The 228045-nt window shown below is 64.3% G+C and carries 218 protein-coding genes and 4 pseudogenes (2 of these 222 only partly in view); 136 read left to right on the forward strand and 86 right to left on the reverse strand.

Features of this window, described 5'->3' with window-relative positions:
* The 5 genes from QFZ40_RS02865 to QFZ40_RS02885 all read left to right on the forward strand — a co-directional run.
* A protein-coding gene (locus QFZ40_RS02865) for an Hsp70 family protein (protein ID WP_306902742.1) crosses the window boundary here: on the forward strand, positions 1 to 1987 show its 3' portion. 119 nt of this gene lie to the left of the window's left edge; the window shows 1987 of its 2106 coding nt (coding positions 120–2106); its start codon lies beyond the left edge, outside the window; its stop codon occupies positions 1985 to 1987.
* Between the two features lie 2 nt (positions 1988 to 1989).
* On the forward strand, positions 1990 to 4023 hold the full coding sequence (locus QFZ40_RS02870; protein ID WP_373427383.1) for a LuxR C-terminal-related transcriptional regulator: 2034 nt from the start codon (positions 1990 to 1992) through the stop codon (positions 4021 to 4023).
* Between the two features lie 161 nt (positions 4024 to 4184).
* Positions 4185 to 5195, forward strand: a complete 1011-nt coding sequence (locus tag QFZ40_RS02875; RefSeq protein ID WP_306902744.1) for an IniB N-terminal domain-containing protein — start codon at positions 4185 to 4187, stop codon at positions 5193 to 5195.
* A 103-nt stretch (positions 5196 to 5298) separates the two neighbouring features.
* Positions 5299 to 7185 carry a dynamin family protein gene (locus tag QFZ40_RS02880; RefSeq protein ID WP_306902745.1) on the forward strand — a complete coding sequence of 629 codons (1887 nt, stop codon included), beginning with the start codon at positions 5299 to 5301 and terminating at the stop codon, positions 7183 to 7185.
* Positions 7182 to 8666 (forward strand): dynamin family protein, encoded by a 1485-nt coding sequence (locus tag QFZ40_RS02885; protein WP_306902746.1) that lies wholly within the window; start codon positions 7182 to 7184, stop codon positions 8664 to 8666. The genes QFZ40_RS02880 and QFZ40_RS02885 overlap by 4 nt, the downstream gene beginning before the upstream one ends.
* A gap of 260 nt (positions 8667 to 8926) precedes the next feature.
* Here QFZ40_RS02885 and QFZ40_RS02890 read toward each other — a convergent pair.
* Positions 8927 to 9271: pseudogene (locus tag QFZ40_RS02890) on the reverse strand (PLD nuclease N-terminal domain-containing protein); the annotation flags it as partial.
* A 60-nt stretch (positions 9272 to 9331) separates the two neighbouring features.
* On the opposite strand from QFZ40_RS02890, the gene QFZ40_RS02895 reads away from it, so the two are divergent.
* On the forward strand, positions 9332 to 9682 hold the full coding sequence (locus QFZ40_RS02895) for a DUF4229 domain-containing protein (RefSeq protein ID WP_306902747.1): 351 nt from the start codon (positions 9332 to 9334) through the stop codon (positions 9680 to 9682).
* On the opposite strand, the gene QFZ40_RS02900 is transcribed toward QFZ40_RS02895, so the two are convergent.
* The 3 genes from QFZ40_RS02900 to QFZ40_RS02910 all read right to left on the reverse strand — a co-directional run bounded on the left by QFZ40_RS02900 (position 9679) and on the right by QFZ40_RS02910 (position 12858).
* A complete protein-coding gene (locus QFZ40_RS02900) occupies positions 9679 to 10560 on the reverse strand; it encodes a 1,4-dihydroxy-2-naphthoate polyprenyltransferase (protein WP_306902749.1) in 882 nt (293 codons plus the stop codon). The genes QFZ40_RS02895 and QFZ40_RS02900 overlap by 4 nt on opposite strands.
* Positions 10561 to 10641: 81 nt before the next feature.
* Positions 10642 to 11817, reverse strand: coding sequence for an AMP-binding protein (locus QFZ40_RS02905; protein ID WP_306902750.1), 1176 nt, complete (start codon positions 11815 to 11817; stop codon positions 10642 to 10644).
* 27 nt (positions 11818 to 11844) lie between these two features.
* A complete protein-coding gene (locus tag QFZ40_RS02910; protein WP_306902751.1) occupies positions 11845 to 12858 on the reverse strand; it encodes a 1,4-dihydroxy-2-naphthoyl-CoA synthase in 1014 nt (337 codons plus the stop codon).
* A gap of 262 nt (positions 12859 to 13120) precedes the next feature.
* Here QFZ40_RS02910 and QFZ40_RS02915 point away from each other — a divergent pair, with 262 nt between their 5' ends.
* From QFZ40_RS02915 to QFZ40_RS02930, 4 genes are read left to right on the forward strand one after another with little or no spacing between them, the layout of a single operon-like run.
* Entirely contained in the window at positions 13121 to 14398 is a 1278-nt protein-coding gene (locus QFZ40_RS02915) for an ABC transporter substrate-binding protein (protein ID WP_306902752.1), read from the forward strand.
* A gap of 3 nt (positions 14399 to 14401) precedes the next feature.
* Positions 14402 to 15346 carry a carbohydrate ABC transporter permease gene (locus tag QFZ40_RS02920; protein WP_306902753.1) on the forward strand — a complete coding sequence of 315 codons (945 nt, stop codon included), beginning with the start codon at positions 14402 to 14404 and terminating at the stop codon, positions 15344 to 15346.
* 3 nt (positions 15347 to 15349) lie between these two features.
* Complete coding sequence (locus tag QFZ40_RS02925) at positions 15350 to 16255, forward strand: carbohydrate ABC transporter permease (protein ID WP_306902754.1); 906 nt, start codon at positions 15350 to 15352, stop codon at positions 16253 to 16255.
* 23 nt (positions 16256 to 16278) lie between these two features.
* A complete protein-coding gene (locus QFZ40_RS02930) occupies positions 16279 to 18021 on the forward strand; it encodes a hypothetical protein (protein WP_306902755.1) in 1743 nt (580 codons plus the stop codon).
* A gap of 80 nt (positions 18022 to 18101) precedes the next feature.
* Here QFZ40_RS02930 and QFZ40_RS02935 read toward each other — a convergent pair whose 3' ends face one another.
* On the reverse strand, positions 18102 to 18863 hold the full coding sequence (locus tag QFZ40_RS02935; RefSeq protein WP_306902756.1) for a CPBP family intramembrane glutamic endopeptidase: 762 nt from the start codon (positions 18861 to 18863) through the stop codon (positions 18102 to 18104).
* A gap of 290 nt (positions 18864 to 19153) precedes the next feature.
* Here QFZ40_RS02935 and QFZ40_RS02940 point away from each other — a divergent pair, with 290 nt between their 5' ends.
* From QFZ40_RS02940 to QFZ40_RS02960, 5 genes are all read left to right on the forward strand, one after another.
* Positions 19154 to 20860 (forward strand): ABC-F family ATP-binding cassette domain-containing protein, encoded by a 1707-nt coding sequence (locus QFZ40_RS02940; RefSeq protein WP_306902757.1) that lies wholly within the window; start codon positions 19154 to 19156, stop codon positions 20858 to 20860.
* Positions 20861 to 21013: 153 nt separating this feature from the next.
* A complete protein-coding gene (locus tag QFZ40_RS02945) occupies positions 21014 to 21361 on the forward strand; it encodes a molybdopterin oxidoreductase (protein WP_306902758.1) in 348 nt (115 codons plus the stop codon).
* 71 nt (positions 21362 to 21432) lie between these two features.
* Complete coding sequence (gene nirB, locus QFZ40_RS02950) at positions 21433 to 23901, forward strand: nitrite reductase large subunit NirB (protein WP_306906800.1); 2469 nt, start codon at positions 21433 to 21435, stop codon at positions 23899 to 23901.
* Complete coding sequence (locus tag QFZ40_RS02955) at positions 23898 to 24230, forward strand: Rieske (2Fe-2S) protein (protein WP_306902759.1); 333 nt, start codon at positions 23898 to 23900, stop codon at positions 24228 to 24230. The genes nirB and QFZ40_RS02955 overlap by 4 nt, the downstream gene beginning before the upstream one ends.
* Before the next feature lie 206 nt (positions 24231 to 24436).
* Positions 24437 to 25897, forward strand: coding sequence for an amino acid permease (locus QFZ40_RS02960; RefSeq protein ID WP_306902760.1), 1461 nt, complete (start codon positions 24437 to 24439; stop codon positions 25895 to 25897).
* A 72-nt stretch (positions 25898 to 25969) separates the two neighbouring features.
* On the opposite strand, the pseudogene QFZ40_RS02965 reads toward QFZ40_RS02960, so the two are convergent.
* Positions 25970 to 26422 (reverse strand): annotated as a pseudogene (locus tag QFZ40_RS02965) (IS30 family transposase); the annotation flags it as partial.
* A 238-nt stretch (positions 26423 to 26660) separates the two neighbouring features.
* Between QFZ40_RS02965 and QFZ40_RS02970 the strand changes: the two are divergent.
* On the forward strand, positions 26661 to 27863 hold the full coding sequence (locus QFZ40_RS02970; RefSeq protein ID WP_306902761.1) for an IS110 family transposase: 1203 nt from the start codon (positions 26661 to 26663) through the stop codon (positions 27861 to 27863).
* A 14-nt stretch (positions 27864 to 27877) separates the two neighbouring features.
* Here QFZ40_RS02970 and QFZ40_RS02975 read toward each other — a convergent pair.
* A pseudogene (locus QFZ40_RS02975) lies at positions 27878 to 28633 on the reverse strand (IS30 family transposase); the annotation flags it as partial.
* A 555-nt stretch (positions 28634 to 29188) separates the two neighbouring features.
* On the opposite strand from QFZ40_RS02975, the gene QFZ40_RS02980 reads away from it, so the two are divergent.
* Positions 29189 to 30259, forward strand: a complete 1071-nt coding sequence (locus QFZ40_RS02980; protein ID WP_444861233.1) for a DNA polymerase IV — start codon at positions 29189 to 29191, stop codon at positions 30257 to 30259.
* A 93-nt stretch (positions 30260 to 30352) separates the two neighbouring features.
* Here QFZ40_RS02980 and QFZ40_RS02985 read toward each other — a convergent pair whose 3' ends face one another.
* On the reverse strand, positions 30353 to 30529 hold the full coding sequence (locus QFZ40_RS02985) for a CsbD family protein (RefSeq protein ID WP_306906802.1): 177 nt from the start codon (positions 30527 to 30529) through the stop codon (positions 30353 to 30355).
* A 131-nt stretch (positions 30530 to 30660) separates the two neighbouring features.
* Between QFZ40_RS02985 and QFZ40_RS02990 the strand changes: the two genes are divergently transcribed.
* The 6 genes from QFZ40_RS02990 to QFZ40_RS03015 all read left to right on the forward strand — a co-directional run bounded on the left by QFZ40_RS02990 (position 30661) and on the right by QFZ40_RS03015 (position 35456).
* Entirely contained in the window at positions 30661 to 31119 is a 459-nt protein-coding gene (locus tag QFZ40_RS02990) for an SRPBCC family protein (RefSeq protein ID WP_306902763.1), read from the forward strand.
* On the forward strand, positions 31119 to 31781 hold the full coding sequence (locus QFZ40_RS02995) for a pentapeptide repeat-containing protein (RefSeq protein WP_306902765.1): 663 nt from the start codon (positions 31119 to 31121) through the stop codon (positions 31779 to 31781). The genes QFZ40_RS02990 and QFZ40_RS02995 overlap by 1 nt, the downstream gene beginning before the upstream one ends.
* A 160-nt stretch (positions 31782 to 31941) precedes the next feature.
* Positions 31942 to 33153: a thiolase family protein gene (locus QFZ40_RS03000; protein WP_306902766.1), complete on the forward strand. Its 1212-nt coding sequence runs from the start codon at positions 31942 to 31944 to the stop codon at positions 33151 to 33153.
* Positions 33153 to 33968: an enoyl-CoA hydratase/isomerase family protein gene (locus tag QFZ40_RS03005; protein WP_306902768.1), complete on the forward strand. Its 816-nt coding sequence runs from the start codon at positions 33153 to 33155 to the stop codon at positions 33966 to 33968. Before QFZ40_RS03000 ends, QFZ40_RS03005 begins: the two co-directional genes overlap by 1 nt.
* Complete coding sequence (locus QFZ40_RS03010; RefSeq protein WP_306902769.1) at positions 33965 to 34837, forward strand: 3-hydroxyacyl-CoA dehydrogenase family protein; 873 nt, start codon at positions 33965 to 33967, stop codon at positions 34835 to 34837. Before QFZ40_RS03005 ends, QFZ40_RS03010 begins: the two co-directional genes overlap by 4 nt.
* Positions 34838 to 34847: 10 nt before the next feature.
* Positions 34848 to 35456, forward strand: a complete 609-nt coding sequence (locus QFZ40_RS03015; RefSeq protein WP_306902770.1) for a GNAT family N-acetyltransferase — start codon at positions 34848 to 34850, stop codon at positions 35454 to 35456.
* Positions 35457 to 35481: 25 nt separating this feature from the next.
* Here QFZ40_RS03015 and QFZ40_RS03020 read toward each other — a convergent pair whose 3' ends face one another.
* Complete coding sequence (locus tag QFZ40_RS03020; RefSeq protein ID WP_306902771.1) at positions 35482 to 36402, reverse strand: SGNH/GDSL hydrolase family protein; 921 nt, start codon at positions 36400 to 36402, stop codon at positions 35482 to 35484.
* A gap of 164 nt (positions 36403 to 36566) precedes the next feature.
* On the opposite strand from QFZ40_RS03020, the gene QFZ40_RS03025 reads away from it, so the two are divergent.
* Together QFZ40_RS03025 and QFZ40_RS03030 are read left to right on the forward strand one after the other, a co-directional pair.
* Complete coding sequence (locus QFZ40_RS03025) at positions 36567 to 37283, forward strand: tyrosine-protein phosphatase (protein WP_306902772.1); 717 nt, start codon at positions 36567 to 36569, stop codon at positions 37281 to 37283.
* 43 nt (positions 37284 to 37326) lie between these two features.
* The gene (locus QFZ40_RS03030) at positions 37327 to 39420 is read left to right on the forward strand and encodes a S1 family peptidase (protein WP_306902773.1); all 2094 of its coding nucleotides are present in this window, start codon (positions 37327 to 37329) and stop codon (positions 39418 to 39420) included.
* Here QFZ40_RS03030 and QFZ40_RS03035 read toward each other — a convergent pair.
* Positions 39417 to 39857 (reverse strand): PaaI family thioesterase, encoded by a 441-nt coding sequence (locus tag QFZ40_RS03035; protein ID WP_306902774.1) that lies wholly within the window; start codon positions 39855 to 39857, stop codon positions 39417 to 39419. The genes QFZ40_RS03030 and QFZ40_RS03035 overlap by 4 nt on opposite strands.
* A 148-nt stretch (positions 39858 to 40005) precedes the next feature.
* On the opposite strand from QFZ40_RS03035, the gene paaZ reads away from it, so the two are divergent.
* Positions 40006 to 42114, forward strand: coding sequence for a phenylacetic acid degradation bifunctional protein PaaZ (paaZ, locus tag QFZ40_RS03040; RefSeq protein WP_306902775.1), 2109 nt, complete (start codon positions 40006 to 40008; stop codon positions 42112 to 42114).
* Positions 42115 to 42246: 132 nt separating this feature from the next.
* Positions 42247 to 42654, forward strand: coding sequence for a VOC family protein (locus QFZ40_RS03045; protein ID WP_306902776.1), 408 nt, complete (start codon positions 42247 to 42249; stop codon positions 42652 to 42654).
* A gap of 65 nt (positions 42655 to 42719) precedes the next feature.
* Here the strand turns inward: QFZ40_RS03045 and QFZ40_RS03050 are convergent, their stop codons facing one another.
* From QFZ40_RS03050 to QFZ40_RS03075, 6 genes are all read right to left on the reverse strand, one after another.
* Positions 42720 to 43013, reverse strand: a complete 294-nt coding sequence (locus QFZ40_RS03050) for a hypothetical protein (protein ID WP_306902777.1) — start codon at positions 43011 to 43013, stop codon at positions 42720 to 42722.
* A gap of 26 nt (positions 43014 to 43039) precedes the next feature.
* Complete coding sequence (locus QFZ40_RS03055; RefSeq protein WP_306902778.1) at positions 43040 to 44179, reverse strand: S1C family serine protease; 1140 nt, start codon at positions 44177 to 44179, stop codon at positions 43040 to 43042.
* 130 nt (positions 44180 to 44309) lie between these two features.
* On the reverse strand, positions 44310 to 44912 hold the full coding sequence (locus QFZ40_RS03060; protein WP_306906803.1) for a TetR/AcrR family transcriptional regulator: 603 nt from the start codon (positions 44910 to 44912) through the stop codon (positions 44310 to 44312).
* A 70-nt stretch (positions 44913 to 44982) separates the two neighbouring features.
* On the reverse strand, positions 44983 to 46347 hold the full coding sequence (gene paaK / locus QFZ40_RS03065; RefSeq protein ID WP_306902779.1) for a phenylacetate--CoA ligase PaaK: 1365 nt from the start codon (positions 46345 to 46347) through the stop codon (positions 44983 to 44985).
* A gap of 6 nt (positions 46348 to 46353) precedes the next feature.
* A complete protein-coding gene (locus QFZ40_RS03070) occupies positions 46354 to 46815 on the reverse strand; it encodes a hotdog fold thioesterase (protein WP_306902780.1) in 462 nt (153 codons plus the stop codon).
* Between the two features lie 145 nt (positions 46816 to 46960).
* A complete protein-coding gene (locus QFZ40_RS03075) occupies positions 46961 to 49087 on the reverse strand; it encodes a hypothetical protein (protein ID WP_306902781.1) in 2127 nt (708 codons plus the stop codon).
* A gap of 261 nt (positions 49088 to 49348) precedes the next feature.
* On the opposite strand from QFZ40_RS03075, the gene pta reads away from it, so the two are divergent.
* Positions 49349 to 51463, forward strand: a complete 2115-nt coding sequence (pta, locus tag QFZ40_RS03080; RefSeq protein WP_306902782.1) for a phosphate acetyltransferase — start codon at positions 49349 to 49351, stop codon at positions 51461 to 51463.
* Between the two features lie 94 nt (positions 51464 to 51557).
* On the opposite strand, the gene QFZ40_RS03085 is transcribed toward pta, so the two are convergent.
* Entirely contained in the window at positions 51558 to 51881 is a 324-nt protein-coding gene (locus QFZ40_RS03085) for a hypothetical protein (RefSeq protein WP_306902783.1), read from the reverse strand.
* Between the two features lie 138 nt (positions 51882 to 52019).
* Here QFZ40_RS03085 and QFZ40_RS03090 point away from each other — a divergent pair, with 138 nt between their 5' ends.
* On the forward strand, positions 52020 to 53186 hold the full coding sequence (locus tag QFZ40_RS03090) for an acetate kinase (protein WP_306902784.1): 1167 nt from the start codon (positions 52020 to 52022) through the stop codon (positions 53184 to 53186).
* 6 nt (positions 53187 to 53192) lie between these two features.
* Positions 53193 to 53744, forward strand: coding sequence for a GNAT family N-acetyltransferase (locus tag QFZ40_RS03095; RefSeq protein ID WP_306902785.1), 552 nt, complete (start codon positions 53193 to 53195; stop codon positions 53742 to 53744).
* 57 nt (positions 53745 to 53801) lie between these two features.
* Here the strand turns inward: QFZ40_RS03095 and QFZ40_RS03100 are convergent, their stop codons facing one another.
* The 5 genes from QFZ40_RS03100 to QFZ40_RS03120 form a co-directional block, all read right to left on the reverse strand.
* Positions 53802 to 56258: a hypothetical protein gene (locus QFZ40_RS03100; RefSeq protein WP_306902786.1), complete on the reverse strand. Its 2457-nt coding sequence runs from the start codon at positions 56256 to 56258 to the stop codon at positions 53802 to 53804.
* Positions 56259 to 56264: 6 nt separating this feature from the next.
* A complete protein-coding gene (locus tag QFZ40_RS03105; protein WP_306906804.1) occupies positions 56265 to 56936 on the reverse strand; it encodes a peptidoglycan-binding protein in 672 nt (223 codons plus the stop codon).
* A gap of 227 nt (positions 56937 to 57163) precedes the next feature.
* Entirely contained in the window at positions 57164 to 58216 is a 1053-nt protein-coding gene (locus QFZ40_RS03110) for an ABC transporter substrate-binding protein (RefSeq protein ID WP_306902787.1), read from the reverse strand.
* Between the two features lie 74 nt (positions 58217 to 58290).
* The gene (locus tag QFZ40_RS03115) at positions 58291 to 59175 is read right to left on the reverse strand and encodes an ABC transporter permease (protein WP_306902788.1); all 885 of its coding nucleotides are present in this window, start codon (positions 59173 to 59175) and stop codon (positions 58291 to 58293) included.
* Positions 59172 to 59981 (reverse strand): ABC transporter ATP-binding protein, encoded by an 810-nt coding sequence (locus tag QFZ40_RS03120; protein WP_306902789.1) that lies wholly within the window; start codon positions 59979 to 59981, stop codon positions 59172 to 59174. Before QFZ40_RS03120 ends, QFZ40_RS03115 begins: the two co-directional genes overlap by 4 nt.
* 256 nt (positions 59982 to 60237) lie before the next feature.
* Here QFZ40_RS03120 and QFZ40_RS03125 point away from each other — a divergent pair, with 256 nt between their 5' ends.
* The 3 genes from QFZ40_RS03125 (at position 60238) to QFZ40_RS03135 (ending at position 63168) form a co-directional block, all read left to right on the forward strand.
* Positions 60238 to 61878, forward strand: coding sequence for an ATP-binding protein (locus QFZ40_RS03125; RefSeq protein WP_306902790.1), 1641 nt, complete (start codon positions 60238 to 60240; stop codon positions 61876 to 61878).
* Positions 61875 to 62558 (forward strand): response regulator transcription factor, encoded by a 684-nt coding sequence (locus QFZ40_RS03130; RefSeq protein ID WP_306902791.1) that lies wholly within the window; start codon positions 61875 to 61877, stop codon positions 62556 to 62558. The genes QFZ40_RS03125 and QFZ40_RS03130 overlap by 4 nt, the downstream gene beginning before the upstream one ends.
* 142 nt (positions 62559 to 62700) lie before the next feature.
* Positions 62701 to 63168, forward strand: coding sequence for an SRPBCC family protein (locus tag QFZ40_RS03135; RefSeq protein WP_306902792.1), 468 nt, complete (start codon positions 62701 to 62703; stop codon positions 63166 to 63168).
* A gap of 32 nt (positions 63169 to 63200) precedes the next feature.
* Here the strand turns inward: QFZ40_RS03135 and QFZ40_RS03140 are convergent, their stop codons facing one another.
* Positions 63201 to 65444 (reverse strand): S9 family peptidase, encoded by a 2244-nt coding sequence (locus QFZ40_RS03140; protein ID WP_306902793.1) that lies wholly within the window; start codon positions 65442 to 65444, stop codon positions 63201 to 63203.
* Between the two features lie 512 nt (positions 65445 to 65956).
* Positions 65957 to 66373, reverse strand: a complete 417-nt coding sequence (locus QFZ40_RS03145; RefSeq protein ID WP_306902794.1) for a CBS domain-containing protein — start codon at positions 66371 to 66373, stop codon at positions 65957 to 65959.
* Positions 66374 to 66678: 305 nt separating this feature from the next.
* On the opposite strand from QFZ40_RS03145, the gene QFZ40_RS03150 reads away from it, so the two are divergent.
* Positions 66679 to 67101: an Hsp20/alpha crystallin family protein gene (locus QFZ40_RS03150; RefSeq protein WP_306902795.1), complete on the forward strand. Its 423-nt coding sequence runs from the start codon at positions 66679 to 66681 to the stop codon at positions 67099 to 67101.
* A gap of 259 nt (positions 67102 to 67360) precedes the next feature.
* Here the strand turns inward: QFZ40_RS03150 and QFZ40_RS03155 are convergent, their stop codons facing one another.
* Together QFZ40_RS03155 and QFZ40_RS03160 are read right to left on the reverse strand one after the other, a co-directional pair.
* On the reverse strand, positions 67361 to 68308 hold the full coding sequence (locus tag QFZ40_RS03155; RefSeq protein ID WP_306902796.1) for an NAD(P)H-hydrate dehydratase: 948 nt from the start codon (positions 68306 to 68308) through the stop codon (positions 67361 to 67363).
* Positions 68292 to 69053, reverse strand: a complete 762-nt coding sequence (locus QFZ40_RS03160) for a histidine phosphatase family protein (RefSeq protein WP_306902797.1) — start codon at positions 69051 to 69053, stop codon at positions 68292 to 68294. The genes QFZ40_RS03155 and QFZ40_RS03160 overlap by 17 nt, the downstream gene beginning before the upstream one ends.
* Before the next feature lie 260 nt (positions 69054 to 69313).
* Here QFZ40_RS03160 and QFZ40_RS03165 point away from each other — a divergent pair, with 260 nt between their 5' ends.
* The 3 genes from QFZ40_RS03165 (at position 69314) to QFZ40_RS03175 (ending at position 71090) form a co-directional block, all read left to right on the forward strand.
* A complete protein-coding gene (locus tag QFZ40_RS03165; RefSeq protein ID WP_306902798.1) occupies positions 69314 to 69748 on the forward strand; it encodes a hypothetical protein in 435 nt (144 codons plus the stop codon).
* A gap of 45 nt (positions 69749 to 69793) precedes the next feature.
* Positions 69794 to 70192, forward strand: coding sequence for a hypothetical protein (locus tag QFZ40_RS03170; RefSeq protein ID WP_306902799.1), 399 nt, complete (start codon positions 69794 to 69796; stop codon positions 70190 to 70192).
* An 88-nt stretch (positions 70193 to 70280) separates the two neighbouring features.
* Entirely contained in the window at positions 70281 to 71090 is an 810-nt protein-coding gene (locus tag QFZ40_RS03175; protein WP_306902800.1) for an SDR family oxidoreductase, read from the forward strand.
* 34 nt (positions 71091 to 71124) lie between these two features.
* Here the strand turns inward: QFZ40_RS03175 and QFZ40_RS03180 are convergent, their stop codons facing one another.
* The 4 genes from QFZ40_RS03180 to QFZ40_RS03195 all read right to left on the reverse strand — a co-directional run bounded on the left by QFZ40_RS03180 (position 71125) and on the right by QFZ40_RS03195 (position 74894).
* Complete coding sequence (locus tag QFZ40_RS03180) at positions 71125 to 72255, reverse strand: LCP family protein (RefSeq protein WP_306902801.1); 1131 nt, start codon at positions 72253 to 72255, stop codon at positions 71125 to 71127.
* 15 nt (positions 72256 to 72270) lie between these two features.
* Positions 72271 to 73395: an LCP family protein gene (locus QFZ40_RS03185; RefSeq protein WP_306902802.1), complete on the reverse strand. Its 1125-nt coding sequence runs from the start codon at positions 73393 to 73395 to the stop codon at positions 72271 to 72273.
* A gap of 102 nt (positions 73396 to 73497) precedes the next feature.
* On the reverse strand, positions 73498 to 74145 hold the full coding sequence (locus tag QFZ40_RS03190) for an arsenate reductase/protein-tyrosine-phosphatase family protein (protein WP_306902803.1): 648 nt from the start codon (positions 74143 to 74145) through the stop codon (positions 73498 to 73500).
* Between the two features lie 53 nt (positions 74146 to 74198).
* Complete coding sequence (locus tag QFZ40_RS03195; protein ID WP_306902804.1) at positions 74199 to 74894, reverse strand: TetR/AcrR family transcriptional regulator; 696 nt, start codon at positions 74892 to 74894, stop codon at positions 74199 to 74201.
* Between the two features lie 83 nt (positions 74895 to 74977).
* Here QFZ40_RS03195 and QFZ40_RS03200 point away from each other — a divergent pair, with 83 nt between their 5' ends.
* The 4 genes from QFZ40_RS03200 (at position 74978) to QFZ40_RS03215 (ending at position 78700) form a co-directional block, all read left to right on the forward strand.
* Entirely contained in the window at positions 74978 to 75829 is an 852-nt protein-coding gene (locus tag QFZ40_RS03200; RefSeq protein WP_306902805.1) for an alpha/beta fold hydrolase, read from the forward strand.
* Between the two features lie 41 nt (positions 75830 to 75870).
* The gene (locus QFZ40_RS03205) at positions 75871 to 76866 is read left to right on the forward strand and encodes an NADP-dependent oxidoreductase (RefSeq protein WP_306902806.1); all 996 of its coding nucleotides are present in this window, start codon (positions 75871 to 75873) and stop codon (positions 76864 to 76866) included.
* A 60-nt stretch (positions 76867 to 76926) separates the two neighbouring features.
* Complete coding sequence (locus QFZ40_RS03210) at positions 76927 to 77793, forward strand: alpha/beta fold hydrolase (protein ID WP_306902807.1); 867 nt, start codon at positions 76927 to 76929, stop codon at positions 77791 to 77793.
* 76 nt (positions 77794 to 77869) lie between these two features.
* Positions 77870 to 78700, forward strand: a complete 831-nt coding sequence (locus tag QFZ40_RS03215) for an enoyl-CoA hydratase/isomerase family protein (protein WP_306902808.1) — start codon at positions 77870 to 77872, stop codon at positions 78698 to 78700.
* Positions 78701 to 78855: 155 nt separating this feature from the next.
* Here the strand turns inward: QFZ40_RS03215 and QFZ40_RS03220 are convergent, their stop codons facing one another.
* Positions 78856 to 79581 carry an SDR family oxidoreductase gene (locus tag QFZ40_RS03220; RefSeq protein ID WP_306902809.1) on the reverse strand — a complete coding sequence of 242 codons (726 nt, stop codon included), beginning with the start codon at positions 79579 to 79581 and terminating at the stop codon, positions 78856 to 78858.
* A gap of 152 nt (positions 79582 to 79733) precedes the next feature.
* Between QFZ40_RS03220 and QFZ40_RS03225 the strand changes: the two genes are divergently transcribed.
* On the forward strand, positions 79734 to 80339 hold the full coding sequence (locus tag QFZ40_RS03225) for a TetR/AcrR family transcriptional regulator (protein WP_306902810.1): 606 nt from the start codon (positions 79734 to 79736) through the stop codon (positions 80337 to 80339).
* A gap of 88 nt (positions 80340 to 80427) precedes the next feature.
* Here the strand turns inward: QFZ40_RS03225 and QFZ40_RS03230 are convergent, their stop codons facing one another.
* Positions 80428 to 81093 carry a helix-turn-helix transcriptional regulator gene (locus tag QFZ40_RS03230; RefSeq protein ID WP_306902811.1) on the reverse strand — a complete coding sequence of 222 codons (666 nt, stop codon included), beginning with the start codon at positions 81091 to 81093 and terminating at the stop codon, positions 80428 to 80430.
* A 169-nt stretch (positions 81094 to 81262) separates the two neighbouring features.
* On the opposite strand from QFZ40_RS03230, the gene QFZ40_RS03235 reads away from it, so the two are divergent.
* The 9 genes from QFZ40_RS03235 to QFZ40_RS03275 all read left to right on the forward strand — a co-directional run bounded on the left by QFZ40_RS03235 (position 81263) and on the right by QFZ40_RS03275 (position 87479).
* Entirely contained in the window at positions 81263 to 81739 is a 477-nt protein-coding gene (locus QFZ40_RS03235) for a hypothetical protein (protein ID WP_306902812.1), read from the forward strand.
* Positions 81736 to 83616 carry a glycoside hydrolase family 15 protein gene (locus tag QFZ40_RS03240; RefSeq protein WP_306902813.1) on the forward strand — a complete coding sequence of 627 codons (1881 nt, stop codon included), beginning with the start codon at positions 81736 to 81738 and terminating at the stop codon, positions 83614 to 83616. The genes QFZ40_RS03235 and QFZ40_RS03240 overlap by 4 nt, the downstream gene beginning before the upstream one ends.
* A complete protein-coding gene (locus tag QFZ40_RS03245) occupies positions 83600 to 84001 on the forward strand; it encodes a DUF488 domain-containing protein (RefSeq protein ID WP_306902814.1) in 402 nt (133 codons plus the stop codon). Before QFZ40_RS03240 ends, QFZ40_RS03245 begins: the two co-directional genes overlap by 17 nt.
* 189 nt (positions 84002 to 84190) lie before the next feature.
* Positions 84191 to 84493, forward strand: a complete 303-nt coding sequence (locus QFZ40_RS03250) for a DUF3040 domain-containing protein (protein WP_306902816.1) — start codon at positions 84191 to 84193, stop codon at positions 84491 to 84493.
* 42 nt (positions 84494 to 84535) lie between these two features.
* A complete protein-coding gene (locus tag QFZ40_RS03255; RefSeq protein ID WP_306902817.1) occupies positions 84536 to 84793 on the forward strand; it encodes a YegP family protein in 258 nt (85 codons plus the stop codon).
* 45 nt (positions 84794 to 84838) lie between these two features.
* Positions 84839 to 85534, forward strand: a complete 696-nt coding sequence (locus tag QFZ40_RS03260; protein ID WP_306902818.1) for a uracil-DNA glycosylase — start codon at positions 84839 to 84841, stop codon at positions 85532 to 85534.
* Between the two features lie 151 nt (positions 85535 to 85685).
* The gene (locus QFZ40_RS03265; RefSeq protein WP_306902819.1) at positions 85686 to 86357 is read left to right on the forward strand and encodes a PAS and ANTAR domain-containing protein; all 672 of its coding nucleotides are present in this window, start codon (positions 85686 to 85688) and stop codon (positions 86355 to 86357) included.
* A 70-nt stretch (positions 86358 to 86427) separates the two neighbouring features.
* The gene (locus QFZ40_RS03270) at positions 86428 to 86754 is read left to right on the forward strand and encodes an ArsR/SmtB family transcription factor (RefSeq protein WP_306902820.1); all 327 of its coding nucleotides are present in this window, start codon (positions 86428 to 86430) and stop codon (positions 86752 to 86754) included.
* Entirely contained in the window at positions 86751 to 87479 is a 729-nt protein-coding gene (locus tag QFZ40_RS03275; protein ID WP_306902821.1) for a cation transporter, read from the forward strand. The genes QFZ40_RS03270 and QFZ40_RS03275 overlap by 4 nt, the downstream gene beginning before the upstream one ends.
* Here QFZ40_RS03275 and QFZ40_RS03280 read toward each other — a convergent pair.
* The gene (locus tag QFZ40_RS03280) at positions 87476 to 87940 is read right to left on the reverse strand and encodes a hypothetical protein (protein ID WP_306902822.1); all 465 of its coding nucleotides are present in this window, start codon (positions 87938 to 87940) and stop codon (positions 87476 to 87478) included. The genes QFZ40_RS03275 and QFZ40_RS03280 overlap by 4 nt on opposite strands.
* A complete protein-coding gene (locus QFZ40_RS03285; protein WP_306902823.1) occupies positions 87937 to 88329 on the reverse strand; it encodes a cupredoxin domain-containing protein in 393 nt (130 codons plus the stop codon). The genes QFZ40_RS03280 and QFZ40_RS03285 overlap by 4 nt, the downstream gene beginning before the upstream one ends.
* Positions 88330 to 88668: 339 nt before the next feature.
* On the opposite strand from QFZ40_RS03285, the gene QFZ40_RS03290 reads away from it, so the two are divergent.
* The 5 genes from QFZ40_RS03290 (at position 88669) to QFZ40_RS03310 (ending at position 91185) form a co-directional block, all read left to right on the forward strand.
* Entirely contained in the window at positions 88669 to 88902 is a 234-nt protein-coding gene (locus QFZ40_RS03290; protein WP_306902824.1) for a YegP family protein, read from the forward strand.
* A 69-nt stretch (positions 88903 to 88971) separates the two neighbouring features.
* Positions 88972 to 89502 (forward strand): universal stress protein, encoded by a 531-nt coding sequence (locus QFZ40_RS03295; protein WP_306902825.1) that lies wholly within the window; start codon positions 88972 to 88974, stop codon positions 89500 to 89502.
* Positions 89502 to 90074 (forward strand): fluoride efflux transporter FluC, encoded by a 573-nt coding sequence (locus tag QFZ40_RS03300; RefSeq protein ID WP_306902826.1) that lies wholly within the window; start codon positions 89502 to 89504, stop codon positions 90072 to 90074. Before QFZ40_RS03295 ends, QFZ40_RS03300 begins: the two co-directional genes overlap by 1 nt.
* A complete protein-coding gene (gene crcB, locus QFZ40_RS03305; RefSeq protein ID WP_306902828.1) occupies positions 90071 to 90448 on the forward strand; it encodes a fluoride efflux transporter CrcB in 378 nt (125 codons plus the stop codon). The genes QFZ40_RS03300 and crcB overlap by 4 nt, the downstream gene beginning before the upstream one ends.
* Before the next feature lie 80 nt (positions 90449 to 90528).
* Positions 90529 to 91185, forward strand: a complete 657-nt coding sequence (locus tag QFZ40_RS03310) for a class I SAM-dependent methyltransferase (protein ID WP_306902829.1) — start codon at positions 90529 to 90531, stop codon at positions 91183 to 91185.
* A 59-nt stretch (positions 91186 to 91244) separates the two neighbouring features.
* Here QFZ40_RS03310 and QFZ40_RS03315 read toward each other — a convergent pair whose 3' ends face one another.
* Both QFZ40_RS03315 and QFZ40_RS03320 read right to left on the reverse strand, forming a co-directional pair.
* Positions 91245 to 92300 carry a phenylacetaldoxime dehydratase family protein gene (locus QFZ40_RS03315; RefSeq protein ID WP_306902830.1) on the reverse strand — a complete coding sequence of 352 codons (1056 nt, stop codon included), beginning with the start codon at positions 92298 to 92300 and terminating at the stop codon, positions 91245 to 91247.
* A 33-nt stretch (positions 92301 to 92333) separates the two neighbouring features.
* Positions 92334 to 93368 (reverse strand): carbon-nitrogen hydrolase family protein, encoded by a 1035-nt coding sequence (locus QFZ40_RS03320; RefSeq protein ID WP_306902831.1) that lies wholly within the window; start codon positions 93366 to 93368, stop codon positions 92334 to 92336.
* Between the two features lie 185 nt (positions 93369 to 93553).
* Here QFZ40_RS03320 and QFZ40_RS03325 point away from each other — a divergent pair, with 185 nt between their 5' ends.
* Positions 93554 to 94522 (forward strand): helix-turn-helix domain-containing protein, encoded by a 969-nt coding sequence (locus tag QFZ40_RS03325; RefSeq protein ID WP_306902832.1) that lies wholly within the window; start codon positions 93554 to 93556, stop codon positions 94520 to 94522.
* On the opposite strand, the gene QFZ40_RS03330 is transcribed toward QFZ40_RS03325, so the two are convergent.
* Positions 94469 to 94837, reverse strand: a complete 369-nt coding sequence (locus QFZ40_RS03330; protein WP_306902833.1) for an HAD hydrolase-like protein — start codon at positions 94835 to 94837, stop codon at positions 94469 to 94471. The two genes, QFZ40_RS03325 and QFZ40_RS03330, sit on opposite strands and share 54 nt — an antisense overlap.
* A gap of 74 nt (positions 94838 to 94911) precedes the next feature.
* Between QFZ40_RS03330 and QFZ40_RS03335 the strand changes: the two genes are divergently transcribed.
* Entirely contained in the window at positions 94912 to 95361 is a 450-nt protein-coding gene (locus QFZ40_RS03335; protein ID WP_306906805.1) for an Lrp/AsnC family transcriptional regulator, read from the forward strand.
* Positions 95362 to 95411: 50 nt separating this feature from the next.
* Here QFZ40_RS03335 and QFZ40_RS03340 read toward each other — a convergent pair whose 3' ends face one another.
* Both QFZ40_RS03340 and QFZ40_RS03345 read right to left on the reverse strand, forming a co-directional pair.
* Positions 95412 to 96824 carry an aldehyde dehydrogenase family protein gene (locus QFZ40_RS03340; RefSeq protein WP_306902834.1) on the reverse strand — a complete coding sequence of 471 codons (1413 nt, stop codon included), beginning with the start codon at positions 96822 to 96824 and terminating at the stop codon, positions 95412 to 95414.
* Positions 96817 to 97869: a homoserine dehydrogenase gene (locus tag QFZ40_RS03345; RefSeq protein WP_306902836.1), complete on the reverse strand. Its 1053-nt coding sequence runs from the start codon at positions 97867 to 97869 to the stop codon at positions 96817 to 96819. The genes QFZ40_RS03340 and QFZ40_RS03345 overlap by 8 nt, the downstream gene beginning before the upstream one ends.
* Before the next feature lie 300 nt (positions 97870 to 98169).
* On the opposite strand from QFZ40_RS03345, the gene QFZ40_RS03350 reads away from it, so the two are divergent.
* On the forward strand, positions 98170 to 99609 hold the full coding sequence (locus tag QFZ40_RS03350) for an amino acid permease (RefSeq protein ID WP_306902837.1): 1440 nt from the start codon (positions 98170 to 98172) through the stop codon (positions 99607 to 99609).
* 120 nt (positions 99610 to 99729) lie between these two features.
* Entirely contained in the window at positions 99730 to 100530 is an 801-nt protein-coding gene (locus tag QFZ40_RS03355) for an IclR family transcriptional regulator (RefSeq protein WP_306902839.1), read from the forward strand.
* Positions 100531 to 100544: 14 nt separating this feature from the next.
* On the opposite strand, the gene QFZ40_RS03360 is transcribed toward QFZ40_RS03355, so the two are convergent.
* From QFZ40_RS03360 to QFZ40_RS03370, 3 genes are read right to left on the reverse strand one after another with little or no spacing between them, the layout of a single operon-like run.
* Positions 100545 to 101303: an IclR family transcriptional regulator gene (locus QFZ40_RS03360; protein WP_306902841.1), complete on the reverse strand. Its 759-nt coding sequence runs from the start codon at positions 101301 to 101303 to the stop codon at positions 100545 to 100547.
* Between the two features lie 32 nt (positions 101304 to 101335).
* Positions 101336 to 102091, reverse strand: coding sequence for a cyclase family protein (locus tag QFZ40_RS03365; RefSeq protein ID WP_306902842.1), 756 nt, complete (start codon positions 102089 to 102091; stop codon positions 101336 to 101338).
* On the reverse strand, positions 102088 to 102537 hold the full coding sequence (locus tag QFZ40_RS03370; protein WP_306902843.1) for a hypothetical protein: 450 nt from the start codon (positions 102535 to 102537) through the stop codon (positions 102088 to 102090). The genes QFZ40_RS03365 and QFZ40_RS03370 overlap by 4 nt, the downstream gene beginning before the upstream one ends.
* Positions 102538 to 102673: 136 nt before the next feature.
* Here QFZ40_RS03370 and mmuM point away from each other — a divergent pair, with 136 nt between their 5' ends.
* Positions 102674 to 103621, forward strand: coding sequence for a homocysteine S-methyltransferase (gene mmuM, locus QFZ40_RS03375; RefSeq protein ID WP_306902844.1), 948 nt, complete (start codon positions 102674 to 102676; stop codon positions 103619 to 103621).
* A 43-nt stretch (positions 103622 to 103664) separates the two neighbouring features.
* Here the strand turns inward: mmuM and QFZ40_RS03380 are convergent, their stop codons facing one another.
* Positions 103665 to 105059: a TrkH family potassium uptake protein gene (locus tag QFZ40_RS03380; RefSeq protein WP_306902845.1), complete on the reverse strand. Its 1395-nt coding sequence runs from the start codon at positions 105057 to 105059 to the stop codon at positions 103665 to 103667.
* Positions 105056 to 106459 (reverse strand): hypothetical protein, encoded by a 1404-nt coding sequence (locus QFZ40_RS03385; RefSeq protein ID WP_306902846.1) that lies wholly within the window; start codon positions 106457 to 106459, stop codon positions 105056 to 105058. Before QFZ40_RS03385 ends, QFZ40_RS03380 begins: the two co-directional genes overlap by 4 nt.
* A 399-nt stretch (positions 106460 to 106858) precedes the next feature.
* Between QFZ40_RS03385 and QFZ40_RS03390 the strand changes: the two genes are divergently transcribed.
* The 7 genes from QFZ40_RS03390 to QFZ40_RS03420 all read left to right on the forward strand — a co-directional run bounded on the left by QFZ40_RS03390 (position 106859) and on the right by QFZ40_RS03420 (position 114505).
* Positions 106859 to 107596 carry an ABC transporter ATP-binding protein gene (locus QFZ40_RS03390; RefSeq protein ID WP_306902848.1) on the forward strand — a complete coding sequence of 246 codons (738 nt, stop codon included), beginning with the start codon at positions 106859 to 106861 and terminating at the stop codon, positions 107594 to 107596.
* Positions 107596 to 108378: an ABC transporter permease gene (locus QFZ40_RS03395; RefSeq protein ID WP_306902849.1), complete on the forward strand. Its 783-nt coding sequence runs from the start codon at positions 107596 to 107598 to the stop codon at positions 108376 to 108378. Before QFZ40_RS03390 ends, QFZ40_RS03395 begins: the two co-directional genes overlap by 1 nt.
* A 25-nt stretch (positions 108379 to 108403) precedes the next feature.
* Complete coding sequence (locus QFZ40_RS03400; protein ID WP_306906806.1) at positions 108404 to 108589, forward strand: hypothetical protein; 186 nt, start codon at positions 108404 to 108406, stop codon at positions 108587 to 108589.
* 80 nt (positions 108590 to 108669) lie between these two features.
* Positions 108670 to 111321 (forward strand): DUF4118 domain-containing protein, encoded by a 2652-nt coding sequence (locus QFZ40_RS03405; protein ID WP_306902850.1) that lies wholly within the window; start codon positions 108670 to 108672, stop codon positions 111319 to 111321.
* Positions 111318 to 111992, forward strand: a complete 675-nt coding sequence (locus QFZ40_RS03410; RefSeq protein ID WP_306902851.1) for a response regulator — start codon at positions 111318 to 111320, stop codon at positions 111990 to 111992. The genes QFZ40_RS03405 and QFZ40_RS03410 overlap by 4 nt, the downstream gene beginning before the upstream one ends.
* A gap of 144 nt (positions 111993 to 112136) precedes the next feature.
* Positions 112137 to 114113, forward strand: coding sequence for an amino acid transporter (locus QFZ40_RS03415; protein WP_306902852.1), 1977 nt, complete (start codon positions 112137 to 112139; stop codon positions 114111 to 114113).
* A gap of 29 nt (positions 114114 to 114142) precedes the next feature.
* The gene (locus tag QFZ40_RS03420) at positions 114143 to 114505 is read left to right on the forward strand and encodes a hypothetical protein (RefSeq protein WP_306902853.1); all 363 of its coding nucleotides are present in this window, start codon (positions 114143 to 114145) and stop codon (positions 114503 to 114505) included.
* A 70-nt stretch (positions 114506 to 114575) separates the two neighbouring features.
* Here the strand turns inward: QFZ40_RS03420 and QFZ40_RS03425 are convergent, their stop codons facing one another.
* Complete coding sequence (locus QFZ40_RS03425) at positions 114576 to 116243, reverse strand: AbfB domain-containing protein (RefSeq protein WP_306902854.1); 1668 nt, start codon at positions 116241 to 116243, stop codon at positions 114576 to 114578.
* A gap of 165 nt (positions 116244 to 116408) precedes the next feature.
* Between QFZ40_RS03425 and QFZ40_RS03430 the strand changes: the two genes are divergently transcribed.
* A complete protein-coding gene (locus QFZ40_RS03430) occupies positions 116409 to 116846 on the forward strand; it encodes a VOC family protein (protein ID WP_306902856.1) in 438 nt (145 codons plus the stop codon).
* Positions 116847 to 116903: 57 nt separating this feature from the next.
* On the opposite strand, the gene QFZ40_RS03435 is transcribed toward QFZ40_RS03430, so the two are convergent.
* Genes QFZ40_RS03435 through QFZ40_RS03445 form a run of 3 tightly spaced genes read right to left on the reverse strand, consistent with a single transcriptional unit; the run spans position 116904 to position 118901 of the window.
* Complete coding sequence (locus QFZ40_RS03435; RefSeq protein ID WP_306902858.1) at positions 116904 to 117311, reverse strand: hypothetical protein; 408 nt, start codon at positions 117309 to 117311, stop codon at positions 116904 to 116906.
* Positions 117308 to 118600: a serine/threonine-protein kinase gene (locus QFZ40_RS03440; protein ID WP_306902859.1), complete on the reverse strand. Its 1293-nt coding sequence runs from the start codon at positions 118598 to 118600 to the stop codon at positions 117308 to 117310. Before QFZ40_RS03440 ends, QFZ40_RS03435 begins: the two co-directional genes overlap by 4 nt.
* Positions 118601 to 118649: 49 nt before the next feature.
* A complete protein-coding gene (locus QFZ40_RS03445; RefSeq protein WP_306902861.1) occupies positions 118650 to 118901 on the reverse strand; it encodes a hypothetical protein in 252 nt (83 codons plus the stop codon).
* Positions 118902 to 119251: 350 nt separating this feature from the next.
* Here QFZ40_RS03445 and QFZ40_RS03450 point away from each other — a divergent pair, with 350 nt between their 5' ends.
* The 4 genes from QFZ40_RS03450 to QFZ40_RS03465 all read left to right on the forward strand — a co-directional run bounded on the left by QFZ40_RS03450 (position 119252) and on the right by QFZ40_RS03465 (position 124889).
* Positions 119252 to 119713, forward strand: a complete 462-nt coding sequence (locus QFZ40_RS03450) for a hypothetical protein (protein ID WP_306902862.1) — start codon at positions 119252 to 119254, stop codon at positions 119711 to 119713.
* Between the two features lie 127 nt (positions 119714 to 119840).
* On the forward strand, positions 119841 to 123368 hold the full coding sequence (locus tag QFZ40_RS03455) for a beta strand repeat-containing protein (protein ID WP_306902863.1): 3528 nt from the start codon (positions 119841 to 119843) through the stop codon (positions 123366 to 123368).
* A gap of 143 nt (positions 123369 to 123511) precedes the next feature.
* A complete protein-coding gene (locus QFZ40_RS03460; protein WP_306902865.1) occupies positions 123512 to 124087 on the forward strand; it encodes a TetR/AcrR family transcriptional regulator in 576 nt (191 codons plus the stop codon).
* A gap of 229 nt (positions 124088 to 124316) precedes the next feature.
* Positions 124317 to 124889, forward strand: coding sequence for a DUF4865 family protein (locus tag QFZ40_RS03465; RefSeq protein WP_306902866.1), 573 nt, complete (start codon positions 124317 to 124319; stop codon positions 124887 to 124889).
* Positions 124890 to 124902: 13 nt separating this feature from the next.
* Here QFZ40_RS03465 and QFZ40_RS03470 read toward each other — a convergent pair whose 3' ends face one another.
* Entirely contained in the window at positions 124903 to 125781 is an 879-nt protein-coding gene (locus tag QFZ40_RS03470; RefSeq protein WP_306902867.1) for a LysR family transcriptional regulator, read from the reverse strand.
* 97 nt (positions 125782 to 125878) lie between these two features.
* On the opposite strand from QFZ40_RS03470, the gene QFZ40_RS03475 reads away from it, so the two are divergent.
* The 3 genes from QFZ40_RS03475 to QFZ40_RS03485 all read left to right on the forward strand — a co-directional run bounded on the left by QFZ40_RS03475 (position 125879) and on the right by QFZ40_RS03485 (position 127532).
* Positions 125879 to 126895: a DMT family transporter gene (locus QFZ40_RS03475; RefSeq protein WP_306902868.1), complete on the forward strand. Its 1017-nt coding sequence runs from the start codon at positions 125879 to 125881 to the stop codon at positions 126893 to 126895.
* Positions 126896 to 126966: 71 nt separating this feature from the next.
* Positions 126967 to 127104, forward strand: a complete 138-nt coding sequence (locus QFZ40_RS03480) for a hypothetical protein (protein WP_306902870.1) — start codon at positions 126967 to 126969, stop codon at positions 127102 to 127104.
* A 155-nt stretch (positions 127105 to 127259) separates the two neighbouring features.
* The gene (locus QFZ40_RS03485; protein ID WP_373427460.1) at positions 127260 to 127532 is read left to right on the forward strand and encodes a carboxymuconolactone decarboxylase family protein; all 273 of its coding nucleotides are present in this window, start codon (positions 127260 to 127262) and stop codon (positions 127530 to 127532) included.
* 64 nt (positions 127533 to 127596) lie between these two features.
* On the opposite strand, the gene QFZ40_RS03490 is transcribed toward QFZ40_RS03485, so the two are convergent.
* Complete coding sequence (locus QFZ40_RS03490) at positions 127597 to 128349, reverse strand: phosphotransferase (protein WP_306902872.1); 753 nt, start codon at positions 128347 to 128349, stop codon at positions 127597 to 127599.
* A gap of 157 nt (positions 128350 to 128506) precedes the next feature.
* Positions 128507 to 128752: a hypothetical protein gene (locus QFZ40_RS03495; RefSeq protein WP_306902874.1), complete on the reverse strand. Its 246-nt coding sequence runs from the start codon at positions 128750 to 128752 to the stop codon at positions 128507 to 128509.
* Positions 128753 to 128843: 91 nt separating this feature from the next.
* Here QFZ40_RS03495 and QFZ40_RS03500 point away from each other — a divergent pair, with 91 nt between their 5' ends.
* Entirely contained in the window at positions 128844 to 129839 is a 996-nt protein-coding gene (locus tag QFZ40_RS03500; RefSeq protein WP_306902875.1) for an ArsR/SmtB family transcription factor, read from the forward strand.
* Between the two features lie 12 nt (positions 129840 to 129851).
* On the opposite strand, the gene QFZ40_RS03505 is transcribed toward QFZ40_RS03500, so the two are convergent.
* Positions 129852 to 130064: a hypothetical protein gene (locus QFZ40_RS03505; protein ID WP_306902877.1), complete on the reverse strand. Its 213-nt coding sequence runs from the start codon at positions 130062 to 130064 to the stop codon at positions 129852 to 129854.
* Between the two features lie 125 nt (positions 130065 to 130189).
* Between QFZ40_RS03505 and QFZ40_RS03510 the strand changes: the two genes are divergently transcribed.
* Positions 130190 to 130612, forward strand: a complete 423-nt coding sequence (locus QFZ40_RS03510; RefSeq protein WP_306902879.1) for a YkvA family protein — start codon at positions 130190 to 130192, stop codon at positions 130610 to 130612.
* A 334-nt stretch (positions 130613 to 130946) separates the two neighbouring features.
* Positions 130947 to 131414, forward strand: coding sequence for an SRPBCC family protein (locus QFZ40_RS03515; RefSeq protein WP_306902880.1), 468 nt, complete (start codon positions 130947 to 130949; stop codon positions 131412 to 131414).
* 45 nt (positions 131415 to 131459) lie between these two features.
* Here the strand turns inward: QFZ40_RS03515 and QFZ40_RS03520 are convergent, their stop codons facing one another.
* The 5 genes from QFZ40_RS03520 to QFZ40_RS03540 form a co-directional block, all read right to left on the reverse strand.
* A complete protein-coding gene (locus QFZ40_RS03520) occupies positions 131460 to 131819 on the reverse strand; it encodes an iron chaperone (RefSeq protein ID WP_306902882.1) in 360 nt (119 codons plus the stop codon).
* A gap of 167 nt (positions 131820 to 131986) precedes the next feature.
* Complete coding sequence (locus QFZ40_RS03525) at positions 131987 to 134578, reverse strand: GH32 C-terminal domain-containing protein (RefSeq protein ID WP_306902883.1); 2592 nt, start codon at positions 134576 to 134578, stop codon at positions 131987 to 131989.
* Positions 134562 to 134723 (reverse strand): hypothetical protein, encoded by a 162-nt coding sequence (locus QFZ40_RS03530; RefSeq protein ID WP_306902884.1) that lies wholly within the window; start codon positions 134721 to 134723, stop codon positions 134562 to 134564. Before QFZ40_RS03530 ends, QFZ40_RS03525 begins: the two co-directional genes overlap by 17 nt.
* A gap of 10 nt (positions 134724 to 134733) precedes the next feature.
* Positions 134734 to 135936, reverse strand: a complete 1203-nt coding sequence (locus QFZ40_RS03535) for a NosD domain-containing protein (protein ID WP_306902885.1) — start codon at positions 135934 to 135936, stop codon at positions 134734 to 134736.
* A gap of 55 nt (positions 135937 to 135991) precedes the next feature.
* A complete protein-coding gene (locus QFZ40_RS03540; protein ID WP_306902886.1) occupies positions 135992 to 136183 on the reverse strand; it encodes a hypothetical protein in 192 nt (63 codons plus the stop codon).
* Between the two features lie 338 nt (positions 136184 to 136521).
* Between QFZ40_RS03540 and QFZ40_RS03545 the strand changes: the two genes are divergently transcribed.
* The 6 genes from QFZ40_RS03545 to QFZ40_RS03570 all read left to right on the forward strand — a co-directional run bounded on the left by QFZ40_RS03545 (position 136522) and on the right by QFZ40_RS03570 (position 143958).
* Positions 136522 to 137799: an ABC transporter substrate-binding protein gene (locus tag QFZ40_RS03545; protein ID WP_306902887.1), complete on the forward strand. Its 1278-nt coding sequence runs from the start codon at positions 136522 to 136524 to the stop codon at positions 137797 to 137799.
* Between the two features lie 101 nt (positions 137800 to 137900).
* The gene (locus tag QFZ40_RS03550) at positions 137901 to 138788 is read left to right on the forward strand and encodes a carbohydrate ABC transporter permease (protein ID WP_306902888.1); all 888 of its coding nucleotides are present in this window, start codon (positions 137901 to 137903) and stop codon (positions 138786 to 138788) included.
* Positions 138788 to 139741: a carbohydrate ABC transporter permease gene (locus tag QFZ40_RS03555; RefSeq protein ID WP_306902889.1), complete on the forward strand. Its 954-nt coding sequence runs from the start codon at positions 138788 to 138790 to the stop codon at positions 139739 to 139741. Before QFZ40_RS03550 ends, QFZ40_RS03555 begins: the two co-directional genes overlap by 1 nt.
* A 27-nt stretch (positions 139742 to 139768) precedes the next feature.
* A complete protein-coding gene (locus QFZ40_RS03560) occupies positions 139769 to 141166 on the forward strand; it encodes a right-handed parallel beta-helix repeat-containing protein (RefSeq protein ID WP_306902890.1) in 1398 nt (465 codons plus the stop codon).
* A 15-nt stretch (positions 141167 to 141181) separates the two neighbouring features.
* Positions 141182 to 142276, forward strand: a complete 1095-nt coding sequence (locus QFZ40_RS03565) for a LacI family DNA-binding transcriptional regulator (RefSeq protein WP_306902891.1) — start codon at positions 141182 to 141184, stop codon at positions 142274 to 142276.
* A 146-nt stretch (positions 142277 to 142422) separates the two neighbouring features.
* Entirely contained in the window at positions 142423 to 143958 is a 1536-nt protein-coding gene (locus QFZ40_RS03570; protein ID WP_306902892.1) for a glycoside hydrolase family 32 protein, read from the forward strand.
* Between the two features lie 42 nt (positions 143959 to 144000).
* Here the strand turns inward: QFZ40_RS03570 and QFZ40_RS03575 are convergent, their stop codons facing one another.
* Positions 144001 to 145794, reverse strand: a complete 1794-nt coding sequence (locus tag QFZ40_RS03575) for a thiamine pyrophosphate-requiring protein (RefSeq protein ID WP_306902893.1) — start codon at positions 145792 to 145794, stop codon at positions 144001 to 144003.
* A 50-nt stretch (positions 145795 to 145844) separates the two neighbouring features.
* Positions 145845 to 147341 (reverse strand): FAD-dependent oxidoreductase, encoded by a 1497-nt coding sequence (locus QFZ40_RS03580; protein ID WP_306902894.1) that lies wholly within the window; start codon positions 147339 to 147341, stop codon positions 145845 to 145847.
* 272 nt (positions 147342 to 147613) lie between these two features.
* Between QFZ40_RS03580 and QFZ40_RS03585 the strand changes: the two genes are divergently transcribed.
* The 3 genes from QFZ40_RS03585 to QFZ40_RS03595 all read left to right on the forward strand — a co-directional run bounded on the left by QFZ40_RS03585 (position 147614) and on the right by QFZ40_RS03595 (position 149208).
* A complete protein-coding gene (locus QFZ40_RS03585) occupies positions 147614 to 148537 on the forward strand; it encodes an SGNH/GDSL hydrolase family protein (protein WP_373427384.1) in 924 nt (307 codons plus the stop codon).
* A gap of 96 nt (positions 148538 to 148633) precedes the next feature.
* Complete coding sequence (locus QFZ40_RS03590) at positions 148634 to 148849, forward strand: hypothetical protein (protein WP_306902895.1); 216 nt, start codon at positions 148634 to 148636, stop codon at positions 148847 to 148849.
* A 17-nt stretch (positions 148850 to 148866) separates the two neighbouring features.
* Complete coding sequence (locus tag QFZ40_RS03595) at positions 148867 to 149208, forward strand: YciI family protein (protein WP_306902896.1); 342 nt, start codon at positions 148867 to 148869, stop codon at positions 149206 to 149208.
* A 36-nt stretch (positions 149209 to 149244) separates the two neighbouring features.
* On the opposite strand, the gene QFZ40_RS03600 is transcribed toward QFZ40_RS03595, so the two are convergent.
* The gene (locus tag QFZ40_RS03600) at positions 149245 to 149538 is read right to left on the reverse strand and encodes a YegP family protein (RefSeq protein WP_306902898.1); all 294 of its coding nucleotides are present in this window, start codon (positions 149536 to 149538) and stop codon (positions 149245 to 149247) included.
* A 134-nt stretch (positions 149539 to 149672) separates the two neighbouring features.
* Entirely contained in the window at positions 149673 to 150914 is a 1242-nt protein-coding gene (locus tag QFZ40_RS03605) for an NAD(P)/FAD-dependent oxidoreductase (RefSeq protein WP_306902899.1), read from the reverse strand.
* Between the two features lie 153 nt (positions 150915 to 151067).
* On the opposite strand from QFZ40_RS03605, the gene QFZ40_RS03610 reads away from it, so the two are divergent.
* The 8 genes from QFZ40_RS03610 (at position 151068) to QFZ40_RS03645 (ending at position 158621) form a co-directional block, all read left to right on the forward strand.
* Positions 151068 to 152393, forward strand: a complete 1326-nt coding sequence (locus tag QFZ40_RS03610; RefSeq protein WP_306902900.1) for a hypothetical protein — start codon at positions 151068 to 151070, stop codon at positions 152391 to 152393.
* 166 nt (positions 152394 to 152559) lie between these two features.
* Entirely contained in the window at positions 152560 to 153612 is a 1053-nt protein-coding gene (paaA, locus tag QFZ40_RS03615; RefSeq protein ID WP_306902901.1) for a 1,2-phenylacetyl-CoA epoxidase subunit PaaA, read from the forward strand.
* A complete protein-coding gene (gene paaB, locus QFZ40_RS03620; RefSeq protein ID WP_306902902.1) occupies positions 153609 to 153989 on the forward strand; it encodes a 1,2-phenylacetyl-CoA epoxidase subunit PaaB in 381 nt (126 codons plus the stop codon). The genes paaA and paaB overlap by 4 nt, the downstream gene beginning before the upstream one ends.
* On the forward strand, positions 153986 to 154846 hold the full coding sequence (gene paaC, locus QFZ40_RS03625; protein WP_306902903.1) for a 1,2-phenylacetyl-CoA epoxidase subunit PaaC: 861 nt from the start codon (positions 153986 to 153988) through the stop codon (positions 154844 to 154846). The genes paaB and paaC overlap by 4 nt, the downstream gene beginning before the upstream one ends.
* Before the next feature lie 11 nt (positions 154847 to 154857).
* A complete protein-coding gene (gene paaD / locus QFZ40_RS03630; protein ID WP_306906809.1) occupies positions 154858 to 155400 on the forward strand; it encodes a 1,2-phenylacetyl-CoA epoxidase subunit PaaD in 543 nt (180 codons plus the stop codon).
* 9 nt (positions 155401 to 155409) lie between these two features.
* Complete coding sequence (paaE, locus tag QFZ40_RS03635) at positions 155410 to 156651, forward strand: 1,2-phenylacetyl-CoA epoxidase subunit PaaE (protein ID WP_306902904.1); 1242 nt, start codon at positions 155410 to 155412, stop codon at positions 156649 to 156651.
* Positions 156652 to 156687: 36 nt separating this feature from the next.
* Positions 156688 to 157467, forward strand: a complete 780-nt coding sequence (locus QFZ40_RS03640) for an enoyl-CoA hydratase/isomerase family protein (protein ID WP_306902905.1) — start codon at positions 156688 to 156690, stop codon at positions 157465 to 157467.
* Positions 157468 to 157631: 164 nt separating this feature from the next.
* Positions 157632 to 158621 carry an IS481 family transposase gene (locus QFZ40_RS03645; RefSeq protein ID WP_306902906.1) on the forward strand — a complete coding sequence of 330 codons (990 nt, stop codon included), beginning with the start codon at positions 157632 to 157634 and terminating at the stop codon, positions 158619 to 158621.
* A 36-nt stretch (positions 158622 to 158657) separates the two neighbouring features.
* On the opposite strand, the gene QFZ40_RS03650 is transcribed toward QFZ40_RS03645, so the two are convergent.
* Entirely contained in the window at positions 158658 to 160055 is a 1398-nt protein-coding gene (locus QFZ40_RS03650; protein ID WP_306906810.1) for a hypothetical protein, read from the reverse strand.
* Between the two features lie 479 nt (positions 160056 to 160534).
* Between QFZ40_RS03650 and galU the strand changes: the two genes are divergently transcribed.
* Positions 160535 to 161425, forward strand: coding sequence for a UTP--glucose-1-phosphate uridylyltransferase GalU (gene galU, locus QFZ40_RS03655; RefSeq protein ID WP_306902907.1), 891 nt, complete (start codon positions 160535 to 160537; stop codon positions 161423 to 161425).
* An 81-nt stretch (positions 161426 to 161506) separates the two neighbouring features.
* Here the strand turns inward: galU and QFZ40_RS03660 are convergent, their stop codons facing one another.
* Positions 161507 to 161971: an Lrp/AsnC family transcriptional regulator gene (locus QFZ40_RS03660; RefSeq protein WP_373427385.1), complete on the reverse strand. Its 465-nt coding sequence runs from the start codon at positions 161969 to 161971 to the stop codon at positions 161507 to 161509.
* A 160-nt stretch (positions 161972 to 162131) separates the two neighbouring features.
* Here QFZ40_RS03660 and QFZ40_RS03665 point away from each other — a divergent pair, with 160 nt between their 5' ends.
* The 9 genes from QFZ40_RS03665 (at position 162132) to QFZ40_RS03705 (ending at position 174704) form a co-directional block, all read left to right on the forward strand.
* Positions 162132 to 163349, forward strand: coding sequence for a thiamine pyrophosphate-dependent dehydrogenase E1 component subunit alpha (locus QFZ40_RS03665; protein WP_306902909.1), 1218 nt, complete (start codon positions 162132 to 162134; stop codon positions 163347 to 163349).
* The gene (locus QFZ40_RS03670) at positions 163346 to 164458 is read left to right on the forward strand and encodes an alpha-ketoacid dehydrogenase subunit beta (RefSeq protein WP_306902910.1); all 1113 of its coding nucleotides are present in this window, start codon (positions 163346 to 163348) and stop codon (positions 164456 to 164458) included. Before QFZ40_RS03665 ends, QFZ40_RS03670 begins: the two co-directional genes overlap by 4 nt.
* A 2-nt stretch (positions 164459 to 164460) precedes the next feature.
* On the forward strand, positions 164461 to 165876 hold the full coding sequence (locus QFZ40_RS03675; protein WP_306902911.1) for a dihydrolipoamide acetyltransferase family protein: 1416 nt from the start codon (positions 164461 to 164463) through the stop codon (positions 165874 to 165876).
* A gap of 362 nt (positions 165877 to 166238) precedes the next feature.
* A complete protein-coding gene (locus QFZ40_RS03680) occupies positions 166239 to 166856 on the forward strand; it encodes a hypothetical protein (protein ID WP_306902913.1) in 618 nt (205 codons plus the stop codon).
* An 835-nt stretch (positions 166857 to 167691) separates the two neighbouring features.
* Positions 167692 to 168171, forward strand: coding sequence for a glycoside hydrolase family 16 protein (locus QFZ40_RS03685; RefSeq protein ID WP_306902914.1), 480 nt, complete (start codon positions 167692 to 167694; stop codon positions 168169 to 168171).
* A gap of 250 nt (positions 168172 to 168421) precedes the next feature.
* Complete coding sequence (locus QFZ40_RS03690; RefSeq protein WP_306902915.1) at positions 168422 to 169819, forward strand: Nramp family divalent metal transporter; 1398 nt, start codon at positions 168422 to 168424, stop codon at positions 169817 to 169819.
* A gap of 355 nt (positions 169820 to 170174) precedes the next feature.
* The gene (locus QFZ40_RS03695) at positions 170175 to 170339 is read left to right on the forward strand and encodes a hypothetical protein (RefSeq protein ID WP_306902916.1); all 165 of its coding nucleotides are present in this window, start codon (positions 170175 to 170177) and stop codon (positions 170337 to 170339) included.
* A gap of 78 nt (positions 170340 to 170417) precedes the next feature.
* On the forward strand, positions 170418 to 171659 hold the full coding sequence (locus QFZ40_RS03700) for a sensor histidine kinase (protein WP_306902917.1): 1242 nt from the start codon (positions 170418 to 170420) through the stop codon (positions 171657 to 171659).
* A gap of 426 nt (positions 171660 to 172085) precedes the next feature.
* The gene (locus tag QFZ40_RS03705) at positions 172086 to 174704 is read left to right on the forward strand and encodes a glycoside hydrolase family 32 protein (protein WP_306902918.1); all 2619 of its coding nucleotides are present in this window, start codon (positions 172086 to 172088) and stop codon (positions 174702 to 174704) included.
* 66 nt (positions 174705 to 174770) lie between these two features.
* Here QFZ40_RS03705 and QFZ40_RS03710 read toward each other — a convergent pair whose 3' ends face one another.
* Positions 174771 to 174929, reverse strand: coding sequence for a hypothetical protein (locus tag QFZ40_RS03710; RefSeq protein WP_306907015.1), 159 nt, complete (start codon positions 174927 to 174929; stop codon positions 174771 to 174773).
* A 106-nt stretch (positions 174930 to 175035) separates the two neighbouring features.
* Positions 175036 to 175479: a hypothetical protein gene (locus QFZ40_RS03715; protein ID WP_306902919.1), complete on the reverse strand. Its 444-nt coding sequence runs from the start codon at positions 175477 to 175479 to the stop codon at positions 175036 to 175038.
* Positions 175480 to 175916: 437 nt separating this feature from the next.
* Between QFZ40_RS03715 and QFZ40_RS03720 the strand changes: the two genes are divergently transcribed.
* A complete protein-coding gene (locus tag QFZ40_RS03720; RefSeq protein ID WP_306902920.1) occupies positions 175917 to 177512 on the forward strand; it encodes a glycoside hydrolase family 68 protein in 1596 nt (531 codons plus the stop codon).
* A gap of 177 nt (positions 177513 to 177689) precedes the next feature.
* Entirely contained in the window at positions 177690 to 179579 is a 1890-nt protein-coding gene (locus tag QFZ40_RS03725) for a glycoside hydrolase family 32 protein (RefSeq protein ID WP_306902921.1), read from the forward strand.
* A gap of 64 nt (positions 179580 to 179643) precedes the next feature.
* On the opposite strand, the gene QFZ40_RS03730 is transcribed toward QFZ40_RS03725, so the two are convergent.
* Together QFZ40_RS03730 and QFZ40_RS03735 are read right to left on the reverse strand one after the other, a co-directional pair.
* The gene (locus QFZ40_RS03730; protein ID WP_306902922.1) at positions 179644 to 180009 is read right to left on the reverse strand and encodes a VOC family protein; all 366 of its coding nucleotides are present in this window, start codon (positions 180007 to 180009) and stop codon (positions 179644 to 179646) included.
* Between the two features lie 354 nt (positions 180010 to 180363).
* A complete protein-coding gene (locus tag QFZ40_RS03735) occupies positions 180364 to 180825 on the reverse strand; it encodes a phage tail protein (RefSeq protein ID WP_306902923.1) in 462 nt (153 codons plus the stop codon).
* A 128-nt stretch (positions 180826 to 180953) separates the two neighbouring features.
* Between QFZ40_RS03735 and QFZ40_RS03740 the strand changes: the two genes are divergently transcribed.
* Complete coding sequence (locus QFZ40_RS03740) at positions 180954 to 181769, forward strand: MBL fold metallo-hydrolase (protein WP_306902924.1); 816 nt, start codon at positions 180954 to 180956, stop codon at positions 181767 to 181769.
* Between the two features lie 17 nt (positions 181770 to 181786).
* On the opposite strand, the gene QFZ40_RS03745 is transcribed toward QFZ40_RS03740, so the two are convergent.
* Together QFZ40_RS03745 and QFZ40_RS03750 are read right to left on the reverse strand one after the other, a co-directional pair.
* Positions 181787 to 182677 carry a hypothetical protein gene (locus QFZ40_RS03745; protein ID WP_306902925.1) on the reverse strand — a complete coding sequence of 297 codons (891 nt, stop codon included), beginning with the start codon at positions 182675 to 182677 and terminating at the stop codon, positions 181787 to 181789.
* 246 nt (positions 182678 to 182923) lie between these two features.
* Positions 182924 to 183106 carry a hypothetical protein gene (locus QFZ40_RS03750; RefSeq protein WP_306902926.1) on the reverse strand — a complete coding sequence of 61 codons (183 nt, stop codon included), beginning with the start codon at positions 183104 to 183106 and terminating at the stop codon, positions 182924 to 182926.
* 455 nt (positions 183107 to 183561) lie between these two features.
* Here QFZ40_RS03750 and QFZ40_RS03755 point away from each other — a divergent pair, with 455 nt between their 5' ends.
* The 6 genes from QFZ40_RS03755 (at position 183562) to QFZ40_RS03780 (ending at position 189956) form a co-directional block, all read left to right on the forward strand.
* Entirely contained in the window at positions 183562 to 185736 is a 2175-nt protein-coding gene (locus QFZ40_RS03755) for an amylo-alpha-1,6-glucosidase (protein ID WP_306902927.1), read from the forward strand.
* Positions 185737 to 185783: 47 nt separating this feature from the next.
* A complete protein-coding gene (locus QFZ40_RS03760; RefSeq protein WP_306902928.1) occupies positions 185784 to 185981 on the forward strand; it encodes a hypothetical protein in 198 nt (65 codons plus the stop codon).
* A gap of 237 nt (positions 185982 to 186218) precedes the next feature.
* Positions 186219 to 186362, forward strand: a complete 144-nt coding sequence (locus QFZ40_RS03765) for a hypothetical protein (protein ID WP_306902929.1) — start codon at positions 186219 to 186221, stop codon at positions 186360 to 186362.
* A 142-nt stretch (positions 186363 to 186504) separates the two neighbouring features.
* Positions 186505 to 186642: a hypothetical protein gene (locus QFZ40_RS03770; protein WP_306902930.1), complete on the forward strand. Its 138-nt coding sequence runs from the start codon at positions 186505 to 186507 to the stop codon at positions 186640 to 186642.
* Between the two features lie 215 nt (positions 186643 to 186857).
* Entirely contained in the window at positions 186858 to 188282 is a 1425-nt protein-coding gene (locus QFZ40_RS03775) for a MinD/ParA family ATP-binding protein (protein WP_373427386.1), read from the forward strand.
* Between the two features lie 117 nt (positions 188283 to 188399).
* Complete coding sequence (locus QFZ40_RS03780; RefSeq protein ID WP_306902933.1) at positions 188400 to 189956, forward strand: HNH endonuclease signature motif containing protein; 1557 nt, start codon at positions 188400 to 188402, stop codon at positions 189954 to 189956.
* Between the two features lie 157 nt (positions 189957 to 190113).
* On the opposite strand, the gene QFZ40_RS03785 is transcribed toward QFZ40_RS03780, so the two are convergent.
* The 4 genes from QFZ40_RS03785 to QFZ40_RS03800 all read right to left on the reverse strand — a co-directional run bounded on the left by QFZ40_RS03785 (position 190114) and on the right by QFZ40_RS03800 (position 192976).
* Positions 190114 to 190704 carry a copper resistance CopC family protein gene (locus tag QFZ40_RS03785; RefSeq protein ID WP_306902935.1) on the reverse strand — a complete coding sequence of 197 codons (591 nt, stop codon included), beginning with the start codon at positions 190702 to 190704 and terminating at the stop codon, positions 190114 to 190116.
* Between the two features lie 147 nt (positions 190705 to 190851).
* Complete coding sequence (locus tag QFZ40_RS03790) at positions 190852 to 191583, reverse strand: YcnI family copper-binding membrane protein (protein ID WP_373427387.1); 732 nt, start codon at positions 191581 to 191583, stop codon at positions 190852 to 190854.
* A 184-nt stretch (positions 191584 to 191767) separates the two neighbouring features.
* On the reverse strand, positions 191768 to 192406 hold the full coding sequence (locus QFZ40_RS03795) for a hypothetical protein (RefSeq protein WP_306902938.1): 639 nt from the start codon (positions 192404 to 192406) through the stop codon (positions 191768 to 191770).
* Positions 192407 to 192529: 123 nt separating this feature from the next.
* The gene (locus tag QFZ40_RS03800; protein ID WP_306902940.1) at positions 192530 to 192976 is read right to left on the reverse strand and encodes a MarR family winged helix-turn-helix transcriptional regulator; all 447 of its coding nucleotides are present in this window, start codon (positions 192974 to 192976) and stop codon (positions 192530 to 192532) included.
* Positions 192977 to 193036: 60 nt separating this feature from the next.
* Between QFZ40_RS03800 and QFZ40_RS03805 the strand changes: the two genes are divergently transcribed.
* Positions 193037 to 193405: a VOC family protein gene (locus QFZ40_RS03805; RefSeq protein WP_306902942.1), complete on the forward strand. Its 369-nt coding sequence runs from the start codon at positions 193037 to 193039 to the stop codon at positions 193403 to 193405.
* Positions 193406 to 194237: 832 nt separating this feature from the next.
* On the opposite strand, the gene QFZ40_RS03810 is transcribed toward QFZ40_RS03805, so the two are convergent.
* Together QFZ40_RS03810 and QFZ40_RS03815 are read right to left on the reverse strand one after the other, a co-directional pair.
* On the reverse strand, positions 194238 to 194657 hold the full coding sequence (locus QFZ40_RS03810) for a hypothetical protein (RefSeq protein ID WP_306902943.1): 420 nt from the start codon (positions 194655 to 194657) through the stop codon (positions 194238 to 194240).
* Positions 194658 to 195023: 366 nt separating this feature from the next.
* Positions 195024 to 195767 (reverse strand): SDR family oxidoreductase, encoded by a 744-nt coding sequence (locus tag QFZ40_RS03815; protein WP_306902944.1) that lies wholly within the window; start codon positions 195765 to 195767, stop codon positions 195024 to 195026.
* Positions 195768 to 195911: 144 nt separating this feature from the next.
* On the opposite strand from QFZ40_RS03815, the gene QFZ40_RS03820 reads away from it, so the two are divergent.
* The gene (locus QFZ40_RS03820; protein WP_306902945.1) at positions 195912 to 197129 is read left to right on the forward strand and encodes an MFS transporter; all 1218 of its coding nucleotides are present in this window, start codon (positions 195912 to 195914) and stop codon (positions 197127 to 197129) included.
* On the opposite strand, the gene QFZ40_RS03825 is transcribed toward QFZ40_RS03820, so the two are convergent.
* The 4 genes from QFZ40_RS03825 to QFZ40_RS03840 form a co-directional block, all read right to left on the reverse strand.
* A complete protein-coding gene (locus tag QFZ40_RS03825) occupies positions 197126 to 197578 on the reverse strand; it encodes a hypothetical protein (protein WP_306902946.1) in 453 nt (150 codons plus the stop codon). The two genes, QFZ40_RS03820 and QFZ40_RS03825, sit on opposite strands and share 4 nt — an antisense overlap.
* Positions 197571 to 198263: a signal peptidase I gene (locus tag QFZ40_RS03830; RefSeq protein WP_306902947.1), complete on the reverse strand. Its 693-nt coding sequence runs from the start codon at positions 198261 to 198263 to the stop codon at positions 197571 to 197573. The genes QFZ40_RS03825 and QFZ40_RS03830 overlap by 8 nt, the downstream gene beginning before the upstream one ends.
* A 61-nt stretch (positions 198264 to 198324) precedes the next feature.
* Positions 198325 to 198924 (reverse strand): TasA family protein, encoded by a 600-nt coding sequence (locus QFZ40_RS03835; RefSeq protein ID WP_306902949.1) that lies wholly within the window; start codon positions 198922 to 198924, stop codon positions 198325 to 198327.
* Between the two features lie 295 nt (positions 198925 to 199219).
* Entirely contained in the window at positions 199220 to 200128 is a 909-nt protein-coding gene (locus tag QFZ40_RS03840) for a phosphatase PAP2 family protein (protein ID WP_306902950.1), read from the reverse strand.
* Positions 200129 to 200290: 162 nt separating this feature from the next.
* On the opposite strand from QFZ40_RS03840, the gene QFZ40_RS03845 reads away from it, so the two are divergent.
* The 5 genes from QFZ40_RS03845 (at position 200291) to menD (ending at position 207405) form a co-directional block, all read left to right on the forward strand.
* Positions 200291 to 200923, forward strand: coding sequence for a DedA family protein (locus QFZ40_RS03845; RefSeq protein ID WP_306902951.1), 633 nt, complete (start codon positions 200291 to 200293; stop codon positions 200921 to 200923).
* A gap of 135 nt (positions 200924 to 201058) precedes the next feature.
* Complete coding sequence (locus tag QFZ40_RS03850; RefSeq protein WP_306906811.1) at positions 201059 to 202075, forward strand: magnesium and cobalt transport protein CorA; 1017 nt, start codon at positions 201059 to 201061, stop codon at positions 202073 to 202075.
* Positions 202076 to 202165: 90 nt separating this feature from the next.
* Positions 202166 to 203188: an o-succinylbenzoate synthase gene (locus tag QFZ40_RS03855; protein ID WP_306902952.1), complete on the forward strand. Its 1023-nt coding sequence runs from the start codon at positions 202166 to 202168 to the stop codon at positions 203186 to 203188.
* Positions 203189 to 203267: 79 nt separating this feature from the next.
* Positions 203268 to 205349, forward strand: a complete 2082-nt coding sequence (locus QFZ40_RS03860; RefSeq protein ID WP_306902953.1) for a PhoX family protein — start codon at positions 203268 to 203270, stop codon at positions 205347 to 205349.
* Between the two features lie 277 nt (positions 205350 to 205626).
* Complete coding sequence (menD, locus tag QFZ40_RS03865; protein ID WP_306902954.1) at positions 205627 to 207405, forward strand: 2-succinyl-5-enolpyruvyl-6-hydroxy-3-cyclohexene-1-carboxylic-acid synthase; 1779 nt, start codon at positions 205627 to 205629, stop codon at positions 207403 to 207405.
* A gap of 101 nt (positions 207406 to 207506) precedes the next feature.
* Here menD and QFZ40_RS03870 read toward each other — a convergent pair whose 3' ends face one another.
* The 4 genes from QFZ40_RS03870 to QFZ40_RS03885 form a co-directional block, all read right to left on the reverse strand.
* Entirely contained in the window at positions 207507 to 208283 is a 777-nt protein-coding gene (locus QFZ40_RS03870) for an amino acid ABC transporter ATP-binding protein (protein WP_306902955.1), read from the reverse strand.
* Positions 208280 to 209248, reverse strand: coding sequence for an amino acid ABC transporter permease (locus tag QFZ40_RS03875; RefSeq protein ID WP_306902957.1), 969 nt, complete (start codon positions 209246 to 209248; stop codon positions 208280 to 208282). Before QFZ40_RS03875 ends, QFZ40_RS03870 begins: the two co-directional genes overlap by 4 nt.
* 35 nt (positions 209249 to 209283) lie before the next feature.
* Entirely contained in the window at positions 209284 to 210249 is a 966-nt protein-coding gene (locus tag QFZ40_RS03880) for an ABC transporter substrate-binding protein (RefSeq protein WP_306902958.1), read from the reverse strand.
* Positions 210250 to 210444: 195 nt separating this feature from the next.
* Entirely contained in the window at positions 210445 to 211851 is a 1407-nt protein-coding gene (locus tag QFZ40_RS03885; protein WP_306902959.1) for an isochorismate synthase, read from the reverse strand.
* Between the two features lie 131 nt (positions 211852 to 211982).
* Between QFZ40_RS03885 and QFZ40_RS03890 the strand changes: the two genes are divergently transcribed.
* The 5 genes and pseudogenes from QFZ40_RS03890 (at position 211983) to QFZ40_RS03910 (ending at position 216436) form a co-directional block, all read left to right on the forward strand.
* Positions 211983 to 212759, forward strand: a complete 777-nt coding sequence (locus QFZ40_RS03890) for a demethylmenaquinone methyltransferase (RefSeq protein ID WP_306902961.1) — start codon at positions 211983 to 211985, stop codon at positions 212757 to 212759.
* 4 nt (positions 212760 to 212763) lie between these two features.
* Positions 212764 to 214080, forward strand: a complete 1317-nt coding sequence (locus tag QFZ40_RS03895) for a geranylgeranyl reductase family protein (protein ID WP_306902963.1) — start codon at positions 212764 to 212766, stop codon at positions 214078 to 214080.
* Positions 214077 to 215177, forward strand: coding sequence for a polyprenyl synthetase family protein (locus tag QFZ40_RS03900; RefSeq protein ID WP_306902964.1), 1101 nt, complete (start codon positions 214077 to 214079; stop codon positions 215175 to 215177). The genes QFZ40_RS03895 and QFZ40_RS03900 overlap by 4 nt, the downstream gene beginning before the upstream one ends.
* A gap of 422 nt (positions 215178 to 215599) precedes the next feature.
* Positions 215600 to 215686, forward strand: a pseudogene (locus QFZ40_RS03905) (hypothetical protein); the annotation flags it as partial.
* A gap of 501 nt (positions 215687 to 216187) precedes the next feature.
* Positions 216188 to 216436 (forward strand): endonuclease domain-containing protein, encoded by a 249-nt coding sequence (locus QFZ40_RS03910; RefSeq protein WP_306906812.1) that lies wholly within the window; start codon positions 216188 to 216190, stop codon positions 216434 to 216436.
* Positions 216437 to 216574: 138 nt separating this feature from the next.
* Here QFZ40_RS03910 and QFZ40_RS03915 read toward each other — a convergent pair whose 3' ends face one another.
* Together QFZ40_RS03915 and QFZ40_RS03920 are read right to left on the reverse strand one after the other, a co-directional pair.
* Positions 216575 to 216997 carry a hypothetical protein gene (locus QFZ40_RS03915; protein WP_306902965.1) on the reverse strand — a complete coding sequence of 141 codons (423 nt, stop codon included), beginning with the start codon at positions 216995 to 216997 and terminating at the stop codon, positions 216575 to 216577.
* A 13-nt stretch (positions 216998 to 217010) separates the two neighbouring features.
* The gene (locus QFZ40_RS03920) at positions 217011 to 217682 is read right to left on the reverse strand and encodes a trimeric intracellular cation channel family protein (RefSeq protein ID WP_306902966.1); all 672 of its coding nucleotides are present in this window, start codon (positions 217680 to 217682) and stop codon (positions 217011 to 217013) included.
* A gap of 61 nt (positions 217683 to 217743) precedes the next feature.
* Here QFZ40_RS03920 and QFZ40_RS03925 point away from each other — a divergent pair, with 61 nt between their 5' ends.
* The 9 genes from QFZ40_RS03925 (at position 217744) to QFZ40_RS03965 (ending at position 227790) form a co-directional block, all read left to right on the forward strand.
* The gene (locus tag QFZ40_RS03925; protein ID WP_306902967.1) at positions 217744 to 218517 is read left to right on the forward strand and encodes a sirohydrochlorin chelatase; all 774 of its coding nucleotides are present in this window, start codon (positions 217744 to 217746) and stop codon (positions 218515 to 218517) included.
* 75 nt (positions 218518 to 218592) lie between these two features.
* On the forward strand, positions 218593 to 220341 hold the full coding sequence (locus tag QFZ40_RS03930) for a nitrite/sulfite reductase (protein WP_306902968.1): 1749 nt from the start codon (positions 218593 to 218595) through the stop codon (positions 220339 to 220341).
* Positions 220338 to 221090, forward strand: coding sequence for a phosphoadenylyl-sulfate reductase (locus QFZ40_RS03935; protein ID WP_373427389.1), 753 nt, complete (start codon positions 220338 to 220340; stop codon positions 221088 to 221090). Before QFZ40_RS03930 ends, QFZ40_RS03935 begins: the two co-directional genes overlap by 4 nt.
* Complete coding sequence (gene cysD, locus QFZ40_RS03940; protein WP_306902969.1) at positions 221087 to 222034, forward strand: sulfate adenylyltransferase subunit CysD; 948 nt, start codon at positions 221087 to 221089, stop codon at positions 222032 to 222034. Before QFZ40_RS03935 ends, cysD begins: the two co-directional genes overlap by 4 nt.
* Complete coding sequence (locus QFZ40_RS03945; RefSeq protein ID WP_306902970.1) at positions 222035 to 223474, forward strand: sulfate adenylyltransferase subunit 1; 1440 nt, start codon at positions 222035 to 222037, stop codon at positions 223472 to 223474.
* Between the two features lie 161 nt (positions 223475 to 223635).
* Positions 223636 to 224802, forward strand: a complete 1167-nt coding sequence (locus QFZ40_RS03950) for an RtcB family protein (protein ID WP_306902971.1) — start codon at positions 223636 to 223638, stop codon at positions 224800 to 224802.
* Positions 224803 to 224944: 142 nt separating this feature from the next.
* Complete coding sequence (locus tag QFZ40_RS03955; RefSeq protein ID WP_306906814.1) at positions 224945 to 226075, forward strand: ABC transporter substrate-binding protein; 1131 nt, start codon at positions 224945 to 224947, stop codon at positions 226073 to 226075.
* A 52-nt stretch (positions 226076 to 226127) separates the two neighbouring features.
* Positions 226128 to 226853 (forward strand): ABC transporter ATP-binding protein, encoded by a 726-nt coding sequence (locus QFZ40_RS03960; RefSeq protein ID WP_306902972.1) that lies wholly within the window; start codon positions 226128 to 226130, stop codon positions 226851 to 226853.
* Entirely contained in the window at positions 226843 to 227790 is a 948-nt protein-coding gene (locus QFZ40_RS03965) for an ABC transporter permease (protein ID WP_306902973.1), read from the forward strand. Before QFZ40_RS03960 ends, QFZ40_RS03965 begins: the two co-directional genes overlap by 11 nt.
* A gap of 192 nt (positions 227791 to 227982) precedes the next feature.
* Here QFZ40_RS03965 and QFZ40_RS03970 read toward each other — a convergent pair whose 3' ends face one another.
* On the reverse strand, positions 227983 to 228045 hold the 3' end of the coding sequence (locus tag QFZ40_RS03970; protein WP_306902975.1) for a cupin domain-containing protein. 429 nt of this gene lie beyond the right edge of the window; only the last 63 of its 492 coding nucleotides appear in the window; its start codon lies beyond the right edge, outside the window; its stop codon occupies positions 227983 to 227985.

A 228045-nucleotide genomic window follows, 5' to 3' on the forward strand; every position in this document is an offset into this window, starting at 1 on the left:
AGTCCCGTCCGTGGTGTATTACCCCCAGGAGGGACCCATCCTTGTGGGAGAAGCCGCGGAGCGACGCGGCCTCGATTCCCCCGAGCGTGTGGTGCGTGAATTCAAACGCCGGGTGGGTGACGCAGTACCGATCTGCGTCGGCACGATGTCACTTGCCGCCGAAGATGTTTTCGCCACGATGGCCCGATGGGTCGCTGACCGCGCTGAAGAGCGCGAGGGAGCGCCGCCGTCGCGGATTGTCATGTCCCATCCTGCCTCCTGGGGTGGGCATCGCACCGCCCTTATCCTCGATGCCCTGGCCGCGAAGGGCCTTGCCGACGTCGATCTGATCACCGAACCGGAGGCGGCGGCACTGCACTACGCCTCCCAGGTGCGGGTGGAGGACGGGAGCACTATCGGGGTCTACGACCTTGGCGGCGGAACCTTTGACACCGCGGTCCTGAGGAAGGCAACCGCCGGCCGTTTTGAATTCCTGGGGCGGCCGGAAGGTATTGAAGGGCTGGGCGGCGCCGATTTCGACGCCGCTGTCTTCGGTCATGTCGCGGAGCACGCAGGAGCGGCCCTGGCCGGCGTGGACCATGACATGCCTGGAGCACTTGCGGCGCTGGCCCGGCTGCGGCGGGAATGCGTTGAAGCCAAGGAAGCGCTCTCTTCCGACACTGAGGCAAGCATCTCGGTGTTCCTGCCCGGAATCCAGCAGCAGGTACGCCTGGTCAGGGCTGAATTCGAGGCGATGATCGAGGGCCCTATCCGCGAGACGGTGGACGCCTTGGAAAGTTCGCTCCAGGACGTTGGGCTGACAGCCGGGGACTTGTCTGCCGTGCTGCTGATCGGCGGGTCCTCCCGCATACCACTGGTGGCGCAGCTCATTTCGCAGCAGCTGGACCGTCCCATAGCCGTTGATGCTGATCCCAAGTCGTCGATCTGCCTGGGGGCTGCCGTCTCCGCGCTGGGCGCAGAGGCGCCGGCCGCTGCCGAACTTGTTGCCGCGGCGGGGGTTCCCGTAACCGACAACGCAAGCCCGCACGCCAGCTGGTCCCGGAAACCTGCAGGCATGCCGCGTGTCCTGTCGGACGGCAAAGCCGATGGCCCGGAGCAACACCATCCAGGGCACAGGCCGCACCGCGGCACCCAAGTCCAGAAGCCCACGGTGCGGGTGACAACGGCAGCCGCAGCTGCGGCCCTCTTCACGGTGCTTACAGCCACAGCGGCCCAGAGCCCTGAGGGGCTGGGACAGCTCTCGTCTATCTTTGTGCCGCCTGCCGCGGACGCGTCGAAGGACAGCGGGGCCGCCCCGGCCCTTTCCCCTGCCGTTGGAGGCGGCGAGGATACCAGTATTGGGGCAGGCGTCCCTGCAACCGGGATCGAGGCAAGCGGACAACAGGGCACGGGCAACCTTCCCGGCGCAACCGGGATCGCGATGGCGATCCCGACGGCCGGCCTGCAATCGTGGGCAGGATCGGGCCAGGCGGCAGGCTCAACACCCCAAATCGGAGTAGCAGCAGCCGGCAACGAGAACTCACAGACCACTGACGGCTCCGCGGCGCAAACTCCCGATCAGGCCGGTACAACTGCTGATCCTGCCGGCTCGCCCACGGATTCCGACCCTGCTCCCGGCACGTCCACCCCCACCGATCCAGCTTCCGAGCCGGGGCCGGAACCTTCGGATCCGGCTCCCGCGCCTGACCCCATGTCGGAGCCCGCACCCGAGCCGACACCTGAGCCGACCCCGCAGCCGACGCCTGAGCCGGCCCCGGAGCCGACGCCTGAGCCGGCCCCGCAGCCGACGCCGGTACCGACCCCTGAGCCGACGCCTGAACCGACCCCGCAGCCGACGCCCGTACCGACCCCTGAGCCGACAATTCCCGAACCGACTATCGACCCGACAGCTGAACCCTCACCCACCCCGGAACCTTCAGTCGACGTTCCCACCACCGAGACATCCACTGCAGCTGACGCAGCCCTCCCGACCGAAGCGGCGGCCTGAGGATGAACGGGAATCACATGCATCCGCCGTCGCACCATAGTGCGGAGTACATGGCGCAGCGCCTGCAGGGCGAAAACGCGGCCGTCAGGGAACTCCTGCTCGCCTTGTCCGTTGGATTTGCCCTTCCGGGCCCCCTGCCGCAGGCGCTGGAACGCAAGCTGGACGGCGACGAAGTGGAGAGCCTTGCAGCGCTGGTTGCGAAGGCAGAGTCAGCCGGCCTCCTGCAGCCGGACGGAACCGTAGTGGGTCCGGTGCAGCATTCGCTCCTGACCGTCACTCCGACCGCGCGCGTGCATGCATTGCAGCGCGAACTCGTCGGAAGGTTCGCTGCGGAACGCAGGCCGCTGGGAGACTTCGCGCGGGACCTGGCACGGAGCGGACTGGCCGATCCCCGCGTGGCGGCGGAGCTCGAAAAGACTGCTGACAAAGCACTTGAACGCGAGCCCGCGCTGGCAGTCCAAATCTATGACGAAGCATTGTTGGCCGGAGCCGATGAGATGGCAACGGCTGCCCGCCGGGCCCAGGCTGCTGCCGCTGCCGGAGATCTCGATGCCGCCGGCCGGATCGTTGACTCGCTCCTAGTCAGCGTCGATCCGCCGGACCTCGTGCGCGGAGTGGATGTTGCGGCCGCAGTGTGGGCCCACCGGGGAATGCTGGCCCGCAGCGCAGACGTGTACAGCTGGCTGGGCCGGGCCAGGGTAGGCCAATCGGCACCGCTGGCTGCTGTTGCGATGATCGGCTGCGGCAACCGGTCCGGGGCGGAAGCGATATTCCCTTCCGATCCGGCGGCGGCGTCGCCCACGCTACTGGCCGTCGCCCTGACGCAGATGGGCCAGGGCATCCTCGAATCGCTTGGGACCGAGCCGCAGCATGCCCTTCCCGTCTTGATCCATGCCTCGGACATGCTCAATGCCTCAGGCTCGGCCCACGCTCTCCCGGACACTCCCGCTGCGCTCGCTGCATTGCTTGCCATGCATGGCGGGGAGCCCCGCCTCGCTGAGACCATTCTTCGTGCCGCCGTTGCTGCCGGCCAGGGCGGTCATGCCGCCAAACCCCGTCTCTTTCTGCTCCAGGCCTGGTCCGCCATGCAGCAGGACAATCCTGAGGAAGCCCGCCTGGCGATCAACGAGGCCATGAAAGTAAATCCCTGGGCTTTGGTGCCCCGGGATGAATTCCTGTGTGCGGCACTTGAAGTGGGCCTTGCCCGGCGGAGCGGCGAAGTCCACGAACTTGTCATGGCGTGGGAGCGGGCCAGGGAGGCGATGCTGCACACCTCCGTTGACCTGTACAGCCTCCTGCCATGGGGCGAACTCATGGTCGCCGCCGCCCGGCTACGGGAAAGCAAGCGGGTAGCGCACTATCTGGAGGAGGCGTGGGCCCTGCTGGCAAAGCTTGGTGAACCGCCGCTCTGGGCCGTGCCCCTTCACTGGGCGGCCGTCCAGGCCGCATTGTTGACCGAGAGCCCGGCTGACCTGGCCCCGCACGCCGCAGCCCTGGTGCGGGCGGCAGAACACAGCCACCTCGCCTTTGTGCTTGCGGCAGCGGGCAAAGCCTGGGTGTCCGTCCTGGCCGGACAGTTCAACGCCGCGCATGTGGAAGCGGCGGCCCGCGGGCTGAGCAAAATAGGAATGCCGTGGGAGGGTGCACGCCTGGCAGGGCATGCCGCCGCCCGCGCAGACGAGCGCAAGGACATGATGAGCCTGCTCGCCTGTGCCCGCGACCTTCATCCGCAGGGAAATTCGGCTGTAGTGACCCCGGCAGGACCGCCGGCCGGCCGCAAGCTCACCCCGCCTGACAACAACCCCGGCATGCGGTCGCAGTCTGCCGGACTCAGTGAACGCGAAAAAGATGTGGCAAGGCTAGTCCTTGAAGGCAAGACATATCGGGAAATCGGGGAAGCCATTTACATCTCCCCCCGGACCGCCGAGCACCATGTTGCCCGGATGCGCGCCCGGCTCGGTGCGCAAAACCGCTCGGATCTCCTGGTCCGGTTACGGCTGGCACTAGGGGCAACGCCTGAGGATTCTGATGAATAGAGCATCCATTGCCCCTAACGGGAGGGAACCCAATCCCCTAACGGAGGCCGGCCAGCAGGGGGACGCAACCCGATGCGGGGTCTCCGGCCGGAACCTTACCTTTGATTCAGGCCGGCAAGGACGCCGGGAGATCCACACGCCGGAGTAGTGAGGTCCAGCCGATGCCAACTCTTGCAAGCCAACTTGTCCAGTTCCTGATGAGCCTGTTCAACAACCCCCATGCGGCCCAGGCTTTCCTGGCCGATCCGGAGCAGGCCCTGTCGGACGCCGGGCTGGCTGACGTGTGCGCGGCAGATGTTGACGCGGCAATGCCTGTTGTGCTGGACTACGCCCCCATCACCATCAGCGCCTCATCCTTTGACCGGCAGTACAACACCGGAGGAAACGGCGCTTGGACGGGCCACAACGGCGGCCATGGCTCAGGCTTCATACCTCCCCTGGCCGGGGGCGGCAGCGGGAACTATCTGAATGACCACGCCCAGACAGTGCAGCAGTTGCAGCAGGTAGTTAACAACTACTCCTACAGCTCAACTGTGGATGACCGGGACACCGTCACCGACCAGTCAGTCAATCAGAACATCTGGGCAGACGGCGACGTGAGCCAGTTCTTTGACAACCACGCCACCATCGCCCCGGGCGACCATGCTATGGCCGCGGGCGACGACATCGACTTCGACGATTCTTTCAACGTCAGGGACTCCAGCAGCACAGACAATTCAGTGGACTACTCGACAGACTACTCAGTGACGGCGGGCCGCGACGCCAATATCGGTACGACGGATGTGGATGTCGACTTTGGGGACGCCTTCAACACTGACAGCTCGATCGACGATTCCTTCAATACCGATTTTGATCTGGACGTCGCCGACTCGTTCAACGACAGTTCCGATAACTCCGCAGACAACTCCAATAACTCCGTCGACACCTATGCAGACCTGGAGGATGTCGGCAATACAGACAACTCAGTTATCAACTCAGTTAGCAGCACGGTTGACAATTCCGTGGAGTTGGAGAACGTTGGCAACACGGATAACTCCGTTGCTGTTGATATGGAGTTCGAGGACTTCGACAACACGTACACGGACGAGTCCGTCACGGTCGGCCACATGGAGGACAACGTCGTAGCGGCGGTTGACGATGTCGCAGCAGTGGACAACGAAGGGGAGTTCTAAAGCAGTCCCATGACAGCCAAGTGACCCGGTGACGATGACCGGCAGGTGGCCAAGCGCCCTGCCGGCAGATGCATGATCCATACCTGCGAGCCCAAGGAAGACAATGTCGGATGAACTGGTGAAGCTGGTGGAGCAAGGCATAGCGCTGGTGGGGACTGGGGACCGGGCCGATCTTCGCCGGCGTCTGGACCAGACACTTGGCCGGCTGCGGGATCCGAGCATCCGCGTGATTGTGGTGGGGGAATTCAAGCAGGGCAAGAGCAAGCTCATCAATGCCCTCGTCAACGCGCCCGTCTGTCCTGTCGACGACGACATCGCCACTTCCGTACCCACCATCGTCAGGCACGGTGAATCGGCGTCGGCTGCTGTCCTGATCCCGCGGCGGGACAACGAACCCGGCGACGACGGCGTGGAACGCCAGTCCATCAACATCCCCGATCTGGCTTCCTACGTTTCGGAACGGGGGAACCCGGGAAACGCCAGGCAACTGGTGGCAGCTGAAGTGTTCCTTCCCCGCAAGGTGCTGGCCGGAGGCCTGACGCTGATCGATTCCCCGGGCGTTGGCGGACTGGGTTCGTCGCACACCCTGACCACACTGACGGCCTTGCCTTCGGCGGACGCACTGCTCCTGGTGTCCGACGCGTCCCAGGAGTACACCGAGCCTGAACTCCGGTTCCTTCGCCAGGCCATGAGGATCACCCCCAATGCCGTGGGAGTCCTGTCCAAGACCGATCTGTACCCGGACTGGCGCCGCGTCGCCGAAGCGGACAGGGCCCACCTGGCGACAGTGGCTCCGGACATCCCGCTGATTCCGGTTTCGTCCGATCTCCGTCTGGAAGCAATCCGTCTCCAGGACGGTGAACTGAACGCGGAATCCGGCTTCCCTGCCTTGATGACCCACCTCCGTGTCGAAATTGTGGGAAAGGCGGAGAGGATCCAGCGGCGCTCCGTGAGCCAGGACGTTCTTTCGGTCACCGAGCACCTTCGAATGTCCCTGCAGTCGGAGCTCGCTGCCCTTGAGGACCCCGAAGGCACCCCGCTGATGATCGAGGGGCTTGAAGCCGCCAAGGCACAGGCCGATGAGCTCCGGAAGCGCTCGGCCCGCTGGCAGATCACGTTGAACGACGGCATCAGCGACCTCATTGCTGATATGGATTATGATCTGCGTGACCGTCTGCGCAGCATTCAGCGGGAGGCGGAGGCGGCCATCGACCTGGGCGACCCGAGCCCTACCTGGCCGCAGTTCTCACAGTGGCTGGAAGAGTGCGTGGCCGCAGCGATATCGGACACCTTTGTGTGGACCAGCGAACGGGCGCAATGGCTCGCGGCGCAGGTGGCCGAGCACTTTTCGGAGGACGAGGTGGCCTTGCCCGTGCTCCATGTTGCGGACGCGGGAGACGCTCTGGATCCCGTCGACGACATGCCGGGGTTGGACTCAGGACGCATCAATCCGGTCCAAAAGCTCCTGATCGGTATGCGGGGATCTTACGGCGGAGTGCTGATGTTCGGCCTGCTGACGGGCATTTTCGGAATGGCGCTGATTAATCCGGTGTCTGTCGGAGCGGGCCTGCTGCTGGGGCGCAAGGCGTACCGGGAGGATAAGGAGGCGCGCCTCAAGCGTCGGCAGGCCGAGGCCAAGGCGCTGGTGCGGCGGCAGGTTGACGACGTTGTCTTCCAGGCCGGGAAGCAGCTTAAGGACAGGCTCCGACTGGTCCAGCGCTCCACCCGGGACCATTTCACAGAGATTGCCGAGGAGCACCACAGGTCCCTGGCAGACTCAGTGGCGGCAGCCCAAAAGGCCGCCGCCGCGTACACCCTCGAAAAAGACATGCGCATCCGGGAGATCAGGGCGGAGCTGAAGAAGGTCGATGCCCTGAACCGTGCCGCCCGGCAGCTTGCCGAGGGACCAGCCCGGGGACGGCCGGCGGGAAGACACCCGCCGGATCCGGCGGACCCGGCGGAAGCACCTGAATCGGCGGCGGCGGGATGAGGGACTCACCCGCCAGGGGTGCGGCGGCCCTGGTCCAGGAAGCCCTTGCCGTATACTCCAACGACGCAGCCGCGACGCAGGTTCTGGAGGGCTATGCCCGCAGGCTGGCTGAGCCGCTGCGCATCGCGGTGGCCGGGATGGTCAAGGCGGGCAAGTCCACGCTCCTGAATGCCATCATCGGCGAGGAAATCGCCCCGACGGACACCAGTGAATGCACACGCATCGTGACGTGGTACCAGTACGGGCACACTCCACGGATCACCCTGTACCCCTTGGCGGGGGAGCCGCGCGCGCTTCCGCTCCACCGAGTGGACGGGCGCCTGGTGTTCGGGCTGGGCGGCGAGCGGGCGGGGGACGTGGACCGGCTCGTGGTGGACTGGCCATCGCCAAGCCTGCGCGAAGCCACCCTCATTGACACCCCGGGGATCGCCTCGCTGTCCGAGGATGTGTCAGCCAGGTCCGCCAGCTTCCTGGCCCCTGGCGATGCACCGTCGCAGGCAGATGCCATCATCTACCTGATGCGGCATATGCATGCTTCGGACCTGCGGTTCCTGGAATCCTTCAGGGACACGGGGGCGGGACGGTCGGGGACAGTGAATGCGGTGGCGGTGCTGTCACGGGCAGATGAGATCGGTGCGGGCCGGATCGATTCCCTTCTGTCCGCGGGGGACGTCGCCGAGAGGTACCGCCGGGACCACAGCTTGCGGAAGCTGGCATTGGGGGTGGTCCCGGTGGCCGGGCTGTTGGCCCAGAGTGCGCGCAGTATGCGCCAGTCTGACTTTGCGGCGCTGTCTGTCCTGGCTGAACTGGACAGGCCCGGGCGGGAACGGATGCTGCTCTCCGCGGACAGGTTCGTGCGGGCAAGCCAACCTCAGGCGCTCACTCGGGAGGCCCGTGCCTCCCTCTTGCGGCGCTTCGGGCTCTTCGGAATCCGCCTGGCTGTTGTGCTCATCAGGGGCGGGATTACAGAGCCCACCGCCCTGGCCCATGATCTCGCCCGGCGCAGCGGCCTGGATGAGCTGCTGGATCTGGTGGGCCGCCAGTTCCTGTCCCGGTCCGATGCACTCAGGGCCCGCACCGTGCTGGTGGGCGTGGAAGCGCTGCTCCGCTCCGGACCACGCCCCGGTTCAGCACAGCTGACGGCATCCTTGGAACGCCTTCAGGCCAATGCCCACGAATTCCGCGAACTGCGGCTGCTGGCCACGTTGCGCACTACCGGCGTGTCGCTCAATGACGCACTCGCAGAAGAAGCAGAGAGGCTGATTGGCGGGCGGGGCCTCAGTGCGCAGCTCCGGCTGGGTCTGGGGCAGGACGCATCCCCGGACCAGGTCAGTGCCGAGGCCAGGCGATACCTGGACCGCTGGCGGGTGGTGGCCGAACATCCGCTGACCGACCGACCCGGGGCAGAGGTATGCCGGATAGTGATGCGCAGCTGCGAAGGCATTCTCTCCGAACAATCCGCGCTGCAGGTGAACCGCTAGGCGGCCTGTCCGCAAATGACGCGGCCAGGGTCCTACTTCAGTCCGTCGGTATCGTGGCTGTCCGCTTCGCCGCCATGGTCTCCGGCAGCTTCGCCGGCCCCCGAACCCGGGCCCTTTCCGCCGGCGCCCCTGGTCCCCGAGCCCGACGCGTCTGAACTGCCTGGCCTTGAACTGCCGGGACCGGAACTGCTTGAGCTTGAACTGCCGGGGCCGGAAACCCCTGTGCCGGTGCTGCCGGCTCCGGAACCCGCGGAGCCGGTGCCCTCGGCCGACTTCGCGGCTTGGGCTTCGAGCTCGTCCTTCAGCTTCTTGAGCCGCGCGGCTTCGGCCTGGTTTCGCCTGCGCAGTTCCAGGTTGCGGAGAAAGTCCGGATCGTCATCCGGGGCCGTCGGATGGCTGTAGCTCTGACGGACCGGCTCGGTGCCGCGGGGGCGGCCGATGAGGAGCCACAGGATTGCGCCCAAAACGGGCAGGATGATCATCACGATGATCCATGCGGGCTTGGAGATGCCCCTGGTCTGGCGTCCGTCAGTGCGGATCACGTCCACCAGTCCATACACGAAAATGGCGAGTACTGCGACGGCGAGAGCCACACGGAAGAGCATGGCATTAAGTCTATCGTCCGCAGACGGCGGGCGTTCAGTGAGGGCCGCTAAACTTGGACGGTGGCTTTCCTGAAATACTCCCTGATCCGGCTGGCGCTCTTCGCGCCGCTCTTTGTGCTGTTCTACGTCCTGGGCCTGGGGGCGATCATGTCCGTCGTCTGCGCGGGCCTGATTGCCTTCGCGCTGGCCTACCTGTTCTTCCAGAAGCAGCGGGACGAGGTCACGGCAGCCATGCGCTACCGGTTCTCCGGCAAGGCCAAGCCGCTCCGCAGCGCCGGTGAGGTGGAGGACGCAGAAGCCGAGGACGCGCTCCTTGACGCCAACCCTGATGTCACCATACGCAACGAAGTGAAGCGTACCGAGGCCGGGGGCAACGCCGGGGGCAAAACAGCCCGCGGCAAAGAAGGCTAGAAGCCGTGGCTGAGCACAAGCCCCACTGAGAACAGCATGCTGTAGCCGAGGTTGATGAGCCCTGTCTGCTTGAGCACGGGGATCAGGCTCTTGCGTTTGCGGCCGTTAATCATCAGCCAGGCAGGCATCAGGCAGGCCGGGATGAGCAGCAGTACGATCAGCATCCACGGGCGCCCGGGCGCCAGGATCACCACCAGCAGGATGGCGACAGCGAGCATCAGCACGTAGCTTTCGCGGGCATGCTTGTCTCCGAGCCGGACTGCCAGCGTCTTTTTCCCGGCCTGGGTATCCGTGGGAATGTCCCGGACATTGTTGGCCATCAGCAGGGCACACGCGATGAGCCCGGTGCCGATCGCGCCAATGATCGATGCGAGGTTGATCTGCCCGGCCTGGGTGTACGTGGTGCCCAGCGTGGCCACCAGGCCAAAGAACACAAACACAAAGACGTCGCCCAGCCCCATGTAGCCATAGGGGTTCTTGCCGCCGGTGTACCCCCATGCGGCCATGACGCAGCCCAGGCCCACGAGGATCAGCCACCAGCTCTGGGTGATCACCACCAACGCAAGCCCGAACAGCATGGCTGCCGCGAAGGCTGCGAACGCCACATACTTGACCTGTTCCGCTGGAGCCGCACCGGAGCCCACCAGGCGCAGCGGACCCACCCTGTCCTCGTCCGTGCCACGGATGCCGTCGGAGTAGTCGTTGGCGTAGTTCACGCCGATCTGCAGGAGGAGCGCCACGAGGGCGGCCAGCACCGCGTTAATCGGGCGGAACGCATCCATTTCATAGGCTGCGGCGGTGCCGATCAGCACCGGCGCGATCGCCGACGGCAAAGTCCGGATGCGGGCGCCTTGGATCCATTGTGCGGCTGTGGCCACGGTCAGTACCTCGTGTTGCTAGGGAGAACGGCGAATCTGATGGTGTGCCTGCCGCGGTAAGGCCGCAGGTGCAGGACTACTCTACTTTCCCTGATGCAGGGCGTTGAGCCGGCGGGTCATTGCCAGCCTGTCGGGCTTGCCGTTCGGCAGCATCGGCAGCGCCGAATCGGCGAGGACGGTCTTGGGGGCGATGAGGCCCAGCGTCCGGTGCCATTCCTGTTCAAGCACGACGGCGTGTTCCCCGCCGGGGGAGGCGGCGCCCTGGACATCCGCGGCACCGGACAGCGCTACGTAGGCAGCCACGGCCTGGCCCCACTCAGCGGACGGCACGCCGGTAACAAAGGCGGCAAGGACGCCGTCGGACTTTTCCAGTTCCGCCTGCACGTGCGCGGCGGAGACTTTCACGCCGCCGGTGATGATGACGTCGTCGGCCCGGCCCAGCACGGTGAGCCGGCCATCGGCGTCGAGGGTGCCCAGATCACTGGTGCGGTACCAGCGGACGCCGTCCTCCTCGAAGAACGTATCGGAGGCCTCTTCCGGCGCATCCAGGTAGCCGGCGGCCACGGTGTCGCCTCCCAGTAGGATGCGGCCGTCCTCGGCCACACGGACCTCCACCCCTTCCAGGGGCAGGCCGTCGTAGACGCAGCCGCCGCAGGTTTCAGCGGAGCCGTAGGTGGTGTAGACGCGGAGTCCCGCATCGTGCGCCGCATCCAGCAATCCCGCCGGCGCAGGTGCCCCGCCCAGCAGGATTCCGTTGAACCGTCGGAGCGCGGCGAGGGTCTCGGGTGAGGGCGCGTCAAGCAGCCGCTGCAGTTGGGTGGGGACCAGGGACGTGAAGCGGATCTTGTCCGTCAGCTCCCGGGCAGCGGCGGTGAAGGCCTCAGGCGTGAAGCCGCCGGACATGTCCATCACCCACGGACGGGTGCCGGCGAACAGCGAACGCACCAGGACCTGCACTCCGGCCACGTACTGCACGGGCAGCGCCAGGAGCCACTGGCCCTCGCCCTTGAGGGCCAGCGCGGTGGCCATGGAGGAGGCGGCCAATGCCTCGACTGTCAGGATGGTGGCCTTGGGAACACCGGTGGATCCTGAAGTGCGGACCACCGCAACAGCGTCGTCGCAGCCGGGCGTGTCCACATGGCCCACCACCAGCCCGCCATCAGTGCGAACGGAAAGTTCGACGGCGGGACCCTCACCATGGAGGGCGGCCGCCAGGGCCTTGAGTGCGGGGTCGATGTTGACTGGTCCTTTATTCATGGTTCCGATGTTCATGGGTTTCCTGCCTTAGAAATAGTGCGGGAAGCGTGACCAGTCAGGGTCCCGCTTTTCCAGGAACGCTTCCTTGCCCTCCACGGCCTCGTCGGTCATGTATGCCAGGCGGGTGGCCTCGCCGGCGAACACCTGCTGTCCGGCGAGTCCGTCGTCCGCCAGGTTGAAGGCAAATTTGAGCATCCGGATGGCCTGCGGAGACTGCCGGGCGATGTCGGCAGCGTATTCCAGGGCCACTTCCTCCAGCCGGTCGTGGTCCACGGCCTCGTTCACGGCCCCCATCCGCACCATGTCCTCGGCGGAGTACTCACGGGCCAGGAAAAAGATCTCCCGGGCGGCTTTCTGACCGATCTGGCGGGCCAGCAGCGCGGAGCCGTATCCGGCGTCGAAACTGCCCACCGTGGCGTCGGTCTGCTTGAACTTGCCGTGCTGGCGGGAAGCGATGGTGAGGTCTGCAACGACGTGCAGGGAATGCCCGCCGCCGGCCGCCCAGCCATTCACGACGGCGATGACCACCTTGGGCATGGTGCGCATGAGCCGCTGGACCTCCAGGATGTGGAGCCTGCCGGCGCGGGCGGGGTCGATGATTTCCTGCGTCCCGGCGTCGGCTGTGTCTTGTACTGCCGTGCCCTGTGCTCCAGTGTTTTGTACTCCTGTGTTTTGTACTACGTACCTGTATCCGTCCCTGCCCCGGATGCGCTGGTCTCCGCCGGAGCAGAACGAATGACCGCCGTCCTTGGCGGACGGGCCGTTGCCGGTGAGCAGGACCGTGGCCACATCCGGTGTCATCCGAGCGTGGTCCATGGCGCGGTAAAGCTCGTCGACGGTGCCCGGGCGGAAGGCGTTCCGGACTTCCGGCCGGTCGAAGGCGATCCTGACGGTGGGCAGGTCCCGCAGTACCGTGCCGTCCGCGCTCCGTTCTACCTGGCGGTGGTACGTCATGTCCTGGAAGTCATCAAAACCGGACACGGCGCGCCAGCGGCTGGGGTCGAATATGTCGGACACCTTGGCGGGAAGTTGGTTACTCACTGTGCAAGTCTAGTAATCCGCTCCGCCGATGCAGAACCCGTTCTCCTTGGAACCTCCCGCGGCCCGGGAGATCGCGGTGGCAGGATCTACAGCGTTGGAAATGTTAGAAGGTTTTCTTGACAGATTGTCATGACATAAGTCACAGTTGTCCGCAGGGAAAGGGTATTCCCATAGAAACGGCAACGGCCGCCAGGCCGTCGGTTACATCTTCCAGCCGGGTCCGCCGAGGCGGCGAAAGCACCGCGAGAGACAGGAAAGACCATTGTCACAGCAGACAAGAATCTCCAACATCAGCCGTAGGCAGTTCGGGCTGACGGCATTCGGCCTTTCAGCCGTTGCCGCCGGACTCACCGCCTGCGGAAGCAGCGGCGGCGGCGGGGACGCCTCGTCGGGGCCCAAGACCCTCCAGCTGATCCTCTCAGGCGACACCAACCAGGGAGGTGCCTTCGCCGCGGCAGCCAAGAAGTACAAGGAAGCCACCGGCGTCACCATCGAGGTGGTGGACGTTCCCACGGCAGACATCGCCACCAAGCTGAAGAACGCCGCGACAGCCAATGACCTGCCGGCCCTGGCCCGTGTCACCGGCATTGACCCGCTCTGGGCCAACCAGATGCAGGACCTCACTGACATCGCGAAGTCCCACAAGATCGATGAGAACTTCCTGCAGGAGGCGCCGGACGGCAGCATCCCGGCCATCCCGTCGGACCTCACCGCAGTGGGCCTGTTCGTCAACAAGACCCTGTTCGAGAAGGCCGGGGTTGCTTTCCCCACCTCCATCGACAAAACCTGGACCTGGGACGAATTTATCGCCGCGGTCAACCAGGTGCGCGAAAAGGCAGGCGCCAAGTACGGCGTGGTCATGGACCGCTCGGGCCACCGCCTGCGCGCGATGATGTACGAGTTTGGCAGCACGGCCTTCGCCAAGGACGGCGACAAGTACGCCGGTGACGACGAGGCCGTGCAGACGATGGAGTACTTCCGGAAGATCAACGACGACAAGACAATGCCGAAATCCGTCTGGCTCAGCGGTGAGGATGGCAACGCGATGTTCAAGAGCGGCCAGGTCGCGGCGTACTACTCCGGTAGCTGGCAGGTTGCCGACTTCAACAAGAACATCAAGGACTTTGAATGGATGTCGGTGCCGCTTCCCAAGCAGAAGGTCAACGCCACCAACCTTGGCGGCGGCTTCATGATCGCCTTCAAGGACACCGGCGCTGATGAGGAAGCCAAGAAGTTCATCGACTGGTTCTACGACGACGCCAACTACACGGAGTTCGCCAAGCTCGGCGGCTACCTGCCGGTCAAGGACCTGAAGGTTGAGTACCCCTTCCAGCAGGCCTCCTTCGAGCTGTACCAGAAGCAGATCGCCGGCAACCAGGCCAAGGGCGACAACGCCATCAAGCGGGTGGTCTCTGAAGCGTACGCAGAGGCTCCGTTCTCGGGCGACCCGCTGCGGGACGAGACCGTCAAGATGCTCGGCGGCAGCCAGGACGCCAAAACGACGGTCCAGAACATCGTGAAGCTCTACAACGGAGGATAACCGGTGGCCAATCCAACCGTGAGTCCCATGGCAGCCCCTGAGGTGCTCAGCCCGGTTCCCGTCCGCACCAAATCCCAGCAGCGGCGCCGGAACCGCTACGTCATTGCGCCGCTGATCCTCATCGGCATCAACGTGGTGCTGTTCCTGGTGTTCTTCGTCTGGCCCGGTGCGCTGGGGCTGATCTACTCGTTCACGGACTACCGGGGCGTGGGCAAGCTGCACTTCATCGGCCTGGCCAACTTCCAGAAGCTCTTTGCGGACAGCACCTTCTATGCTGCGTTGAGCCGTACCTTCCTCTACACCGTGCTGTCGGTGCCACTGGTCTACGTGTCGTCCCTGGGCGTCGCAGCCCTCCTGGTCAGCAAGGCCGTCAGGGGGCGGACCGCGGCGAAGGTGGTAATCTTCCTCCCCTGGCTGATCTCACCCATCGTGGTCGGCGTCATCTGGAAATGGATGTTCGGCCAGGACTTCGGCTTCGTGAACTTCGTAATCTCGACGCTGGGCGGGAGCCCTGTGCAGTGGTCCAGCAACGGAAACCTGGCCCTGATGGTGGTCATCTTCGCCGCGGCCTGGGGCGGGACGGCCTTCAACATGCTCCTGTTCATCGCCGCGCTGAAGAACATTCCGGAGGCACTGCTGGAAGCGGCTGAACTGGACGGAGCCAACGCCTGGCAACGGTTCCGGAATGTGACCCTGCCTGGAATCGCACCAACGTCGTTCATGGTCATATTGCTCTCCACGATCCACGCCATGAAGGAATTCGCCATGATCCAGGCCCTCACCAACGGCGGGCCCGGCACGGAGAACACCCTGATCGTCCAGTACATCTACAAGACCGGCTTTGAGCAGTCCAAAGTGGGATACGCCAGTGCGGCGTCCATGGTGCTGATGGTTGTCCTGCTCGCCATCGCGCTCATCCAGCTTCGCTTCAACCGGAAGAAGGGCTGAACCATGGCTTCAGCAACCGACCTGCCCCCCATCGTGGGAGAAGTCGCCATTCCCGCTGTGAAGGCCGCCCGCAGCCGGGGAGGGCGGGAGGGCCGCACCCGGCTGTCAGCACCCCTGACCGGCCTCCTGTGGCTGGTAGTAGGCATCTATGCGCTGCCGCTGCTGTGGTTCATCCTGAGCTCCTTCAAGCCCGGCAGCGAACTGTTCAGCTATCCGCTGTCCATGTTCCCGAGGGAGTGGACGTTCCAGGGCTTTTTTGACGCCTGGGAGCGCGTTGACTTTGCCCGCTACTTCCTGAACACAGCCACGGTTGCCCTGGTCACCACGGCGCTGACCGTCTTCTTCAGTGCCTGCACCGGCTACGCCCTGGCCAAGTACAACAACAAGGGCACGCGGCTGTTCTTCGTCTGCATCCTCGCCACCACCATGCTCCCCACCGAAGTGATCCTGAACCCGACGTTCACGGTGATCCGGGACCTGGGCCTCTACAACTCCCTGGCCGGCATCATCGTGCCGTCCGTCCTGACCGCAACGGGCGTCTTCATGTTCCGCCAGTTCTTCCTGACCGTCCCGGACGACCTGCTGCATTCAGCCCGGATCGACGGCGCCAGTGAACTCGCCATCTTCTTCCGGATCATGCTGCCGCTGTCCAGGCCCATCCTGTTCACCCTGGCCATCTTCTCCTTCCAGTGGCGCTGGAATGACTACATCTGGCCGTTGATCGTGCTGAACGATCCCAAGTCGTACACCCTCCAGGTGGCGCTGCGGAGCATCGTCGGTGCGGAGAACATCGACTGGCCGGTGCTGCTGGGGGCCTCGGTGATCTCCATCCTGCCGCTGGTCCTGGTGTTCGCCGTGTTCCAAAAGTACGTCCTCAACGCCGATGTCAACGCCGGCCTGAAGGACTAATTGTGGCTGTTGTGAAAGATGGGATGATAAAGTCGCCTGCCCGCGCCGATGCCACGTTCGTTGACCGGCTGATCGACGCGGCGGATCGGTACGTGGACAGCCTCCTGGAAACGCTTGCCGACGACGTCGCGGCCCTTCCGCACCGGGCCGCCATGGGCAGGCTCCTGGCCCTGCTCACTGTCTACACGCAACCGGGTTCAGCCCACCGGGGGTCCAGCCTGCTTCCGGCCGCCATGGGAGCGTGCGTGGCCCGGCTGGAGCATCTGCAGGGTCCTGCCGGACTTTTCGACGGCACCAACCTGAGCTCGCCGCCCGACTCGGCGTTCACCATCAACGACGCCTGCATGACGCTGGAGATTGCAGTTGCTGCCGGGGACGACGCACTGGAGGACGTACGACGGCGGCTGCGCGCCGTCGTCGAGCGCGTCACCGGTGCGCTGCTTACCGGGGGAGTGCACACGCCCAACCACCGGTGGGAACTGTGCGCGGCCCTGGCCAGGATCCACGCGCTCCTGGAAGCCGAGGGCAGCCCACGCCCCGGGATCGATGCCCGGATCGCGGAGTGGCTGGCTGAGGGGATCGACCAGTTGCCGGACGGCATGTATTCGGAACGCAGTCCCCTCTATGCCACAGCCGTGACCAATCCCTCGCTCGTGGCCATTGCTGACAGTTCAGGCCGCCCCGAACTGCTGGACCATGTCCGGAGGAACCTGACGGCCTTCCTGCCCTGGTTCAACCAGGACGGCAGCGTGGAATCCCTCTTCTCACGGCGCCAGGACCAGTGGTTCACCTTTCAGGCCAACGCGTTCATGATGCTGTACCGCCGGCTGGCCAACCAGGACGGCAGGGCGGACTTCGCAGCCGCCGCTGCCTGGCTGGAGTCGATGCCGCTGCATGAGCCGGCCAAGCTGCTGGCCCTGACACGGCTGGATCCCTGGCTCCGGGAACCCTTGCAGGGCCCAGGCCCGTTTGGGCGGCTTCCGATGCCCGCGGCCTTGGCTCCCGCCCAGGCTTCGCTGGGCAGCTGCGGCCTGCACCGGTTCCGCCGGCAGGGAACGGTGACCACGGTTTTCGGCGGCTGTGACGAGCTGGTGCCGGGCATCGTCTCCGGGCTCTCCAGCAACCCCACCTTCCTGCGCCTTGAACACGGCGCCGCAGCCCTGACTGACGTCAGGCTTTCGCGGAGCTTCTTTGACCTTGGGCCTTTCCGCAGCCAGGACACCCTGCAGACTGACGCCGGCGTATCCCTGTCCGAAACGGTCCGCGCCAACTTCTACCTGCCGCTCCCGCCGGAAAAGCGTCAGCCGGACGGCCTCTACGCCCTGGAGCACGAGGGGCGTTTCAGCGCCGGCATGGACTTCGGCCACCGGCCGAAGGTGGAGCACCGGCTCGCCACCTCGATTGCTGTACGAGTTGAGGACGGCGGTACCGTCCTGGACCTTGTTTTCGACGGCGCGGACACCTCGTTCGCCCTGGAACTGACGTTCAGGCCCGGTGGAGTGCTTGAAGGTGTTGACACTGTTGCCGGAGCCGGCACCTTCCAGCTGGTGGAGGGAACAGGCAGCTACCGGGTAGGTTCTGACGTTATCGAGTTCGGCCGCGGGATAGCGGCCGACCCCGATAATCCGCCCGTGTACAACCCTGGCGAGGCCTACCGCTACCTCGGTGGAACCAACTCCACTGACGGGCTGAAGGTCTACATCACAGGCCGGACCCGCGGCACCCATAGCATCACCCTGCGCGGACTGTCCCTCCCCACCCATTAATGCAACGCGGGGTCACTTATCGCCCATCCGAGCCGCCCTCATGGGCCATATGTGACCCCGCGTTGCTGTGCGGGCTGGGGCTAGGGCTGCATCTGCTGGAGCCGCTCGTAAACCTCCGGCGGGATGCTGTAGATGAAGATGACCGCGACGAGGTTCTTGGTGGCGTGCACAAAATAGGAAAACATCAGGTTCTTCCCGGTCCACACATAGACAAAGACGAGGGTTGCACCCATCGCCAGGTACGGGAGCAGCGCCTTGAGGGTGATCGGCTCCTTGCCTGCGATGTGCAGGGCGGCAAACACCACCACTGACAGGGCGCAGCATAACCAGATGTTGAGCCGGCGGCTGAGTTTGCCGATCAGCAGGTGGCGGAAGATGTACTCCTCCACGAACGGGCCTATCACCACCAGCAGCGGGACCATGAGCCACGCCGGGACCTGCTGCATCAGCGACTGCAGCCCTTCCTGATTTGCGGAAACCTCGGCGCCCCCGCCGGCCGTCACCACGATGGCCGTCAGGATCAGCATGGCGATAACCGCGGCCGGCACCATGAACAGCGTGAACCAGGGTCGGGTGGCGAGAATGCGGAGGTCCCGGGCTATCACCCGGCGGGCGGCCAACAGCGCCAATGCCCCGATGGTCCCGTAAAACAGGAGGTCAACCGCATAGGATGCCACAGCGGGACTTGGGGCCAGGTGCCGCAGAACCGGCAGGAGCAGCGCCCCGGCCAGAACGAACAACGACCCCCCTGCCAGGTAGAGGCCCAGAGTGGCGAAATCGAGGACGGAAAACCGGTACAGCCCGGGCTGCGCAGCCAGTGGTTTCCGAGGTGTTGAGGCCATGCCTTCAGCCTAGCTTCCACCCAACTAAGTAGCAGCAGGGGTCGTTTTGAGCTCATTACGGCCCCTGCTGCAACCTAGTTGCGAAGGCGGAGGCGAGGCCTGGTTGCCCTGGGACGGCCGGGGCAACTTGACGTGTTCCCAACAGGCGTGCAGGCTGGTCCGATGAAGTCCTAACCAGCAGCCCGGCGTTGCCGGACTGTTTCCCCAAAACCAGGGCCGCCGTCGAGCGCTGATTGAACCGTCCGGTTCAGCCCCGGCGGCCATACTGCGGAATTTTGCGAGGACTTCCTTTGACTGAACACCTGAACCTTTCCGACGTCTCCCACAGCTACGGCGACCGCCAGCTGCTGGACAGCATCAACCTGGTCATCACGGCCGGCGAGCATGTGGCGATCGTGGGGGAAAATGGCGCCGGCAAATCCACCCTGCTCCGGATCCTGGCCGGGCTCGAAACTGCCGACGAGGGCACAACGGTCATCCACGGGCGGGTGGGCTACCTCGCCCAGACTCACGGGCTGCCGGAATCCTTCACGGTCGGAGCCGCCATCGACGCTTCCCTGGCATCATTGCGTGCCCTCGAAGCGGAACTCGACCGGCTCGAGGCGGGCCTGGCCGATGCCGGCGACGACGAGCTGGAAACCTACGGCAGGCTGCAGACCGAGTACCAGCTGCGGGAGGGGTACGCAGCGGAATCCCGGGTGGAGGCCGCGCTTGACCGGCTGGGCCTGGGCGGGCTGGACCGGAACCGGGTTCTGGGCACGCTCTCCGGCGGCGAACAGGAACGCGTGGCCTTGGCCTGCGTGCTGGCTGATCCGGCCGACATCCTGCTCCTGGACGAACCCACCAACCACCTGGACGCGCGCGGAACCGCCTGGCTGGAGGATCGCCTGGCCGCCCACCGCGGCACAGTGGTGGTGGTCTCCCACGACCGCGTTCTGCTCCGCAAAGTCGCCGCCACCATCATCGAAGTGGACGCCGAGCGCCGTGCCGTGACCCGCTACGGCAACGGCTACAACGGGTACCTCCGGGAGAAGGCGGCCGAGCGCCAGCGCTGGGTCCAGCAGTATCACGGGTGGATCGAGGCGATGGAGTCGGAAAAGCGCCAGGCGGAGACCGTGGCGGGAACCATGGGCTACGGCCGCCAACGCGACGGCGACAAGATGGGCTTCGACTTCAAGGCGGGTACCTGGCAGAAAGCGGCCAGTAGCCAGGTCAGGAATGCCCAGGAGCGCCTCCGCCGGCTCGAAGCCAGCCCGGTGGAACGGCCGCCAGTGCCCCTGCGGCTCAACACAAACATGGCCGTGGACCTTGTTGCCCCGCCCCATGCCACGCAGGACGGCGCTCCTGTGCTGGCGGGCCGCGGTGTCAGCGTTCCCGGCCGGCTGGCACGCACTGATTTCCAGGCCGGCGCGGACGAAAAGATCCTTATTACCGGCCCCAACGGCGCCGGCAAGTCCACCCTGCTGTCCGTGCTGGCAGGAACGCTGCAACCCGCTAGCGGCTGGGTCAAACGGCCTGAACGGATCGGCTACCTGCAACAGGAACTGGAACTGCCGCAGCGGCCTTCCCTCCGGCTGCTGCCGGCTTTCGCCGCAGGCCTGGGCGGCAACATCGATGAGCATGCCGAGGCGCTCCTGCGCCTGGGGCTGTTCCGGACCAGCGAGTTCCACGTCCCGGTGGGGAGCCTGTCTGCCGGCCAGCAGCGCAGGCTCGCCCTGGCCCGGCTGCTGCTGGGCGGCTACGGCACCCTGATAGTGGACGAACCCACCAACCACCTCGCGCCGGTGCTGGTGGAACAGCTGGAGGTGGCGCTCGCTGAGTTCGCCGGGACAGTGGTGATGGTCAGCCACGACCGTGCCCTGCGGGAATGGTTTGCCGGGTGCGCGCGCAGAAGCCGGGACGCTGCCCACGGACGCCAAGGCACCCATGCGGGGAGCGCCGCCGTCGGACGCTGGATCCGGTATTCGATGGACAACGGCGTGCTCGCCCCGGCCTGACGGGAATTCATCACGTTCGGCCGGGCCGCCGCACGGGTCCCGGAAACGGTGAGATTTGCGTTAAAGGATCGTTACGCACCTACCGGCAGGTGGAAACATCGGCGGCGCAGGATGGGACCATGCCAGTCCTCCGCCGGCCGAAAGGATCTGCCCGTGATCACCAAGAACCTTTTCCTGCAAGGCATCTACCCGTTTAGGGGCTCGGGGCTCGAAAAGCCGGTCCCGATCCACAGCGAGCTGTCGCACTACGTTCCGGACGGGGTGATCAACCAGGCACTGTACTTCCGGGGCGGGAACTCCAGCCCTGAACTGATCACCGTAGTGCTGATGCGGAACGGGGTGCCCATGCGGTACTTTCCCATCGGAGCCAAGAGCGATGTCCACGTGCCGCTGCGGGTGGTGGAGGACATCGAGGGCGGTACGGTGATCGAGCTCTACCTTGTGGCCCCGGATGGCGTTGGGGGATCCGTGGTCATCGACCTGGGCATGGTGGAACACTGATGGCCCGGCTGCTGGAAAGACCGGAGCAAAGGCCGCAGGCCACGCCCCATGCCCGGAAGCGGGGCAATCCTGTGCGGCGTCGCCTGGTCGTGATCGGCAACGGGATGGCTGGTGCCCGCGCCGTGGAGGAAATCCTGGCCCGGGGCGGCAGCGAGCAGTTCAGCATCACGATGTTCGGTGACGAACCGTACGGGAACTACAACCGGATCATGCTCAGCCATGTCCTTTCCGGCGAGGAGAGTGACGCGGACATCTTCCTCAACGCCCTCTCCTGGTACCGGGAAAATGACATCGACCTGCACGCCGGCGTCCGCGTTGACAGGATCGACAAGTTCACCAAGCACGTCTTCTCCAGCGACGGCCGGGTGACGCCTTACGACGTCCTCATCATTGCCACCGGGAGCCGGTCCCACATGCCGCCGATGGACGGACTCCACACCCCGGGCGGTTCTGTGAAGCCGGGGGTCTTCGCCTTCCGCACCATTGACGACACCCGCAATATGGTCCACCACGCACAGCAGGACCACCACCGCCGAGCCGTAGTGATCGGCGGCGGGCTGCTCGGGCTGGAAGCCGCCTACGGATTGCAGAGCCACGGCATCGAAGTGGACGTGGTGCACTCAGGCGGCCACCTCATGAACGCCCAGATGGGGCCCGACGGCGGTGCGGTGCTCCGTCGCAGCGTGGAGGCCCTGGGGATCCGGGTCCACACGTCCAGCCGGACCACCGCCGTCCTCGGCCGGGATCGGGTCAGCGGCGTCAGCCTTCGGGACCGGGAGGACATCGCCTGCGACATGGTGGTGGTGGCCGCCGGCATCCGGCCGAACGTTGACCTGGCTGTACTCAGCGGGTTGCCCGTGGAGCGTGCCATTGTGGTTGATGACCGGCTCCGGGTCCAGGACGAAGAGGACATCTATGCCGTCGGGGAATGCGTGCAGCACCGCGGCGAGGTGTACGGGCTGGTTGCGCCGCTCTGGGAGCAGGCGGTAGTGCTCGCCAACCACGTGACCGGCGCAGACACCTCCTCCGCCTACCTCGGCTCGCGGACCGCCACCAAGCTCAAGGTCGCCGGCGTCGAGGTGGCCTCCATGGGCCTGCACGGCCCGGAACTGGAGACGGATGAGCACATAGTCTTTTCCGAGCCCAGCCGCGGCGTCTTCAAGTCCATTGTGGTGCGGGACAACAAAATGGTGGGTGCCACGCTGCTTGGCGACAGCCGGAAGGTGGCCTACCTGACCCAGGCGTACGACCGGGGGCTGCCGCTGCCTGAGGAGCGGATCGGCCTCATGTTCGATCTCGGCACGCCCGGGGAGGACGTCGGCATCGCCGAGCTCGACGACGGCGCCCAGGTCTGCAACTGCAACGGCGTCAGCAAGAAGGCCCTGGTCGATACCGTCAGGGGAGGCTGCAATACGGTCGCCGGCGCGATGGATGCCACCAGGGCCGGCAAGGGCTGCGGTTCCTGCAAGCTCCTGGTCAGGCAGGTGGTTGAGTGGGCGGCGGACGGCGCAGTGGAGGAGGACCCCGCGGCGGGCTACTACGTGCCGGGCATCCCGCTGGACAAGCCAGGCCTGATGGCAGCCATCCGAAGCCAGGGCCTCCGCTCCGTCTCCGCGGTGTTCAGTGCCCTGGCCCCAGGGGGCGCTGAGGACGCCAAATCCAAAATGGGGCTGGCCTCGCTCCTGAAGATGATGCTCGCGGATCAGTACATCGACGAACGCGATGCCCGGTTCATCAATGACCGCGTGCACGCCAACATCCAGCGTGACGGCACCTTCTCCGTAGTGCCGCAGATGAAGGGCGGGGTGACGTCCGTAGAGCAGTTGCGCCGGATCGCGGACGTGGCGGAGAAACATAACGTCCCCATGATCAAGCTGACCGGCGGCCAGCGCATCGACCTGCTCGGGATTCCGAAGGAGGAACTGCCGCAGGTCTGGGCGGACCTGGACATGCCCTCCGGCTACGCCTACGGGAAGAGCTTCCGGACCGTGAAGACCTGCGTGGGCAAAGACTTCTGCCGGTACGGCACGGGGGACTCCACCAAACTGGGCATCGAGATCGAGTCCCGTTTCCAGGGCATTGAGTCCCCGGCCAAGCTGAAGCTGGCCGTGTCGGGCTGCCCGAGGAACTGTGCTGAATCACTGGTCAAAGACGTGGGCGTCGTGGCGGTGGAGGGCGGCCGCTGGGAAATCTATGTTGGGGGAGCGGCCGGCGCCCATATCCGCAAGGGGGACCTGCTGGCCACCGTCGGTGACCCTGAAGAAGTCAAGCTGTTGACCGGCCGGTTCATGCAGTATTACCGCGAGCAGGCCAACTGGCTGGAACGGACATATGCCTTTGTGCCCAGGGTGGGAATCGAGCACCTACGCGCCGTGATCGTGGAGGATTCGGAAGGCCTGGCGCAGCGGCTGGACGCGGCCATGCAGGCCACTGTGGACAGCTACGTTGACCCGTGGAGCGAGCGCGACGATCCACTCACACCGGGCCAGTTCCGCACGTCCCTGCCGCTCACGGTCCTTCCGCAGGTGCCCGTCCGATGAGCCCCTCAACAGGTGCCGGGCTTCACGACCTGGGTCCCGTGGACCAGATCCCCCTCGGTGAGGGCAGGGCGTTCGGGATCGACGGCGAACAGGTCGCCGTGTTCAGGCTGCGGGACGGATCGCTCCGCGCGCTGTCCGCCGTGTGCCCGCACCGGGAGGGTCCTATCGCGGACGGCACCATCGACGGCCAGGTGGTCATCTGCCCGCTCCACCAGCATGCGTTCGATCTGGCCACGGGATGTTCCACGACCGGTGCCGGGCCGCTTCGAACCTACCAGGTCACTGCCGACGAAGACCGGAACATCGTACTCCGACGCGGGGTCACTTAAGGCCCATTGAGAGGGCAAACACGGGCGTTAAGTGACCCCGCGTTGCAGTGCTTCGGGCCTCTTGTAGGATGGACAAGCCGCGTGAAGCTTCGGCGACACGGGAGATTCCGCTCACAATCGGTTGCCCCGAGGGCAAAAGACCGAATTTTGTGATCGGAATCTTTCATGTTACGGATGCGGCCAAACCCAACCCACAAGGAATTGTTGTGCCTCAAAGTACCCCCACAGACCTTAAACCCAGCACGGCACCATCCATCGCCGTCGACCCCTCCCTCAGCGCCGAGGGCTACAGCAAGACCCTTGGTCGCCGCCACGTCACCATGATTGCCATGGGCGGCGCCATCGGCGTCGGCCTCTTCATGGGCGCCGGCGGCCGGCTTGCCTCCACCGGCCCGGCCCTGATCTTCTCCTACGCCATTGCCGGCGTCATCGCCTACCTGCTGATGCGGGCCCTGGGCGAACTCATCATGTACCGCCAGACCTCGGGCTCGTTTGTCAGCTATGCCGGCGAAATGTTCGGCAAGAAGGGCGCGTTCCTGTCCGGCTGGATGTACTTCATCAACTGGGGCATGACCGGCATCGCCGAACTGATCGCGATCGGCCTGTACTTCCAGTTCTTCTTCCCGAACGTTCCGGTGGAAGCCTCGGCCATCGCCGCGCTGGCGCTCCTGGTGGCAGTGAACCTGCTCAGCGTCAAAGCGTTCGGTGAATTCGAATTCTGGGCCTCCTGCCTCAAAGTGGGCGCCATCCTCATCTTCCTGGCCGTGGGCACCTTCATGGTCCTCACCAACGCCCAGGTTGGCGACGGCCACGCCTCGGCCGCGAACCTGTTCGCCGGAGAAGGCGGCATGTTCCCCAAGGGCGCCCTCGTGATGGTCCTGGTCCTGAACGCCGTGATCTTCGCCTACAACGGCATTGAGCTCGTCGGCATCACCGCGGGTGAGATGCAGAACCCGGAACGCGAAGTGCCCAAGGCGATCCGCGCCGTCGTGCTCCGCATCGTGGTGTTCTACGTCGGTTCGGTCACGCTGCTGGCCATGCTGCTGCCGTCCGACCAGTACGTGGCGGGCACCTCGCCGTTCGTCACGGTCTTCGGCCAGATGGGCCTGGCCTGGGTGGGCGACGTGATGAACATGATCGTCATCACCGCGGCCCTGTCCTCCTGCAACTCCGGCCTGTACTCGATCGGCCGCGTCTTCCGCACCATGGCCAACAACGGCCACGCCCCGCAGTGGCTCACCAGGATGTCCAAGCGCCACGTCCCGTACGCGGCCATCCTTGCCATCGCAGCCTTCTACCTGGTGGGCATCCTGCTCAACATCTGGCTGGGCGGCTCCTACGCGTTCGACCTGGCCCTGAACTCTGCCTCGATCGGCGTGATCTTCTGCTGGGGCGCCATCTTCGCCAGCCAGATCGCCCTGCGCCACCGCAAGGGCGTCACCTCCAGCCTGCCGATGCCCGGTTCGCCGTGGACCAGCTGGGCCGGGCTGGTTGGCCTGCTCGCCATCACCGTGCTTATCGGCTTCGACACGATGACCAGCAAGAGCGGCGAGGTGTTCTACCTGGGGCTGTGGACCCTGGCCACCATCCCGTTCTTCGCGCTGGTCCTGTGGCTGGGCTGGCAGAAGGTCAGGAACAACGAGCCTAAGAGCGAGCTCTTCAGCTAGCTTCCAAGCAGAACGACGACGGCGGGTCACCCTCTCGGCGGATTCCATGGGTCGTTGCAACACCGCCGGTGGCTAAGTAGTCAAGAGTAGAACACGCAGGCGCTCGGCTGGGGTTTTCCAGCCGAGCGTTTTGCGTGGGCGGCCGTTGAGTTCCTGGGCGACGTGTTCGAGATCTTCCGGGCCGTAGACGGACAGGTCCGTGCCTTTGGGGAAGTACTGGCGCAATAAGCCGTTGGTGTTCTCATTGGAGCCGCGCTGCCAGGGGCTTGCGGGGTCGCAGAAGTAGACGGGCATGTCGGTGGCCATGGTGAAGGATCGGTGTCCGGCCATTTCGGCGCCTTGGTCCCAGGTCAGTGAGCCGCGCAGGTGCGCTGGAAGGGTACTGATGGTTCGGACGAGGCCGTCGCGGACGGTTTCAGCGGTGTGGTCTGCGGGCAGGTGCACGAGCATCACGTACCGGGTGGTGCGTTCGACCAGGGTTGCGATGGCGGACTGGTTTAGTGTCCCGGTGATCAGGTCGCCTTCCTTACGGTGTTGTTGTGGATGATTTCGGAGCTGTCGTAGTGTTTCGATCACCCTCGGGTGGCGGGTATGGCACAGGTCTCCCTGCCGCTTGGACGGCTCACTGGGAATGGCCGCCCGCTGCCCGCCGATGACTCGACCGCTGATTGAGAATTACGACATTGATCGTTGGGTAAGGACGTGCCGGCGTAGTTATCGACAGGGTTATGAAAAATTGAAGCTGATTGAAGGGGGATAAAGCATGCCGGCGGTTTGGGTGGGAATCGACTCGGGCAAGCGGGCTCATCATTGCGTAGTGATCGATCAGGCCGGGAAGGTCCTACTCTCGACACGGGTTGAAAACGACGAGGGCGTGCTCCTCGGCCTCATAGCCAAGGTTGCGGAGGTCGCGGCCGGTGGAGAGGTCTGTTGGGCGACGGATTTGAACGCTGGAGGCGCCGCGCTGCTGATCGAGCTACTGGCCGCGCATGCACAGCAGTTGCTTTATATCCCCGGACGGATCGTGCACCACGCCGCAGCAACTTACCGCGGTGATGGCAAGACGGATGCGAAAGACGCCAGGATCATCGCCGATCAGGCGCGGATGCGCACCGATCTGCAGCCCGTCCGTCGTGCGGACCAGATCAGTGTGGACCTGCGGCTCCTTACGGCGCGGCGCACGGATCTGATCTGTGACCGAGTCCGAGCAATCAACCGGCTCCGCGCCACCTTGCTGGAATACTTTCCGGCGCTCGAGGGGGCGTTCGACTACTCGAAGAAGGCGCCTCTGATCCTCCTAGGCGGCTATCAGACCCCGGAGGCCATCCGGCGGATAGGTCTGAGCCGGCTGGCCGGCTGGCTCAAAAAACGTGGCTGCCGGAACAGTGCCAAGATGGCCGAGAAGGCACTGATAGCCGCGAACTCCCAGCACACGGTCCTGCCAACACAATCGACCGGCTCTGCCCTGGCTGTCCGGCTGGCCGAGCAGATCAGCGCCATTGACGCAGAGATCGACGACGTCGATACCCAGATCACCAACCTGTTCCACCAACACGACAGCGCCGACGTTCTACTAAGCATGCCCGGGTTCGGGCCGGTTCTCGCGGCGACTTTCCTCGCGAATATCGGCGGTAACCTCAAGGGGTTCGACAACGTCGACCGCCTCGCCAGCGTCGCAGGCCTGGCCCCGGTCCCACGCGATTCCGGACGCATCAGCGGAAATCTGCATCGGCCACGCCGCTTCAACCGCAGACTTCTCCGGACCTGCTACCTTGCCGCGCTCTCCAGCCTGAAAAACAGTCCCGCATCCAGAACCTACTACGACCGGAAACGCAGCGAGGGAAAGTCTCACAAACAGGCCCTCATTGCCCTCGCCAGACGCCGCATGAACGTCCTCTGGGCCATGCTCCGCGACCACACCATCTACCAGGAACCGATGGCCAGAATCAGCGCTCAAGCAGCTTGACAGAAACATTGAGATTCCCAGTGGCCGGGGACGGCACGGTCCTCGACCTCGGGCGGTCGTTCGGAGATCATGACCATGCGGTCCGTGAAGCGGGAGGTGCGCTGTTCGCCGGTGATATGGGGTTTGCGGCGGGTCCGGCCGGTGCGCAGGGCCGCCTGAATTTCGCGTTTGAGTCCGCCTCGGGCCTGGACGTAGAGGGCTTGATAGATCGTCTCTGGGCACACACGCATCTCCGGCAGTTCGGGGAAATCTTCGACCAGCGTGTGGCTGATCTGCTCTGGAGACCAGCGTATGAGCAGTTTCTCTTTCACGTAGTTGCTCAGGTCCGATTCACCAGCGAGTTTCGCGGTCTTGGGCCGGGCGCGGCGTGAGGCAGCTTGACGTTGCGCCGCATACGGCTGGTAGCCAACGCCCGGGTGGCCGTTACGGGCGATTTCCCGGCTAACGGTCGACGGCGATCGCTGCAACACTGCCGCGATTGAACGCAGCGAAGCCCCAGCGGCGTTCAGGTCCCGGATGGTTTCGCGTTCTTGCAGCGACAGAAACCTCGGGTCAATGGGCCGTTCGAGCACCGAGATCGATACAGGCCGGGTCTGCCGCCTTTTGTCGGGGACGGCAGGAAGTGTCGAAGAATCCACATCATGGTTGTAGTGCATTCTCCGTCCAGCTGGATAAATGCGTCGACCGCCGGATTTCCTCACCCCGAGCTCCCACTCCCGTGCACTGCTGCGGGGGACGCCCAGGGCCTGGACCGCATCGCGCCGGCTCAGTCCTTGGTCTCGTAAGCGCAGGTACTCCGCCCGCCTGCGATGACTCACCGGTCGGCTGGAAATGCCCGCCTCGCGTGCCCAGCGGAATGCGGTGTTTACATTCAGGCTGAGCTCAGCAGCGGCAACAGTGACGCTCCCTTCCCGCTCGAGAACGGACAAGAACTCCCGTTTCTGTTCGGGTGTGTACTTGGCTCTGGCTGCCTGCCGGGTTGATGCGGTGTTCCCGGAAGTGAGGCCAGCCTTGCGGAGCCACTGATAGCAGCTGTTCCGGTTCAAACCCAGTTCTGCCGCGGCCAATGTCGCACTTCCGAGTCGGTCAAAAACTCGGAAGAACGCTTCCCTCTGCTGAACAGTCGATCTCGCATACTTCCGGGACTCCGCTGAGATATCGCTTAAATGCGGCACGGTCGTTGCAACTCCCAAAATGTATGGGTGTTGCAACGACCGCTAGAACTCAAGTCTCGGGGGCGGCCCGCCGTCGTCGTTCTTCCGGATCCTGAGAGAGGGGAGGCGAAATGGTGGTGCGGACCGCCCGACCGGGGCAAACTGGGGCTTGTGAGGGAACCCTGGGTGCTGCATGTTGACCTTGACCAGTTCATTGCGGCTGTTGAAGTGCTCCGCCGGCCAGAGCTCGCGGGCAAGCCTCTGATCGTTGGTGGCCGCGGCGACCCGACCGAGCGGGCAGTGGTGTCGACGGCGTCCTACGAAGCCAGGGCGTACGGCGTTGGCTCGGGGATGCCGCTGCGCATCGCCGCACGGAAAGTGCCCGACGCCGTCATCCTGCCCGTCGATCATGAGGCCTACTTCGCTGCATCTGAAGACGTCATGGCCGTGCTGCGGGCGCAGCCTGATGCCACGGTCCAGGTGCTCGGCTGGGATGAAGCCTTCGTGGGAGTGCAGACGGAGGACCCGGAAGCCTACGCCCAACAACTGCAGCGCGATGTCCTTGAGGAGACCAGGCTGCACTGCAGTGTGGGCATCGGCGACACGCTGGTCCGCGCGAAGGTGGCGACGACGTTCGGCAAGCCGGCCGGCGTCTTCCGGCTCACCGCCCAGAATTGGCTGGAGGTCATGGGAAGCCGGCCCACCATCGAGCTGTGGGGCGTGGGAACGAAAGTGTCCCGCCGCCTTGCCACGCTCGGCATTCAAACTGTTGCCGAACTTGCAGCAGCCAATCCCGATGACCTCGTCCCCGAGTTCGGCCCGAAGATGGGTCCCTGGTATGCACAGCTGGGACGGGGCGACGGCGCGAGGACAGTCGATGACACGCCATGGGTGGCGCGCGGGCACAGCCGGGAGACCACCTTCCAGCGCAACCTGACTGAATCCGGTCAGGTTGACGACGCCGTCAGGGAGTTGGCGGCGCACGTCTTGGAGGATGTCGCGGCAGAGGGCCGGCCGGTGATTGGGCTGACGCTCAAGGTCCGCTACGCCCCGTTCCTCACCAAGACGTATGCCCGGAAGATCCCCGAGACGTCGGACCCCGAGGAAGTGCTCGCGCGTGCCATGGACCTGGCCGCGAAAATCGAACGGGGCCGCCCCATCCGGCTCCTCGGGCTGCGGGCCGAAATGCCGATGCCCGAAGACTCCCGGCAGGGGCACACCCCGACCCGCAGCGGATGGTGACTGGACCTGCGTACGGAGCAATCGGCGGGTTGAGGGTACAAAAGAGCGGCGGCGGATCCCCCATGGGAATCCGCCGCCGCCCGGTTTGTGGGGCTAGTCGCGCTTGAACTCGTCCTTCACGCTTTCGCCGACCTTCCTGGCATCAGCTTTGACCTGGTCCTTCTGGCCTTCAGCCTCGAGCCGGTCATTGTCGGTGGCCTTGCCGGCCGCTTCCTTTGCCTTGCCGGCCAGGTCTTCTGCTGCGTTACTGATCTTGTCTCCGAGGCCCATGATGTGTCCGCCCTTCGTTTCCGGTTGATCAAACAATGCCATTTCACCGTAACACGAAGCTTGCTTACTGTTTCAAGCCCGGGCACATCCGCTGCCTGTTGATTGTCCCTGCCCCGGGCTAGGCTCGAACCATGGATCACACCACCAGCCTCACCCAGCACATCCACGCCTCGCCTGAAAAGGTCTGGTCTGTTATTTCGGACATTCCAGGTTCGGCGGCCACCTTGTCCGGTGTCGATTCCGTGCAGCTGCTCAGTGAAGGCCCCTACGGCGAAGGAACGCGCTGGAAGGAGACCCGCACCATGATGGGCAGGTCGGAAACCGTGGAGATGTGGGTGGCCCAGGCGGATCCGCCCCGCACCACCACGGTCAAGGCCCTCCAGGGCGGCGCGGATTACACGTCACGTTTCAGTCTTGCGGAACGCAACGGCGGGACGGATCTGACCCTGACCTTCGGCGCGGAGGTGGTCAGGCCCACGGCGTTCAGCCGGATCACGATGGCCTTGTTCGGCAAGATCGGCATGGCGGTCACGCGCAAAGCGCTGGCCAGGGATCTCGCCGAGATCGCAGCCAAAGCAGAATCACTCTAGTGGCCGCCAAGGCATCCAAGATAACGGCGCCGAGGCTCTCGGACGTCAGCCTCGAAGACCTCAAGGATGATCCCGCGCCGGACTTCCGGCGGGGTGAAAGGTACGACGGCGTGAGGTACAGCCGGGCGGCTGCGGACGGCCTGGAGTTGAGCGGCACAGACTTCGCCGAGTGCGAGTTCCAGGGCGTGTCGTTCAATGACACCCAGCTCCGCGGAGCCACCTTCCGTGACTGCATCCTGTCGGAGCTTTACGCTCCGGTGTTCACTGCGGCCCGCTCCACGTGGCGTGACGTACAGATCAGCAACCCCCGGCTGGGCTCCGCGGAACTGTATGAGAGCGGCTGGCAGTCGGTCCGGATTGACGGCGGCAAGCTTGACTTCCTCAACCTCCGGGGTTCCAAGCTGACGGACGTCCTGATCAGCGGCTGCATTATCAATGAACTGGACCTTGGTTCAGCTGCCGGAACCCGGGTGGTGCTGAAAAACTGCACCATCGGCACGCTGGACCTGCAAGGGGCCAAGTTGAAGGACTTTGACCTCCGCGGCACGGATTTCCGTACCATCAGTGGGCTCGGGAGCCTGTCCGGCGTGGTGATCGACGACTACCAGCTTGGCCTCCTGGCCCCGCTCCTGGCCGGGCACCTCGGCCTGACCGTCGCCTGACCCTTGCTGGCTCTTAAGCCCCGCCCGCTGGCCCAGGAACCGCGAAAAGGAGCGCTTGGTGCCTCTTGCGCCTGCAGTGTAGTCTTTACAGAACGAACGGTCGGTAAGTGGCGGTCCTTGACGCTCCGGCCGGCCCAGCTCCCTGCGTAAGGATGTTCTCATGGTCGAGGCTTTTCTTGTTGGCGGTGTCCGGACCCCGGTAGGCAGGTACGGCGGCGCGCTCTCGGCGGTCCGTCCCGACGATCTCGCCGCCCTGGTCATTCGGGAGGCCGTATCCCGGACCGGGCTGGACCCGGACAGTATCGATGAAGTCATCCTGGGCAACGCCAATGGAGCGGGGGAGGAGAACCGGAATGTCGCCCGGATGGCGACTCTCCTGGCCGGACTTCCCGTCCACATCCCCGGCATCACGGTGAACCGGCTCTGCGCCTCAGGGCTGAGTGCCATCATCCAGGCCAGCCAGATGATCAAGTCCGGCGCCGCGGATGTCGTCGTGGCCGGCGGTGTGGAATCCATGAGCCGCGCTCCATGGGTCCAGGAGAAGCCTTCCGCCGCCTTCGCCAAGCCGGGCCAGATTTTCGACACGTCCATTGGCTGGCGCTTCGTCAACCCGCTTTTCCAGAAGGGCGGTCTCGCCCGCGACGGCAAGATGACCTACTCCATGCCCGAAACTGCCGAGGAAGTGGCACGGATGGACGGCATCACCCGGGAGGATGCTGACGCCTTCGCGGTCCGCTCCCATGAGCGGTCCCTTGCCGCCATCGCCGGAGGCCGGTTCCAGGACGAGATCGTTCCGGTGACGGTCAAGACCCGCAAAGCGGAAACCGTGGTGGACACCGACGAAGGTCCGCGCGCCGATACCAGCATGGACGTTCTCGCCGGCCTCCGGCCCGTGGTTACCGGCGGTTCAGTGGTCACCGCCGGCAACTCCTCCTCCCTGAACGACGGCGCCTCTGCGATCATCGTCGCGTCCGAGGCAGCCATCGAACGGCTGGGCCTGACCCCCCGCGCCCGCATCATCGACGGCGCCTCGGCCGGCTGCGAACCTGAAATCATGGGCATCGGCCCGGTCCCCGCCACCCAGAAGGTCCTCAAAAGGAGCGGGCTGAGCGTTGGTGACCTTGGCGCCGTCGAACTTAATGAAGCGTTTGCCACGCAATCGCTCGCCTGCATCCGCCGCCTGGGACTGGACCCTGACATTGTGAACAACGACGGCGGGGCCATCTCTCTGGGGCATCCGCTCGGTTCCAGCGGTTCCCGGCTCACCATCACCCTGCTGGGCCGGATGGAACGCGAGGACGCCCGGATCGGGCTGGCCACCATGTGCGTCGGCGTCGGCCAGGGCACCGCGATGCTGCTGGAGCGTGTGTGATGGCGGGGCCGGATCTCGCCCAAGAACACTTCACCACCCTCCTGGTAGAGGAGCGGGAGGACCGGGTAGTGGTGCTGCTCAACCGGCCGGAAGTCAGGAATGCCATCGACCAGCAGATGGTGGACGAGCTGCACCTGGTCTGCGCCGCGCTGGAGCGGACCCCGAAGGTGCTGATTATTGCGGGCGTGGACGGGGTGTTTGCCTCCGGGGCAGATATTGCCCAATTGCGGGAGCGGCGCCGGGACGACGCGCTGCAGGGGATCAACTCCACGATCTTCATTCGGATAGCCCGGCTTCCCATGCCCGTGATCGCCGCGCTGGACGGTTATTGCCTGGGCGGGGGCGCGGAGCTTGCCTATGCCGCTGACTTCCGCATCGGCACCCCTGATGTGCGGATCGGCAACCCGGAAACGGGTCTGGGAATCCTGGCTGCGGCCGGTGGCAGCTGGCGGTTGAAGGAACTGGTGGGCGAACCTGTCGCCAAGCAGATCCTGCTTGCCGGGCACGTGCTCCGGGCTGAAGAGGCATTGGCCGTCAACCTGATTACGGAAATCCACGAGGCCGCGGTCCTGATGGAGGCCGCGCACAACCTGGCGGACAAGATCGGCCTCCAGGACCCGCTCGCCGTGCGGATCACCAAGTCCGTGTTCCACGCTCCCGCCGAGGCACACCCGTTGATCGACCAGCTGGCGCAGGGAATCCTCTTTGAATCCCAGGCCAAATTTGACCGCATGCAGGACTTCATAGACAAAAAGGGGTCCGCGAAGGCCGCAAACAACGCCGCCGAAAGCGCCGACGGAAAGCAGAACTCATGAGCAACCCTGTACGTCCTGCCGGGCTCCCCGGATCCGTCGGTGTGCTGGGTGGCGGCCGGATGGGTGCCGGCATCGCCCATGCCTTCCTGGTCAAGGGCGCCGACGTCCTGGTAGTGGAGCGCGACGAGGAGTCCGCCGAGGCTGCACGGGAGCGGGTGGAGTCTGCGGCGGCCAAGAGCATCGAGCGCGGGGTCACGGACGCCAACCTCGATGAAATGGCGTCCCGCCTCAGCGTTGGCGTGGACTACGACGACTTCAGGGACCGCCAGCTGGTGGTGGAGGCAGTCCCCGAGGACTGGGACCTGAAGGTGGCCTCGCTGCGGGGGATCGAGGAGCGCCTGACCGCGGATGCGTACCTCGCGACCAACACCTCCTCCCTGTCGGTCAACGGCCTGGCCCGGGAACTGAAGAGGCCCCGGAATTTCCTCGGCCTGCACTTCTTCAATCCCGTGCCCGCCTCCACCCTTGTTGAGGTGGTGCTCGGTGAGCACACCAGCGGGGAGCTGGCGGCCGCGGCGAAAGACTGGGTGGAAGCGCTCGGCAAGACCGCTGTGGTGGTCAACGACGCTCCGGGCTTTGCGTCATCGCGGCTTGGCGTGGCCATTGCACTGGAGGCCATGCGCATGGTTGAAGAGGGCGTAGCGTCGGCCGAGGACATCGACGCCGCCATGGTCCTTGGCTACAAGCACCCCACCGGCCCGCTCAGGACCACGGACATCGTGGGCCTTGACGTGCGGCTGGGCATCGCCGAATACCTGCATTCCACCTTGGGGGAGCGGTTCGCGCCGCCGCAGATCCTGAAGGACAAAGTGGCCCGCGGCGAGCTTGGACGCAAGACAGGCAAGGGCTTCTTCGACTGGGCTGGGTAAGCTTTGTCGGGTGACCTCGATTAAACCCATCACATTAACCGGACAGCGTGTCATCCTGGAACCGCTCAGCCAAGCCCATCACGACGGCCTGGTGGAGGCCGCGCAGGACGGCGAGCTCTGGAACCTCTGGTACACCTCCGTGCCCGCCCCGGCCGGCATGGAAGCCGAGATCGACCGCCGCCTCAGCCTCCAGGACCGTGGGTCCATGCTTCCGTTCACTGCTCGGCTGGCCGATCCGGCCACCGGCGGCCCGGGCAGGATCATCGGCATGACCACCTACATGAACATCGACGCCGGCACGCCCCGCGTGGAAATCGGCTCAACCTGGAACGCGGCTTCTTCGCAGGGCACTGGGACCAACGCCGAGTCCAAGCTGATGCTCCTGCGCCACGCGTTTGAGACCCTCGGCTGCCCGGCAGTGGAATTCCGGACGCACTGGCTCAACCACCAGTCCCGGGAAGCCATTGCCCGCCTCGGAGCCAAGCAGGACGGCGTGCTGCGAAACCATTCGCGCACCCAGGACGGGGTGCTGCGGGACACCGTGGTGTTCTCCATCCTTGAGCACGAGTGGCCCATGGTCAGGGCAGGGCTGGAATACCGGCTCGCCAAGCGCCGATAGGGGCGCCTGGCGAGCCGTAAGTCACTCAGTTCCGCGCAAGCTGCGCCGGCTTCACCGCGGCCAACAGTGCAGCGGCGTAGCCCAGGGCGTGGCCGGCCTGATTCGGATGGAAGTTGTAGTCTGCCAAGGGCTGATTCGGGTTCAGTTGCAGCCAGGGATCAGCGGAATTGACTGCATGCCCGGTGAACCTGGCTGACACATCAACGTACTGCGTGTTGGCTTGGTAAAGCCCGTTTGCCGTGGCCGCAGCTGTGGCCAGGGTGGAGTTCAGGGCCTGGGCTGCCTGGTTGATCAGTGCCTGGTTGGCTGGCGGAATGGGCGCGAATGCGCTGGCCGGGTCAAAGAGTAGGGGGTACCCCATCACGGCAATCCGTGCACGAGGTGCCACGGAGTGAATGGCAGCGTACGTCTGCACCAGGCCGGCGTGGAGGGCCTGCAGGGCTGCCGGCGAGGTTGCCTGTTGCAGGACCCCCGCACACACGTCCTGCGGGTATGCCGCGCAGGCGCCTATGACGTAGGAAAAGCCCAGGTCATTGGCACCGGCGGTAATACTGACAAGCTCGGTGTCCGGCGAGATTTTCCCTTGGGAGGCCAGTGCGTAGAGCTGCTGTTCAACAGTGGGGGTGTAGATGGTGGTGTCGTAACGGGGGCTGGCGGTGCTGAGAACGGCGCCGTGGCAGGCCGCGTTAGCCACCAGGGTCACCCGGCCCGTGTTCCCCGCAACATCAACATATCCGGGGTGACTCTGCCAGCATGGGGTATTAGCAGGCCGTAATGCTTCTACGGCTCCGGTGCCCGCTGTGTAGGAGTCGCCCAGCGCGACGTAATCCACCCGCGGAGGCGGCGCTGCCTCAGCGGGGATGGACGCCATCCCGATCGCCATGGCCATGGTTGCGAGGCTGGCTGCAAAAGCCGAGCGGCGCCGTCGTCCTGCTGGTTTTGTCATTGATTTCCCCTTTGTACATCAATTCGCTGGAATGAATTGGACATGTACATGACACCGTACGCCCACGAAAGGAAGGGGTCACTGGTTGGGTGTACCTGTTTTCTGTACTCCCGCTCCTGTTGCCTATATGTGCGGCATGCTGTCTCTTGTGATTAGCTGGTCGGATGGAGAAACCTGGCGGGCCCCTGAACTGGGACGGAGCCGTGAACGCCTGGCACGTCGCCGGCGGTGTGTACCGGATGGGGCGCCGGGAGTGGCTCACGGAGGCCGGCTGGCGCCAGGCGTTGGACGACGGCGTCCGCACTGTGATTGACCTCCGGAATCCCCATGAAGCCCGGCGCCGGGACACGGACCCCGACGTGCCTAAAGAGGCCTGGTCCGGCGTCACGATTATGTCTGTCCCCACAGAAGACACCGACGATCCCAGGGTCACCAACGTTTCCGGACCGTACCTCAAGGATCCCGCCCACTACCTGCACAACGTTCGGCTGTATCCGGAAAAATTCGTCGCGATATTCCGCGCGCTCGCCGACGCTGCGACCGGCGGCGTGGTGATCCACTGTGCGGCCGGGCGCGACCGCAGCGGCATGGTGGCGGCGATGCTCCAGGACCTTGCGGGAGATTCCGATCAGGATATTGCCAGGGGTTACGAACGGGCCGCGCGGGGAATCAACGAGCGGTACCTTACCCATGGGCCTCCGCATGATCAGGAACGCTATCTTGTGGAAACGGAACTGGCGCCCTTGCTGGCAGAGCGCGGCCGGGCAGTTGCGGGTTTCGTCCGGGAACTGGATACCGGTGGTTTCCTGCTGCGGCACGGTCTCACGGAACCTGAACTGGATGCGGTTCGTTCCCTGCTGGGCGTTCCGGCGGTGCTGTGAATTCGGTCCGAGGTGTAGCCGTGTGTCTGGGAGGGGCGGGCTGATGAATAGCTGGAAAAAACAGGGTGGCGGCCAGCGCCGGATGCTCTCTTTCGGAGCCGTTGCCGGCTTGGCCCTGGTGGCAGGATTCGGTGCCGTGCCGGCATCTGCTGCCCCAGGCGGTCCGGCGTCGGCCGAAACGGCACCGGCTGGTACAACGCCGGTAGTTCCCGCGACGGGCCTTCCAACGCCCGCTTCAGGACCCTCGGACGCCGGGCTTGCCGAGGCTGTCCGGCGAGATCTCGGCCTCACTCCTGAACAATTCAACGCCGCCGGCGAGCTGGGCAGGCAGGCTGCAAACGCTGTGGCGGCACTCCGGGACGTGCAAGGGTACGTCGGAACACGCCTGGACGGCGGCAGGATCCTGGTCACCGGCAGCGGAGCGGAGCTGGAAGCGAAGGTCGCCGGGCTCAAACAGGCCATCCCGGCCCTGACACTGCAGGCACCACCGGCAGACGCCGGGAAGGCCAAAGCAACTCCGACAGCAGCAGCGGCGGCCAGCGGCAAGGAGCTGGCATCCAGCACCCGGCAGCTCTATGAGGCATACCTCCGCGAAGTGGGGCCTGAGGGCCTTCAGGCGGTGGCTTACTCGGGTGGCAGCTTCGTCATCCGGACGGGTGGCACCAATGCTTCCCAGGCGGCGCCGCAAGACTCATCGGCCGGTACAGGCGGAGTCAGCAGTGCCGGCAACGGCGCCACTGACCCTGTTGCCAGCGCTTCCAGCGGCAAGGTGTCCGCAGCCGAGTTTGTTGCCCGATATGCGAACGTAAAGCTCGACGACGGCCCGGCCCTCACGCCGGAGGCGGACGTTGTGGGCGGCCAGGGGTATTTTGCCGACACCGGCGAGATCTGTTCAACAGGATTCTCGGCCTTTGATCCGGCAGGCCTTCCGACGATCCTGACGGCCGGCCACTGTGCGGACGACGGAGCCGCGCACCAGGCTACCCTGGAATTTCCCCAGTGGAACCGCGCGGGTCTGCTGGGCATCTTCGGGTTCAGCCAGTTCGGCGGCCCTGGCAACACTCCTGTTTCAAACCCGTTGGACCCGCAGAACCCCGGGAATGCTGGCGCCGACGTGGCTGTGATTGGTTCGATCCGCGCCGGCCTGGATCCCCAGCCGGCCGCCAGCACCTGGAATGATCCTTCCCAGGCCGGCCCGGACGTCAAAATTATCGGCACTGCACAACCCGTGGTGGGGGAGCCTGTCTGCCGGTCAGGACGGACGTCCGCCTGGTCCTGCGGAATCATCGACGAGGTGGGCATCTACGTCGTCCACGGGCGCACCGCTGACCCCGCTGACCTGAGGGCCTTCAACGGCTTCCTGTCTTTCGGCGTCCAGTCCAGCGGAGGCGATTCAGGGGGTCCATGGCTCAGCGGGAACTACGCGGTCGGCATCCACAGTGCAGGGGACGTTCCGGATGCAAACGGCAGCGTCATCCGAAATTTCGCCATCGCCTCCACGCTGGATGATGACCTGGCCGTTCTTCCCGGATACCAGCTGGAGCTCTTCCTCAACAAGCCGGTGGTCACCTCGCCCGCCCCCAGCGCGCCCCTGGTGCCGGGCCAGACCATTACCGGGCGGGTGCCGGCTGCACCAGCCTCCGCTGTGGCGGCCGGATCGAAGGTCAGGATCACCGAGGCGGGCCAGGCGCCGTTCGAGGTTCCCGTGGACGCCTCCGGCAACTGGTCCTTCACCGCCCCGGAACAACCGGGAGCTCTGCGGTTCAGTGCGGAGACTGTCAACGGCTTCAGTTTCTCGGGTGCCAGCAATGTCGAACTTGCGCCGGCCGCACCGCAAGCGCCTACCCCGCAGCCGGCTGCCCCACAGCCGCCTGCTCCGCCGGCACCCGCCCCGCCCGCGGTTCCGGCGCCACCAGCTGCCGTCCCGCCGCCCGTATCAGGGCCGCCGTCGGGCGCTGCCGTTCTCCCCTCCGGTGACCTCACCGCGGTCGGCCAGCCGCCGGCCAGCCTGGCCAACACCGGGGCAACCGGGACTCTGGCAGCCACGGGTCTCGCGGCGGCGGCGCTCGCCGTCGGCGGACTGCTGATGGTGATGGCCAGACGGCGGAAGCGGCGCAACTCAGGGCAGGAAAGCTAGTCCTTCCGGTCCACAAGCAGGTTGGTGATGCGGACAGTGCAAAGCCGCTCGCCGTCGTCGTTGGTGATCAGCACCTCGTGCGTGGTCAGCGTGCCGCCCAGGTATATGGGGGTTGCCGTGATGGTGATCCGGCCTTCCCGGGCGGACCGGTGATGGGTGGCCGAAACGTCCACGCCCACGGCAGTCTTGCCCATGGTGCTGGCGTGGATGACGGCCGCCCAGGAACCTACAGCCTCGCCCACCGCCAAGGACGCGCCCCCATGGAGCAGCCCGAACGACTGCCTGTTTCCCTCCACAGGCATGGTGGCCACCACCCGCTGCACTGACTCCTCCACGATCTTCACGCCCATCTTCTCGTCAAGCTCTCCCAGCGTGATCTTCCACAGGGCGGCGTCCTGCGGTTCGACGGATGCCGTGTCTTCGGCCTCGGCGGTCATGGGCTCTCCTTTGGATGTGGCTGGACTTCTAGTGTGCAGCACCGGACATTCATGTACTGTAGTCATATTACCGAACGGACGGTCAGTAATGATGGCCGCCCTTGTTTGCTCCGGCTTGTTTGTTCCCGCGTTGGAAGGACCGTCAACGATGACCACCACTGCAACTGCCCAACCCACACTCGACACGGTAGAGACAGTCCCCAGTTTCGTGCAGGATGCCTGGTGGACGCCCGACGCCGGCTTGGCGGCTTCCGCTGTGCCCGTACGTGATGCGAGCACGGGCGAAATCCTGGCCAAGGTGAGCACGGACGGCCTGGACCTGGCCGCCGTCGTGGACTACGGCAGGACCACCGGTCAGGAGGAACTGGGCAGGCTGACCTTCCATCAGCGTGCCCTCAAGCTCAAGGAGCTGGCGCAGTACCTGAATGTCCGGCGTGAGCATTTCTACGGCTTCTCCGCCCAGACCGGGGCCACCAAGGTCGACTCCATGATCGACATTGACGGCGGCATCGGCGTACTTTTCACGTTCGGGTCCAAGGGCCGGCGTGAACTGCCCAACGCGCAGGTGGTGGTGGACGGGCCCATGGAAGTGCTTTCCAAGGACGGTTCGTTTGCGGGGGAGCACATCTATACGCGCATTCCCGGGGTTGCGGTGCAGATCAACGCCTTCAACTTTCCGGTCTGGGGGATGCTCGAAAAGCTGGCACCTGCGTTCATCGCCGGAGTCCCCACCATCGTCAAGCCGGCCACCCCTACCGGCTATGTGGCTGCGGCGGTGGTCAAGGCGATAATCGAGTCAAACATCCTGCCCAAGGGCTCGCTGCAGCTGATTTCCGGCTCGGTCCGCGGGCTCCTGGACGTCCTGGATTACCGTGACCTGGTGGCCTTCACCGGATCGGCCTCGACTGCGCTGTCCTTGAAATCGCACCCCAACGTGGTGCAGGGCGGTGTCCGCTTCACTTCCGAAACGGACTCCTTGAACGCAGCGATCCTGGGTCCCGACGCGGTGGAGGGCACGCCCGAGTTCGACGCGTTTATCAAGTCCGTGGTCACCGAAATGACGGCCAAGGCGGGGCAGAAGTGCACCGCCATCCGCCGCGCCATCGTGCCGCGGGAGCTGGTTCCCGCGGTGTCTGCGGCCATCGGCAGGCGCCTCTCCGAACGCGTTGTCCTCGGCGACCCCCGCGCGGAGGGCGTCACGATGGGTGCCCTCGCCTCCGTCGAACAGCTGGAGGACGTCCGTGCCGCAGTGCAGTCAATGCTCGACGCCGGCGGTGAGCTTGCGTACGGAACCCTCGATTCGCCGTCGGTCACCTCCGCCGACGGTTCCACCGGTGTTGTGGAGGGCGGAGCTTTTATGGCGCCGGTCCTGCTGAATTGGCAGGACCCGCTGGCCGAAGAAGTCCACTCGCTGGAGGCGTTCGGTCCGGTTTCGTCGGTGATTGGATACGAGGACATTCCCGACGCCGTCCGGCTGGCCGCCCGGGGGAGCGGCTCGCTCGTGGCCTCCGTGTGCACCAACGATCCTTCCGTGGCGCAGGAACTGGTGATGGGCATTGCCGCCCACCACGGCCGGGTCCTGATGCTCAACCGGGAGGACGCCCGCAGCTCGACAGGCCACGGCTCGCCTGTGCCGCACCTGGTCCACGGCGGGCCGGGCAGGGCCGGTGGCGGCGAGGAACTGGGTGGCATCCGCTCGGTCATGCACCACATGCAGCGCACGGCGATCCAGGGCTCGCCCAACATGCTCACGGCGGTCACCGGTGTCTGGCACACGGGTGCGGACCGGAACTTCACTGTGGAGACCGAAGGGACTCATCCGTTCCGGAAATCGCTGGAGACGCTGCGGATCGGCGACGCGGTCCGGTCGGAGCTGCGCGAGGTCACGCTGGAGGACATCACGGCGTTCGCCAATTCCACCGGGGACACGTTCTACGCACACACCAATCAGGAGGCAGCGGAGGCAAACCCGTTCTTCCCGGGCATCGTGGCACACGGCTACCTGCTGATCGCCTGGGCCGCGGGGCTGTTCGTGGAGCCGGCTCCCGGGCCGGTCCTAGCCAATTACGGTTTGGAGAACCTTCGTTTCGTTACCCCGGTGGCGGCTGGTGATTCCATCCGCGTGACCCTCACGGCCAAGCGGATCACCCCCCGCGAGACGGAGGAATACGGCGAGGTTTCCTGGGACGCTGTACTTACCAACCAGAACGACGAGATCGTGGCCACCTACGACGTCCTCACCCTCGTCGAAAAGTAGGCCATCCCTCAACTCCCTCCAGTAGGTGCGAGAGGGTTTGTGTTTTGGCTGCGAAAGGTGAGGGAGGGTTGGGGGAAGGCCGGGTCTTTCAGCCCTGCCGGGCGTAAAATTTTCCCCGTAGGAGGTGGCCAAATGACCCTAGCAATGAACACAGCCACAACCATCCTGCCAGTCGATGATGCAGCCCGCGCCCGCAGTTTCTATACGGAAACACTGGGACTCCCGCACCGCGGTATGACAGATGATGGAAGCGAATTACTCGGCACCGACGGCGGCCCAATGCTGCAGCTGATGCCGGTCTCGGACGGCAAACACTCAGAGCACACCGCCCTGAGCTTCGAGGTGCACGACATCGAGCGGACAGTTCAGGAAATGGAGGCCAAGGGCGTTCGGTTCCAGGATTATGACCTGCCGAACATGAAGACGGAAAACCACATCTGTACCACCGATTCCGAGAAGTGCGCATGGTTCATGGACACCGAGCACAACATCCTCTGCATCCACGAGACCAAGGGCATGCAGGCTGAGTATCAGCTCTGAAGTCATGCGAACCAAGGGGCGTCCCGAGCCGGCGGCGCCCCTTTATCGTTGAGGCCAGGGTGGTGCTAGGCTTCAGCACCCCCATGCAGGCCGTCGTCGCTGCTGTCATCCGAGGCAGCGGTCCCGGTCTGGTCGGACAGGTCCATGTTGCCCCGGGCTTCGTCCATGGTGGGCCCGCCGGACGGGACGCTGTACGTGTCCGGTCGGATGCCATGGGCCTGCTCCTCGATCAGCGCCTGCTCTTCGCTGAACCGGATCTCATTCGCTTCATCGCCTGCGTCTCCCGGGATATCCTCCCGGAATGCCGAAGGGTCAGGGACGATGAATCCCTGGTCCGGTTCTTCCTTGGGGTGGTTCATGGCCTAGCCGTCCTCTCTGGTGCTGACTATCTGGTGGGGTTGCTTGCGGGCCGTTCGATGAGTTCAACTTTTATGTCCATGCTCTGGTCTCCCCGCTTGACCTTGAGCCCGACATTGTCGCCCGGGTCGCGGTTCCTGAGTTCGGACAGGAGCTTTTCAGGACTGTTGAGTTCCACCCCTTCCATGGACTCCAGGACATCGCCCGGGCGGATCCCGGCACGTCCGGCCGGGCCGGCTTCATCAACGGACAGGACGACGACGCCGCCGGTCGCTTCGATGCCCAGCTGTTCGGCGATCTGTGGTGTCAGTTCGCCCGGTGTCAGTCCGAGGTACGCGTGCTTGGCAGTGCCGTTCGCCAGAAGCTCGTCGGCCACTTCGATGGCGGTGGCCGCAGGGATGGCAAAGCCGAGGGCCACTGCACCGGCTGAGGGTGGAATGTAGGCCTCGCTGATGCCGATGACTTCGCCGCGCATGTTGATCACGGCGCCGCCGGAGTTCCCCGGGGAGATGGGAGCATCTGTCTGGATCAGGTCCACCAGGGAAAGACTGGTGGAGGCCGAGTCCGGAATGGACCTGTGAAGACCTGAGATGATGCCGGCTGTGGCAGTGTTTTCAAAGCCCAGGGGAGAGCCAAGCACGGTGGCGCCCTCGCCTACCTTCGGCAGCATTGGCTGGTACGTGGGCTTGGGTAGTCCGGTGCGTTTGGCCTGGACCAGGGCAAGGTCGGTGACCGCGTCGGTTGCCTTGACAGCTCCCTCCACCCGCTGGCCGTCAGCGAAGCCCACGTCCACCCGGGTTGCACCGCTGACCACGTGTTCGTTGGTGAGGATCAGTCCGTCCGCGGAGTACACCACGCCGCTGCCCAGGCCGCCCTCGGTAAAGATGGTGACCACTGACGGCGCCAGGTTCTCAACGATCTGCGGGATGCCCCCCGCCACATCCTGCGCCGGCGTCGTAGGCCCGGGGCTCTGCGTGCCCGGGCTTTGCGTACCAGGGCTCTGTGAGGCGCTGCTGCCGGACGTTGGCGACAGCGATGTTTGACCGGGTCCCGGGCCGGGGGCCGGAGCGGTGCAGGACGCCACGGCAAGCGCTGCGCTGAACAGTAAGGTCCACAGCGTTGCCCGGCGGCGGCTGCGGACGTTTACTGGACTGGCGGACGGGCTCATCGACAATCTCCCTGCGGATGCTGGCTGTTCCTTACCACCGAATACGGGGAACACCCCGATCACCGGTAGTAAGCACCCTTATTATATTGCAGCGATCACGCTGGCAGGATCCCCGGCGGCAGGGAAAGGCTCAAGACTTCGCGTGCAGCCCGTCGAACGCGATGGTGATGACGTCGTCGGCCAGCTTTTCGGGGGAGAGGGAACCTCCGGGCTTGTACCACTCGACGATGGAGTTGATGGTGCCGAACAGCAGCCGGGTGACCGTACGGGGGTCGATGTCCTGGCGCAGGGAGCCTTCATCGCGGGCTGCGGAAATCAGGCCGGCCACCTTGTGGTCGAACGCGCGCCGCCGTTCCAGCGCGTTCCGCTCAATCTCCGTGTTGCCGCGGAGCCGGAGCAGCAACGTGACGAACGGCAGCCGGTCCACCAGTACTGCCACGGTCTGCCGCAGGACAAACTCGAGCCGTGCGTCTGCCGCGCCGGAGGTGGCCTCCGGCTGCTCCAGGATGGCCTCCAGGCCGCCCAGGGCATGGTCCAGAGCCAGCTTCAGGAGGTCGCCCTTCGACGGGACATGGTGGTAGATCGCAGACTTCGAAATGCCCAGGTTCTCGGCCAGGATGCCCATGGACGTGGCGTCGTAGCCATGCCGGTTGAAGACGTCGACAGCGATCAGCAGCACCGACTGCTGGTCGTAGCCGGGGCGGCCGCGTTTGGTCGGTGTTGTGCTGGACATTTCGCTGGTGCTGGGCATAGTGGCAAGTTTCTCACGAACGGTCGGTCAGGCTCCGCAGGCTCGGTGGAGGCTACGCCTTGGGCCGCAGGTCGTAAATCCGGCGCAGCTTGCCGTTGGACCGTTCCAGCGAGCCCGGTTCCACCACGTCCACCTCGCACGAGGAACCCACATGGATCTTGATCTGTTCCTTCAAGGTGCGTGCCGCCGTCGAACTCTGCTCGGGCGTCAGGGCGTCCCGGCGTTCGATCCGGACGATGAGCTGGTCCATCCGCTGGCCCTCGGGGCGGGTGAGTTCCAGCTGGAAATGCGGGCTGAGCTCGGGGATGCGGAGGGCGATTTCCTCGATCTGGGACGGGAAGAGGTTCACTCCGCGCAGGATGATCATGTCATCGCTGCGCCCCGTGATGCGGCCCATCCGCCGATGTGCCGGGCGGGCGGTCCCTGGCAGCAGGCGGGTGAGGTCCTTGGTGCGGTAGCGAATGATCGGCAGCGCTTCTTTCGTCAGTGAGGTGAAGACCAGTTCGCCGTGCTCACCGTCGCGCAGCACGTTCTCCTTGCCCACCACCGGGTTGAAGGCATCGATGATTTCGGGACTGAAGTGGTCCTCCCAGATGTGGCTGCCGTCCTGCGTCTCCACTGCCTCGCCCGCGACGCCGGGGCCCATCACCTCGGAGAGCCCGTAGATGTCGCACGCCTTGATGTCGAGGGTGACTTCGAGCTCGTGCCGCATCTCCTCGGTCCATGGCTCCGCGCCCAGCACCGCGTACTTCAGTGACGTGGAGGTCGGGTCGATGCCCATGTGCGCCATGGCATCGGCGATCGTGAGTAGGTACGTGGGGGTGCAGAGGATAGCGTCGGGCTGGAAGTCCTGAATGAGCTGGATCTGGCGTTCGGTCTGCCCTCCGGACATGGGAATAACGGTGCAGCCCAATGCTTCGGCGCCTGCGTGTGCGCCCAGGCCACCGGTGAACAAGCCGTAGCCGTACGCGTTGTGGACCTTCATTCCCGGCCGCACACCGGAGGCCCGGAGTGATCGGGCAACCAGCTTGGCCCAGTCGGCCAGGTCCTGCTTCGTGTAGCCGACGACGGTGGGCCGGCCGGTGGTGCCTGAGCTGGCATGGACGCGGGCTACTTCGGTCTGCGGCACGGCGAACATCCCGAACGGGTATTCGGCGCGCAGATCGTCCTTGGTAGTGAACGGGAAGTTGCCAAGATCGTCGAGTTCGCGGAGGTCCGCTGGATGGATTCCGGCGTCGTCGAACTTGCGTTTGTACAACGGCACCCGGTCGTAGGCATAAGCTACGGTGTGCTGCAGGCGGCTAAGCTGCAGGGCCTCGAGTTCATCGCGGGAGATGGTTTCCTCGCGGTCCAGTCCCGGGTCGCTTGCCTTGGCGGGCGGCGGGGTTACGGGGGTTTCAGGGGTGTGGAGGGTCATGGCTTCCTACTTCTTGGGGATGGTCCGGCTGCGTCCGCGGAACTCTGCGATGAGTTCGCCCGGATTCTGGGAATTGGGCTGGGCGTCGGGGTCGGCGGCGAAAATCTGGATGTCATAAAGGCCGCTGCGTCCTGCACTGGTGCGGCGGTCGGCGACGGCGGTGATCACCTGGCCGCGGTAGGCAGGTTTGAGGAAGTTGATGTCGACGCCGGCGGCCACGGTGATGGTGTCTTCCTCGCCGGGTGCCGGGTTGACCGGATTGCACGCCAGGGCGAAAGCGGAGTCGGCGAAAGCGAAGATCATTCCGCCGTGGGCCATGCCGAAGCCGTTGAGCATTTCCTGCCGCAACTTCATCCGGATGGTGGCGTGACCGTCACTGAGGGCGAGGACCTGGATGCCCATCCATTCGGAGGCGTAGTCGTTTTCCAGGATCGGGTGCGATGCCCCGGAAAGGATTGCTTCAGCCATGCGTCATTGCCTCCAGCTTTATTTACCGAATGTTCATTAGGTAATCCCATGCAGGGGGTCGCTGTCAAGGCTTGGAGGTTCGAAAGGGCCGCCAGGACCCATGGGCCACCGCCGGCCAGGGGTCCACTTGGACCCCCGGCTGCGGTCAGCTTTGTGCGCTGACGGTGACCTGGCAGGCGGCCGTGGCGTTGCCGTTGACGCCCAGCGTCAGCACGTGGCTCCAGGCGCCGGTGTCGGAAGCCGGGACGGGGAGGGTCTGAGCGGCGCCTGGCTGAAGCGCTCCCTGACCGGCGTCCGAGGACGGGGCTGTGACTGTGGAGTCCGCCGTCGCCGTTCCGAGGGCAGTCCAGCGGTACTCGAGACCGTCGCAGCCTGTGGCTGCCGGGGTGAGGGAGATTGAATGTGCGGCCGTGCCGTTGACCAGCAGCTGCGTCGGCGCAGACAGCGGGCCTGCTGTCGTCGCCCACGCCGAGGGTGTCTGAGCGCTTGGACCTTCCGTCCGCCGGTCCTGGTCGGTAAGCAGTGCCACCGCCCCCTGCAGGCCGTGGCCGGGAGTGACAGGCAGGTAGGACCGGATGGCGGTTGCGAAGGCAATGGCATCGGATTCCGGGATCACGAGGTGGATGACGTGCAGATCGGCCAGTTCCCCCTTAACTCCTGCGTCCAGGGGCTGGGAGGACCTGATCCACCGCTGGGCGGCGGGCGAGTCAAGGAACTCGTTTATAGCCTGCAGGTTGCGGTGCCCGTCAGCCAGGTCGGGGACCCACTGCCGGGAGGTCAGCACAGTACGCCCGTCGTCGCCGATGAGGCCGCTCCAGGGCTGCGCATCCCGCAGATCCACCTGTGGAAGCTGGTATATGTCCGGAAGCGGGTAACCTGCCTGCTGGACGTAGGCCTGGTAAAGGATGCTCGAGTTCAACGAGCCGGATGCGGTCGCAACCACCAAGGGCCCGTTGGTTTGGGACAGGGGCCGGACGGTCTTGGCAATGTTGACGAGGTTGTCGAAGTTCTCCTGGACGAACGGCTGGGTGACATTCGGGGACATTCCGCCCGGCAGTTCCGAGGCTACGGACCGCGGTGCCGCCAGGAACGATATTGGCGCGAACATGAACACAAACAGGGCCGCGGCCAGCCCCAGGGCGACAAGTTGGCGGGCATGCTGGCGCAAGCGGGGCACCATGCGCACCAGCCCGGCGAGGCCCAGCGTCATCAGCAGGGGCCAGACGTGCACCTGGTGGATGATGCCGCCCTGCCTCTGGACGACCGCCCATAGGAGCTCGGAGACGGCCAGGAAGGCGGAGACAAAGACGGCGTTGCGCGTGACCGTGGGCGATGTCCTGCGGACAATGACCACCACAAGCGACACGATGGCCGCGACGGCGACCGCAAGCCCCACGATGCCTCCGGCGTAGGACAGGTTGCTGGCGAGCGCATCCGCCACCGAAATCTGGAAGCTGATGTAGAACAGGGAGTTATCACGCCCGAAGATGGACGACACAGTCCCGGGGGTGAGGATGGTGATACCCCCGATGGCGACAGCCAGGCCAAGAAGCACCCGCAGGCTCAGCACTTCCTTCAGCAGCTTCAGCCATCGCTCCGGCGGGCGCCGGTACCGAATGGCGGCAACTGCATAGGCGATGAGATAGCAGCCGATCACGGCGGCGAGGTCAAAGAGGAAGTTCTTCTTGACCAGAAGCGCGATCGCACCCACCACCAGTGCCCAGAACAGCGTAGAGCGCTGCATCGGACGGGAGACCAGGATCCAGATCGCCGCCAGGATGAAGGACATCCCGATCAGGTCGGGCACTCCCTGCACGCACACAAGGAACGCCACAGGGTTGAGTCCCGCCACCAGGACCATCCACGGTGAGACCCGCAGTCCGAAGATGCGGCAGGCGATTTTTGTCGTGAACACGGTCAGCGGCAGCAGGCCGAGCAGGCCCATGGCGACCTCGTACGGCACGCGGAGGTTGAGGAGTCCGGGCGGCAGCACCGCCAGCGGCAGTGACCAGTACGGCGGGTATTCAGTCAGCGATTGCGCCGTCAGCCAGTCGTACAGCGCGTGCGGTCCGCGGCGAAGCGCCGAGGACGCGCCCATTGAGACTTCCTGAAAGCCCCGGGGATCGTAGAAGTAGATGCGGTGCTCGCCGGCGACATAAACGGCGAGGATGCCCAGGATGGCAGCCAGAGGAAGGACCCAGGTGAGCAGAAATGCGCGGTCCGGCAGTCTCCAGGCGACGGCGCTCCAGGCGATAGGGCGCCCCGTCCGCATGATATTTTCCTCGCGCGTCATTCCTCGCGTCCGCCTTCCCCAACGATACCGACCTTCGGGGGTCGGCTGCCCCGCGGAGCAGGGACCCACGCATTGACGTGGTCGAGCTTATCCTCGAACGGGTGAGCCGAAAAATCCGGTAACCTGCGGCACATTCACATTGTGGCCCGCCCCACCGGTCACGCCGCCCAACGAAAGCCGCACCCGGCCGGGAAGTGACAGGATGGGGAGACCGGCACCAAGCACAGCAAAGGGCGGACCATGGCTAAAGGCATTTACGTCAGCGCAACCACCCCGGGCTCAGGCAAATCGCTTGTGGCACTGGGCCTGGCAGACACCCTGCACCGGCATGCCGACCGAATCGGCTTCTTCAAGCCCGTGGTGCTCGGCCCCGACGTGGCCGATGACCCCATGGTGGCGCTCATGAAAGCACGCTTCGCGCTCGACGACGGCCGCTGCCGTGCCGGCCTGACCTTCGCCGAGGTGCGCTCATTGCTCGCTGAAGGAAAGCGGGCCGAGATTGATGCCCGGTGCGTGGAGATCTTTGCCGAGATGGGCCGGCTCTGCGACGTCGTGATCGTGGAGGGGACTGACCTCACCGGCCAGGACGCCGCCGTCGAGTTTGACCTCAACGCCCGGCTGGCCAACAACCTGGCCGCCCCTGTTGTGGCAGTGGTAAGCGCGAAGGGGCGTACCGTTGCCGAGGCAGCGGCCGCCGTCGAAGTGGCCCGCAAGGAACTGGCCGCGGAGAAGTGCGCGCTGCTGGCGATCATGGTGAACCGCGCCGACCCCGCCGATGTGGAGGCTATCGCGGCGGAGGTGAAACCGGGTGCCTCCGGCCGGCCCGTCTACGTACTGCCGGAGCTGGAGGAGATTGCCCGGCCCACCACGGGGGAGGTAGCCAATGCCCTTGGCGTGCGCCAGATCGCCGGACGCGCGGACATGGAACGTGACGTGCGGGACATCAAGGTGGCCGCCATGAATGTGGGCAACTTCCTGCATGTGTTGAACGAGGGGGCCCTGGTGATTGTCCCGGGGGACCGTGCGGACGTGATGGTGGCATGCCTGGCGTCGTCGTTCTCCCCCGAATTCCCGGTGCCGTCGGCGCTGATCCTGACCGGCGGCCTGGCGCCTGACGCCAACATTTATCCGCTCCTGGCGCAGGCACCTTTTCCTGTGTTCGCCTCCAGCGAGGACACCTACACCACTGCACGCAAGGTCTCCGAGGTGCGGAGCGAGATCTGGTCCGGGCACCGGCGCAAGGTGGCATCAGCGCTCGGCCTGTGGTCCAGGCGCGTGGACGAGGCCGAACTCGTGGAGCGCCTGCACCTGCCGCGGGCTGAGCGCATGACGCCCCTGAGGTTCCTGCATGATCTCATCGAACGTGCGCGGTCCCAGCGCCGACACGTGGTGCTGCCTGAAGGCACCGACGTCCGGATCCTCAGGGCGGCCGAGATTCTGCAGCGCCGCGATGTCTGCGACCTCACCCTCCTGGGCCACGAGTCGGAGGTCCGCGAAGCCGCTGCGGCCCGGGGCATCGACCTGTCCGGGATCAACATCGTGGACCCGGCAACGTCCGGCCTGCGCCAGGCTTTCGCGGAGAAGTATGCAGAGCTGCGGGCGCATAAGGGCGTGGACCTGGCCAAGGCGCTGGAGATCATGCAGGACGGCAGCTACTTCGGCACCATGATGGTGCAGCTGGGGGTGGTGGACGGGATGGTGTCCGGCGCCGCGCACACCACCGCGCATACCATCCGTCCGGCGCTGGAGTTTGTGAAGACCCGCGACGGCGTAAAGATTGTGTCCTCGGTGTTCCTCATGCTGATGCCGGACCGGGTGCTCGTGTACGGCGACTGTGCAGTGAACCCTGACCCGAATGCTGAGCAGCTGGCGGACATTGCCCTGGCCTCGGCGGAAACGGCGATTCAGTTCGGCGTGGAACCGCGGGTGGCCATGTTGTCCTATTCAACCGGCGGGTCCGGCTCGGGGGAGGCCGTGGACAAAGTGCGGCAGGCCACCGAACTCGTCCGCCGGCTCCGGCCCGATCTCGCCGTCGAAGGCCCCATCCAGTACGACGCCGCCGTGGACGCTTCCATTGCCCGATCCAAAATGCCCGGTTCGACTGTCGCCGGGCAGGCGACGGTATTCATCTTCCCGGACCTGAACACCGGCAACAACACCTACAAGGCAGTGCAGCAGAGCTCCGGAGCCGTCGCCGTCGGACCTGTGCTGCAGGGGCTGAGGAAGCCTGTCAACGATCTCTCCCGCGGCTGCACGGTGGAGGACATCGTGAACACCGTGGCCATCACGGCCATCCAGGCGCAGGCGCCGGTACCGACTCAAGCGGTGACGACGGCCCGGGCCCCAGCTCTCTAGATCCGCCCTCGCACACCGCAACGCGGGGTCACTCCGCGCCCAATCCGGGGCCAGCATTGGGCGCGGAGTGACCCCGCGTTGGGTTGTGGAGTGGTCAGCTGTTGTCCGGCTTGGCCAGGCTCTCCGGGTCCTCCTGCTTGGCCGGCTCATCGGAGAGGCCCTGCGGGGTCAGATCCAGGTCTTCGGTGTTCTCCGGTGCCTGCGGGGCTTCGCCGGTTTCCTCGGCTTTCATGTGGCCGGTGTCGTCCAGCGCGGGGTTGGCACCCTCCACCACGGTGGGATCCTTGGCGCCGGACTTGGTGCCGGCCCCCGACCCGGTGCCGGCGTCAGTGTCCGCCTTCGCGTTGAGGGGCGCCGTGCTGCTGGATCCGGTGTTGGTGGGGTCGTTCTCGTCGATCGAAGCGGGCTCGTTCGTCATGTGAATGTCCTCTCGGGCGTGGTCCAGCCTGTCTGCCGACTCTAGGCACAGCCGGCTCCCTTCCGCAAGGAAAGTCCCTGCCCGCCGCGGCGCATATAGTGGGGTTTGAACCGCAGCAGCAAGGCTTAGGAGGCCCCCATGCTTGTGCTCGTCATCAATTCCGGATCGTCCTCGCTCAAGTACCAGGTGCGTGATGTCGCCGCAGGCAGTGTGCTGACCGAGGGCTTGATCGAAAAGATCGGCATGGGCAACGGCGGTGACGGGGATGGCGAGATTGAAGGCCCGCGGGACCACGCGGAGGCGCTGGAACAGGTGGATGCAGCCATCCACGCGGAACTCGGGGACCTTGAACTGGCGGCGGTGGGGCACCGCGTCGTGCATGGCGGCGAGCGGTTTGCCGAGCCGGTCCTGATCGACAATGAAATCACCCGCGCCATCGAGCGGCTTAACCCGCTGGCGCCGCTGCACAACCCCGCAAATGTCCTGGGTATCCGGGCCATCACCAGGAAGTGGCCGGAGCTGCCGCAGGTGGCAGTCTTCGACACCGCCTTCCACCGCACGCTGCCCGAGCACGCCTGGCGCTACGCCGTGCCGGATGAGCTCTACACCAGCTACGGGATCCGCCGCTACGGCTTCCACGGCACCTCGCACGAATACGTGACACACCGCGCAGCCGCGCTGCTGGGCCTTTCGCTGGAAGCGTTCGACGGCGTGATCGCCCACCTCGGGAACGGCGCCTCCATCACGGCCGTTCGGGGCGGCCACTCCGTGGACACGTCCATGGGCTTCACTCCGCTGGAGGGCCTCGTGATGGGCACCCGCTCCGGCGACCTGGACCCGTCCATCCTGGTGTTCCTGGGCCGGGCCGGCTGGACCCCTGAGGACATCGACTCCATGCTCAACCGCGAATCCGGCCTGAAGGGGCTGGCCGGCAACAACGACATGCGCTCGGTAGTGGAAGCCGCCGAGGCCGGAGACGCCAAAGCCTCGCTGGCGCTCGCCGTGGCCTCCTACCGGCTGGCGAAGTACATCGGCGGGTACCACGTGGCCGTCGGCGGGGCCAAGGCACTGGTCTTCACCGCGGGCATTGGCGAGAACTCCTCCCAGTTCCGCACCATGGTCGCGGACCGGCTGGGAGCGCTGGGCATAGAGGTCGACGCCGGCCTGAACAGTGAGCGGTCGGCGGAACCCAGGGTTATTTCCACCCCGGACTCCCGCATTCCCGTCCTGGTGGTGCCCACCGACGAAGAGCAGGCCATCGCGGAGGCAACAGCCGCCGTCGTCCATTCATCGGTTGCTCCCTAGCGGACCATGCCTGAAATACGACTGCCCATCAGCACCAAACGGCTGATCCTGCGCCGCTTTGAAGGCCGCGACCTGGACGCCTTCCACGCCTACCATTCCCTTCCGGAGACGGCCCGTTTCCTGCCCGGACCGCCGAAGAGCTACACCCAGTCCATGGAACGCGTGGGCAAATACGCCAACTTTGTCTATGAAAAGGAAGGCGACTGGGTTTGCCTTGCCATCGAAGCCAAGGACTCGCCGGAGCTGCTGGGCGAGGTGGTGCTGAAGTGGCTCCCGGGCCTCGGACAGGGCGAGCTGGGCTGGTCCCTGGCTCCCGGGGCACGGGGCCAGGGCTATGCCACCGAGGCCGCAGAGGCCGTGCTGGATCTGGGGTTCGGGGAACTCGGGCTGCACCGGATCGAGGCGAGGCTCGATGCCCTCAATGCCGGTTCCGCCGCGCTATGTGAACGGCTGACCATGCGGCTGGAAGCCCGCCTGGTGGACAAGTGGCATTACAAGGGCCAGTGGGCCACCGAACTGGTCTACGCCATCCTCGACATGGAGTGGCGCTGCCGGTAACCCTCGGGCTGGCCCGCTGAGCAAAGGCTCCTCACCCAACGGCCCGAGACTCCCAGATCAGCTGGGCGCAACGCTCGGCTGGGGCTCCACAGCCGGTACCGTTTCAACCCCTCCGGTCCCGGCCGTCCCCGTCGGAACGGCACCTGAGGTCACGGCACCTGTTGGGGCGGCGCCTGTGGGAGCCGGCGACGGCGGCGGGGCGCCTTGGGTTGCCTGGACCGTGGCAGGGGTGGTGGCGGTCCCGGTACCTGCCGGACCAGGTGCCGGGCCAGTGGAACCGGGGGAGGGCGTCGAAGCCGGTCCTTCAGTTGACGGCGTTGCCCCGCTGGAGCCGGTTCCTCCCGTCTGTGACGTGCTCGGGTCCGCCCGGATGATGGCGGCAATCCGGTCCTTGTATTCGGACAGCTTCGATTGGATCTCGGAGAGGGGCATGTTCTGGATGTTCTGGCCGTAGTCGGCGATCTCGTCCCAGAGCGCCTCCAGCCTGGCCATGCCGCCATCGCTGAGCGGGCCGTCCAGGGTGAGGACAAGTTGGCTGGCAAGCGCATACGTGAGGCAGTCGAGGCAGTTGTAGTTTGCCGCTGCGGACAGGTTCTCCGGCACCACGACGTCCGCCTGGCCGACAATCAGCACTACCTGGAATCCCACGGCCACCGCCGCGCAGCCCTGGCAGCTGGCAAAGGCATACGCCTCGTTCCTGGTGTCGACAGGCTCCCCCTCCTCGGCCCACACGAGCGCGAAGGCCACGTCATAGACAACGGAACCGTCCGTCGTATTCACTGCCAGGGCCTGGTTGCCGTCCGGCTTGGGGGCGCCAGGCCTGTTGAAGGGAAACACCCAGGACGGCGCCGTCGCACTGGAATCGGACGGGCCGGAACCGGTGGCGCCGGCCGGGACGGCAGCGGCACTATCCCTTGGCACCAGAAGCATGCTGAGCCGCGGGCTCTCCCTGGTCGGCATCTCGGTGCCGGCCGGCCACAATGCCACTGTGTCGCCGGACTGGCCTTCCTGCAACGTGGATCCGGTCCGCGGGAAAACAGAGGCAGAGGCATCCGCGAGGGTCCCGCGTTCGTAAGGCTGGACCGGACGGTACGTCCCGCCGTCGGGCCACCATGCCCAGCCGAGGCTTGCCAGCAGCGCCGCAACGACTGCCATCGCCGCGGCACGCTGCAGCCCCTTGCCGCGGGTCTTCTGCCACATGCCGATAGTGAGTTGCCGCAGGAGACGGATGACCATGTAGGCCACGCCCGCCATGGGAAGGGCGACGGCGGCGATCGCCAGGACACGTACGGCCACACCCGCCAGATCACCGGCGGAGAGGCTTCCGGCGAGTGCGGCCTGCTGCTTGACCACGCTGGCCCAGGCCGTGCCCAGCAGCCGCGGCAGGGAAATGACCATCATGGCCATGCTGAGCAGCAGCAGCGGCACTGTGACAAGGACCCACAACGTCACGACGGCGCGTGCCCACGGCTTGAGGGCGTTCGCCTCGGGATCGCGCCAGCGCCACGGCAGCATTCCCCGGAGGGTGGGCCGGATGCGCTGGAAGAGGTCCGGGACGCCTGTTGCGTCGGCCAGGATATGGTAGCCGTCATACCGGAGCAGGGGCAGCAGCTGACGGAGCATCTGCAGGATCTGGGTGACCACCACCAGGAGCAGGGCGTCAAGACCCGTGGCCCACCAAACGCCCGTGATCGCCACCGCCACGACGGCGTTGAAATACAGGCCGCCCAGATCGGTCCGGAGCCGGCCGATGCGGCCCAGGCGGTAGGAATCGGTGACGTCGGTATAGAAAGCCGGCCAGATCAGGTAGAGTCCTGCGCCCATCGCCCCTGGCGTCGCGCCGCCTTTCCTCGCTGCGGCCGCGTGCCCGAACTCGTGGAAGCCCGCGGACACGAGTGTGACCGCGAAGACCAGCAGCACCAGGGCGGGGTTGGCGAAGGCCTCATGGGTGGCCGAGCCCAGTCCTTTCACCATCAGAACCCACCAGCAGGCAGCCAGGAACGCCGCCGTTACCGCCACCACTATCAGCGGGTTGAAGAGCACAGCGAACGGCGCGGTGATCCGGCTGGTATGTTCCGGATCCGTCACGGTGTACCGGAACCGCATCCCCAGGAGCGGGTCGGCCTTCTTCACCTCCGGCTGAGACCCGTCGGACCGCCGGACCAGGCCCATGGGAAGCAGCCGGGAACTGATCAGCCTGCGGACATTGTCCGCGCTGACCACCCTGCCGGAACCGGCGCTGGCGTAATCGGCGATCTCCTCCACGTCCCGGGTTCCGTCCGCGGCTTCCAGCATCAGGTAGAGCAGCGGGGTCAGCTGGAGCGTCTGGCCGTCGGCGCGGCGGACCAGCGACGGCGGTTCGCGGTAGCCCGAACCCCGGGACCGGCCGATGAGCTGGACGCCGTCTGCCCGCATCGGCACCTGGTTCGAACCAGCGACGACTGCAGGGACGCCTGCAGGAGAGAACGACGGCGGGTCCGCCTGAGGGCGCGGCCCGCCGTGCGCGGTGGTCATCCGGGCTTACTGTTCGAGATCGGACTGCTGGTCGGCCGAGGCTGTGGCTCCGCCCTCGATGTGCTGCGAAAGGATGGCGTCCTGGTCTGCCACCGCGTAGGACTGGCTGTCTATGGAGCCGATGTTGGCCGCCACGGCCGCGTCGATCGGGGCAGCCACGTTGGCATTGGCGGCCACCGCGCCGTTGATCGGGGCAGCGATGTCAGCGTCGGCGGCGAGGTCAACGTTGACATTAAGGAGGTCTCCGTCAAGTGCCGCGGCAGGATCGACCGGCAGCGCACCGACGTCGGGCGTTGTAGCGCCAGGCAACGTACTGTCCGTGGTTCCTGCGGCGGGTTCAGTGCCGCCGACAGCGTCGTTGCCCTGGCCGATCGTGCTGTCCTGGACGGAGTCGGCGGACGCGTCCGCCACGATGCCCTGGTCGATCATGACGCCCTGATCCGCCAGCGCCTGGGACTCGGAACCGAAGGACAGGATGTTGGCCGAGGCCGCAGCATCAATGGGTGCTGCCACGTTCGCATTGGCTGCAACCGCCAGGTCGATGGGGGCCGCGGCATCAATGCCGAGGTCCAGATCCGCGTTCAGGTCCAGAACGGATGCCACTTCCTTGTCCGGCAATGCTGTGGCCTGCTCTGCTTCGAGTTCGTCGTCAGTCAATGGATTCTGTTCGTGTTCCATGTTCGCGCAACCTCCAGTCCGGCGCGGGTCGGCCTGCCCCCAGCGGGCAGGCCAGCGCCAGACAATAGTAAGCATGATTAGCTTTTTTGTGTATCACCGGTGCTTCGAACAGCACTTGATGCCGGCTCAGTAGATTCGGACCGGATATCTTCAACACCAACTGATGCACAACAAGACGGCGGCCACGTCTGTAGACATGACCGCCGCCTTGCTGTGTGGCCGGAGGATTACTTCGCGGCGTGGACGAATTCGTTGGTAAACGTCTTCGCTAGGTCGATGGTCTTGCCCTTGACGTCGGCGTTGGTCTGCAGGACGTCGTTGACAATCTTGGGGCCGTCGTCCGGCATGAGGCCGGTGGGGCTGTAGATGCCCTTTTCTGAGTCCAGCGCCTTGATATAGGCGTCCTTCCCCACGCCGGCGTAGTAGTCGGCGGGAACTTTGTCAGTGATTTCGGCAGCGGTGTGGTCCTGGATGTATTTGAGCGTCTTCACGTAGACGTTGGCCAGTTTCTGGACAATATCCTTGTGTGCGTCGACATAGGCGGTTGTCATGTACAGCGAGGATGCGGGGTAGGCGCCTCCGAACGTCTGGTTCGCACCGTCAAGGGTCCGTGAGTCGTAGAGGATGAAGGCCTTGTTGGTGCTGACCAGCTGCGAGACGGTCGGTTCGGTAGTCATGGCACAGTCAATGTTCTTATGGTCCATGGCCGCGATGAGGGTTGCCCCGGACTGAACGCCGATGCGGTGCGTATCCGTGGGTGCGACGCCGTTCTTCTGGCCGATGTACTGGGTCAGGTAGTCGGTGGATGATCCGAGGTCGGTGATCCCCAGGTTGCGTCCCTTCCAATCGGCCGCGGACTTGATCTGGTCCTTGAGATCGGTCCGGCAGAGCTCGACTTCTCCGGGTACCTGGAGCATGGTCACTACTGCCTCCGTTGACTTTCCTTTGGCCTGCAGGACCTGGTTGTGGTCATAGAACCCGCCCACGCCGTCGACCTGTCCGGAAATCATGTTGGTCTCCGCATCCACACCCGCCGGTTCGTCCGAAAGCTGGACATTCAGGCCGGCGTCCTTGTAGTAGCCCAGCTGGTCGGCCAGCTTGAAGGGTAGGTAGATCTGCTTGTTCAGGCCGCCCACCATGATCTTCACTTGCTGTCCGCTGGCATCCCCTGCCTGCTGGGGTGCCTGTCCTGCTGTGCTGGCTGTGTTCGCGCAGGCGGTCATCCCCGCCACCAGGGCTATCGCCATGCCTGCTCCGGCGATCACTTTTTTCGTAAACATTGTTCTCCTCTTTGAGATGATGGTGCCCCGGGCACTCTGGTGGCCGGTGGCGGTGAGGCTGGTTTGTTCGGCGGTCACGCTTCGGCTGCTGAGCTGTGCTGCGGCGGCCGCCAGCGCAGCAGCCTGTTTTCCAGCTTGGTTATCAGCCACTCGGCGATGAGCGCGACGCCGGCCATGATGATCATGGCCGCCCAGATGCCGTTCTGGTTGAGGTTTCCCTGCGCCTGCCGGATCAGGTTGCCGAGGCCCTCCTGGGACCCCAGGAACTCCCCGACGATGGCACCGATCAGCGCGAAGCCGAAGGCCACATGGAGGCTGGCAATGATCCAGGAGAAGGCAGAGGGGATGACCACCTGGCGGGTGACCTGCCATTTGCTGGCGCCGAGGATCTCCGCATTGGCGATGAAGTTCTTGTCCACTTCCCTGGTTCCCTGGAAGGCGTTGAAGAACACTCCGAAGAACACCAGGACGATGACCAGCATGACTTTGGACATCAGGCCCAGGCCAAACATGACCACGAAGGAGGATCCGAGCACGATGCGGGGAACCGCGTTGATGACCTTGAGGAAGGGGCCGATGACTTCGGACAGGAACTGGATCCGGCCCATGGCGACGCCGAAGACGATGCCGAGGGCGGTACCGATGAAGAAGCCGATGAGGGCTTCCTCTATGGTCACCGTGATTTGCTGGCCCAGTGAGCCGTTGTCGGTCCCCTGCGTGACCCAGATGTAGAGCTGGCTCACGATGAGGCTCGGCTGGCCGTACAGCAGAGCATCGAGCACTCCGCCGCGGACCAGCAGTTCCCAGCTGCCCAGCAGCACGACGACGATGCCAAGCTGGACTGCCAGAACCTTCAGCCTGCGTTGGTTGAGGGATTTCCTTCGCCCCTCGGACCGTGCTTGGGCGGACGGGAGCTGTTCCTTGGCGGAGACGTTGTTTTCCAGGCTGGCGGTGGTCATTCTGCTTCCTTTCCGTCCGGGGCGACGCTCCGGGTCGTCTGGGCGTAGGCGATGTCCACTTCCTCCCGGAGGGCTTCCCAGATGTTCTGGTAGATCTCGTTGAATTTCTTGTCGAACCGGATTTCCTGCACGACCCTCGGCCGGGGAAGGTCAATGGTGAAGGTCGCCTTGATTGAGGCGGCCGGACCGGCGGTCAGGACCACGACCTTGTCTGCGAGGGCAATGGCTTCCTCGAGGTCGTGGGTCACGAACACCACAGCTGGTTTGCTTTGCTCCCACAGGTTCAGCAGTTCGGTGCTCATCTTGGCCCTCGTCTGAACGTCCAGCGCGCTGAACGGTTCATCCATCAGCAGCAGCTCGGGCTCGTTGATCAGGTTCTGGGCCAGCGCCACGCGTTTGCGCATCCCGCCGGATAGCTGGTGCGGAAAGTTGCTTTCAAATCCCGCCAGACCGACTCTCCGGATCCAGTCGCGGGCATCGCGGTAGGCCGTGGCCTTGGCCACGCCACGGTACCTGGGACCTGCGGCAACGTTTTCCAGGACGGACTGCCAGGGCAGGATCGCGTCGGTCTGGAACATGAAGCCGGCCTTGGGGGTGATGCCCTGTACTTCTTTGCCGAAGACACGCACGGAGCCCTCGGATGCCTTTTCCATGCCCGCAGCCAGGGTCAGGGCAGTTGATTTGCCGCAGCCTGTCGGTCCGACGATGGCGCAGAACTCTCCGCGCTCCACCCGCAGGTCAAGATTTTTCAGGGCCGTGTAGCTGGACCCGTCGGGGGTCCTGAATCTCTTCGTAGCTGCTGTCATTTCGATAGCCGCGGACGTAGCTGCCGCCCGGCCATTCGTTCGTGATTCGGACACCGTCGTCACTCGAATCCTCTCCTCAGTTATCTGGCTTGGGTGAAGTGGATCACCTAAGCTGTGTTGAGCCTAGAAAGAGATGGCAGGTGCTGAAACACTTCTGTAAGTTCTGCAAAATAGCCGCAATGTTGCAGGTTTTGTGCGTTTTGTTCAAGTACCCGACGGCGGATGCCCTTCACCTCGGCCATCCCGGCCGCGTTCTGTGAGATTGCCCCGGATCGGGGACCTGCTCTCTGCCCGGAGGCGGACCCGGACCCTGACCGCGCAGATACTGGTCTGGATCCTGTCGATCCTGGTGCTCACGGTGACCACGGGCGCTATCCTCTTCACTCTGATCAGTAACCAGACACTGGACCGTCAGTACCAGTTGCGAGCGCTGGGGATTGCCGTCACAGTTGCCCAGATGCCTGAGGTGGTTCAAGCCCTGGAATCAGGGGACCCCGGACACTCGATCCAGGCCCTAGCCATGCGTGTCCAGACCGAGGCCCGGCCCGATTACGTGGTGGTTGCCGACAGGAACGGTATCCGCTACTCCCACCCGAACCCCGAGCTGATCGGACGGACCCTGGAAGAGCCGGTGGCAGTGCTGGACGGCCAGAACCACGTAGGAACCGACCAAGGCAGCCTGGGGGCATCCGTAAACGCCAAAGCGCCGATCCGCGCGGCAGATGGCACCGTGATCGGCCAGGTGTCGGTAGGCATCCTGGAAACCGTCGAGTACACGGAGGTGGCGCAGCAGATTTGGGTCATCGCAGGATATTCGCTGGTGGTGCTGCTCATCAGCGCCTCCGGGTCACTCGTGCTGGGCCGCCGCATCAAGAGGGTGACTTTCGATCTCGAACCGGCCGAAATCGCCTCCTTGCTGCAGGAACGCGAAGCCCTGCTGCACGGCATCCGCGAAGCAATGGTCGGCGTCGATGACGACGGACGCGTGACAGTGATCAATGAGGAGGCACGCCGCCTGCTTCGCCTTGAAGGACGCAGCGTCCTAGGTGAGCCCCTGGAGGACCTCCTTCCCGCCGGACGGCTCAGGGATCTCCTCACCGGTCATGTTGACGGCGCCGATGAGGTGGTCATTACCGACGACGCGCTCCTGGTGGTCAACCGTATGCCCGTCAACCTCGCCGGCAGAAGCATCGGCGCCGTGGTGACCATGCGGGACCGCACTGAGGTTGAGGCGCTGGTGCGGGATCTGAGCTCCCTCCGGGGCCTGACGGAAGCGTTGAGGGCGCAGGAACACGAGTATGCCAACCGGCTTCATGTCGTGGACGGACTCCTGGAGATGGGTGACGTGAACCAGGCGCGGAGCTTTGTCTCCAGGATTTCCGACACGTCGCGCTCCCTTGGTGAGGGACTCCGCGGCCGGGTTGAACCTCCGGAACTTGCCGCCCTGCTGCTGGCCAAGATCACTGTTGCCGCCGAACAGGACGTGCTGATCACGGTGACGGAGGACTCGCGCCTGGACCAGACCTCGGCCAGCTCCCAGTCCCTGCTGACCATCGTTGGCAACCTCCTGGACAACGCCGTCGACGCGCTGTCGAACACTCCCGGTCCGCGGGTGGTGACGATCCAGTTCGATGATGCGGACGGTGTCTTCATCGCCGTGCGCGACAACGGACCGGGCGTTCCTTCCCACAGCATCGAAAAAGTCCTGGTTGATGGCTATTCCACCAAGGAAGCACTGCCCGGCATGAGGCGGGGGATTGGACTGGCGCTCGTGAGCCGGATTGTCCGGCGAGCGGAGGGAACCCTGGATATTTTTCCCGGCCCCGGCGGACATTTCGAAGTCTGGCTCCCGGCCGACCCGCACGCTATTTACCTGAACGATGAGGACGCTTCATGATCAGAACCCTGGTAGTCGATGATGATTTCCGGGTGGCCGCCATCCACGCCGCGCGGTTGGGCAGGGTTGATGGTTTCGAATGCGTCGGTGAGGTGTACACCGCCGCTGCCGCACGTGAGGCCATCGACCGTCTGGCCCCGGAATTGCTCCTGTTGGACGTCCATCTTCCGGACGAGGACGGGATTTCACTCCTGCGTTCCCTGCAGGCTGCGGGCAGCCAGGTTGATTGCATCATCATTACCGCTGCGCGGGACCTTGCCACCGTCCGCTCGGCGATGAGCAGCGGAGCCGTCTACTACCTGGTCAAGCCCTTCAGTTTCGACCAGTTGCGCATCCAGCTTGAGGCCTACCGACGCTGGCGGGACGAACTGGCGTCATCTGCCCGCGGTGACCAGGCCACCGTTGACAGCCTTTACAACCTGCGGCGTGCCGTCGTCCAACCACCAGCCGGCCCGACACCCCGGCTGCAGCCCACCATGCAGAAGGTTTTTGACGCTGTGCGGTCGTCGCCAAAACCGGTGGGCGCGGCGGACATCGCCGAGAAGCTGGGAGTGAGCCGCCCGACGGCGCAGCGCTACCTGGGAGCCCTTGAACGCAAGGGACTGATAGACCTCGATCTTGCCTACGGGACCACCGGGCGCCCCATCAACTCGTATACCGCCAAACCGGGAGCCCTGTAGCCCACCGCTGTCACGGCCAGACAGTCGCTCTGCCTGAAGGCTCCGGAGACCGTTGACGGCCCGCGGCGCCGGGGCCAAACTGGCGCTGTGCCCAGGTACCGGCAGAGCCGCTCCGGCGCCGGGCGTTTCTAAGGAGAACCCGATGCCCACGGTAGAAGAGAGTATTTTCATTGCCCGTCCTCCACAGGAGGTCTTCAATTTCCTGGCAAAGAGCGAGAACATCCCCGTCTGGGATTCCTCTGCTCTGCATGTCGAAACGGTCGGGGACGATCCCGTCGGACTGGGCACGCGCGCCCAGGGCACCAGCAAGGTAGTCGGACGGAAATTCGACTGGACCACCGAGGTGACAGAATTCGATCCTCCCCGTCGCTTCACGTCAAAGTCCGTGGAGGGACAGCTGGACTTCACGGTTACCAACACCCTGGAACCCGAAGGCGACGGTACGCGCCTGACCTTCAGGATCGATGCTGCATCCGGGCTGGGCGGGGTGTTCGGAAAGCTCGCTGACCGTTTCGTGGAGAGCGCCCAGGCCCGTACTGTCCGCGCCAACCTTGAGACGCTATCCGAGTTGCTGACTGAGCACCCTGAGCTCGGCAGCGAGGAAGGCTAGCGCGAGGCTCAGAGCAAGGAAGCTTCCGCGCCCTACTTCAGTCCGGCTCCGGGAAGCAGCTCCCTCGCGCCCAGCGAATCTGCGATGAATGCGTAGTCCCAGGCACGCTCGCGCCACTGCACATACCGTCCGGAGGCGCCGCCGTGGCCGCCTTCCATCTCGATCTTCATGACGACTGGCTGGTCCCCGGTGGTCTTGTTACGCAGCTCCTGGACCCATTTGGCAGGCTCTACATACAGGACCCGGGTGTCGTTGAACGACGTGACAGCGGCGATCTTCGGGTAGGCCACCTCCTGCACGTTTTCGTAGGGCGAATATGACTTCATGTAGGCGTACACCTGGGGATCCGTGATGGGGTTGCCCCACTCCTCCCATTCCAGGGCGGAGAGCGGCAGGTCAGGGTCCAGGATGCTGGTGAGGGGGTCCACGAACGGTACCTGGGCCACGACTGCGGCGTACTTTTCCGGGGCGAGATTCGCCACGGCGCCCATGAGGAGCCCGCCGGCGGAGCCGCCCAGCGCCGCAATCCGGGACGGGTCCACCCATCCCGAGTCCGCCAGCCAGTCGGTGGCGGCTATGAAGTCGGTGAAAGTGTTGTGCTTGGCTAGCTTCTTGCCGTCCTCGTACCAGTGCCTGCCGAGCTCACCGCCGCCGCGGATGTGGGCGATCACGAATACTACGCCCCGGTCCAGCAGCGACAGCCGCGCAATTCCAAATCCTGGATCCATGCTCAGCTCGTAGGAGCCGTAGCCGTAAACCAGCCCGGCCGCCGTCGAATCCTGCTTGACGGCCTTGTGCCGCAGCACCGACAGCGGGATCCTGGTGCCGTCCGCGGCGTCGGCCCACTCCCGGGTTGCCACGTAATCGTCCGCCGAGTAGCCGCCCAGTACCGGGCTCTCCTTGCGAAGCAGCAGTTCCCCGGCGGGCTTTTCCGGCGTGGGCAGCACAAAGTCGTACACGCGCGACGGCGTGAAGTAGGAAGTGTAGCCGAGCCTGATCACGGGAGCCTCGAAGTCTGAGCCGCCCACCCCGGCGGTATAGAGCTCCTCGTCGAAAGCCGGCTCGACGGGGGCCTGCTGCCCGGAGGTGCCCAGGCCCTCGAGGCCAAGCACCTGCACCCGCTCGATGGTGTCCTTACGGACGGACACGATGAGGTGCGTGGACGTGACACCGGCGCCGTTGACCCGGACGTCGTCGGAATGCTCGACGACGGTGTCCCAGTGCTGCTCCGCCAGCGGCTTGCTGAGCTGGGCGGGGTCCGCCAGGGAGACCATGGAGTTGATGGCGCCCCGGTTGTGCGTCAGGAGGATCCGCTCGGATTTTTCGCCGTCGGGGCCGGCCAGCAGGAAGGGCTCCGCTTCATACAGGACGCGTTCATTTCGTGAAATGACCGTAGTCAGGGCGGCGGTGGGATCATCGAAGCGCAGCAGGCGGGTTTCGCTGTATTCGGAGCAGCCGATGCCCAGCACGAGGTAACGCCTGTCCGCGGAGAGCTCGAAACCCAGCCACATGGCGGCGTCGTCCTCCTGGTAAATCACCTCATCGTCGGTGACCGGAGTGCCCAGGACATGGGACTTGACCTGGTACGGCCGCCAGGAATCATCCACCACCGTGTAGAAGATCCGGCTGCCGTCGGGCGAGAAGGAGATGCCGTAGAAGATGTTCTCAATGACATCCGGCAACGGTTCGCCGGTCCTGAGGTCCTTGATGTGGAGGGTGAAGCGTTCGTCGCCGGAGTTGTCCACGGCGTACGCGTACAGATTCCCGTCCACAGTGACTGCTGAGCCCCCGATGGAGAAGAAGGGCTTACCCTCGGCCTCGATGTTGCCGTCCAGCAGGACTTCCTCGCCCGGAATTTCGACGCCGGCCTCCACCGCCGGGGGAGTCCAGTCGGCCACCGGATCGCCGGTGCTTGAGGCCTTGACGCGGCACTGGATGCCGTACTCCTTGCCTTCCACCGAGCGGCTGAAGTACCACCAGTCGTCCTTGCGGTTCGGAACGGACAGGTCTGTCTCCTGGGTCCGGCCCTTGATTTCCTGGAATATGGCCTCGCGCAGCGGTTCCTGGTGTGCCGTGACTGCTTCCTGGTAGGCGTTCTCGGCCTTGAGGTGCTCCACCACTTCCGGGGAATCCTTCTCCCGCAGCCACTCGTAGTTGTCCACGAAAGTGTCGCCGTGATGCGTGCGCTCCGTCGGGACCTTCTTGGCTACCGGCGGCCGGGCTGAAGCAGTCGTGGCGGAGTTGCTGGCGGAATCCTGCAGCGGAGTCTGGGTCATGCCTTCAATATATAGAGCCCCGCCGACAAAGGGAGCCGCGTTCGCTACCGGGGTAGCCCACCCCAAACCCTCTCTCACATCCTGCGGCTTTTCCCGGGACCCTTCCTCAGGTCCCAACGCTGGGGGAGGCTGCGAAAGGTGAGGAAGCATGCCAAGCCGCAGCCTAGTTGGGACATGCCGGTAGGCGTATCCTGATCACGCGAGAGAACATCCGCCCAGCGTGAGAGGTAAATTCAATGACCATTCCGCCAGTGCACGAACCCGAGCCGTTTCCGCCCGAGCCCGGACCGGACCCCATGTCTCCTGATCCCACGTCGCCCGGACATCCGGGCCCGGCCAGACCCAGCCCGGTGCCCACACCTGAACCCCCAGGGCCCCTGCCGGTTCCCGACCCAGGTCCGACGCCCCTGCGACCTGACCCCACCAGGAGCTGAAGCCACAAAGCCGGCCCCGCCGCTGGGCGGGGCCGGCTTTCCGCTGGGCCGAGGACACTGTGCCACGGTTCAAGGACGTCAGTACGAAATAAACTCCACCAGTTCACCCACACGGTCTTCGGGGTAGTTGCGGGCGATGTCGGCCTGGCTGACCACGCCCACCAGGTCATGGCCATCGATCACCGGAAGCCGGCGTACTTGGTGGTCCTGCATGGTGCGGATGGCTTCTTCGATGGTGTCGTCGGCGCCGATGGTCACGGGCTTGCCCTCTGCGAACTGGCCGGCAGTGGCCGTGCGGGGGTCGCCGCCCGTAGCAAGGCACTTCACCACGATGTCGCGGTCCGTAATCATCCCTTTCAGCCTGTTGTCTTCTCCGCAGATCGGCAGAGAGCCGACGTCGAGGTCTTTCATTTTCCGGGCGGCCTGCTCCAGCGTTTCGTTCTCGCCGATGCATTCGACGCTGCCGGTCATGATGTCACGTGCCGTGGTGGACATTTCACTTCTCCCAACCATCGAGGCGGCGCCCTCGGTGCCGCCTTGCTTCCTTGAATTTGGCTGATTCCGATGTGCGCCAGCCGGGGATCCGCGGCGCCCAGAGCCCGCTCGCTTTCCCACTGTGCCGACACAATAATTATGCTAAGCAGGCTTAGTATCTGAAAAGACCGGATCAAAAAACCATCCAATTCGGCCCGCCAAACCCCTTGCGTGACACCTCCGTCGGTGCTAGAAAATCTATATCAGCCAACATAGATCGGCTGAGAAGGAAATGTGTTGGACCGTCTCTTACGAGGAGGGAAGCCATGTTGATGCGAACCGATCCGTTCCGCGAGCTGGACAGGCTGGCCCAGCAAGTCCTCGGCACGGCAGCGCGTCCGGCAGCGATGCCCATGGACGCGTGGCGGGAGGACCAGGAATTCGTAGTCGCCTTTGATCTGCCAGGCGTCGCAGCGGATTCAGTGGATCTGAATGTGGAACGGGATGTCTTGACGGTACGGGCCGAGCGGCCTGAACCGGCAGGCAAGGACACTGAGCTGATCATTTCCGAGCGCCCATACGGCGTTTTTAGCCGCCAGGTGATCCTCGGAGACAGCCTGGATACCGATAAGGTCAAAGCAACGTACGACGGCGGTGTCCTGACACTGCGGATTCCAGTCGCCGAGCAGGCCAAGCCGCGCAAGATCGAGATTGAAACCAAGGAGGCGCATCACGAGATTGCCGCCTAGTTTCAGCACAGGACCGGGAGGTCCGGACATAATGTTGACTGCCTCTTTGGGGCGAATAGCCATTCTGTGCACGCCACAGCGCCAGACAGCGCATCGGCAGTAGGAGTCCGTTCCTCCCTTAAGGCAGCCCCCGGCATTCGCCGGGGGCTGCCCCATGTGTGCGCGCCATCCCTGGCCAACCAACGCGGAGTCACTTACGGCCCATCCTGACCACCCGCATGGGCCGTAAGTGACCCCGCGTTGCTTTTTGGGAAGGGGGTCAGGTGTCGAGTTCCATCATGAGGGCAGGCAGTTCATCCGCGAGTTCGCGGGCCAGAAAGCCGAGGGGCCCCAGCCTGCTGGCCAGCCGGTCCGCCGCGGCCGCGTGCAGGTGCGAGCCCCAACAGGCCGCCTGTGCTGCCGTGGCTCCACGGGCGCTGAGCCCGGCGATGGCTCCGGCCAGGATGTCGCCGCTGCCTGATGTGCCGAGGCCGCCGTAACCCGTGCCGATTTCCCAGAGTTCGGAGTCCTCGGGTGCATCATCGCCCGAGGGCCGGGCAATGAAGCCCTGACAGCTCACCACTGCCTGGTACTTGTCCGCGATCACGGCGACGTCGGACTCCAGGGCATCGACCTCGCGGCCCAGCAGGATGCCGGCCTCCGTGGGGTTCGGAGTCAGGATCAGCCGGCCGCGCCAGGGGCGCAGCTCGTCCTCGATCCTGGGCAGGCACCCGAGGGCGTAGGCGTCCAGGACGATCGTGGCCCCGCCTGAAGCCCCGCCGGTGGCCCCGCCGGAGGCCCGGGCCAGCAGTACCCGGAGCAGCTCCTCGGCGTGTCCCATGTCGTCCAGGCCCGGGCCAATGAGCACGACGTCGGCCGCGTCCAGGTCGGCGAAGATCCGTTCCAGCCCGGATCCGCTCACGGAGCCTTCGGTGGTCTCGGCGAGGCCGGTGACTCCAGCTTCAGGGAGGGCGACGGCGACCTGCACGGCCGCGGATTCGGCCACAGCCAGCATGAGCTTCCCAGCCCCGGCGCGCAGGGCCGCGGTGCCTGCCAGCAGGGCGGCGCCGGGAGTGCTGCGGGCTCCGCCGATCACCAGCACGGTGCCGCGCGAATACTTGTCCTCGCCGGCTGGCGGGAGCGGCCAGTTCCGCAGCAGCGACGGCGTAACGGGCACTGCCCGCGAACCGCCGGAACCAGGATTCGGCCCGTCACCGCGGCCGGACACTGGCGTCCCCCGCGTGCTCAGTCACTTCGACACCCTGTTCGCTGAGATGGTCCGCCTGATTGAAGCTCTCGAGGGTCCAGGGCCCCGCGCCTTCAGGGCGGACATAGCGGGTGATGGAGGCGTTCAGCACCGACGTGCCGGCGGCGACGTCCAGCACCTCCTGTTCGGTCATGCCTTCCAGGATGTAGCGGAACAGCAGGATCACGGCATCATGGCACACCAGCATCACGCGGTGCCCCATGCCCAGGCTGTTCAGTTCGCTCAGCACGGAGCGCAGCCGGAGCGCTACATCGGCCCACGATTCACCCCCCGGTGGCCGATAGTAGAACTTGCCCAGCCAGCGCCGTCGTTCCGCTTCTTCAGGGAAACGCTGCTGGACGCCTTGCCATGTGAGCATGTCAAGGATGCCGAGCTCACGGTCCCGCAGCCGTTCGTCGGTGCGGACGGCAAGCTGCCAGCCTGAGGTTTCAACGGCGATCTCAGCGGTCTGGCGGGCGCGGACATACGGCGAGGAGACCACCGCGTCGGGCCTTGACTCGGCCGGAAAGGAGGCAAGGGCCCTGCCCAGCGCGAGCGCCTGTTCCTGGCCGGTGGGTGACAGGATGACGTCGGCGTCCCGGGCAGGGACGTCGATCAGTTCCACCCCGGCCAGCTGAGCCTCGGAGGCGGCCACATTTCCCAGGCTCTCGCCGTGGCGGATCAGGATGAGCTCCACGGCCCCCGCTTCCCGGACCGCCTGCGTCATTCCATCGTTTCCCAAGAGATTTCACCCCGCTGCCAGGTTTCCGCAGTCCTATCCTCCAAGAACTAAGACACTACTAGCCGCGTACCCGCGGGGGGAAGAAAATAACGGCCGACGGCGGAGGGCCGCCTTGCGCAAGGGCAAGTTTCAGGTCGCGGCGGCAGGGGTTGTACGGCCCCTGAAAGGCACTTGACAGTAGGACCGGATCGTTGGCTACTTAATAAGTAGCCTTAGTAATTAACCGCTGCGAAAGGACGGACACCATGGCAGACGACAAGAGCAACCAGGCCACGGATACCCCTGAAGATCTGGGAGCCGGCCCCGAGGGCGGGAAGATCCGACGCGGGCCCGAGTCGTCCAAGTCCCTGGACTATTCGCAGGAAGTGACCTCAACCGACGATGAGCCTGAACGTGAGGGGAGGAGCCTGGCCACCACTCATCACGAAGTCATCAGGGAATGGGCCGAGGCACGGAACGGTGTCCCGGCAACTGTGGAAGGTACTGAGCACGATGACCATCTGGGGGTGCTCCGGATCGACTTTGGCGGCGATGACAAGAAGCTCCGCCACGTCAGCTGGGAGGAATGGTTCGAAACCTTCGACGCCCGCGGGCTGAACTTCATCTACCAGGAGCAGCGTAGCGACGGCCAGCAGTCCAATTTCTTCCGGCTCGAGAACCCGGGCCGGGAAGACGCCTAGCCGGTGCGGTAAAACCGCGGGCAGGCACGCCCCAAGGAGTAGGAAATGACTGTGCAGGACCTGATACCCAGCGGCTCGTTGCGGCACATGCTGTTGCCGCCGACGTTCGGGCTGCATGCCACGCAGGCGGCAGAATTTACGGTGCTTTCCGTTGAAGTCTGGACAACCGGGATCGTCATCAACATCCAGGTGGCATCAGCTAACGGCAAGTCATTGCCGGAGATTGCCGTTGAGGACCATCAGGGCACGGAGTATTCCCTGCATGGCTCCGCCACAGTGGGATCCAGGAACCTGCAGGTCTTTACCCCTACCGTGCCGCCTGGAACGAGGAGCCTGACCATCAGGTCAACCGACGGAGGCCGGCTGGTGGTGACTTTCGCCGTCCCGCCACTCCGGAAGGCTGATGCCCTGGCCCCGCAGGAAGACCTTCCAAAGGCCGGATGACCGGCACCTGCAGTCCCAGACAATCAGTCCATAACGATATTTGACCGATACTTCACCCCTGATAGTTCACGCCCGAAAGGTTCCCGGCATGCAAGACACCACAGGATTTTCGCCTGTCACAGCAATCGTCACCGGCTCGGATTCGGGCATCGGGAGGGCCACCGCGGTGGCCCTCGCCAAGTCCGGGCTGGACATCGGAATCACCTGGCACTCTGACCGGCAAGGCGCGGAAGACACCGCCGAAGAAGTGCGCAGCCTGGGCCGGAATGCTGTGGTGCGGCAACTGGACACCACCGATGTCCCCGGAGCGGCCAAGGTCATCGAGGAACTCGCCGAGGAGCTGGGAGGCGTGGACGTCTTCGTCAACAACGCGGGGACAGGCGACAACACGAAGTTCCTGGACCTCGACGTCGAAACCTGGATGGGCACCCTGGATACCAACCTCAACGGCGCATTTGCCTGCATGCAGGCGGCCGCACGCAGCATGGTCAAAACAGGCAAGGGCGGCCGCATTGTGGCGGTCACAAGCGTCCACGAATTCCAGCCTCGCGTCGGCTCGTCGGCCTACGACGCGTCAAAGCACGGTCTCGGCGGGCTCATCAAGACCATGGCCCTGGAACTCGCGGAATACGGCATCACAGCCAACAGTGTGGCGCCGGGTGAGATTGCGACGCCAATGACGGGGCAGACGGACGAGGATCCTACTGAAAAGGACCGGCCCGGTGTTCCGCTGGGCAGGCCCGGTGATGCCCGCGAGGTCGCCGCCGTCATCGCGTTCCTGGCATCTCCGGCCTCAAGCTATGTCACCGGGGCGTCGTGGGCGGTCGACGGCGGCATGCTCCAGATGGGTCCGCAGGCCGGCTCGCACATCACCGAACACCAGTGGCGGGAAGGCTGACAGTACGCCGTGGGTGTCGGCAGGCCTGCAGCTATCACAGGCCGTTGGCGGCAGCGTACTGGGCAAGCCGGCCTTCCCTGAGCGCGGCGGCGACGCCGGCGATCCTTCCATAGTCGGGCAACACCACCGATGCCCCGCCAATGGTGCCAACCCCCGCTGTCGGTAGTGTGACAAAGGTGCTGGCATTGTAGTCCAGACCGCGCATGCCGTACGCGAGGATTGCCACTGTCATGGCATCGAAGCCCTGGTCCACGGTAAGCCATGGCCCGGACAGAGCCACCAGGCTACGGACAACATTGGGGTCGTTCAAGTGTCCGCCGCTGGTCAGCTTCGCAAGCAGGGCGCGGAGGAACGTCTGTTGGTTGCGTACCCGCTGATAGTCGCCGTCAACGAACGAATAGCGTTCGCGGACAAACTCGAGCGCCGCCTGTCCGTCCAGATGATTCAGGCCCTGATTGAAGACATGGTGGGTCTCGAAGCTGGCCTGGAAGGGGATGGGGACATCCACGTCAATGCCGCCAAGCGCGTCAGTCAGGGCCCTAAAGCCGCCGAAGTCCAGCATCACGGTGTGATCTATGTGCGTGCCCATCAAGGACTCAACGGTCCGCACCGTCATTGGTATGCCGCCCACTTGGAGTCCCGTGTTGATCTTGGAAGCCCCGTACCCGGGGATGTTCACCCACAGGTCCCGCATGATGGAAACGACCTGTATGGTGCGGTGGTCCGCCGGGACGTGGACCACCATGAGGGCGTCCGAGCGGTGGTCCTGGGACTCGCCCGTGGCCAGGGTTTGGGCTGCCTGCTCGCGGGCATTACCGCGGCTGTCGCTGCCGATGATCAGGATGTTCATGTCTCCCGGCGCAAGCTCCGGGATGGGCTCCGGCGGCGGGGGAGGGGCGGGCGTCGGCTCCGGCGTCGGAGTCTCGGACGGAGTCGGAGTCGGGGTTTCGGTAGGCTGGACGGTTTGGGCGGCGGCACTCGTCGAGGTGGACGCCGGACGGTTGAAGACCAAGGCGGCCACGGCAACCCCGACCACCAGGACAAGTGTCAGGAGAGCAGCGATAAGGCGCCGTCGTCGAACGCCCGCATCCGGCCCGGGCGGGCCGGACGGTCCGGGGGCGGATGGTTCTCGGCCGGATGGTTCTGGGCCGGTCGGGGTGCTCACGGTGCCTCCATGGCATCAGTTTCCGCCCTGGAGGCCGTTCGCCGCTACATAGCCGCGCAGCGTGTCGGTTTCCATGGCCTGGGAGATGGCGCCTATGGCCAGCGGATCAGTCAGCACGATTGACTGGCCATCGGCGGAGGTGCCGGTGCCCAGCGTGGGGAGCGTGAACATCACCATGTCCTGGCGCCGCACGTCCTTCAGTTCTATCGCCAGTCCGGCGAGGGCGGCAGCATCCAGGCCGGAGTCCACGCTGATGAACGGGGCGATGGCGCTGACAACTCCGTGGACTTTGAGCGGGTTGAGCAGCGTGTCGGCGCTCAGGTTCTTAGCCAGCAGCGCCTGCACGAAAGCCTGTTGGTTGCGTACCCGCTGGTAGTCGCCGTCCGCGAACGCATAGCGCTCGCGGACGAACTCCAGGGCGTGCTTGCCGTCGAGGGTGTTCTTGCCCGCCGGGAAGGAGACCTCGTCGTGGAAGGACACGAACGGCTGCCGGATGTCCACTTCCACCCCGCCCAGGGCATCCGTCATACCGACGAAGCCTTCGAAGTCGATCATGGCCACGTGGTCGATCCGCTGGCCGAAGATGGATTCAACGGTCTGCACCATGAGGGGCACGCCGCCGTAGGCCAGTGCGGCGTTGATCTTGGCCTGGCCATGACCGGGGATCGCTACCCACAGGTCCCGCATCAGGGAGATGGAGTAGATCTTGGAGCGGTCGGCGGGGATGTGAACCAGCATGAGGGTATCGGCGCGCTGGTTGGATCCGGCTCCGGATACGGCCTCCTGCGGGGTAGCGCCGCGGCTGTCACTTCCCATGACCAGGATGTTCATCGGCCGGCGTGAGCCCGGGTCACCCGTTGTGGCGGGCGGAACCGCGCCGGCCACGCTTCCTGCCCCGTTCGGCCCCGGCCCTTGGAGAGCGGCTGGCTGCGGCCTGGTGGATTCGTCGGGGAAGGCGTTATCGATCTTGGTGGTCTCTGAATCGAAGATGCGGCCCAGGCTGAAAAGGTAGGCTCCTGCCGACGCCGGAATGAGCAGCACCAGGGCCAGGAGCACCAGCAGGACTGTCCGGAGCGGACGGCGGCGGCGCGCAGAATCGCCCGGAGTGGCGGTGCTGGCGTGCTCGGACGTGGTGCCCATTGGGGAAAATTAGCACCGGCGTCGGGGCCCCCACATCAGGGGAATCCGCAGAAAACCCGCACAATAAACCACAGTCAGCCGGACGACGACGGCGGCACGCTTTCAGGCGGGGGCGTTCAGCCGTGCGTGGCGCAGGATGGAGACGATCGCGGGGGCCAGTTCGTCTTCCATCTGGCGGTAGGTTTCCGGTCCGCGGCGGTACGGGTCAATGATGTCGTTCTCGGAAGGGTCAGCCGGCAGTGACAGGTGCCGGACCGACGCAGCGCGGGCAGGTAGCCCCCGCCAGAAGTCGACGTGGGCGGCCATCGGGTCTGCTTCCTCCTGCGCCAACGGGGCTGAAGCAGGGGAGGAAGCAGCGGCGCGATCGTCCAGGACATCCAGCATCCGGGCGAACTCGCGGATGGTGAAGGTGCGTTTCAGAAGGGAGGCGTCGAGCTGAAGCACGTCGCCGCGGTGGCCGGAGGTCATAGTGAGGACCAGGTCCACGCCGCGCAGGATCCTGCTGGTCAGCTGCCGAGCGGCGAAGTTCTCGGGATTGCCGCCGAAGGTCCTGACCATATCCGCTGAAGGCGGCTGCATGGGCTCGCCCACCATGGCGCGCGTGCCGGCGCTCGTCACAACGAATCCTCCCGGCACCACCTGGTCCAGTCCCGCCTGCAGCAGCCGCTCCGCCGCAGGGGAGCGGCAGATGTTGCCTGTGCAGACAGTCAGGATCCTCACGTGTGCGGGGGCGAATGCGGGGGATTCCAAGAAGTACTCTTTCCAGCCGGTGCGCCGGACCTGTCTGGTCCGCACTTTTCAACTTAACACGTGAAGGTGCGGCTACTGCCCAAGCCGTGTGCCGCCGTCGTACTTTCCGGCTGATGCTGAGCCAGGATAGAGCGGGTTTGCTCACTAATGTCCGCGAGGACCTCCTCCACGGAACGGTCAATATAGACAGCGGCGGTGGTGCTCAGGTGCAGGATGGCTGAGATCACCCGGGCTAGCGTCCGGGCATCCTTTGAACTGATTCCATCGCGACGAGAGAGCACGTTTGAGACAGCGTCCTCCAAACGAGCGGCCAGCATGAGTCCTTCACGCCGATAAGGCTCTCCGGGATCACCGAAAACGAGTTCGTGCAGATAGGTGGGGCCGTTCTCGAGGTGCTCGCGCAGGCACGCCACCACTGGTTGCATCAGTGCCAGTAGTTCATCCACGGTCCCGGTGTTGTCCCCCTCCTCGTCCCTCGCTTTGTCCTTGGCCTTGTCCGCCCCTGCCACGCCCTCATCGAGCGCCGCGGCGAACTTCCGGTTTTGCACCATGATCAGCAATTCCGCTTTTGTCGCGGCGTACAGGTACAGGGTTCCGATGGCGACGTCGGCCTGGTCGGCAATCTGCTGCGTTGTCACCCGTCTCACGCCATGCAGCGCGAAGAGATCCCTGGCGGCGAGCATGATGCGTTCCCGTTTGTCCTGCTTTCCGCGCTCACGGCGCCCGGGCGCCCGGCTTTCACTGCACATGGCAACCTCTCTTGACATCATTACTGAGTGCGCTCATAATTGAGTTTACTCGGTAAATCGAGGAAAGCCATTAGGAGCCAGGAATGACAGAGCTACTCTGCACCCCGAGCCAGCGAACTGCGCCGACGTTGAGTATCTCGGTGGCAGGGACAAAATTCGCCTATCGTGAACTTGGCTCCCGGACAGACATCCCGTTGGTTGTCCTGACTCATCTGGCCGCCAATCTGGATAGCTGGGATCCACGGCTCCTCGACGGCTTGGCTGAGGACCGCCGCGTGATTGCCCTTGACTACCGCGGGGTGGGCAACTCCACAGGTAAGGTTCGCGACTCCATCGAGGACATGGCTGAGGACATGGCCGCAGTGATCCATGCCCTCGGATACGACCGGATCGATCTGTTCGGGCTGTCAATGGGCGGCATGGTCGGCCAGGCGATGGCCGCAGAGATGCCGGAGCTGATCGACCGGCTCATCCTGGCCGGCTCCGGCCCCGCCGGGGGACCGGGGCTCACCGCGATGACCCGCGTCTTCATGAAGACGGCCTTGCGGGCAGCCATCACCTTCCAGGATCCAAGGACGCTGCTGTTTTTCACCCGCACCCCCGCCGGGAAGAAGGCAGCGGGCGAGTATCTCGCCCGGTTGAAGGAGCGCACTACCGGACGCGATAGGCCAGTCACCCCGAGGGTCTACCGCGCCCAATTGGCCGCGGTGCGCCGATGGGGCCTGCAGCAGCCGGCCGGTCGTTCGCAGTTCGCTGGCCCGGCGCTCATTTTCCACGGGGACAGCGACCTCATGGTTCCGCCCGCGAACGCCACCGCCCTCACAGGGCAGCTACCAACCGCGGCACTCACTCTTTTCCCGGATTCCGGTCATGGCGCCGCCTTCCAACACCATTCCGCGTTCATCGACGCGGCCCGCGTCTTCCTCCGCCGATAACGGAAAACCAAGCACTTCACACAGAAATAGGAGCAACAAATATGAGAGCCTTCGTCATCAACAAGTACAAGGGCCCGCTGCAGGAATCAGATGTCCCCGAGCCAACGGTTGGGGAGCGTGACGTGCTCGTACAGGTGCAGGCCGCAGGCCTGAACGTGCTCGATGCGAAGATCCGCGCAGGCGAGTTCAAGCAGGTCCTGCCCTACAAGCTTCCCTTAATCCCTGGCAACGATGTCGCCGGAACCGTCATCCGTGTCGGCTCGAAGGTCCGCGCCTTCAATCCCGGCGACGAGGTCTATGCACGGCCCCACCAGGACCGCATCGGTACGTTCGCCGAGCGGATCGCCGTCGACGAGGCCGATCTGGCCCTGAAGCCGGCCTCGATCACTATGGAGGAGGCAGGTTCCCTGCCCTTGGTCGCATTGACCGCGTGGCAGGCCCTCGTTGAGCTCGGCAACGTGCAGCCAGGACAGAAGGTCCTTATCCACGCCGGCGCTGGCGGAGTCGGGTCCATCGCGATCCAGCTCGCGAAGCACCTCGGTGCCACGGTCGCCACAACAGCGAGTGCCGGAAACCTGGATTTCGTCCGGGAGCTAGGTGCCGACATTGTCATCGATTACCGCAGCCAGGACTTCGAACAGCTCCTGAGCGGCTACGACCTGGTGCTGGACAGCCTGGGCGGACAAAACCTGCAAAAGTCCCTGCGCGTCCTCAAGCCCGGCGGCAAAGCCATCGGGATCTCCGGACCTCCGGACCCGGCCTTTGCACGGGAAGCAGGCATGAATCCACTATTGCGGCTGGCCGTTGCGGGCCTTAGTGCAGGCGTCCGCCGTCAAGCGAAGAAACTTGGCGTGAGCTACGAGTTCCTGTTCATGCGCGCCAGCGGCGACCAGCTGCGTCACATCACAGCACTCATCGACAACGGCTCTCTGCGCCCTGTCGTCGGACGGGTCTTCCCCTTCGATCAGACCGCCGAAGCCCTCCAGGGGCTGGAAATGGGCGGCATCCGTGGCAAAGCCGTCATCAGCAATCCCTGAGCGCAGCGGGCAGCTGAACAACCTTAACCCCACTTCAACAACACTTACGGGAGCACCATCATGAATACGCGTGAGCCTTCGAAAGAACCCGTCATCACGTCCTACGCCAAAGCGCCGTCCCGCACCATCAATGCCGGAGGCACCAGCTACGCATATCGGGAACTCGGACCTAAGGGCGGGGTCCCCGTCATTTTCTTTGTCCATCTCGCGGCGACCCTGGATAACTGGGATCCGCGCATCATTGACCTCATCGCGAAGAACCACCACGTCATCACGTTCAACAACAAGGGTGTCGGCGCCTCCACCGGCCAGGTGCCCGACAGTATCGAGGCGATGGCAGACGACGCCTACAGTTTCATCAAGGCACTCGGATTCGGAAAGATCGACGTCTTCTCGTTCTCCCTCGGCGGCATGGTTGCCCAGGCGCTGATCCTCAAGCACCCGGAGCTCGTCCGGAAGCTCATCCTCACCGGCACGGGACCCCGGGGCGGCAAAGACATGGACAAGGTCATCGGAACTACCTACTACGACATACTTCGCGCTGCCCTGACCCGGTCCGACGCCAAGGAATTCCTGTTCTTCAACCGGGACAGCGCAGGCAAACAGGCCGCCAAAGCCTTCGTGAAACGGCTGGAGGAGCGCACCGCGGACCGCGATGCGCCCATCAAGATCAAAGCCTTCCGGACCCAACTGAAGGCCATCAGGAATTGGGGGCGCGGAAAGTCTGCTGACCTGTCCAGGATCACCCAACCCACCCTGATCGCCAACGGGGACAATGACCGGATGGTCCCCTCTGTTCTCTCCGAGGATCTGCACCGCCGCATTAACGGTTCCGAGCTGATCATCTACCCCGGCTCCGGCCACGGAGGCATCTTCCAGTTCCACGACAAGTTCGCCCCGGTCGCCGTCGAGTTCCTCGCCCGCTGACGGCACTTGAAACTCGCCGAACGGACGAGCAGGAACTCCCACCTATCCCGATATCGATGCATCTTTGGAGCAGAACATGACCGAGCAGAGCACCATCCACTACGAACGCACCTCACCACAGGTCGCGAAGATCACCTTTGCGAACCCGCCCGTGAACCTGATCGCCGGCGAGACCGTCCTCCGCCTCACCGGGATCGTCGACGAGTTGGCGACCGATCCCGACATCCAGGTCGTCGTGTTCGACAGCAGCGTGCCCGACTTCTTCTACAACCACTTCGACCTGGCCGCGGCTGCCGACTTTCCCGCCCCCGAAGACGAGAAGACATTGCCGGTGTGGACCGACCTGGTCCTGAGGCTTTCCAAGGCCCCCTACATCAGCATCGCCACCATCCGAGGCCGCACCCGTGGCGGAGGCAACGAGCTCGCACTAGCGTTCGACCTGCGCTACGCCAGCCGTGAGAAGGCGATTTTCGGGCAGCCCGAGGTCGGCAGCGGCCTGCTGCCCGGTGGTGGCGGGACGGAACGGCTTCCACGCACCATCGGTCGTGACCGGGCACTGGAGGTTATCCTCACCAGCGCCGACTACGACGCCTCCACCGCCGAGCAATGGGGCTGGGTCACCCGCGCCCTGCCTGACGCCGAGCTGGATGCCTTCGTCGAGAGCATCGTCGCCCGGCTGGCCTCCTTCGACCGCACATCCCTGGCGTCCGCCAAGTCGATGATCAACAGGGCCTCGCTACCGCCGGACGCGGACCTCGCCGCCGCTTACCGTGAGTTCGCGCACTCCCTCACCCTGCCTGGATTCCTCGCTCGCGCCGCAGGCAGCCAGGCGCTGGCAGAGCAGGCCGGCATCGAGTTGGAATACCGACTCGGCGAGTACATCGGCATCGCCAATCAGCGACGCTGACACCAGTTACCACGAGTGAGGGCCGCAGCATTTGCTGCGGCCCTCATGCATTCCACGCCACTTCGACGGTGAGCGTCAGCCCGGTAGAGCGACCGCTGCCGCTTTGCCGATGCCTGAGAAGGCACCCGTCATGAGGGCGACCTGCTGAGTTGCTGTCATGACTGGCTCGTGACGTTCGTGCCCTGCAACTGCGGGTAAAGAGCTTCGATGGGAGCGCTGAGCCCGGCCTTGAGCTGGACGGATGTCTCATCCGCGAGCACTTCATACTCTCCGGCTTCGACGGCATCCAATACGATGCGGACCAGATCAGCCGGGTCCGTTTTGGGGTCGGTAGTGTGCGCGGCCATTGCGGTGTCAACCCACCCGACGTGCACACCCACCACATGGACGCCTTCGGGGGCGAGTTCCAGGCGCAGAGAGTTGGTGGCTGACCAGAGTGCAGCCTTGGTGGCGCTGTAGATGCCTGCGACGGCGTACCAGCTCAGTGCGGAGTGGATGTCGATGATGACAGAGTCGTCCTTCGCTGAGAGGATCGGTGCGAACGCGCGGGCGAGGAATAGCGGGCCGAGAAAGTTCGTCTCCACGTTGTTCCGGATTTCCTCATCGGTCTGGGTAAGGATGCCGAAGCTGGCCACGGACGCGCCGGCGTTGTTGACCAACACCGTGACGTCGCCCGCCGCCTCAACAGCTGCCTGGATGGAAGCCGGGTCTGTGACGTCGAGGGTGAGCGGGATGATGCGCTCGTCCTCCCAGGTCCGGGGGGTGCGGGCGGTGGCGTAGACCTTGCTGGCGCCGCGGGTGAGGGCGTCGTGGACGAAGTGCGTTCCGATGCCGCCGTTTGCTCCGGTGACGAGTACGACGGCTCCATTAAGTGAGGGCATTTTCTTGGACTTTCTTGTCGGGATAATCCGCGCCGGTCAGCGCGCATCGTGTCGAGGAGTCACCTCATGGGAGAATAAAAGTACTGAGCTCACACAGGAGTGACTATACTCATAAGTGAGTGTGGTCAGAATGTATTCCCGGAGGAAACGTAATGTCAGTCGCCCCTCAAGCGGTCGGACGGCGCGAGCGGAACAAGCAGAACAAGCTCGACCGGATCACGGCTGCCGCCCGGGAGCTCTTCTCGGAGCATGGCGTGGATGACGTCACCACGCAGCAGATCGCCGACAAGGCTGATATTGGTACGGGGACCCTGTTTCTGTACGCAAAGACCAAGGGTGAGTTGCTCCTGCTTGTGCAGAACTCCACCTATGCCGAGGCGCTCGTCGCCGGTCGGGCCGCTGCCGAAGCAATCCCCGATGTGTTCGAGGCTGTGATGGCAATCGTTCGTCCGGTGGTGGAGTGCAACCGCAAACAAATCGATAACGGCCGGACCTATCTTCGAGAGCTCGTGTTCGGCGACCCCGAAGAACCCCACCACCGGGAAGCCCTCACTTTGACTGTCCAGACCGAGCAGGCGATTGCTGACGTACTGGCGCGCGACCCGGGGCTGGAGCCACGGAGCGCTGCCGTGCTCGGGCATGTTGTCTCGGCGATCATGTTCCTCAGCCTGGCGGCCACGATCAACATCTCCCGCTCGGTTGATGAAATCGTCTCCGAAATTTCGGAGCAGGTTCGGGTTCTCCTGCCGAGACGTTAGCAGCAAGCCTTCCAAAAACAGCCTGAAGCCAATCGCGACGCCGGGGCCCGGCTGTGTGGTCAGCGGGGGCTTTTAGCTGCGTGCCGGCTTATTCCGTCGCCACTGTCAGCCGGGCGCAGCAGGGCGCACTTTCGGGTGCGTCCTCAACCCGGTGCTGTGTGTCGTTGCAGCCGTCCAGTGTTCCCTGGAGGAGCGAGACATTGAGGCCGCAGATGAGGCCGATGTGGTCCTTAGCGAGGCGGTGGAACGGGCAATTTCCCAGGGAAAGCCCCTGTGCGTCGGCCTCCGGTTCAAATCCGTTGTCTGCCAGCGCTTGCGCGGTGTTTCCTGCAAGCAGCCCTAGTTTTTGCCCTTCCCGGTAGGCAACGGTGTGAAGGGCTTCCTCGACACGTTCGCCGGTAACCATGGACGCTTCAATCGCGGAAGCGAGCACACGGGCCGCGAGTTCATATTCTCGGGATGGAAACGAGACGCTGACCTCGTCAAATACCGGCTTGTACAGCTTCGCCGGCCTTCCCGATCCGGGGCCGGTGCGCGTTCCCATTTTCTTGCTCTCGGTTTCCAGCAGGCCCTCACGGACCATCTTCTCGAGATGGAAGGCTGCTGTGCTCGGCGCGACGTTCAACATCCTGGCCAGCTGATCCCGGGAAAGTGGGGCGGGGCTGCGCACGAGTGCCCGATAAAGTGAGCGACGAACCGGATCGGCCAGCACTGCGACACCCGGCTCCCGGGCGGAAGACCCCGAAGGTTCCATGGGCAAATTCAACCACCTCCGAGAGGACTTGACGCACCCCAGTCTACGTTCTAAATTCAATAGAACCAACTTTAGAAGGCGGCATGAATGCCATTCCCTCCTTCGCTTCGCAGGCAGCTCTCTGCACGGCGTGATCATCCCGGGCGAAAGCCTCCTGAGGCGGGCTGAGATGGACTGGCAGGGTTGGGCCTTATTCGGCCTCCTGGCCACCACCGTGCTGACGGTTGTCATGATCGCGGCCCAGATGGCCGGCTGGACCCGTCTTGACCTGCCGCTGGTGCTCGGCACCCTGGTGACCCCGGACCCGGATCGGGCGCGCGTCGCGGGATTCTTCATTCACCTTGTTGCCGGCCAGGTTTTCGCCCTGGGATATGCGGCTACCTTTGCCCTGCTGGGCCAGGCCACCTGGTGGCTCGGGGCTTTGTTGGGGCTGGTCCACGTCGCCGTTGCTTTGACGGTGATCCTGCCGCTGCTGCCCGGGGTCCACCCGCGGATGGCCTCTACAAGGGCCGGGCCCGCCAACCGGGCTGCACTTGAACCACCCGGGCTGCTCGGCCTGAACTACGGAATCCAGACACCCGCCGTCGCCATTGTCGCCCACGTGGTTTACGGCATGGTGCTCGGACTGCTGCTGAGGGCATCATGAGAACCCCGAGGGAAGCTGAAGCCGAAATGCGCGAGGAGTCGCCCGCTGCAGCCCCGCACTGGGAGCCCTCACCCATCGCGGACTACGGGCTGCTCGGTGACACCCGCACCGCAGCCCTTGTCTCCGCGGACGGGGCGGTGGACTGGCTCTGCGCCCCCGCGTTCGACGGCGAGCCGGTCTTCGGCGCACTCCTGGGCGGCCCTGAGGCCGGAACCTTTCTGGCCGGACCGGTCCTGCCTGCACAGCGGGTCATGCGCCGGTATCGTCACCATAGCGCAACCCTGGAAACAGCCTGGTCAACAGGCGAAGGCCGCCTCATCCTAACGGAAGCGATGGTGGCTGACGTTGCCGGCCGGCTGCTGCCCACCACCGTCCTCATCAGGCGCCTCACGGCAGAGGGCGCTCCCGTGCCCGCTGTGATCTACTTTGATCCCAGGCTGGGCGAACGGCACCGGCGCCCACGCGTCCGCCGCGGGCGAGACATGGTCTGCGACTGGGGTCCGCTGGCACTGTCCCTTCACTGCAGCCCTGAGACGGATATTGAACCAGGCCGCCGGACCTACCTGACGGTCGAACCCGGCCAGCCCGTTACCCTCGTACTCTCCGTGGCCTTCGGCGAACCGATCATTCACCTCGATCCGGCAACTGCGTGGGGCCTCGTCGAGGATGACGAGGCCCGCTGGCGGGACTGGACTGACGACGTCGATAATGACATTCCCTTTCGGGAGGCCGTCCTCCGGAGCCTGTTGACGCTTCGGCTGCTGACGTATTCCCCCTGCGGCGCGCCCGTCGCAGCTCCGACCACGTCCCTGCCGGAGTACCCGGGAGGGATACGCAACTGGGATTACAGATATGCCTGGCCGCGGGACGCCAGCATCGGCGTCGGTTCCTTCCTGGGGGTCGGCAAATCAGCTGAGGCGCTGAACTTCCTCGGTTGGCTGCTGCACGCCAGCAGGCTCGAACGGCCCCGCCTGCCGGCGCTGCTGACCCTTGCCGGCGGACATGTGCCCGCGGAGCGCACCCTCAATGGCTGGCCGGGATACGCCGGGAGCGCGCCCGTGCGCACCGGCAACGGCGCCGCCCACCAGCATCAGCTCGACGGCTACGGATGGGTCCTCGACGCCGCGTGGGTCCTGGTGCAGGGCCGGCACCGGCTCTACTCAGAGACGTGGCGTGCCATGCGCGGGTTCGCTGACTTTGTAGCCCGGCGGTGGCAGGAGCCGGACGCGGGAATCTGGGAGCTGCGTGCCGATGCCGCCCATCACGTCCACTCCAAAATGATGGGCTGGCTCGCGCTGGACCGCGCACTTCGCATCGGACGGACCCACCGCCTTGGATCACGGCAGCGACAGCGATGGCAGACCGCCAAGGAAAATATCGCCGCCGAGATCAGGGCTGAGGGCTTCGACCCAGCCCGGAACACCTTTACCCGCACTTACGGATCCTCCGACCTGGACGCCGCACTTCTGGTCCTGCCCGTCATCGGCCTCGAAGACGCCGCTTCGCCACGTATCAGGGGAACAGTGGATGCAGTCAGGGAGGAACTGTCCGCAGGATTCCCCTTCCTCTACCGTTACCCGCCCGGGCGGGACGGGCTGCCCGGAACCGAAGGCGCATTCCTGCCTTGTTCATTCTGGCTCGTGCAGGCCCTCGCGCTCACCGAAAGGCACGATGAAGCCACAGAACTTTTCACCGCGCTCCTGGACAGAGCCACGGTGCTCGGGCTTTACAGCGAAGAAATCGATCCCGCCACCGGAGTCCTCCTGGGGAACTTTCCACAGGCCCTCACCCACGCCGCGCTCGTCCAGGCAGCCCTTGCCCTCCGCACATCTCGACTGGAAGGCGGGAGGAAAGAGCACGATGACAACCCCCTATGAAGTGAAAGTGCGGCGGATCTGTGAAGAGCCTCTTAAGACGGACGGAATGCGCATCCTCGTGGACCGGCTCTGGCCACGTGGCCTCAGCAAGGAAAAGGCGCACATCGACGAATGGTGCAAAACGGTAGCGCCGTCACCTGAGCTGCGAAAGTGGTACGGCCACGACCCGGACCTCTTCGAAGATTTCAGCCGCCGCTATCGCAAAGAACTCCAGGAACCCGAGCCGGCAGCAGCCCTCGATCGGCTCGGCGACCTTGCGCGCCAGTGTCCCTTGACACTGTTAACCGCAACCAGGGAGCCGGGGATCAGTGAGGCAGCAGTACTCAGCAAATTGATCCAGGAGAGCCTCCGGCGCCCGGGTTCCCGACCCGAGGCGTCCCGATAGAGCAGCGTCGGGCCCCTTTTGCAGCAGGGTATGCCTGGGCAAGAGGCCTCCTTGACTTACCTCGGGAACCAAATTATGGTCGGTTGATACTAACATTAGAGATGTTAAATTTAGAGTTGCAGCGCACAGTGAGTGTGCGCGGCAAGGCCCATCCGACAGTGGAGGAGGGGTTTCCAGAGGAGGTTCGTGATGCCGTTGTCGGACCGAGAGCGGAAAGTACTTGAAGAACTGGAGCTGGACCTGGCCAGTGAGGATCCACGTCTGGCCCGGCAACTCTCGTCGGGTTCTGTTGGACAGAGCTTTAGGGCCCGCTCCTACTTCGGTGCCATGTCGTTCCTGATCGGGGTTGTGTTGCTCATCGCCGGAATTGCGGCCCAAATCATCCTCGTCGGGATCGGCGGTTTCCTGCTGATGGGAACTGGTTCCTACCTTCTCGTGGAGAGGGGCTTAGCTGGCCGCTTTGCCGGGCCCAAACCAACGAAGCACGCTTGACACTTCATACTCAACCGAAACTATCCCTGGGAGGATGCGGCCGTGACAGGAATATTCGAACTGGTGGAACCCAGCCGCGGAGCCTTTGCGTTCAGGCTGCTCTCCCACCACGGGAAAGTATTGGCCGTGTCCGGAACCTACAGCGATAAGGATTCGGCCGAAGCGGCCATGCGCCTGGTACGCGAATGGGCAGCTACAGCGCCGGTCCAGGATCGGACAACCGGAACATCGCAGCCACCACCGTCCTTGACCACAGATTCACGTTTTGAACAAGGGGCTCCCTCCCGATGGTTCGGATGAACAGGTCCGGAACTAAAAAGGAGGCCCGGAACAATAAGGGGATGCATGGCCGCCCTTTCCATCCACACGTTCGTGCAAGGGCTCGCTGAAACCAAAGCCGGTGGGAATAGCGACAACTTCTTCGATTTCACCAATCCGGAGAACGCCGCCCGCCGAAGTAATTTGGAGCTGTATCTGCAGGAGATGGTTCTGAGGGAACCAACTGTTCTCCTCTTGGGGGAGGCGCCCGGATTTCGAGGAATGCGGGTTACCGGCGTCCCGTTCACTAACACGGCCATTCTCGACGTCGGGTCCAACCACTTTGGACTATTCGGGCCCGGAAAGGGTTACATGGTTCCGCCAGGAACGGTCTTAGCAGCTGAACCGACAGCCACGGTGATGTGGAAGGTTCTCGAGGAGCTTGATTTCCTGCCTCTGCTTTGGAGCGCCTACCCGCTCCATCCCCACCTTCCGAACCGACACCTATCGAATCGCACCCCCACCGCCGCTGAGGCCATCGCGGGTCAACACTTTTGGCTCGACTTGACCCGTTTGTTCGCCATCACATCTGTGGTGGCCGTCGGGAACGTGGCCTACCGCGGCATTCTCGCCACCGGAAGGTCCGTGCCCAAAGTGCGGCATCCAGCGCACGGAGGCAAGGAAGGGTTCCGCAGCGGATTGCGTGAGCTTCTGGAAGCCGGGATCGCCGTCAACCCTGACGGCAAGGAACCCCGTCCCAATGTTGTCCGGTCTCTTACCTAAGAAGATCACCAGGGTCAGCTGTCGTTTCTTTTCCTATGCGGGTTACCACAGTCCTGACCCAAAGGTCTTCAAAAGAGGCCAGTGAAGTCCTCATACTTGAGGTATCCCAGGCGCCCGCGGTGGGTCCTGGACGATGCCGGGAGGTGCTGCGGTGCCACGCTTGAGTAGCCCTTTCACCTATTCCAGCGCGCTCGGTGACGGTGATCTTCCGGCCGGAACGTTCCACCTTGACGTGGCCACCCGGCAATTGGAATGGTCGGACGGGCTGTACCAGCTGCACGGCTACGAGCGCGGTGAGGTAGTGCCCACGGTTGAGCTGTTGCTGTCCCATAAGCATCCCGATGACCGGGCGCGGGCCGGGGAGATACTGGCTGAGGTTATCCGCACGGGAGGGCGCTACTGCATTTACCACCGGCTCATCGATGCCCGGAACCGCGTTCACCGGGTGCTGACATCAGGGGAGGGAATAACTGACAGCGAAGGGAACGTGACCGCCGTCGACGGCCTCATGCTGGATCTGACGGCAACCCTGCGGCGGGAGACGGAGCAGACTGCCCACGACGCCGTTGAAGGGGCCACGGCCACACGCTCCGTCATTGACCAGGCCCGGGGCATCCTGATGGGCAGGCTGCTCATCAGTTCCGACGCGGCCTTTCAGCTGCTCGTTGACTACAGCAGCCACAGAAACCGCAAGATCTGCGTTGTTGCCGCGGACCTTGTGCGCCTGTTCGATAAACCGGACGGAACGGAACGGCTGGAATCGGCAGTGCGGGCTATCCGGGAGGGGGCAGCGCCCAAGGGCAATTCCGCCCGGCGCCAGTAGCAGCCTCCAGAATCCCGGTCCCGCCGTGGGGTGGGGCAGGTCAGTACATCCTTCGATGTACTCTTGTCTGATGGAGACCCTCACGCATGCGCCGGTCCTGGCGCGGTTCGGCTACGCGGTTTCGGACCCTACCCGGGCCCGGATCCTGCTTGCCCTCGCAGCCGAACCTGCCTTTCCGTCTGACCTGGCTGATGCCCTTGGGGTATCACGGCAGAGCATGTCGAATCATCTGGCCTGCCTGCGCGGCTGCGGCCTGGTGGTGGCCGTTCCGGCCGGCCGGCGGACACAATACGAACTTGCGGATGCCAGGCTGGGGCACGCAGTCAGGGACCTGATCGGCGTCGTGCTGGCCGTCGATCCGAATTGTTGTGCGCCCGACGGGACGTGCGTGGCATGACGGCGGCCCTCCAGGCGTCGTCCACAGGGCAGCGGCGGGCTGTTTTGGGCCGCCGCATCCGGCTGTTGGCGGCGGCCACCATCACCTACAACCTCGTGGAGGCCGCCGTCGCGCTCTGGGCCGGCACGGCGGCTGATTCTTCGGCGCTGCTCGGCTTCGGCCTTGATTCGGTCATCGAAGTTGCTTCCGCCGTCGCCCTGTCCTGGCAGTTTTCCGCGCAGGATCCTGAACGGCGCGAACAACTGACGCTGCGGATCATTGCCCTGTCCTTCTTCGCGCTCGCCCTGTTCGTCACGGTGGATTCGGTCCGCTCACTGTCCGGCGGCGGCCAAGCGCAACACTCCACCGCCGGGATTGTGATTGCTGCCCTAAGCCTTGCCATCATGCCCGTCCTGTCCTGGCTGCAACGCCGTGCCGGCAGGGAGCTTGGCTCAAGGACCGCCGTCGCCGATTCGAAGCAGACGCTCCTCTGCACCTACCTCTCCGCAGTCCTACTGGCCGGCCTGCTGCTGAACAGCGCCCTTGGCTGGTGGTGGGCCGACGCCGGCGCCGCCCTGGCCATCGCAGCGATCGCCGTCCGCGAAGGCATCGGCGCCTGGAAAGGTGATGTCTGCTGTCCGGTCCCGGATTCCGCAGGCGTGAAGCACGACGCCGGTGCTGCCGCCGCTGACGCTGTCAGTTCAGGAGTCGACGCGGAAGCGGGCTGCTGCGGGGGCTGCCGTTAGCGGGCCGAGGCGGGGGCAGCCGAGCCGGCCTTCGCCTTTCCTGATCGGCTCAGCAGGATGTATCCGGCGATCGCGAGCACACCGGCAATTCCTTCGACGACGGCGGTAACGACTTTTTCCGTGAACCAAACAGGCTCGTACATCGAGGGGATTGGACCGATGGCCGGGAGCTGCACGTAGCGGTAGAGAATAATGGCCGCGAAAGCGGACAGGGCCACCAGCGCAGCCACCAGGAATGCGGGACGGGATCCCCTGGCCAGGACGTAAAGGGCGCTCAGGATTGCCACCGAGGCCTGGATGCGGAACAAGGTGCCCTGGCCGATGCCGCCCGGCGCGGCCTGCTGGTAACCGGGAGCCAGCTGAAAATGGATGACCGCAGAGGTGACCAGGCCCGCGGCGACCAGCACCCGCAGCGCCCATAACGTTGACGGGGACCTGGCTCCCGCCGTCGTACGGCTCATTTCACCACCAGCATCCCGCTCATTGCCGGATGGAATGTGCAAATAATGGCGTACTCGCCCGCTTCCGCCGGCGCCGTGAACGTGGCCGTCTTCCCGCCATCCACCTCGACGTCGAACCCGCCCTTGTCCTTGTCCTTGGCGGTGACGGTGTGCGGGGCGGAGTCCTTGTTGACCACGGTGACGGTGGCACCGGGTTTGACCGAGGCCGGCACCTGATAGGCGAACCCGCTGATGGTGACAGTCACAGCGCCGGAGGCGTCCGAAGCACCGGCGGAGCTGGCCGGAGTTGTTGTCTGCGTGACCGTTCCGCCGCCGGGGGAACCGCACCCCGCCAGTCCCGCGAGCAGTACTGCGGCGGCGATGGCACATACCCTGTTGCTCAGTTTCATGACCATTCCCTTTCCAGGAAGTTGATCATCCAGGCAGGCGCCCGGCGGCGCTTTGTTATCCGATGATAGGCCGATCCTTCGGCACCCGGAAGAGCCCGCGACGGCCGGGTGGGAGGGCAGGGCCAGAGCTGAACAGCTCCGGCTAATCGCCCCGGACCCTTGCGGTACGGCAAGGATTGCGGCTAGCGTGATCCGAAGAACAAACCCCGCCCTTCCGGTGGCTGGTTTATCGGCGTTTTACGCGTTGACTGTGTTTTGCCTGAACGGCGTCGGCCGTGTCACGGCATGAAGCAAAAAATTAGGGGAATGGGCGATGATGCCCAAACAGCAGGGGGTCCGTTGACTGGTACATTCGAACTCTTTTTTGACAGGGCTACAGGATTCGGCTTCCGGCTTAAGGCCCCGGATGGAACGGTGATGGCGGTGTCAGAACCGTTCGTTGACAAGCGGGCCGCCGTTCGCGGAATCAGTGCCGTACGTGAATGCGCAGGGATGGGCCTCATCTCGGACCTCTGCCCGGAGATGCCGCTGGATGCCGGATGCAAGGGAGCAGCCGTCTTGAAGGTGGCCTAGTCTCGAAGCTTCCGCGGGGAAGGGCCTTCCTGGGCGTGCATGCAGGAATTGTTTGCAAGAATCTGCAGTATGGACCCATCAGATTTGGACACAGCCATTGCCGCACGCCGGATAACCGGGCCGGTGCTGATGGGTGTTGTGCCCGGCCAGCCGCTGACGGTCACGCAGCGCGCTGCTGAACTCGCTTACAGCCTGAACGTCAAACTCATCTGCGCCTACGTCGACGTCACCACCTACCTTTCAGAGGAACCGGACGGCCGCGTTGAGGCCCGGCCGATCGACCCTGACGGCGTCGACGACGATATCGAAGGAATCAGCCAAGGCATCAGGGAACGCCTGCAACACGCCCTGGACGGTATGGGGATCACCTGGTCCTTCCGCACGCTTGCCGGGGACCCGGCCCGGGCCCTGGGACGGCTGGCCGAATCAGCGGACGCCTCTGTCATCGTCGTGGGCACCCGCGAACGCGGCCTTGGAGCCAGGTTCGAGGAACTGCTCGTCGGTTCGGTGGGGGTCCACCTCACGCACCAACAGCACCGGCCCGTCCTGGTCGTCCCGCTCTCCGGGCATGACAGGCACCAGCGGCAGGAGGGCCACTGATGGAACCGCCAGTCCCCGAGGCCGCCGCGGCGACAAGCCATACCGGAACCAACGCGGAGGAGGACGGGGGGACGCCCGTTGCCCCAAGGTCGCATCGGCCGGTGCACCTGCACCCCGGGTTCGTGATGATTGTCATCGCCGGGGGTGTGTTTGGAACCTTGGCCCGTTACGGCCTGAGCAGGGTTTTGCCTTCCCCGGACGGCTGGCCGCTGCCCACGCTGGTCATTAACCTGGCCGGGGCCTTCCTGCTCGGCGTCCTGCTTGAAGCCCTGGCCCGCCGCGGTCCCGACGCGGGCAAGCTCAGGATGATCCGTCTGCTTGCGGGCACAGGCTTCATGGGCGGATTTACGACCTACAGCACTCTGGCCCTGGAAACGAACACCTTGCTAGGGGCAGGCCGGGGTACCGATGCTTTGGTCTATGTCGCCGCCACGTTGATCGGGGGCGCCGTGGCAACGTTGGCAGGGATCCGGGCCGCCGCCGGCCACCACAGCAGCATGACCGCCCGGCACCAGGATGCAACCGTTCGTCCGGACCGGCCGCGCCCCAACCAGTCCGGGAGCAACCAGTGAACGCCGTCACCATTCTTTTGCTGGGACTCGCCGGGGGACTTGGCGCCGGAACCCGCTTTGTCGTCGACGGGCTGATCCGTTCCAGGCTCCGCACCGCCCTGCCCGTGGCCACCATCGCCATCAACGTCACGGGGTCCTTCCTGCTGGGCCTGGTGGCCGGTGCCGTGATCGTCCATGCGGCACCCCCTGAACTCCAGGCCATTGCAGGCACCGGGTTCTTGGGCGGATACACCACATTCAGCACGGCCAGCTTCGAGACTGTACGCCTCGTCCAGTCCGGCCGCACCGGACTGGCTCTCCTGAACGGGATCGGCACCGCGGTTGCGGCCATCGCTGCGGCTGCCGGAGGCCTTGCCCTGGCAAGCCTGCTCTAGCGCCCGCAAGCAGACTTGTGGCAGCAGAATGACGATGGAAGCATGGCCAGTACCGTCCGGCAGGGCGATCAGGGGTGAACATGGGCACGGATAACGGCGATCTCTCTCGGCTGCAACATCCCCGCTTTGCGCGCGCCTACGCCCGTGCGGTGGGAAATATGAACCGGCGCGGCGGCACGGAACACCGCCGCGCCTTGCTGGCCGGGCTCCAGGGGACCGTGATCGAGATCGGTTCCGGCGACGGATCCGCCTTCGGACTGTATCCCGCGGCTGTCACCCAGGTCATTGCCCTGGAGCCGGATGACTACCTCAGAAGCCTGGCCGCGGAGGCTGCCGCGTCGGCGCCGGTTCCTGTCAGGGTCCTGGCTGCCGCCGCGGAGCAGATCCCGGCCGACGACGGGAGTGCGGACGCCGTCGTCGCAAGCCTGGTGCTCTGCAGCGTCGCCGACCAGAATGCGGTCCTCAACGAGATCCGACGGGTCCTGCGCCCCGGCGGAACCCTGGCCTTCTACGAACACGTCCGCTCCGGGCACCGGCTGCTCGGCAAAGCCGAGGACCTCCTCACGCCTGCCTGGGGCTCGATCGCCGGCGGCTGCCATCCCAACCGGGACACCCTCAATGCCATCGCAGCAGCAGGGTTCAATGTCCGGGACTACCAGCGCTTCGGCTTCGCCGTCCACCCGCTGGTTCCCCCGGTTTCCCACATCCTGGGCCACGCCACCCGGCCTGAGGCATAACACCGGAGGGATGACACCAGGACGCATAATGCCGGACCTTGGTTATCACTTCCGTGGGTTCAGGCGTGACCAACTCGCAAAGCCCTGCCGGCACCGAGAATGCCTGTTGTGGAGTGGCAATTGTTGTACTCGTAGTACTGCTGGTCGCGTGAGACCACTGCCACTTCATGGCTAAGCCGGAGCTTGGCCCCCGCGTTTGCCTGCAGGAATTTCATGGCAGCCATGAAGATGGCGACGTGGGTCGGATGCGATTCCGCCCACCGTTCCATGTCTTCCAGGCTGTGCCAGAAGCTCAGGCCGAAGCTCTGTTCAAGGACTGTGCCGTCCCCGTCGCTGCTCGTCATGTACCTGTTCGCGTAGCAGCCGATGGACGCACCCTCCGTTGTCAGGAAGTCCATGCCGGCCTTCAGCTGGGGTTCCACGTCGCCGAAATAGGATGCCAGTTCTGAATCTTCACAAAGGCTCCAGTCCTGGCCGGAACGGATGACGGCGAGGTTGTGGTGCGGTTCCACCCTGACAATCCCGGAGTTGTCGGGGATGAACGGGTCGCCGGCAGGCTCAAGGGCTTCCGTTTGCGCAATCGGCAGGCGGTCACGCATGCTTCCCCAGTAGCCGTGTTCCTGGATTTCGCCGCTGTACGCTCCAGTGGCCACCCGGGCGGCGCCTTCCGGGAAGGTGTTGGACGAGTACAGGGTCTCAAACCCGCGTGCTTCCGGGGCAAATGCTTCGATCCAGCGGCCATGCCCCGCAGGCTCCAGGCCGGCGCCGATGAGTGCGTCGCGGTGCTCCTGAAACCATCGCCCGTAGGCCTCAGCGTCGTCCCAATAGGCAATGATGACCTGGTTGTCGAAGCCTTGTTCGTCCGTGTGGACGGCGTGCTCACGGGATATCGGTCCGTCATCGCGTGCGCACAGCTCCCACATTCCATCGGAGGCTGCCTTCGCCTCCCGGGACAGCGGTTGTTTGCTTTGGACACCTAAGAAGGCGCAGACAAGATTGCTGACGCCTTCCGCGAATCGCACGGAGTAGGACGGGTAGGGAGGCGTGTAGTTTTCGCCCACCCGCTTAGTGCGCGTCCGTTTGACAGTCAGGTGCGCCGGGATTGAAGATTCCATGGCCGGTTCCAGCCCGCCGGGCCCGGGTGCCATCTAGAGTCCCGCCATTGCCGGAAGGGCCGGCTCTTCGACGTTGCGCGGCATCTCCGGAGCGGATGCTTTCTCCGCCTGCGGGGCTGTTTCGATGACGGCGCGTCGAGGAGTCTGGTTGTGGACCAGCTGCGTGACATCGGCGCGGGAGTAGTGGCCCGCCGGGTCCCCAACAGCCTTCGACACCGATATCAGGCCCAGATCGATCTCGGCATAGACGAGGCCTTCTTCGTCTGCCGGAAGGGACTCGTGGAGTTGCTGGCCGTCTGGTCCGAAGATGCGGGCATGTCCGCCGCCGGTCTTCAGAAGTGCCTTCTGCAGTTCCGTGGTGCACATTTCGTCCACCATGTCCTGCGATACGGTGGCGCACGGAGCCAGGACGAAACACTGGCCCTCGACCGCGTAGATCCGCGAGGCGGAGGTGTTGACCTCGGGGCCGAGGGCGTAGGCGCCGCCCTCGTAGAGGGAAAAACTCGGCCATGCGGCCACATGGACCTGCTCGTTCTGGGCGTACATGGCGTATTTGGACAGCGGCTGCAGGTGCTCCCAGCAGCAGAGTCCGCCCACCCGGCCCAGTGCCGTGTCCCAGACGGCGAGGTCGCTTCCGTCGCCTTCGCCGAAGATGGTGCGCTCCACGTGGGTCGGCTTGAGCTTACGCCGCTGGGAGATGGTCTGCCCGTCGCTGTCGATGAACCACTGGGCGATGTACAGGCTGCCGCCGCTTCGTTCGCTCAGGCCCATGCCGACCATGATGTTGTTGTCCTTGGCTGCCTTGGAGATCCGCTCAGCCTGCGGTGTTCCGTACTCGAGGGAATTATCGAAGTATCGCTGCGTGTACTGCGGCAGCCACAGAGCCGGAGCATCCAGCCAGGCGTACCACGGATAACCCGGGAGCCAGGTCTCGGGGAACGCAATCATCCCGGCGCCGTTACGGGCGGCGTCCTCGATCAGGGCAATTGTTTTATCAATGGTCTTGTCCAGGTCGAGGAATACTGGTGCTGCCTGAACGACTGCTGCTTTGAACTGGGGGTGGTTCATGGCGATCTCCTAAAGCATGTGACCTAGTCACGAAGGTGGATGTGTGCTCCACGCTAGGCCTCAATCCTGAGGGGGTCTTGATCGAAGATCGCAGGATCATTGACTGCGAGTGTCATGTTGCTTCCACCGCATCGGCCCTGCCAAGCCGGCCCTGGAAGGGGTGCAAGGGGGCAGTAGGATTAGGCATGGCCAAGGTTGTGAGCACAGCGGCGGTGTCTCCCCGGAACAGTGTTTCATTCTGGACTGAGAGCGTTTCTGATACTTTCGTCGACCTCGAATGCAGGGCGGGTGACGGACGCGAGTCAATAGACGGTGAAATAGTCGTCCAGTCGTTGGCGTCACTGGATTTGGCGCGGGTGCGTGCCTCCGCGCAATCCGTGCACCGCACACCGGCTGCCATCCGGGCTTCCTCGGATGACTATTATCTGGTGGGCATGCAAACCGAAGGCGCATGCCTGGTGACACAGGATGGGCGTTCGGCGGCCATCCACAACGGCGGGTTCGCGCTCTATGACACCACCCGACCGTATTCACTCCTGCTGACCGACCACTTTGAGCAACTCGTGATCCGCCTGCCAAGAGCCGCTTTGGAGCGGCACCTGCCCGAGGCTGCAGGACTAACGGCGCTGGCAGTGAACGCGGACCCGGGGGCTGCACGGCTGCTGGTCAATACAATCCAGTTTTTAGCGAACGATATCGACGCGCTGTCCCCGGACATTGCCTTATCGGTCTCCCAAGGCGTGGAGCACCTGATCGTTGCCGGCCTGGGCGGCATCGCCCGAGGTGTCCCGGACGTGCACCGTTTCTCCCGCCGCAAGCTCATCCAGACCCACATCCTTCAGAACCTGGGCGACGAATCCCTGAGTATCAAATCCATCGCAAGCGAGCTCCACTTGTCCCCGAGCAGCATCCACCGCGCTTTCGCAGCTGATGGCGAGACGGTGATGGGCTGGGTCTGGCAACAACGCCTGAACCAGATCAGGGAGAGTCTGTTGAGCGGAAAACATCACGGCACGCTGACGGACTTGTTCGTTACCTGGGGATTCTCGGACCCGGCGCACTTCAGCCGGGCCTTCCGCCAACGGTTCGGCCACGCACCTTCAGATTTGCTCCGGCCGACGGCGGTTGTTCAGGATCAGGGGCAGCAGGCCTGAGGGGGAGCGGGCCACCGCGGCAGCCTGTGAAGCCTCGGAGGCGTCCGTGATCGGCATACTCTTGGCGATAGCATTGGAGGGCCCGTTGGGCGGTTTTGTCATCCAGCTGGGAACCTTTCTGAAGGATTCAATCATCGGCGGCCCTACGAAGCGACGCAGTTTTTTCATCGACGGGACCGGCGCGCCTACAGCCGCCAGAGCCGCGGCAGCACTCGCTGTCACACCGGGCGCTGAATCCAGCAGCGTTCCGTCCATGTCGAACAGAATGCAGCTGATGTCACTAAGAGGGAGCCGGGTCTGGTGCAGAAGCGTCATTTTTCCTCAGGGGCTTTCGGGCTTGGAGTTGGTCCCGTTCCGGTGGTGCGGGACAGTTGCGGTGAAGGGTAGGCATTGATCGAGTGAGCCTTGACCAGATAGACCAAAAAATTCTTGCGGAGCTCACGCAGAACGCCCGCGTGAGCCATGCAGAGCTGGCGGCCAAAGTCCTTCTGTCAAGGAATGCAGTGCGGCAACGGGTGGAACGGATGGAACGGCAGGGTTACATCCAGGGGTACACGATCGTTGCCGGTCCTTCCGCCCAGGGCCAGGTGTCAGCCTTCCTGATGGTTTACCGGAAGGACAGGGTGCGGGGAGCGGACGTCGTCACGGTGTTAAGGTCGATCCCGGAAGTGGTTCTGTGCGATGTGGTGAGCGGTGACTTTGACCTGCTGGTGAGGGTCGAGGCCCGGTCGCTGGAGAGGGTCCAGGAGATCTGGGAGCAGATCGCGGCGATTCCCGGTGTCGCTGACACGGTGACGGCCATGACGCTGTCCAGCCTCATCAGGCGGGGCAGCCGCTAGGTTGAAGAAACTGGAGGGGCCCAACACGCTGGTCGTGCCCCTCCCGTCCATCAGTTCCGGATGCAGACGACCTTCGGCTGGGTCATCTCCTCGTAGGCGAACCGGACGCCCTCCCGGCCCATGCTCCCGTACTTCGCCCCGCCGAAGGGCATGCCGTCGAACCGGTAGTCAGAGGAGTCGTTGATCATCACGCCGCCTGCTTCAAGCTGCCGGGCTGCGTCCATGGCCGCGGCCAGGGAGTCGGTGAAGATACCCGCATGGAGACTGAATTCGATGTCGTTGGCGATTTCGATGGCTTCTTCGAAGGTGTCGAATCTGCGCAACATGACCACAGGCCCGAATACCTCCTCCTTCCACAGCCGGCTGTCTGCCGGGACCGCTTCCAGGACGGTGGGGTGCAGCAGATTGCCCTCCGTGACATTACCCGTGAGAAGGACGGCGCCGGCGTCGAGGGCCTGGTCCAGCTTGGCCTGGAGCTCATGCAGTGCGCCGCTGCTGATCATCGGTCCGACATCCGTCCGTTCATCGAAGGGATCTCCAGCAACCAGCTGTGCCGCTGCCGCCAGGAAGCGCCGGCGGAACGCGTCGTACACCGGAGCGGCTACCAGGATCCGCTGCACGCCCACGCAGTTCTGGCCGGCGGCCCAAAACGCTCCGGAGACGCAGGATTCCACCGCCTTGTCGATCTGGGCATCCTCGAGGACGATGACGGGCGCGTTTCCGCCAAGATCCATGGACAGCTTCTTCAGGCCTGCGGTCCTGGCGATACTTTCACCGGTGGAGAACCCGCCGGTGAAGGAAACCATCCGTACGTCCCGGGACCTGATGATGGTTTCGGCCACTTCCCGGTCGCCGTGCACGATGGTGAGCGCCTCCGGCGGGAGCCCGGAGCTGACCAGGACGTCCGTGAGCAACTCGGCCGACAGGGGAGTCAGCGCAGATGGCTTGAGGATCACGGCGTTTCCTCCCGCGATGGCGGGGCCGATCTTGTGTGCCACGAGGTTGAGCGGATCGTTGAACGGAGTGATTGCCGCAATGATGCCCAGCGGTTCACGCGAATACCATCCGGTGCGGTCCTCTGAGCCCTCGTAGGAGTCAAAGGGGATGACCTCGCCTGCGTTCCGCCGTGCCTCCGCAGCCGAGAGGCGGAGCGTATTGACGGCGCGCAGTACTTCCTTCCGCGCCTGGCGGATCGTTTTCCCGGCTTCGCAGACAATTGTTTGCGCGAATTCTTCGGCGCGCTGCTCAATCTCTGTTGCGGCGGCGTCGAGGATTTTCCCGCGTGCGTTCCGCGACAGTGCCCCCGCTTTCCGGGCACCGATGCGGGCTCTTTCGATGGCTGCCTGGCCGGCAGTGGGTTCGGTCAGCGGAACGACGCCGACCACCCTGCCGTCATACGGGCTCATCACTTCGCGGAACTGCGGCAGTGCCGTTTGGGTTGAAAACTGGGTGGATTCAGGCATTTGCGGATACCTCCGTGCTGGCTGCGTGCATGGTGATGATGTCGGAGAGGAGTGCGTAGGCCGTCTCCACCCGGCCGGCTCCCGGTCCCGAGACTGTTACCGGGCCCAGGAGGTCGGTGTCGAAGGACAGAGCATTCGTAGCGCCGGAAATCCCGGCCAGCCCATGATCGAGGGGGAGTGCCACGGGGGATACGCCTGCCGTCACGGACCCGTCCGGGTTCCGCCGGGCGGAGCCGACGAGCTTCCAGCGGCGTCCCTCAAGGGCGCCAGTCCGGATATCCTCCGGCGTCACGGTTGAAATCCCCTGGCGCTGAACGTCCTTGAGCTCCAGGCCGGCGTCAAGCAGCTCGTTGGCGAGGATGAGGACCTTGAGCTGAACGTCGTAACCTTCGATGTCTGCTGCCGGGTTTGCTTCCGCGTAGCCAAGCGCCTGTGCCTCGCTGATGGCGGCTTCGAAATCCAGGCCGGCCTCCATCCGCCCCAGGACGTAGTTGCTGGTGCCGTTGAGGATGCCTTCGAAGCCGTTCAGCTTGAGCCCCGCGAACATCTTCTTGGCCAGGCGGATGACGGGAGTGCCGCTCATGACAGCGCCCTCGAACTCAAAGTGGACGCCGTTCCGGGCAGCCAGCGATGTCAGCTCTGCGCCGCGCAGGGCTACCGGGCCCTTGTTTGTCGTGCAGACGCTCTTTCCCGATTCGAGCGCCCAGCGGACGTGGGAGACTGCAGGTTCGCCGTCCTCGGGATTCGTAAAGGTGGCCTCGCAGATGATATTCGCGGTGCAGTTGCGGATCACTGATTCGTTGTTGGTGTCCGCGGACCCGCCGTACTCGGCAAAGGTTTCGCTGCCCTGGCCCAGGTTGAGAACCACAGGGAGGTCGATACCTTCGGGCTGGACCAGGGATCCGAGGCGGAGATCGGTGATGGCCACTACCCGCAGGCCGAAGCCCAGTTCGGAACGAAGTGCCTCACCGCGAGTGGGGATCAATTCGGCGAGCGTCCTGTTGACGCCGCCGAAGCCGATCAGTGCAATGTCGTACGTGGTCATGGTGCTCCTTCATCAGTTACATCGGTCCTCCAATGCTGGCCGCATTCCTTGTCCGTCAGTGCATGTGATTCTGACCGAAAGACTGGGCGGAATGACCATCTGGGTGCCGATCCGACATGTGCCCTTCACGTATATGACGTTCAACATGCGCATGACGAAATGTTTTTGATGACCAAATGAGGCTTCCTGTGTTAGTTTCATCACTACCGTTACTGCACAGCTTCGAAATTGCCTGCCCCACAGGCGGTTGGCTGTGACCACCTTTCGCATCAAGACCTGTCCACTCACCTGGGAGAAACCATGGAACCTTTGTCACCAGTCCGGCTGGAACCCCGGCCCGATACATCCTCGTCGACCGAATCCGGGCTCCGGCGGTCCATGGGGCCCCGACACCTTGTGATGATCGCCATGGGCGGGGTGATCGGCTCCGGGCTGTTCCTCAGCTCGGGCTACACCATTTCCCAGGCGGGGCCGCTCGGGGCCGTGCTCGCCTATCTCATTGGCGCCTTCGTCGTGTATCTGGTGATGGCCTGCCTGGGCGAACTTGCCATTGCCTATCCGGTTTCCGGCGCCTTCCACATTTACGCGGCGAGGTCGATCGGGCCGGCAACCGGGTTCACCACCGCCTGGCTCTACTGGCTCTGCTGGGCTGTAGCCATCGGATCGGAGTTCACCGCCTCCGGCCTCCTGATGCAGCGCTGGTTCCCGGGCGTCGACGTGTGGGTCTGGTGTGTCATCTTCGCGGCCGTCCTCTTCGGCCTGAACGCAGTTTCTTCGAAGTTCTTCGGTGAATCCGAGTTCTGGTTTGCAATCGTCAAGGTCGGCGCCATCATCGTCCTGATCGTTTTCGGTGGCGCGGCGCTGTTCGGCTTCCACCCGCTCAGCGAGGCGGCCAACCATCCCAGCCTGTTCCAGAACTTCAACACCTCCGGCGGTCTCTTCCCCAACGGCTTCACCGGGGTCCTGGTCACCGCACTTGCAGTGTTCTACGCCTTCTCCGGCTCGGAACTCATCGGTGTGGCAGCGGGCGAGACAACTGATCCCGCCACCAGCATCCCCAAAGCTATGCGCAGCACAGTCATCCGTCTCCTGATCTTCTTCGTCGGGGCCATTGCTGTCATCGCCGCCACCATCCCGTTCGAGCAGGTCGGACTTGATGAAAGCCCGTTCGTGACGGTCTTCTCATCCATCGGCATCCCGTTCGCCGCCGACATCATGAACTTCGTCATCATCACCGCGCTCCTCTCCGCCGGAAACAGCGGTCTCTTCTCCTGCGCCCGCATGCTGTACTCCCTTGCCGATGAGGGGCACGCTCCCCAGGCACTGAAGAAGCTGACCCGGCGCGGCATCCCGATGATTGCACTCTCCGTCAGCATGCTCGGCGGCCTGGCTTCGCTGATCAGCAGCGTCGTTGCCCCGGAAACTGTGTACCTCGCGCTGGTGTCAGTGGCAGGATTCGCCGTCGTCGGAGTGTGGATGTCCATCACCGCCTCGCACTTTTTCCACCGCAGGGCCTTCGTCAAGAACGGCGGCGATGTTGCTGCCCTCGCCTACCGGGCCCCGCTGTTCCCGCTGGTGCCGATCCTGGCCTTTTCGCTCTGCCTTATTTCGCTGGTAGGCATCGCCTATGACCCGAACCAGGTTGCGGCACTCTACTTCGGAGTCACCTTTGTGGGTGTCTGCTACGCCTTCTTCTACTTCAAGTACGGGCGCAAGGCACGCTTCGGCCAGCCTGCCTAAGGCAGTCATCAAAAATTGAAGGGCTGACCGGCTTGGTGGCCGGGGACTTCCGTCCCCGGCCACCAAGCCATGACGGCATGTGAGAATAGGCGTAGTTGTCGGCCGGAAGGAGCGTAGAGCGTGGATTCCTCCTCGGAAGCGTCATCCATGGCCCAGGGACTTCGGATTGTCCGGCTGGTTGCAGACCGGGAGAAGTGGGGCAGGCGGCTCCTTGGCGTTTCCCAGCTCGCCGCCGAGCTGGAGATGGAACAAAGCCGGGTCTCCCGGCTGACCCAGGAACTGTGTGAGCTGGGCCTGTTGGAACGCGTGGAACGCGGCCCTTTCCGGACCGGCCCGCGTTTTTTCGGCCTGGCAGCAGCGTTGAATACAGGATGGGTGCGTGAATCCAGGAGCGAGCTGGAGGCTCTGGTGGCTTCTTTCGGCCTGAGAGCCAGGGTCTCCGTCCGCGAGGGGTTCCGCGTCATTCTCCTGCGGGCCTCGAGCAATGACGCGGTGCCGGGCAGCTTCGTGAAGCCCGGTATGGTCACGCCGGTGTGGTGTACGGGCTCCGGCCGCGCTTTGTTGTGGGACCACGGGACGCCTGCCGTCGAGGCCCTCCTCGAAGGCGTTAACTTCATCGGAGTAGGCGGCCCCGGGGCGGCTCATTCACCGCAGGAAGTCGCCGAACTGTTGGACCGGGACAGGGCGCGGGGCTTCATCCTTGCGGAGGAAGAATTCGAGCACGGAGTCTATGAACTGGCCGTTCCCGTCCGCCGCGCTGATGGCTCCATACTTGCCGCCCTCAGTGTCCTGGGTGGTCGGGCCGAGATCGAGTCCGGCACCGATGACATAGCAGCGGCACTCACTGCAGCAGGCCAGCGGCTGGGGTCCAACGATGGCCGCGCGCGGGAAAACGACGGCCGGAAGGGCCTCGCCGGGTAAAGCCCGGTCTGCGGCTAGGCCCGGCCCAGTGTCGACTCAAGCCATTTTCCCCATGACTGGAGCGCCTTGGCGCAGGATTCCCGCCGTGGCTCCAGGCGGGTCTTGGCGCCCACGGTCTGCAGCGCTGCCACCACGTCGCCCTTGAAGTCCCGAATCGGAACGGCGAGGGAATACAGTCCGGGCTCGGCTTCCTCGTCGACGATGGAGTACCCGCGTGCCCGCGCCGTGCGCAGCCGTGACAGGAAATCGTCGACGTCGACAGGTGTCTTGGGGCCGTGCCGCACGAAGGCGACGCCGGAGAAAACGGTCCTGACCTCGTCGTCGGACGCTTCCCACAGCAGTGCCTGGCCGGCATCGCTGCAGTAGGCCGGATAGGGGCGGCCCAGCCAGGAACCTACCATGTTGCTGCTTGCCGGGACACGCTCACCGACGGTGACGGTGCTGTCCCCGCTCAGAATGCCAAGGAAGCATCCTTCATCAGTTTCAGCGGCCAGGCCTTCCAGTGCGGTCACGCCGTCAGTCTGCAGGCGCTGCTCAGTCAGGAGCTGCGCGTCCGTCAGGAGCGACCAGTCCAGGGCGTAGGACCGATGGTCCCCGCGTGCCAGGAACCCTTCCTGCTGGGCGGTCCGCAGGCTGCGCGAAACCTGGCTGCGGTCCTTGCCGAGATCGGCCGCTATGTCAGCGACCGTCCCGCCGGGGAGGCCGTCTGCGGTGCGGGAGCCCACCGCCAGGACGGCCATGATTCCCCGGCCCATGCTGGATGTTTTAGGCATGGATCCGATTCTAGTCACTGGACGGGTGAGCCCTAGTGGATGGCGACAATCCTGGCAGGAAAGCCGCTTCCGCCCAGAGGCTTGGGCCAGCTGGCGATCAGCGCCGCGCCGGCCTCCGGAAGCCCGTCCAGGTTCGCCATCAACTCGATCTGCCACCGGTTCTGCGCCAGGACGTAGGTCTCCAGGGTGAAGTCCTGCCGGGACGTGGCGAGGCCCGGGTCTGTGTCTGTTTGTTCATGCCCCACCGCGGTGACTGAACGCTCCTCGATCAGGAATGACAGGACTTCGTGCGACCACCCCGGCGTGTGGCTGACGCCGTCGTCGTCCCTGTTTGCCATCGCGCCGGCATAGGGCCACCGGTGGCTCCACCCTGTCCGCAAGGCCACGAAGGAGCCCGAAGGGATGGCACCGTTGCGCTCTTCCCATGCCTGGACGTCCGCCATCGTCGGAGTGGCGTCGGCGTCTGCGGTGACACGTCCGGAGATGTCGAGGATGACGAGCGGAAGGATCATCTCCTCCACCGGAATCTGGTCCAGGGTCCGTCCGCCGCGGATGAAGTGCGAGGGGGGATCAACGTGTGTTCCCCATTGGCCGATGATGGAATAGCGGTGGGCGGTGAAGCCGTCACCCTTTTCCAGATCGAAGACGGCTTCCCTGACTTCGTCGGGGAAGGCCGGGAAATGCGGCTGGCCGGGGTGGAATGCGTGCGTCAGGTCGGTGAATGACCTACCGGCAAGGAGCAGCTCCAGGCTGTCCCACAGTGCAGTCGTGGTGGTGGCTTGAGTCATGATGCGGCCTGGCTTTCAAAGACTGCCGGAAGGGCGGTGTTGGAGACACTGATCGGCCCTGTCAGCTCGATGACGGGCACCTCCCAGGGATGGATATCCACGATGTGCTGCACGAAGAGTTCCACGTCAGCATCATCGAGCGCCGCATCGAAATATGTCGTGAAGACAAAGGTGGGTGAGATCGTCGGCTGGCCAGCCTTGCCCAGCGTCGGATTGGCGCCCTCCGTGCAGGTAAACCCCTCGAAACCCAGACTTGATTCGAAGACGTGCTGGTAGTTGCCAAAATCGCCCAGCGCCGGGGAGTCAACCAAGGCCTGGAGCAGGGCCACGATGCCCGCCTCATCCTTGAGTGCTCCCGCATCGCCCTCGGCGAGCCGTGTGAAGGTTTCCGATGCTATGGGCCAGTGCACGCGCAGTTTACGCACGGCTTTCATTTCAATCTTCAAGGGAATCCTCTTCCTGATCAGTTCACAAACGGGCTGCTGCATGCCATGCTGGCATATAGTGATGATCATTACAAGCATCAAGAAATGCTTATCCCGCACACCTTGAGAAGCAATCGAACAGCCTGGAGCCCGTACGATGCCCAGTAACACCAAGCTTTCCCGCCTGCTCGAAGCCGGAGCCGACCTGACAGTGGATGGCGCCCTGGCCACGGAGCTTGAAGCGCACGGCTGCAATCTGGAAGACCCTTTGTGGTCGGCCAAGGTCCTGCTGGAACAGCCGCAGCTGGTCAAACGCGTTCACCGCGATTACTTCCGCGCCGGGGCCAACATCGCCATCACAGCGAGCTACCAGGCCACCCCGCTCGGATTTGCCCGCCGGGGCATTTCTGAGGAGGCGGCCCTGGAACGGGTGGCGTTGAGTGTGCAGCTGGCCGATGAAGCGCGCCGCGAGCACCTCGCCGAAAACCCGGACGCTGGCCCGCTGCTGATAGCGGGTTCGGTGGGACCCTACGGTGCTTACCTCGCGGACGGATCGGAATACCGGGGTGATTACAGCCTCAGCCGAAACGAGTTCATGGAGTTCCATCGGCCACGGATTGCGGCACTGGTGGAGGCGGGCGCCGACCTTCTGGCCTGTGAGACGATTCCGTCTTTGCCGGAGGCAGAGGCCCTTTTGGCCCTGATGGAAGAGTTCGACGTCGAGTCCTGGCTCTCGTTCACGCTCCGGGACGGCGGCCACATCAGTGACGGTACGCCACTGGCCCAGGTGGCCAAGGTCTGCGGGGAGCAGCCGCTCGTCGTGGCAATCGGCGTGAACTGTGTGCCGTTGGAGCTGGTTTCCCCTGCCCTGGCCGCCCTCGGTGAAGCCACGGACAAGCCCCTCATCGCCTATCCGAATTCGGGCGAAAGCTATGACGCGGTCACCAAAACATGGGGGCCCGCCGTCGCCGTCCCCGGGGGCGGGCAGCCCGCAAGCCTGGCAGAAGGTACCGCCGTCTGGCGTGAACTCGGGGCCCGGCTGGTGGGCGGATGCTGCCGAACCACGCCCGAGGATATCGCCGGCGTCGCCGGCCGCCTCGCCTGAGCGCAAGCGATCACCGCGATATCGCCGGGCGCTCGCGCGGAGTTCAGCCGATGATGGGTCGTTCCTCGGGCAGTTGGTAGAGCCTGGGCCGGGATGAAAGTGCTACGGCTGAGGCCACCGTGACGGTGCCTATACGGCCGGTAAACATCAGAGCCATCAGGACCCATTCGGCGTTGACCGGCAGGTGGTAGGTGATTCCTGTACTTAGCCCGACTGTGCCGAATGCAGAGATGGACTCAAACAGCACTTTTTCGAGGCTGTAGTCGGTGAACATCAGCAGCAGCATGGTTCCCATGATCACTGCTCCGACGCCCAGCAGGGCAACAGTGAGCGCTTGCCGTTGCGATGACGAGCTGATCGACCGGTGCGCGATCGTCACCTGTTCGCGCCCGCGGATTTCATTCCAGATCGCAAAGGCCAACACCAGGAAGGTGGTTACCTTGATGCCTCCCGCGGTACCTGCACTGCCGCCGCCGATGAACATCAGGACGTTGGTGACCATCAATGTTTCCGGAGACGCGAGGCCGTAGTCGATGCTGTTGAAACCGGCCGTCCTCGGAAAGACCCCTCCGGCCAGGGAGCCCAGCAGCTTTCCTCCGAAGCTGAGCGGGCCCAGCGTTTCCGGCCGGTTCCATTCGAACGCCGCGAACAGGGCGATCCCCGCCACGAGAAGCAGCAGTGTGCCATAGATGGTGAGGCGGAGGTGGACACTCCAGTCCTTGATCCTGGTCCCGCCTCTGAGGAGTTGGATGATGACAGGAAAACCAAGTCCTCCGGCAATGATGGCCGCGCAGATCGGAACGATGATCCATGGATCTTCCGCGAAGCCGATGAGGTTGTCGCTGTAGAGGCCGAATCCTGCATTGTTGAATGCCGAAACAGCGTGGAAAATGCCGTGCCACAACGCCGTGGCGGGATTGCGGTCATAGGCGATCCAGAAGCGGGCTGTCAGGATGGTGGCGGTGGCTGCCTCGAAGAAGAGCATGATCCTGGCCACCCGGAACAGCACTGCCCGGACATCGCCAAAGTTCAGCGTGTGGGTTTCGGATTGCGCCACGAGCTGGCCTCTTAAGCCGATGCTCTTGCGCACAAGCAGTGCCAGCAGCGTTGCCAAGGTCATGATCCCGAACCCTCCGACCTGGATGAGTCCGAGGATTACACCTTGGCCGAACGGGGTCCAGAATGTTGCCGTGTCAACGGTGATCAGGCCGGTAACGCAGACCGCGGAGACGGAGGTGAAGAGTGCTGTTGTGAACGTGTCGCCCTCATCTCCTGTCCGAGATATCGGCAGCATCAGCAACATTGCCCCCACAATGATGACGGCCAGGAATGCCAGCGGCACTGAGCGGACCGGGTGCAGCAGACCTCTCTTGAAACGCTCTCCCTCGTCGGCAAAGACTCGCACCTGGCTCCGGCGGATGATTGGACTGTCCGTCATGTGGCACCGGCTCCTAGTGGTTCTGCTTCTGCTTCCGCTCCCACGTTCCGGATACCTGGCGGGCGGCCGGCCTTGGACCACGCCCGATAGAGGACGCCAGCAATAGCGAGGGCAGCCGCGAGACTTGCGACGGGAAGACCGCGGGATAAATTGGCGATGAGCGTGAACGTGACGACGAGCGTGCCGGCAATGTTCATGATCAAATAACCGAGGTGACGGGCACGGCGGGAGAAGACGGCCATGGACATCAGTCCTGCGAGGAAGCTGAGAAAGACCGACACGGCGTAGAACAGGACAAGCTCCTGATCATTTCCACCTGCTGCAGCCGTGGCCGCTCCAGCCAGGAGAGCAAACAGGCCCACTCCCCAATAGGGGGTGTGATGAGTGTTGGTGTGGCCCAGACGGGCTGAGAGTATGCCGACGGTTGTTCCTTTCGGACTGGTGTGTCGCGCAAGCGCTTTAAGCAGACCAGGGCCAGCCTGGAAGGACGAACTCGCCGCTGCCAGGAGCAGGAGGGCGGTGACGAGTTGGAAGGCGGCAAAGACGGGTCCGGGCGCGGCCAGCCGTGCGAGTTCTGCTATCTGGGTGCTGTGTTGGGGTGGGATTCCGACCTGCAAGAGAGCAGCTTCCGCTGCCAGGCCAAGCGTAATGGTTCCAACAATGGTGAGGGTGAGCCAGAGGGTAACGCGTCCGAAGCGGCTTCTGCCCGGGTTGTCCAGCTGTCCCAGTTGCGCGATCGCGGAGGACGGAGCCTCGACACCGGTGGCGAGGGCCATGGCGACCGGAAAAGCCAGGATCACTGCTATCGCCGGGGGCTGCCCCGGTGTGTTGGTGATGGTGCCTATCGGCCGCGGTGTCGCGCCCAGACCGTAAAACAGGACGACAGCGGCGACGATGATGAACGCCAGAGTCATCGAAGCGAAGACCAGTCTCCCAAGGTGGCCGAACCAGGTGATTCCCCCGACGAGGACGACCAGGCACAAAGCCAGCAATACCCGCCAAGGCGCCAAGGCCGGGAAGTAGGCAATCGCGGCTGAGGCGCCGGCCGAGACGCTGATGGCAATGGTGAGGACAAAATCGACCACGAGCGCGCCGATGGGGATAAAGGACCAGCCGTCTCCGAAGGCTTCACCCGTTGCGGCTGCGGCACCGCCACCCTGCGGATAGCGGATGATCAGCTGCCTGTAGTTAAGGATGACCAACGCGATGATCGCCACGACAAGGAGCATCGTCGGCACCAGCAGCGCCAAGTCACCGCCCAAGGCCCGCAGGGCTGCTTCGATGGCGTAGGCGACTGAGGAAACAGGGTCAGCCATCACTGCGAACGCGAAGGCGAGCAACAGCGCTGTGCGGGAGTGCAGAAGGCCACCGGTCTGCGCGTGGCTTTTGAATCGGCTCATCTACATAGACCCGGGGCCGACGGGGATTCCATCGTCCAGCGGAAGCAGATGTTCGGCATCAGACCCGTCACATCCTGCTATGGATCTCCTGGGAGGCCCGTCCACGTTGGAGGACATAAACTCCAATGCCTCCTGGTCAAGTGGATACGGATGGCATACAGCTCGAAAGAACGCCGGACGCGCGACAGCGCTGACACCACAACAATGCACACGATAACACGACCGCGATGTTGATGATCCTGAGGCCCACGAGGGTAAACACGAGCACGAGCGGCCGCGACTTAGGGGCCGCTCGGGGTGCCTGCAGGTCTGGTAGGCGGCAGGGGTTTCGCTGATGGCGTTCTTCCGGTATCTTCCGACGAAAGAGGCCATGATCATCGATCACAGGGCGGCGAACCGATGAAAACCCCAGCTGCCGTTAATGCAGAGCGGGTATCGAAGGCTGTAGGCGGATTTCCAGTCCTGGACGAGGTGTGTCTTGATGTGGGGCCGTCGGAAATTCATGCCCTGATAGGGCTGAACGGCGCCGGAAAGACAACGTTGATGCGGATACTGCTTGGCATGCTCAAACCGGACCGGGTATCCGTGCACTTGGCGCGGATCCCGGTATTCGATTCGCCTGCGCAGGTATGGTCAAGAGTCGGACAGATGCTGGAGACTCCCTTCGCGTACCCGGAGTTGACTGCGCGCGAGAACGTGTACTGCTCCGCACGGTTGCATGGAATGCGCCGGGAGGCAGCCGACCTCGCCACGAGGCGTGCATTATCTGATCTGGGTCTGGAGCGCTATGCCCGTCAGCGTGTCGGGACGCTGTCCCTTGGAAACCGGCAGCGTGTCGGTCTGGCGGCCGCCCTGGTCCATGGACCGGATGTGCTTGTCCTGGACGAGCCGACCAATGCCCTGGACCCCCGCGGTGTCATCGTTCTTCGCCGGCTACTTCGGGAGGCGTGCCGGGACAGGGGCGCCGCCATCCTTGTCTCGAGCCACCACCTTGATGAAGTCTCACGGATGGCAGACAGGATTAGCGTGCTTCACCGGGGAAGGATCATCGGTTCACTGCAGCCAGGGACAGTGGACCTTGAACGCCGGTTCTTCGATCTCGTGCTGCACTCCGACCTGCATGAGCAGGGGCAATAGTGAGCACTTCCGCCGAGGCCAGGGAGTTCGAGGCCCTGAAGTTCCGCCGGGCACCGGTGGTACGGACCGTGTCCGTCCTGATTGGTGTCGCCCTTCCGGTACTCGCGGCGGCCTTCATGGTCGCGGCGACCTCTGACGGCTCCAGCCAGATTGGTCTCAAAGCTGCTGCCATGCTGACTGGTACAGGCTGGGACGGGTATCTGGCGATAGTGGGAATGCTCCTGTCCGTCGGGGCGCTGATGGGTATTGGTTTCGTGGTGTGCTGGTGCTTCGGGCGCGAGTTCACTGAAAAGACCGAGGCCTGCCTCTTTGCCTTGCCGGTCAGTCGGCGGCGGCTGGCCTACGCGAAGTTTACGGTGATCCTTCTCTGGTCACTTGTGCTTTGCCTGACCAGCGTAATGGTTGCCTTGCTTGCAGGCGTCATCATCGGTCTGGGCCTGCCGGGTCCTGAACTGCTCGGTGCCGCGGGGAAGGCATGGTGCGGGGGTGTCCTCGCAGCCCTGCTGGCTTGTCCCCTTGCTGTCGTGGCCAGCATGGCCCGCGGCTACCTTCCCGGCGTCGGCGCACTGGTGCTCCTGGTGGTCATCACCCAGGTGGTGACTGCGTTTGGAGCCGGGGCGTGGTTTCCCTATGCAGCGCCCGGGCTATGGATGGGCATGGGCGGTGCTGCCGCAGCCGAAACGGTTAGCCCACTGCAACTCTTCCTCTGCCTCCCGGTCGCCCTGCTCGGCATCGCTATAACCGGTCAGTGGTGGAAGGACATGCAAATCAGTTCGGGCTAGGACAGGCACGACCCTCGTCCCGGGCCTGCTCTACCCGGCCGCGGTCTTCGGCATTGGCCAGCCCGCCCAGGCGAATGGCTCAATCATCAAGAACGCAACAGGAAGCCCGGCAGCCTCCGCCCTGATCGTCCAGAGCCAAGACGCTGTCTTGGCCCTGTGGAGCGGAACACCATCTCCGGGCTGGAGGCCTTGCTTGGCCAGCCATCCGTGAACGTCACCACTGAACCTTGACGTCGCCGCCCGGTAACGGCCTCGGCAACCAATATGCCTACGCAATGAAAGAATGACGGCATGGCACGTGGAACGCTGCGGATCTTCCTCGGGGCAGCGCCCGGGGTCGGCAAGACCTTCGCCATGCTCGAGGAGGCCCACGGCTTGCTGGGCAAGGGCCACGACGTGGTCGTCGCCCTAGTGATGGACCATGGACGGGTCGGCACCAGGGCCCTGCTGGACGGTCTGGAGGTAGTCCCGCCCAAGGTCCTGAGCTACCGTGGAACCAGCTTCGAAGAGATGGACATTGACGCTGTCCTGGCCCGCAAACCCGCCACGGCCATCGTGGACGAATACGCCCACTCCAACATCCCGGGCAGCCGCCATGAAAAACGCTGGCAGGACATCGAAGAACTTCTCGATGCCGGGATCAACGTTCACTCCACGGTGAACGTCCAGCATCTGGCCTCGCTCGGGGATGTGGTCAGTGCGATCGCCGGGGTAAAGCAGTCCGAAGCCGTTCCCGATGACATTGTCCGCCGGGCCGATCAGATCGACTTGGTGGACATATCCCCCGAACTGCTTCGCCAGCGCCTCAGCGAAGGCAGCATCTACGCGCCGGACAAAATCGACGCCGCCCTGTCCAACTACTTCCGGCTGGGAAACCTGACCGCGCTCCGTGAACTGGCTCTGCTGTGGCTGGCAGACAGGGTGGACGAAGGGCTCTCCCGCTACCGCGCTGAAAACAATATCGTCGCAACCTGGCCTGCCCGTCAGCGGATCGTTGTCGGGCTCACTGGCGGTACGGAAGGTGAAGTGCTCATCCGCAGGGCTGCCCGGGCGCTGACTCGGGTCAGCGGCGGAGACCTGCTCGCCGTCCACGTCCGCGACTCCGACGGCGGAACTAGCGAATCCCCGCGCTCACTTGAAGCCCAGCGTCAGCTGGTGGCAGACCTCGGTGGCAGCTACCACACCGTCGCTGGCGACGACGCGGCCCGGGCGCTGCTGGACTTCGCCCGGAGCGTCAACGCCACCCAGATCGTCATTGGTGTCTCCCAGCACAAGGCAATGACACGGCTTTTCGCCGGAGCCGGCATCGGTGCCCGGGTGGTGCGCGGATCCGGGGACATCGACGTGCTCATGGTCTCCCATCCGCTGGGAGCCAAAGGAACCGGGAGCCAGCCACGCGGTGCGCTTGGCCGACGACGGGTGGCGTCCGGATTTGCACTCGCCGTCGTCCTCCCGGTCCTGCTGCAGGTTGTGCTCGGCCAAAGCCCCGAACACAATGTCGGCACCGCCGCGCTGCTCCAGTTGACCGGGTCCGTCACTGTGGCCCTGGTCGGCGGATTGTGGCCGGCCATCCTTGCGGCCATGTGGAGCAGCCTGCTGGTGAACTACTTCTCCACACCTCCGCTGGGCACACTGACCATCAGCGACCCGCAAAACGTTCTGGCCCTCCTGGTGTTCGTCGGAGTGTCCACCGCGGTGGCGTTGGTCGTTGACCGTTCAGCCCGCCGCTCAAAGGAAGCAGCCCGAGCACGGGTAGAAGCCGTCACGCTCAGTGAACTGGCGCGCGGTGCCGTACGGTCAGCCGATTCCTTGACGGCGCTGCTGGATCAGGCCGTGGATGTATTCCAGGTCCGCAGCGCGGCCCTCTTCACCGCAGAGACCAGCGTGGATCCCGGTGCCGCCGGCGGAGATGACGTGTCATGGCACAGGGTTGCAGCTGCCGGCGAAAATCCGCCCGATTCGATGGCCGACGCTGAAAACATCGAACGCATCGACGCCGCCACCGCACTTGTCCTGACAGGCCGGACCCTGCCCGCCAGCGACAGGCGCCTCCTCAGCGCGTTCGCTGCCCACGTAACCGCTCTGCAGGAACGCAAGCAACTAAGTATGAGTCGGAGGGAGAATCTCCGCTTGGCCGAGGGAAACACCATGCGCACGGCAATCCTCCGCGCGGTATCCCACGATCTGCGCACGCCCTTGACCGGCATCAAGCTCGCCGTCAGCAGCCTGCGTCAGACCGGTGTCCGTTTCACCCAGGAAGAGGAGAAGGAGATGCTGGCCACCATCGAGGACTACACCGACAGGCTCGATCTGCTGGTCGGGAACCTGCTGGACATGTCACGAATTACCAGCGACGCGGTGAACCCGCTGCTGCGGCCGCTGCGGTGGTACGAGGTCCTTCCGGGCGCCTTACAGGGTGTTCCTCCGGGAAGCGTTCGCGTGGACCTGGCTCCCAACATGCCCGAAATCGACGCCGACGCGGGGATGCTCGAGAGGGTCATTGCCAATATCGTCGAGAACGCGCACAAATACGCCCCCAACTCTGACATTGTCATTGTCGGAACAGTCGGGGGCCTGGGTACGGCCACCATCAAGGGCCGCCCGACCGGTGAACTACGCATCATCGACCATGGACAAGGCGTGCCAGCCGAAAACGTCGTAGCCATGTTCAGGCCCTTCCAACGGCTCGACGACATCCCCTCCGTCACTGGTGTAGGCCTTGGGCTTGCCGTGGCCAAAGGATTCCTCGAAGCCATGGGAGGCACACTCACTGCTGAGCCGACCCCGGGCGGGGGACTCACCATGGTCATCCGGCTGCCCCTGTCCACCGGAACGCCCTGGGAGGGCACACACGATGCTGTCACCACCGAGTCGCAATCAGTGCTCAAAGCATGGAAGAAACCTGAACTCCACCTGCCTGGGCAGGTGAAGAAAACTTCATGACATCGGTGCTGATCGTCGACGACGAGGCGCAGATCCTGCGCACGCTTCAAATCAACCTCCAGGCCCGTGGCTACACCGTCTACACCGCCGATGACGGCGCCTCGGCGCTTCACGAAGCCGCGCAACACTCGGTCGATGTCATCATCCTGGACCTGGGGCTCCCGGATATCGACGGCGTCGAGGTGATCAGGCGGCTTCGAGGCTGGAGCCCCACGCCGGTCATCGTCCTGTCGGCACGCCATGGTTCCGATGATAAAGTCAACGCTCTGGACGCCGGGGCGGATGACTACATCACCAAACCCTTTGGCCTGGAAGAGCTCCTGGCACGGCTGCGCGCCGTGTCCCGCCGTACCGCCGAAGCCGATGACGTTCCAGCCATCATCACTGCTGCATTCACGGTCGACCTTGCCCGCCGACGCGTGAGCCGGGACGACCGGGAGATCCGCCTGACGCCGATCGAGTGGAGCATCCTGGAGATCCTCATACGCAACCCCGAAAAACTCGTCACACAGCAGCAGCTCCTGACACGCATTTGGGGTCCCGCGTACGTCAAAGAAACCCACTATCTCCGCGTCTACATGGGACAGCTCCGGCGCAAACTTGAACTGGAGCCCTCCAGCCCCCGGCATCTGCTGACCGAAGCCGGCGTAGGCTACCGGTTCATCCCCTAGCCCCGCGCGCGGCAAGTTTGTCTGAGGGGCGTTAATAATGCGTCAGGCGGGCATCAAGAATCCGTAAAGGGCGTCATCCCGCGACCCTGCCGGTGTTACGGTCGGCTGTGATCGCGGCGTGGTGCGCTGCGCGGAAAGGTACAGATGACCACGTTAAGCAGGCCCCCGGCAGATCCGTCGGCACCCCGGCCTGGCGGCATGACCTCCCTTAAGGGCTGGCTGCTATTCGGTCTCCAGGACAGCAAGGGGATCCATCAGGGCCCGGGCGCGGTGAGCGACGCCCACCTGAAGAAGCACTCGTGGTGGCAGGTCATGTGCCTGACCGGAGTCGACTATTTCTCCACCCTGGGCTACCAGCCAGCCATCGCCGCGCTGGCAGCAGGGGTCATCTCGCCCCTTGCCACCATGGTGCTCGTTGCCGTCACCCTGCTTGGCGCCCTGCCGGTCTACCGTCGCGTTGCCGGCGAGAGCCATCGCGGGGAAGGCTCCATCGCGATGCTTGAACGGCTTCTGCCCCGCTGGGGAGGCAAGCTCTTCGTCCTCATCCTCCTGGGGTTCGCCGCTACCGACTTCATGATCACCATGACACTCTCGGCCGCCGACGCCAGCGCACACTTGATCCAGAACCCGATTGCCCCCGGGTGGCTGCAGGGCCAGAACGTCCTTGTCACCCTGTTCCTGCTGGCGCTGCTCGCGGCGGTGTTCCTCCGGGGCTTCAGGGAAGCAATCGGAGTCGCAGTCGCCCTCGTGGTCCTCTACCTTGGGCTCAATGCGGTAGTGGTGGTGGTGACGCTCATGGAGGTGTTCTCACACCCCGTTGCCCTAGGAGACTGGTGGACTACGCTCTGGACATCGCACGGGGACCCACTTATGGTCGTGGCGATTGCCCTTCTGGTCTTTCCCAAACTGGCCCTCGGCCTTTCCGGTTTCGAGACGGGCGTGGCCGTCATGCCCCAGGTCAGGGGAGACGAGACTGACACCGAGGACAACCCTGCCGGCCGAATCCGCGGAACCAGGCGCATGCTGACCACTGCCGCGGTGATCATGAGCTGTTTCCTGATCGCCACCAGCTTCATTACCGTCGTCCTCATCCCGGCCCAGGAGTTCGAACCGGGCGGTCAGGCAAACGGACGTGCCCTGGCCTTCCTTGCACATGAGTACATGGGCGTAGAGTTCGGCAGCGTCTACGACATCAGCACCATTGCCATCCTCTGGTTCGCGGGCGCCTCCGCCATGGCCGGACTGCTGAACCTCGTGCCGAGGTACCTGCCCCGCTACGGGATGGCGCCCGGATGGGCCAAAGCCGTCCGTCCCCTCGTTCTTGTCTTCACCCTGATCGGTTTCGTCATCACCTACCTGTTTGACGCTGACGTGGATGCCCAAGGCGGCGCCTACGCCACCGGTGTCCTGGTGCTGATGACGTCCGCAGCCGTTGCCGTGACGCTGTCCGCGCGCCGGAAAAACCAGCGCAAACGTACAGTCGGATTCGGCGTGATTTCCCTGGTGTTCACCTACACCACCGTGGCCAACATCTTTGAACGGCCGGAAGGCATCAGGATCGCCGGCATCTTCATCCTCGGCATCATCGTGATCTCCCTGCTATCCCGCGTGCGCCGTTCCTTCGAACTGCACGCCACGCACGTCCACCTCGACCGCCAGGCCCTGGAATTCATGTCCGAGGTGCTCGACGGGCCGCTGGCGATCATTTCCCACGAACCCCTACGGCTGAGCGCAGAGGCGTACAAGGCGAAGCTTTCGTCAGCGATCGAGGTCAGCCACCTGCCCGTGGACCAGCAGGCCCTGTTCCTGGAGGTCGTCGTCGATGATTCCTCCGACTTCGAAACCGAGCTCGAAGTCCGCGGCGTAACCCGCCACGGATACCGCATCCTGGAAGTGCACGGCCCCGTCGTTCCCAACACCATCGCCTCCGTCCTGCTCCACATCCGCGACGTCACCGGTTTGATGCCCCACATCTACTTCCGCTGGACTGAAGGGAATCCGGTGGCCAACCTCCTGCGGTTCCTGTTCCTCGGCGAGGGTGAGATCGCTCCGGTCACCCGGGAAGTGTTGAGGGAGGCTGAGCCCGATGTCACCAAACGCCCCTGGGTCCACGTTGGCTGACGCGTCTGCATAAGCCGGAAGAAGGGCGGATGGACTGGCGTGGAGGGCGTGGCGACGGCGGGCTGAGGTTTGCTGCAGCGCGTGAGTTTGTGGAGGGTTACGGCGGCCGCGGCGTGGACGGCTTTGCCTACCGGCCGCCGGGCGACTATCTCTTCAGGGATGAGTCCGGGGATGTCTGGTGGATCATTTTCCAGGAATCCGACGATGCTTCAAACAATTCCCGGCGCCGGGGAGATGTTCTGGCGTGCAGCGAATCCCATGGGGAACAGGTCCATGTGCGGGTGCTGGCTTCCGATGTCGGCCGCGCTGAAGCTGACGCAGCGTTCCGGCAGAACGTACCGTGCACTTTCGAAGAGGCCGCAGAAATTGCCGTCCGGATCAGGCCGGCCTGACTCCGCCGTTTCATCTAACGCCGCAAGATCAGCTAGCAATTGCTTATGCCGGTTCAGCCCGGCAGGGTTCCTAATCGACCATTCGAAATGTCGCGTCGGCACGGTCGAGGTCACTCACGATCGGTGTCAGGCTGACGCCGAAGTTGCGGTGGCGGATGTAATGGTCCGGGTAGTTGTGTGCTCGAAACGAAGTAAGGCGGTCATGGGCGAGCCCGGTGACCGGGAGGAAGGTCGCATCGGCCTTGAACAGTGCCGAGCCGTCATTGGGGGCCAGCACCATCCGGTAGAACGAGTGGCGCAGGAAGTGGCCGGGCATGTCCACTGACTCGAACGAGATACGGCCGTCCGCCTGGGCGGCCAGCCCGGGGACCACCCGGAACTGTGAGTCCATGAGCGGCGAGGTTGTGGGCTCGATCCGCACTGTTGATCCTGTGTGCCGGATGTACCGGTCCGGGAAGTTGAAGGTTTGCAGCCGGGAGACGTGGCTGCCGGTCTGGGCCGGGTACTGCATGAGGGTGCCGAATCCCAGGGCGTCGTATCCGCCCGAAGCCGTGCCGTAGTCGCCGCCTCCGCCGTCGGGCCGCAGGGTGGCGGCGATCTGGCTCACCCACGGGGCACTGAGGCCCATGCGGCCGGAGTAGTGCCCCAGAACCTGGTCCCACACCGGCCGGGCCTGCCCGCGGCCGCCCGCGCCGGGGACCGTCTGGGTGTTCCAGCCGGCGTGGGGTGCGGTAGTCGACTTTGGGCCGGACTGCCAGGTGTAAGGGGTAAACGGGACGTCGTATCCGAGGTTGTACTTTGCGACGTACTCGGCGGCCTTGAGGAATCGGTTGTTGTCCTGGCCGTAGCAGTCGATGCCCTGGTTCCATGCCATTTCACAGAACGCGCCCATGAGCCCGATGCCCATGATCGTGTGGCCCTGGTCGCGGCCGCTCTCCTGCCACTGGGCCAGGCCCTGGTCCTCGTAAACGTAGGGCACGGCGTGCGGCAGCGAGCCGTTGCCCGCGCCGCCCTGGAAGTACGTAACGGCCCGGTCAACGAGGTCCGCGCGGTCAGCGAAAATGCCGATCGCCAGGACCGATGCCATATTGCACAGGTCCCAGTTGGCCCAGTAGTTGGTGATGACGGCGCCGTTGTGCTTGGTGAGGAAGTCCTCGTTCATCGGGTAGAAGACCGTCAGAAGCATGCCGCGGAACCGCTCGAACTCGAAGTCGGGGTGGTCCCGGACCAGCTCGGCCGCGTTCGCGAACTGGTAGCCGTAGATGCCCGCTGCCAGGAAACGGTCGGCGTTGCCGCTGACTGTGGTCAGCATCCCGGACCAGGCGTTGAGGATCCGCACGGCAGCCGCCCCATGGGCAGCGTCGCCGGAGATCCGCCACCGCAGGGCGTTCTGGTAAGCGGCATGGATATCCAGGTATAACTGCGGATAGTTCTGGCCGGTGCCGCCACGGACGACTGTATCCAGCGGGCGCGGCTGCCACCCCGAGTTGGAGCGGCCATTCGCCGCGAGGCGGTCCCATCCACCCAGCCACGGCTGCGCGCGGCTGCCGACCTGCGTCGAGACACGCTCGAGATCGGACAGCGTGTGCACTAATCCGGGATGGGCATACGTCAGCGTCGCGCCCGAAGGGGTGGTAGCCAAAGAAGCGGTACCCGGCTGGGCGAGGCTGTGCGTGGTGGCTGAGCTACTTGAGGCGCTGAACGCTACCAGTGGCAGGGCGATGGACGCGCCGGCCATAAAGGACCTGCGCGAGACACGACCGGAAGAACTCAGTGCGCGGTGATTCCTTGTCATTGACTTCCGTTCGATTGATGTGTCCACCCCTGACGACAAATGTAGCCGACCCCGGCTCGCGCCCTCCGCCACTGGAGCTAATCGCGCCGCCTTGGTAGCTTTCAACGCATGGCCATCAAATTAGAGAATGTAGGTATCGCTGTTCGCGACATCGAGGCGGCAATCGCCTTTTTCAGCGATCTCGGTCTTACGGTCATCGGCCGTGACACGATCAGCGGCGAGTGGGCCGATACTGCCGTTGGACTTGATGGCAACCACGCCAAAATCGCCATGCTCCAGACCCCTGACGGTCAGGGTCGGCTCGAGCTCTTCGAATACATCCACCCCGAGGCGATCGAGTCGAACCCGACGCGTCCCAACGACATTGGCATGCACCGTGTTGCCTTCTCGGTAGACGACATCGATATGGCCCTTGAGGTAGCTGCAAAGCACGGATGCCATCCGCTGCGCGGAGTGGCGACCTACGGCGACGTCTACAAACTCACGTACCTCCGCGGTCCCAGCGGAATCCTGGTGATGCTCGCCGAGGAACTGAAGAAGGACTGACGCCCGAACCCCGCGCCAGCCTGACGTGGACGTGGCCGGGCTCCGCGTAGGCAGTGATCAGTTCTTGCCCTTGTCTTTCTGGTTCTCGGCCTCTTTTTTCGCGTCTTCTTCCTGCTTCTTGCCGTCCTTGCCCGAGGAAGGAGTAGCTGTCGGATCCGGTTGGGGCGCCGGTGTCATGGCGGTGTCAAGGTCGCTCTTGATGGTGCTGATGGCGGCCTCGATCCGGGTCTTGCGCTGCTGGGATACCTGGCCCCGTTCAGCAGCTGTTGTGACGTCCTGGCCCAGTTGTTGAAGCTCGGCCAGAGCTGCGGGGAAGTTCTTGTTCGCGGCTAGCTGCTTTGCCGTGGCCACGCGGGTTTGGAGATTTCCCGCAACCCCCTTGTCCAGGTCGGGTGCAGCGGCGCACGCAGCGAACAAGGAAACTCCAAGGCAGGCGGCCAGAGTAGCTGTCAGCAGTCTGTTCATGGTGTGACGCTTTCTTCCAGTTCCTTAAAGTGTTCGCCCATTTGGCCGGGGATAACCGCCGGCGATGTTTCCACCGGCGCCGGCGCCGCTGCCTGCCGCTGGACGGACGTCAGCAGTACTCCTACGAGGATTACGACGACGGCGGCAACCGCGGCCAGCGCCCACAGGCGGCGGCCCCGGATGCTGACAAGTTTCTTCCAGGAACGCCCTCGGACCTCTTCCGGCTGCGCGGAGGCCGGTTCACGTGCCGGCTGGTCCGGCGCAGGCCGCCACGAGGTGGCGTTGGTTGCCTGGCTGTCCGGGAGGGCAGGCAGCCGGGCCTCCTGCACCGGGGGACGGTTGCCGGCTCCGCCGGTGTCCAGGACCCTCGTCGCCGGCGAATGCGCAGGCAGGGCGGGCTCTGTCCCATCCGGAATTTTGGCTTGTGGAATTTTGGCTTGAATGGTCCATTCCCCGTCGGCACCCAGTGCCGCCGAGACGCTTGCTGCATCCGGCCGGTCCTGCGGGTCCCGCGCGGTCATGGCGGCAAGCAGGGATCGCCATTGCGGGCCCAGCGCCTCCGGAATGTCAGGGAGCCGGGAGAGCCTGGCCACGGCGGCTTCCAGCGGAGGTCCGGGGAATGCCACCCTCCCGGTCAGGGTTTCCAGCAGCACCAGGCCCAGAGAATAGATGTCGGCCTGCGGTCCCACCTTGTCGCCGGTGGCCTGTTCCGGACTCAGGTAAGCCGCGGTTCCGGGGATCATGTTCGTTAACGTGAGCCGGGCGCCGTCGAGCATCCGGGCGATTCCGAAGTCGGCGAGCTTAGGCCGCAGCGGAGAATCCGCGCCGTACCGGGTCAGCAGGATGTTGGCCGGCTTCACATCGCGGTGCACCACGCCACGTTCGTGAATGTAGTGCAGGGCTTCAGCCAGTTCGGCCCCGATCCGGGCGGCTTCTTCCCCGGTCAGCGGTCCGGCTGCGAGATGCCGGTGAAGGTCCGTTCCAGGGACCAGCTCCATGACAAGAAACGGCGCTTCCCTTTGGCCCCGGCGCAGGGTCCCTGTGTCGAACAGCGTGACAAGTCCGTGGTGGTTCAGCTGCGCGAGCGTCCGGGCTTCTGCCTGCTGCCTTGCCAGGTCCTCCGCGTCGGTGACGTCGTCGCGGAAGATCTTCAGTGCCACCTCACGGTTGAGCACCAGGTCCGTTCCGCGGTAGACGCTACCCATGCCGCCGTGGCCCAGCACTTCTCCCACCCGGTAACGCTCACCGAGAACCGTTCCGGTGATGCTGGTCGTCGTATCTTCGGTCATGGGCTCCTGTCTTCCTTCGGAACCCACTCTAGTCATCTCATGACGGGCTTCAGGCAGGCATCGGCTCCGCGCTGGCGGTGCCGCCGGGGGTCCCTGCGCGCGGCTCGGACACCCGCACGATCACCAGGGCCTCGGGATCGAGCAGCCTGCGGGTCCCTGTCCGCGCGTCCACGATCCAGAACAGATCGAGTTTCGGTACGACGACGGTCACCCGGCCCTGATGGAACAGCTTGCCATTGTGCCACGCCTCGATGTAGTCGCCGGTCTGAAGCTGGACCGCATGTACCCCTTGAGTTTCCATTTCTAAAGCGCCTCCTGCTCGTGGTGTCCCCGTCAGGCCAGCATGCACGGCAGAGGTTGCCGGAGTGTTTCGGCCGAGTGATTTTCGCGTATCACGCTTATTAGACGCCCTCATGACCTGCAAGGAGGGTGCCAGGCTCAAGATTTTCGCGGCCTTTCCACAGCTTTTGCTCAGAATCTGCCTATCTTCTGCTTTTATCTGTGAATTGCCTGCTAAATTCACAGCAGTCCCCCATTCCTGGGCGAGGTACGAGACACATAATTCAGGCCAACCTATTGCTGTGGGGGCGGCAGGCCTGTTTGTTTCGAGCTGCCTCATGGACTTTCGGTCTCAAACCCTCAGGACACAACATGTCAGCGACAAAAATCAGTAGGAAACTCAGCCGTAAGACAGTAGCTGGCCTCACAGCGGCCTTCCTCATCATCGGTAGCGGCGCCTACGCATACTGGACCACCACAAGCGCCGGAACCGGATCTGCTCCCAACGCAGCGTCCAACGGCACGCTCACCCTGACCGCCACATTCGCGAGCGGGCTGACGCCGGGAGCCAGCGTCCCCGTCACCTATACGGCGAGCAACCCCGGAACCTCCAGCCTTCAGGTCGGCACCATCAGCCACGTCGTGAGCACCAGCAATGCCTTGTGCCTGCCGGCCGACTTCACCATCTCCAATGTCGTATCGAACACGACAGTGCCGGCAGGCGCCGTGAACGTCGCCATCGCCGGTTCCGGAACTTTGGGCTTCACTGACACGGCTGTCAACCAGGACGCGTGCAAGAGCGCCACGGTCACCCTGACGCTCAGCGCCAACTAGTCAACGGCGGAGACGGGCCTGTTGGGGGAGGCCCGTCCCCGCTGATAAAGGGTCCAACAGTGGGCCCGGCCTAATCGGAGGGTTTGTGTTCCAGCGCCCAGAGGGAGCGATGGGGGGATTACGCCGCGTGCAACATGCCGTGGCGGTCATTGTCGTTGCCCTCTCCGCACTGCTGGTACCGGGTGTAGAGCCGGCCCTCGCATATTCCACAGGTCCCGTATCGGGCTCCGGCTCCGCCACCACGGGCACGCTGCAGCCTCCCGCGAACGTCTCAGTCCCGGGGAGCAGCACAGGTACCGTCCGCGTGACCTGGACGGCCGCCGTCGGAACACCAAAACCAACCGGTTACTACGTCACCCGCACCAAAGCCGCTGACGGTTCCACCGCGGCAGCGTGCGGAACCAGCAAGACCGCCACCACCACCGGAACTTCATGCGACGACCTCACCGTCCCGGTCGGCACCTACCAGTACACGGTCACGTCGGTTTACCGGACCTGGACCGCGGCAAGCGCGCCGAGCGGGAGCGTGGGGGTCACACCGCCGGGCAGCCCCACAAAGCTCGTGTTCATCACCCAGCCCGGCAACTCCTCAAGCGGAGTTGCGCTGCCCACCCAGCCTGTCGTCGCCGTGACCGACGTCAACGGCAGCATCGTGACCAGCCAGGCAGCCACGCTGGTCACCGTCACAGCCTCGGGTGGCCTCCTCACCGGGTGCTTGCCGGCAAGCACCGTGAACGGGGTGGCGACCTTCTCCGGCTGCACCGTCACCGGTGCCGGCAGCTATACGCTGACGGCTACCTCCGTGCCGCTGACCAGTGGCATCAGCGCACCTTTCACTGTGGCCGGCCCCGCCGCCAAACTCGCGTTCACCACGTCACCCTCGGACGCCAGCGGAGGCGCCGTCTTCGACGCCCAGCCCGCCGTCGCAGTCCAGGACAGTTCCGGCCGGACCGTGACCACCAGCTCCAGCCCGGTGACCTTGAGCATTACAGGTTCCCCTGCCGGTTCGGCCCTGGCGTGCACCAGGAACCCCGTGACGGCCGCGTCCGGAATCGCGGCCTTCGCAGGCTGCAGCGTCAACAAGACCGGAACCTACACCCTGACTGCCACAGGTGCCGGCTTCACAGCGGCCAGCACCAGCTTCACCATCTCCACGGGACCGGCCTCCAGGCTGGCCTTCACCACCCAGCCGTCCGGCTCCACCGGCAGCACACCGTTCGCCACCCAGCCTGCCGTCAGTGTCCAGGACGACGGCGGGAACACTGTTACGACGTCGGCAGCCACCATTGACCTGACGCTCACCGGCGGCTCGGGTGCGGTCCTGAGCTGCAGCGCCTTCGCCGTGCCGGCTGTGAATGGCGTGGCCGCATTCACGGGCTGCAGTATCGACAAAACCGGCACCTACACACTGACTGCCACCTCCGCAGGGCTCCTCTTCACCGTCAGCAGCCCCACCGTGATCGCAGCGGGCGCGGCAACCAAACTGGGGTTCACGGTTCAGCCTTCGGGCTCTACCGGCGGCATCGCGTTCCTTACCCAGCCTTCGGTGGCCATCCAGGACGCGGGTGGCAACACCACCTCGAGCACCGCTCCTGTCACCCTAAGCATCACCGGCGCGCCTGCCGGTGCAGTCCTGAGCTGCGCCGCCAACCCCGTCACGGCCGCCGCCGGGACCGCAGCCTTCTCGGGATGCAGCATCAACAAGGCCGGAACGTACACGCTGACCGCCACGGGAGCGGGCTTCACCGCCACCAGCCTGAACTTCACAGTGTTCGTCGGGCCGGCAACGAAACTGGGCTTCACGACCAACCCCACCAGCTCCACCGGCGGCATTGCCTTCCCCGCCCAGCCGGTGGTGGCTGTCCAGGATGCAGGCGGCAACACCGTTACCAGCAGCTCTGCACCTGTCACCCTGACCATCACCACTCCGGGCGGCGCCGCACTGACGTGCACCACGAACCCCGTCACGGCCACCGCGGGTGTCAGCGCGTTTTCCGGCTGCAGCATCAACAGGCCGGGTACCTACACACTGACCGCGGCGAGCAGCTCCCTCACCAGCGCCGTCAGCACCACCATCACGATCACCATCGGCCCCGCGGCTAAACTCGGGTTCACCACATCGCCTACGGACACTTCGGTGAACGCAGTCTTCAGTGTCCAGCCCGTGGTGGCAGTGCAGGACGCCGGCGGCAACACCATCACCGGCAGCTCCGCCGCGATCACGCTGAAAATCACTGCGCCCACCGGCGGGGCCAACCTCAACTGCACCAGCAACCCCAAAACCGCGTCCGCCGGCGTCGCATCCTTCTCCGGCTGCAAGATCAGCAAAACGGGAACCCGGACCCTGACAGCCACCTCGGGAACGCTCGCCGCCGGTATCAGCGCCAGCTTCAACATCACCGGCGGCACCGCGGCCAAGCTCGCTTTCACCACGGGCCCCACGGACTCAACCGGCGGCATTGCCTTCCCGACGCAGCCTGTGGTGGCGATCCAGGATGCCAACGGCAACACCACGTCCAGCACGGCAGCCGTCACGCTGAGCATCACGGGTTCCCCGTCCGGTGCTGTCCTCAGCTGCACGGCGAACCCCAAGAATGCCGTCTCGGGGGTGGCAACATTTGCCGGCTGCAGCATCAACAAACCAGGAACGTACACCCTGACGGCCACCTCCGGGTCGCTTGCCGCAGCCGCCAGCACCACCTTCACCATCACCGTCGGCCCTGCGGCGAAACTCGGTTTCACCACCCAGCCGTCCGGCGCCACCTACAACACTGCTCTCGGCACCCAGCCCGCGGTGGCTATCCAGGACGCGGGCGGGAACACCATTGCCGGGAGCACTGCGCCAGTCACCTTGACTATCACCACACCCTCCGGAGCAGTCCTGACCTGTGCACAGAACCCGGTCAGCGCCGCTTCCGGGATCGCCGGTTTCACAGGCTGCAGTATCGATAAAGCCGGCACCTATACCCTCACGGCGGCCTCCACGGGGCTGACCCCAGCGACGAGCACCCCGCTGGTCATCGCGGGAGGAACAGCCACTAAGCTCGCCTTCACCACCAGCCCGGCGAGCTCCACCGGCGGGACAGCCTTCCCCACCCAGCCGGTGGTCACCATCCAGGACGAGGCCGGCAACACCAGCGCCAGCACCGCCCCGGTCACGCTCAGCATCACCGGTTCCCCGTCGGGCGCCGTCCTGACGTGCACCGCCAACCCCAAAACGGCGACGGCGGGAGTCGCCTCGTTTGCAGGCTGCGCAGTGAATAAGACGGGGACCTACACCCTTACCGCGACGTCGGGAACACTCACCACTGCGGCAAGCACAAGCTTCACCATCTCGGTGGGCCCGGCCGCGAAGCTCGCCTTCACCACACAGCCATCCGGCGGCTCCGTCAACACCGCATTCACCACGCAGCCCGTGGTGACCGTCCAGGATGCCGGGGGCAACACGGTCATTACCAGTACGGCACCGGTCACGCTTGCCATCAACGAGCAGCAGGGCAATCCCACTCTCACCTGTACGCAGAACCCCAAGTCCGCCGTCTCCGGGGTCAGCGCCTTCAGCGGCTGCAAGCTCAGCAAATCAGGAACCCGCACCTTCACCGCAACCTCGAACGGACTCACCTCAGCGGTCAGCGATCCATTCCCGGTCAACTGACTCCGGGGCGGGCCGCGAGGAGGATCAAATGCTAATTGGCCCGCTGCAGGGGGCGCATCACCCTGTCGAAGACCCGCAGAGCGAACCTGGAGCGATCGCACCTCCATTTCCCCCACATGTCTGTAACTACTAGTATGTACAACATGACCGAAAACAGTAGAACTCGTCTTGTCGAGTCGACACGAGAGCTGTTGTGGGATCGCGGATACTCGGCGACAAGCCCGCGCGCGATTCTCGATGCGGCCGGGGTTGGGCAAGGCAGTATGTATCACCACTTCCATGGCAAGGAAGATCTCGCTCGGGCAGCCATGCAGCGTAACGCAGAGGAGATGCGCATTCAGGTGGATGCTGATCTCGCGGGACCGGGGACGGCAGTCGACAAGATTACCGGGTACTTGCACCGAGAGCGTGACGTCCTGCGAGGTTGCCGGTTCGGCAAGCTTGCCCAAGACGCCGAGGTTGAGGCATCCGCAGCATTGCACACGCTGGTGTCCGAGATGTTTTCGTGGCTACAGATGCGCCTCACCGAGGTCATTGAACAGGGGCAAATCGACGGTGAGTTATCTGCGGAGGTCAACGCCACAAGTGTTGCCGCGATGATCGCGGCAACACTTCAGGGCGGCTACGTGCTCGCCCGCGCCGCCCAGGACACAGCAGCATTTGACCTCGCCATTGAGGGCGCGCTCGAGTTGCTCCGCGCAATAGCCACGCCGCGTTGATCGTGACGGGGCGGCCCGCACCGTCACCCCCGGCACCTGAATCAGTGGCCGCGGGCGCAGCGTGGGTCCAATCAATCGCTCGACCGGAGCACCCGTCCCGCCTCGTCGTCGAGAACATCACGTACGCTCCCGGCTCCCACACGATTCGGCACTCACACCCGTACGGGCAGCTCCCCATCGTCCCAGGAACATACCCACCGAGCCCGTCACAGCAGAAGGAATGTCAACCATGATTGCAACCCAATACGAAATCGCACTGCCGACCGACTACGACATGGGGATCATCCGCCAGCGAGTTGCCGACCGCGGCCACTCCCTAGACGCCCGCCCCGGACTCGGCCTCAAGGCGTACCTCATCCGCGATGTGGCGGGCGGCGCTTCAGCGAACGCTTATGCACCTTTCTATCTCTGGACTGAGCCCGGCGCTCTTGCTGCACTGCACTGGGGAGGCCAGGGATTCAGCGGAATCGTGAGCGACTTCGGCCGGCCCGTCGTGCAGACATGGATCGGAGGAGCCTTCTACCGGGGATCAAGCTATGAGCTCGCGCCCACCTTCGCAACGAAAACCCTGGTGACCTTGAGCGATGAGGAGGATCCGAAAGACGAGGCTAAGAGGCTCCAAGAGCTCGCACATTCAAGGTCCGCCGACGATGACACTCACAGTGTCACCTGGGCAATCGATCCGACGTCATGGCAGGGGGTCATTTTCCGCCTCAGCACATCACGCCCTGACCCTTCCACATTGGCCACGATCTACGAAGTGCTGCACCTTTCAACTCCCGAAATCGCCCAGCTTGCGTAGAACCCCCTACGGATCAGATATTGGATCCCGTGCGTTCGGCGATCTCCCGCATACGTTCAACACCAGGGTGCCACGGCCGCGTCGAGGGGCCAGAGAAAACAAGAGTGCGCTCGAGTCGCGGCTCGAGTTCGACCATAACTAGTTTCTCGTCGAGCATCGAGCGCGCCAGCGAGGGCATGATAGCGACGCCGAGACCCGCCTCAACCATGCCCAGCAGTGTGCTGGTCTCGTGCACACGCTGCGCCGGCGCATACGGAGATCCCGTCATCTCGTGCAGTTCCATGATCTGGAGTTCACAGCCGCTGGTTGAGACCAACAGCGGGTCCTCGAGAAGGTCATTGAGGGCGATGCGCTTGACCCTGGCAAGAGGGTGGTCAGCCCGGATAACGGCACAGAAGTCGTCACGGGCCAGGACAACTCCCCGATCGGGAACCGGATCCGGGTCAACTAGTACGGCAGCATCGACTGCTCCGGTGGCGAGCCAAACGTCGAGTTCATTGTCGCCGCCTTCAAAGAGACGGATATCAAGACCAGGCAATTCCGCGCGCCATTGGCGCAGAAGTCCAGGGACGAGCCGATGGGACACAGTTACCCCGGCCGCGAGGCGAACAGTTCCCGTCGCAGCGCGACCGTGGTGCAAATCCACGGTCGCTTCAAGGGAGCGAACGCTGGCGAGGACACTGCGTGCATGAGTGAGAACCGTATCACCGAGAGGCGTTGCTGCGATCTCAGGAGAGCGCAGTACCAAAGGCGCACCCGTGGACTGTTCCAAAGCTGCGAGTGCATGCGAAACAGCCGACTGGCACATCCGCAGGTGATCCGCAGCGGCACCAAATCCGCCCTGCTCCAGCACGGCAACGAGGACTTCCAGCTGCCGAATCGTTACCGCCATAAATCGATTTCGTGCATGAGCGCATGCGTTGATTTCGTTTGATTCATAACGCCAGCCTAGTCGAGACTGAAGTGGACAGTCTAAGCAGGATGGCGCAATGGGCAGGGGCAGAGTGCGAGATAAGAAGGGTTTTGCGCTTGGCGCCCAGTACCTGGGCGCCGCGGCTGTGTGGGGAGCAAGCTTCCTGTTCATCAAGGTTGCTGTCGGCGGGCTGTCACCGTCCCAGGTGGTCCTTGGCCGGCTTTTCTTCGGTGCGGTGGTTCTGGCGGCTGTCATGATCGTCACCCGCCGGCGCTGGCCCCGCGGGTTGCGTGTATGGGGTCATCTCACGGCGATCGGAGCGATCATGTGCGTCGTTCCATTCCTTCTGTTCTCCTGGGCCGCCCAATATCTGCCTGCAGGGCTATCCAGCATTTTCAACGCGACCACACCGATCGCGACCATGATCGTGGCGTTGGCAATCCTTCCCGATGAGCGCTTGACCAAAATCAAGACCGCCGGCATCTTCGTCGCGGCGGCCGGTGTCGTCCTCGTCGCCGCACCATGGAACGCCATGGCTGACACTGCAAGTGCCATGTTCCTCTGGGCGCAGCTGGCCTGCCTTGGCGGAACCGCGTGCTATGGACTGGGTTTTAGTTACACCAAACGGTTCATTCGCGGCTATGACTACGACGCCGTGACGGTTTCCGCCTCACAGATCGGTGCAGGAGCGATTATCATTCTGATGCTCACACCCTTCATCGGAACCGGAACGATCACGTTGACCCCGGCAATTGCCGGGAGCGTGCTCGTCCTCGGCGGCATCGGAACAGGCATCGCGTACGTCTGGTACACCAACGTCATCAATGCGTGGGGAGCAACCGTCGCGTCCACAGTCACCTACCTCACGCCGATCGGCGGCGTGTTGCTCGGTGTCCTGCTTCTTGGCGAGACAGTCCACTGGAATCAAATCATTGGCGGAACCATCGTGATCCTCGGCATCCTCGTAGGCCAGGGGCGGATCCGTCCACCGAACCGTCAGAATCGGAATAACGACGACAAGTCCTCCGCCCGGGTAGGAATAGTCGTTCCGAACTCCGGTCCGCAGCCCGCCGAACCTTCATCGGGCGGGTGAGGAGTTCCGCTAGCCGATCCCCTTGCCGGAATCACTCGTCTTGCCGTCGAAGAGCGCCTTGGTGATTGACCTTGACTTGGCTACGCGACCATGCCGAGGTACTTGCCGCCCACATCAGCGCCCTCCAACAGAATGCACTCGCCCTGGACGACAAGATCACCCACTACGAGCAGCAGCTGAATTCAGAGAAGAAAGTAGACCGACGATGACCATCGACAACACCCCAACCAATACGGCTCACCCTCGGGAGGAGTCCTTCGAACGGGGGATGGAAGCCCTGACCGCCAGCGACGGCGCCGCCGGCCAGAAAAGTCATCGACTCCCTGGCCGATATCTCACCTGAACTCGGGCATCAGGTCGTCGCCTGGGCCTTCGGGGAGGTCTACGTTCGACCCGAATTGCCCCTCGCGACCGCCAACTAGTCACACTCGGCATGTTGACCGCTCTGGGCGGCTGCGAACCCCAGCTCGATGTCCACATCAACGCAGCCCTCAACGTCGGTCTCACCACGGACGAGATCGTCGAAGCGCTCCTGCACTCCGCGGTCTACTGCGGCATGCCCAAAGCCGTGAACGCCACCTTCATCGCCAAAAAGGTCTTCGGCGAACGCGGCTTGCTCAAAGACCAGGCCGCCTAGCTTCTCCGACCCGTCGTTACCGGGGTGAAGGCAAGTGCGCCTCAGCTGTCCACAAGCCGAAGGGCTAAGGGGCTGCCCGGACCGAATCGGCCCAAAGTGACTCGTTGTCCTTCACGAACTGCGTAACGTTGTGCCAGTGGTCACCATGGCCGGTCGTGAACATCGTCCCCCACGGTTCGACTCCCGTGACATGCGAATTCTTGAGGAGTTCGTACATGGCAGTTGTCCGTTGCCACATAGTGACGGGGAGCGCTGCCCGGAGCTCGTCGTCGGCACCATATCCATCAATGAAGGATGCCAGTGCCCGCGCCGCCTCAAGTGGGTTCGCCGATGCGTCGTTCAGCGTGAATGCCTGTGCGGCGTACGCGAGATCCCATAGCCGCGTGCTCGGCGCGGCGCCGTCCCAGTCGATGAATACCCATCGGTCTCCGATGAGGAGATTCCACGGGGCCAGGTCGTTATGGCAGATCAGCTCGCCCCCGGGGGCCGGAATGTGTGTGACCCACGTTGAGCCGGAGTCTGGCTCGTAGGCTGCACTCGCGTCGTGAATCGCGCGCACCAGGTGGCCGACCCGGGACAGCTCGGAGAGTGACAACGGGCGCGAGTTCATGGCAAGGCGGCCGGGGACAAACTCTGTCACTTGTCGCCCCTGGACGTCTTGCCCATGGACGGCAGGCACATCAACGCCGGCACCGCGCATAGCCCTCATATACGCGAGCACACTCGGTGTAGCAGCCGTCCACGGTTTGCGTACCGTCGAGCCGACGCGCACCACACCATCGGTGGCGTTGCCGCCAGTCAGGAGGATTTCTTCCATCCCACAAACCTAGCGCTCACACACCCCTGCACTCCGAAGACCACTTCTCGGCCGACGATCATAGCTAAGAGATCATCTAGAGTTCCGTGGCACTTCGCCAACTCAGATAGGTTGTAGAACGTACTGGTGGTCTCAAGGTAGTTGATCACTGGAGCGCTCAGAAGTAACGGATGTCCCCGCCGAGCCGGTGGAGTTCCATCAGGCCGTGTTCGCGCCGCTCCCGGAACCGGGCATCCCTGAGGGCTTCACTGCGAAGTATGGAGATGAGCGAGGCCCCGATCTTCCGCAGGAGTGTGGCACTGGGGCCGGAGACACCCGAGGCGAGGCGGCTCCGTGATCGGACCGGGGTGGCGGACCGGTTGCCAGCAGAAACGAGGGGCGCGGTGCGGGAGTGTGTGCTCATGTACCCAGCGTGAGCCGTTCGGGGGATGCCCGCCACGATTCGGTCCAGCCCGAATCGTGGAGCATTCTGGCCAGGAGAATACAGTGATGAGATGCACATCGCGCTCGGCGTCGAGGACCTTACCAAGGTCCGTTTCCAGGTCTCACCCCTCTGGGAGACCGTCACCAGCATCAAAGCGCTGCAGAAGGGGACGCCTGTCCATCGCCCCTGGATCGAGATGGTGAAGGAGCGCATCGCCGCATCTACGGACCCTCGGGCGCAGGAGCACCTCACTGTCCTTACCGCGCTTGTGCTGCCGACCGGATATATCGCCGACTCGCTCACCCCAACGCAGCAACGGCAGGACAGCTTCGCAGAGTCGTTAGAGGCCATCCGGGCCGTTCCGAGGGAATTCTGGGAGCGTGATCTCCATCATCTGGCGGACCTCACGGCCGGGAGGCCGTCCCACCGCACCATCTACGAACTCCTGAGCGACATCGACGCCGCAATCTCCCGGATCCTCGCGGCCCTCGAATGGTACTGGGCCGCCGCCGTCGAGCCTTTCTGGCCGCGGCTGAGGTCGGTGCTGCTGGCCGACATCGATACCCGGCTGGAACAGCTGGCCCGGGACGGCATCCAGGAGGTCTTCAAGACCCTGCATCCCAGCGTGCGACCCACCAGCACGGGCCTGGAGATCATGCGGGGGTGCTGCTACTCCGCGAGCAGTATCCCGGACCCCGGTAGGGGCCTTGTGCTCGTCCCGAACGTCTTCGTCTGGCCGGACACCCTGGTTTTGAATGTACAACCCTTCGTTCCCACCATCACCTACGCCCCCCGCGGCGTCGGGCGACTCTGGGAGACTGTGCGGGAAACCTCGGAATCCCCGGTCTCGGCGCTGTTGGGGCGTACGCGCGCTCAGATCCTCGCCCAGCTGGACGTCCCGATGACGACGACTCAGCTGGCCTGTGCCCTGGACCTCGCGGCCGGGACCGTGAGCGGTCATCTCAGGGTGCTCTCGGGGAGCGGCCTCGCGGAGTCGTTGCGCTCCGGTCGTGAGGTCTTCTACCGGCGGGGCGAACTGGGTGAAGCCCTGCTCTCGCGGGCCTGATTCGTGGCGGCCTTAGTCGGCGCGGGCCGGGAGCGCCGAGACGGCGCCCCCGGATTTCGATGAGTTCTGGCTGCTGACCTCCGACACCACCTCGCCGTTGGGATCGTAAAGGAGATAGGGTTCGTACGGACCGGGTCCCTGTCCAACGCGGCCAACCCCGGAAAGCTCAACAGACCCATCGCGCTGCCCTCGCCGACGATCGAAATCTGACCATTGCTCTGACATCCGAGATCACCATTGGCGGCTGCAGCGGAGACAGCCCTGCTTCCGTGCCTACAGCCAACAAGGCCGGAGATGCCGACGGCGGGCGGACACTAAGTGCAGATAACTAACCAAGAAGGGGTTCTCGAATGAACTGGTGGGACGCGATGATCGCGATCATTGGCGGGCTGGTCCTCATCTACGCCGTCCTGCTGGTCCTCCTGGTGCTCTACGCCCGTAAGCACCCGGAGACCGTAGGCATGAGGGATGCCCTCCGCCTGCTGCCTGACCTTTTGACCCTCTTGCGCAGGCTGACCGCGGACCGGTCGCTCCCAAAGGGAATCCGGGTCAGGCTGGTCCTGCTGCTGCTCTATCTTGCCTCTCCTTTTGATCTGGTCCCGGACTTCATCCCGGTGATCGGGTATGCCGACGACGCCATCATCGTGGCGCTGGTTCTTCGTGCCGTCATCCGCAAGGCAGGCCACGGTCCGTTGGAGCGGCACTGGCCCGGTACGCCTGCCGGACTCACCCTGGTCCGACGCCTTGCCGGCGTGTCCGCCAACCAGGGTTGACCTGCAATTCGTCGACAACGTGACCTTTCCGCAGGTCAAGCGGCCACGTTCTTGAGCCGAACTTGATCCTTGGCCAGCAACGTCTTGAGGCCCTCGTGCAAATATTGCGTGGATCACGGCGAAAGAGTGGAGGACTATCTCTCCGCTCCGGACCAGATCGCCGCAACCCGTCCTTCGCTAGGGATTGACGGGCAGCGGTTTCAGGTGGCACCAAGCAGCTCGGTGCCGGGCCGGTGTGTTGGGGGCGGGAGCATGACAGGCTGCCGATCCATAGGCCCGGGGTGTCATGCGGGGCCTCTGCCGCCCCTCCGGAGTATGGACCTATGATGGCCCCATGGCCGCATACGAAGTTACGCGCTCAGCCCTGATTCCCGCCGCTGCGGAGGAGATATTCCCGCTGGTCAACAACTTTCACGAGTGGACCAAATGGTCCCCCTGGGAGACGGTGGATCCGGCAATGGAACGAAGCTACGCGGGCAGCGAAGCCGGAGTGGGGGCACGTTACTCGTGGAGCGGCAACCGCAAGGCAGGCAGCGGCACCATGGAAATAGTCAGCACATCAGAGCCCAGGGATATCAGTATCCGGCTCGAATTCACTAAGCCTTTCAAATCCGTGAACCCGACCAGCTTCACCTTTGCCCCCGAAGGCGGCGGTACCAGGGTCACGTGGACCATGACTGGGGAGAACAAGGGAATCGGAAAAGTCTTCGCCCTTTTCATGAACATGGACAAGATGGTGGGACAGGATTTCGAAAAGGGACTGGCCTCGCTGTCTCAGGCCGTGGCTGACCGCAAGCGCTAGCGTTGAACGGCGCGACGGAACTAGCGGTTTGGAGGGAGCTAGCGGCTACTTAGGGCTGCGTCTGTCTAGGCCAAGCTGTCCGGCGACCTTAGCGATGATGCCGTACGGAACCGGCTTGTTCAGCGGGAACTTCAGGGTGCCTTGCCCCGATAGGTACGGAGCCATTTCAGCCGCGAGGTCTTGATCGCCGTGCGGAACGGGGTACACAGACACGTGGTGCTTCCAAGCAGCGAAGTACACGATGTAGTGGCCGTCCAGCGTAATCGTTGGGATGCCGTAACTGATAATCTCGCCAGCATCAGGAAGCGTCTCGTGGATGCAGTTCCGAATCTCCTGAAGAACGGGCTGAACCTCTGCAGGCCGGGAGGCGATGTACTCGTCTATGGTTGCGCGCTGTTCGGCCATCGAAATCCCCCTTCCTAGCGGTCCAGCGGAGTCTCACTATCATCCGTCAGGGTGGAGAGCCGCGCCAGCACGGCGGCCGCGTGCGGTTGAGAGCGCGCACGGCCCCAGCCGCAACCGAGGGCTGGAGCCGGGCCGTGCTGCTTACCTGTCTAAGGCCGGGAAGCGGCTCAGCCTCCCCACATGGCCCGGTTGAGGGGCGTCACTGTCATGCTTTCGAGCCGGGCGGTTCCTCCTTCGGAGAAGACAGAGATGTCGGTCGCGCCGGCAGTGGGAAAGACCTGGTCCGTGATGGTCGTCAGGCCGTCCTGGGCGAAGAGCTCCACGGATGCGCGGTCCACGTACAGGCGCAGGCGGATCCTGCCATTGATCAATTCGACCCGCGCATCCTCCACTGAGCTGAAGGCCGGGTGGAAGCCCTCATTGCCGGAGTTGGTCCTGTCGATGGAGAGCCGCTGAGTGGCCGTGGCGTAGCCGATCCTGGTTGATTCGGTGGCGTTTCCAAGCACTTTCAGGCCAAACGAGGACGCCGTGCCGGGGGAGAATTCGGCGTCAATCTGCACCACGTCCCCCGTCACCGGGAGTGTCGTTGTTCCGGGCGCGATGTCCTGGGCCGCCGCCGTGTACGTCGCGGCTGTGTTCTTCAGCGTGTCCGCTTGGGACACCACCTGCTGCCGCAAGCGCGGGCCGGCGGGGGTCTGGGTGAGGACAACTTCACGCGGCAGGGCCATGGTCCCGCGCCAGGTGGTAGTGGGGGTGTTCTGGCCGTAATCCCAGTTGTTCATCCAGCCCAGCATGATGCGTTTGCCGCCGGGAGCGTTGTTGAAGGACACTGTGGCGTAGTAGTCCCTGCCCCAGTCCAGCCAGTCGTGCGGCTCAAGGCGGGATGTGTCCGAGGAGACGAACTCATCCGCCAGGATGTGCCCCCATCCGCCGCGGTTGTTGTCCACGATCCTGATAGTGGCCTGGCTGCCCTTGAAGGCGCTGACATCCCAGGCGGTCCATGCCAATCGTTCGGAATTGGCGCCGGATGCCGTTCGGACTGTTTGACCGTTGACCACCAGGTTCACTGTGGTTTCGCTGCTGCGGGCCTTGGCCGGTTCCGAACCGAGGACCATGTTGTCCAGGGTCAGATGCCCCCACGGGCCTGTTGCGTTGTCCACGATTCTGATGCGGGCGATCTGCCCGTACCAAGGGGATACGTCCCAGTTCTTCCAGTTCAGGTCTCCCGAGGTGGTGCCGCTTGTCTTGCGGACAGGTACGCCGCCCACCAGCAGCTCAACTTGGAGTTGGTCGTCGGGGCGGCTGCCGCCGCCCAGAAGGAAGCCGATGTTGGTGTTGGTCAGGTAGAACTCCGGGGATGTGATGGTGCCGACGTTGTTGTCCTGGTTCGGGCCGCCTTCGAAGGTGTTGATCCGTTTCCCGATGGCGAATTCACCGCCCGACGTCGAGGGGTTGAGTGCCGCCTGGAAGTCGCCGGTGAGCTGCCAGCCGGCCTGGGTGAGCGTTCCGGGGTAGTCGAAGCCGTCGAACAGCAGGTAACCGGGAGGAGCCTGGTTCCCCGACTGCTTTCCGGGTTCCTGCGGATGCATCCCGCCGCCGACCAGGAAGTTGAGGTAGTCCTTGTCCACGGTGAAGGGGGCTGATTCCATGGTGCCCACGGGAGCGTCTCCGCCGTGGAAGCCGTTCACTAGCCCGGCTCCGATGCTCCCCGCCATCGCCTGTTGGCCTGAAAGGGTTCCAGAGGCCGGGGCGCTTCCCCAGGGGCCGGAACTGTTCGACGGATCGTTCTGGACGTTCCAGCCGCTGTAGTTGCCGCCGTTGAAGCCGGCCAGGACGTTGCCGGGTGGAAGCTGGTCGGCGGGATCGATGTTCTCCGCGTTGAATATTGTGCCGTTGAAGGTTCCGACGAAGTATTGTCCGCCGCTGCCCCCAGCCACGGCGCCGGGGTTGATGTTCACGGCCAGGACCCACTTGACGTTATCGGGGTTCCCATCGACGGCCAGGGGGAACAGGTCAGGGCACTCCCACTGCCCGCCTATGGCATTTGCCGGGCCGAAGTCGGAGAGGTAGTTCCAGTCCTTCAGGTTGGTGCTTTTGTACAAGAGGACCCGGCGCTCGTCGGCTTCGACGGCGGCCATCACCCAGTAGTCGGCTCCGGACGGATTGTCGTACCAGAAGACCTTGGGGTCACGGAAGCTGGAGGTGTTCCGGTTGAGAACCGGGTTGCTGCCATACTTGGTCCAGTTTTGCCCGTCGTCGACGCTGTATGCCAGCGATTGTGCCTGTTTGCCGGCAAGGGTCGGGTGGTCGCCTGTGTAATTGCTCGTATAAATGGCTACCAGGGGCGGGTTCTGGACGGTCCCGAACCCGGTGGTGTTCAGGGTGTCCACCACCACGGATCCGGAGAAGATTTCTTCGATGACATGCTCGTTTTCGCCGCGGCCGCGGGGGATGGCGAGCGGTTGTTCGTCCCAGTGGATGAGGTCAGTCGAGGAGGCGTGGCCCCAACTCATGTTCCCCCACAGTGTTCCCTCGGGGTTGTACTGGTAGAACATGTGGTACTTGCCGTTGTGGTAGACGAGCCCGTTGGGGTCATTCATCCAGTTGGCCTTCGGCGTGTAATGAAGATAGGGCCGGTATTGCTGCGTAGCCGGATCGGGGTCGGTGGCCCGGGCAGCATTTGTGGCGATGGCGAACGACGCGGCGGTAAGGGCCACCACCGTCCCGAGTGATAGCAATGCTTTAGTGCGTCTGGTCATCGTTGACAGACCTTTCAAGAGTGCTTGCCGTTGAGTACATCGAAGGTGCCGTACAGGGAACGACGACGGCGGACAGCACCGTGAGGCGGCGTCCGCCGTCGTCGTTATTCGTCGTTGCTAGTGCCGCGATGCGGCAGGTTGTCATGGCGCAGCGGTTAGGGCGTCGCGCGGAACGAGTTGCTGCTCTGGAACGGCTGGAACTGGGCCAGGGATCCGCAGTCCAGGACCTTGGTGCCCGTGGTCGATGAGTCAAGGGTCACCGTGTGCACCGCGGTGGCCGAGACGGTGTTGTTGGTGGCCAGGTAATTGTTGTTTCCGGACGCCACCAGGATAATGGTGGGCGTCTGGCCCGACGGCGTAACGGAGCCGGAGGGGACGTCGTAGCTGAAGTGGTTTCCGATCACGGAGTTGTTGCCACCCTCGATGTGCACCAGGCCGAAGAGGTCGTCCCGTCCATTGTTGTACGGCTTCAGGGGATCGAATTTCTCGGTCTCGCGGAAGAAGTGGTTGGCCCCGACCAGGTTTTCCGTGCAGACGCCCTCGAAGTGCACCATGCCCGGGTAGTAGCCGTGCAGGCGGTTGGCGCTGATTGAGGATCGCGTGCAGTTCTTGAAGTGCACCATGCTCTGGCCGCGCGGGAAGATGTTGTTTCCGGTGACGAGGAGTCCCCAGTGGTTTTCCGCGTAGACCGAAAAGCCCACGTGACCCGCACCAATGAGGTTGTCCGTGACCTTGGTTGCCTGGCCGGAACCGACGAGCTTCACGCAGGTGCCGTTTTCCGCCAGGAAGTTTCCGCTGACACTCAGGGCGTCGGCGTCTTTGACCACCAGTCCGTGCTCCAGATACACCATGCCCATGCGTTCGACGCGGCAGGAATCGTTGGCCGAGTCGAACAGGATGCCCGTCTTGCCATTGACGTAGGAATTCTGGTTGCTCCCGAATGAGACGCCGTCCAGGCAGAAGTTCTCGAACACCACCGCGCTGAGCCGTGGATCGCCCGCCCGGTAGACGCGGAAAGCCTCGGTGTTTCCGTCAGTATTTTCCACCCGGACGCGGCTGCCGCCGGGATTGACCTCATGCCAGCCGGAGGTGCTGCTGTTGTAGCGAATGCTGAGGGAGGTGAAGCCGTGGCCGGAACCGCGGATGGTCAGGAAGCTAATGTCCACGTTGACGCGGGTCTTGAGGGAGTAGTCTCCGGGCGGGATGTAGATGACGGCTCCGGGCTTGGATGCCTGGCTGGTCTGCTGGCTCTTGATGTCAGCGATGATGCTGTTGATGATGAGCCCGATGTCGTTGTACGGGGTGGCCGTGGGATTTCCGGGGACGCTCCAGGCGGTGACGTCGTAGACAGTGGTCAAAGTGTGTTCTCCTCACATCGTTGGGGGACGAAACGTCGGGTGGTGCAGGGTGCTTCTAGAGGACGCCGATCAGGTGATGGTGTCCCGACGGCTGCTGGCCGGCTTCGGGCGCAGCGGGCACCTGTCCAGGTGCTGCTGACACAGCGCTGCCGGGCGCCGCGAAGGTGAGGGCAGCGCCTGCCGCAGTTGCCGACGCCGTGAGCGCGCGCAGCACGCTCCGGCGGCTGATGTCCGGGATGGGTTTCATACGTTCTCCTTTAAGTGGGATCCCCACTCAGCCGTGCGGCGCCGTCCGGCCCCTTCAAAAGGGGGCCGAACACCAAAGGCCTTGCGGCGGAGGGGAGGGGTGCGACGTCAGGTAGTGGATGACAAAACTTGCCAAATCAGCCAAAATATGCCAAAACGGTTTATCTACCTGCGACGATGACTCTAGGGCGGCTGGCGCCGACGCGTCAAGGGCCAAAATGCTTCTGTTTGTGACGCTTGACACTTGCGAGGAAATGAGCCTATGGTGTTGCCAAGTCGTTTTGGCAAAACGATTCTTCACTCCGAACGCATTGTCATCCCAAGAGAAAGTCGACAGCGATGTCCACTCGAAAGACCATCTCCAGGCTCGCCACTATTGGCGGCCTTTGCACGGCCGTGGCCCTGACGGCCACCGCATGCGGCGCCGGGGGACCGGCCCCGACAGGCAGCGGCAACAGCACTGTCAACGTCCTCGTCGAAGCCGGCGGGCACGCCGAGCTCACGGGAGTTGCCGAGGCCTGCAAGAAGGACGCAGGCATCGACGTCAACTTCGTCGAGCTGCCCTATGATGGCCTGTTCAACAGGCTTTCCAGCGAATTCTCTTCAAACACCGTCTCCTTTGACGTCGCCGCCCTGGACTCCGTCTGGCTTCCCAGCTTCAAGGACGCCGTCCAGCCCATTGACGAACTCTTCACCGATGAGGCCAAGAAGGACATCTTCCCCGCCCTGGTCAAGGAAGCCAACGTTGATGGCCACTTCATCGGCATGCCCGCCTGGACCAACGCGGAAATCATCCTCTACCGCAAGGACCTCTTCGAGGACGCCAAGAACAAGGCCGACTTCAAGGCAAAGTACGGCTACGAACTGGCAGCCCCCACCACCTGGAAGCAGTACCAGGAAGTCTCCGAATTCTTCACCAAGGACGGCATGTACGGCACCGACGTGAAGGGCGCCGTCGAAACCGAATGGCTGGCCCACGTCCTCCAGGCCGGTTCCCCGATGGTCCTGGACGACAAGAACAACGTGGTGGTGGACAACGCGGCCCACAAGCAGGCCCTCGACTTCTACACCAGCCTCGTGAAGTCCGCACCGTCCGGAGCCGCGCAGGTTGACTGGGCCGCCGCGCAGAACCTCTTCAACCAGGGCAAGACGGCCATGACCAAGTTCTGGGCCCACGCCTACCGGCAGATTCCGGCTGACGCCGCTGTCTACGGCAAGGTGGGCGCAGCGCCCATGATCGGCGGATCCGCGGGCGTTGCCGGTGTCCCGGGACCGTGGTACCTCTCCGTTCCCAAGGCGACGAAGAACGCAGAAGCCGCCAAGAAGTTCATCAAGTGCGCCTACGACCACAACGATCTGGGCATCGAGTCCAAGCTTGGCCTCGCAGCCCGCATCTCGGCCTTCGAAAAGTACCAGGACAAGCCCGGCTATGAGAGCTTCAAGCCGCTGATCGAGACGCTCAACGGCAAGGCCACGGCAACCCGCCCGGCAACTGCGAAGTGGCAGCAGATCGTGGACACAGTACTGGTTCCGACCCTGCAGAAGGCAGTGGCCGGCGGGGACAGCGCGTCCCTCCTGGCCGAGGCCAAGACCAAGATCCAGGCCCTGGTCAAGTAGGAACGTCTCAAGTAAGAAACTTCGCGGCCGGCACCGCCTGACGCTGCAGTGGCAGCAGAAGCGGTGCCGGCCCGGAAACCCAACCAGCGGAAGAGTATCCCGTGCGTATCAATGATCGCCGCTTCGCCCTCTATCTGATGACCCCGGCGGCCCTGTTCCTGGCAGTTTTCGTGGCCTACCCGCTGTTCCGTCTCATCGCGGACAGCTTCTTCAAGATCTCGCCATTCGTCGGCGGTCCCCGCGACTTCGTGGGCCTGGACAACTACGTGCGGGCCTTCACGTCCGAGGACTTCATCGGAGCCGGCTGGCGTACCCTCGCCTACACCGTCGTGGTGGTGACCCTCGAGTTCGCCCTTGGCCTCGGGATGGCGCTCCTGTTCACAACGCTGGGCAAAAAGTCCCAGATTTGGCGGACCGTGTTCATGTACCCGCTGATGATCGCCCCGATCGTGGCCGGCCTGCTGTGGAAGTTCCTCATGATCGACAACTTCGGCCTGGTGGGTACCCTTCTGCACCAAGCCGGCATCCTGCAGGACCCCAACCAGATCGGCTGGCTGTCGAATCCGGACATCGTCCTGTTCTCCGTTGCCATCCCCGACATCTGGCTGACCACCTCGTTCATGTGCCTGGTGCTGTTCGCAGGCCTCCAGAACATTCCGGGGGACCTGATCGAAGCGGCCCGGCTTGACGGCGCACGCGCCCCGGCCATGCTGTTCCGCATCATCCTGCCCCTGCTCCGGCCCGTCATCGCCGTCGCACTGGTGGTCCGTGGCATCGACGCAGCCCGCGCCTTCGACACCATCCTCATCCAGACCAACGGCGGACCCCAGTCCGCCTCCGAAACCATGAGCCTGCTCATCTACCGGACCATGATCCGCTTCGGCGATCCCGGACTGGCAAGCGCCATGGGAACCATCTACCTGCTGGCCATGCTCGGCATCGCGTTCTTCGCGGTGGCCACCATCTGGCGGCCAGGAAAGGACACCTGATGCGCGTCGCCGAACGAACCAGGAACGACGGCGGGAAGGCACCTTCAGTGGCTGCCGGTCCCTCCGTGCCAATCACCACAGGTGGCAGCAGGCGCAGGAACCGCAACATCAACCGTGAGGGCCTGGAGGCCGGCAAGCGCAGTACGCGCACCGTCCTGTGGATCCTGCTCGCAGCCTCGCTGGTGCTGTACGGCTTCCCGTTCCTTTACCTGCTGCTCACGTCCTTCAAGACCCCCATCGACACGATCGCCGTGCCGCCCACCATCCTGCCCAGGGAATGGACGCTGGTGAACTACATCAGTGCGCTCAGCCGCAGCGGTGTGGTGGCCTCCATCATCAACAGCACCCAGACGGCCATTATCAGCACACTGCTGTCCCTGATCCTGGCAGTGCCCGCTGCCTACGGCATCACTCGGTACAAGACCGCCAGCGGACGGGTGTTCATCATGGCCGCGCTGGTCACCCGCATGGTGCCGCCAGTCGCCATCGGCATCCCGCTGGCGTCCATGATGGCCTCGGCCGGGCTTGCCGATACTCCGATTGCCCTGTCCATTGCCCACACCACCATTTCCCTGCCCCTGTCCATCTGGCTCATGTCCAGCTTCTTCGAGGCTGTGCCGCAGGACCTGGAGGAAGCGGCAACCGTGGATGGCTGCAGCAGGCTCGGCGCCCTGTGGCGGGTGGTCATCCCGGTGGTCTCCGGCGGCATCGCGGTCACAGCGATCTTCGCCTTCCTGGCCTCCTGGAACGAGTTCCTCTTCGCCCTCCTCATGACGGCAATCCGCTCCCAGACCACCCCCGTGGTCATCGCGAATTTCCAGACCCAGTTCGGCCTCGACTGGGGATCCATGACGGCACTGGCCGCCGTCTACTCGATCCCGGTCATCCTGCTCACGCTTCTCTTGCAGCGCAAGATCGTGGCGGGCATGACGCTTGGCGCCGTCAAGGGCTGAGAAACCACAACTCAAGGGGAAGAACCAATGTCAGGCAACAACTACTACGACGTGACCACGTGGCCCGTCGGCAATCCGTCCGAGGACGTCGGTGAAGTAATCAACAGCATCATCGCTGACATCAAGGACCGGCAGACGGCCACCGATGCGAACAACGGTGGAAAGCCAGGCGCGGTGATCTACATTCCGCCCGGGGACTACCGCCTCCGGACGCAGGTGCTGATCGACGTCAGCTTCCTGCGAATCCAGGGCTCCGGACACGGCTTTACGTCGTCGAGCATCCGGTTCAACGTTCCCGAGGACGAATGGGCAGACTTGCATGAGCTGTGGCCCGGCGGGAGCCGCATTCTCGTCGACATTCCCCTCGATGGAGACGAAGGTGCAGACGGGGAGGAATCCAAGGGAGCCGCGTTCTACGTTGAGCGAAGCGGGAGCCCGCGGATCAGCTCGGTCGAGTTCTCCAACTTCTGCATCGACGGGTTGCACTTCAACCCGGACGGCTCGGGGATGCCTCCGGAGAACACGTACGTCAACGGCAAGACCGGCATCTATGTCGCGACCGCCAATGACTCATTCCGTGTGAACGGCATGGGGTTCGTCTACCTTGAAAACGCGCTCACCATTTACAAGGCGGACGCGCTTTCAATTCACGACAACTTCATCGCCGAATGCGGAAGCTGCATTGAGCTGCGCGGATGGGGACAGGCATCAAAGATCACCGACAACCTCGTCGGAGCTGGCTTCAAGGGTCACTCGATCTACGCAGAGAACCACGGCGGGCTCCTGATAACCGCGAACAACATCTTCCCCCGTGGTGCGAGCAGCGTCCATCTCGACGGCGTCACGCGTTCAAGCGTCACGAACAACCGTTTGCATTCGTTCTACCCCGGGATGGTGATTCTCGCTGCGAACAGTTCAGAGAACCTCGTGGCATCGAATCACTTCTTACGTGACCACGAGCCCTGGACACCATTCCTGGGAGTCGACAACGGACTGAACGACCTCTACGGACTTCTCTGCGTCAGCGGCAGCAACAACTCTGTCATCGGCAACCACTTCTCCGAGATCATCGACTCGCAGAGCATTCGGCCGGCAAGTGCTACGCCGGTCATCATCCGGCTGCGGGCGGGGGTTGGCAACTTCGTCTCCAACAACCATGTGGTGGCGATGGACGTTCACTCCACGTCAAGCGACTCCTGCTTCGAAGCTCAAGTGGACGCTCTGTTGACCACTGAGGCTGCGGAAGGCCTCGCCGTCACGGCCGTCATGGTCGATGCCGAATCAGCTCGGAATACGATCCTTGACTCCGGAAGTGAAGCCCAAGTTATCGCAGACAGGGCAGTTAACGCTTTGAGGGCCACACCTACGGTCGGTTTGCAGGCGGCGGATGTTAATCCGAACGTAGGATCAGTACCAACACCATGAGGACGTGGGAGACCAATGACCAATAGAACAGTCGGTATCAAGGAAGTGGCGGCGGCAGCCGGAGTGTCTGTCACGACCGTCTCCCACGTCCTCAATGATGTTGCCTACGCCCGGGTGGGCGCAGGAACGAGGCAGCGGGTCCACGAAGCGGCCCAACGGCTGGGTTACGGGCCCAACCGCCTTGCCCAGGCCCTGCGCACCCAGCGTTCCGGGATGATCGGGTTCATCAGCGAGGAAATCGCCACCACTCCGCACGCAGGCAGGATCATCCTCGGTGCCGAGGAGACGGCGCGGGCCCGGGGATACCGGATCATGATCATCAACTCCACCAGCACAGGTTCCCAGGATTCCAAGGAAAGCCAAGTCGCGGACCTCCTGGATCGGCAGGTGGACGGCATCCTGTATGCCACGATGTATCACCGGAAGCTTGCCGTACCCAAGAACCTGGCCGGACTGCCGGCAGTCCTGGTGGACTCCGAAGACATCAGTAACACAGTTTCCTGCGTCATCCCGGACGAAGTAGGCGGCGCCAGGGCGGCCGTACAGACCCTGATCGACGCCGGGCACACCCGGATCGGCATGCTCAACAACACCGATGACGTGCCGGCAACCCACTCCCGGCTCAGGGCCTTTAAGGACACGCTCGCAGATGCCGGGCTTCCGTTCCACGAGGAACTGGTCCAGTCCGAGCCCTCGGAGGTGCCTGGCGGTCACCAGGCGGCCCTGCGCCTGCTGAAACCCGAAAGCCGGCCCACGGCCGTGTTCTGCTACAACGACCGCATGGCCATGGGCGCGTACCGGGCAGCTGCGGAACTCGGCCTGAGGATTCCGGAGGACGTTTCCTTCGTCGGATTCGACAACCAGGAACTGATTGCCGAAAACCTCCACCCGCCGCTGACAACAGTGGCCCTGCCCCACTACGAAATGGGCGCATGGGCAACCGAAAACCTGATCGATGCCATCGAGGGAAAAAGTGACCTGCGGCTGTTCGCGGCCCACCCGACCGTACTTCCCTGTCCCATGGTTCTTCGCGATTCCGTCGCCTCGCCAACACATGACGGCCCTTCCAGCAGAGCAGCAACGTACTCGGCCGCACGGTCCAACACCTGACCTCGGGCGCGTCCGGCAGAGGACGCGCCTTGCCAAGGACCTTGAATACACAGCTCCCCGGTTCCCCCTGCCCTTAAAAAGCCCCCTGCCCTCAAAAAGACTGATCCGTTCGCTGGAACTGGCCCGGACATCCTGAAAGAACTCCGATGACTGAAACAACAACCCACCCGGCGGACCCCGCCGAAGACACCACGCCCAACTTCCGGCCCATCGTCCACTACACGGCCAAGAACACGTGGCTGAACGACCCCAACGGACTCGTGTGGCACCAGGACGTCTACCATCTCTTCTACCAAAACAACCCCTTCGGCAACGTCTGGGGCAACATGTCCTGGGGACATGCCACCTCAGCCGATCTTCTGCACTGGACCGAACACCCCGTTGCCATCGCGGGCGATGAGGAAGAAGACGTCTTTTCAGGCAGCATCGTGGTGGACCATGGCAATACATCGGGATTCGGCACGGTGGAAGATCCTGCCCTGGTGGCCATCTACACCAGCGCCTTCAAGGAAGGCTCCGCACACCGGGGGACACAGGCCCAGTCCCTCGCGTTCTCCACGGACGCCGGCATGACGTGGACCAAATACGCAGGCAACCCGGTGCTTGGCCGCGGCTCGGCCCACTTCCGGGACCCCAAGGTCTTCCCCTACGAGGGACCGGCTGGTTCCTGCTGGGTCATGGTGGCGGTGGAGGCCCGGCATCAGCAGGTGGTGCTGTACCGCTCGGCCAACCTCAAGGACTGGGAGTACCTGAGCACCTTCGGCCCTGCAAACGCCATAGGAGCCGAATGGGAATGCCCCGACCTCTTCCCGTTGCCTGTCGACGGCGACACGGACAACGTCAAGTGGGTCCTGGTGGTCAATCTCAACCCGGGTGCCGTCGCCGGCGGCTCCGGAGGCCAGTACTTCGTCGGCCACTTCGACGGGGTGCAGTTCACCGCGGATCCTGATTCGCTCGTTCCAGCGGATGCTGACGGAACCACGGATCTCAGACACTGTCTGTGGCTCGACTGGGGACGTGACTACTACGCCGCGGTTTCCTTCAGCAATGCCCCGGAGAACCGCCGCATCATGATCGGCTGGATGAACAACTGGGACTACGCAAACTCCCTGCCCACGTCTCCATGGCGCTCAGGGATGTCCCTGGCCCGCGAGGTCGGGCTCGCGACGGTGGACGGTTTGCCGCGCCTGGTGCAGCGCCCGGTGCTGCCATTGGACGGCGGCGGGCCGGCCTGCACCATCCAGGACCTGGAACTGGCCGACTCCCGGTTGCAACTGCCCGACGCAATCCCCGGATCAGCCCAGCTGATCGAGGCCGAGATCCTGCCAGGGACGGCCCGGACCGTAGCTTTCAGGCTGCTTGGGGCAAAGGACGGGAGTGCCGCCACGGTTCTCAGCTTCGATACCGTGAAGGACCGGCTCACCCTGGATCGCCGCAACTCCGGAAACATCGCCTTCCACGACAAGTTCGCGTCGGCTGAGTCCGCACCGGTGAAGCTCGACGGCGGTGTGCTAAGACTCCGTCTCGTCGTCGACCAGTGCTCCGTGGAGGTCTTCGCCCAAGGCGGCGCGGTTGTCCTGAGCGATCTGGTGTTCCCCCTGGCAGGGAACCAAAGCACCGAAGTGTCCGCGGAGGGCGGCACAGTCACAGTGCGGAAGCTGGCCGTCACGGCTCTGTCATAGAGACAGGATGCCGGGCGCCTGTCCCCATGTGGAGGCCTACTGTTACTGTTCCTTGCCCGGCAGGATTTCCTGGGCTTTGGTTTTGACGGTTGCTTTGATGATGTCCCAGGTGCTGTCGTCGCCTTTGGCGAGGGCTTTGGCGGTGTTGAGTGCCTGCTCGAGGGTGGTGTGTGGAGGGATCGGCGGGATGTCGGGATTGGTGTGCACGTCCAGGACGGTGGGGCGGTCGGCACTGAGGGCTTTCTCCCAGGCCGCCCCGACGCCGTCGGGCGTGGTCACGGTGATGCTTTCCAGGCCGAGGCTTGCGGCGAAGGCTGCATAATCGACGTCGGGAAGCGACTGGGATTCGGTGAAGGCGGGGGCGCCGCCCATTGCCCTCAGTTCCCAGGTGACGTGGTTCAGGTCGTTGTTATGCAGCACGGCAACGATGAGCCGGGGATCGGACCATTCCTGCCAGTAGCGCCGGACGGTGATCAGTTCGGCGAGGCCGTTCATCTGCATCGCGCCGTCGCCCGCGAAGGCGATGACAGGGTGGTCCGGGTACGCGAATTTCGCGCCGATCGCGTACGGCACCGCGCAGCCCATGGTGGCCAGAGTCCCGGAGATCGAGCCTCTGGTATCGCTGCCGAATTTCAGCTGCCGGGCATACCAGTTGGCGGAGGAACCGGAATCAGCGGTGACAATGGCGTTCGCCGGCAGCCTGTCGGAGAGCTCGGCGAAGAGCCGCATGGGGTTCACCGGGGCGGCCTCCACCATGGCCTCGGAACGCATGGTTTCCCACCACTTACTGATTTTCCCCTCCAGATCCTCGCGCCAGGAACGGTCGTCCTTCCGTCGCAGGTGCGGGATCAGCGCTCGCAGCGTCGCGGCGGAGTCGCCCACGATGTTGAATTCGTAGGGATAGCGGAGCCCGATCATCGCCGGGTCGATGTCGATCTGGACGCCGCGGGCCTGGCCTGCTTCTGGCATGAACTGGGGGTAGGGAAAGCTTGAGCCGACGGTGAGGAGGGTGTCGCAGTCGAGCATCATCTCGTAGCTGGGCCGGGTGCCCAGCAGGCCGATGGATCCCGTGACATAGGGGAGGTCATCGGGGAGGGAGTCCTTGCCAAGGAGTGCCTTTGCCACGCCCGCGCCCAGCAGATCCGCCACCTCCCGGACTTCGGCCGACGCCCCTCGGGCACCGTGTCCGATCAGCATGGCGACTTTCTTTCCCTGGTTGAGCAGGTCAGCGGCGCCCCTGATCGCTTCCATGTCCGGCTGGGTCGACGGCGGCCGGATGCCCAGGCTGGAAGGAACCATCTTCAGCGCGTGCGTGGGCGGGGTGTACGCAAGTTCCTGCACGTCAGAGGGGATGATGACGGCGGTCGGCCCGCGCCGGGTTACGGCGATGCGGATCGCTCTGTCGAGGACGTTCGGCAGTTGTTCCGGGACGGTGACCGTCTGGACGTAGTCGGATGCGACGTCCTTGAACAGGGACTGCAGGTCCACTTCCTGCTGGAAGGAACCGCCCATTGCGGTCCTTGCCGCCTGGCCGACAATTGCGACGACGGGGGCATGGTCGAGCTTGGCGTCGTACAGCCCGTTCAGGAGGTGGATGGCTCCCGGACCCGAGGTCGCCATGCAGACTCCGACGTTTTCGGTGAATTTCGCGTAGCCAACCGCCTGCAGGGCAGACATCTCCTCGTGCCGGGACTGGATGAATTTAGGCTCGTTCCCGGCTTGGCCGAAGGCGGCCACCAGGGCGTTGATGCCGTCGCCGGGATACGCGAACACTTTGTCCACTCCCCATTGACGCAGCCGGTCCAGCAGATACTCCGCAACTGTCGGTGATGCCATTGCCATGTTCCTTTCGGGCATCCGGCCCGCGTCGGGGTGGAGGGCCCGCGCTAGTCCATGACCGGGAGGTCCTTGGTTGTCGGTCCCTGGAGCACTTCCCCGGTGGGTGAGTAGCGTGAGCCGTGCAGAGGGCAGTCCCAGGACTTTTCGGCGTCGTTCCAGCTGAGCAGTCCGCCCAGATGGGTGCATACCGCGGAGACCCGGCAGGTGACGCCGTCGACCGTGGAAACGGCGACGGGTTTGCGGCCTTGGCGGACCACGGTACCTTCGCCCTCGGGGGGCACCGTCCGGGTACCAGTTTCGGGTTTGGCCAGTTCCGCCTTTGCCCAACTTTCGGAGAGGGTTTTGGCGACGTCGGCGTTAAGGGCAATCGCTGAGGCGGCGCCGGCCGGTGAGGTAATCCGCCTGTGGATGGTGTCGGCCCAGGGGAGCTGTCCATCCAGGATGTCGGCCGTGATGGCCAGTGAGGCCGCAATGCCGTTGGTCATGCCCCATTTGTTGTATCCGCTGGCAAAGAAGATCTTTCCGCGGCCCCGGGGCATCTTGCCGAAGAACGGCATCAGGTTGGTGGCGCGGTAGTCCTCGCCGGACCAGGTATGGGTCACCTCGGCGCCAGGGAAGTGGTGGATCCCCCAGTTCAGCAACTGGTCAAGGCGGCGCTTCGGAGAAGGCTCCCTGCCCACCTGGTGCCCGTTGCCGCCGACAACCAGCAGTTCCTCGTTCCCTGTCGGGAAGGTGCGGAGGGAGCGGCCCGGCGTTTCGGCCGAGAGGTACATACCACGGGGAATGGGGGTCGACGCGGGAACGTGCAGCGCGGCGGCATACGACTGGGAGGCCTTCAGCTTGGCGAAGTACAGGCCGCGGTCCAGGACCGGGATACCGGTGGCCAGCACCACGCGGTCAGCACTGACGTTCCCGCCGCTGGTCAGAACGGTGGCGCGCTCGTCCTGTTTGACGTTCAGGAGCCTGACGCCTTCGACGATCATGCCGCCGTGTGCCCGGAGGTCTGCAGCCAGCGCCTCCAGCACGTCCATCGGATTGAACTGGGCCTGGTCCGGCATCCGGACGGCGGTCCGGATGCTGAAGGGCAGCTCCGAGTCGGTGGTTCCGCTGACATCCAGGCCCGCGGCCCTTGCGACTTCGAGCTCGGACCTTACCTGATCCGCGCCGTCGTCTGTCACAGCGAAGGTATAGGCATCGCGGCGCTGGAACGGCACGCCGTTTGCCTCCAGGAACCGCAGGAGCCACGCCTGCCCTTCCCTGTTGGCCTCCACATAGGCGTTGACCATCTTCTGGGAATACTGCCTTCGCAGCGAGGACAGGATGGTGCCCTGCAGCAGGGTCAATTTCGCGGTTGTATTGCCTGTGGTTCCGGCGCCTACGGTCCTGGCCTCCAGGACGGCCACCCGCTGTCCTGAACGAGCCAGCAGGGCAGCGGTGGCGAGTCCCGTGATTCCCGCACCCGCCACGACGGTGTCAAAATCCGCTCCGGGAGTAAAGGGATCGATGGGGATGGTGCGGGGTCGATCAAGCCAGACTGAGGTCACGAGCTTTCCCTTCCTGTACGTTTCGTTCCGTTGGACCCCGCAGGTTGTAGGATCCTGGCCCTATCCCGCACGCCGTTCATTCCGATTCTCCAAGGCTCCTCTGTTGCATCTGCAGCCAGTATGGATCCCTGCAACGCCAGTGTCCATCGTCGAAACAGGGGGAAAGGACTCGTTCTCAAACCGGGAACATCTAGCTGAAACCGGGAACATCGCGCCCTTCAAATTGGTTATCACCATACAAGAACCTTTTTCCAAAGAAGGAGGTGGCCGAAGTGGACGCGAACGATCTCGACGTCACTGGCCGTCGTCTTCCCGGTGCCGTCAGTTTCGCTGACAAAATTAGCGCTGACAGCTCACACACGGGACCCCTGCACCCCTGGAGCCGGTACGTCGCGCTAGGGGATTCGTTCACTGAAGGGGTGGGCGATCCGGAACCTCGCTGTCCCGGCGGGCTGCGTGGCTGGGCTGACCGCGTCGCTGACGAACTGGCGGCCGGTCAGGAGGATTTCAGCTACGCCAACCTGGCTGTGCGCGGTCTCCTCCTGGAGCAAATCCTGAGCCAGCAGGTGGGACCGGCCCTGGCGCTGGAACCGGATCTGATCACCTTGTCCGCCGGAGGGAACGACATGGTTTTCCATGCCAGCGATCCGGACAAACTCGCGGACAAACTCGACGGCGGCGTCGGGCAGCTCAGTCAATCCGGGGCGACCATAGTGCTGTTTACGGGACCGGATTGGAGGTCCACCCCGGTGTTGGGCCGCAACCGGGCAAAGGTGGCCATCTTCAATGAGAATGTGCACACCATCGCCTCCCGCTATGACGCCGTGATAGCTGACCTGTGGGCCCTGCGGCAGCTTCGGGACCGGCGGATGTGGGACCCTGACCGGCTGCACCTTTCTCCGCTGGGCCATCACACTGTGGCCATGATGGTGCTGGATACCCTGAATGTTCCGCATTCGCTGCAGCCGCTGGAGCCTAAGGATCTTCTGCAGGGGAGTTGGCGGCGAGCCAGGGCAGGAGACATTCTCTGGGCCAGGAATTACTTCTTCCCGTGGGTGCTCAGGCGGATCCGCCCGGGTGGAAGCGAAGAAGAGCGGCAGGCGAAACGGCCGGCCGCCGGACCGGCGGTCTTCGGCGGACCGGTGATCTCCGAAGGAATGCCCTCCGCGGCATCCCCTGCCCTGACCAAGGGATAATCCTGGTCGGCGGTGTCAGCGGACCCATTGTGAACCGGACATCCAGGTGCTATTACCTATCTATCGGTCTCCGGTGCGCAGTTGATGGGAGTCCAGGTGGATACACAGTCGGTCCTCACCTTCATTGGCGGTTACGTGGCAACCGGGATCTCAGTATTCCTGTTGTACTCGCCCTTCCTGGTTCTTTTCCTTCTCCTGCTGCTCGTCGGGGGTGTCCTGCAGCTCATAGCCTGGCCCTTCAGCGTCTTGATCCGAAGACTGCGGCGGGGGCGGGGAAACGCTGAGTATGATTCATCGTGGCTTCTCCATTGACAGAAGGATCCGGCGCGATGACCAAATACCTGATCTCGTTCCCCAGCGCCGCCATGGTCCTCTCTGACGACGACCTGCAGGCAGCTTCGGTTGCGTCCCGCGCGGTGGTTCAGGAGGCGAAGGACGCCGGCGTCTGGGTGTTCGGCGGCGGCATCGATGAGAGTATCCCGCCTGTCATGGTCGACGGCGATGGGACCGTGCGGAAGGGCACGTACCCCCAGACGGCGCAGCTCGACGGCGGGTACTGCGTGCTGGAACTGCCCTCCTACGATTCGGCCTTGGAGTGGGCTGCGAAGTTGGCGGTCGCCTGCCGTTGCGCGCAGGAAGTGCGCGCCTTCCACTACGATCCGGCCAGCTAGGTCTCGGCCGGGTATTTGGCGCTGACGCGCCCGTAGTCAACGCAAACGGTGTACCCCGCGTACGGCTTCATGCACGAGGTGGGACCCATGGTGCCTGGACGCCGACCGGACCGCCGTGAACAGTGGGTGGATGCGTTCGCCGTGGATGCCCCTGGTCATGTCGCGGATCAGGCCTTTTGCGCCAATTTCCCTGATGACGGTAATGCCTGCCACTGCATCCTTTTTAGTGGGGAACCGGGCCGATACCCCGAGCAGCCTGCCCGTCCCTTCGAAGAGCCGGAAGCGGTAGCCGCCGTCAGGGGGCTCAAATATTTCGAAGTATCCAGCCATGGGACGTCACTCCGTTCTTCCGTCATTGCAAGCCTGATTCAAGCGTACGTCCGGGGGCGGAGGCCGGGTAGCCTTAGGGCGGAAATGCCCGACCGTGGGGAGTCACCCCAGGTGCAAGGTGCTGGGCTGCGGGGTCACTCGGGGGAGCCGACGACCACCTGCGCCGGGCTGTGGATGATGTAGCCGTTGAGCCAGGAAAACAGGGCGCGGACTTTCTGTTGGAATCCGGACAGGAGGGCAAGGTGCACCAGGAGCCAGGACAGGAAGGCGAGTGATCCTTGCAGCTGGATGCGCTTGCGTCCGAGCTCGGCCACTGCAGCGCCCCGCCCGATCATCGCCATGTATCCCTTGTCCAGGTAGCGGAAAGGCTGCCGGCCGCCGCCGGTGAGGTCGGCGTGGATGTTGCGGGCGGCCCACTTCCCGGCCTGCTGGGCCACGGAGCCGAGCTGCGGCAGTTTGGCTCCTCTCGAATCGATGATGTTGGCGGCATCGCCGATGACGTAGACCCCTTCGACGCCGGGGGCGGTCAGGTCAGGGCGGACGTCGATACGCCCGCCTTTGCCTTGGGGCAGGCCGGATCCGGCAATGAGGTTACCGGCCTTCAGGCCACCCGCCCAAACCACCATCCGGCTGGGGATGTCGGTCCCGTCGGCCAGAGTCACGCCGTCGGCACGGATCTCGGTGACGCCCACCCCCATATGCATCTGGACCCCGATCTTTGCCAGCCGGTCGCGGGCGTATTTCTGGGACTTTGCCGAAAACGTGTTCAGTACGGCCGGAACCATGTCCACCAGGTGCACGCGGCAGCGGGCCGCGAGCTCCGGGGAGAAGTACTTCGCCACCACGAACTTGATGTTTTCCGCCATGGCGCCGGCGGTTTCCACGCCCGTGGGCCCGCCCCCGACGACGACGACGTCCACTGGGCTGTCAGGTTCCCGGTCAGCCTGGTCCAGTAGCCGGATGAGGCTGCCGCCGAGCTTGGTAGCGTCCGTCACCGAATACAACGGGAAGGCATGTTCCTCGGCGCCGGGCGTGTTGAAGAAGTTCGGCACCGCGCCAACGGCAACCACCAGGATTTGCGCCCGGAAAGTATCGCCGTCCTCAGTGGTGACGGTACGCTCCGCTGCATCCAGCGATGCCACCTTGGCCGTCATCACCCTCACCTGCCTGATCCGGCGGAAAACGGACCGAAGCGGCCGGGCTATGGCCGAGACGCCGATCTGTGACGTCGCCAGCTGGTACAGCAGCGGCTGGAACTGGTGGTAGTTGTTCGCGTCGATGAGCAGCACCCGAATGCCTTTGCGGCCTAATGCCCTAGCCGCGGAAACCCCGGCGAAACCGCCTCCGACCACAATGACCTGATAGGTATCCTCCATCCGAGCAACGTACTCCACCCAGGGCCCGGGCAACAGTGGTCAAGGACATGCCAGACCCATTGCCCCCGGCCCGGCACAGGCATACGCTCGAAAGTAATTCTGGCTGCCCAGGTCTCAGGCACTGGCAACTTGATCGAGCGCCCGGAGAACCTGATGACCACCTTTAAGCCTCAGACACATCGCTTCCTGAGCCAGGCGGTGGCCCTCCTCCTGGCAGTGGCAGGAATGTCTTTCTACGCCAACACCGCCGATGCGGCAGCCGATTACGGCTACCCGAGCATCAGCTACTGGGGAGTGGCTAACCCGCCCACTGCCGACAAGCCCCAGAGCAAGCTCTGGTGGAATGATGGCGCCTGGTGGGCGGACATGTGGACCACAGGCAGCGGCTGGCATATCTATCGGCTGGACCGCGCCTCCCACACCTGGGTGGACACAGGGGTCCTGAATGACAGCCGCGGCAATACCCTCGCCGACACACTCTGGGACGGCTCCAGGCTCTACATTGCCTCGCACGTGGTCACCATTAGCAGCAACGAAACGCCGGAGCCCTCGGTTACGGGTCAGCCGGCGAATCTCTACCGTTACAGCTATTCGGCAGGAACATACACCCTCGACGCCGGGTTCCCGACCATCATCACGAACAACAGTAGTGAATCGATGACGATTGACAGGGATTCCACCGGAGCGATCTGGGCCACCTGGACGCAGGTGGCGGGCAATCCGACGTCGGGCTTTACGAACACCGTCTACGTCAACAATTCCCTGCCGGGCGGTGCCGGCTGGTCCACGCCCTTTGTGCTGCCGGTAGCCAATGCACACCCGGCGCCGGATGACATTTCCGCTGTGGTGGCGTACGCGAAGAACAGGATCGGCGTCATGTGGAGCGACCAGACCACCGGGACCGTGTGGTGGGCGTGGCGGACCGACGGGACCTCCCCGACAGCGCGCTCGTCCTGGAAACAGCAACCCGCGCTACGGGGCAATGGGCTTGCGGATGACCACCTGAACCTCAAAGCGCTGCTGGCCGATGGTGCCGGACGGGTGTTCGCGGCGGTGAAGACCAGCCTCAATGAGACTTCCAGTGACCCCACCCTGCCGCAGGAGCTGTTGCTCGTCTTCCGTCCGGGCACAGGCTCGTTCACTAAGTCCACGATTGCGGTGACAGGCGATTGCGTTACGCGGCCTCAGCTCCTGCTGGACACCGAGAACAACCAGGTTCACGCCTTCCACACCGCACCCGCCGGGACTCAATGCGCCTCATCAGGCACGGCGGGAACCATTTATGAGAAGACGGCCTCCATGGACGATCCCGTCTTCGCGTCGGGCCGTGGAACGCCCTTGATCCAGGACGGAGCGTCACCGAACCTGAACAACCTGACCACCACCAAGCAGAGCGTCAACAGCAGCACCGGCCTTGTAGTGATGGCCAGCAACCACATCACCAAACGCTATTGGTTCGCGGACAGGTCCCTCGGCTAGCAACGGGCCTGCCCATATAGCCTGCGCCGTCCCCATCTGGCTTAGCCGATCAGGAGATCCAGCCCAAGCCTCCTGCTTGACGCCCTCTGCCGCTTCCGCATATCCTGAACGAACGGTCGGTAAATAAAGATCGGCGAAATCAGAGGCCTTTGCATAGGAGCAACCCATGGCAGCGCAGAATCTGCAGTCAGTGCCCGCTGGACAATCACCGGAGCCCGCATCCCCGGCAGTACAGCCTGCGCAGGATGCAGAAGCAGCCCGGCTCGAGGCAGAGGGCAAGGCGAACTTTGACCGGGTGATCGCCGACGATTCGCGGATCGAGCCGCGGGACTGGATGCCTGACGCGTACCGCAAGACGCTCCTACGCCAGATCTCCCAGCACGCCCACTCCGAGATCATCGGCATGCAGCCGGAAGCCAACTGGATCTCCCGCGCCCCGAGCCTCAAGCGCAAGGCCATCCTCATGGCCAAGGTCCAGGACGAGGCCGGCCACGGGCTGTACCTCTACTCGGCTGCAGAAACGCTTGGTCAGACCCGCGACAAGATGATGGCCGACCTCATCGCCGGCAAGGCCCGCTACTCAAGCATCTTCAACTACCCGGCGCTGACCTGGGCGGACATGGGCGCCATCGGCTGGCTGGTGGACGGCGCCGCCATCTGCAACCAGGTGCCGCTGTGCCGGGCCTCCTACGGCCCCTACGGCCGGGCCATGGTCCGCATCTGCAAGGAGGAGTCATTCCACCAGCGGCAGGGCTTCGAGATCCTGCTTGAGCTTGCCAACGGCACCCCGGAGCAGAAGCAGATGGCCCAGGACGCTGTGAACCGCTGGTATGCCCCGGCGCTGATGATGTTCGGCCCGCCCGACGACGATTCGCCCAACTCCCGCCAGTCCATGGCCTGGAACATCAAGCGCTTCAGCAATGACGAGCTCCGCAGCCGCTTCGTGGGCATGATGGTGGAGCAGGTCCGCGTGCTCGGCCTGACCCTCCCGGACAGCGAGGTCCGCTTCAACGAGGAGACCAAAAGGTGGGAGCACGGCCCGCTGGACTGGAACGAATTCAAGGAAGTACTCGCCGGCCGCGGGCCCTGCAACGCCCAGCGGCTGGAGCGCCGCAGGGAAGCGCACGACGACGGGGCCTGGGTCCGTGAGGCAGCAGCCGCCTATGCAGCAAAACAGCAGGCAAAACAGTCAATGAAGACAAAGGAATACGCAGCATGAGTCCCCATGGCAACCCGGAAGCCCCCGCCAGCTCGGCAGGCGAAATCAATCGCGAAGCGGCCAAATCGAGCCCGGCAGTTGAACCGGCCGAGACCGGCAACGCCTGGGGCCTCTGGGAGGTCTTTGTCCGGTCAAGCCGCGGCCTCAGCCACGTGCACGCCGGCTCCCTGCACGCACCCGATGCCGCCATGGCGCTGCGCAATGCCCGGGACCTCTACACCCGCCGCAACGAAGGCGTCTCCATCTGGGTGGTCCCGGCAGACGCCATAGCCGCCAGCGATCCGGACTCCAAAGGCGCGTTCTTCGAGTCCCCGCAGGGCAAGGACTACCGGCATGCCACGTATTACACCAAGAGCGAAGGGGTGAAACACCTGTGAGCGAAACGAACGCGTCGGCCACCCGCATCACCCCGGGCAACGCCCTCCGCCCCGAGGACATCGCCCTGGAGGTCCGCACCGGTCTCGCCCAGCCCGGCAAGGACGTGGCCGAGTATGCGCTGCGCCTGGGCGACGACGCCCTGATCCTGGCCCAGCGCCTGGGCCACTGGATCTCCCGCGGCCCGGAGCTGGAGGAGGACGTGGCCCTGGGCAACATCGCCCTGGACCAGCTGGGCCACGCCCGCTCCTTCCTCAGTTATGCGGGCGGCGGCCTCGTCGGCGAGGGGGAGCCGGCCAAGACCGAGGACGATCTTGCCTACTTCCGGCGCGAGCCCGAATTCCGCTCGGCCCACCTCTTCGAACAGCCCAACGGCGACTTCGCGGTGACCATCGCCCGGCAGTTCGTGGTGAGCTACTACCAGTTCGAGCTCTACCGCCGGCTCACTGAATCAAGCGACGAAACGCTTGCTGCCATCGCAGCCAAAGCCGTGAAGGAGGTGGACTACCACCGGGACCACAGCGCCCAGTGGGTCCTCCGCCTGGCCGGCGGGACGGATGAATCACGCAAGCGGATGATCCACGGCCTCAAGCTGGTCTGGCCCTACGTCGGGGAGCTCTTCGAGGACGATGAGCTGGCCACCCGCCTGGCTGAAACCGGTGCCGCCGTCGTGCCTTCCAGCCTGAGGGAGGACTTTGACCGGCTGACCGGGGAAGTCCTGAAAGAAGCGGAGCTGGAGGTGCCGGACGTTCCGCCTGCCCCCGGCGGCGGCCGGCGCGGCCGGCATTCCGAGCATTTTGGCTACATCCTCGCGGAGATGCAGGTGCTGGCCCGCCAGTATCCGGGGGCGAGCTGGTGACCGTCATGGACATGTATGTTGCAGATGCCGGAACCGCTCCCGGACGGGTTTCCGCCCGGCAGAAGGCGTGGGACATCGCGGCCACGGTGTGCGACCCCGAGATCCCTGTGCTCACCATCGAGGATCTGGGGATCCTGCGGGACGTGAAAATAGTCGACGACGGCGGTCTGGTTCCCGCCGTCCTGGTCACCATTACGCCCACGTACTCGGGCTGCCCCGCGATGGACGCCATCCGGGACGACCTCAAGGCCGCCTTCGTCAGGGAAGGCTATCCCAGCGTCCACGTGGACCTGGTGCTCGCCCCGGCCTGGACCACGGACTGGATGACGGAGGCCGGCAAGGCCAAGCTGCAGGAGTACGGCATCGCCCCGCCGTCGGGTATGTCTGCAGCCGGCGGACACGCAGGCAAAGTGCGGCTCAGCCTCGCAGTGAAATGCCCGCAGTGCAACAGCCTGAACACCAGGGAACTCACGCGGTTCGGCTCCACCTCCTGCAAGGCGCTCTACGTCTGCCAGGACTGCCAGGAACCGTTCGACTACTTCAAAGTCCTCTAAGGAAGCCCCATGCCTGTTGTCCGCCAGACCGCCGCCGAATCGGCGCAGGCCGCCGGCCGCCGTCGTCCGTCCTTCCACACCCTGACCGTCGCGGAGGTGCGCCGGCTGACCGAGGACGCCATCGAGGTTTCCTTCCATGTCCCGAAGGAGCTCGCCGGCCAGTTCGATTACCTGCCCGGCCAGTACGTGGCCCTGCGCACCAAGCTGCCTGATGAAAACGGCGAACTGCACGAGGTGCGCCGCAGCTACTCCATTTGCGCCGAGCCGCGCACGTTTGAGGACGGCAGCAGTGAGATCCGGGTGGCCGTGAAGCAGGACCTGGGCGGGCTGTTCTCCACGTGGGCCAATTCGGAGCTGAAGCCGGGGGACACCCTGGACGTGATGAGTCCCATGGGCGCGTTCGTGTCCAAGCACGGCCGGGACGGCAAGGCCGTGGAGCAGAACGTGATGAACTCGATGAACCATCCCGAGGAGCTGGCGGGGGAAGCTGCCTCCGTTGGGGGAGGCAGCTTCGTGGCCATCGCGGCGGGAAGCGGCATCACGCCGGTGATCGCCATCGCCCGCACGCTGCTGGCCGCCAACCCGGAAACCCGCTTTGACCTGATCTACGCCAACAAGGCAGCCATGGACGTGATGTTCCTGGAGGAGCTGGCGGACCTGAAGGACAAGTACCCGCAGCGGCTGGCCATCCACCACGTGCTGTCCCGCGAGCAGCGGATCGCGCCGCTGCTGAGCGGAAGGATCGACGCCGAGAAGCTCCAGCAGCTGCTGGGCACCGCCATCCACGCGGATGACGTGGATGAGTGGTTCCTGTGCGGGCCGTTCGAGCTGGTGCAGCTGTGCCGGGACACGCTGGCCGAGCGCGGCGTGAAGCCTGAGCAGATCCGGTTCGAGCTGTTTACGTCGGGCAAGCCGGACCGCCCCGAGGGCCACGCCGGCCGGCCCGTGCTGGTGGACGAGTCCAAGGAGACGTACAAGATCACGTTCAAGCTGGACGGCCTGCAGGGCGAGGTAGCCAGCCCCACGCACGCACGCGAATCCATCCTCAACGCCGCGCTGCGGGTCCGCCCGGATGTGCCGTTCGCCTGCGCCGGGGGAGTGTGCGGCACGTGCCGGGCCAAGCTGGTCACCGGCAATGTCAGCATGGACGAGAACTACGCGCTGGAGCAGGATGAACTGGACAGGGGCTACGTGCTGACCTGCCAGTCGCACCCCATCACCCCGGAAGTCACCGTCGACTTCGACGTTTAGGATTTCAGTCACCTCACCGCCACGAACAGGAGCCCCATGATTTCCCTCTCCATCAACAACGGCGTTGCCGAGGTGGTGCTGGATGCGCCCTACAAGCTGAATTCGCTGGATGAGCAGGCGCTCGCAGAGCTGGGGAGGGCGTACGACGACGCCGCTGCCGCCGCCTCCCGCGGTGAGGTGCGGGCGCTGCTGCTGAGGGGAGAGGGCCGCGCCTTCTGCGCGGGCCGGGACATTTCCGGCGTGACGCCGGAGGAGGACGACGCCGCCGCCTACCTGGGCGGGCTGGTGCAGCCGCTGCTGAAAAAGATGAGCTCGTTCCCGGCGCCGACGTTTGCGGCGGCGCAGGGTGCCTGCCTGGGCGTGGGCTTGGGCCTGCTGCTCGCAACCGACGTGGTGTACGTGGCGGAGAACGCCAAATTCGGCTCGCCCTTCGCGAAGCTCGGTGCCACCCTGGATTCGGGCGGGCACTGGTATTTCACCGAGCGGCTGGGCATGCACCGGACGCTGGACCTGATCTATACGGCGGAGCTGATTTCAGGGGCGGAGGCGGTGGCGCAGGGGATGTTCAGCCGGGCCATGCCGGCCGATGAACTGTTGGGAGACACCAGGACGATTGTGGCCAAGGTGGCGACCGGGGCGACGGGAGCGTTCAACGCCAGCAAGGAACTGGTAGCGCACATCCGGGACCACCGGCTGGGCCTTTGGGAGGCCATGGAAGAGGAGAATTCCGAGCAGGCCCGGCTTTGTAAAAGTGATGATTATGCCGAAGGTTTTCGGGCTTTTCAGGAGAAGCGTGAGCCAAGGTTTACAGGCTAGAGATTGCTACTTTCACGCTGTTTCAGCAGCCTCCTAGGTGTACTGCCCAGGGACGTTGGTTGGGTGAATGTGATGACTCGCTGGAGTCGTTGACTGATGGGTGAGGACCTCCGGTTGCACAGTGGAGTTGCTTAGACAACCGCTGAAGCGACCAGGAGGTCCTCATGTCCCACGCTAATGCCGCTTTGACGCCACGCCAACGGTTACGCGTCGCGCGTTTGATCATTGACCACGGATGGCCGGTGTCCCGGGCTGCCGAACAGTTCAATTGCTCCTGGCCCACCGCCAAGCGCTGGTCTGAACGCTACGCCGCGATGGGCGAGGCGGGCATGATTGACAGGTCCTCGAGTCCCCACCGGGTGGCGAACCGGACCCCGCAGCATCTGGTCCGCAAGGTCGTGCATCTGCGCTGGAAGCAAAGGCTGGGGCCTATCGCGATCGGGGCGAAGCTTGCTATGCCTGCCTCCACGGTCCACGCGGTCCTGGTCCGTTGCAGGCTGAACCGGTTGCATCACGTGGATAAGCGCACCGGGGAGGTCATCCGCCGGTACGAGCACGACAAACCGGGGGCGATGATCCACGTCGATGTTAAGAAGCTCGGAAATATCCCGGACGGTGGTGGCTGGCGCTACGTTGGCCGGCAGCGGGGTCATCGGAACCGTGCAGCGACACCAGTCAGAACCGGCAGCCGCCGCCACCCCATCATCGGCACGGCCTATGTGCACACGGTCATCGACGACCATTCCCGGGTCGCTTACGCAGAGATCCACGGCGACGAAACCGCGGTCACCGCAGTAGCGGTCCTGAAAAGGGCTGTGTCCTGGTTTGCTTCCCGCGGCGTTACCGTCGAGCGGGTCCTTTCCGATAACGGATCAGCCTACAAGTCCCACCTGCGGCGGGATACCTGCCGGGAACTGAACATCAAGGCCAAGAAGACCCGCCCCTACCGCCCGCAAACAAACGGCAAGAACGAGCGGTTCCACCGCACCCTCGCTGACGGATGGGCATTCAAACGCTTTTACGCCACAGAGTCAGCCCGAAGAAACGCCCTCCCGGCATGGCTACACCATTACAATCACCACAGGCCCCCCACCGCAATCGGAGGTCGCCCGCCCATCAGCCGATTAACCAACCTGCCTGGGCAGTACACCTAGGGCGCTGCTCGTCCTTGATGCCTGTAGTCATATCGTCTAGTACGTAAAATTCAGTACCGTCACGGTGCCGGCAGTCAGCGGAAACGTTTGCGTAGTGGAGCCGTAGGCAAAGCCAGGGACAGTTGGTCGCTCCGCCACAGGCTTAGGGTCGCTCTTTGCCCCATCGATTACCGTCTGATCTTCAGCCTTGTAGCTAGGGCCCGCTAGCTGGGTCATAGTTCCTGTCAGAGGCTGTCCTGGCAGGGAGAGGGTTACCTCCGTCTGAGCGGCCTTTTGGGGATCGTTCTGATTCACCAGAATTACAGTGGTACTGCCATCCGTGTTCCGTAGGGCATAGCTGTATGCAAGGCCACCTCCTGAAGTCTGGAGTTCAAGGAACTTGCCGCCTTCAAGACCAGCCACGATGGCCAGCCCGAAGAAGTTTGCCCTGCCTGAAAATTGTCCATCCGGCTTAAGGTAGGGGCCGCCACTGCATAGTACGGACATGGGTGGCCCCCCCGCGCAAGTCAGCAAGGAGCTGTGGAAACCGATGCGCGCTATTCCCAGCTGGGCAGCGTTGAGGAAGTAGTCCGCCGTCCACAAAGCTGAGGCATGTGTACGGGAGGTCTCGTTTGAGCCGGGACATGCTGCGATACCCGTTTCCGGGAGCCACGTTTCCAGTCCCGCTGCTTGCCCTGCCCGAACGGCCGCCTTCTGATAGTCAGCGGCACGCTGGTGCATGAGCGGGCTCATGAGGTTTCCAAGTGTTGGTGACGATTTCGGGTCGTCCCCGTTGCAACTATGGAGCGGATAATTGTGGAACGAAAGGATCTTTTTCTGAGGAATGTCGGCACCGATGAAGGGCTGCCACCATTCCTGACTGTAAGTTCCTGGGCCGGAGATGGCGACGCCGGGTGCCGCAGCGTAAATGGCCGTAGCGTATGCCTTTAGCTCTTCAACGTACTCATCGGTGGAGTAACCTCCGGGACGCACACCGTTGGCCCCGAATCCGTTGGGCTCGTTGCCGATCGTTACACTGATAAGCCGGTCCCCGAAGATGCCGGAAGCGTGCTTCACCATGTCGGCGGCCCGTGCCGGGTCGAAGTGGCCAAGATCGACGGTAAGGCTCACCTTCGCGTTTACAGCTTCGAGCAAGCCATTGACGCGGGCCAGATCTTGCGGGCCAACAGCGCGCGCGGGATGTGCATTATCACCCTTGTACGTGCTTGGGATCGCTTCGCCCGACGAGGTCCAGAAAAAGCGACGATCCACGGCGTTCCCTCCGAAACGCAACACGGGTTCGTCAACCTCCCTCAGAAGTTTCGCAAGGGAGGTGTTTGCGCTGCTTAAGGCAGCATCCCCCAGATCGGTCGCTTCCAATGAAATGCCCGTCATACCCTGGTTAAGGACGGTGCCGACCTCATTTCCGGTGACCTGAACCTTCAGCGGTTCCACTGCTTCCAATGGCGAATTTGCAGGCGGGCCAGGCTGGTCGTAGTAGGCAACTGTCGGTGCCGGTGGCAGGGACTTAATTGTGGTAGGAACAGGCTTGGCCAGAGAGTCCGAATTCGATGGGGTTAGCCATGTGACTACCATGACGACCGCGATCACTGCCGCTACCATCGCAGCAACCACCAAAGCGACCTTCGTTCTCTTCCTTGTATCCCTCTGTGGGAAACGTTGACTAGTGTTCCGATCAGTACGTTTGGTTTCAGGCGTGCGCATGCGAGGGTGTCTCCAACGTCAAAGTGGTGAATGCCCAGCTTAGCCAATGACGCCATGGACGTGCCAAACGCCCGGGGTTGTCCTCCCGCCGGCGGCTGTGTAAAAGCGACAATTATGCCGAAGGTTTCCCGCCATTTCAAGAGAAGTATGAGGCAAAGTTTACCTGCCAGAGATTGCTATGTTCACGTGCTCATTTGTATGGTTCAGTTATGACAATGGGGAAAGCTATTACCAAAGCCGTCATTCCTGCTGCCGGATTGGGGACTCGCTTCCTGCCCGCCACTAAGGCAATGCCGAAGGAAATGTTGCCGGTGGTTGACCGGCCGGCCATCCAGTACGTGGTGGAGGAGGCCGTCAACGCGGGTCTCACCGACCTGCTGATGATCACGGGCCGCAATAAGCGGGCCCTGGAAGACCACTTTGACCGCGAACCCGGCCTGGAGGCCGCTCTGGAGAAGAAGGGCGACAGAGAGCGCCTGGAGTCCGTGCAGTACGCCTCCAAGCTCGGCCCTATCCACTACGTCCGCCAGGGTGAGGCGAAGGGCCTGGGACACGCGGTGCTGTGCGCTAGCCAGCACGTGGGCCATGAACCTTTCGCCGTGCTGTTGGGTGATGACCTTATTGATGAGAACGATTGCCTGCTCACCACCATGATGGAGGTGCAGCAGATGACCGGCGGTTCCGTGATCGCCCTGATCGAGGTGGATCCGTCCCAAATCAGCGCCTACGGCTGCGCGGACATTTCACCAGTTGAGGGCGAGGGGTTCGTTCGGGTCAACAGCCTGGTGGAGAAGCCGGCTGCTGGCGAGGCGCCGTCCAACCTGGCCGTGATCGGCCGGTACGTGCTGCACCCTTCCGTGTTTGGCGTGCTGGAGGAGACAGGGCCGGGCCGTGGCGGAGAGATCCAGCTGACGGATGCCCTTCAGACGTTGGCGGCCGGCGAGGGCGAAGGCTCAGGTGTGTACGGCGTGGTGTTCAAGGGACGCCGCTACGACACCGGCGACAAGCTCAGCTACCTCAAGGCTGTCATCACGCTTGCCTCCGAGCGTGTGGAGTTTGGCGAGGACCTGAAGACCTGGATGAAGGGCTTCGTCAGCTAGGCCCTGCTCTTACTTGAGATGCCTACGGGCCCGCCGCAGAGACGCGCCGGGCCCTTAGCTGTTTAAAGGCCGCAGCGCAACTCATCGCGTATCAACATCCTCAAACACCAGAAACGTCTGCGTATCCAGCACCCCAGGCATTGATTGCAGTTGGTCAAAGATGACCCGCCGCAGGTCGATGTTGTCGATTGCCCGGACCAAGAGGATGACATCAAAGTCACCGCCCACCAAGGCGATGTGGTGCACCTCCGGAATGGCTCGCAGTTGCTCGCGCAGTTCCCGCCACGAGTGCTGGCTCACCTTGAGCGTGACGTAGGCGGAGGACTTGAGTCCGGCCTTGATGGGATCCACTATGGCAGTGAACTTGGTCAGTACGCCCTCGCCCGTCAACCGAGCAATCCGCGTGTAGGCATGAGCGCGCGAAATGTGGACGTTCTCCGCGACTTGGGTTACGGACATCCGGCCGTCCCGGGTGAGTTCCGAAATGATCCTTCGATCCACGTCATCCAGTGGTACTGGCTCAGCCTCTGACCCCGGTCTTGCCAATTTGTCCACAGCCCTTCGCCGTAATGAAGTTAAGGTTTACGATTCGTCTCCAAGAATAGGCCTACTGTTCGTCCTTCTCCACAATTTTGACAACTGCTGGATACGAAACGTCGGGCGGGGCGATACTGGGAGTGAATAGTGGCTACAGAAGGACGGACCAATGACGATCTCCGCAGACCACACTGCATCCGGCCACACAGAGCGGCCGGTTGATGCCGATCCCGTGGCTGAAGCCGTGCGTAAGTTCGGCATCTCGGTTGAGGACTACATGCTTCCCGCCAGGCACCAGATCCAGATGGTGGATCCGGACGGCCGGCTCAAACCCGAGGACGAGCAGGGAACAGAACCCGGCCACGAATACCCGCTGCCCGGCGACGACGAACTGATGGTAGCCTACGAGCAGCTCGTCGTCGGACGCCGGGTCAATGACCAGAACTCGGCGCTCGTCCGGCAGGGACGCATGGCAGTGTACCCGTCCAGCCACGGCCAGGAAGCCTGCCAGGTGGCGGCCGCGCTCTGCCTCTCCGGTGGCGACTGGATGTTCCCCACCTACCGCGACGCCGTCGCCGTGATGGCGCGCGGCGTTGATCCCGTGGAGGCGATGACGATCTTCCGTGGTGACTGGCACAGCGGGTTCGACCCCCTTAAGCACAAAGTGGGCATCCAGTGCACGCCCCTGACCACCCAGTTGCTCCATGCCGTGGGTGTGGCGCACGCGGCCAAGCTCCGTGGTGAAGACACCGTGGTGCTGGCAATGTGCGGCGACGGCGCCACCAGCGAGGGCGACTTCCACGAGGCCCTGAACTTCGCAGCCGTCTTCCACCTCCCGGTGATCTTCTTCGTCCAAAACAACAAGTACGCCATCTCGGTGCCGCTGGCACACCAGTCCGTGGCGCCGTCGCTCGCCCACAAGGCAGTGGGCTACGGTATGGCCGGCGAACGCGTGGACGGCAACGACGTCGTTGCGCTCCTCGCGGTCCTGGACCGGGCAGTGAAACTCGCCAGGGAAGGGTCCGGCCCCCTGCTGGTTGAAGCAAACACTTACCGCATGCAGGCCCACACCAACGCCGACGACGACACCCGCTACCGGGAGAACAGCGAAGTGGCCGAGTGGCGGGCAAAGGACCCCATCAGCCGGATGAAAACCTACCTGACGGACCGCGGCCTGCTGGACGGCCAGGTTGAGGCACGGATTCTTGAAAAGGCCGAAGCCGTAGCCACCCAACTGCGTGACGGGCTCAGCGAGGACGTACCGGTGGACCCGCAGGGCCTCTTCCGCCACGTCTTCGCCAAGCCCACACCCCAGCTGAAGGAACAGTCCGCCATGCTCGCCGACGAACTCGCCCGCGACGCAGCATCAGAGGAGGCCGAAAAGTGAGCCCCACCGTCACCACCTCGTCCGAAGCGAACGGTAACGTCAGCGCCGCCACCGCCCGGGCAGCCGCCTCGGCCGCCGCCACAGCAGAGGCAACCGGTCCACAGTCAATAACGATGGCAAAAGCCCTCAACACTGCTATGGCAGATGCCATGCATGCTGATGCTTCTGTCCTTGTTTTCGGCGAAGACGTGGGCTTGCTGGGCGGGGTCTTCCGTATCACGGACGGCCTGACCAAGACCTTCGGCGAGCAGCGCTGCTTTGACACTCCGCTGGCCGAGTCCGGCATCGTCGGCATGGCCGTGGGAATGGCGATGAACGGGATGCGCCCCGTAGTTGAGATGCAGTTCGATGCGTTCGCTTATCCTGCTTTCCAGCAGATCGTCAGCCACGTGGCGAAGATGCACAACCGCACCAGAGGCGCAGTCACACTGCCGATGGTCATCCGCGTTCCTTACGGCGGCGGGATCGGGGGAGTGGAGCACCACTGCGACTCCTCCGAGTCCTACTACGCCCACACGGCCGGCCTGAAGGTCTTCACCCCCGCCACAGTCGCCGATGCCTATCGCATGCTCCGTGAAGCCATCGACTCCGATGACCCGGTCATGTTCATGGAACCGAAGAAGCTCTACTGGTCCAAAGACTTGGTGGATCTCGATGAGCTGCGCGCCCAGCACTCCGCCAACGGGGAAGCCGGCACATCCTCGGAAGGCCGTGCCGCCGTCGCACGTCCCGGAACTGATGCAACACTCATCGCCTACGGACCGTCCGTGCCGACGGCGCTCGCTGCTGCCGCTGCGGCCGCCGAAGAGGGACGGTCGCTGGAAGTCATCGACGTCAGAACGCTCGTTCCCTTCGACGACGAAACCGTGGCTGCCTCCGTCAACAAGACAGGGCGGGCGGTAGTGATCGCGGAAGCGCACGGCTTCGCGTCCGTATCCTCGGAGATCGTGGCAAGGGTCCAGGAACGCTGCTTCCACTACCTGGCAGCCCCGATCCGGCGCGTGACAGGGTTCGACGTCCCGTACCCTGCGCCTAAGCTCGAGCACTACTACCTGCCCGGCGTGGACCGCATCCTCGACGCCGTAGACGACCTCCAGTGGGAAGACTGACCATGACCGAAACAAAAGTATTCATGCTGCCGGACCTCGGTGAAGGCCTGACAGAAGCCGAACTCGTGAACTGGCTGGTCTCGGTAGGGGATGAGATCCGCGTGGACCAGCCAATCGCCGAAGTCGAGACGGCCAAATCGATGGTGGAGGTACCGTCGCCCTACGCCGGGACAGTGACCGAACTGCACGGCGAGCCCGGGCAGACGCTGGATGTTGGCAAACCACTGATCTCTGTTGCTCCCGCAGGTGCTCCGGCGGTTGAACCCGTGGAGATGGCCGCCAACATCTACCGGGAAGAAGAGAAAGCCGGGTCAGGCAGTGTGCTGATCGGGTACGGGACCCCTGCCGGTGGCGCAGCAGCCCGACGGAGCAGGGCGCCCAGGCGCGCTGCCGGCTCAACGGCAGCCGGAGGGCCCGTCGCGCCGCCGGAGGGGTCTATTTCCGAAGTTTCCGACGCAGACAAGGCGGCCGACGACCTTCTGCTCATGCGCACCCGGGTCCCCGGCAGGCTGGGTGCCGTCATCTCACCCCTCGTCAGGCGGATGGCGCGGGAGCATGGTGTGGATCTTGGCGGGATCCACGGATCCGGGGAGAGCGGCCTGATCATGCGCAGGGACGTCGAAGCCGTGATCTCGGCGCCCGCGACCAGGGAAGAAGAACGCACCGGCACAGAAGCTTCTGTCCGGCAGGGTTCCACTGACTCCCGGACCGGCCTGGCTATCTCATCGCGAACGCCTCTCAAGGGTGTCCGCAAAGCCGTGGCCGCAAACATGTCCCGGAGCCGCACCGAGATTCCGGAAGCTACCGTCTGGGTCGACGTTGACGCCACTGCCCTTGTGGAGCTTCGCGCCGGCCTAAAGAAGAGCGGCACCCCCGCCCCCGGCCTGCTCGCCTTCATCGCCCGCTTTGTTACCGCCGGGCTGAAGAAATACCCGGAGCTGAACACTCGGATTGAAACCTCTTCGGACGGCTCCCAGGAGATCGTCGCGTTCGAGGGCATTAATCTGGGCTTTGCGGCTCAAACGGATCGCGGGCTGGTGGTGCCGTCCATAGGGTCGGCTGAGAAGCTCAGCGCCCGTGAGCTGGATGAAGAGATCCGCCGGTTGACCGCTGTTGCCCGCGAGGGGAAAGCCACTCCGACTGAACTCGGCAGCGGTACTTTTACGCTCAATAACTACGGTGTCTTTGGGGTGGACGGTTCGGCGGCGATCATCAATCATCCTGAGGTGGCCATACTCGGGGTTGGCCGAATTATCGACAGGCCGTGGGTTGTGGAGGGTTCACTGGCCGTTCGCAAGGTCACTGAACTGACGCTCACATTCGATCACCGCGTATGTGATGGCGGGACGGCCGCTGGGTTCCTGAGGTTTGTCGCGGATGCAGTTGAAAAGCCAGTCCAACTGATTGCCGACATTTGAGGATACCCTCGCGACAACATAATGAGGATTGCCAGCCTGCTGCCACTGAGTAGTCCCAGGTTCAAAGACAGGTACAGGTTACTCGGGCATACACTCTTCCCTTCAACCTAGCGTTAGAAAATGCATCGTAAAGTGGACGGGAATGAGCAAGTACCTAAACGCCAACAGCCAACGGACGACGAGATTCAGGGTCTCCTTGCCATAATTTCGGCGGATCCAAGAGTGACCCGGGTAAGGGTGGTGAGACCTTTGCCGAGCTTCCGGGAGTGTCTGCGCCGTCTCGGGGATATTCCAAACAGAATTACTAGCAGAAGAAGCTCCTGCTAGGACGAAAATTGCGTTATTCAGTTTGGGCGTCCGGGATGCCAATCACCGGCGCCGTCCTGGTGGCCGTGGGCCTGGTGCTGCTCTCCACGCTCACGCCCGAATCCCCGCTCTGGGAAATCTGCGTCTACCTGGGCGTGATGGGACTGGGGCTGGGCCTGAGCATGCAGATCCTGGTCCTCATCGTCCAGAACTCCTTCCCGCTACGCGAAGTGGGCACCGCGACGGCGTCGAACAACTTCTTCCGCCAGATCGGCGCCACCCTCGGGTCGGCAGTGGTGGGAAGCCTCTTCGCCAGCAGGCTGGCTGAGCTTCTTGCCAGGCGGCTGCCCGCCGGAGCAACGGCGGGCGCCGGAGGATCGGACTCCTTCACGCCCGCCCTGGTCAACAAACTGCCGGACGAGATCAAAGACCTGGTCATCGACTCCTACAACGACGCCCTGGCGCCCATCTTCATCTGGATGGTTCCCCTGGCACTGCTCGCCACCACCGTGCTGTTCTTCATCAAGGAAAAACCCCTGGCCTCCGCCGTCGAACACGACGTGCTGTCCGAGTCGATCGCCGAAGGCAACATCCTGATAACCTCCGACGACGACGACGAGCCGGCTGCCGCTGTGGGAGGAGAAGGCGGGCTGAGACGAAGTGCTGACCGGTGAAAACAGGTACCGCTGATAGCCGTACGTAGGCAAAACCCGGAAAAGTTGAGTACCCCGTACTCATGACCGGCCGCGCCTCCGCTCATATCATGAACCGAATGAGGGGATGACGCCGTCGTGCAGCGCTCTTGCCCGAGGTCTCCTGCCGCACCATGCATGGGAGGACAACTTTGCCAGCAGCCGTCCGGAACTGGCCCGCTTGGTGGACCGCCGCGGTAAAATGCACTAACTCCTTTTTGGACGGAGTGACACATTGGAGACAATCAAGCGGCTAGCGCGGATTCGCGTCCTCGTTCTGACAATTGCTTTGTCCGCTCTCGTGTGCGGCACGCTCATCGTTGCTTCATATTCAGCCCCGGCCCCAGGCGCTGAAACGGAGGGCAGGGACACGGTCAGCCCTGCGCCAGGCTCTGAACAGCCAACTACGGCCACTCCGTCTCCAGCAACCGAGACGCCGTCTCCAACGACTGAAGCTCCTGCTCCAACGTCCGAGGCTCCTTCTCCGGCCTCCCAGGCTCCTTCTCCAGCATCCGAAGCTCCTTCTCCAGCGGCCCAGGTTCCGTCTCCACTCTCCCAGGCCATACCGATCGGCAACCTGCCTGGTTGGAGACAGGTCTTCGCAGAGGACTTCACGGCGGGAAATGTGGCCATTGGCGGCTTTCCAGGCCCCGCCTACAGCGCGAGATGGAGTCAGAACTACGCTGATGGCACACCGGATACAGCTGCTCAACAGCAAAAAAAGGGCGAGAGAACGTCCGGCTATTACCCCTCGAAGGTCTTGAGTATCCATGACGGCGTTTTGGACATGTATCTGCACTCGGAAAACGGCATCGCAATGACTGCAGCACCGAGTCCCATAGTTGGGGGAGCCACTCAGTCGCCCTACAACAGCCAAACGTACGGGCGCTACTCTGTGCGCTTTAAGGCCGACCCTTTGGCGGGATACAAATTGGCGTGGCTGCTTTGGCCTGACAGCAAGCAGTGGCCGCAGGACGGGGAGATCGATTATCCGGAAGGGGACCTGTCAAAGGTCATCTACGCCGCCGTGCATGGCGTGGTGGGGGGAATACACGAGGATGATGTCCTTCGCCCCAATGTCCCATACGGGGACTGGCACATAGCCACCACTGAGTGGAGTCCCGGGGGCATCGAGTTCTTCCTCGATGGAAAATCGATCGGTGTTTCTACTAAGTTCATACCGACCAAGCCAATGCACTACATCATGCAGACCGAGTCCTGCTCGCCGTCCTGTCCGCTGCCCGGAACCAGTGGCCACGTTTACGTTGATTGGCTCGCTATATGGACCAGGGAATAGCTGCGGACCATCCCTGAGCCTGTCCCCGTCGACCTGTGAAAAGTGTAGACGCCCTCCATCAAGGTCAGGCCAACCATGTCCCCGGCCACAGTCGCCGTCAGAGGCGCCGCCCAGCACATCGTTGTAGGCGATGGTCACATCATCCTGTGCCTGCCCGGCAGCGGCGAACGCCGGCAACTCTAACCGGGGCGCAAGCAGAAATAGTATGCTTGCTTATTATTTTCCAGGGTGGAGAGCCAGGAGGCACCATTTGAGCACCGAAGAAGCCGTCGAACCCGAAGCGTCGACCACCGGCACCGCAGAGGGCCAGGCGGGGCACCAAGGCAACGGAGAACCTCCGGCCCAAGTGGAGAAAGCGGCCCCATGGCGGAGGTTGCTGGGACTGCTCGGACCAGGTTTGGTGACGGGAGCGGCCGACGACGACCCGTCCGGAATCGCCACCTACGCCCAGGCCGGCGCCACGTTCTCCAACGGCATGCTCTGGACAGCACCGGCCACCCTGCCCATGATGATGGCCGTCCAGGAGATCTGCGACCGGACGGCATTGGCCACCGGGGACAGTCTGGGCGCCCTTGCCCGCCGGAAGTTCTCCCGCAAGCCCCGCGTGGTGATCGCGATCCTGATCGTCGCGCTGCTTGCAGCCAACACGCTCAATGCAGCGGCAGACCTGATGGCGATCGGGCAGGGCATGGAGCTGCTGGGTGCGGGCCCGGACCACGTCTGGAGCGCCGTCGCTGGCATCGGGATCGCCTTCGTCCTGGTGGCGGGCGGCTTCACCGTCATCGCCAAGGTCTTCAAGTGGCTGTGCCTGGCGCTGCTCACCTACGTGGCAGTTCTCTTCGTCGCGAAGGTCGACTGGGCCGACGTCGTGACCGGACTGCTGGGACTGCAGTTCCGGTTCAGCCCGGACTACCTGGGCCTGATCGTGGCGGTCCTCGGCACCACCATCTCCCCCTACCTGTTCTTCTGGCAGAGCGCACACCGGGTGGAGGAGCTCCGGTCCGAAGACCGCGGCGGGGACGACGCCATCGGACTGAGGCAGCGGGACCAGGCCGCCGCGGCCCGGAAGCTGCGCAACGCACGCGCCGACGTGTTCATCGGCATGTTCTTCTCCGTGATGGTCATGTTCGCCATCATGGCCGCAACGGCAGCGACCCTGGGAAAGGACGGCACGGACGTCAAGTCAGCGTCCGATGCAGCCAAGGCCTTGGAGCCCATTGTCGGCCCTGCAGCGAAGTACCTGTTCGCGGCCGGCTTCATCGGCTCTGGCATCCTGGCCGTCCCCGTTCTCGTCGCCTCAGGTTCCGCAGGGCTCGCCGGGCTCCTCGGCAAAAACTGGGGCTTTGACCGGCGGCCCGGCAACGCCCGCACGTTCTACATACTGCTGGGTATTGGCACTCTCGGGGGAGTGCTGATCAGCTTCTTCTCCTCGGACCCGATCGGGCTGCTGATCTTCAGTGCCATCATCAACGGCGTCGCGGCGGCACCCTTCCTGATCGTGACCATGCTGATCTCAAGGGACAAGGAGATCATGGGCGAATACCGCAACGGCAGGCTCGCGGCCACCCTGGGCTGGTCCACCACGGCAATTATGGTGGTGGCCGGAGGCATCGGCATTTACACCACCATCACAGGCGCCGGCAGCTGAACTGGCAGTGGTTCAATGCCGGCCGCTTGATTTAGTGCCGACCCCTTTACAGGCCGGGGCCCGGGTTATTAAAGTCAGTTCTTGTCATAGTCCGGATGGGCGCCGGGGGGCGTCCGGGAAGGGGGAGTGCATCACCGCTGACCAATATCGGAAGACAATTGACCACTACGTTGAGGGCCCCTCTTGGGAGGGGCCTTCCCCATGTGATCCTGCACCCACATTCGCTAGACACCTCTTACACATCGCCTGCAAACGGCCTGTTTGGGCCGCTTGTTTGGATGGGGCAGCGGCCGTAAGATCAGTCATCCGCCGCAGGCAATCCGCATCGCATTCTGCATTTGGAGGGTGGAACAGCATGAGAACACTCATTTGGGTCCTTGTCACCTTGGCACTTATTGCCATCATCGTCGGCGCGGTAGTGAAGGTCCTGGCCTTCCTCCTGTGGATCGCGCCGATCCTGGTAGCAGTAGCCATCGCGCTGTTCGTGATGAACCGGACAGGCGACCGCCGGATCCCCTGACGGCGCGGCTTCGCAGGAAACGCGCAGGATCTCCACAAAAAAAGCCCTCTGCGTCCGCCGGTCTGCAATGCTGTATCGATGCGGACGACAGGCGGCAGCGTTTTGACGGTGAATGAACGGGTGCGGGACGCCGTGCTGGCAGGGGTAGGACTTCCCGTCCCTGCCGGCCCGGGTGCACTGGTTGCACTTCCCATGGGGTCCGAGCGTTTGCAAAATCTGGTGGAGCTAGCCCGGACAGTCTGCGAGCAGCCCGTGACAGCGATCAACATCATCACCGAGGACCTGCAGTACCAGGTGGCTTCAGCCGGTATGGAACCGTATATGTGCTCCCGGGAAGACTCGATGTGTGCCGTGAATTTCCTCAGCGGCAGGCCCACGGTTCTCGAAGACGCCTCGCTGGATCCCCGGTACAGCAACAACCCCTTCGTTGACGGGCGCCGTGGCAGCATCAGGTTTTACGCCTCAGTGCCGCTGGTTACCGACGACGGCTTTGTCCTGGGCACGCTCTGTGCCGGTGCCCGCGAAACCGGGCAGCTCAGCGATCCCCAGCTACGCGGCCTGCAAATCCTTGCCGCCCAGATCGTCGACGTACTGGAACTCGAACACCGCGCACGGGAACTTGCCGACGCCCTGGGCGAGGCGCAGCGGAGCAACGGGCTGCTGGCCGAGTTTGCAGGCCGCATCAGCCATGACCTCCGCAACCCGCTGACCTCAATCCTGGGCTACGCCGAGCTGGGCGAACTGGGGGCCGAGGACGGCCACAGCGTCGACGCCGTCGAATACTTCCGGATCGTCGGCAACACCGGACGCCGCATGCTCTCCATGGTGGAGGACGTTCTTGCCTTCTCCACCACCGGTGGTGACCTGCGCCCAGCCCGGCTCTCCCTGTCCTCTATGGTGACCGACGTCGTCAGTGACCTGGGCGCGGCCGTGGAGGAGTCCGGGGCCGTTATCGAATGTGCCGAGCTGAAGTTCCTCGCCGACCCCGTGCAGATGCGGGTCCTGCTGCAGAACCTCATCCACAACGCCATCGCGTACCGCCGCCCGGGCATCCCGCCGGTCATCCGCATCGCCGCGCAACGCGGCGACGGGGGAGCGGTCCTGCGGGTAACGGACAACGGCAAAGGCATCGCCGCTGCGGACCGCGAACGGGTCCTGGACCCCCTGGTCCGCCTGCACCGCGCGGGTGACCCGCCAGGATCCGGACTGGGCCTGGCTACCTGCGCCCGGATAGCCGCCGCCTTCGGTGGCCGGCTGGAGATCGGCTCCGTGCCAGGCGCCGGAACCATGGTGACCGTGCACCTCGGCCCTGAGAGCTGAAGCCTGCCAGGTAAGACCTCACAGCAAGACCAGTCAGCCAAGGTCCTGACCGCTGGAGCTGACTGCTCTCCTGACCGCCAAGGGCGTCAGCCCCGCCGGCCTTCCCCAGCTCTCCATAGACCCGACGTCGGCCGGTCAGTGAGCCGCCGTCGTCGGCCGTTTGCTTCCTGCAGGGCGGGGCCGTCAACGCTTCCGGACACCAGGAAATCTCCCGCGCGGCATGCAAACTGTTTGCTTCCTATGCAAACTGTTTGGATCCGTTGACTTGTCTGATGGACAAACCATAAGTTCCGTATGACAACGTTGTCTACGCTGTGGTGGATCCGGCGCATAACGCGCAGGAACTGGGGTGATGGGGCCCTGCAAAACCCTCCGAACGACAACCGGCATTACCTGCCTGTCACTGCCGACATGAAAGGTGAATACGTGCGCCGCACAGATTCCGGTTCCATACCAAGCTCGAAAAGACGCTTAAACGCCACGATCCTCGCGGCGGTGGTCGCCTCGGGGTGCGGCCTTCCGCTGTCCGCTCCGGCTTTGGCCGCGGACACCTCCGGCGGGGCATCAACCGCCCCCGGAACGGCCGGGACGTCCTCGCCCTACTCCGAGACATACCGTCCCCAGTTCCACTTCACGCCCGCCAAGAACTGGATGAACGACCCGAACGGCCTGGTGTACTACCAGGGCGAGTACCACATGTTCTTCCAGTACAACCCCTCCGGCGATACCTGGGGCAACATGTCCTGGGGCCATGCCGTCAGCACCGACCTGGTGCACTGGACGGAGCTTCCGCTGGCGATACCGCAGGATGACAAGGACATGATCTTCTCCGGCAGCGCGGTCATTGACAAGGACAACACCACAGGCTTCGGCCGGCCGGGCAACCCTGCCATGGTGGCCATCTACACCGCGGCCGACAAAGCAACCGGAAAGCAGTCCCAGGCACTTGCATACAGCACGGACAAGGGACGGACGTTCACCAAATACGCCGGGAACCCCGTGCTGGATATCGGCTCAAACAATTTCAGGGACCCGAAAGTCTTCTGGTACGAGGCCGGACATGAGTGGCTGATGTCTGCAGCGTTGTCGGACCAGCACAAGGTGGCTTTCTACAGCTCTCCCGACCTGAAAACCTGGACCCACCTCAGTGATTTCGGACCTGCCGGTGCCACCGGCGGCGCCTGGGAATGCCCCGATCTGTTCCCCTTGCCGGACCCGGCCAACCCCGGCAAACAGAAGTGGGTACTGATGGTCAACATCAGCCCCGGCGGGATCGCCGGAGGCTCAGGCGTCCAGTACTTCACCGGAAACTTCGACGGCACCACCTTCACCTCTGATGACAAGCCCTACATCCCGCCGGCCGGGGCCTCCGTGGGGAGCTTCGATGACGGAAGCTTCGATGGCTGGCAGGCCACCGGGGCTGCCTTCGGCACCGCGCCCGCCACGGGAAACCTGCCGGGTCAGGGCGGAGTCAGCGGCTGGGTGGGAACCGGCTTAGCCAACAGTTTCAACGGCGGGGACGCTTCCACCGGAACACTGACGTCCCCCGATTTCGCGATCAACCGCAGCCATCTCAACTTCCTCGCGGGTGGCGGCAACCATCCGTACGTCCCCGGCTCGGTCACGGGCAACACCCTTCCGGCCGGCACCACGTTCGCGGACTTCGAGGGTGCCACATACGGCACTGGCTGGCAGGCAACCGGCGACTTCACCGGGACCGGTCCCGCCGCGGGGACGCTGGCGAACCAGCAGCAGGTCAGCGGCTATCAGGGCAGCCAACTGATCAACACATACATCAACGGCGACATCAGCACCGGGACCATCTCCTCACCGTCTTTCACGGTTTCCAGCAAGTACATCAACCTGCTCGTGGGCGGAGGCGACCATCCCTGGGGGGCCGCAAATCCTACTTCAGTGAATCTTGTGGTTGACGGCAAGGTCGTTCAGACAGCCACCGGCCAGAACAGCGAATCCCTGAACACCGTTGCATGGGACGTGAGCGCCTATCAGGGCAAAACGGCGTCCATCCAGGTTGTGGACCAGAATTCGAGCGGCTGGGGACACATCCTGGCGGACCAGGTCACGTTTGCCGACCAGCCCGTCGCGCTCCGGGCGACCGACACCTCCGTGAAGCTCGTCGTCGACGGACAGGTGGTGCGCAGCGCCACAGGCCATGACAGCGAAACCCTGGACTGGAACAGCTGGGACCTCAGCGACATCCAAGGAAAAACCGGACACGTCGAAATCACCGACAACAACACCGGCGGCTGGGGGCACGTCACGGCCGACCAGTTCAATCTCTCCGACACAGCTGCCCAGTCCTCAGTCCAGCGCGCCCACTGGGCCGACTACGGCAAGGACAACTACGCCGGCGTCACCTTCAACGACGCGCCCGGCGGCAAGCGGATCATGATCGGCTGGATGAACAACTGGGACTACTCAGGCTCCATTCCCACCTCACCATGGCGCAGCGCCATGACGGTACCGCGGGAGCTGTCCCTCCAGACCGTCGACGGCGCACCGCGCCTGGCGCAGACGTCGGTTAACCAGCTCAGCCAGCTCACCACAGGGCCCTCCCTGCACAAGGAGAAAATGCCCGTCCCCGCCGGAAGCACCGTCCTGCCGGCCACCGGGAAGGCCATGGACATCACGGCCTCCTTCGCTGCCGGCACTGCCAGCTCCTACGGGCTGAAAGTCCGCACCGGCTCCGGCCAGGAAACGCTCATCGGCTATGAGAACAAAGCCGGACAGGTGTACATCGACCGAACCAAGTCCGGCGCGGCGGGATTCAGCTCCAGCTTCCCGGGAGTCCAAACGGCGGCGTTGAAAGCAACCGGGGGAGCGGTCACCCTGCACATCCTTGTCGACTGGTCCTCGGTGGAAGTCTTCACCGACGATGGAAAGATCGTCCTGACCGACCAGATCTTCCCGGACCCGTCCAGCCAGGGCATTGAGGCCTACTCCAATGGAGGAAACGCTGTCCTCACCTCTTTGGACGTCAAGCAGATGCAGTCCGCCTGGCCGTCCGGTAGTCCCAAGCAATAGGGGCTGATCCACCGGTCAAACAGCGGCGCCCGCAACTTCACTGTTGCGGGCGCCGTTGCCGTTACTTTATGGCGCGCTGCCGCCGGTTTCGTGAAGGGCCGTTCCGACGGCGGCATCAGGCTCCTGCCCTTGGCTGGCGCCTTGGCTGGCCGCCCAGCTGGCGAGGAGCCGGAGGCGTTCCTCGGAGGGTGAGCCCGGCTCTGCCGTGTAGACCAGGAGAGACACGTCAGGCTCCCTCGGGAGACTTCCGCACGGGGAACACTGTCATTCAATCAACATCGAACCGGTCCGATCACGTTCAAAGTGGCAAATACCGCGATCCTTCTGCCTCCTACTGCCCTGTGTAAATGACCGTGCCGCCCAGCTTCTTCTGAATGAGTTTCGGATCAACGGTTACTACAGTCCAGTTCTTGCCGACATTGATTGAGAGTCCGCCGATGGGCTTCCACAAATCCAGCTGTGACTTCAAAGATGCATCATTTGCATAGACAGCCAAAGACAAGCCCTCGCCGCAGCTTCCCGAAGAAGCTGAGTATTTGGCGTCGTTGTGCAAGATCAGCTCCGGGCATAGCCAGCCAGCGAGTTCAACAGCGTCCTTCAAGTCGCCAAGAGTTTCATACCTACCGCCATCTTCTGGCGGCCTGACATCGGAAGTAGAACATGACGCCAGGGCGAGAGCAATGCTGGCTGCGGCAGCGCCAAAACTAAGTCGGTGCTTCATATCTGTTCCCCAATCAGAAAGCTTTCCGTTGTTCCAGCTTATGGCCACTGCCACCGTTCTGAGCGGACTCGATTATTTTCCTGGACATCGCCGAAAAGTGTGGTCCAAGGAGAGCCCTTTCAGAACGTTTTGTATTTGTGCAAGGCACTTTGGCATGGAGCGCTTCCTTCTATTTTTTGAAATATTTGACCCTCTCCACCTTTTTGTGCAACGCGCGTAGGGATAGTCGGAGCAAGCGCTTACACTTCTCGTCCGCGCAGCCGATCTGGCCGTCGTAAAAAGGTTTGAAAGCCAAAGCGAAGCATGCTTAGGGTGTTCAGGGCCGCAGCACAGGAAACCCCAAGCGGCCCATGTTAGGGGCCAACAGTCCCTTCTCACCCAAAACGAAGGCGTCCCTGAGATAGCTGTTAGTTCAAGGGGTAGCCGGAGTTTTGGACCGGGCGTCCGCCCATCTTCCACGAATAGTTTCAAACTCCTCGAGAAGAGAAAATATGCACAAGCACCCCAACCAACCCCGAATGCTGCGGAAGCGCTCAGCCGCTGCGACGGTGGCGGCGGCTCTTGCCGTCACTACATTCCTGGCCGTGCCATCGGCACAGGCGAATGAACCGTCGGACCCGCCTGAAAGCCAGCAAATGCCGGCGCCGACCCCCGGTTTCCCGCTCCCCACCGAGCACACCCAGCAGGCCCATGACCCGGCGTCGGACTTCACCTCCAAGTGGACCCGCGCGGACGCCAAGCAGATCATGGCGCAGAGCGATTCCAAGGTGGCTCCGGGAGAAAATTCCATGAGCCCGTCCGTCACGATGCCCGAAATCCCCGAAGATTTTCCCACTATGAATGACGACGTCTGGGTCTGGGACACCTGGTCCCTCACCGACGAAAACGCGAACCAGATCAGCTACAAGGGTTACGACGTGATCTTCTCGCTGGTTGCGGACCGGCACGCCGGCTACGGCTTTGACCAGCGCCACTGGAATGCCCGCATCGGATACTTCTTCCGCAAGACCAATGCCGATCCTGCCAAGGACAAGTGGAACTACGGCGGCCATCTGTTTGTTGATGGTTCCTCCATCGGCAACACCGAATGGTCAGGTTCCACCCGGCTGATGCAGGGCAACCACGTCAACGTCTTCTACACCGCCACCACGTTCTCAGACGTGGCTGCGCGCAACGCAGGCGGAGGGGGTGCCCCGCCTGACGCCGCCATCGCCAAGGCCATGGGCAACATCCACGCCGATGAGAACGGCGTCACCTTTGACGGCTTCCAGCACACCAAGCTGCTCGAGCCGGACGGCAAGATGTACCAGAACAAGGACCAGAACCCCGGCTTCGCCTTCCGAGACCCCTACACCTTCGAGGATCCGGCACACCCGGGCAAGACCTTCATGGTCTTCGAGGGAAACACCGGCGGCACCCGCGGCGAATACCGCTGCAAGGAAGAGGACCTGGGTTACAAGCCGGGCGACCCGAACGCCGAAAGCCTGGACCAGGTCAACAACACCGGTGCCTGGTACCAGACCGCCAACGTTGGACTCGCGGTGGCGGACAACAAGGACCTGACCAAGTGGTCCTTCCTGCCTCCGCTCCTGTCGGCAAACTGCGTCAATGACCAGACCGAGCGTCCGCAGATCTTCATCCAGAACGAAGGCGGCAAGAACAAGTACTATCTGTTCACCATTAGCCACCAGTTCACCTATGCCGCAGGGATGCGCGGCCCCGACGGCGTCTATGGCTTCGTCGGCGACGGCGTCCGTTCCGACTACCAGCCGATGAACAACAGCGGCCTGGCCCTGGGCTCTCCGACCGACCTTAACCTGCCGTCCGAATCGCCGGAAGCGCCCACTCCGCAGCAGAACGGCCGGCAGTTCCAGGCCTACTCGCACTACGTGCAGCCCGGCGGCTTGGTGCAGTCCTTCATCGACAACGTCAACGGCGTTCGCGGCGGGTCACTTTCTCCCACCGTGAAGATCAACTTCCGCAACGGAATCTCCGAAGTTGACCGCAGCTTCGGCCAGAACGGCCTCGGCCCGTACGGCTACCTTCCCACCAACGTCCGCGTCGGTGGCGAAGGACACTACAAGTAATCGATATTTCCGGGTTGCAGCCGCTTGATGCTGTGGCAACCTGAAATGTAGCAAGCGGGGGCGCCGGATACGGCGTCCCCGCTCCTTTGCCCGTATCCGGTCCTATCTGAATTGCCCATGATGCCCGAAAAGTTGAACCTTTCTTCGCTCCCAGGCAGGCGGAGCACCTGGATTGCCTTGGCAGCAGCCGCGGCCGCCCTACTGGTCGCCCTGGTGGTCATCGTCCCCAACTTCCGCACACCGGACGATGCAGGGAGCCGGGGAGAGAAGGCCCTCGACGCCGTCGCCTCCGCGCAGGCGGACTTCAAGGCGTCCCGGGGAACATATGGTTCGTACTGGCTGACAGGCGGAGACCACAGCCTGGACGCCGGCCACATAGTGCAGGCCAACGGGGTGGATGATCTGCGCAGCATCAGTTGCGCCGACGGATGGGTGGCTGCGGCGCGGACCGGCAGCGAAATCTTCCTTCGGTCAAGCCTGGACCAATCAACAGTGAAGGCAGGGGCCGGGGAAGTCCGCCGGCCGGGATGCATCACGCCTGAAGCCGTTGATTCAATGCTTGGTGACTTGGGCAGAATCGACCGGTCCCCGGCACCTGGAACATCAGCCGGGCGGCCGGCCGGTGCTTCCCAGTACCGCCCGAGCTACCACATCACCCCCGACCGGGACTGGATGAACGATCCCCAGCGCCCCTTTTTCCTCAACGGGCTGTGGCACTACTACTACCTCTACAACGCGGACCATCCGCACGGCAACGGAACCGAGTGGTACCACCTCACCAGCACGGACCTGGTGACGTGGAAGGTCGAGGGCGTAGCCATCCAGAAGTACAAAAACGGGCTGGGCGACATCGAAACCGGCAGCGCCGTGGTGGACTACGACAACACTGCCGGCTTCGGAAAAGGGGCAGTCATCTCCGTCCTGACCCAGCAAGACAAAGGCGTCCAGCGGCAGTCACTTTTCTATTCGACCGACGGCGGTTTCACCTTCCGGTCCTATGACGGAAACCCGGTGATGGAGAACCCCGGCGCGGAACACTGGCGCGACCCCAAGATTGTCCGGGACGAGGCCAACGGGCAGTGGCTGATGATCCTGGCCGAGGGCCACAAGCTGGGCATGTACACCTCCACGGACCTCAAGTCCTGGCGGTACGCGTCAGGCTTCGAGCGTTCCGGCCTGGGCATCCTTGAGTGCCCGGATCTGTTCCAGATGGACCTCGACGGCGACCCGGCCAAGAGAACCTGGGTCCTGGCGGCGAGCGCCAACGGAAGCGAAGAAGGCAGGACCACCGGCGTTGCCTACTGGACTGGAACCTGGGACGGGACCACCTTCACTCCTGCGGAGGACAAGCATCAGTGGATGGACTCAGGCTCCGACTTTTACGCCGCCGTGACGTGGGAGGACCCCAGGCTCACGGAAGGCCAGCGGATGCAGTCGCGGCAAGCCATGGGCTGGATCAACAACTGGGACTATGCCCGGAAACTCCCCACCCAGGACTGGCAGGGCGGGATGGACTCGATCGTGCGGGATATCCGGCTCAAGACTGTCCAAGGCAGGGCAGCCCTCGTCTCGACTCCTTCCAAGACCCTGGCCCGGCTCGAGGGAGAATCGTCGTCGTCCGGTCCCCAGACCATCACGCGTGAAGGAACTCAAGGGCTCCCTCCACTGCGGGACGGCGCCTACCGGCTGGACCTCACTGTTGAACGCGGCGACGGCGGATCAGAGGCGCTCCTGCAGTTCGCAAGTGGGGGCTCGATCTTCGCCACCGTCGGCTACAACTTCCAGGACGGGGCCGCCTTCGTTTCGCGGGAGCAGCCGGCTGCTGCAGACCTTGGCCCCCTGTTCACAGACAGGCGCACAGCGCCGGTTCCGCCCGGGAACGGCACGGTGGACCTGACCGTTTTCGTGGACCACTCCTCCATCGAAGTGTTCGTCAACGACGGCGAGCAGACGCTCACGTCGCTGGTCTTCCCCAAGTCGGAGGAGCAGTCCCTCAAGCTGGTGGCTGGCGGAGGAAGCCTCAGCCTCAGGAACCTGACGTATACGCCCCTGTCGTCCACCCGGTAACCCCCTCGCCCTCAGATTCTTCAGGCTCCGCCGAGCCGGCCGCCGTCGTCCATCCTAGCTGTGGTCAGTCCGTGGGGGAGACGCGGATGAGGTTTCCATCGGGATCTGCCACCACGAAGGTGCGGCCGAAGACTTCGTCGCGGGGTTCTTCGACGACGGTAACCCCCTTGGCAGTCCAAGCGGCGTAGCAGCTGTCCACTGCATCGCTGGAGCCCGGCAGCATGAGCCCCAGCTCGCTGGTGCGCGGGGTCGCCGGCGTCACACCGTCACTACGTCCCGACCAGAGAGCAAACAGCACGCCTGGAGCGACTTCGAAGGGGACGTAGCGAGGGGTGACCATGACCGGCTCCATCTCGAACAGGTCACTGTAGAAGCCGGTGGAGTGCTGGACATCGGTGACATAGATGAGGAACAGGTTCGGTGTTGCCATGTGACTCTCCTTCGTCGGCGTTGATGACGGTACCCAGCCTGTCACCCTCCCGGCGCAAAATCACGGCGTCACCCTGATCAGGCGGCCTTCTCCGAGTGCTCCGCGCACCGTACCCTGGCAATCAGTGACCCGCCGCCGTCGGCCTTTTCATACACAGTCACGTGATTTGTCACCCTGCCGCACTCGGGGCAGAAAGCGTGGTGCTGTTTCGTTCCCATACGGAGATGTTACGCAGGTGGACGTCACAAATGGCCAACCGAATGGATAAATGTGGAAGTCCACATCCTGTCAGCCGATCCGCTCGGCCCGATCCGCTCGGCCCGGGATTGCCCTCGACCTTGAGGCTCAGCCTGTTCAGTACTCACCCTTGATCACGAAGTACGAGCCGCGAATGACGCCCGCCAGCTTAGATTTCTGGCGGGCGAACTTGAAGCGCGGCGCCAGCTCCTCCGGAATCTCCATGCCTTCAGCAAGTTTGAACCCGACCGCACGCTTCCCGCCGTCGATGCCGTACATGACGTTGACGGACAGCCCCGACTCATAGAAGACGTATGCCATACGGAGACCTTCGACGTCGAAGGTGGTCGCCTCCAGTGGGCGGGATCCGATGACGATGTCACGTTCCTCCCGGAGGATCCGGCTCACCCACTCGACCGCCTCCGGCGCCTCACTTGCCGGGCTCACCGTGAACACGTGGCCGTATTTGTTCCGGTAGTACCGGGCCTCGTTGGCGCGCAGCCCGGCGAGGGCTTCGGCGACCGGAGACGATTCCAAACCGGCAGTGGAAACGCTCTCGAAGTCAACGACGTGCGGCATGCGGCCTCCTGGTCAGACGGGTTGGACCAATGCTAAGCCACATTCCGCGTCCCGGAGACTCCACGACCCCATGGGTAGAATCGAGGCCAAGACGAACGCAACCCCTTCCCCGGAGGTATGAAGAAACAATGTCAGAATGGCTCGAAGTCGGCGCGGACAACTATGTGCTGGTCACCGAAGGTTCGCTGCTGAACACAGGCCTGGTTGTCGGGTCCGAGCGGGCCATGGTGATCGATACCGGCTGCGGGCCGCGGCAGGGCCGCGAAATCCTGGACGCGGTGCGGGAAAAAACCCAGCTGCCGCTCGTGGTCGTCAACACCCACGCGCACTATGACCACTTCTTCGGCAACGCCGTCTTCGCGGACGACGGCGTCACCGAATTCTGGGCGCACCAGAACTGCGCCACTGAGATCGACGAGCGCGGGGACCTGCAGCGCCGCTTCGTCGGCACCCTGGAGCCGGAGATGTCCACCGGCGAAGGCGAGAACGTTGAACTGGTGGTTCCCAACGCTATCGTGAAGGACCAGCCGGTGCTGGTGGACCTTGGCGGGCTGACCGCCACGTTGTTCTACCTGGGCCGCGGCCACACCAGCGGCGACCTCCTGGTGGGCACTCCCACCACTCTCTACGTGGGCGACCTCGTGGAACAGGGCGCCCACCCGTCCTTCGAGGACTCCTATCCCGAGGAATGGGCAGACTCGCTGCGGCACATATCCGCGCTGCGTCACCGCTACGAATTCCTCATCCCGGGGCACGGCAAACCATGCAGCGACCAGTTCGTGAAAACCATGGCCAACACCATGACCACCGCCGTCCGCCAGGCTCTACAGTCCATCCGCGACAGCCCCAGTGACGCCACCAAGGCCATCCCCGTACTGCCCTACGGCCCGGAGCAGTCCCGCTGGTTCATCAAGCGCCTGCAGGAGACCCGCCCGCAGCACTAGCGCCAACCAGGCAGGGTTCATGAAATTTGGGCGTCGTGCATGTCGGCGTACGCGCTGGACCTAACCTGCTCTGGCTGCGGACCCGGCTTCGGGGTCGGTGGGGCAACCGGGCACTGGTAGTTGTAGTCAAGGGACCCGTCGGTGAATTGCGTCAGCGTGACTGTCCCGCGCGGTGTGAGAGGAGCGGACGCGCACTTGGCCCGCGCCGACGATGTTGAGTCTGCTCCCGCGATCCAGTTCTTGAGAGCGTAGAGATTGCTGTTGGGATTGACGTCGCCCACAATCTCGCCGAACTGGTAGGTCGTGGAATAGATGCCTACTTCTGCCCCGGTGCTCTTCAGATACGCGGTCATCCCTTCCAGCTCTGCTGCATTGGCAGCCTTGTCGGATAACCAGCTGTTTCCGGTTTCAACATCCAGCCACCACATATGGTGTGCTGCATCGCTGGCTGACCTCACGGTTTCGACGTCGTCAAAGGCCATGACGTACCCGTGGACGTAGGCACAGGCTGGGGATTCTCTGCCGTCGCACATCCCATAGGGGTTAGTGACTTCCGAACCTCGATAGGTGTTGGTTGCAGGCCACCATACGGATTGGACGGGCCCTGCGGAAGCCGTGTTTACATACACCGCTGCCGGAGTTCCGCCCTTCGCGGCTGAGGTGTTGGCAGCCCAGGCCAGTTGCGTCGCAAGACAGGGGTTGGCCGTGTTCGGCCGTCCGCCGTTCACACCGATGATCGCGAAATCCGGAGGTGCAGGAAGGTCACTGCCGCACTGCGGCCAGGAGATGTCGTTGCCCAGCACGACGGCCTCCACAGGTGACCCTGCATCAGTGTCTCCCGCGCTGGCCGGGCCCGCTTGCCAAGCGAAAAGCAGGCAGACAGCGATTAGGATTTTGACGCTTTTCATTCAAGGGCCCCACTTCCGGAACTGACAGCAACGGGCCTTGAGTAGCCCACTTCGGAGCCTAGAAGGCGTGTCCGTGTGGGTCATGGGTGGCCGGTACTGCAGTTCTGGACTGGATTCCGGGATTGACCCCTGCCATGTACCTGTTTCTGCCGGCACTCATACTTGTAAAAGGCGACACCCCAGCGACGCCACCAAGGCCATCCCCCCGTGGTGCCCTACGGCCCGGAGTAGTCCCGCTGGTGCGTCCTAGCCCAAACCAAGACGGGCGAAGCCCGCATGAAGGTCACGGATAATGACGGTGCCACTGCCCAGGAGCTTGGATTTGGCCCTGAATTGCTCGACGAGTGCAGCGCTGGGGCGGCCAAAGAGTTCGATCGACCGCATATGGTTCGCGATTGCACGCATGATCGCGTGGAACGGAGTGGGCATCAGTGCCGTCACAGCCCGCGTCGCATCGGCTCGGCACCATTGGCCTCCGCCGTCATTGAACGGATGGTGGACAGGATACGTTTCACGCGTCGCTGGGCGGCCGGCGCGATTCTCGGTGTCTCAGGTGCCGCGTTGCTGTGCGTCACCGACTCCGGCGCCGGGGTGGTTGCATCAGCAGCGGGCCCGCGGCGGCCACTGCCGACGATGCCCAGCGGTCAGGCGAGCTCCGCGAGAGGGACAAACAGGCCATCGCGCAAAAACTGACCTCCCGCCGTCGTCCGCTTTGCGTTGGATGCGGAAAGGCAACCGCAATGGGGCCAACCTTCAGTGGGCCGCAGTACCTACCGTCGATCCAAGTGCAGGCGTAGCGTCTATGCAAGGAGCAAGTCGGGGATCGACGGCGGACGCTAAATGGCCTGACGCCGCCGGTCTTGAGCCGTTGCAAGGAGGCGGGGATGGCTGGATGGAATGCTGACACGGCTGCCGGTCCGGTGGGGGCCGGCACAGTTACCTTGGTGGAAGGTTCTTCCTTCTGTATTTCCCTGGCGAATGGGGACATCCATCCGGAGCATCCGCATGGCGTTTTCCATGAGGACACCCGCATCCTGTCGCGCTGGAATCTGGCGGTCAACGGGCAGCCCCTGGAGCCGCTCACGGCTTCGACGCAGGAACCCTACCGCGCCTTGTTTGTTGGCCGTGTTCCGCGTTCCGATGGGTACGCGGACAGCCCCCTGATCGTGGAGCGCCTGCGGGAAGTCGGGGCGGGAATCATGGAGGAGATCACCATCCGGAACTACTCTTCGGATGAAGCCGAGTGCGTGATCACCTTCATTGTTGAATCGGACTTTGCGGATCTGTTCGAAGTAAAGGAGGCGCGGGTCCAGCGGCGCTGGGAAGAAGCCCGCCACGTTGATGGCGACTCGCTGAGCATCAGGGCCGTCTGGCAGGACGTCCGGAAGGGCGTCGTCGTGAACGCCGGCGGGGCGTTCGTCACGCCGGACGCACTGTCCTACCGCGCCGTTGTCCCGCCGCACGGGCAGTGGAGCACCGCGCTGGCCGTGGTGCCCACCGTCGACGGCACGGCAGCGGCGGCGCCGTTCGTGCGTCCTGCGCGGGGTGAGATTTCTCCCAGCGACCGCCGCCGCCAGGAATGGGTGGCGAAGATCCCCAAACTCCATATGACAAACCGATCCATCGAACGGACTCTGAGACGCAGCTACGACGACCTGGGCGCGCTCCGCATTGAGGATCCAGCCCATCCGGAGCGGATCGTGGTGGCAGCCGGCGCGCCGTGGTTCATGACGCTCTTCGGCCGGGACTCGCTCTGGGCTTCGGAAATGTCGCTCCCGGTGGACCCGTCCCTGGCACTCGGCACGCTGCAGACGCTGGCCGACCGGCAGGGCAGCGTGGTGGATCCCATGAGCGAGGAGGAGCCGGGCAAGATCCTGCACGAGGTTCGCCTGGGTGTCTCCAGCGGGCTTTCGCTGGGTGGTAAGGCCGTCTACTACGGCAGCGTCGACGCCACGCCGCAGTTCGTGATGGCACTTGGCTCCGTTAGCCGCTGGGGCTTTGCCAAGGACACCATCGCCGCGCTCCTGCCCCATGCGGACCGCGCCCTGGACTGGATCCGCAACTACGGGGACAAGGACGGGGACGGCTTCGTCGAATATGAGCGCCTCAACGAACAGGGCCTCATCAACCAGGGCTGGAAGGATTCCTGGGACGGCATCAACTTCGCCGACGGCCGTATTGCCGAGCCCCCCATCGCGCTCTGCGAAGTCCAGGCTTTGGTCTATTCGGCGTTCCTTTCCCGGGCATGGATGGCCTACGACGCCGGCGACGCGCCCCTGGCGGCGCAGCTCGCCCAGGAAGCGGCCCAGTTAAAGAAACGGTTCAACGACGAGTTCTGGATGCCGGACAGGGGCTACTACGCGGTCGCCCTGGACGGCGAGAAGCGGCAGGTGGACGCGTGTGCGTCCAACATGGGGCAGTGCCTGTGGCAGGGCATCGTCGACGAGGACAAGGCACCCTTGGTTGCTGAGCGGCTTATGTCCCCCGAAATGTTCAGCGGGTGGGGCGTGCGGACCCTCGCCAGCGACATGGGCGCCTACAACCCAGCCAGCTACCACAACGGCTCGGTCTGGCCGCATGACAACGCGGTCATCGCGGCCGGCCTGATCCGCTATGGCTTCGTGGAAGAGGCCCAGCGGATCTCCACAGCCCTCTTCGAGGCGGCCGATTACAGCGGCGGCCGGCTTCCGGAGCTCTTCTGCGGCTTCAGCCGTGACCAGATACCCGAGCCCGTGCCGTACCCCACGGCCTGCTCCCCGCAAGCCTGGGCAGCCACCACGCCGATCATGCTCGTGACGAGCCTGATGCGCTATGACGCCCATATTTCCAGGGGCGGCTTCTGGATGGACCCGGCCCTCCCGGAGTCCTACGGCGACCTGCACATCACCAACGCACCCATGGCGGGAGGCCGGATCACCATCGATATCGCGGGTTCAGAGCCTTCCGTGCAGGGGCTGCCCGAGGGAATAACGTTCCATCGCGAACACCGGCCCTGGCTGACGGAGCTGATGGCGGAAGCCGGGCTGGGTGGCGGGGGCCTGCCAGCCAAGCGGCATTAAGGCAACGAGGGCGTGGAGAATAAGCATTAGATGGTGACAGGAGAAAGATGATGAATTTAGGACCTGAGCCAGAATCGCCGCCGGAAGTACCGGATGCCGATGCCCTTGAACAGCAGACGCCGGTCCTCCCTGAGGGTTCGGATGAGTTTGAGCGCATGAAGCCGCTACCTGATGATGCCCCCGAAGCCGATGTCATTGAACAGCGCACAGAGGTGCTGCCCGGTGGTGCGGGCCGGCAGGACTAGAGGGTGTTTCTGGAGTTGAGGCTGCGGAAGCAGACTATATCGAGCAGGCTCTTGCGCCCTCCTTCGACGATGAAGAGGACGACCTGAAGAGCCCGAAGAGATCCGCTAGAAGCCGTGGCGTAAAGGGCCGCCCTGCTGCCGGCTCCGGGGACAAAATCAAGCGGCAAGGCTATTGCAGCCAGGTCACATACAGCATGACTTGATCCGCCGGAAACATTGTGCCTGTACTCTCGCGGAATGGGTATCTCTGGGGGCACACAGTACGCACGCGACTCGCGGCGGGAGCTCCGGCGCCGCCGGATGCAGCTTATTTCCTATGTTTTGCTGGCCGTACTGGCGGCCGCCACCGTGGGCGTGGTGCTGTTGGCGCTCGAGCGCTGAACCGCCTTCGGGGGTTGGAGCTTGGGGGCGTAGGAAAACGATTACCCGTTTTCACCGTAGCGTGACTTGTCATTGCGGAAGCGGATGGATAGCGTGTTCCTGATCCGTATGGGGGATCCCTGCTTGCCAATGGAGGTCTGTTGTGGCCCTATCCAATTTTGTGTTCGCGCTCGCTGCGCTGCTGGGTACGCTGCTGATACCCTTTGGTGTCCTGTACTGCCTGCTGCGGCTCAAGCGCCGTGCTTTGCAGGTTACCGTCTCCCGGAGTGACCGATCCTAGCCATGCCCTACGTCGACATCAACCCGCACAAACGCCGTCCCAAATGGCAGGCCTACGCCATCCTGGCCGTGCTGCTGGTCCTCACCGCCGCCGTCGTGACCCATGCCCTGACACGGGTCTGACAGCCGGATTCTGCCCAAGCACCTAGACTTACTGTTTGAACCAGACCGTAAAGTGCCGCAGAACCTTTTGCCCGATGTCCTGGGGGGACAGATATGCCTGATCCGGCGGATAAGAACCCACGTGCCCTTGCACAGGATGCAGATCAAGGGCAGCCGCAGCTGCGCCGACGCCGTGACCTCCGTCGCGCTGACGGCGGGCTGACGGATGTCCGGACAGGAACTATGCCAGCCGTAACTCCCGATCCCGTTAGCCAGCCCGACGCCGGCCAGCCCGTCATCCGCCGTAGTTCCTGGGCGGAGGCGGCCGCCGCAGCCGATGCAGCAAAAACCTCCGGCCACGTCCCGGCGCCCACCCGCAGGCCCTCGGTGGCTCCCGTGTCGCTCGAACCCGAGACCGGTCAGCCGGAAGCTGCCCTCCCTGCCTTCGACGCTTCGGAAGCAGCCCGGCCGGCTGCTCCGGAACTAAGCACCTCCGCAGCGACGCGGACCGTCGTCGACCCCGCCCCGCCGTCGTCGGACACCCCTGAGGAAGCCCCTGCGTTCCGCCGCAGCCGGACGGCCACTGCTGACGCCATCGCCGGCAGCCCTATGCCGGACTTCATCAGCTCGCCTGGCCTGTTCGTCCGCGAGCAGAAGCCCCGGCCTGTGGGCGGCCTTCGCGGCGCCATTTACTCGCTTACTGGCGGGGCATGGAACCTGGGCCCCGGGACCAAGCAGCGCCAGGAAGACGAACTGGGCCGCCGCATCTCGCGCCAGCTGCAGGGCAGCTACAACACGGCGGTGCTGAGCCTCAAAGGCGGCATCGGCAAGACTTCAACCACCGTGGGCGTCGGCCTGACACTGGCTGAATTCCGCGGTGATGCACCGTGCGCCATTGATGCCAACCCTGATTCGGGCGACCTGGTGGAGCGCGCGCTGGGCGAGGGCATCTACCAGCAGGCCAGCCCCCGCACCATCACGGACCTGCTCAAGAACATCGAATCCATCGATTCCCTCACGGCCCTTGCCCGGTACATGCACCACGCGGGCCGGCTACACCTGATCGCCGGGGAGCAGGACCCGGAGGTCTCCGACTCGCTCACGGCCGCCGAATACCTGAGGATCCGCCGTCTCATCTCCAGCTACTACTCGGTGGCGCTGACGGACTGCGGCACCGGCGTGACTCACAATGCCATGAGCGGGATCCTGCAGTCCGCCGACAACCTCGTCATCGCCGCGGGCTACGCGGTTAGCGGCGCCAAGCGCGCCCGCAGCACCCTGCAGTGGCTGGCCCATCACGGCTACGAGGACCTGGCCCGGGACGCGATTGTGGTCATCACGGACAAGGACGAGGTCTCCTCCCGTGTGGACAAGGACGCCATTGAGGAGCACCTTTCCGGCATCTGCCGCGAGCTCATCGCCGTTCCCCACGACCGCGGAGTGGCCGACGGCGACCTGGTCACCTTGGAGGTGCTGAAGCCCGAGACCCGGCGCGCCTACAAGGAGATCGCCGCGGCCATTGTGGACGGGTACCGGTAGGAATTGCGGTTCGTTCGACTTTGCGGGCCTGCCTAGGCGCACCTCCGGATTCTGCCTCCACTTGCGCCTCGTCAATGGGACGGACATATTGTCAGACCCTGCTGAGATGCTTTTCTTATGGAGAGCACTGGTGCTTGGACAGGGGGAAACGAGGAGGCTTTCGAAGCCGCCGGCGGGCTCGAAGCCGCCGAAGGGTTTGAGGCCTCCGCCGCGGCGCTGTCCTCTGTCGCAGCGTCCGTTGCGGTTCTCTGGCGGATCATCGGACCGGATTTCGGTGGCCATGTGGATGGCCTTTGTTCTGGCGGCCGTGACTCCGATCTCTTGCGGCGACGGGTCGATGCCTGCCTGGATGCCCTGACCGAGCTAGTCCGGTTCGAGGCCAAAGCCGCGGCCCTGAAAGTACTGATCGCTGCTGCATTCATCGAGGGCTCAGAGGCCCTTTCATCCCCGGCGGCCACCGCCCAAGAAGCTACGGCTCAGGAAATGTCCACGGTCGCAGAGGTTGCGTGCGTTATGACAGTCAGCGAACGCAGCGCGGGCGCACTCCTCGCCCAGTCTCACCAGCTCGTCAGCACCCTGCCCCTCACCCTCTCCGCACTGCAGGCCGGGAACATTTCGTGGCAGCACGCGCGGGTCATGGTCGATGAAACCGCAAGCCTTGACCCCGCCGGCGCAGCAGCGTTGGAGGCACATTTCCTGGACCCGCATGCACCAAACCCTGCCAGGGGGTGCCCGGCCGAGGAACTCGTCCCGTCGCGCTTCAGGCACAAGGCGCGGACCTGGCGCGAACGCCACCATCCTGTGTCCATCGAAAAGCGACACGCGAAGGGTGTCCAGGACCGGAGGCTGGAGTACGCCCCGGACAGGGACGGGATGGCCTGGCTCTCCGCCTACCTTCCCGCTGATCAGGCGGCCGGAATCTGGGACCGCATCACCAGCGCAGCCCGTACCCTACAGGGCCCGGAAGAGGGCCGGACCATCACCCAGCTGCGCGCTGACTTGGCAGCCACCTGGCTCCTCACCAACGACACCACCGGGCGCACGGCCGGTGGCGGAACGGGCGCTAGCGACGGCAGGGGCAGTAGCGCCGGCACTGGTGGTCACGTCCCGTTTGGCGGCTGCGTCCCGTCCCCGACGGCGCAGGTGCTCATCACTGTTCCGGCGCTGTCGTTACTGGGAGTTACGGACGATGCGGCCACCCTTGACGGATTCGGGCCGATCCCGCCCAGCATGGCCCGACGCCTCGTCAAGGACGGCGCCACATCCTTTCTGCGCGTCCTCACCGATCCGCGAGATGGCGCTCCGCTGGAAATCGGCCGCAAGAGCTACCGAATCACCAAGGCAATGCGGCAATGGCTCCATCTACGGGACGCCAAATGCCCGTTCCCAGGCTGCAATAACCACTCCCTCGACAATGAAGCCGACCATATCCTGGCCTGGGCCCACGGTGGCACCACAGGCATCAGCAATCTAGGGCAACCCTGCCGCAAGCACCACAAACTGAGACACATTACGCGCTGGCAACCCACCCCAGCCACGAAAGACAAACCACCCGGCTGGACGGCACCATCAGGGCGCCACTACCCCAGCGAACAACAGGACTGGGAGCCACCCACCTGGCCCGATCCGCACGACCCACTCACGGAACAGGCCGGCATCCCGTTGGGGCCTTGAGTCTGGATCAGGCCCGCATCCTATTGGGGCCTTGAGTCTGGATCAGGCGCGCATCCTGTTGGGGCCTTGAGTCTGGATCAGCCCCGCATCCCGTTGGGACTTGAGTCTGGATCAGGCCCTAGATCATGCGCTGCGTGAATCTTGAAGTGGGTCGCTTTTATTCGTCGTCAACAGGGGCATCCTGGCTTCCCAGACGGCGCTTGATCCTGATGGCTAGGGCAACGAAACCCGCGATGAGGATCAGCGCGACGACGCCCGCCATGACCAGCTCCGTGGGGAGCCCTCCGCTGCTGCTGGCCGGTGCTGCCGATGGGGACGCTGCCGACGGCGACGCTGTTGCTGGCGACGTTGATGCCGTCGACGAAGTAGCCGAAGGGCTGTTGCTGGCGTTGGTATCGCCGCTGGTATTGCCGCTACCTGCGGTGAACGTGAAGGTTCCTTCGATGGGGTGGCCGTCGGAGGACACCACCCGCCAGGTCACCGTGTAGTTCCCAGCAGGGGCCTCGGACTTGACCGGCTGGGTGACATGGTTATCCACGATGGACACCTGGCCGTCGGCCTGGTCGGTGCCCGTCGCATCCACAACGCGGATCACTGAGCCGATGGCGATAGGGGTGTTGCTGAAGGTCAGGCCGATCTTTCCCGGGACACTGCCAACAACAGAGTTGGCGCCCGGATCGGTTGACTCAAGGGTGTCGTGCGCCTGTGCCGCGGCACCGGGAAGCACCAGCATGAGTGACGTGGCCACGATCAGCAGGAAACCCCGGGGCCTAAATCCCAGACGGTGACTGTGAAGCGATTTCAAAACAGGTCCTTTCCGGAGGCGGCAATCCAGGTGGTGGCCGGACCTAGTCATCCGGCCACCGCAGGAACCGTTAGTGCTGAATGCTGGAACTTACTTGGCCGACCGGGTGCGCCGGCCTGCCAGGACGACGCCCAGTGCTGCAGCGCCGAGGACGAATCCTGCTGCGCCCAGGACAACGCCCCAGACCGACGTGCCGTCGTTGGAATCTGAGGAGGTTTGGCTGACGGGAGAAGCAGCGGCAGGCGACGCGGCAGCGGCGGCCGCATCGCCGCCGTCGGCCGTTGTCGTGAAGGCCGGGGCCGGATGCTTCGGCTCCGGCTGACCGTCGACCGTCTTTTCGTCCCAATTGACGACGGTTCCGTCGGTGTAGGTCTGCGCCGCGGGCAGGATCACTGTGGTCCCGGCCTGGGGGAGCTTGCCCACGGAGAGGGAGAACGACTGGTATTCGTTCTGCCCGATTTGGTGCGTTGAGTCGGCTGTCCAGATCACCGACGTCGGCGCTTTGGTAACGGTCGTGCCCGAAACGGTGACGGGTTTGGGCAGGTCGCTGGTGATGACCTGGGCGGTCCACCCTTCGACAGGTTTGACCGAGACCGACGTGAAGGGCGTGTTCGTGGGCAGTTTGACCTCAAGCTTGCTGGTCTTGGCCGTGGGGGACTCGTTGGGGACGTTGAATGTCAGGTGCGAGTAGCCGTTGGCGCCGGTGCTGTCAGGATCGACCTTCACGTGGGCGGAGGCCGCAGTGGCGGCCATGGCGATCATGCCAGTTGAAGCGGCGACGGCGGCAAGGGTCTTGAGGGTACGGCGGATGGAGGTTTTCACAATCATGCCTTCCAGGCAAAGGGTGCGCGCACCGGCCAGCGGCACGCCCTCTTAGGGCGGGCCTGTCGTTAGTGCTCTAACGGCCGGTGTGGCGCAGGGGAAACATAGACAAACGCCGGACCGCGGACGGACCGCGGTCTTGTTCTGGATTCGGTCCAGGCGGCGGGGTGGATGGCTTGTCCGCTCAGAGGGCGGCGCGGGACCTCGGCGGGCCGCGCAGCGCGGGCAGCCTGAGGGTCCTCCACCGGGAAGGAATGACAACAGGCGCTGGAAGCGGAAGGCGCGGCCAGGCCGGGACGAACAGTGCGGCCAGCAGTTGGATAAGGGGGCGAAGCCAGGCCGCCAATGCCCAGAGTGCCGCCTCGCCCCTGGCCAGGACCAGTGCGGTGATCACTGTGGCCGCGGCGTGAAGGATGAGCATCAAGGCCCCGGACGCTGCTGTTTGCGCCGCCTCCAAGGGAGCGGTCAAGGGCGCCGGGGAGAGCAATGAAACGCCATGGAGATGCCCGGAACTCGGGGTCAATCCAGCAGGCCCGGACAGGGCATGCACAGGCATGCCGTGCACCGACAATGCATCTACCGATAGAGCATCGAAGGCCCCGTGCAGGATCAACTGGCTGGAGCCGAGCAGCAGGATCATTACCGGTGCCGTGATCCTGATTTTGGTCAGAATCATGACGGGCGCCAGCACCAGGGCCAGCAGGCCAAAGCTGATCTCGGGTCCAGGCAGGGAACCGCCGGACAGCATGTGCGCACCGGCAGCCAGACCGAAGATGGCTGCGGCGACGGCAGCGGCGCGTGGGAAACGGAAAGGGGCATTCACGCCAGTCGCCGCCCTCCCGTCCTTAACATTGCCGCACTCCACTTTACGGAAAGCCGGTCGCCGGCCGTTAATTGTGGCCCTTGGAGGTGCCGAGCACGGCGGCGCCCTGGGACATCCCGGTCCTCAGGATTCGGACAGAGCCGTTACGCACGATGAAAGCAGGACACGCAATTGCTGTTGTTCGCCGGTATCGAGTCCCTGGCGCATCCGGCTCTCCACGGAACTGACAGCAGCACTGGCGGCCTGCAGGCGCTCTCGTCCGACGGCGGTGAGCTGCACCGGGACGGACCGCCCGGCGGGTGGCTGCTCATGCCGGGAAACGAGGTTGTCACGTTCGAGCGACTGCAGGAGCACGTTCATTGACTGCCGGGATACGAAGGCTCCGCGGGCCAGCTCGGAGTTGGAGAGCCCCGGCCGCTGGGCAAGGAGCTCAAGGCACGCGTACTGGGGCACCGTCATCCCCAGCGGGCGGAGCGCAGAATCCATCGCAGACCGCAGCGCACTGTGCGCCTGCTTAAGGAGGTAGCCGAGCGAGGTGTCGAGGTCCACTTGAGCTCCGTCTTGACGCATGTCAACATTCTGACATAGGTTTTGTATGTCAACATATTGACATAAACAGGAGGCAATGCCATGGCCGCTATCGGGCCCGATTTTATTTCCCTGCAAGTACAGGACCTCGAACGCTCGGCTGCGTTCTACGAACTGCAGCTTGGACTGAAGCGATCTAAGGCCGGCCCGCCACACGCCGTCGTCTTCGACACCCGGCCTGTTCCCTTCGCGGTGCGCGAACCGCTGCCAGGAACCAACATCGGCACGATCCCGCAGCCAGGAGAAGGCGTAGCGCTGTGGCTCCGCGCCACGGACGCCCAGCAGCTTCACGATGATCTTGCCGCCGCGGATACGACCATCACCTCCCCGCCGTTTGACGGGCCGTTCGGCCGCACGTTCACCTTCGCCGACCCTGACGGCTACAGAATCACGATCCACGACGGCGTCTGAACGGAGGGCTTGTCGCATATCGGGAGGCTGGTGACCGGGTAGCAGCCAAGTGCTCCTGGTCCTCGAAACAGGTACCGACTACTCGTGCGCGGGGGTGTTCCCGGTCCTTATCCTCGGACCATGATGAATCTGATGAATGCCGGGGGACGGCGCCGGCGGCCCGGGCGGCCAAAGCGAACGGCGGGGAACATCCTGCAGGATGTGGGCTGGACCGGGCTGTCCCTCATGGCAGCCGCCATCCTGCTTCCTGCGGTGGGCGCCAGTGCTTTGGCCCGGTCGCTGTCTTCGCGTGCGGCTCATCAGGTGCATTCAGCCGCTATTTGGTGTCCGGGATGTCCCGAGTGCGAACCCCGGTGATTTCCCTGCTCATGCCACCGGATTAACTGGATTAATACGGCGACGTTAATACCGCGCCGTTAAACAGCGCCAGCATCCTCTTTTGGTGATCGCTAACAATACTGGCCGGTACCCCTAGACCCGCCGCAAATTGCGGACTAGAGTCGGTTCTTGTCATAGTCCGGAGGGGACGCCTTGGGCGTTCGGGAAGGGGGAGTACATCACCGCTGATCAACACCATGTATTCAATGACCAACCCGCTGAAAGCCCCTCATAGGAGGGGCTTTCCCATGTCTTGCGGCCTCAAATTCGATGGCAGTTATCTTGAATGCCCGGCTATCTTGAGCGCCAGGCCCGTGAGAACCGGAGTGCGCGGCCTGGACTTTGCGCGAACAGGCAGATAATCCCCTCAAAAACGCGTAAACGGGGCATTATCTGCCGGTTCGCGCCGGGGTATTCGGTCCTGACCGTTCAGGCCGGGTGTTCTGGCCGGGTCTTAGGCGGCGAGCTTCTGGAGTGCTGTCTTGTGGAGTGCTGTGGCTGCGGCCGGCTGAAGGGGCGGCAGGATGCTGAAAGTGCAGTCTTCCTGTAGCGGATCGATGATCGCCGGAAGATGGCGGGTCTTGGAGCAGTCGCGCAACTGCTGCAGTGCATCCGGATCCACATAGGCGGCCCGCATGTCGAGTTCGAGGTTCAGGCCCTTCCGCAGCGCGTTGGCACGCTTCACCACGACGTAAAGTGCATGGATGCTGTGTACGGTGACGTGGCCCTTTGTTGATACCTGGGCCCGGGCGTCGTCGAGATCGACGCGGACAAGAATACTGAGCTTATCTGTCAAAACGATTCTGCTTTCCTCGGCGGCCGCTACGCTGCGGCCTGGTGGTTGCGACGCTGCAACCTCGTCCAGCGTAGACATCAAATGTGACCCACGCAACACCGCGGTCCGAATTCGTCATTTTGATGGAGGGAGTAATGCCCGGAACCGCTGTCAGCGCAAGGGTCCCGGCCGGACCTTATGGCCACTGATCGATCAGGCATTTCCCACTCATCCGGCCGGCTTAAGGGCGGTGCGGTCAGCGACACCGTGCTGGAAGCGGTTGACGAATACGCGGTAGCAAGAGTCGCAGCCACAACAGTCACACCCCGGACACCGGCACTGCAGTCTGGGGATCCAATACCCTTTTCCCTCCCAGGCTAGTGAACTGTGGAAGTTCCGGCCGATCCCCGCTCGCTGACAGCCAGCGTACTGGGACCGGAAGGCCCCTGTGAGGGCTGCCCAACGCTATGCTTCCGCTTCCAGCCACTCCTGAAACGTCTGGCGGCCGACGGCGGCTCCCGGCTCCGGGACCAGGGCACCGCTGCGCATCGCCTTGAACAGCCGTCCCGGGACGACGACGCCCAGGACCAGTTTGTTCCGCTGCCTCCTGCCGGCGTAGGCGCGGGCCAAGTCCGTGAGCTGCTCCATCCGTGGGCCGCCGAGATCTGCTGCCCGGCCCTGCGGGCCTGCCTCCGCCGCATCCATTAGGGCCCGGGCAACTTCGCGGGCGGCCACCGGCTGGGTGATCATTCTGGGCACCAGAGCCAGCGGGCCCATCGATGTGCGTTCAAGCACCTGCGGGACGAACTCGTGGAACTGGGTTGCGCGCAGGATCGTCCACGGAATCACTCCTCTGCTGACGGCGTGTTCCTGAGCCAGCTTTCCGGCGTAGTACCCCGTCGCTGCCTTGTCGATACCCACGATGGACAGTGCCAGATGGTGCATGACTCCTGCGGCCTTCTCCGCACGCAGCAGGTTGTTGGTGGTGGCTGTGAAGAACTCGACCGCCGGCTTTTCTGCCGCCGTCCGAATGTTGGCGACGTCGATCACAGTTTCCACGCCTTCCAGCGCCCGGTTGAGGCCATGGCCAGTGACCAGGTCCAGGCCTTCTGATCTGGATAGGCTGGTCACCTGGTGACCGCGGTCCCGGGCGATGCCCACGACGTAGTGGCCAACGGTTCCGGTTCCCCCGGCAACAGCGATGTTCATCCGTGTGCTTCCTTAGTGTTGGTGGCTGTTGCCTACTTTAGGGTCTTTTCAGGCGTTCAAGGGGTCATCAGCGTGAGCAAGCACGCACCTCGCACATCGTCACGGGGCCCTGCCTGGACAGACCCGGGTCATAAGATAAATCTGATGACTTTGCCAGATAGCCCGCAGCCTTTCAACTTCCGCAACATTGCCATTCCCGCGTTCGGGCCGGCGCTGTTGTTCTGTATTGGCGAAGGCGCCGTACTGCCGGTGGTGGTGCTTTCGGCCCGCGAGCTCGGGGCGTCCGTTGCCGTGTCCGCATTGATCGTCACGCTGATCGGGCTGGGATCGTGGTTCTTCAACCTGCCCGCTTCTCTCATCACGCTGAAGTTTGGCGAACGCTGGTCCATCGTCGGCGCGGCCGCGGCGGGCGCCCTGGCGCTGGCCGCCGCGGCAATGTCCTCCCTGATCCCCAACGGACTGTGGCTGCTGGCAGTGGCGATGACCGTCGTCGGAATGTCCGCGAGCGTCTTCAGCCTGGCCCGGCAGAAGTACCTCACCGAGGCAGTACCAGTGCAATTCCGGGCGCGGGCGCTGTCCACGCTGGGCGGCGTGAGCAGGATCGGCGTTTTTGTCGGACCGTTTGTGGGGGCCGCAGCCATGCAGTTCGCGGGGATCGCCGGCGCCTACTGGGTGGGTGTGGTGGGGATGGGAGCGGCAGCAGTCCTGGCCGTCACCATCCCGGACCTGGTGGTTCCGCCCGCGCCCGACGGCGGGCACAAAGGCCCCGAACCCACCCTGCGGAATGTCGCCGTCGCCCACGGCGGAGTGTTCCTGACCCTGGGCGTGGGCATCCTGCTGCTCAGCGCGCTGCGCGCCTCCCGGCAGGTGGTCATCCCGCTGTGGGCCGATCATCTGGGCATGGACGCCACCCAGGCCTCGCTGATCTACGGCCTGTCCGGGGCCATCGACATGCTGGTCTTCTACCCCGCCGGCAAGCTCATGGACCGCCGAGGTCGGCAATGGGTGGCGATACCCTCCACCATCATCATGGGCATCGCGTTGCTGCTGATTCCCTTTACGGCGTCGTTCACCGGCTTGCTGCTGGCGGCCCTGCTGATCGGCTTCGGCAACGGCATCAGCTCGGGGCTGATCATGACCCTCGGTGCCGACTTCTCGCCGGACCGGGGCCGCGGCCAGTTCCTGGGCCTGTGGCGGTTCATCTCGGATGCGGGCTCAACCGGCGGGCCGGTGCTCCTCTCCGGGGTCACGGCAGTGGCAACTCTCGGTTCGGGCGTCTCAGCCACGGCGGGACTGGGCTTCGCAGCGGCGGCCGTGTTCGCCGTCGTGCTTCCCCGGCTCCGGCACCGCCGGAACTACTAACAACTCAGCGTCCGCGTCAAGGGCGGACTGGTCCAGATGTTGGTTGAGTTGGGGACTTTGTACTGGCCCCTGATTTCCACTCGCCAAGTGTCCGACAACAAGTACGAAGTGGTGTAAGGCGACTTGGCTGGCTGCTGCCCAAGTTCGGCGGTGTATACCGGGGAGGGATTCGTGCCGCTGAAAATCTTCAATTCGTAATAGTTCGCGTTTGCTACATGGCCATAGTTCTTGACAGTGATGGTGGCTCGGAGCAGCAGCACGTCACAGGTGATGGTAACGTTCGTTGGCTGTTCCGCGGGTGCCAGGAGCGTTGCTGTGGAGTAACTGGTGGCGGCCTGGCCGGTGCCAGTGAACGAGGCGTTGGCCGCCGGCGCGAGCGTCAATGCCAGTATCAGGCACAGCACCACGCCGACCGCCCGGGCCGCAGAACCGATCCCCGGTCTACTCACTGGCAGCGGCTTCCGGGTCCTTGCGCCAGATGGATGCCAGTAACCCGATCACCAGGACAGCAGGTGCCCCGTATATGAGCGTGTTCTGTACCGCCGGCTGGCGCAGGGCGCGGATGGCCTGCCCCGCGTAGGGGACGGTGAGGACGTGCCGGTCAACGGTGCTGCCCTGGAAAGTTGCGGTCCACGGATCCACGCCGTTGTTGGCGTCCCCCTTGGTGCTGACCGACGTCGTACCGTCCTGGTTGGTAAGGATCTCGACGACGCGGTGGGTCTCCACCCGCTGGTCCTCCACGGGGATGTGATAGGTGATGATGTCGCCCACCCGGATATCGCTGACGGCGGTTGGTGCCGTGACCACGACCTCCCCCGGGTTAATCAGGGGAGCCATGGAACCGGTGAGCATAGTCGACGTCTGGTAGCCCAGGACACGGGGGCCGACGGCGAATGCCAGGAACGCTGCCACCGCGACGACGAACATTGCCGTGGTGAGGGCGCTGACGGTCCGCCGTATGGCGGCCTTGGAGCGGCTGGTCTGAACTGCGGTGTTTTCGGTGTTGCTGACGAAATCACGGGAAGGTGCGGTGTTGGAAGTCCCGGCGCCGCTGCCAGGTGCAAGGCGGCGCCGGGACGGCTCAGTTTCCGCGGCGACAGCATGTGCCGGGGTGAAATCAGATACTGTGCTCATCGCTGCCAAGCCTTCAGGTGAGTCCGGTTAGTGGTGCAGGGAGTTGTGCGCGGCGTACCTGTTACTTGACGGTGCCTGTGCGCTGCGTGCCCGTGAAGGCGAAATCGATGGTACTGGTGAGGCCCTGGAAGTTGTTGTCAGCCGTAGTGGGCAGGGAAGTGGTGACCTTCAGGTTGTCTGCGCCCGCCGCCGTGAGGGCGGCAAGGTTGGCCAGGGTCCTGTTGGCGCCGATGATGGAGGTCTTGGCGAGGACCGTGGCGGGTGTGCCGGAACAGGTGTCAGCGCCTCCGGCCACCACTGTCCACGCCGTAGTGCAGGATTCGATGGTCACCTGCAGGCCGTTGGTGACGTCCGTGGTCAGAATGTTGGCCGTTGTAGGCGTGGGGCTGGTGGTGCTCAGAGTGACCGCGTTCAGGTCCGAGTTGCCCGCCGGGTTGGACAGCGTCACGAACTTCTCAACGGAGTCACCGGGGAGCAGGCCCGTAACGGCGACGGCGAGGGTGTTGGTGCCTGTCAGGCTAATGACGGTGGTGCCGGCGGTCACTGCCTGGCTGGCGTTCGTCGTGGAGGTGAAGGCGCCGTAGGTTCCCATGCCCGCGACGGCGGCGGCAGTGCCCACCAGTGCGACGGAGGCCAGGATCTTGCCGGATGTGGTTTTCATGCTGATACCCATGAGAAGTGTCCTTTTGTGTGTCTAGATGCCCTGCCCCAGCCGGGCCAATCGGGCCCCCAGCGGGCCGATCGTGTGCCAGGCTCACATGGGCTGGCAAGAACCACTATTCATGGGCTCGATCAAATAACACCGTGGTATTTCATCAAGATTCCGTCAGGATTCACGGACATTGGCGCAGGTCAGGGCCACATACGCCCAACTAGGTAGCAGCAGGGGTCGTTTTGGGCGCTCAAAACGACCCCTGCTGCTACCCACTTGGGGGAGGAAAACAGGACCGGAGCGGTCAGAGCGAAGGCGGGACCCGCCGTCGGGCTGCGTACGCAAAGAGGGATGTGGTGGCGACGGTGGCCAGATACCCGGCAATGACGATGAGCGAGATTCCGGCCCAGAAGTAGTTGGTGGTGCTGTCCTCCCGGCCGGGACCCGGCAGCATCCTGGACAGCGAAAACACCGCCACCACGGCGGAAGCCAGCCCGATCATCACAGGCAGCGTAAGCCAGATCTTGGCGGACCCCCAGTGCTTGCCGAAGCCCTCCCACACGTTCCACCAACCGTGATACCGCAGGATCAGCCAGCCCGCCGGGATCATGAAGGCGCCCACCAGCAGGAACGCAGCCACCACATCGGCAGGGCGGTGCCACTGGTTGATCAGCGTGGAGACGCCGGACGCGATCGCAAAGGTTCCGCCGACGAAACCTGCCATGGGGCGCCAGCGCGGTGATGCCATCAGGAACACTGCCGCCGCCGCTGACGCCGCGAGGGTGGTGTGGCCGGAAGGAAGCGAGTTCAGCTCCAGCGTGATCACGCCCTTGTCCGGCCGGGGCGGAAGTACATCCTTGAGTATCTGGGTGGCGATATTTGCGCCAATGCACGCGGCGACGGCGATCCCCGCAGCAGCCCATCTGCGCCGGATCACCGTGACGAAGAGAACCACGACGGCGGCCATCACCAGGGAGATGGTGGGCAGCCAGTCCAGGAACTGGGTGGCCGCCTTGCCTGCCGGGCCATGGATGTCCACGGCCTCAACCAGTGCGGACTCGTCGATGAACTGGCCGGTGGTGGTCTGGACGAAGTAGTAGTAGGTAACGATCAGTCCCACGACGCAGGCCAGCGTGGCGAAGGCGAACATGAAACCGGAGCCAGGGGCGGGTCGCTGTGAACTCCGGGGCGGGGCCTGCCGTGACATGGTCATCAGTTAAGGGTGTCACAGAAAACTGGGAGTCGCTTTCGGCCCCGTGTCGGGGTGGCATAGAAAACTGGGAGCGCCTTCAGGGGGGCAGGGGTATTGTCGGCTACAAGCCAGGTGCCCCGCCCGGGGTTCGGCACAGGCGCAGCCCGCCAAGGAGTTCCCCGATTGACCCAGTTTGTTGATGGCATTCTGAACGTTCCGCCGGTCCTCGCCTACGTTGTGGTGGCCTGCCTGGTATTTGCCGAGGACGCATTGTTCATCGGGTTCATCCTGCCCGGTGAGACGGCCGCCGTGCTGGGCGGGGTAGTGGCCAGCCGCGGAAACGTCCAGTTGTGGCTGATGATGGTGCTGGTAGTGCTTGCGGCAGTGGTCGGTGACTCGGTGGGCTACGAAGTGGGCAAACACTTCGGTCCACGGTTTCTTGACCTGCCGGTCCTGCGGAAGAGGCGCAGGAAACTCGAGGAGGCACAGGATTTTCTCCGCCGCAGGGGAGGGGCCGCCGTTTTCCTCGGACGGTTCGTGGCGTTCTTTCGGGCAGTCATGCCTGCGCTGGCAGGCACCGCGCGCATGCCCTATCTGCGCTTTCTCGCATTCAACGTTGCCGGAGGGATTGTCTGGGGGACAGGTTTCGTGCTGCTCGGCTTCCTGGCCGGCAACTCCTACGAGACCGTGGCGAAGGCAGCAGGGCGCGACATCGCCGTCGTCGTGGTTTTGCTGGCGGTCATCGCATTGGTTGCGTGGCGCGTGCGGAAGGCCCGGAGCGAACGGGATCGCCGTGAAGAACCGGAAGCCGGCTGATACGCGGACTTGCGTTCAGGCTTCCGGCCCGGCGCCTTGGCGTCCGGGGGCAGAGGGTCTAACGTCACAGCCAAGGGGACCTTCCGGTCATGTCCTGTCATGTCCCCTCCGGTCCGGTTCGAAGGAGGCATTGTGGTGGCCATCATCAATAACGCTGTGTACGTGGACGGCCGTCGGACAGCGGATCCCGATGACCTCGATGAGACCTTCTTCCTCCTGCGCCAGCGGGAGGGAATGGCGTGGATCGGACTCTACCGGCCGGATGTGGCTGAACTCCGGTCCGTGGCCGAGGAGTTCGACCTCAACCCCCTGGCCGTCGAGGACGCACTGGCCGGCCACCAGCGGGCAAAGCTGGAACACTATGGCGAATGCCTCTTCCTGGTGCTCCGCCCCGCCAGCTACCTCGACGACGAGGAAAGAGTGGAGTTCGGCGAGATCCACGTGTTCGCCGGCCAGGACTACGTGGTGACCGTCCGGCATGCCGAATCCCCGGACCTGGCCAAAGTGCGGAGCCGGATGGAGTCCCAGCCCGGGTTCCTCGCACTGGGGCCCGACGCGGTGCTCTACGGAATCCTGGATCAGGTGGTAGACGAGTATGAACCCGTCGTCGCCGGACTCGAGAACGACGTTGACGAGATCGAGGACGACCTGTTCGGCGCCGATCCGGATGTTTCCCGCCGGATCTACGAGCTTTCCCGCCAGGTCATCACTTTCCAGCGGGCCACCGGCCCGCTCGTGGGCATGATTCAGGAGCTGATGGCGGGCACTCCGGAGCGCGAGCCCGGGAAGGAACTGCAGGACCACTTCCGTGACGTGCTGGACCACGTGATCAGGCTGAACGATCGGGTCGCGTCCTTCCGCACCCTGCTGCAGAACGCGCTCGCAGTCAACGCGGCCCTCGTGGCGCAGCGCCAGAACGACGAGATGCGGAGGCTCACCGAATCCAGTTATGAACAGAACGAGCAGGTCAAGCGCATTTCGTCCTGGGCCGCCATTCTCTTCGCGCCCACTCTGGTGGCATCGATCTACGGCATGAATTTCCATGACATGCCCGAACTCAACTGGTTCTTTGGCTACCCCTTTGCCCTGAGCCTGATGGTCGCCATGGGGCTTGGCCTGTACCTGATGTTCAAGCGCAACAAATGGATCTAGGCCCCGTGGCCGTCCGTCCAGGAGCATCCGCCGCCCTTCGCCCCGGACCCCGCGGCGCCGCAGGCTGATGCTCCCGGTACAGTGAAACGCATGCCCGCCCACGCCCCTTCGCCGCTTGTCTTCCCCTCCGTGGATGAGCTGCTGGCCGGCGCGCACGTGGTCAGCATCCCGCTGCGGGTGAAGTTCCGGGGCATCCTGGAGCGCGAATCCCTGCTGCTGCGGGGCCCTCTCGGCTGGGGCGAATTCTGCCCGTTCCCCGAGTACCCGGATGCCGAGGCTTCCCGCTGGCTCGCCGCCGCCGTCGAGGCTGGCTGGCAGGGGTTCCCGCCCGCCCTGCGGACCAGCATTCCCGTTAACGCCACCGTTCCCGCGGTTTCCGCGGACCGGGTCCCTGACGTTCTCGCCCGCTTCGGACGCGTGGACGCCGTCAAGGTCAAGGTGGCCGAACGGGGCCAGACCCTCGACGACGACGCCGCCCGCCTCGCCGCCGTCCGGGCTGCCCTGCCGGACGCCGCCATCCGGGTGGACGCCAACGGCGGCTGGGACGTGCAGCAGGCGGTGGACGCACTGACCCGGCTCGCCGCCGTCGGGCTTGAATATGCCGAGCAGCCCGTGCCGACCATCGAGGGCCTCGCCGAAGTGCGCCGCCGGCTGCGCGCTGCCGGTACGGCCGTGCCCATCGCTGCCGACGAGAGTGTGCGCAAGGAGGATGACCCGCTCAAGGTGGCGCGGGCCGGCGCGGCCGACCTCATCGTGGTCAAGGTGGCGCCGCTGGGGGGAGTCCGTCGGGCCCTGGACATCGTGGCGCAGGCGGGGCTGCCCGCCGTCGTGAGCTCGGCCCTGGACACCTCGGTGGGGATCCGTGCCGGGCTGGCGCTCGCCGCTGCGCTCCCGGAACTGCCGTACGCGTGCGGGCTGGGGACTGTGTCCCTGTTCGCCTCTGACATCACGGCAGATCCGCTGGTGGCCGACGACGGCGCCATCCGGCTCCGCGACGTACACGCCGACGCGGGGCTGCTGGAGCGGTTCGCGGCTTCACGGGAACGCCGGGACTGGTGGCTGGACCGCCTCCGCCGGGTGCACGCATTATCGCAGGTCACCGGCGGTTCATGAGAACTTCATCTGGCTGACGGCTCCGCGTAGGAACCTGCTGACAGGGTGGGGAAACCGCATCGATTTCCCTGGAGGCCCCATGTCTGAAACGACCGCCCGCAAGTTCTCTCTGCTGCCCATGCTCGGCCACACCAAGGGCAAGCGCAGCCCCGTAACCTGCGCCCTGAAATGCGACAACGCCTGCGCCGGCGACGTCTGCAACACCAGTTCCAACGGCTACTTCCGCGACATCGCCTCCGCCACACTGTCGCGCCGCGCGGCTCTGGGCTTCGGCGCCGCCGGTGCGCTCGCCGTCGTCCTCGGCAGTGCCATGACGTCGGCTGAACCGGCCACTGCCGGCGGTCCGGGCCTCTCGCCGGCGGCCAGGGACGGGTTCGGCAAGTCCAAGCTGAGCTTCACCCCCATCGCACCGGTGCCTGCCGCCGTCGACGCCCTGACAGTGCCCCAAGGCTTCACCTGGCAGCCCGTGATCCGCTGGGGTGACCCGCTGTTCAACGATTCCCCCGATTTCGACCTGGCGAACCAGACCCCGGCGGCGCAGTCCCGGCAGTTCGGTTACAACAACGACTACACGGACATCCTGCCCATCGAGGGATCGAAGGATCGCCGCGCCGTGCTGTTCACCAACCACGAGTACACCAACGAGAACATCATGGTTCCGGCCACGTTCGACGCCGCCCAGGCACGGGGAATCGGCCGCGCCGCCCACGGGCTCACTGTCGTGGAGCTGGAACGCAAGAACGTGAACAAGCCGTGGAGCTACGTCAAGGGCGCCCCGCTGAACCGCCGCTTCCTCACCAACACCACATACGAACTCACCGGCCCGGCCGCCGGCTCGGCCCTGGTCAAGACCGTGGCGGACCCCAGCGGGCGGGCCATCCTGGGGACGCTCGGAAACTGCTCCGGCGGCACCACGCCCTGGGGGACCATCCTTTCCGGCGAGGAGAACTTCAACGGCTACTTCGTCTCGGCAGGCACCTCGGCGAGTGACAAGCGCTACCGCCTCACGTCGTCGGCCACAGCCCGGAAATGGGAGCTGGACGACCCTCGCTTCGACACCCGCAACGACGGATACGCCAACGAGACCAACCGCTTCGGCTGGATTGTGGAAGTGGACCCGTTCGATCCTGCCTCTACCCCGAAGAAGCACTCCTCGATGGGCCGTTTCAAGCACGAGGGCGCCAACGTCATCATCGCCGAGTCCGGCCACGTTGTGGCATACATGGGCGACGACGAGCGCTTCGACTACCTCTACAAGTTCGTCTCCAAGGACAAATACCGCGAGGGTGACCGTCAGCACAACATGACGCTGCTCTCCGCCGGCGACCTCTACGTCGCCAAGTTCACCGGCGACTCGCCAGCCGCCGAAATCAACGGCACGGGCACGCTTCCGGCCGACGGCGCCTTCGACGGCTCCGGCGAATGGCTTCCCCTGGTGGTGGGCGGAAAGTCAGCGGTGGACGGCATGTCGGTCGAGGAGGTCCTCGTTTACACCCGCCTGGCCGCGGACAAGGTGGGCCCCACCAAGATGGACCGCTGCGAGGACGTCCAGCCCAGCCTGCTCACGGGCAAGGTCTACGTTGTCTGCACCAACAACTCCGACCGCGGCAAGCCCGGCAAGGAAGGCCCCACCGAGGTAAACCCGCGGAGCCTCAACCGTGACGGCCATATCGTCGAGATCACTGAAACGGGCGATCAGGCGTCCACCAGGTTCGCCTGGAACCTGCTGATGGTCTGCGGCGATCCGGCCAAGAACGCCTCCACCTACTTCGCAGGCTTCCCCAAGGACCAGGTCTCGCCGATCTCCTGCCCGGACAACGTGGCCTTCGACTCTGTGGGCGACCTCTGGATCGCTACCGACGGTGCGCCGTCCAGCATTGGCTACGCCGACGGCCTCTTCAAAGTCACCCTGGCCGGGGCCGAACGCGGCAAGGTGGAGCAGTTCCTGGCCGTGCCGCGCGAGGCGGAAACCTGCGGCCCGATCATCCACGACGACGAGTGGACCGTATTCGTGGCCGTCCAGCACCCGGGCGAGGAAGGATCCTTCGCGGACCAGCACTCGTACTTCCCGGACTACGTTCCGGCAGGTGCGACGCCGGTCGCCGGCCAGGTGCGCGCGCCCCGTCCCGCCGTCGTCCAGGTATTCCGCACGGACGCCTAGCCCTTCCCGCACCCCGACGCTCCCTCACCTTTCGCGGGTTTTTGGGGGACGCTCCCTCACCTTTCGCGGGTTTTTGGGGGACGCTTCCTCACGTTTCGCGAGTTTTGGGGGGACGCTTCCTCACGTTTCGCGAGTTTTGGGGGGACGCTTCCTCACGTTTCGCGGGTTTCCGGGGAACGCCTCCTCACGTTTCGCGCCATCTTCTGCGAAAGGTGAGGGAGCGTTTGGGTTTTGGCGGCGAAAGGTGAGGGAGCGTTTGGGGTGGCAGACTGGTTCGGTGACTTCCGTGAACGACCCTGCCCCTGACGCCGCTGCCCCCGCAGCCGCTTCTGACGCCTCCGGCTCGGACGCCGCCGCCCAGGCTCCGTTAGGCTCCGTCGAGGCGGCGAGGATCGCCGTCGGCGGCCTGATCGACGGCGGAGTCCAGTACGTCGTGGTTTCGCCCGGATCGCGCTCGGCGCCCATGGCCTACGCGCTGGCCGAAGCCGACGCTGCCGGACAGATCGAGCTGCTCGTCAGGATCGACGAAAGGTCCGCCGGGTTCACCGCCCTCGGCCTGGCCCTGTCCGCCGGCTCACCGGCAGCTGTCCTCACCACGTCCGGGACCGCCGTCGGGAATCTGATGCCCGCCGTGATGGAAGCCAACCACGCCGCAGTACCGGTCATCATTCTCTCCGCCGACAGGCCCGAGGAGCTGCGCGGAACGGGTGCCAACCAGACCACCATCCAGCTGGACCTGTTCGGTGAGCACGTACGCTTCGCCGCAGATATCGCTGCCGGCAGCAACCCGCTTCGCGCCGTGGAGACAGCACTCTCCGCAGCCACCGGCGCCTTCTCTGACCTCGCCCCCGGCCCGGTCCAGCTCAACCTCGCCTTCCGCGACCCGCTGGTTCCGGCGCCCGAGGAGCGGCTCCCGCCGACATCGCGCCGGCAGCGTTTCCGGATTGGAACGGAGCCGCTGACTATGAGCCTCGCCCCTGCCTCCGAGAACCTGCCGGAGCGGCGCACCGTGGTCCTTGCAGGGCACGACGCCGGGCCGGTCGCCGAGGCCTTCGCCCGCGCCCACGGTCTGCCGTTGCTCGCCGAGCCGTCCTCGAACGCGCGCTTCGGGCCGAATGCCGTGGGGCCGTACCGGCTGCTGATCGGACACTTCGGCCCGGATTCCGCCATGCCGATTGAGCGCGTGGTGGTGTTCGGCCGGCCCACGCTGTCCAGGCCTGTTGCCTCGTTGCTGGCCCGCGCCGACGTGCCGTCCGCGTTGTACCAGCCGGTTCCGGTGGCCTGGTACGAGCCCGGCCGGCGCACCGAGCTCCCGCTGGAGAGCCTCGCAGACCTCGCAGATTTCGCAGGCCGGGGCCCTTCCGCGTGGCTGGATGCCTGGCTGCTCGCGGGGTCCGCTGCCCAGCGCGCCCTGGACGGAATTTTGGACGCGCAGCCGGCCGCGACCGGTCCGGCAGTCGGCGCTCTTGCGTGGAAGCACGCCCGCGGCCAGCTGCTGCTGGGCTCCTCCAACGGCATCCGCGACGTCGATCTGGCCGGTCACCCCGGCACTGAACCGTCCGCCACGGTCTTCGCCAACCGCGGCCTCGCCGGGATCGACGGCACTATCTCCACCGCCACCGGCATCGCCCTGGGCGGCCGCCAGGAGACCACCGTGCTGCTCGGCGACGTCACCTTCCTGCACGACGCCGGCGGCCTCCTCCTTGGTGCCGGCGAGGAACAGCCGCAGCTGCGCATCGTGGTCCTCAACGATTCCGGCGGCGCGATCTTCAGCCTCCTCGAGCACGGCGCGGTGGCCGAGGCAGGCGGCTACGGAGACGCCGTCGAGCGCCTCTTTGGAACCCCCCACTCAGTGGACATCGCGGCACTCGCCGCAGCGTACGGCGTCGGACATTGCTCAGTGAGCACGACGGCGGGACTCGCCGAAGCGCTGGCCGCGCCGTTCACGGGGCGCACCATCGTTGAAGTCCGCACGGACCGGCACGACCTCCGTGCCCTGCACGGCCGGATCAAAACCGCTGTAGCCGCGGCCGTCGCCGGAGTGCTCGCGGGCTGAAGCACCCCTTAAACAGCAACGCGGGGTCACATACGGCCCATCATGCACGGCACATTGGGCGATAAGTGACCCCGCGTTGGGTGGGGCTCGCGTTGGGCGGGTCAGAGGACCCGGCTTAGGAACTCCTTGGTGCGGGCGTGCTGCGGGTTGGCGAGCACCTCCCGGGGATCACCGGATTCGACGACGACGCCGCCGTCCATGAACGTCAGACGGTCGCCCACTTCCCGCGCGAAGCCGATCTCGTGGGTCACCACGATCATGGTCATGCCGGACTTGGCCAGATCCTTCATGACACCCAGGACATCGCCGACGAGCTCCGGGTCCAGGGCGGACGTTGGCTCATCGAAGAGCATGAGCTCCGGCTCCATGGCCAGGGCACGGGCAATCGCGACGCGCTGTTGCTGGCCGCCGGAAAGCTGGGACGGATAGTGGCCGGCGCGGTCAGCCAGGCCGACCCGGTCCAGCAGTTCCATGGCCCGCTTCCTTGCCATGTCGCGGGACAAGCCCTTGACCTGCACGGGCGCCTCCATGATGTTGTAGAGGGCTGTCTTGTGCGGAAACAGGTTGAACCTCTGGAAAACCATGCCGATTTCGCGGCGCTGGGCGGCGATTTCCTTGGTCTTGAGGTCGTGGAGCCTGCCGTTGATCTCGCGGTAGCCGATCAGGTTGCCGCCGACGGAAATGCGGCCCGCGCTGATGGTCTCCAGCAGATTAACGCAGCGAAGCATGGTGGACTTGCCCGAACCGGACGGACCGATGACCACGGACACCTCGCCCTGGTTGACGGTCAGGTCGATGCCGCGCAGCACGTGGTGGTGGCCGTAGAACTTGTGGAGGCCTTCGATCTTCACCAGTGGTTTTTCAGCGGTGATCGTCATTTTGCCTCCTCCTCGGGAAAGTCCATCTTCAGCGTCGGCTCCGCGAAGGCGCTCGGTGCTACCGCGGCGGCGGCCTTGGCTGCGGCGGGATTTATTGCAGCGGGTGCCAGGTTATCCACGCCCTTTCCGTAGTAGGCCTCGATGAAGTGCTGGCCCACCATCAGCAGGCTGGTGATGACCAGGTACCAGATGGCCGCCACGATCAGCAGCGGCACGGGGAGGTAGGTCCGGTTCGCCAGGGTATTGGTGGCGAACGTCAGGTCCAGGGTGAACGGAACAGCCAGGACCAGCGACGTGGTCTTGAGCATGCCAATCGTCTCGTTCCCCGTGGGAGGAACGATGACACGCATGGCTTGCGGCAGGATGATCCGCCACATGATCTTGGTCTTGCCCATGCCCAAAGCCTCCGCGGCTTCCATCTGTCCGCGGTCAACGGACTTCAGGCCGGCCCGGAAGATCTCCGCCAGGTACGCGGACTCGTTCAGGCCCAGGCCCAGGATGGCAGCAGCAAGGCCAGTGATGACCGTGCTCGTGTCCACGCTGAACAGCTCGGGCCCGAACGGGACACCGGCGCTGATCTTCGGGTACAGGACCGACACCAGGCCCCAGAAGACCAGCTGGGTGTAGACGGGGGTTCCTCGGAAGAACCATACCCAGGCCCAGCTGGACCACCGGAATATGGGGTTTTCCGACTGGCGCATGAAGGCCAGGAGGATGGCCAGGACGATCGCCAGCACCATCGAAGCGACGGTCAGCAGCAGCGTCCAGCCCACGCCCTGGACCACCTTGGTGTCCAGAATGTAGAGTCCGACGACGTCCCAGCGGAAGTTGGGATTGGTCACCAGGCTCTGCAGGAACACAAACAGCACACCGAGGATGAGGACGGCGCTGATCCAGCGGCCGGGGTGCCTCACCGGCACTGCTTTATTCAGTACCGGTGCTGTCTGGTTTGGCTGTTGGCCCATGGGTGCACCTGATGTGTGCTTGGTTGTTGGAAGACTCAAGAGCTGGCCGCCGGGTTGATTTCGGACTTGGTGATGGCGCCGTCAGCGTTTCCCCAGCCCTCAAGGATCTTCTTGTAGGAACCGTCGCTGATGAGTTTGGTCACGGTCTTCTGGATGACGTCGGCCAGGGCGGTGTCCGATTTGGCCACTGCGATGCCCTGGGGCGCTGAGTCGTAGACGTCGCCGAGCCGTTCCAGCTGACCGTGGGTCTGGGTCAGGGCGTAGCCGATGATGGGGGAGTCTGCCGCCATGGCGTCGATGCTGCCGTTGACCAGCCGGGTGGTGACATCGGTCTGGTTCTTCAGCGTGACGATGTTAATGGGCTGCTTGCCGTCGGCAGCGCACTTCTTGTTGCGGTCCGCGAGGTCCGGATCCTCCTGGACGGTGCCGGTCTGGACGCCGACGTTCTTGCCGCAAACATCATCCAGGGAGAACTTCTTCGGGTTGCCCTTCTGGACGGCCCATGCGGTGCCGGCGTTGAAGTAGCTGACCATGTTGACTGCGCCGAGCCGCTCCGGGTTGATGGTGAAGGAGGAGATGCCCAGATCGTACTTGGGGCCAAGGGCCGGGAGAATCCCGGTGAACTCGGACGTCTGCACCTGGACCTTCAGGCCCAGGGTGGCGCCGATGGCCTTGGCGATGTCGACATCGTAGCCCACGGGGGTCTGGCCGTCGGGGCCGAGGAACTCGGCGGGGGCGTAGCTGGTGTCCGATCCCACGGTCAGGGTCCCCTTGGACTTGATGGCCGCAGGAACCATGGCCGCCAGTGCGTCATCCTTCTTGATGGTTGACGGGTCGAAGCTGGGCGCTGCGCTGCCTGAAGCTGAAGCCGCGCCGCCGCCACCCCCGGGGGCCGCGTTCTCCGAGGCGTTGGTGCAGGCGGAGAGGGCCAGGGCGCCGATGGCGAGAACCGTGGCTGCTTTGAGCGGGGTGTGGCCCAGAAGCGAGCGGAAAATCTGCATGTTTTTTACCTTTTGTTGCGGGAGGAATGCATACCTAAAGCGGGTAATAGTGTATCGCTGAACAGGAGATGTGCGTCACAGGTAACTTAGTTTTCCTATTGGATAACTATTTTGAGGGGAGGCGCAAGGGGTTTCAATATCCGGATGTCTCTAATCCCGGACAGTTTGGGGGCCCAAAACAGCCCCTCCTGCTACCTAGTTGCTGATCCCCAGCGATTCCAGCATCGGCCGGAACTTCGCCCACGTCTCCGCCAGCTCCGCCTCCGGCTGGGACCCGTCCACGATCCCGCAGCCCGCATAGAGCCGCACGGTCTGCGGGTCCTCGATCACGGCGCCGCGCAGCGCAATGCCCCATTCGCCGTTGCCCGCAGCGTCCAGCCATCCCACCGGCCCCGCATAGGGCCCCCGGTCCAGGTGCTCGAGCTTGCGGATCAGGGCCCCGGCCACCAGCGTTGGCGTCCCGCAGACCGCCGCGGTGGGGTGGAGCGCGTTGATCAGGGCCAGGCACGTGGGCACGTGGCCCTCCACTTCAGCCAGCTCCGCCTTGACGTCCGACGCCAGGTGCCACACATTCGGCAGTTCCAGGATGAACGGTTCATCGTGCGCGTTCATGGCCTCGGAGAACGGTGCCAGCTGCGACGTCAGGGACTGGATGGCGATCTCATGCTCATGCCGCTGCTTCTCCGAACCGGCCAGCACCCGCTCGGCGTAGTCCATCGGAATCCCGGCCTGGCCGTGCGCGTCGCGGCGGTCCAGCGTGCCGGCCAGGACCCGCGCCTGCGCCGTGCGGCCCTCCACCTGGATCAGCATCTCCGGCGTCGCGCCCACCAGGCCGTCCACCCCGTACGTCCAGCATTCGCGGTAGCGCGCGGACAGTTCGCGGAGCACCTGGGCAGCATTGACGCCGGTTGGAACGGTGGCCACGATGTCCCGCGCCAGCACCAGTTTCTCGAGCGCCCCGGTTCGGATTTCCGCCACCCCGGCGGCAACGGCGGCCATCCAGTCTTCCTCGCTGAGCGAGCCGGTGTGCAGGGTGGCGCCGGCTGCAAGGGGCAAAGGACGTACGACGGCGGCACCGGCTCCCGGGGGCTGGGCACCGGGGGTGCCGTCCCCGGCAACGTCAGGGTCCGACGTCGGAACATCCCCGTCTGGGAGGAATGCGGACGCGCTGCCACTGCCCAGCCAGCGGTCAAGCGCGGCGAGAGCGCCTGCTTCGGTGAGCACGCCGTCGTCGAACGTCAACTGTGTCAACCAGGCGTGGCCGTCACGGAAACCCACCACGATCTCCGGCACAATCAGCCGGGATTCGTGGGCCGATTTCTTGGAGAACGCGAACGAGCCGAAGGCGACCGGGCCGGTGCCGGGGAGTTCCACGGAATCGGTGATGTCAGCTTCGATGACCAGGTGCCGCCACCAGATATCGGCCTCGAGGAAGCGGTCAGGACCGGTCGTGGTGAAGCGGGTGATCTCCCCGAAGCCCACCAGTCCGGCCTCGCGGCGGGACCAGCAGAGAACATCGTCCCGGACCAGAAACTGCGGCAGCCCCCCGGGAGATGCTTTGCCATCCAGGGGGACTGTCAGGGTGCGGAACGTGCTCGTCATGATGAGACAACAGTACTCCGGGTACTTAAAGGTACTGGCCTTGGCGAGTACCTTGCAGTACCTCGTTCAGCCCACAGCGCACGAACCGCCGGTGGTTCGTGGGCCTGCCGATCATTTGAGACAATGACAAGGTGAACCGAGCATCCTTGGATAAGCGTCCGGACGAAGTAGCCACGATGTTTGACGACGTCGCCCCCAAATACGACGTCGTCAATGATGTCCTCTCGATGGGGCAGACCCGCCGCTGGCGCAAAATCGTGGTGGAAGCCATGGAAGTCAGGCGGGGCCAGCGGGTGCTCGATCTGGCCGCCGGAACCGGCAGCTCAAGCGAGCCATATGCCGACGAAGGCATAGATGTGATCGCCTGTGATTTCTCCCTGGGAATGCTTAAGGTCGGCAAGCGCCGCCGCCCGGACATCAACTTCATCGCCGGTGACGCCACCAACCTTCCCTTCGCGGACGACGCCTTCGATGCCACCACCATCTCCTTCGGGCTGCGGAACGTCAACGAGCCCAAGAAGGCCCTGACCGAGATGCTCCGCGTCACCAAGCCGGGCGGCAAGCTGGTCATCGCGGAATTTTCCCAGCCCGTCGTCCCGCTGTGGCGCACCATGTATACCGAATACCTCATGAGGGCACTGCCTGCCATCGCCGTGAAGGTGTCCTCCAACCCGGATGCCTACGTGTACCTCGCCGAATCCATCCGCGCCTGGCCGGACCAGGACCATCTTGCTGCCTGGCTTCAGGAGGCTGGCTGGGAAAAGGTCACCTACCGCAACCTCAGCGGCGGGATCGTGGCGGTTCACCGCGCCTTCAAGCCATTGGATTCGAGCCCTGACAGTGCCGCTGCGGCCATCGCCGCGAACAAGGGCCCCGTGGCAAGGCTCCGCCGCAACATCATGCGCTGACCCGGTGAAAGTACTGATCGTTGGGGCAGGACCCGCCGGCTCCACCGCGGCGTATTACCTGGCCAAGGCCGGCATTGACGCGACCGTTCTCGAAAAGACCAGCTTTCCGCGCGAGAAGGTCTGCGGCGACGGCCTCACACCCCGGGCTGTCCGAGAGATCCAGAAGCTGGGCCTGCCGCACCCGGAAGAGGATGGCTGGCGGCGGAACAAGGGCCTGCGCCTCATCGCTGGTGGCCGCACCATCGAGCTGCCGTGGCCCGAAGTGTCGGACTTTCCGCAGTACGGTCTGATCCGCACGCGCCTCGGTTTCGACGAGGAACTGGCGCGCCACGCCCAGGCCGCCGGCGCCACAGTGCTGGAACGCCACAGCGTCACGGAAGCCCTGCGGTCGGAGGACGGCCGCGTTACAGGTGTCCGCGCAGCGCTGCTGGACGGGTCCGGGCGGAAGACGGGGGAGACGCGCGACTTTCCTGCCGACGTCGTACTCGCCGCCGACGGAAACTCCACGCGCACCGCCGTCTCACTGGGAATCCAGAAGCGGGACGACCGTCCCCTCGGCGTCGCCGTGCGAACCTACTTCACGTCGCCCCGGCACGATGACGACTGGATGGAAGGCTGGCTGGAACTCCCGGGCCGGGACGGACGCCTGCTTCCGGGCTATGGCTGGGTGTTCGGTGTGGGCGACGGAACGTCCAATGTGGGCCTGGGGATCCTGAACTCCTCCAAGGAATTCGGCAAGCTCGACTACAAGCAGGTCCTGCGCGAATGGACCGCCGGGATGCCCGCCGAATGGGGCTTCTCCCCGGAGCACCAGGTGGGGGAGATCCGCGGCGCCGCGCTGCCCATGGGCTTCAACCGGACTCCCCATTACTCGCCAGGACTTCTGCTCCTGGGTGACGCCGGCGGCATGGTGTCCCCGTTCAACGGTGAGGGCATCTCCTACGCGATGGAGTCCGCGCGCTTTGCGGCCGAGTTCATCATTGATGCCTCATCTTCAGCAACGCCCGACGCCGACACCCACCTTTCCGGGTACGCGGACTATGTGCGCGGCCAGTGGGGCTCGCACTTCACGCTGGGCCGGGCGTTTGCCGCGGTGATCGGAAAACCGGCGGTCATGAAGCTCGCGCTGCGGACCGGGATGCCCGTTCCTGTCCTGATGCGTTTCGTGGTGCGGCTGCTGGCCAACCTGACGGATCCGTCAGCGAAGGGCTTCGAGGACCGGGCCATCCGGGTCCTGGAATCGCTGGTTCCGGCCACGTCCAACACCTCATCGGCGTCGAATCTGCGGTATCCGCAACAAAAAGTTAGGGTTAACCAGTGACTAACTCCGCAGACCACAGCTGGACGCATGCCGGGCACGGCCTGCCGGACTCCGAACCCAGCCTCAATACCACCGCCATTGCCACGGGCCTTCAGCTGCCCGCAGGCTTCGCGGCGATTGCGGAGGATGCCGAGCTGGGCCCCGCCATCACCACTAACCTTGCCCGGGTGGAAAAGCAGTTGCGGGAAGCCATTGCCAACTCCGATCCGCTGGCTGACGCAACGTCGCGTCACCTCGTGGAAGCCGGCGGCAAGCGGATCCGTCCCCTTCTGACCCTGCTGTGCGCGCACCTTGGCGACGCCTCGCGCGCTGCCGTTGTCCAGGCCGCCGTCGTGGTGGAACTGACGCACCTGGCTACGCTCTACCACGACGATGTGATGGACTCCGCTCCCTTCCGCCGCGGCGCCCCCACGGCCCACGAGGTGTGGGGCAACTCCGTTGCTGTGCTCACCGGCGACCTCATCTTCGCCCGCGCCTCCATCCTGGTGTCCGAGCTCGGTTCGCGTGCTCTCGGGATCCAGGCCCGCACGTTCGAGCGGCTCTGCCTCGGCCAGCTTCATGAGACCGTGGGTCCGCGGCCGGATGAGGATCCCGTGGAGCACTACCTCTCCGTCATTGCGGACAAGACGGGGTCCCTGGTGGCGGCATCGGGCCAGCTGGGCGCCATCTTCGCCGGCGCCGATCCGGCCTACGAGGACCTTCTGGTGGAATACGGCGAAAAGGTGGGCGTGGCCTTCCAGCTCGCCGACGACGTCATTGATGTCACGGGCGTCAAGGTCAAGTCGGGCAAATCCCCCGGGACCGATCTGCGCGAAGGCGTGCCCACCCTGCCGGTCCTGCTCCTGCGCAAGGCCGCCGCGAACGGTGACCATTCCGCCGTCGACCTCCTGCAACTCATCGACGGGGACCTGTCCTCCGATTCCGCGCTGGCTGCTGCTGTCGAAGGACTGCGCGAGCACCCGGTGACCGCCGAATCGTGGGTGGTTGCCCGGGCCTGGGCTGACGAAGCCATCGCGGCACTGAAGCCGCTGCCGGAGGGTGTTGTGAAGACGTCGCTGTCCAACTTCGCGCTGGCTGTGGTGGACCGGGCCAGCTAGTCCGGGTCCGGACTCCTGGTGACCTGGGTTCTGTTGTTCGGCGGATTTAACGCAATAGCCCCGGTCTGCTGCAACGATACGAATCATACGCTGCAACGAACCGGGGCTATTTCTCCGTTCGCATCAGACCCGCCGGAGGCGTTTAGCGGATCCGTGAATAGTCTATGACAGCTTTGTCACAGAATGCAAGCCGGTTGTTACCAAGCGTGTCACAGGCTTTGCCCGTCCCTCCCGACCAACTTGCGTCATTTATCAGCCCTTAAGCTGAGGGTGCCCGCGATATAGCGGGGTTTGCGGTGGCGCAAGGCGCAATAGTTACGCAATCCGGGTCGAGCCGCCCCGCAAAATTTTGGGCTTGCTCGTTGTCCACATAGCCGAGATCCTCCCTCCCGCCCGAATAGCTACAGCGACACGCTGGGCTGATGGACATCACAGCCTTCCTGCTGAGGCACGGCGGCGCGGCGCGGACTGGGCAATTGACGAAGGCCGGATTTGGCAGGTCAGACCTCCGCCGTGCGGTGAGCCGCGGCCAGGCCGTGCAGGTGAGGCGTGGCGTTTTTGGCTTACCGGGATCGAATGCCCTCAGTGATGCTCGGGAGCACGGCGGGCTCCTGACCTGCGTTTCCGCGGCCCCGATTTACAACTTGTCGGTGCTTGCTCAGACGCAGGTTCTACATCTTTGCCGTAGCCATCCCCTGCCCAGCACCAAAATTGTGGAGCACGGCCGAGCCAGGCACCCCAAGCACGGGTGGCTTCCAACTGTAGGACTCGCAGACGTGCTGCTGCACAGCCTCCACTGTTTGCCGGAGCTGGAGTCGCTGGTGATGGTTCAGTCAGCGGTCGGGAGGGGCGACATTGAACTGGAGTTCCTTTATGCCAGGTTGCCTGGGCGTCGGAATGGCAGGGTCCGGGCCGTACTGGACCTGGTGATTCCCAGATCGGACTCTTTGCTGGAGGTCTTGGCAAACACCCATTTCCAGAGGGCCGGACTACGGGTCCGAAGGCACGTCTTGATCCCAGGAGTTGGTGAGGTTGACTTCCTCATTGAAGACTGCCTGGTGGTTGAGACTGACGGCTCGACCCACTTCGAGCCCAAGGCGGTCAAACGGGACCAGCGGCGGAACAACAGAAGCATCCTGGGCGGCTATCTTGTGTTGCGCTACTACTACGCCGACGTCGTGTATTCGCCGGATGAGATGGTTGCTGAGGTCCTCGCCGTCCTTGAACTGAGGCGGCAGGGAAAATTCTTCGCCATCTGACGTGGATGTGAGAAGGCCATGGACCAAATTGCGTGATTTATGCCTGAAGTAGGCAGTCCAAGCCCCCGAATGTCAGGAAGTGAAGCTGCCAGCACGGTATTAATTACGCATTTGTGGCGACAGGCGCTGCCAGAAGCCCTAGTCTTCGTCGTTGAAAGCCCACTCGAACATGTCGAAGACAAACTCCGAGAACGTACCCTCTTCGCTCTTCCACTGGGCGCGGGCATTGTTGCGGCGGTAAACGATGGGGTCCGGGACGCTGAGGTCGCCAACGCGGAAACCCCAGGTGAATTGCTCTTCCTCGTCCTCGAGGAACATCAGGAAGCCCTCGTCATCAACTTCGAGCTCTTCGGGATCCCAGAAGTAGTGGTAGGCCTCCATGAGGTCCTCGCAGCCGCCCAGGGCCAGGTAAAACTCGCGGAGGACCATGGGGACCTGGAACTGGTGGTCGGAGAGGGCCGCATCAAGCTCGTCGGCGGGCAGCCCGTCCTCTTCCTGCCATTCGTCTTCGAGATACTTCGGAACAAGCGCGCGGAACTTCTCGAGGAACATGTCAGTCATGTTCATATCCTAGCTAATCCCGGTCCCTGTATTCGGCCGTTTCAGCTCCCGGCCGATGCCATCCGCGCACCGCCAGCGGAACATACCAGGACCGTCGCCAGGCCACCACGCGGAACACGAAAACCAGCACGGCCACGGCGAAGGCCGTGAGTCCGTTAAAAGCGCCGGACAGCCAGAGGACCGTGGTCAGCGCAGCCCCCGTGAAGGCGGGCAGCGCGTAGATATCCCTGGGGTCGAAGAGCCTGGGCACCTCGTTGGCGGTGATGTCGCGCAGCAGGCCCCCGCCCACCGCCGTCGTCACTCCCAGCACGACGGCGGCAACGGGATTCACGCCCACTGCCAAGGCCTTCAGGGTGCCGGTGATGCAGAAGAGGGCCAGCCCGCCGGCGTCGAACAGCACCAGGAGCGAGGTAAAACGCTGGACGCTCGAGAACAGGAAGTACACCAGGACCGTGGCCAGCAGCGGCGGGACCAGATAGGCGGGATTGCTGAATGCGGCAGGAGGGGCGGCGCCCAGGATGATGTCACGAATGACCCCGCCGCCCAGGGAAACCAGCGAGGCCAGGAGCAGGGAGCCCACGATGTCGAACTGTTTCCGGGCTGCCAGGAGGGAGCCTGACACCGCGAAAAAGAAGACGCCGGCCAGGTCCAGCCACACCAGGGCGATGTCAAAAGGGAAAGTCATGGAGCGTCCCGGCTACTAGAGGAGGGGCGGACAGGGCGGCTCCAACGTTACGCTAGCCCCTATGAAGAGCCCCATCATGATTGCCTGCGCCCACGGGACATCCAGTGCGCAAGGAGCCGCGGAGGTCAACGCCCTGCGCGACGCCATCGCAGCCCTGCGCCCGGGACTTGAGGTGCGGGAAGCCTATGTGGACGTCCAGCAACCTGACCTCGTGGACGTGATGGCGTCGCTCCCCGAAGGGGACAAGGGAGCCGAGTCAGCCGTTGTGGTACCGCTCCTGCTCAGCATCGGCTACCACGTCAAGGTGGACATCGCCAGGGCGGTGAAGAGCCGGCCGGGCAGCCTTGCCGCCGCGCCGCTTGGCCCGAATCCGCGGCTGGCCGCCCTGCTGGACCAGCGCCTCCTGGAGGCTGGAGTCACGCACCGGGACGCCGTCGTCCTCGCCGCCGCCGGGTCCTCCAACCCGAACGCCGCCGTCAGCGTGGAGGAGCTGGCAGGGCAGCTCAGGGAACTGCGGCCAAACCGGATCATGGCCGCCTACGGTGCCTCCGCCAAGCCCTCGGTGCCCGACGCCGTAGCGATCCTTCGCGAGGAAGCAGAAGGCGGTGCCGGAGCGGGGGAGTCCGCGGGTGCCGTTGACCTTGGCGGCCGGGTGGTTATTGCGTCCTACCTCTTGGCGCACGGTTACTTCCATGACCAGCTGGCCAAAGCCGGGGCAGACCTGGTCACGGAGCCCCTGCTGCCTTCTCCCGTGCTGGCCGAGATTGCGCTGGAACGCTACGACGCAGCGATCGCGGCTAATTCGGATTTCGCAAGGCCCGCCGGCGATTCATGACGAAATATTTCCCTAGGTGACTTAGCGTTTCCGGGGTCTTTGTGACGCTATTCGACTGGGCCCTACAGTCGATCTATGACTGATACAGCTCTAGCCGGAGCGTCCGCGGACCCCGCTTCCTCCAAGCGCCCCGCACGCACCTCTTCCCGCCCTGCCGCCAAGCCGCACGGGCAGTGGAAAGTGGACGGCACCGCCCCGCTGAACGCCAACGAAACCTGGAAACAGGAAGACGACGGCCTTAACGTGCGCGAGCGTATCGAGTCCATCTACTCCAAAGAGGGCTTCGACTCCATTCCGGGGCAGGACCTCCACGGCCGTTTCCGCTGGTGGGGCCTGTACACCCAGCGCAAGCCAGGGATCGACGGCGGCAAGACCGCAACACTCGAGCCGCACGAGCTTGAGGACAAGTACTTCATGCTCCGGGTCAGGATCGACGGCGGCGCCCTCACCACCGAGCAGCTGCGCGTCATCGGCCAGATCTCGGTTGATTTCGCACGGGATTCCGCCGACCTCACCGACCGCCAGAACATCCAGTTGCACTGGATCCGCGTGGAGGACATTCCCGAAATCTGGACCCGCCTCGAAGGTGTCGGCCTGTCCACCACCGAGGCCTGCGGCGACGTGCCCCGCGTCATCCTGGGCTCCCCGGTGGCTGGCATCGCCAAGGACGAGATCATCGACCCCACACCGCTCATCGCGGAACTCGGCGAACGCTTCATCGGCAACCCGCTGCTGTCCAACCTGCCGCGCAAGTACAAGACCGCCATCACCGGCCACCCCAGCCAGGACGTGGTGCATGAGATCAACGACTTCGCCCTGGTAGGCGTGCGCCACCCCGAGCTGGGCGTCGGCTATGACCTCTGGGCCGGCGGCGCGCTCTCCACCAACCCGATGCTCGGCAAGCGCCTGGGTGCCTTCGTGAAGCCTGAGGAAGCCGCCGAAGTATGGCTCGGCGTCACCAGCATCTTCCGCGACTACGGTTACCGCCGGATGCGCACCAAGGCCCGCCTGAAGTTCCTGATGGCTGACTGGGGTCCGGAGAAGTTCCGCCAGATCCTCGAGGACGAATACCTGGGCTACAAGCTGGCCGACGGCCCGGCCGCGCCCAAGCCCACCAGCCCCGGCGACCACATCGGCGTGCACGAGCAGAAGGACGGCAAGTTCTTCATCGGCGCCACCCCGCTGGCCGGCCGCCTGTCCGGCGCGGCGCTGGTCAAGCTCGCTGACACCCTTGAAGCCCGAGGGTCGTACCGGCTCCGGACCACTCCGCACCAGAAGCTCGTGGTCCTGGATGTTGTCAAGGAGCAGGTGGAGCCCCTGGTGGCCGAACTGGATGCCCTGGGCCTGTCCGCCCGCCCGTCCGTGTTCCGCCGCGGCACCATCGCGTGCACCGGCATCGAGTACTGCAAGCTGGCCATCGTTGAAACCAAGGTCACGGCGGCCACCGCCATCGCCGAGCTGGAGCGCCGCCTCGCGGACCTGGCAGCCTCGGGTGAACTGCCGCACGCATTGTCCCTGCACATCAACGGCTGCCCCAACTCCTGCGCCCGCATCCAGACGGCGGACATCGGACTTAAAGGCATGATGCTGCCAACGCCCGACGGCGACCCCACCCCGGGTTTCCAGGTCCACCTGGGGGGCGGGCTGGCTTCCAACGACCGTGAAGAAGCCGGCCTGGGACGCACCGTCCGCGGCCTTAAGGTCTACGTCGAGGACCTGCCGGACTACGTGGAGCGCGTGGTACGAACGTTCGTTGCCCAGCGTGCCGAAGGCCAGACCTTCGCCGAGTGGGCGCATGCAGCAGACGAGGAGGCACTCCAGTGAGCGAGCAAGCAGCAGGCACCGCCCCGGTGGCGGAAACAGCAGTGCCCAAGCTCCGGAGCAAGGACGAGCTGAAAGCCCTCGCCGAATCCGGTGCCGCCGAACTCGGCTGGGACGCCCCGGCCCGTGACGTCATCGCCTGGGTTGAGCGCAACTTCGACCTTCCCGCCGTCGCGGTGGCCTGCTCCATGGCCGACTCCGTCCTCCCGGCGCTCGTCGCTGACCAAATGCCCGGCGTCGACGTCCTGTTCCTGGAGACCGGCTACCACTTCCCGGAGACCTACGCGACCCGGGATGAGGTTGCCGCGAACCTCCGCGTCAACGTGGTGGACGTGCTCCCCGAGAACACGGTGGAACAGCAGGACCGGCTCCTGGGCAAGGACCTCTTCGCCCGCGACGCCGCCCAGTGCTGCGCCCTCCGCAAGGTAGCCCCGCTGCGCCGCACCCTGGCCGGCTATGAACTCTGGTTCACTGGCGTGCGCCGCGACGAGGCGCCCACCCGCACCAACACTCCGCTGGTGACCTGGGACGAGGCCAACAGCCTGGTCAAGGTCAACCCGGTGGCCGCCTGGACGTTCGACCAGCTGGTCCAGTACTCGGATGACAACCTCCTGCCCGTCAACCCGCTGCTTTCCCAGGGTTACCCCTCCATCGGCTGCCAGCCCTGCACCCGCAAGGTGGCGCCAGGAGATGACCCCCGCGCCGGCCGCTGGGCAGGCACCGACAAGACAGAATGCGGACTACACGTATGAGCACTTTCCTAACCGAGGAGCCCACCCAGGTGACTGACGCTGCCATTTCCACGCGCCTGAGCAGCCTGGACACGCTTGAGTCCGAGGCCATTCACATCATCCGCGAGGTTGTGGCCGAGTTCGAGAAGCCCGCGCTGCTGTTCTCCGGCGGCAAAGACTCCGTGGTCATGCTGCACCTGGCTACCAAGGCGTTCTGGCCCGGCAAGGTTCCGTTCCCCGTGCTGCACGTGGACACCGGCCACAACTTCCCCGAGGTCATCGATTTCCGCGACCGCACGGTGGAGCGGCTGGGACTGAAGCTCGTCGTCGGCTCCGTCCAGGAATTCATTGACCGCGGCGAGCTCGCGGAGCGTGCCGATGGCACCCGCAACCCGCTGCAGACTGTCCCGCTGCTGGACGCCATCCAGCAGAACAAGTTCGACGCCGTCTTCGGCGGCGGCCGCCGTGACGAGGACAAGGCCCGCGCCAAGGAGCGCATCCTGAGCCTCCGCGACGAGTTCGGCCAGTGGGACCCGCGCAACCAGCGCCCCGAGCTGTGGAACCTGTACAACGGCCGCCACACCGTGGGCCAGCACGTCCGCGCATTCCCCATCAGCAACTGGACCGAGCTGGACATCTGGCGCTATATCGAACGCGAAAACATCGAGCTGCCGGGCCTGTATTACGCCCACGACCGCGAAGTGTTTGCCCGCGACGGCATGTGGCGTGCAGTAGGCGAGGTTTCCCAGCCGCTGCCGCACGAGGAAGTCATTGTCAAGACGGTCCGCTACCGCACCGTGGGCGACATGTCCTGCACCGGTGCCGTTGAATCGGCCGCAGCCACCATGAGCGACGTTGTGATCGAAGTTGCCGCCTCCACCATCACCGAACGTGGTGCCACCCGTGCAGATGACCGCATCTCCGAGGCAGCCATGGAAGACCGCAAGAAGGATGGTTACTTCTAAATGAGCACCGACACTTCACTCCTGGCCGCCGAGCTGGAAACAGCCCTGCCCACCACGCTTTTCCGCTTCGCCACCGCCGGATCGGTCGACGACGGCAAGTCCACTTTGGTGGGCCGCCTCCTGCACGACTCCAAGGCAATCCTGGCAGACCAGCTCGACGCCGTTGCCCGTACCTCGGCTGACCGCGGCTTCGGCGGCGCCGGCGCGACCGGGACCCAGGCGATCGACCTCGCCCTCCTGACCGACGGCCTACGGGCCGAGCGCGAGCAGGGCATCACCATCGACGTCGCCTACCGCTACTTCGCCACCGACCAGCGCAGCTTCATCCTGGCCGACTGCCCCGGGCACGTGCAGTACACCAAGAACACGGTGACCGGCGCGTCCACCGCGGATGCCGTCGTCGTACTCATCGACGCCCGCAAGGGTGTCCTGGAGCAGACCCGCCGGCACCTGTCAGTGCTGCAGCTGCTCCGCGTGGCGCACGTAATCGTGGCCGTGAACAAGATCGACCTGGTGGACTTCAGCGAGTCCGTGTTCCGCGAGATCCAGGCCGACGTGCAGCGCGTTGCCCGAGAACTGGGCATCGGCTCTGCTGAGCTCGGCACCGCGGATCACATCGATGACCTGCTGGTGATCCCGGTGTCCGCGCTCGACGGCGACAACGTGGTGGAGCGCTCGGAGCGCACCCCGTGGTACGACGGTCCTGCCCTGCTCGAAGTCCTGGAGACCCTGCCGGCCGCCGACGAAATCGACACGCAGCTGGAGAGCTTCCGCTTCCCCGTGCAGCTGGTGGTCCGGCCGCAGGGTGCATTGGCACCGGACGCCGTGGCTGCCGGCTTGGATGTGGAGGCCTACCGCGACTACCGTGCGTACGCCGGCCAGATCACCGAGGGTTCCGTGAAGGTGGGGGACAAGGTTTCCGTCCTGACCCCCGGCCAGGGTCCCCGCACCACCACCGTGGTGGGCATCGACTTCGCCGGAGCCTCACTCCAGGAAGCCGCCGCGCCGCAGTCTGTTGCGATCCGCCTGGCGGATGAGTTCGACGTCGCCCGTGGAGACACCATTGCCGCCGCCGGAACCGTCCGCGACTCAACTGCCGACCTGTACGCTGCCCTGTGCTGGCTCTCGCCCAAGCCCCTGCGTGAGGGCGCCAAGGTGCTGGTCAAGCACGGCACCCGCACGGTCCAGGCGCTGGTCCGCAACGTCAGCGGCAAGCTGGACCTGGCCTCGTTCAAGCTCGAAGCCACGTCAAGCCTTGAGCTGAACGACATCGGCCACGCGCAGCTCCGGCTCGCCGCCCCGCTGCCGCTGGAGAACTACACGCACCACCGCCGCACGGGTGCGTTCCTCGTCATCGACCCGCTGGACGGCAACACGCTGGCCGCAGGGCTGGTCAAGGACCACCCTGGCGACCACGAGGACGAGCGGTACTCGATCTAGGTCCCGCACAAACAGCCCTGCCCCGCATGACCGGTGTTGTCCCACGCCGGTAATGCAGGGCAGAGCCGTTCCTGGCATGGGCCGGGTTTTCTGCTGCGTTCGACGGCGGCCCTTGCCTCGCCGCAGCGGCCCCACCATCATCATGAGTGGGAGGGATCGCCGTGGAACAGATCAGCAGCAAGCTCATCAACTGGGCCTCGATCCTGGATGACAAGACCCGCGAGCAGGCCCTGGCAACGTCGCGGCTGCCCTTCATTTACCCGCACCTGGCGCTGATGCCGGACGCGCACCTGGGCAAGGGCGCCACAGTGGGGTCCGTGATCCCTACCGAACGCGCGATCATTCCGGCAGCAGTGGGCGTCGACATTGGCTGCGGCATGATCGCCGTGAGGACCCAGTACACAGTGGCGGACCTCCCGAAGGACCTGAAGCGGCTGCGGGAGGATATCGAGCGTGCCATCCCGTTGTCCGCGGGGCACAACAACCGCGACGTCCAGGCCACCGCCGAACCACGCATCGCGGAGCTGCGGAAACTGGCAGCCGGGGCAGGCTTCAATCCCGCAGAGTACCTTGCGAAGTGGGAGCTCCAGCTGGGCTCACTCGGGTCCGGCAACCACTTCATCGAAGTCAGCGCGGATGAGGGCGATGCCATCTGGCTGTTCCTGCATTCGGGATCGCGGGGAGTGGGCAACAAAATCGCGCAGCACCACATCGGCGTGGCCCAGCGGGTGATCCAGAAAAAGGGGATCAGGCTTCCGGACGCTGACCTCGCCTACCTTGAGGAGGGCACGGGCGAATTCAGCCGCTACATCAAGGAACTGCGCTGGGCCCAGCATTTCGCCCTGCTTAACCGCGAGGAAATGATGGACAGGGTGATCACCCGGTTCAGCCGCTGGGTGGGCGGACCGGTACAGGAACGCGAGCGGATCAATTGCCACCACAATTTCACCGAGCTGGAGACGCACTACGGCAAGTCCGTGTGGGTGTCCCGGAAGGGGGCCATCAAAGCCGAGCACGGCGATCCTGGACTTATCCCCGGTTCCATGGGGACGGCGTCGTACGTGGTGGAAGGCCTCGGCAACCCGGCGTCTCTCAATTCCTCGCCGCACGGCGCCGGCCGGGAGTACTCGCGCAATGCCGCACGCAAGACGTTCTCCCTCGAGGAGCTGAAGAAAGCCATGCGGGGGATCGAGTTCCGCGCCAGCGAGGCGTTCATAGACGAGATCCCGGCCGCGTACAAGCCCATCGACCAGGTCATGCAGGACGCCGCGGACCTGGTCAAGGTACGCCACAAGCTGCGGCAGCTGGTCAACGTCAAAGGCAACTAGTCCGGCGAACCCAGCGAAGTCGCACGAGATTGGCGTCCCGAATGTGACGTCAGATGAACCCGCATGACCCCCCGTTTCCACTTCATTGAACCCCGTTTATGACAATCCCTATGGTGAGTCCATGACTAGTTCCAAGCCCGGGATGACCCGCATCGAGGCAGGCGAAAACGCAGTGCCCAGACGCAGGCGTGCCATCGAGGCCGGGCTGGCGATCGGACTCGTCCTGTTGATCGCAGTGGGGGCGGTAGTGGCTTCCACGATTTCGCGTCATGAGGACGCCCAGGCAGCGGCACCTGCGAACAACGCTGCGGCTGAGCTGAAGCTGGGCTACTTCGCGAACGTTACGCACGCTCCCGCGCTGGTGGGCCTGAGCAAGGGCTTCCTCCAGGACGCGCTGGGCAGCACCAAGCTCAGCACCCAGGTCTTCAACGCCGGCCCGGCAGCGATCGAGGCGCTGAACGCCGGCGCGATCGACGCCGCGTATGTCGGTCCCAACCCGGCCATCAACTCCTTCGTCAAGAGCCAGGGCGAGTCCGTCAGCATCATCGCCGGCGCCGCGGCAGGCGGCGCGCAGCTGGTGGTCCGGCCGACCATTAATTCCGCCGCGGACCTCAAGGGCAAGACCCTGGCGACCCCGCAGCTTGGCGGCACCCAGGATGTGGCGCTGCGTGCCTGGCTCACCAGCCAGGGCTACAAGACCAACGTGGACGGCAGCGGGGACGTGGCGATTAACCCCACTGACAACGCCCAGACGCTGAAGCTGTTCCAGGACGGAAAGCTCGACGGCGCCTGGCTGCCTGAGCCCTGGGCCTCCCGCCTGGTGCTCCAGGCCGGAGCCAAGGTCCTGGTGGACGAAAAGGACCTCTGGGACGGCTCGCTCTCCGGCAAACCGGGAGAGTTCCCCACCACCATCCTGATCGTGAACAAGAAATTCGCCGCCGAGCACCCGGACACGGTCAAGGCACTGCTCAAGGGCCACGCCAAGTCAGTGGACTGGCTCAACACAGCCCCCGCGGCGGAGAAGACCTCGGTCCTGAACGCGGCGCTGCAGGAGTCTGCCGGCGCTGCCCTCCCGGCGGATGTCATCGACAGGTCCTTGAAGAACATCGTCTTCACCGTGGACCCGCTGGCCGGCACCTACCCCAAGCTGCTGAAGGATGGCGTCACCGCCGGCACCACCAAACAGGCCGACATCAACGGCATCTTCGACCTCGCCGCGCTCAACGAGGTCACCGGCCAGTCCATCTCCGCCGCCGGGCTCGGCAAGGGCTGACCCCGGCTCCTCCGCACCAGACCAACCACCACACCAACCAAAGGACGGGACCATGCCAGTCGTACTGGAAAACCTGGGCAAGCGCTTCGGCGACGGCGCCCCGGTGCTGGACGACGTCAACGCCAACATCGGGAAAGGCGAGTTCGTCGCCCTCCTCGGTGCTTCCGGCTGCGGCAAATCCACCCTGCTGAACATCATGGCAGGACTTGAGGTCCCGACGTCGGGCGCGTTGGAAGTGCCCAGCGACGGCGCCGCCTTCATGTTCCAGGACGCCGCCCTTTTCCCCTGGCTCACCGCGCGGGAGAACATCGAGCTGGCACTGAAGCTTCGAGGTGTCGGAAAGGCCGAACGCCGCGTCAAGGCCAATGAACTCCTTGACTTGGTGCACCTCGGTGGCGCGGGGGACAAGCGCCCGCATGAGCTTTCGGGCGGCATGCGCCAGCGTGTGGCCCTGGCCCGTTCGCTCGCCCAGGACCGGCAGCTGCTGCTCATGGACGAGCCGTTCGCGGCCCTCGATGCCATCACCCGCGACCTCCTCCATGACGAGCTGGAGCGGATCTGGAAGGAAACCGGGCGCACCATCGTTTTCGTCACGCACAATGTCCGCGAGGCCGTGCGGCTGGGCCAGCGCGTGCTGCTGCTTTCCTCCCGACCGGGCCGGGTGGTCCAGGAATGGGCCGTCACCGAAGAACACCGAACCGACGCCGGACTTGCCGGACAGCTGACCGGGGTCATCACCGCCCGGCTGCGTGAGGAGATTCGCCGCCATGCCAAGTAACCCCACTCCATTGGTAGACGCCCCGTCGGAACCCACGGAAACCAGGCACATCACTGCTGCCCTCACGAGGTCATCCACGGGCAGCGAGGACCTGCGCGAGCTTGAATCCGGGCTTGATTCACTGCAGTCCGACGCCGCGCGCAAGCACCGCATCGACTGGAGCCGCATCCTCCTCCCGGTGGCCGCGCTGGTGGTCCTGGTCCTGGCGTGGCAGTTCTACGTATCGCTCGGCATCAAGCGGCGTGACCTGGTTCCCGGACCGCTCGATGTGCTTGAACAGGTCGGCGTGCTGTGGGGAGAAGGCAAGCTCCAGGAAGCTGTGTGGACTTCACTGCAGCGAGGGCTCGTCGGATTCCTGATCAGCGTGGCCGTCGCCACCCCCGTGGGGCTGCTGCTGGCGCAGGTTGCGCCGTTGCGCCGCGCGTTCGGGCCGCTCATTTCAGGCCTGCAGGTGCTGCCGTCCGTGGCATGGGTGCCTGCGGCCATCATCTGGTTCGGCCTCACCGACGGGACGGTTTACTTCGTGGTGCTCATGGGTGCCATCCCGTCCATCATCAACGGACTGATCTCCGGCGTGGACCAGATCCCGCCGCAGTACCGCAGGGTGGGAACCGTCCTGGGCGCCTCAAAGCTCGAGATGGCACTGCAGATTGTTCTTCCCGCGGCGCTTCCGGGCTACCTGAGCGGACTCAAGCAGGGATGGGCCTTCTCCTGGCGCTCCCTGATGGCCGCGGAAATCATCGCCGTGGGCGGTACTATCGGCTTCGGCCTCGGCTCATTGCTGGACCAGGGCCGCGCACTGTCCGACATGACGGTGGTGATGGCCGCCATCCTGCTGATCCTCGCCGTCGGCATCCTGATCGAACTGCTGGTCTTCGCGCCGATCGAAAAGCGCCTCCTCCGCAGCCGGGGGCTCCTCGCCGGCAGCACCCGCTAGCCGCCCAGCACCCCATCCACAACGTCAGCAGAGCCCGACGGCGACTCCCGCCGTCGGGCTCTGCTGTTGTGTGTGGCCTCCGAAACGGGGCACTTTGGCTCGGACACGCCGGGATTTGAGCAGCCGGAGGGCCTGATCCTCACCAAAGTGCCCCACGACGGCGCCCCGCGGCGATGTTTCCCGCGAGTGGCCCTAGGTTTCCGGGAAGGGCGGGGGACCTATGATCTCAATTCCGCCATTCACGCGTCCTGATTC

It is taken from the genome of Arthrobacter pascens, assembly GCF_030816475.1.
Taxonomy (GTDB): domain Bacteria; phylum Actinomycetota; class Actinomycetes; order Actinomycetales; family Micrococcaceae; genus Arthrobacter; species Arthrobacter pascens_B.

Coding starts and splice junctions, on each gene's coding strand:
- QFZ40_RS03760 (WP_306902928.1), top strand. CDS start 185,784: ATGATGAATTTAGGACCTGAGCCAGAATCGCCGCCGGAAGTACCGGAT.
- QFZ40_RS03390 (WP_306902848.1), top strand. CDS start 106,859: ATGAAAACCCCAGCTGCCGTTAATGCAGAGCGGGTATCGAAGGCTGTA.
- QFZ40_RS02985 (WP_306906802.1), bottom strand. CDS start 30,529: ATGGGCCTCGGAGACAAGATCAGTAACGCAGCAGAAGACCTGGCCGGC.
- QFZ40_RS02990 (WP_306902763.1), top strand. CDS start 30,661: ATGGATCACACCACCAGCCTCACCCAGCACATCCACGCCTCGCCTGAA.
- QFZ40_RS03745 (WP_306902925.1), bottom strand. CDS start 182,677: ATGAAAAGCGTCAAAATCCTAATCGCTGTCTGCCTGCTTTTCGCTTGG.
- QFZ40_RS03165 (WP_306902798.1), top strand. CDS start 69,314: ATGGCAGACGACAAGAGCAACCAGGCCACGGATACCCCTGAAGATCTG.
- QFZ40_RS02875 (WP_306902744.1), top strand. CDS start 4,185: ATGCCAACTCTTGCAAGCCAACTTGTCCAGTTCCTGATGAGCCTGTTC.
- QFZ40_RS03435 (WP_306902858.1), bottom strand. CDS start 117,311: ATGAACAGACTGCTGACAGCTACTCTGGCCGCCTGCCTTGGAGTTTCC.
- QFZ40_RS03500 (WP_306902875.1), top strand. CDS start 128,844: ATGCACATCGCGCTCGGCGTCGAGGACCTTACCAAGGTCCGTTTCCAG.
- QFZ40_RS03880 (WP_306902958.1), bottom strand. CDS start 210,249: ATGCAGATTTTCCGCTCGCTTCTGGGCCACACCCCGCTCAAAGCAGCC.
- galU (WP_306902907.1), top strand. CDS start 160,535: ATGACAATGGGGAAAGCTATTACCAAAGCCGTCATTCCTGCTGCCGGA.
- QFZ40_RS03195 (WP_306902804.1), bottom strand. CDS start 74,894: ATGTGCAGTGAAAGCCGGGCGCCCGGGCGCCGTGAGCGCGGAAAGCAG.
- QFZ40_RS03185 (WP_306902802.1), bottom strand. CDS start 73,395: ATGGGCACCACGTCCGAGCACGCCAGCACCGCCACTCCGGGCGATTCT.
- QFZ40_RS03560 (WP_306902890.1), top strand. CDS start 139,769: ATGTCAGGCAACAACTACTACGACGTGACCACGTGGCCCGTCGGCAAT.
- QFZ40_RS02885 (WP_306902746.1), top strand. CDS start 7,182: ATGAGGGACTCACCCGCCAGGGGTGCGGCGGCCCTGGTCCAGGAAGCC.
- QFZ40_RS03350 (WP_306902837.1), top strand. CDS start 98,170: ATGGAACCTTTGTCACCAGTCCGGCTGGAACCCCGGCCCGATACATCC.
- QFZ40_RS03110 (WP_306902787.1), bottom strand. CDS start 58,216: ATGTTTACGAAAAAAGTGATCGCCGGAGCAGGCATGGCGATAGCCCTG.
- QFZ40_RS02935 (WP_306902756.1), bottom strand. CDS start 18,863: ATGGCCTCAACACCTCGGAAACCACTGGCTGCGCAGCCCGGGCTGTAC.
- QFZ40_RS03955 (WP_306906814.1), top strand. CDS start 224,945: ATGACCCGCATCGAGGCAGGCGAAAACGCAGTGCCCAGACGCAGGCGT.
- QFZ40_RS03140 (WP_306902793.1), bottom strand. CDS start 65,444: ATGACCCAGACTCCGCTGCAGGATTCCGCCAGCAACTCCGCCACGACT.
- QFZ40_RS03685 (WP_306902914.1), top strand. CDS start 167,692: ATGACTGCAGCACCGAGTCCCATAGTTGGGGGAGCCACTCAGTCGCCC.
- QFZ40_RS03540 (WP_306902886.1), bottom strand. CDS start 136,183: ATGAAACCCATCCCGGACATCAGCCGCCGGAGCGTGCTGCGCGCGCTC.
- QFZ40_RS03220 (WP_306902809.1), bottom strand. CDS start 79,581: ATGCCCTCACTTAATGGAGCCGTCGTACTCGTCACCGGAGCAAACGGC.
- QFZ40_RS03805 (WP_306902942.1), top strand. CDS start 193,037: ATGGCCGCTATCGGGCCCGATTTTATTTCCCTGCAAGTACAGGACCTC.
- paaK (WP_306902779.1), bottom strand. CDS start 46,347: ATGACCCTCCACACCCCTGAAACCCCCGTAACCCCGCCGCCCGCCAAG.
- QFZ40_RS03365 (WP_306902842.1), bottom strand. CDS start 102,091: ATGACTCAAGCCACCACCACGACTGCACTGTGGGACAGCCTGGAGCTG.
- QFZ40_RS03800 (WP_306902940.1), bottom strand. CDS start 192,976: ATGCGTCAAGACGGAGCTCAAGTGGACCTCGACACCTCGCTCGGCTAC.
- QFZ40_RS03150 (WP_306902795.1), top strand. CDS start 66,679: ATGTTGATGCGAACCGATCCGTTCCGCGAGCTGGACAGGCTGGCCCAG.
- QFZ40_RS02905 (WP_306902750.1), bottom strand. CDS start 11,817: ATGAATAAAGGACCAGTCAACATCGACCCCGCACTCAAGGCCCTGGCG.
- QFZ40_RS03060 (WP_306906803.1), bottom strand. CDS start 44,912: ATGTCCAGCACAACACCGACCAAACGCGGCCGCCCCGGCTACGACCAG.
- QFZ40_RS03915 (WP_306902965.1), bottom strand. CDS start 216,997: ATGACTGACATGTTCCTCGAGAAGTTCCGCGCGCTTGTTCCGAAGTAT.
- QFZ40_RS03275 (WP_306902821.1), top strand. CDS start 86,751: ATGACGGCGGCCCTCCAGGCGTCGTCCACAGGGCAGCGGCGGGCTGTT.
- paaA (WP_306902901.1), top strand. CDS start 152,560: ATGGCAGCGCAGAATCTGCAGTCAGTGCCCGCTGGACAATCACCGGAG.
- QFZ40_RS03325 (WP_306902832.1), top strand. CDS start 93,554: ATGGCCAAGGTTGTGAGCACAGCGGCGGTGTCTCCCCGGAACAGTGTT.
- QFZ40_RS03440 (WP_306902859.1), bottom strand. CDS start 118,600: ATGACCGAAGATACGACGACCAGCATCACCGGAACGGTTCTCGGTGAG.
- QFZ40_RS03575 (WP_306902893.1), bottom strand. CDS start 145,794: ATGGCATCACCGACAGTTGCGGAGTATCTGCTGGACCGGCTGCGTCAA.
- QFZ40_RS03755 (WP_306902927.1), top strand. CDS start 183,562: ATGGCTGGATGGAATGCTGACACGGCTGCCGGTCCGGTGGGGGCCGGC.
- QFZ40_RS03555 (WP_306902889.1), top strand. CDS start 138,788: ATGCGCGTCGCCGAACGAACCAGGAACGACGGCGGGAAGGCACCTTCA.
- QFZ40_RS03520 (WP_306902882.1), bottom strand. CDS start 131,819: ATGGCCGAACAGCGCGCAACCATAGACGAGTACATCGCCTCCCGGCCT.
- QFZ40_RS03385 (WP_306902846.1), bottom strand. CDS start 106,459: ATGAGCCGATTCAAAAGCCACGCGCAGACCGGTGGCCTTCTGCACTCC.
- QFZ40_RS03285 (WP_306902823.1), bottom strand. CDS start 88,329: ATGAAACTGAGCAACAGGGTATGTGCCATCGCCGCCGCAGTACTGCTC.
- QFZ40_RS03075 (WP_306902781.1), bottom strand. CDS start 49,087: ATGCGGACGGGGCGCCCTATCGCCTGGAGCGCCGTCGCCTGGAGACTG.
- QFZ40_RS03815 (WP_306902944.1), bottom strand. CDS start 195,767: ATGAACATCGCTGTTGCCGGGGGAACCGGAACCGTTGGCCACTACGTC.
- QFZ40_RS03695 (WP_306902916.1), top strand. CDS start 170,175: ATGAGAACACTCATTTGGGTCCTTGTCACCTTGGCACTTATTGCCATC.
- QFZ40_RS03925 (WP_306902967.1), top strand. CDS start 217,744: ATGAAGAGCCCCATCATGATTGCCTGCGCCCACGGGACATCCAGTGCG.
- QFZ40_RS03525 (WP_306902883.1), bottom strand. CDS start 134,578: ATGACCAGACGCACTAAAGCATTGCTATCACTCGGGACGGTGGTGGCC.
- QFZ40_RS03000 (WP_306902766.1), top strand. CDS start 31,942: ATGGTCGAGGCTTTTCTTGTTGGCGGTGTCCGGACCCCGGTAGGCAGG.
- QFZ40_RS03230 (WP_306902811.1), bottom strand. CDS start 81,093: ATGGAACCTTCGGGGTCTTCCGCCCGGGAGCCGGGTGTCGCAGTGCTG.
- QFZ40_RS03780 (WP_306902933.1), top strand. CDS start 188,400: ATGGAGAGCACTGGTGCTTGGACAGGGGGAAACGAGGAGGCTTTCGAA.
- QFZ40_RS03430 (WP_306902856.1), top strand. CDS start 116,409: ATGGCCATCAAATTAGAGAATGTAGGTATCGCTGTTCGCGACATCGAG.
- QFZ40_RS03215 (WP_306902808.1), top strand. CDS start 77,870: ATGACCGAGCAGAGCACCATCCACTACGAACGCACCTCACCACAGGTC.
- QFZ40_RS03600 (WP_306902898.1), bottom strand. CDS start 149,538: ATGGCTGGATACTTCGAAATATTTGAGCCCCCTGACGGCGGCTACCGC.
- QFZ40_RS03415 (WP_306902852.1), top strand. CDS start 112,137: ATGACCACGTTAAGCAGGCCCCCGGCAGATCCGTCGGCACCCCGGCCT.
- cysD (WP_306902969.1), top strand. CDS start 221,087: ATGAGCACTTTCCTAACCGAGGAGCCCACCCAGGTGACTGACGCTGCC.
- QFZ40_RS03675 (WP_306902911.1), top strand. CDS start 164,461: ATGACCGAAACAAAAGTATTCATGCTGCCGGACCTCGGTGAAGGCCTG.
- QFZ40_RS03100 (WP_306902786.1), bottom strand. CDS start 56,258: ATGACCACCGCGCACGGCGGGCCGCGCCCTCAGGCGGACCCGCCGTCG.
- QFZ40_RS03050 (WP_306902777.1), bottom strand. CDS start 43,013: ATGAACCACCCCAAGGAAGAACCGGACCAGGGATTCATCGTCCCTGAC.
- pta (WP_306902782.1), top strand. CDS start 49,349: ATGGCTAAAGGCATTTACGTCAGCGCAACCACCCCGGGCTCAGGCAAA.
- QFZ40_RS03005 (WP_306902768.1), top strand. CDS start 33,153: ATGGCGGGGCCGGATCTCGCCCAAGAACACTTCACCACCCTCCTGGTA.
- QFZ40_RS03090 (WP_306902784.1), top strand. CDS start 52,020: ATGCTTGTGCTCGTCATCAATTCCGGATCGTCCTCGCTCAAGTACCAG.
- paaD (WP_306906809.1), top strand. CDS start 154,858: ATGTATGTTGCAGATGCCGGAACCGCTCCCGGACGGGTTTCCGCCCGG.
- QFZ40_RS03175 (WP_306902800.1), top strand. CDS start 70,281: ATGCAAGACACCACAGGATTTTCGCCTGTCACAGCAATCGTCACCGGC.
- QFZ40_RS03775 (WP_373427386.1), top strand. CDS start 186,858: ATGCCTGATCCGGCGGATAAGAACCCACGTGCCCTTGCACAGGATGCA.
- QFZ40_RS03205 (WP_306902806.1), top strand. CDS start 75,871: ATGAGAGCCTTCGTCATCAACAAGTACAAGGGCCCGCTGCAGGAATCA.
- QFZ40_RS03595 (WP_306902896.1), top strand. CDS start 148,867: ATGACCAAATACCTGATCTCGTTCCCCAGCGCCGCCATGGTCCTCTCT.
- QFZ40_RS03860 (WP_306902953.1), top strand. CDS start 203,268: ATGTCTGAAACGACCGCCCGCAAGTTCTCTCTGCTGCCCATGCTCGGC.
- QFZ40_RS03280 (WP_306902822.1), bottom strand. CDS start 87,940: ATGAGCCGTACGACGGCGGGAGCCAGGTCCCCGTCAACGTTATGGGCG.
- QFZ40_RS03870 (WP_306902955.1), bottom strand. CDS start 208,283: ATGACGATCACCGCTGAAAAACCACTGGTGAAGATCGAAGGCCTCCAC.
- QFZ40_RS03470 (WP_306902867.1), bottom strand. CDS start 125,781: ATGGCGGTAACGATTCGGCAGCTGGAAGTCCTCGTTGCCGTGCTGGAG.
- QFZ40_RS03820 (WP_306902945.1), top strand. CDS start 195,912: ATGACTTTGCCAGATAGCCCGCAGCCTTTCAACTTCCGCAACATTGCC.
- QFZ40_RS03665 (WP_306902909.1), top strand. CDS start 162,132: ATGACGATCTCCGCAGACCACACTGCATCCGGCCACACAGAGCGGCCG.
- QFZ40_RS02880 (WP_306902745.1), top strand. CDS start 5,299: ATGTCGGATGAACTGGTGAAGCTGGTGGAGCAAGGCATAGCGCTGGTG.
- QFZ40_RS03720 (WP_306902920.1), top strand. CDS start 175,917: ATGCACAAGCACCCCAACCAACCCCGAATGCTGCGGAAGCGCTCAGCC.
- QFZ40_RS03425 (WP_306902854.1), bottom strand. CDS start 116,243: ATGGCCGGCGCGTCCATCGCCCTGCCACTGGTAGCGTTCAGCGCCTCA.
- paaE (WP_306902904.1), top strand. CDS start 155,410: ATGCCTGTTGTCCGCCAGACCGCCGCCGAATCGGCGCAGGCCGCCGGC.
- QFZ40_RS03490 (WP_306902872.1), bottom strand. CDS start 128,349: ATGGAAGAAATCCTCCTGACTGGCGGCAACGCCACCGATGGTGTGGTG.
- QFZ40_RS03875 (WP_306902957.1), bottom strand. CDS start 209,248: ATGGGCCAACAGCCAAACCAGACAGCACCGGTACTGAATAAAGCAGTG.
- QFZ40_RS02925 (WP_306902754.1), top strand. CDS start 15,350: ATGGCTTCAGCAACCGACCTGCCCCCCATCGTGGGAGAAGTCGCCATT.
- QFZ40_RS03210 (WP_306902807.1), top strand. CDS start 76,927: ATGAATACGCGTGAGCCTTCGAAAGAACCCGTCATCACGTCCTACGCC.
- QFZ40_RS03810 (WP_306902943.1), bottom strand. CDS start 194,657: ATGTCTACGCTGGACGAGGTTGCAGCGTCGCAACCACCAGGCCGCAGC.
- QFZ40_RS03830 (WP_306902947.1), bottom strand. CDS start 198,263: ATGAGCACAGTATCTGATTTCACCCCGGCACATGCTGTCGCCGCGGAA.
- QFZ40_RS03055 (WP_306902778.1), bottom strand. CDS start 44,179: ATGAGCCCGTCCGCCAGTCCAGTAAACGTCCGCAGCCGCCGCCGGGCA.
- QFZ40_RS02930 (WP_306902755.1), top strand. CDS start 16,279: ATGATAAAGTCGCCTGCCCGCGCCGATGCCACGTTCGTTGACCGGCTG.
- QFZ40_RS03730 (WP_306902922.1), bottom strand. CDS start 180,009: ATGGCAACACCGAACCTGTTCCTCATCTATGTCACCGATGTCCAGCAC.
- QFZ40_RS03735 (WP_306902923.1), bottom strand. CDS start 180,825: ATGCCGCACGTCGTTGACTTCGAGAGCGTTTCCACTGCCGGTTTGGAA.
- QFZ40_RS03605 (WP_306902899.1), bottom strand. CDS start 150,914: ATGGAGGATACCTATCAGGTCATTGTGGTCGGAGGCGGTTTCGCCGGG.
- QFZ40_RS03570 (WP_306902892.1), top strand. CDS start 142,423: ATGACTGAAACAACAACCCACCCGGCGGACCCCGCCGAAGACACCACG.
- QFZ40_RS03505 (WP_306902877.1), bottom strand. CDS start 130,064: ATGTCAGAGCAATGGTCAGATTTCGATCGTCGGCGAGGGCAGCGCGAT.
- QFZ40_RS03360 (WP_306902841.1), bottom strand. CDS start 101,303: ATGCCTAAAACATCCAGCATGGGCCGGGGAATCATGGCCGTCCTGGCG.
- QFZ40_RS03340 (WP_306902834.1), bottom strand. CDS start 96,824: ATGCCTGAATCCACCCAGTTTTCAACCCAAACGGCACTGCCGCAGTTC.
- QFZ40_RS03260 (WP_306902818.1), top strand. CDS start 84,839: ATGGCCGCCCTTTCCATCCACACGTTCGTGCAAGGGCTCGCTGAAACC.
- QFZ40_RS03045 (WP_306902776.1), top strand. CDS start 42,247: ATGACCCTAGCAATGAACACAGCCACAACCATCCTGCCAGTCGATGAT.
- QFZ40_RS03105 (WP_306906804.1), bottom strand. CDS start 56,936: ATGGAACACGAACAGAATCCATTGACTGACGACGAACTCGAAGCAGAG.
- QFZ40_RS03200 (WP_306902805.1), top strand. CDS start 74,978: ATGACAGAGCTACTCTGCACCCCGAGCCAGCGAACTGCGCCGACGTTG.
- QFZ40_RS03300 (WP_306902826.1), top strand. CDS start 89,502: ATGGAACCGCCAGTCCCCGAGGCCGCCGCGGCGACAAGCCATACCGGA.
- QFZ40_RS03610 (WP_306902900.1), top strand. CDS start 151,068: ATGACCACCTTTAAGCCTCAGACACATCGCTTCCTGAGCCAGGCGGTG.
- QFZ40_RS03700 (WP_306902917.1), top strand. CDS start 170,418: ATGCGGACGACAGGCGGCAGCGTTTTGACGGTGAATGAACGGGTGCGG.
- QFZ40_RS03320 (WP_306902831.1), bottom strand. CDS start 93,368: ATGAACCACCCCCAGTTCAAAGCAGCAGTCGTTCAGGCAGCACCAGTA.
- QFZ40_RS03840 (WP_306902950.1), bottom strand. CDS start 200,128: ATGACCATGTCACGGCAGGCCCCGCCCCGGAGTTCACAGCGACCCGCC.
- QFZ40_RS02870 (WP_373427383.1), top strand. CDS start 1,990: ATGAACGGGAATCACATGCATCCGCCGTCGCACCATAGTGCGGAGTAC.
- QFZ40_RS03010 (WP_306902769.1), top strand. CDS start 33,965: ATGAGCAACCCTGTACGTCCTGCCGGGCTCCCCGGATCCGTCGGTGTG.
- QFZ40_RS03410 (WP_306902851.1), top strand. CDS start 111,318: ATGACATCGGTGCTGATCGTCGACGACGAGGCGCAGATCCTGCGCACG.
- QFZ40_RS03945 (WP_306902970.1), top strand. CDS start 222,035: ATGAGCACCGACACTTCACTCCTGGCCGCCGAGCTGGAAACAGCCCTG.
- QFZ40_RS03170 (WP_306902799.1), top strand. CDS start 69,794: ATGACTGTGCAGGACCTGATACCCAGCGGCTCGTTGCGGCACATGCTG.
- QFZ40_RS03835 (WP_306902949.1), bottom strand. CDS start 198,924: ATGAAAACCACATCCGGCAAGATCCTGGCCTCCGTCGCACTGGTGGGC.
- QFZ40_RS03025 (WP_306902772.1), top strand. CDS start 36,567: ATGGAGAAACCTGGCGGGCCCCTGAACTGGGACGGAGCCGTGAACGCC.
- QFZ40_RS03765 (WP_306902929.1), top strand. CDS start 186,219: ATGGGTATCTCTGGGGGCACACAGTACGCACGCGACTCGCGGCGGGAG.
- QFZ40_RS03035 (WP_306902774.1), bottom strand. CDS start 39,857: ATGACCGCCGAGGCCGAAGACACGGCATCCGTCGAACCGCAGGACGCC.
- QFZ40_RS03250 (WP_306902816.1), top strand. CDS start 84,191: ATGCCGTTGTCGGACCGAGAGCGGAAAGTACTTGAAGAACTGGAGCTG.
- QFZ40_RS03070 (WP_306902780.1), bottom strand. CDS start 46,815: ATGGCTGAAGCAATCCTTTCCGGGGCATCGCACCCGATCCTGGAAAAC.
- QFZ40_RS02955 (WP_306902759.1), top strand. CDS start 23,898: ATGAGCCCCTCAACAGGTGCCGGGCTTCACGACCTGGGTCCCGTGGAC.
- QFZ40_RS03515 (WP_306902880.1), top strand. CDS start 130,947: ATGGCCGCATACGAAGTTACGCGCTCAGCCCTGATTCCCGCCGCTGCG.
- QFZ40_RS03120 (WP_306902789.1), bottom strand. CDS start 59,981: ATGACAGCAGCTACGAAGAGATTCAGGACCCCCGACGGGTCCAGCTAC.
- QFZ40_RS03085 (WP_306902783.1), bottom strand. CDS start 51,881: ATGACGAACGAGCCCGCTTCGATCGACGAGAACGACCCCACCAACACC.
- QFZ40_RS03380 (WP_306902845.1), bottom strand. CDS start 105,059: ATGACGGACAGTCCAATCATCCGCCGGAGCCAGGTGCGAGTCTTTGCC.
- QFZ40_RS03855 (WP_306902952.1), top strand. CDS start 202,166: ATGCCCGCCCACGCCCCTTCGCCGCTTGTCTTCCCCTCCGTGGATGAG.
- QFZ40_RS03135 (WP_306902792.1), top strand. CDS start 62,701: ATGCCCACGGTAGAAGAGAGTATTTTCATTGCCCGTCCTCCACAGGAG.
- QFZ40_RS03245 (WP_306902814.1), top strand. CDS start 83,600: ATGACAACCCCCTATGAAGTGAAAGTGCGGCGGATCTGTGAAGAGCCT.
- QFZ40_RS03740 (WP_306902924.1), top strand. CDS start 180,954: ATGTCAGAATGGCTCGAAGTCGGCGCGGACAACTATGTGCTGGTCACC.
- QFZ40_RS03530 (WP_306902884.1), bottom strand. CDS start 134,723: ATGACAACCTGCCGCATCGCGGCACTAGCAACGACGAATAACGACGAC.
- QFZ40_RS03240 (WP_306902813.1), top strand. CDS start 81,736: ATGAGAACCCCGAGGGAAGCTGAAGCCGAAATGCGCGAGGAGTCGCCC.
- QFZ40_RS03680 (WP_306902913.1), top strand. CDS start 166,239: ATGCCAATCACCGGCGCCGTCCTGGTGGCCGTGGGCCTGGTGCTGCTC.
- QFZ40_RS03115 (WP_306902788.1), bottom strand. CDS start 59,175: ATGACCACCGCCAGCCTGGAAAACAACGTCTCCGCCAAGGAACAGCTC.
- QFZ40_RS03960 (WP_306902972.1), top strand. CDS start 226,128: ATGCCAGTCGTACTGGAAAACCTGGGCAAGCGCTTCGGCGACGGCGCC.
- QFZ40_RS03645 (WP_306902906.1), top strand. CDS start 157,632: ATGTCCCACGCTAATGCCGCTTTGACGCCACGCCAACGGTTACGCGTC.
- QFZ40_RS03640 (WP_306902905.1), top strand. CDS start 156,688: ATGATTTCCCTCTCCATCAACAACGGCGTTGCCGAGGTGGTGCTGGAT.
- QFZ40_RS03345 (WP_306902836.1), bottom strand. CDS start 97,869: ATGACCACGTACGACATTGCACTGATCGGCTTCGGCGGCGTCAACAGG.
- QFZ40_RS03330 (WP_306902833.1), bottom strand. CDS start 94,837: ATGACGCTTCTGCACCAGACCCGGCTCCCTCTTAGTGACATCAGCTGC.
- paaB (WP_306902902.1), top strand. CDS start 153,609: ATGAGTCCCCATGGCAACCCGGAAGCCCCCGCCAGCTCGGCAGGCGAA.
- QFZ40_RS03565 (WP_306902891.1), top strand. CDS start 141,182: ATGACCAATAGAACAGTCGGTATCAAGGAAGTGGCGGCGGCAGCCGGA.
- QFZ40_RS03475 (WP_306902868.1), top strand. CDS start 125,879: ATGGGCAGGGGCAGAGTGCGAGATAAGAAGGGTTTTGCGCTTGGCGCC.
- QFZ40_RS03750 (WP_306902926.1), bottom strand. CDS start 183,106: ATGCCCACTCCGTTCCACGCGATCATGCGTGCAATCGCGAACCATATG.
- QFZ40_RS03020 (WP_306902771.1), bottom strand. CDS start 36,402: ATGACAAAACCAGCAGGACGACGGCGCCGCTCGGCTTTTGCAGCCAGC.
- QFZ40_RS02970 (WP_306902761.1), top strand. CDS start 26,661: ATGCCGGCGGTTTGGGTGGGAATCGACTCGGGCAAGCGGGCTCATCAT.
- QFZ40_RS03225 (WP_306902810.1), top strand. CDS start 79,734: ATGTCAGTCGCCCCTCAAGCGGTCGGACGGCGCGAGCGGAACAAGCAG.
- QFZ40_RS03465 (WP_306902866.1), top strand. CDS start 124,317: ATGATTGCAACCCAATACGAAATCGCACTGCCGACCGACTACGACATG.
- QFZ40_RS03885 (WP_306902959.1), bottom strand. CDS start 211,851: ATGACGAGCACGTTCCGCACCCTGACAGTCCCCCTGGATGGCAAAGCA.
- paaZ (WP_306902775.1), top strand. CDS start 40,006: ATGACCACCACTGCAACTGCCCAACCCACACTCGACACGGTAGAGACA.
- QFZ40_RS03495 (WP_306902874.1), bottom strand. CDS start 128,752: ATGAGCACACACTCCCGCACCGCGCCCCTCGTTTCTGCTGGCAACCGG.
- QFZ40_RS03030 (WP_306902773.1), top strand. CDS start 37,327: ATGAATAGCTGGAAAAAACAGGGTGGCGGCCAGCGCCGGATGCTCTCT.
- QFZ40_RS03460 (WP_306902865.1), top strand. CDS start 123,512: ATGACCGAAAACAGTAGAACTCGTCTTGTCGAGTCGACACGAGAGCTG.
- QFZ40_RS03095 (WP_306902785.1), top strand. CDS start 53,193: ATGCCTGAAATACGACTGCCCATCAGCACCAAACGGCTGATCCTGCGC.
- QFZ40_RS03235 (WP_306902812.1), top strand. CDS start 81,263: ATGGACTGGCAGGGTTGGGCCTTATTCGGCCTCCTGGCCACCACCGTG.
- QFZ40_RS03450 (WP_306902862.1), top strand. CDS start 119,252: ATGTCAGCGACAAAAATCAGTAGGAAACTCAGCCGTAAGACAGTAGCT.
- QFZ40_RS03160 (WP_306902797.1), bottom strand. CDS start 69,053: ATGACGCAGGCGGTCCGGGAAGCGGGGGCCGTGGAGCTCATCCTGATC.
- QFZ40_RS03545 (WP_306902887.1), top strand. CDS start 136,522: ATGTCCACTCGAAAGACCATCTCCAGGCTCGCCACTATTGGCGGCCTT.
- QFZ40_RS03145 (WP_306902794.1), bottom strand. CDS start 66,373: ATGTCCACCACGGCACGTGACATCATGACCGGCAGCGTCGAATGCATC.
- QFZ40_RS03965 (WP_306902973.1), top strand. CDS start 226,843: ATGCCAAGTAACCCCACTCCATTGGTAGACGCCCCGTCGGAACCCACG.
- QFZ40_RS03270 (WP_306902820.1), top strand. CDS start 86,428: ATGGAGACCCTCACGCATGCGCCGGTCCTGGCGCGGTTCGGCTACGCG.
- QFZ40_RS03310 (WP_306902829.1), top strand. CDS start 90,529: ATGGGCACGGATAACGGCGATCTCTCTCGGCTGCAACATCCCCGCTTT.
- QFZ40_RS03510 (WP_306902879.1), top strand. CDS start 130,190: ATGAACTGGTGGGACGCGATGATCGCGATCATTGGCGGGCTGGTCCTC.
- QFZ40_RS03420 (WP_306902853.1), top strand. CDS start 114,143: ATGGACTGGCGTGGAGGGCGTGGCGACGGCGGGCTGAGGTTTGCTGCA.
- QFZ40_RS03405 (WP_306902850.1), top strand. CDS start 108,670: ATGGCACGTGGAACGCTGCGGATCTTCCTCGGGGCAGCGCCCGGGGTC.
- QFZ40_RS03130 (WP_306902791.1), top strand. CDS start 61,875: ATGATCAGAACCCTGGTAGTCGATGATGATTTCCGGGTGGCCGCCATC.
- QFZ40_RS03295 (WP_306902825.1), top strand. CDS start 88,972: ATGGACCCATCAGATTTGGACACAGCCATTGCCGCACGCCGGATAACC.
- mmuM (WP_306902844.1), top strand. CDS start 102,674: ATGCCCAGTAACACCAAGCTTTCCCGCCTGCTCGAAGCCGGAGCCGAC.
- QFZ40_RS03920 (WP_306902966.1), bottom strand. CDS start 217,682: ATGACTTTCCCTTTTGACATCGCCCTGGTGTGGCTGGACCTGGCCGGC.
- QFZ40_RS03445 (WP_306902861.1), bottom strand. CDS start 118,901: ATGGAAACTCAAGGGGTACATGCGGTCCAGCTTCAGACCGGCGACTAC.
- QFZ40_RS03315 (WP_306902830.1), bottom strand. CDS start 92,300: ATGGAATCTTCAATCCCGGCGCACCTGACTGTCAAACGGACGCGCACT.
- QFZ40_RS03930 (WP_306902968.1), top strand. CDS start 218,593: ATGACTGATACAGCTCTAGCCGGAGCGTCCGCGGACCCCGCTTCCTCC.